Origin of the sequence: Amycolatopsis nalaikhensis, from assembly GCF_030264295.1 — a bacterium.
GTDB lineage: Bacteria > Actinomycetota > Actinomycetes > Mycobacteriales > Pseudonocardiaceae > Amycolatopsis > Amycolatopsis nalaikhensis.
In genome coordinates this window covers 4,648,266-4,873,875 of the sequence record NZ_CP127173.1, presented here as the reverse complement: position 1 = coordinate 4,873,875, position 225,610 = coordinate 4,648,266, and the positions used below count along the sequence as shown (strand labels likewise).

Below are 225,610 nucleotides of genomic sequence, written 5' to 3'. Positions count from 1 at the left end.
CCGGGCCAGGACGCGGCTCGCCTGCGCGCGGCCGCCGTGCCGGCCGGGCTGCCCTGAGGTCCGATCCGTTCAAGACCACTCGTAGTGATGGGTGCGACGCTGGCCGCATGCCTGTGAACCTTCCCGCGGCGGCGTCGTTCATGGCGACGCACGCCCGGCTCCTCGACCGACGCCGCTTCGAGCTGCTCAGCGGCGAAACCACTCCCGACGCGGTCCTGGCCGCTGTCGACGGCTACCGCAACGCCGACGGCGGCTACGGCTGGGGTCTCGAGCCCGATCTGCGGGCGCCGGAAAGCCAGCCCGGCGGCGCCCTGCACGCCTTCGAGGTGTTCGAGGAGATCGGCCCGGTGACCACCCCGCACGCGGCGCGGCTGTGCGACTGGCTGGCTTCGGTGTCCCGCCCGGACGGCGGGCTGCCCTTCGCCCTGCCCGTGGCGGATCCCGCGGGCTGCGCGCCCTTCTGGGCGCAGGCCGACCCGACCGTGGCCACGCTGCAGAGCACCGCGTTCGCCACCGGTGTCGCACTGCACGTCGCCCGCCACGACCCGGCCGTGCGCGAGCACCCGTGGCTGGCCGCGGCGACGGAGTACTGCTTCCGCGAAATCCGCGGCCTGACCGAGGCCCCGCACGCGATCGCGTTGTCGTTCGCGGTGCGGTTCGCGGACGCGGCCTGCGACTTCCACCCGGAGGCGACGGCGCTGCTGGAGCACCTGGGCGCGTTCCTCCCGCCCGACGGCCTGGTCCCGGTGGCGGGCGGCTCCGAAGGCGAGAGCCTGCGCGCGCTGGACTTCGCGCCGCTGCCGGACCGCCCGTCGCGCGCGTTGTTCAAGGACGACGTCATCGAAGCCGAGATCCGGCGGCTCGCCGACGAGCAGCACGACGACGGCGGCTGGCGGGTCGACTTCGCGAGTTTTTCGCCCGCCGCGGCCCTCGAATGGCAGGGGTACGCGACGGTCCGCGCGGTCTCGCTCCTGCAGCGCCACGGCGTCGTCTGAAGATCTACACGACCGACACCGATGTTCACTCGGCCGTGGCACATCAGGTCACGAACGGTGACCGGTCACGTCCCTTTCGGTGGCCGCGGCCGAACCCGTACTGTGACGGGAAAGGCCGCGTCCGGAGGTGAGGCATGTCGTCGCGCAACCCGTTGCACTGGTTCGCCCTCTGGGCCGACTGGTTCGAACGGCGCGGCGTGTACGTGCCCGGCGAAGAGAGCCGCGCGGTCGACCCGGTCCGCGATTTCGGCTGGTTGATGGCCGCCTGGGTGGCCGGCGTGGCGATCTTCATCCTGTTGTTCGCCCTCGCGGTTTAAGTGGCATGTCGGTGGTGATTGTCACCACCCGTGCCGTTCCGGTCACGGATTGGCCACGGGGCGGCACCAGGTGCGCGACAACCCCCCGTGGCGCCTCGTAACCACGCGCGATCACGGCCAGAGTGGAGCGGGTTCGCCCGGCATTCCCCCGATGCCGACGGCACCCCCGACCCGCCGACTGGAGTACCCGCGATGGCGCTCGCGCGCACGTGCAAGATCATGTTCACCACAGGACTGCTTTCCCTGGCGGTGGCGTGCGGGGTTCCGTCGGCGCACGACGGCACCGCGGCGATCGGCGCGGCGGGCTCCCCCGCGGGCGCCGGGGCCTCGGCGTCGCAGGCGGGCAACGACCTCAAGTTCGGCGCCGACCACCGGTTCGCGAACGGCGTCACCATCTCGGTCGGCTCACCCCAGTCGTTCAAGCCGAGCGCGTCGGCGTACCCGCGGAGCCCCCGCGGCGCGGCGTTCGACGTCCAGCTGACCAACGACGGCACCATGACGTACCGGCTGTCCGGCCTCACGGTCAGCGCCACCGCGGCGGGCGTCGCGGTGAAGCAGGTCGTGGACACGACGCAGGGCTTCACCGGCATCACCGACGCGGGCAAGGACGTGCCGCCGGGGCGCACGGTGCACGTCACGCTCGCCTTCGCGGTGCCGCAGGAACCGGTCCAGCTGCGGCTCCAGATCCGCCAGAGTGCTGCAGATGCCGCCGTGGCGACCTATTGCGGACCCGCCTGAGCCGGTGCCGGTTACGCTCGGGGCATGACCGAGCGACTCTCCCCGGGTGACGACGCCCCCGACTTCACCTTGCCGGACAGCGAAGGCAAGAACGTCTCCCTGAGCGACTTCCGCGGCCAGTCCGTCGTCGTGTACTTCTACCCGGCGGCGAGCACCCCGGGCTGCACCAAGCAGGCCTGCGACTTCCGCGACAACCTCGCCGAGCTCAACGACGCGGGTTACCAGGTGATCGGCATCTCGCCGGACAAGCAGGCGAAGCTCGCGAAGTTCGCCGAGAACGAGAAGCTGACGTTCCCGCTGCTGGGCGACCCGGAGAAGACGGTCCTCGAGGCGTGGGCCGTGTACGGCGAGAAGAAGAACTACGGCCGGACGTACATGGGCGTCATCCGCTCGACGTTCGTGGTCGACCCGGAGGGCAAGATCGCCCACGCCTGGTACAACGTCCGCGCGGCCGGGCACGTGGCGAAGCTGATCCGCGACCTCGGCCTGGCCGCCTGACGGCGCTGGACCCGCGACGTCGCCACGCAGGTGGTCGCGGGTCCACGGGGCTAGGCCCCGGCCAGCTCCCGCAGGGCGGGAAGAAGGGCGCGCAGAGCCCGCCCCCGGTGCGAAACGGCGTCCTTCTCGGCGGGGTCCATCTCCGCCGAGGTCCGGCTTTCGCCGTCCGGCTGGAAGATGGGGTCGTAGCCGAAGCCGTTGGTACCCCGCCGGGCCCGCACGAGCGTCCCCCGCCACTCGCCGCGAACGAGCGTCTCCTCACCGGAGGGAAGAACGAGAGCGGCGGCGCAGACGAACTGGGCGCCACGACGTTCATCCGGGACGTCACCGAGCTGGCCGAGCACGAGGTCGAGGTTGGCCTCGTCGTCCCCGTGCCGCCCGGACCACCGGGCGGAGAGCACCCCGGGCATGCCGTTCAGGGCATCGACGGCGATGCCCGAGTCATCGGCGATGGCGGGCAGCCCGGTGGCGGCGACGGCATCACGGGCTTTGGCGACGGCGTTGCCCTCGAAGTCCGGCGCGGTCTCGGGAGCCTCGGGGAATTCGGGGACATCGGCAAGGCCGAGCACCTCGATGCCGTCGATCCCTTCGGCGGCGAGGATCCGGCGCAGCTCGCCGAGCTTTTTGGCGTTGCGGGTGGCCAGAAGAAGCTTGGTCACTTCGAGCCCTTCTTCTTGTCCGGACGCGGTTCCGGCAGCTCACCGGGATAAGGAAGGGCGAGGGCCTCGTTCTGCAGCCGGGTGAGCTCGGCACAGCCGGCGAGCGCCATGTCGAGCATGGTGTCCAAAGTAGACCGGGCAAAGGTGGCACCCTCACCGGTACCTTGAACTTCGATGAGGGTCCCGGCATCGGTGGCGACGACGTTCATGTCGACCTCGGCCCGCGAGTCTTCTTCGTAGGGAAGGTCGAGCCGAACGCGCCCATCGACAACCCCGACACTGACGGCGGCGACCGAAGAAGAGAGCGGTTGCGGATCGTTCAGCCGGTTCGCGGCACCCAGCCAGGTGATGGCATCGGCGAGAGCAACGTAACCACCGGTGACGGCGGCGGTCCGGGTCCCCCCATCGGCCTGGATGACATCACAGTCGATGACAATGGTGTTCTCACCAAGAGCGGCGAGGTCGATGCAGGCCCGCAGGGAGCGCCCGATGAGCCGCGAGATCTCATGGGTACGGCCACCAATACGCCCCTTGACGGACTCCCGATCACCACGGGTGTTGGTGGCGGAGGGAAGCATGGCGTACTCGGCGGTGACCCACCCGAGCCCGGAACCGGCCCGCCACCGGGGAACGCCTTCGGTGACACTGGCGGCACAGAGCACGCGAGTGTTCCCGAACTCGATCAGCACAGACCCAGCAGGCCACTGCTGAAAACCCCGAGTGATCGTGATGTCACGAAGCTGGTCATCGTTCCTGCCATCTTTTCGAGCCACAGGAGCACTCTAGAACCGCACCGAAAGAAGCCGACGACCAACCCAACAAAGGAGCGGGGTGGTCATCCCGTCGCCTGAGGCCGTGTAAATCACTTTGAGCCAGGCCCGCAACTATCAACGCAGCGCGAGTCAGCTACGGAGGCTTGCGGGCCTGGCTCAAAGTGATAGGCCTCAATCAGGCGACGGGATGACCACCTCGCGGCCCACCTCACCAACGCGAGAGAACTACGAGACCCCGGCCATCCCAGAGCCTGCCCGTCCGGCGAGGACATTCTTTTGTCTTTGACGGCAAAGGGAGACCGGGCCCGACATCCCCCGCCCCTCCTCGCGGAGTGTTCAGCCGCCGGTAGACCTTGTCAAGGCGGGAAAGCGTGCCTTGACAAGCTCAACCGCCGACTGAAGAGCGGCGAGGACGAGGGGCGGGGGAGGTCTGGTGATCTCGTGCCTGCTTTGCGTTGCCGTCCTGCGGTTTTCAGACGTCGTAAACCGCGCCCTGCTTCACGACCTCGGCCCCTGGAAACGCCACCGATGCCTCCGCCAGCACTGCCCCCGGGTCCGTCCACGGTGCGATGTGGGTGAGCAGCAACCGCCCCACCCCGGCTTCCCTCGCCAGCTCGCCCGCCTGCTTGCCGGAGAGATGCACCCCTGCAGGTCGCTCGTCGGAGTCGGTCCACGATGCCTCGGCCAGTAGCAGGTCCACCCCGTCCGCCAGCTCGTTCAACGCACTGCACGGCCCCGTGTCGCCGGTGAACGCCAGGATCCGCCCGCCATACGAAATCCGGACCCCGAATGCCGGTGTCGGGTGATCCACCTCTACCGCGACGACGTCGAACGGCCCCACTCGGAACGGCTCCGCTCGCAGCGGCCTGAAGTCGTAGACGTCCGACAGGTCGGTGACCGCTCGCTCCGCCTCGTTGGGTGCGTACGCGTTCGCCAACCGCACAGGCGCGTCCGGTGGCGCGTACACCGGCAAGAGCCTCGGGCGCGCCGGATAGGGCGGTGCCGGGTGGTAGCGCCGCAGCACCGTGAGCGCGCTTACGTCCGCGCAATGGTCGGGGTGGAGGTGCGTCAGCACGAGCGCGTCGAGGTCGAACGGGTCGGCTACGGCCTGCAGCTGCGCCAGCGTGCCGTTGCCGAGCTCGAGGCCGAGCAGGAAACCCTCAGCCTCGATCAGGTAACCGGACGCCGCCGCGTTCGGCCCGGGGATGCTGCCGGAGCACCCGAGGATGGTCAGTCGCACGACGACACCCTAAGCGCCGGGCGGCCTGATCACGCGGTGGTGGGAGCGAGGACACCCGGAGCGAACCCCATGAACCGCTGGGCGAGCCGGGTGAAGGGCTCGGCCGAGCCCGTGGCGAGGAACTCGTGGCGCGGCGGCGTCTCCCTGACCGCCAGCAGGTCGCCCTCGGTGAGCACCCTCACCAGGTCCTTCGCGGTCTCCTCCGCGCTGCTGACCAGCGTGACCTCCTGGCCCATCACGATCTGCAGCACGCCCTGCAGGAGCGGGTAGTGCGTGCAACCCAGCACCAGCGTGTCGACCTCGGCGTCGAGCAGCGGCTGGAGGTAGCCCTGCGCGAGCCCCAGCACCTGCCGCCCGGTCGTGATGCCGCGCTCGACGAAGTCCACGAACCGCGGGCAGGCCACGCTGGTGAGCGTGATGTCGGGCGCCGCGGCGAACGCGTCCTCGTAGGCCCGCGACCGCACCGTGCCCTCGGTGCCGATCACGCCGACTCGCCCGGTGTGCGTGGCGACGACGGCGCGGCGCGCGGCGGGCAGGACGACCTCGATCACCGGGACGTCGTAGCGCTCGCGCGCGTCGCGCAGGCAGGCCGCGGACGCCGTGTTGCATGCGATGACCAGCGCTTTCACGCCGCTTTCGACGAGCTCGTCGAGCGCCGCCAGCGCGTAGCTGCGGGCCGTGGCGATCGGGAGCGGGCCGTACGGGTTGTGCGCCGTGTCGCCGACGTAGCGGAGCTGTTCGGCGGGCAGCTGCTCGAGGATCGCCCTCGCTACCGTCAGCCCGCCGACGCCGGAATCGAACACGCCGATCGGGGCATCAGCGGGCGCAGAAGTCACCCTTCGAGGTTACCCGGCGCGGCTTTGCCGGACCGGCGGGTGGTCAGCCAGGCCGCGAGCACCCCGGCCAGCGCGCCGAACAGGTGCCCCTGCCAGGAGACGCCCGGGTTGCCGGGCAGCAGGCCGGCGAGCATCCCGCTCCACACGCCGAGCAGGACGACGGCGAGCGCGATCTGGCCGGCCGCGCGGTTGAAGATGCCGCGGACCAGCAGGTAGGCGAGCCAGCCGAAGGCCAGTCCGGACGCGCCGACGGTCACCGCGTCCGACGGCCCCACCAGCCACACGCCCAGCCCCGAAACCACCCAGATGATGGCCGTGACCAGCGCGAACCGGCCGATCCCGGCAGCCATCGCGAGGAAGGAGAACACGAGCACGGGCAGCGTGTTGGCGAACAGGTGCGACCAGCCGGCGTGCAGCACCGGCGCGAACAGCACGCCGTCGAGACCGGACAGCGCCCGCGACTGGATGCCACCCTGGTCGAGGTCGCCGGGCAGGATCACGTCCGCCAGCTCGACCAGGTACAGCAGCAGGGTGAACGAAAGCGCGACGAGCGCGGCCGCCTTCGGTTTCGGCGGCAGCACGCGCTTGGCGGCGTCGGTTTCCGGGGCCGGGTTCACGGGCAGAGTGCTCACGTTTTCGAGGCTACGTCGCGTTCCGGCGGTCCCGCCTCGGGTGAAATCCCTGATCCGGGCTTTTTGTCGGTGCCCGCCGCTAGCGTGGCGGCATGGATGTCACGGGGTACCTGACCCGGCTGGGGCTGGAAGCGGAGCCGCCGAGCGCGGCCGCACTGCGGCGGCTGCACGCGGCCCACGTCGAACGCGTGCCGTACGAGGCACTGGAGATCCAGCTGGGGCGGCCGACCCCGCTGGAGCCGTCGGCGTCGCTGGCGCGGATCCTGCGCGGCCGCGGCGGCTACTGCTACCACCTGAACGGCGCGTTCTCGGCGCTGTTGCGCGAGCTCGGCTACCGGGTGACGCGCCACCTGGGCGGGGTGCAGGGCAGCGCGGCCGACAAGCCGAACATCGACCGCAACCACCTGGCCCTCACGGTCCGCCTGCCGTCGGGGACCTGGCTGGTCGACGTGGGTCTGGGTGATGGCTTCCACGAACCGCTGCCCCTCCGGGAAGGCACCTACGTGCAAGGCTCGCACACCTACCGGCTGCGGCCGTCGGAGGTCGCGCCGGGCGGCTGGCGGTTCGACCACGACCCGTCGGGCAGCTTCGTCGGCTTCGACTTCGCCCCCGGCCCGGCGGAGATGGCCGACTTCGCCGAGAAGCACGCGTGGCTGTCGACTTCGCCGGAGTCCGGGTTCGTGCGGGTCTGCGTGATCCAGCGGCGGGACGCGCGGGGCGTCGACACCCTGCGGGCGCTCACCCTGAACCGCCACGGAGACAAGGAGCTCGTCGAGTCACCCACCGACTGGTGGTCGGCCGCGGCGGACGTCTTCGGCATCACGCCCGGCCTGTTCACCGCCGAGGAGCGCGAGCGACTCTGGCGGCAGGTCGTGGCGCAGCACGAAGCTCACGTCGGCGGCACCGGCAGCGAGGTGGTGCCGAGCGCGTAGTCCACCGCCGCGTCGGCGTGCAGGCTTGTCGTCGGGAACGTCGGCACCGGGCTGTCCTCCGGGCCGACCAGCAGCTCGATCTCGGTGCACCCGTAGATCACGCCCTCGGCGCCCGCCTCGACCAGCCGCGCGATCACGCCGCGGTACGCCTCGCGCGACTCGGGCTTCACCACGCCGAGCACCAGCTCGTCGTAGATCACCCGGTGCACCAGGTCGCGGTCCTCCTCGCCCGGCACGAGCACGTCGAGGCCGTGCGCGGCGAGCCGATCGCGGTAGAACGGCTGTCCCATCGTGAACCCCGTGCCCAGCAGGCCGACCCGACGGATCCCGGCGGCCTTGATCGCCGAAGCGGTGGCGTCGCCGAGGTGCAGCAGCGGGATGCCGAGGCCGTCCTCGAGCCGATCCGCGACCTTGTGCATCGTGTTGGTGCAGAGCACCACGAAGTCCGCGCCCGCGGCTTCAAGCGCTTTCGCGGCGCGGTTCAGCTCGGCACCGGCGTCGGCCCAGGCGCCGTCGGCCTGCATGCGCTCGATCTCGGCGAAGTCGACCGAATAGAGCACCGTGTGCGCGGAGTGGAACCCGCCGAGCCGGGCTTTCACCCGTTCGTTGACGAGCCGGTAGTACTCGATCGAAGATTCCCAGCTCATCCCGCCCAGCAGCCCGATCACCTTCATGATGTTCAGCATGCCCGAACTGCGCACGGCGTTCGCCGGGGTGTCGAACGTCCTGGTCTCCGACGGCACCTCGGCCGTCCTGGTCGACGGCTTCTTCTCGCGGCCGTCCCCGCTGAAGCTGGCGACGCGGGTGGCCCCGGACCGCGGCCGGATCGACGACGCCGTCCGCCGCCTGGGCGTCCGCGAACTCGACGCCGTCCTGGTGTCGCACTCGCACGTCGACCACGCCCTCGACGCCCCGGTCGTCGCGAACCTGACCGGCGCCACGCTGAGCGGCTCGCCCTCGACCCGGAAGATCCAGGAGGGCTACGGCCTGGCCGCCGAACCGTTCGAGGAGCCGGTGCCCGGCAAGCCCGTGGAGTTCGGCTCTTTCACCGTCACGCCGGTCGACGCACGGCACAGCCACGGCGACCGGGTCCCGGGCGAAATCACCAAACCCGTACGGCCTCCGGCCAGCGCGAAGGCGTTCAAGACCGGGCAGTGCTACTCATTCCACATCGCGCACCCGGCGGGCAACGTCGTGGTGCACGCGTCGGCGAACTTCGTGCCCGGAGCGCTCGAGGGCTACTCCGCGGACGTCGTCTACCTCGGCGCCGGAGCGGCCGGGAAGCAGACCGAAGAATGGCGGGAGCGGTACTGGCGGGAGACCGTCGGCGCCCTCGGACCGCGCAAAGTCCGCCCGATCCACTGGGACGCCTTCTGGCGGCCGCTGAGCAAGCCGCTGAAGCTGCTGCCGAAGGTGTTCGACGACCTGGGCGCGACGATGGCCACCTTCGAGCGGCTGGCCGAGGCCGACGGCGTCGACCTCGCCCTGCCCGAGCTGTGGAAGGCGGAGTAGCTCAGGCCCAGAGCTGGCCGTCGAGCCGCTCGGCCGCTTCGTCGAGCGAGCCCGCGTACGCGCCGGTCGAGAGGTACTTCCACCCGGCATCGGCGACGACGAAGGCGACGTCGGCCCTCTCGCCGCGAGCCGCGGCCTTCTCGGCCACCGCCAGCGCCGCGTGCAGCACCGCGCCCGTCGAGATGCCCGCGAAGATGCCTTCGTGCTCCAGCAGCTCACGCGTGCGGCGCAGGGCGTCGTACGCGCCCACCGAGTACCGGCCGTTGAGCACCGAAGGGTCGTACAGCTCCGGCACGAACCCCTCGTCGAGGTTGCGCAGGCCGTACACCAGCTCGCCGTAGCGCGGCTCGGCCGCGATGATCTGGACGTCCGGCTTCGCCTCGTGCAGGTAGCGCCCGACGCCGACCAGCGTGCCGGTGGTGCCGAGGCCGCCGACGAAGTGCGTCAGCGTCGGCAGGTCCTTGAGCAGCTCGGGCCCGGTGCCGCGGTAGTGCGCGTCGGCGTTGGCCGGGTTGCCGTACTGGTAGAGCATCACCCAGTCCGGGTTCGCCTCGGCCAGCTCCTTCGCCCGCCGGACGGCCTCGTTCGAGCCGCCCGCGGCCGGGGAGAAGACGATCCGCGCGCCGTAGGCCTGCAGCAGCTGCTTGCGCTCGGTCGAGGTGTTCTCAGGCATGACGCAGACCAGCCCGTAGCCCTTGAGCTTGGCGGCCATGGCCAGCGAGATGCCGGTGTTGCCCGAGGTCGGCTCCAGGATCGTGGAGCCGCGCCGGAGCTTGCCTTCACGCTCGGCGGCTTCGATCATGGCCAGCGCGGGCCGGTCCTTGATCGAGCCGGTCGGGTTGCGGTCCTCCAGCTTCGCCCAGAGGCGCACGTCGTGCGTCGGCGAGAGCCGGGGCAGCCCGACCAGGGGTGTGCCGCCGAGCGCGTCGAGCAGGGACTCGAAGCGAGCCATCGATCAGCCACCGGCCACGGCGGGGAGGATGGTCAGGGTGTCGCCGTCCTTGACCTCGGCCTCGAGCCCGCCGGCGAAGCGCACGTCCTCGTCGTTGACGTAGACGTTGATGAAGCGGTGCAGCTTCTCCTCCTTGACCAGGCGCGCCTTGAGGCCGGCGTGCCGGGACTCGACGTCGTCGATGACCTCGAGCACGGTCGTGCCCTTCGCCTCGACGGACTTCTCGCCGCCGGTGTGGGTGCGCAGGATCGTCGGGATGGAGACGGTCACGGCCATGGGTTCTTTACCTCCGGTGGGTTCTTACACGCAGACGCCGGTGGCGCGGCGGTTTATTCCGAGGGTGACTCAGTCGACGATCTCGACCGGCTCCTCGGTGATCTCGGCGTCCACGATCCGGTACGACCGGAACTCGTGCACTTCGGGGTCGCGGGTGGAGACGAGCACGTAGTGCGCGTCGGGCTCGGCCGCGATGTTCGCGTCGGTCCGCGACGGGTAGGCCTCGGTCGCGGTGTGCGAGTGGTAGATCACCACGGGCACCTCGTCGTTGGCGTCCATCTCGCGGTAGAGCTTGAGCAGGTCGCCGGAGTCGAATTCGTAGAACGTCGGCGACCGCGCGGCGTTGAGCATGGGGATGAACCGCTCGGGCGTGTCGGACCCTTCGGGCCCGGCGATCACGCCACAGGCCTCGTCGGGGTGGTCACGACGGGCGTGGGCGACGATCTCGTCGACGAGTTCACGGCGGATCCGGAGCACACCGACATCTTAGGTGGTGGACAGACCGAGTCCAGATGATGAGATATTGCGCTCACCAGGCCTTCAGCGGCTCAGCCCCGGCACGCGGCCGTTACTCGAACGCCTCCGGCCACACGTCCCGGTAGGCGGGCACCCCGCCGGCGGTGGTCGCCGCCAAAAGCCCGTGCACCATCGCCCGCGCGAACACCCGCGCCGCCGCCGAACACAGCGCGTCCAGGGCCGCCGGGCGGGCCGCCGCGCCGAACGGGCCGCTCGCCTCCGGCAGTTCGCGCGCGCCCGTGGCCAGCGCGAACACCGTGTCGCCGTCGAACATCGTGTGGGCCGGGCGCACCGCCCGCGCCAAGCCGTCCTGCGCCGCGACCGCGAGCCGCCGCGCCTCGGCCTTCGACAGCGCCGCGTCCACCGCCACCACGCCGATCGTCGTGTTGAGATCCGTCCGCCGCGAAGGCAGCTCAGCCGCCCGCGAAGGCCACGAAACGCCGAAGTCGCCGTGGTCGGCCGCGTACGCCCGGCCGGTCGTCAGGTCCACGGCCTCCCCGGCCGCGTTGACCGCCGCGATCGCCCCGACCGTGTACTCGCCGACGACCTCGCTCGCGGAACCGATCCCGCCCTTCAGCGACCCCACGGCCGCACCGGCACCCGCCCCGACCGTGCCCAACGCGAAGGAGCCCGAAGCCGCGTCGCACGCCGCGTAGCCGAACGACGCGTCAGGCCGGTTGCCCCAGTCGCTGCGCGGCAGGTCGAACAGCACCGCCGCGGGCACGATCGGCACCACCTCGTGCGGCCGCGTCCCCACCGGAAACCCCAGGTTCCGCTCGGAAAGCCACCGCATGACGCCGTCGGCCGCGGCCAGCCCGTACGCCGACCCGCCCGACAGGCACACGGCGTTGACCCGCTGCACCAGGTTCTCCGGCTCCAGCAGGTTCGTCTCCCGCGTGCCGGGCGCGCCGCCGCGCTGGTCGACCGCGCCGACCGCGCCGTCGGGGACCAGGACCACCGTCGTCCCGGTGGCCCAGCCGTCGCCGACCCGCTCGTGGTGCCCCACGAGCACCCCTGGCACGTCGGTGATCATCCGGTCAGCGCCTGGATCAGCGTCTCCTGCACCCACGTCAGCCAGTGGTAGACGCCCAGGTGCGGCGCCCGCGGGTCGTCCTCGGGCAGCTCGTCGGGCATGTCCTCGGTGACGTCGAGGGCCGTGCCCAGCGCCAGCCGGACGTCGTTGAGCGCGCCCAGCCAGGCGTCGGCCTGCTCCTCGGTCAGCCGGACGTGGCCGCCGTCGCGAGGCAGCGTGTCCAGCACGGTCTTGGCCACGCCGACCTTGATCTCGAGCAGCTCCGGCTCGTGCAGCGAGCGCATCGCCGCGGCCGAGTCGAGGTCCTCGCGCGTCGGGTTGTCCGGGTCGAGCTTGTGGAAGTCCGGGAGCAGCCGCGAGAGCACCGGGTCGTCGGGGGACTCCGTCGGGCCGGTGCGGATGCCGGTCAGCTCGGCGAGCTCGTCCTGCGGCGCCTCCTCGGCACGCGCGGTGAGCATGTCCTCGAGCTGGCTGACCAGCCCGCGCAGCACCGCCGCTTCCTGCTGCTCGAACCCCGCGTGGATCACCGCGCCCTTGCGCCGCCAACCGTTCACGAGGGCTGCTCCATGGTGGCCCAGAGGCCCGCCGCGTGGAGTTTCGCCACGTCCGTCTCCACCTTCTCCTTGCTCCCCGACGACACGATCGCCTTGCCCTTGTGGTGCACGTCAAGCATCAGCTTGGTGGCGTGGTCACGGCTGTAGCCGAACAGCTTCTGGAAGACGTACGTCACGTACGACATGAGGTTCACCGGGTCGTTCCAGACCACGGTCCGCCAGGGGGTGTCCGACTCGGCGACCTCGGCCCCGACCGGTTCGACCTGCGTCTGTTCGGATGCGACAGGCGTGGACATGCACCCCATGGTGTCACGGGGGTCACGGGGTACGCCGCGCCAGGTCCGGCCATGTGGGTGAATAGGCTTACCGCATGGGTTCACCGGAGCCGGCCACGGCCAGCACTGCGCTGCTCACCGACCACTACGAGCTGACCATGCTGGGCAGCGCGCTCGCCGACGGGACGCACGCGCGGCCCTGCGTGTTCGAGGTGTTCGCCCGGCGACTACCGGACGGGCGGCGCTACGGCGTCGTCGCCGGCACCGCCCGCGTGCTCGACGCGATCGCGGACTTCCGCTTCACCGACGCCGAACTGGCGCAGCTGGAAGCGACCGCGGTCGTCGACGACGCGACGCTGGCCTGGCTCGCCGACTACGAGTTCTCGGGGGACGTCGACGGCTACCCCGAGGGCGAGCTGTACTTCCCGGGCTCGCCGATCCTCACCGTCTCCGGCTCGTTCGGCGAATGCGTGCTGCTGGAGACGCTGGTGCTGTCGATCCTCAACCACGACAGCGCGATCGCGTCCGCCGCGGCCCGGATGTCCGGCGCCGCGCACGGCCGCCCGATCATCGAGATGGGCGGGCGCCGCACGCACGAGTACGCCGCCGTCGCGGCCGCGCGCGCCGCCTACCTGGCCGGGTTCGCGACGACGTCGAACCTCGAAGCCGGCCGCCGCTACGGCATCCCGACGCGCGGCACGGTCGCGCACGCCTTCATGCTGCTGCACGACAGCGAAGAAGCCGCCTTCCGCGCCCAGGTCGAGAAGATGGGCCCGGACACGACGCTGCTGGTCGACACCTACGACATCACCGCGGGCATCGAGACCGCCGTCCGCGTCGCCGGGCCGGAGCTCGGCGCGATCCGGATCGACTCCGGCGACGTCGGCCCGCTCGCCCGCCGCGCCCGCGAGCAGCTGGACTCCCTCGGCGCCAAGGACACGCGGATCGTCGTGTCCGGCGACCTCGACGAGCACGCCATCGCGGCGCTGCGCGCGGAGCCGGTGGACGCGTACGGCGTCGGGACGTCGGTGGTCACCGGGTCCGGCGCGCCGACCGCCGGCATGGTCTACAAGCTGGTCGAGGTCGACGGCAAGCCGGTCGCCAAGCGCAGTGCGCACAAGGAGTCCCGCGGCGGGCGCAAGTCCGCGCTGCGGCGCCACCGCGGCACCGGCACGGCGGTCGAGGAGGTCGTCTGGACCACGGCCGGGGACGCGCCGTCGCCCGAGGCGAACGACCGGCCGCTGCAGATCCCGCTGATCCGGGGCGGCCGCGCGGAGGCGGATCTGCCTACGCTCGACGATGCCAGGCAACTGCTGCGTCGCGGCCTGGTCAGCCTGCCGTGGGAGGGCCTGAAGCTCTCGCACGGCGAGCCCGCCATCCCGACGTTGTTTCTCTGAACGGAGCCGACCATGGGAACCGCGCTGATCGTGGTGGACGTGCAGAACGACTTCTGCGAAGGGGGTTCGCTGGCCGTCGACGGCGGTGCGGCGGCCGCGGAGAAGATTTCGGCGCTCACCGCGTCCGGCGGCTACTCGCACGTGGTGGCCACCCGCGACTACCACATCGACCCGGGTGCGCACTTCAGCGCGACGCCGGACTTCAAGGAGAGCTGGCCCCCGCACTGCGTCGCGGGCACGCCGGGCGCGTCGTTCCACCCGGCGCTGGACGTCGTCCCGATCACCGAGGTCTTCTCCAAGGGCGAGTACAGCGCGGCCTACTCGGGCTTCGAAGGCGCGTCCCGTGACGGGAAGTCCCTGGAGGCCTGGCTGCGCGAGCACGACGTGACCGACGTCGACGTCGTCGGCATCGCCACCGACTACTGCGTGCGGGCGACGGCGCTGGACGCGGCCCGCGCCGGGTTCGGCGTGCGCGTGCTGCTCGACCACACGGCCGGGATCGCCGCGGCTTCGGTCGAGGCCACGCTGCGGGACTTCGACGAAGCCGGCGTCGCCCACACCGGAACGGCGCACGTCGCGTGAAGGACCTCCAAGCCGCGCTGGCGGAGCACCGGCTGGTGGCGATCCTGCGGGCCGCGGACGCGTCCCGGTTCGCCGACGCCGCGATGGTGCTGCACGCGGCGGGCATCCGCCTGCTCGAAGCGACGCTGACGACGCCGGGCGCGCCCGCGGCGATCAACGCGCTGCGCCTGGCGCTCGGCGAGGACGCGCTGGTCGGCGCGGGCAGCGTCCGCGAACCGTCCGATGTGGACACCGCGGTCGACGCGGGCGCGGCGTACCTCGTCACGCCGACGGTCAACCCGGCGGTGCTGGAGCGCGCGGCCGAGCTGGACACGCCGGTGATCTGCGGCGCGCTGACGCCGACGGAGATCGACCAGGCGTGGCGACTCGGCGCGGCGGCCGTGAAGGTCTTTCCCATCGCGGCCGCGGGCGGCGTCGCGTACCTGCGCGCGGTGCGGGCACCGCTGCCGGACGTCCCGCTGGTCCCGACCGGCGGCGTCCACCTGGCCGACGTCGAGGGGTACCTGCGTTCGGGCGCGATCGCGGTCGCGGCGGCGACGCCGTTGCTCGGCGACGCGCTGACGTCCGGCGGGAGCCTGCCGGACCTGGCGACGCGGGCGGGCGAGTTCGTCGCGGCGGCAGCCCGCTTCACCACCACCTGACCCAAGCGCCCCAATGTGGCCTTCGGTGCGTCTCACGCACCCAAGGCGGCCTTCGGTGCGTCTGACGCAACCAAGGCCACCTTGGGGCGCTACTCCTTGCCGAACGGGTCGCAGGACGCCGTGCCGAGGTAGATGTCGCCGCTCGCCGGGCCGCCCTGCGGGAACAGCTCGATGTGCACCGCGTGCGTCACCATGCTGCCGTCCGGAGGCTCGGGCGTGACGGTCTCGTTGAGCACGACCGTCGCCAGCGCCGTGCCCGCGGGCCCGCCCGGGATGACGATCCGGTGGTTCGGCGGGATCTGCTCGGGCACGTCGATGCCCTCGACCGCGCCGATCGTCACCTCGCCGCCGCTGCCCGTCTCGTACGTCGCGCACTTCACCGAGTAGGTGCGCACGGTGATCACCGGGCCGCCGTAGCGCTTGAGCACGCCGGCCGTGAACCGGTGCCCGGACGCCTGCGCGATCGACGCCGCGCCGGAGCGCCCGCAGCCGGACTCCCCCAGCCCGAACGCGGCGACGTCACCGGTCGCGCCGCCCTGGGTCCGGGCACTCAACGGGCCGTCGACGCTGCATTTAGCCAGCTCACCGGTGACGATGTGCTCGTTGTCGACCGTCACGTCCACCGATCCGGCGGACGCCCATCCGGTGGACGTCACGGGGGCCGCGGCGCCGAAGAGGGGACGGCCAGCGCGCTCACCGCCAGCAACCGGTATGTCCTCTTCCTGGCGTTTCGCATGCGGCGGCCTCCTCGGTTCCGTGACAGCTCGTGGTTACCCCTTTCGTCATCGGCAGGCCCGGCACGCGCCCTGATCGGGTCCACCCGGACGAGTGGCCGGTGAGGAACGCAACTCAGCGGGTCCGCGGGACGGTAACGAGCGTTAACCTCGGGCGTCGCCTGTTTCTTCGGGAGGTTTCGTGTCTTCGCTGTCCTTCGCCGCCAAGCGGCCGGTGCTGGCCGATCTGGTGCCCGGCTCGCTCGTCCGCGACATCGCGCTGGTCGCCGGCGGTGCCGTGCTCACCGGCGCCGCCGCGCAGCTGACCATCCCGGTGCCGGGCAGCCCGGTGCCGATGACCGGCCAGACGTTCGCCGCGCTGCTCGTCGGCGCGTCGCTCGGCATGTCGCGCGGTGCCGCGTCGATGCTCGTGTACCTGCTGGTCGGCGCGGTGGGCGTGCCGTGGTTCCAGCACGGCACCGCGGGCCTGTCCGGCGCGAGCGCCGGCTACATCGTCGGGTTCGTCTTCGCCGGTGCCCTCGTCGGCGCGCTGGCCGGGCGCGGCGGCGACCGGACGCCGGTGCGCACCGCGGGGACCATGGTGCTCGGCAACGTCGTGATCTACGCGTTCGGCGTGCCGTGGCTGATGGCCGCGACCGGGTTCGACCTGGCGACGGCGTTCGCCAAGGGCGTCGTGCCGTTCCTGGTCGGCGACGCGATCAAGATCGTCGTCGCGGCGGGCCTGCTGCCGCTGACGTGGAAGCTGGTCTCCGGCCGCACGCGCGACTGACGTGAGCTGAAGGGGACTTTCCTGGCATCTGATGCGAGGAAAGTCCCCTTCAGCGCGTCTGACGCGATGAACGTCCCCTTCAGCGCGCGGCGCGAGTGGCCCGTTCGCGACGGATCACCGATCCTGTCGGTCCCGGCGGCTAATGTGTGTCGCTGTGCCCGCCCGAACTGATTTCCCCGGCGTCCTCGAACTCCTCACCCACGCGGTGGAGTCCGTCGGCGGTGCCGAACGCCCAGGGCAGGTCGAGATGGCCGACGCCGTCGGCCGCGCCATCCGCACCGGCGAGCACCTGGCCGTGCAGGCGGGCACCGGCACCGGCAAGTCGCTGGCCTACCTCGTGCCCGCGATCCGCCACGCCGTCGAGAAAGAGGCCACCGTCGTGGTCTCCACGGCGACGATCGCGTTGCAGCGCCAGCTCGTCGACCGCGACCTCCCCCGCCTGGCGAAGGCGCTGAAGAAGCCGCTCGGCCGCGAGCCGACCTTCGCGATCCTCAAGGGCCGCCGCAACTACATGTGCCTGCACCGGCTGGATTCCGGCGCGCCGGACGAGCCGGAGGACGCCCAGCTCTTCGACCCGTTCGCGGTGTCGCGGCTGGGCAAGGAGGTCACGCGGCTGCGGGAGTGGGCGTCGGACACCGAAACCGGCGACCGCGACGAGCTCGTCCCCGGCGTCTCCGACCAGGCGTGGCGGCAAGTGTCGGTGACGGCGAAGGAATGTCTCGGCGCTTCACGCTGCCCGATCGGCACGGACTGCTTCGCCGAGCGCGCCCGAGCAGAGGCCGGCCGCGCCGACGTCATCGTGACCAACCACGCGCTGCTGGCGATCGACGCGCTGCAGGGCTACCAGGTGCTGCCGGACCACGACGTCGTGATCATCGACGAGGCCCACGACCTCGTCGACCGCGTCACATCGGTCGCCACCGGCGAGCTGACCAGCGCGATGTGCGCGTCGGCCGCCCGCCGCTGCGGCAAGCTGATCGACGCCGACGTCGCCGACCGCCTGCTCGAGGCGGGTGACGGGCTGGCGCTGATCGTCGACGACCTGCCACCCGGCCGGATGGACGAGCTGCCGCGCCCGCTGAAGGGCGCGATCCCGGCGATCCGCGACGCCGCGCACGCGTGCATCACGGCGCTGGGTTCCGACCGCAAGGAGGACGTCGAGGAGGCGACGGCGCGCAAGCTGGCGCGGTCGCTGCTCGACGAGGTGCACGACACCGCGGTCCGCCTGCTGGAGGCGTTCGACGACGACCAGGCGCACCAGCGCGACGTCGTCTGGCTTTCGGGCGACAAGTACTCGTCGAACCCGCGGCCGCCGGCGCTGAAGGTCGCGCCGCTCGGGGTCGCCGGGCTGCTGCGCGAGCGCGTCTTCAACCAGCACACGACGATCCTGACGTCGGCGACGCTGACCCTCGGCGGCACGTTCGACACGATGGCGCGCCAGTGGGGCCTCCCACCCGGCGCCGCCCGCGTCGAGCAAGCGCCGGGAGCGGCGACGGAGAAGGAAGCGCCGTCGGACGAGTCGGGCCCGAAGTGGACCGGGCTGGACGTCGGGTCGCCGTTCGACCACCGGCGCAACGGCATCCTGTACCTCGCCAAGCACCTGCCGCCGCCGGGGCGCGACGGCCTCCTGTCGTCCACAATGGACGAACTGGCTGAGTTGATCGAGGCCGCGGGCGGGCGCACGCTCGGGCTGTTCTCCTCGATGCGCGCGGCCAAACAGGCCGCCGAGGAGATGCGCGAGCGGCTCGACTTCCCGATCCTCTGCCAGGGCGAGGACGCGACGGGGCTGCTGGTCCAGAAGTTCGCCGAAGACGTGCGCACGTGCCTGTTCGGCACCCTGAGCCTGTGGCAGGGCGTCGACGTGCCCGGGCCGTCGCTGCAGCTGGTGGTGGTCGACCGGATCCCGTTCCCGCGCCCGGACGACCCGGTGTCCTCTGCGCGCCAGCGCGCGGTGGAAGCCCGCGGCGGCAACGGGTTCCTCACCGTGGCGGCCACGCACGCGGCACTGCTGCTGGCGCAGGGCACCGGGCGGCTGCACCGCTCGGTCACCGACCGCGGGGTGGTCGCGGTGCTGGATTCGCGGCTCGCGAACGCCCGCTACGGCGGATTCCTCCGTGCCTCGCTGCCGCCGTTCTGGCCCACGATGGACCCGAAGGTGGTGCGCGACGCGCTGCGCCGGCTGGACGCAGCCGCGCCCGCGTGACGCGGTCCACAGCACCGCCCGGTACGGTGAACCCACCGAAGCAGCAAGGGAGCACCGGTTGACCCAGGATTCGTCCAGCGCACAGTCCCGGACCGTCAGTGTCGACGACACCGGCGTGCGGCGGCGGCTCGCGGACGGCAGCGAAGAGGCCGTCACGTGGTCCGAACTGTCGTCGGTGATGGTCAGAGTCATCCCTGACGGCCCGTGGAACGAAGACGTCTTCTTCATGCTGGTGGGAACGGACGGCAAGGGCACGGCGGTGCCCAGCGGCGACCCGGCGGCCGACGCGCTGATCGAGCGTCTGCAGGCATTGCCCGGCTTCGACAACGAGAAGTTCATCGAGGCCATGACGACCGACGCCGACCAGGCTTACGTCGTCTGGGAATCCGCGCAGAACTAGGCCGTCGGGAAGGTCTCCGTCACGGGGATCCCCTTCTTGAGCGTGCGGCTCACCGTGCAGAGCCGCTCGATCGCCCGATCCACGGCGCTGGCCAGCGCTTCCCGCTGATCGGCCGCCAATGTCGACACGTCGACGTCGAAAGCGACGTGGACGGCGTCCAGCTCCGAAGCACCCTCGCGGCGGTCGGCCGTGACGCTGACGCGGAACTTCGCGTCCTCGCCGACCCGCCGTGTGATCAGCTCTTCGGCCGTCACCGCGTTGCAGCCCGCCGTCGCGATCTGCAGCAGCTCCGCGGGCGAGAACGCCCCTTCGGCGCCCGCCCGGCCGATCCGGACTTCCGCGCCGCGGTCGTTGCGGCCGACGAAAGCGTGCTTGCCGTCGCGCTGTACTTCGAGTCCCATGCCCGCTCCAACCGGCTCAGGAAGCCGGTTGTTCCGGCGCCCACTGGCCGAGCACGGTGATCGTGCCCGGGTCGACCTCGGTGAACCCGGCGTCCCGGACGGCGATGACGCGGTCGCGCCGCCACGCGCCCTCGGGGTCGTCGCCCGGGTGCAGTTCCTTCCACCGCGCGACGCTCGCGGTGCGCACGGCCGTCCGGAAGCCCCGCGCGGCCCAAGCGGCCCGCTCGTCGTCGTCCAGCAGCGCGGCGAGGATCATCGTGGCGTGGCCGACCTGCGCGGCGGCCTTGCCGACGGTCATCGGCACGTGCGGGTTGAGCAGCAGCAGCGGCACCCCGGCGGGATTCGGGCCCGGCTCGTCCGGCGGCAGCTCGCTGCCGGAGATCTGCAGCCGCGCGACCTCTTTGGGCGTCTCGGTGACCAGGCCCGGCACCAGGGCTCGCGCCTCGGCGCCGTCGACCTCGACGGTGATGCCCGGCAGGTCCTGCACGGCCGCCCAGTGCGCGCCCCGCGCCCGCCGCGCGACCTTCCGGATCCGGTTGTCGAGCCACGCGTGCATCGGCTCGGCCCACTCGCCGCCGGGCGCCGAACGCTCGTCGAGGCACACCGCCAGCGCGGCCGCCGCCGCGGCTTCCAGCAGCGGCGTGCGGCCCGGCGGTTCGGCCCGTTCGATGCGCAGGATCACCGGCATCGCGCGGACCTCCTCAGGGAGCTCGTCGGAGGTGTCCGAGGTGTCTTCGGCCGGGAGCCCCAGCCAGTAGGCGTAGCGGGCGCCCAGGGGGTCGAGAACGCTGCTCACGGACGGATCAGCTCGAGCCCGTCGGCGGCGTCGGCCGCTTCGACCTCGCCGCGGGTGAGGCCGAGCACGAACAGCACGGCGTCGAGGTACGGGTGCGACAGCGCGGTGTCGGCGACCTCGCGCAGCGCGGGCTTGGCGTTGAACGCGACGCCCATGCCCGCCGCCGACAGCATGTCGATGTCGTTGGCGCCGTCGCCGACCGCGACGCACTGCTCCAGCGGGATGTCGTACTCGCCGGCGAAGCGGCGAAGCACCTTCGCCTTGCCCGCGCGGTCGACGACCTCGCCGACGACCTTCCCGGTGAGCTTGCCGTCCACGATCTCGAGCTCGTTCGCCGCCGCGAAGTCGAGGCCGAGCTCTTCCACCAGACCGCCGATGACCTGGGTGAACCCGCCGGAAACCACGCCGGTGCGGAAACCCATCCGCTTGAGCGTGCGGATCGTCGTGCGGGCACCGGGGGTCAGCTCGATCGACGCGGCGACCTCGTCGATCGCGGTGGCGGGCAGGCCCGCCAGCAGCGCGACCCGGCGTTCCAGCGACTCGGTGAAGTTCAGCTCGCCGCGCATGGCCGCCTCGGTGATCTCGCGGATCTCCGGCTCCACCCCGGCGTGCGCGCCCAGCATCTCGATGACCTCGCCCTGGATCAGGGTCGAGTCGACGTCGAAGACGACCAGCCGCTTCGCCCGCCGCGTGATGCCCGCGCGCTCCACGGCGATGTCGACGCCCGCCTCGACGGCGGCGTCGGCGAGCTCCGACCGCAGCGCGGCGTCGGCTTCCGGGGTGTCCTGGTCGACCGAGACGTACAGCTCCAGCCCGGTCACGGGGTAGTCGGCGACGCTGCGGATCGCGTCGATGTTGGCGCCCAGCGAAGCCAGCCGGCGCGCGACCTCGGAGAAGCCGCGCGCGGTGACCGGGCGGCCCAGCACGACCAGCACGTGCGAGGAGTCGCGGCGGCCGAGCGCGAACGGGTCCTCCCCGATCGCCGCGCCGATCTTGACCTCGACCTGCATGCCGACGGTCGCCATCGCCTGCTCGACCGACTCCTGCAGGCCCTCGGGGTCGCGGTAGACCCCGGCGAGCACACCGAGCACGAGCTGCCCGCGGATGACGACCTGCTCGACGTCGAGCACGTCGACGTCGTGCCGGGTCAGCACGGCGAACAGCACGGACGAGACACCCGGCTTGTCCGGGCCGGTCGTCGTGATCAGGACGGGGGTCTGGGTCACTGGGTCATTCCCTCGTTCGGCAACGCTGCACGCTCAGTCTGCCGGTCCGGGCTCGGACATAAGTAGAGCGCGTGCCCGGCTTCACAAAAGCCGGGCACGCGCTCACTCGTTCAGGGTGTTACTTGTCGCCCTGCTCGCTGGCGTTGTCCTTGGAGTGGTCTCCGGGGATCACCGCTTCGGTGAGCAGCTGCGACGGCGCCGCGTGGCTGTTGACCCGCTGCTTGCCGAAGAAGCCGATCTCGCCCTCGTTGTGGATGCGCTCGATCATGTGCGGGTAGTGCAGCTCGAACGCCGGGCGCTCGGAACGGATCCGGGGCAGCTCGGTGAAGTTGTGCCGCGGCGGCGGGCAGGAGGTCGCCCACTCCAGCGAGTTGCCGTAGCCCCACGGGTCGTCCACCGTGACGATCTCGCCGTAGCGGTAGCTCTTGAAGACGTTCCAGATGAACGGCAGCGTCGAGGCACCGAGGATGTACGCGCCGATCGTCGAGATTGTGTTCAGCGTGGTGAAGCCGTCACTGGTCAGGTAGTCCGCGTACCGGCGCGGCATGCCCTCGGCGCCCAGCCAGTGCTGGACGAGGAAGGTCATGTGGAAGCCGATGAACGTGGTCCAGAAGTGCCACTTGCCGAGCTTCTCGTCCATCATCCGGCCGGTGATCTTCGGGAACCAGAAGTAGATGCCGGCGAAGGTGGCGAACACGATCGTGCCGTACAGCACGTAGTGGAAGTGCGCGACGACGAAGTAGCTGTCCGACACGTGGAAGTCGATCGCCGGCGCGGCCAGCATGATGCCGGTCAGGCCGCCGAAGAGGAACGTGACGATGAAGCCCATCGAGAAGATCATCGGCGTCTCGAAGGACAGCTGACCCTTCCACATCGTGCCGATCCAGTTGAAGAACTTCACGCCGGTCGGGACCGCGATCAGGAAGGTCATGAAGGAGAAGAACGGCAGCAGCACGGCGCCGGTGGCGTACATGTGGTGCGCCCACACCGCGACCGACAGCGCCGCGATGGCCAGCGTCGCCCAGACCAGGCTCTTGTAGCCGAACATCGGTTTCCGGCTGAACACCGGGAAGATCTCCGACACGATCCCGAAGAACGGGAGCGCGACGATGTACACCTCGGGATGGCCGAAGAACCAGAAGAGGTGCTGCCAGAGGATCACGCCGCCGTTTTCGGGGTCGAACACGTGCGCCCCGAGGTGCCGGTCCGCCAGCAGGCCCATCAGGGCCGCGGTCAGGATCGGGAAGGCGAGCAGGATCAGGATCGACGTCACCAGGATGTTCCAGGTGAAGATCGGCATCCGGTACATCGTCATGCCCGGCGCGCGCAGGCAGACCACCGTGGTGATCATGTTGACCGCGCCGAGGATGGTGCCGAGACCACCGACCACCAGGCCGGAGATCCACAGGTCCGCGCCGACGCCCGGCGAGTGGATCGCGTCCGACAGCGGGGTGTAGGCGAACCAGCCGAAGTCGGCGGCGCCACCCGGGGTCAGGAAGCCGGAGATCACGATCAGGCCGCCGAACAGGTACAGCCAGTACGAGAACGCGTTCAGCCGCGGGAAGGCGACGTCCGGCGAGCCGATCTGCAGCGGCAGGATGAAGTTCGCGAAACCGAACAGGATCGGGGTCGCGTACAGCAGCAGCATCACCGTGCCGTGCATGGTGAACAGCTGGTTGTACTGCTCTTGGGACAGGAACTGCTGCCCGGGCCGGGCGAGCTCGGTGCGGATGAGCATGGCCATCGCGCCGCCCGCCATGAAGAAGGCGAACGACGTGACCAGGTACATGATCCCGATCTGCTTGTGGTCCGTCGTGCGGAACAACCGCAGCAGGTACGAACCCTTAACCGACTCGCGCGCGGGATACGGGCGCGTGGCGATCGGCTTGGGGGCTACGGCCGTCACTCCTGCCTCCAACACTGAAACCTTGTGGTGGTCATCGTCAGGCCGCCGGGCGCGGGCGGGGCCCGGTTCCGGCGGTCAAGGGGATCGTAGCCCTCGCTACCGACAGTCGCGCGCACCGGCTGGCAAGATCGGGCCGCCGTCGGCGGATCCGCGCGGAACGCGGTCCGCGCGGCACGGGCCGTGACCGCCCGGCCCGCCCCGCCGGAGCCCGCCCGGAGGCACGTTCCGGACGCTCGAACGCGCAGGTGAGACCGGGTCCGCAGGTCGCGCGGCCGCCGCTGGGCACCCGACTCATGGGACCGGGCGCGACCGGAACGGAAGGCGGCGTCGCCGGATCCCGGCTCCTCACGGAACGTGGTGTGCTCGTCGTCTCACCGGCCGCGGATCCCCCGGCCGGGCGGCATTTCCCGCGGTCACTCTCCGCGCTCCGCCTCCGCGTCGCGCGTCGCCGGGTACCAGGACAGGATCGCCTCGACCACGCCCGCCGGGTCCTCCAGCGGGGTCAGGTGCCCGGCACCGGGGAGCACGACGAGCGTCGCGCCGGGCATGACCTCGACCATCGCGCTCGCCGCGGCCACCGGCGTGATGGGGTCTTCCTCGCCGACGACGACCAGCGCGGGGACGCCGGAGTCCCGCAGCAGGTCGAGCGAGTCCGGCCGGGTCCGCAGGGCCAGTGCCGTCCACGAGATCCCGGCGGGTGGCTGCGACTCGATGATCTCCCGGACCGTCTCGACCACATCGGGGCGCCGGGTCCGGGTGGTTTCGGCCAGCAGGTTCGGCAGGTTGGCCTCGGCGAGCCAGCCGGCGATGCCCTCGCGCTCGACGCGCGCGGCGACGTCGAGCCGGGTCTGCGCCGCCTCGGGTGTGTCGGGAGTGGCCTTGGTGTCGATGAGGACGAGCCCGCCGACCCGCTCCGGCGCGAGCCGCAGCACGGCCATCGCGAGGTAGCCGCCCATCGAGCAGCCGCCGAGCACCACGCGGTCCAGCGCGAGCCGGTCAAGCAGAGCGATGACATCGCGGGCGGCGTCTTCGAGGCTCGGTTCCCGGCCGGACTCCGGCAGCGGCGAGCGACCCAGCCCGCGCTGGTCCGGAGTGATCACCCGAAGGTGTGAAGCGAGGGGCTCGCGCACCGCGTTCCACATGCGGGCGTCCAGGGGAAAGGCGTGGAGGAGGACCAGCGGCAGTTCGGTCATGCGCGTCATTTTGTCGGACCCCCGCGCTAGCTTCGCCGACGTGTTCACCGACATCGAAACCGACCGGCTGCTGCTGCGTCCGCTCCACGAGGCGGACCGGCAGGCGATGGTCGACATCCACACGGACCCGCGCACCAACCGCTTCAACCCGAACCCACCCGACGTCCCGCGCGCGTCGGAGATGTTCTCGACGTGGCTGGCGCACTGGGCCGAGCACGGCTTCGGCTATCCGGCGGTGCTCGAACGCGGCGGCACCGAGGTGCTGGGCATGTGCGGCGTGCGGCTGCGCGAGTTCCACGGCGAGAAGGTGCTCAACCTCGGCTACCGGTTCCGACCGTCGGCATGGGGCAAGGGGTACGCGGTCGAGGCCGGGCAGGCGGTGCTCGAGTGGTGCGCCCGCGAGCTGCCGTCGGTGCCGGTGCTGGCGAGCGTGAGCATCGACAACAAGCCATCGCTGCGAGTAGCCGAGCGGCTCGGCTTCACCGAGTACACGGAGGAGATGTACGACGGCGCGATGTCACGGCACTACCGGCGCTGAGCCGGGCGTTGTTTGACAACTCAAGAGTGAAGGATCACCAGCGGCGGTGCGGCCGTCGGCGGGCACGGGCGTCCCAGCAGGCCCGGTGCCAGTGCCGCCGATCGGCGACGGAGCCGGTTTCGTCGGCGGGCCAGACGACGACGTGCGGAGTGCCGGGCCGGATCTCGTGGTCGCAGCCGGGGCAGCGGTAGAACTTGGTGGCCTGCGAGCCGGGAACGGTCCGCACGAGCCAGTCACCATCGGCCCCGGACTCGGCCCGCGCCCACCCACTGGCGGCGCCAAGATCACGTTCGGGCGGCCCGCCGTCCGACCGGCGGCCGGGACGGTTCCGTCGAGGCACGCGCAAACGGTATCCGGAGCGGTGCCGGGGCCGGGCCGACGGGCCGGGCGGCGCGAGACCCGGCCCACCCGCCCCGCGGCAGCCGAGCCACACGCGCCTCGGCCGACCCCGCGGCCCGCACTCGGAATAACGGGCGGAGCCGCATGCGCTCAACTGGCTCCCCGGCGCCCGGCCCGCCTGCTCAGCCCAGCAGGTCTCGCCCGGCCCGGCCTGCGCAGCCCGGTCCCGACCCGGCGTTCGCCACCTCGACCTGCCCAGCCAGGCAAGCGTCGGCCCCACCCGGCACCGCGCGGCGCAGGGCCGTCAGGCCGCCCGCCCCGCCACCCGGTCCCCGGCCCCCAACCGGCGCAAGATCCCGTCGTGACCGAGCCCCGCCCACCCGAGCCGGTCCAGCGTCCGCCCGGTCCGGCGGAAATCCTCGCCCCCGAGCACGGACATGATCGTGATCGCGGCGTCCACCACCGGCGTCGCGACCCCGGCGCACCGCGCGAGCGCCTGCAGCGGCACCAAAGTGGACCGGATGTCCTCGGAAAGAAACCGGTGGTCGAGGCTGGTCGGCGCGGCGATCGTCCGGTACGGCTCCACGGTTCGCAGCGCGTCGAGCAGCGTCGTAGCCGTGCAGCCGTAGTACCGGTCCAGCACCTCGGTCATCGGCAGCAACCGCGCGCCGTAAGCCCGCGCGACGGTGGCGAACTCGGCTTCGGTGCGCTCCAGCAACGCGATCGTGCGCGGCGAAACGCCTTCGACGTAGAAGAGCAGCTCCTCCGCGCGGTCGATCGGGCCGAGGTTGGCCAGCGCGATCGGCACGTGCGCGACCGCGCCGAAGTCGTGCAGGCCACGCTCGACCGGGTTGCCCGCGACCTCCAGCATCGGGAACCACTCGCGCAGCAGTCCGGCGTTCCGCTCGACCGCGGCCGCGCTGCCGCCGGAGATCAGGTTCCAGCCCTTGGTCCCGAGCACGGTCACGCCGCCGGTCCCGGCGGGCCGCGCGGCGAACAGCGCGTCCGTCTCGACGACGTCGACCTCCGGTGCCCCGGCGGCGGCGAGCGCGTGCGCGAACTCGACGCTCCCGCAGAGCTTCCCGGAAAACAGCACCACGACCTGCCCGGCCACGAGGTGCGGCGCGAGCCGGGCGGCGACCTCCGGGTACGCGGTCGTCACCGTGGCGATCAGCACGACCGCCCGCCCGGCCAGGCTCGCCGGATCCGAGGTCACCTCCCGCAGCGGGAACCGGCCGTCGAGCACCCCGGCGGCGACGATCTCCCGTCGGCGCGCGATCTCTTCCACCGCCCCGAGATCGCGCGTGCAGAGGTGCACCGGCAGCCCCCGCGCGGCGAGGTAGGCGGCCACGGCCCGCCCCTCGCCGCCCGCCCCGACGACGCCGATCCCGTCCAGCCCGCTCATCCCGCCCCACTCCCGTCAGTCCGGTACGCACTGGACAGGTCGGGACGGGACGGGCGAAAGTTCCCCGGTTCAGCCCTGGGCGAGGGCCAGCGGAACGAGCTGTTCGGCGGTGGTGAGCGAACCGTGCTGCCCGACCAGCGACGTCTCGACGGCTTCGGCGAGCCCCCGCACCATCCCGAACCGCCCTCGGGCCGCGGCGACGACGTCGCCGATCCGCGGCAGCACCCGGTCGCTGACGGTGTGCCCGAACCACCCCTCGGCGACGGCTTCCTCCCGCGAGCGCACCCAGGCCCGCTCGCCGAGCACCGCCCGCCAGGCCGCGAGCACGTCCACGGCCGCGCCGGGCTCGGTGTAGACGTGGCGGGCGCGGACCTCGCCCCCGAACGTCCGGACGCCCTCGAGCAGCTCCGGCGTCTCTTCGAGGTCGAGCTTGTCGTCGACGGTCACCATCCCGTGGTCGGCCACCACGGCGAGCAGCGCGCCCGGCGGCAGACCGTCCACAAGGGACTCGACGAGCCGGTCGACCTGCCGCAGCTGCATCCGCCACGCGGCCGAGCCGGGTCCGTACACGTGCCCGAGCAGGTCGAGTTCGCTGTGGTAGGCGTAGCAGAACGCGCGCCCGTCGAGCATCGACAACGTCCGCGCGGCGAGGTCGCCCAGCGCGTGGACCCCGGCGTACTGCGCCCCGCCCTGGGTGGCCAGGGTCAAGGCCGTGTCGCGGAACTTGGCCGAAGACACCACGGCCGCGTCGATCCCGGCCGACGCGGCGCGCTCGAACGTCGTCGGCAACGGCTGCACCTCGCGGGGCGGGAGCGCACCACGCAGGTCGCTGCCGTCTTCGTGGCTGCACCAGCGCAACGCGTTGAGCACGCCCGTGCCGGGCATCTCGAACGTGTAGCCGACCATGCCGTGCTCGCCGGACGCGAGCCCGGTGCCGATGGCGGCCACCCCGGCGGCGGTCGTCGAGGGGAAGCCCACCCGCAGCGACTCCCGGGCGAGCTCGGTCAGCACCGGGGCGTCCGCGGCGTGCTCGGCGAGCAGCTCCCAGCCGAGCCCGTCGACGAGCAGCACGGCGGCACTGCGCGCCTCCGGCAGCGTCAGCGTGTCGGCGCAGCCGGGCACCCCGAGCGCGGCGAGCAGGGACGGGACGACCTGGCCGAGGTGCGGGACGTCGGCGAGCGAAGGCGGCTGCACGCGCCCAGCTTCCCATCCCCCGGCCGGCCCGGCGATAATCACCGCATGCCGACCTACGCCTACCGCTGCCGCGAGTGCACCGAGACCTTCGAGCTCCTGCGCCCGATGAGCGAATCCAGCGCGCCGGCGTCCTGCCCTGAGGGGCACACCGACACCGTCAAGCTGCTCACCACCGTCGCCCTCACCGGGGCCGCGAGCGGGCCCGCGGTCCCGGCGGGTGGTGGCGGTGGCTGCTGTGGTGGCGGCTGCTGCGGTTAAAGCGCCTTCAGCGCCTGCTCCAGATCGGCCCAGAGGTCCTCGACGTCCTCGAGTCCGACGGACATCCGGATCAGCTGGTCGGTGACGCCGGCGCCGTGGCGGTCGCCCTCGTCGACGATGCGGTGGCTGATCGACCCGGGGTGCTGGATCAGCGTGTCGACGCTGCCCAGGCTGACCGCGGGCGTGATCAGCCGGACGGCGCCGATCAGGGCGTGCGGGTCGCCGTCGACCTCGAACGCCACCAGCGGCCCGCCGATCCGCGGGTGGTGGACGGCGGTCACCGCCGGGTGCGTGGCGAGGCGCTCGGCGAGCGTCGCGGCCGTCGCTGACGCCGCGTTCACGCGCAGCGGCAGCGTGGAAAGCCCGCGCAGCAACATGTATCCGGCCAGCGGGTGCAGCACGCCGCCGGTGGCGAAGCGGATCTGGCGCAGCCGTGCGGCTTCCTCGGCGTCGCACGCGACGATCCCGCCCATGACGTCGCCGTGGCCGCCGAGGAACTTCGTCGCGCTGTGCAGGACGATCCGCGCGCCGTGGTGGCCGGGGCGCTGCAGCACCGGCGTGGCGAACGTGTTGTCCACGGCCAGTGGCACGTCCCCGCAGGCGGCGGCCAGCTCGGCGATGTCGACCTCGGCGAGCGTGGGGTTCGCGGGCGTCTCGACGAACACCAGCCCGGTGTCGGGGCGCAGCGCGGCGGCGACGCCCTCGGGCGCGGTCCACGTCACCTCGGTGCCGAGCAGCCCGGACTCGAGCAGGTGGTCACTGCAGCCGTACAGCGGCCGGACCGCGACGATGTGGCGTTTCCCTTGCGCCACCGCGGAAAGCAGGCAGGCCGACACCGCGGCCATGCCGCTGGCGAACGCGACGCCGTGGTCGAAGCCCTCGAGTTCGGCGAGTGCCCGCTCGAACCGGTCCACGGTCGGGTTGCCCACCCGGCCGTAGATCGGCGGGCCGTCGAGTTCGCCACCGGCGGCGAACTCGTCGATCCGGGCGGCTTCGGCGGCACTGTCGCGGGACGGGTACGTCGTCGACAGGTCGAGCGGGGCGGCGTGCACGCCGAGGTCCGTGAGGTCGTCACGGCCGGCGTGGACGGCCCGCGTGCGCAGCGAGGAAGTCATGCTCGCATGGTCGGGCTTTCACCGGATCCAGGACAAGAGTCTCGGATATCATTCGCCGATGTCCACTCCTGTCGAACTGAGTCCGGTTGATCTCGAAATTCTGCGGCTGCTGCAGAACGATGCCCGGATCACCAACAAGGACCTCGCGGCCGCGGTCGGGCTCGCGCCGTCGACGTGCCTGGACCGGGTGGCGCGGCTGCGGGACACCGGCGTCATCACCGGCCAGCACGCGTCGGTCGACGCGGCGAAGCTGGGGCGGCCGCTGGAGGCGTTCCTGTTCGTCCAGGTGCGTCCGCACCGGCGGCCGCTGGTGGACGCGTTCGTCGAGCACCTGCTGTCGCTGCCGGAGGTCCGCGCGGTCTACCACCTCACCGGGCCGGACGACTTCCTCGCGCACGTCGCGACGAGTTCCGCGGGCGAGCTGCAGCGCCTGGTCCTCGACGAGCTGACCGCGCGCGACGAGGTCGCCCGCGTGCACACGAACCTCGTGTTCCAGCACTGGAGCGGCGGTCCGCTCCTGCCGCCGGGCGCCTGAGTTCAGAGCGTCTCGAGCCAGCGACGCGTCTCGCGCGGCGACGTCAGCCGGACGACCGCCGGGCCGGGCGGCTCGGCGGCCCACCCGCGGATGCGGGAACGCTTCGACGCGAACGACGTGAAGTGCCAGCGGATGATGGAGTCCGCCGAGAACATCTGGCGGAACGACTCGACGTTGCCGTTGCAGATCCGCTCGCGGGTCACTGCGCGCACGAGCGTCCGGCGCAGCAAGCGGGACAGCGAAAGCCAGCGCGGGTAGTCGAGGCCGACGACGAGCTGCGCGCGTTCGAACACGATGTCCCGCCACTTGCTGTAGGCCGAGTCGAGGACCCAGCGCTCCCCCGCGCACACCTCGCTGATCCGGCGGCACTGCTCGTCGTCGGGGGTCGGCACCCAGCCCGGTTGCCAGCCGACGTCGTCGGCCGAGACGTGGGGCAGCCCGGTGCGCTCGGCGATGCGGGCCGCGAGCGTCGACTTGCCCGAGCCGGTCACGCCGTAGACGACGATGCGCTCAGGCGTCGAGGTCACGGGCGGGTTCCTGCGGGCCGCGGTAGGGCAGGGTCTGGCTGTAGACGACGTTCGTGGTCGTGCTGCCGAACTGGGCCAGCTCGTCCATCGTGCGTTCGAGGTGGGCCATGGACGCGGCGGCGACCTTCAGCGTGTAGCAGTCGTCGCCGGTGGTGCGCACGCATTCGAGGATCTCGAAGCGCTCGGCGAGGAGCTTGTGCAGCGACTCGTGCCTGCTGCCGGGGTACTTGAGCCGGACGACGGCGAGCACCGGGTAGCCGACCTTGCCGAGGTCGACCTCCGCGCGGTAGCCGGTGATCACGCCCGCGGCCTCGAGCCGGCGGAGCCGTTCGGTCGCGGCGGACGCGCTGAGGTTCACCCGGCGGCCCAGCTCGGTGAGCGGCAGCCGGGCGTCGCGCTGGAGCTCGACCAGGATGGCCCAGTCGGTCTGATCGAGACTCTCGGTCATTCCGCGAATCTACCGCGAGATCCACGGCGAAAGGGCGCCGATGCCGTGATCGTTCCCTTCCGATCACGGTTGCGCCCTCGATAGCCTTTGACGGTGAAGATCGGCGTGAACGTCCCCAACTTCGGCCCCGGCACGGATCCGGGCGTGCTGCGCGCCTGGGCGCAGACCGTCGAAGGCCTCGGCTACGACCTGCTGATGGTGTCCGACCACGTGGCGATCACGCCGGACGTCGCCGGGCAGTACCCGGCGCCGTTCTACGAACCGTTCACGACGCTTTCGTGGCTGGCGGGGATCACCAGCCGGGTGCGGCTGGGCACCACGGTGCTGGTGGTGCCCTACCGGCACCCGCTGCTGATCGCGCGGATGGCGGCGAACCTCGACGCGCTCAGCGGCGGCGGGCGGCTGGTGCTCGGCGCGGGCATCGGCTGGGCGAAGCAGGAGTTCGACGCTCTGGGCGTGCCGTTCGAGCGGCGCGGGCAGCTGACGACCGAGTACCTGCGGACGATCCGCGCGGCCTGGGCCGACCACGACGACTACCGCGCGGGCCCGATCCCGCTGTGGCTGGGCGGGCACAGCGACGCCGGCCTGCGCCGGGCGGTGGAGCTCGGCGACGCGTGGCACCCGCTGCGGCTGACGTTGTCCGGGCTCCGGGAAGGGTTGGGCCGCTTGGAAAAGCTGGCGGGCGACCGGCCGGTGCCCGCGTTCGCGCCGCGGATCCTGCTGCGGCTCACGGAAAAGCCGGTGACCGGCCCGGACCGCCGGGCCGGCGAAGGCACGCTCGACCAGGTCGTCGAAGACCTGGGACACCTGCGGGCGATGGGCGCGGACACCGTCGTGCTCGACCCGTTCGACGCGGACCCGGCCGAGACGCTCCACCCGGAGACGGCTTGGCGCGACCTCGCGGCGGTGGCCGCGGCTGGGAAGGAGAACCGGTGAAGGAAACCGAAGAGGCGTTGCTGCGACGGGCGATCGAGCTTCGCCCGCGAGGCGCGCGAGGAGCACGGCAACCCGCCGTTCGGCTCCCTGCTGGCCGACGCGGACGGCAAGATCATCGCCGAGGATCGCAACACGTCGTTGACGGACAACGACATCACGGCGCACCCGGAGCTGAAGCTGGCCCGCTGGGCCGCGCAGAACCTGGACCCGGAAACCGCGGCGGCGACGACGATGTTCACCAGCACGCAGCCGTGCGGGATGTGCACGGGCGCGATCGAGCGATCCGGCCTGGGCCGGGTGGTCTACGCGCTGTCGACGGAGCAGTTCCTGACGCTGCGCCCGCCGGTCAAGTGGGGGTACGCCACCGAAGGCCCGGCGCTGTTCGACGAGGCCCGGGTGCCGGTGGAGGGGTACTACACGTGACGAGCTACGAAGTGCACCCGGTGGCGCGCATCGAGTCGCCGTTGGCGGACCGCGCATCGGCGCCCCGCCAGGGCGACGAAGGCGCCCCACCGGCCAGGGTGGTGTTCGCGCCCGAGTTCCACCGAGCGGCGGCCGACATCCGCCCGGGCGACGAACTGGTGTTGCTGACGTGGCTGCACGAAGCGGACCGCGAGACGCAGGCGGTCCACCCGCGCAGCGACCCGGCCCGCCCGCTGGAGGGAGTGTTCTCGACGCGCTCACCAGACCGCCCGAACCCGATCGGCCTCCACACGGTGACCGTCACGGCGGCCGAAGGAGGCACGCTGACGGTGACGGGCCTGGAAGCGATCGACGGCACGCCGGTCCTGGACGTGAAGCCGGTCCTCGGCCGGGTGGTCGAGCGCTGAGCGAGCCGATCACGATCCGGGCACGGGGGTAACAACCGCCGTCTTCCAGCCGACCTCCACGCACGAACGGTCCGAGCCAGGACGTGCCGACGGAGGAGCCGCGATGACCAGTGCGTTCGAACCCGTGCCGCCGGACCCGTGGGCGCCGCCGGCGGCCCCGCGGCCGACACGGACCGGGACGAACCCCTGGCACCTGCTGCTCGCGGCGGCAGGCGGCGCCGCCTTGGTCGGCGCCCTCTGGGTCGGGCTCGATCTGGCCGGCTCCGGCGCACCGGCCGGAATCCCGGCAAACTCTGGTGAGGCGTTCGACCTCCGTGGCACGTTCACGCTGAACAGCGGCGGATACGGCTACAGCACCTGTGGCGGCTCCGGCGGCTATTCGGACATCAGCCCCGGGACGGCGGTCACCGTCTACAACGCCGCGGGCACCGTGCTCTCCCAAGGCGCGCTGGGGACCGGCCGCCCGAACGGTACCGGCAGCTGCGTGTTCACCCTTTCCGCGCCGAACGTCCCGGCGGGCGAGAAGTTCTACCTGGTCGAGGTCTCCCACCGAGGCCGCATCATGGTGCAGCCCGAAGACGCGCGAAACGGCAACGTCGCACTCAGCCTGGGAAACTGATCAGTAGTCCTTGAAGCCCTTCCCGGTCTTCCGCCCGAGCCGCCCCGCCGTCACCAGGTGCTCCAGCAGCGGTGCGGGCGCGAAGCCCTCCTCGCGGAACTCGTTGAACAACGTCCGCTGGATCGCCAGCGACACGTCCAGCCCGACGACGTCCAGCAACTCGAACGGGCCCATCGGGAGGCTGCAGCCCACCTTCATGGCCGTGTCGATGTCGTCCGCTCCCGCGTAGTGGGCCTCCAGCATCTTCACCGCGTCGTTCAAGTACGGGAACAGCAACGCGTTGACGATGAAGCCCGCGCGGTCTCCACAGTGGACCGCGTGCTTGCCCACCGCCGTGCAGACCGCGTTCGCCGTCGCCAGGACGTCCGGGGCCGTCGCGATCGTCGAGACCACCTCGACCAGCTTCATCACCGGGGCCGGGTTGAAGAAGTGGAGGCCGACCACGTCCGCGGGGCGGGATGTCGCCGCCGCGCACTCGATCACCGGCAACGACGAGGTCGTCGTCGCCAGGAGCGCGCCCGGGCGGACCACCTCGTCCAGGGCCGCGAACACCGCCTGCTTCACCGAAAGCTGCTCGGCCACCGCCTCGATGACCAGGTCCACGTCGGCCAGTGCCTCGAAGTCCGTCACCGGGGTGATCCGGGCCAACGCGGCGGCCGCGTCCTCTTCGGACAGCTTGCCGCGGACCACGGCCTTGTCGAGGGACTTCTTGACGCGCGCCACCGACGCCTGTGCTTTCTCCAGGCTCCGGGCTCGCAGCACGACGTCGAGGCCGCGTTTCGCGAACACCTCCGCGATTCCGGTCGCCATCGTTCCGGTGCCGACCACGCCGACCTTGGACACCGGCCGGGGCGGCACGCTGTCCACAACGGACGCGACCGGCGCGTCCGCGACCACGTTCGGCGAGTCCGGGGCGTCGTAGGTGTAGAAGCCGCGGCCGGTCTTGCGGCCCAGCAGGCCGGCCGTGATCATCTGCTTGAGCAGCGGCGCCGGGGCGTGCAGGCGGTTGCGGGACTGGTGGTACATCGTGTCGAGGATCTCGTACGCGGTGTCCAGCCCGATCAGGTCGAGCAGCGCCAGCGGCCCCATCGGGTAGCCGCAGCCGTAGCGCATCGCCGCGTCCAGGTCTTCGCGCGTCGCGTAGCGCTGCTCGTACATCCGGACAGCGTGGTTGAGGTAGCCGAACAGCAGCGCGTTCGCGATGAACCCGGCCCGGTCGCCGATCACCACCGGCACCTTGCCGAGCCGCTCGGCGAACGCCACCACCTCGGTGACCACCTCCGGCTCGGTCACCACCGTCTTGACGATCTCGACGAGCTTCAGCACCGGCGCCGGGTTGAAGAAGTGCATGCCGACGACCTTGCCGGGACGCGCGGTGTGCACCCCGATCTCGGTGATCGACAGCGACGACGTGTTGGACACGAAGACCACCTCGGGCCGGGTGATCTTGTCCAGCTGGGAGAACACGTCGGCCTTGAGTTCCAGGCTCTCCGGGATCGCCTCGATCACCAAGTCCACTTCGGACAGATCAGACAGCGTGGTGCTGTACCGGATCCGGCTCAGCAGTGCCTCGCGGCCCGCGGCGTCGAGCTTGCCACCCGCGAGCGCGCGCTCGGTCGAGTGCTCCAGGTGCCCGCGGCCCCGCGCGACCCCCGCCTCGTCGAGCTCGACCGTGACGACGTCGAGCCCGCTGCGCGCGAGCACTTCGGCGATCCCGGCCCCCATCGTGCCCAGGCCGATCACTCCGACCGTCGAGATGTCCCGCGCCATCGAGGCCTCCAGAGATGTTACTCGCTGGTAATTGGCCCCGATGCTGCCACACGCCCCTGCCGAAGCCCAGACGGAATCGAGTCAGAACCGGGTAAGTCACCCGGTCGGCGACCCGGCCTCATTCCCCGAAATTGCCGTCCACCAGCTCTTTCACCTTGTCCAGCGCGGCGGCCGCCTGCGGGCCGCGAGCCCGGACGCGGATCCGGTCGCCTTGGCGGGCGCCGAGCGACATCAGCGCCAGCACGCTGTGGCCGTCGGCTTCCTGGTCGCCCAGCCGCACGGTGACTTCGGCGTCGAACTCGCTCAGCGTGCGCACCAGGACGGCGGCCGGCCGCGCGTGCAGCCCGACGTCGTTGCGCAGCTCCAGCTCGATCTCCTCGCCACCGGCCGTGGCTTCGGCCGGGGACAGGTCCTCGGGCACCCCGGCCGCTGCCGCTGCCTCGGCCACTCCGTTGCGGTCCTGCCCCGCCTGGGCCGCGACCGCCGCCGCGATCGCGCCTTCGACCAGCGGGCCGTCCGCGACGACCGCGGCCGACGGGTCGGCCAGCGACTCGACGGCCAGTTCCGCCGTCATCTGCGCGCTGCCGAGGTCGTAGAGCAGCACGACGCCGTCGCCGCGGTCGGCGCGCTGGGTGGCCGCGACGACCTCGTCGTAGTCCGTGCCGATCGACCCGTCTGAGAGGCCGCCCGCCGGCACGATGGTGACGTCCGGGGCCATCTGCGCGGCCAGCTCGGCCAGTCCTTCGGCGAGCTTCGCGCTGTGCGACACGAGCACGATTCCGACGCTCACCGGGCGGCTCCAGCGAACGCGCGAAGCAGCAGCGCCGAAGACCGCGCGCCGGGGTCCAGGTGCCCCACCGCGCGCTCGCCGAGGTAGGACGCCCGGCCCTTGCGCGGCACCAGGTCCACTGTGGACTCCGCGCCGCGGTCGGCCGCGTCGGCCGCCGCGGTCAGCACCGCCGCCAGGTCGCCGCCCTCCTCGGCCGCCTTCTCCGCGGCCGACACCGCCGGGATCAGGGCGTCGACCATGGTCGCGTCGCCGCCGACGGCCTTGCCGCGGGCCTGGACGCCTTCGAGCCCGGCGCGCAGCGCGTCCAGCAGCGCCGGGACGTCGAGGGTGTCGGCGGTACCGAGCTTGGCCGAGGCACGCAGGAAAGCCGTGCCGTACAACGGGCCGGCGGCCCCGCCGACCTTGGAGATCAACGTCGTCGCGACGAGCTTCAGCACCCCGCCCGGTGTGTCCGGCACGCTCGTGTCGAGCGCCGCGACGACGGCCGCGAAGCCGCGGTTCATGTTCTCGCCGTGGTCGCCGTCGCCGATCGCGCGGTCGAGGTCGATCAGCTCCACGCGGTGCTCGGCGACGACCTCCGCGGCGGCGCGCACGGCCGCCGCGACCCCTTCGGCCTTGCAGCTCATCAGAGCCCCCAGCGCAGGGCCGCGGTGTTGACCGGGGCGTCCCAGAGCTCGGTCAGCTCGTCGTCCAGCTTGAGCAACGTCAGACTCATCCCCTGCATCTCGAGGCTGGTGATGTACGGGCCGACCAGCCGGCGTTCGACCACGATCCCACGCTCGGCCAGCAGCCGCTCGGCGATGCCGTGGGCCAGGTACAGCTCGACGAGCGGGGTGCCGCCCATCGAGTTGGTGAACAGCAGCACGCGGTCGCCCGAGGCGAACGGCAAGTCCGAGACGACCGCGTCGACCATCCGCGCCACGAGCGCGTCGGCGGGTTCGAGGGGGATCCGCTCGCGACCGGGTTCGCCGTGGATGCCGATGCCGAACTCGATCTCGCCGTCGTCGAGGTCGAAGCTGGGGGTGCCGGCGTGCGGCACGGTCGGCGCGGTCAGCGCGACGCCGATCGAGCGCACCTGGCCGATCACCTTCTCCGCCAGCGCGGTGACGGCGTCGAGCGAGTCGCCGCGTTCGGCGGCGGCGCCCGTGAGCTTCTCCAGCAGCACCGTCCCGCCGACGCCGCGGCGGCCCGCGGTGTACGTCGAGTCCTTGACCGCGACGTCGTCGTCGATCACGACGCTGCGCACGTCGAGGCCCTCGGCAGCGGCCAGCTCGGCGGCCGTCTCGAAGTTCAGCACGTCGCCGGTGTAGTTCTTCACGATCAGCAGCGCGCCCGCGTCGCCGGTGGTCGCGGTGACCGCGGCCTGCACGGCGTCCGGCGTCGGCGAGGTGAACACCGCGCCGGGCACGGCGGCGGCGAGCATGCCGTGCCCGACGAACCCGCCGTGCAGCGGCTCGTGGCCGGAACCGCCGCCGGAGATGACGGCGACCTTGCCCGCGACCGGGGCGTCGGCGCGGATCACGACGTCCGGGTCGTACTGGACGCGGAGGATGTCGGCGTGCGCGGCCGCGAGGCCCCGCAGCGACTCCGCGACCACGTTCGCCGGATCGTTGATGATCTTCTTCACGGCAGCCTCCGGCACATCGGCGGGTGGGGTGCCCCCTTCCTACCGCCCCGCGCGGCCCGCCGCCAGGTCAGGGTTTCGGGAGCTTCGTGACCACGTTCTTCGCGACGGCGACCGCCTTGCCGCACGGGTCGTCGGTGTCCGGTTTGGCGGCGTAGCTCTGGTAGTCCACCTGGGCCAGTTCGACGTCGTCGCCCTGCCACGGCCGGTGCTGCCACTCGACCGAGCACCGCGAGGTGTTGTCGTCCGGTTTCTGGTAGGCGGTCACGCCGCCGCCGATGTCCACCTTGGAGTACCCGTCGCCGACGATCGGGGGCAGGCCCGGCAGGAACTCGACGGTGATCGTCGGGTCGGTGCCGTTGCTCTTCCAGTCGCAGGAGTGCAGGCTCGACGGCGCCGACTTCGCCGAGGGCACGGCGCTGGCCACCACCGCGGAGTCGGCCATGGCGCACGGGTCGGCGGTCAGCAGGGTGCCCGGCGGCGTCGGGTACTTCTCCGGCGAGCCGTGCAGCTTCTGGACGACGGCCTCCATCAGCGTCTGCCCGGGACGGCAGGGGTCGCCGGCGTAGGTGACCGACAGCATCAGGGCGTTGTCCGGGTTCAGGGCCGTCATCGCCGCGAGCGTGCAGTCGGTGTCGTCGGTCTTGTTCACCCGCAGCGGCAGCCCGCCGACCTGCCCGGCCGTCTTGTCCGCGCGCGGCAGCAGGGTGCTGCCGATCTCGAACTGGAAGCGGATCTCCTTGCCGCCGGGGTCCTTCACCTTGTTGCTGCAGGTGTCGAAGGCGATCGACGACGGCGACGGGTCCTCCTCGACGGTGCCGAGCCCGAGCGCGCCGAGCGCCTCCTTGGTGAGGAACTGGCACGGCTTGACCGTGCGCAGCACGTTCGCGGCCACGGCGGGGTCGGTGATCGGGCCGTCGGCGACCTGGCCGGTACCGGCCGACGCCGGCACCGTCGTCCGCGCGAAGTTGGACTTGCCGAGGTCCTGCCCGCACGCGGTCAGCGGCAGCGCGAGGGCGGTGACCAGCAGGAACAGCTTCGGGAGACGGCGGCGCCGGGCGTCAGGGAACACGCGATGCACGGTAGCGGCAACCTCGCGCCGCTGTCCGGACAACCCGGCTATTCACCCGGGGTGGCGGGTGTGCCGTCGGTCTCGGGTTCGGCGGGCACGATCAGCGGCCGCACCTTCGCCCAGATGACGAAGAGCGCGGCGACGACCAGCATGCCGATCCCGGCCCACAGGTTGATGTTGACGTCGGCCGCCTTCTTGATCTCCTCGTCGGAGGTGAAGCCGATGCCCATCACCGTGAGGATCACGCCGTACACGCCGATCAGCAGGGCGATGATCAGCCGGATGTCGAAGGCGCCCGCCTTGTGCGGTTTCGCGCCGGACTCGGTAGCCATTCCGACCTCCTAGAAGATGGCGTTGAGCGCGATGGTCAGGATGAGCACGATGCCCGCGAGCAGGCCCGGCTTGCGGTACCAGCCCGCGTTCTCGCCGGTGTCGTCGTGCTTGAGCGAGTCGCGCGGGGTGAGCGAGTAGACGAGGCCGACGAGCTCCTCGTCCGGCTTCGGCTTGGTGGCCATCGACACCACGACGCTCGCCACGATGTCGACGACGAACGCGGTCCCGGCGGCGACGAAGCTGATGCCCTGCCCGGTGAGGCCGAGCACCCCGGCCTGCGAGAGGCTCCAGACGGTGATCGCCGACGCGGTACCGAGCACGAGGCCGACCCAGCCGGCGTGCGGGGTCATCCGCTTCCAGAACATGCCGAGGATGAACGTGGCGAACAGCGGCGCGTTGAAGAAGGAGAACAGGTCCTGCAGGTAGTTCAGGATGTTCCCGGAGTTCGACGCGATGAACGCGGTGCCGATCGCGAGGATCGTGCCGCCGGAGGTCACCACGCGGCCCAGGTTCAGGTAGTAGTGGTCCGGCTTGTCCTTCTTCACGTACGTCTGCCAGATGTCGTACGTGAAGACGGTGTTGAACGAGCTCAGGTTCGCCGCCATGCCCGCCATGAAGGAGGCCAGCAGACCGGCGATGGCGATGCCGAGCATGCCGTTCGGGAGCAGGTCGCGCATCAGCAGCAGGAGCGCGTTGTTGAACGTGACGCCGCTTTCGGCCTTGCCGCCGTCGAGCAGGACCTGCTTGTCCTTGACGTACTCGGAGACGCTGACCGCGGCGATCATGCCCGGGATGATGACGATGAACGGCACCAGCATCTTCGGGAAGGCGCCGATGATCGGCGTGCGGCGGGCGGCCGACATGCTCTTCGACGCCATCGCGCGCTGGACCTCGACGAAGTTCGTCGTCCAGTAACCGAACGAGAGGACGAAGCCGAGACCGAACACGATGCCCAGCACCGACAGGATGCTGTTGCCGAAGCCGGTCAGGTTGTCGCCGGGCCACGAGTGCAGCTGCGCCGAGCCGCCCGGGCTGTTGGTGACCTTGTCGACCAGGCCCTGCCAGCCGCCGACCTTGACCAGGCCGATGATCGTCAGCGGCACCAGTGCGATGACGATCACGAAGAACTGCAGGACCTCGTTGTAGATCGCGGCGGACAGGCCGCCAAGCGCGGTGTAGGAGAGCACGATCGCGGCGGCGACGATGATCGACACCCACAGCGGCCAGCCGAGCAGCAGGTTCACCACGCTGGCCAGCAGGAACAGGTTCGCGCCCGCGATCAGGATCTGCGCGGCGGCGAAGCTGATGCCGTTGACCAGGTGGGCCGGTTTGCCGAAACGCCGCCGCATGAACTCGGGGACGCTGCGGACCTTCGAGCCGTAGTAGAACGGCATCATCACGATGCCGAGGAACAGCATCGCCGGGATGGCGCCGATCCAGAAGTAGTGCACGGTCGGCAGGCCGTACTGGGCGCCGTTGGCCGACATGCCCATGACCTCGACCGCGCCGAGGTTCGCCGAGATGAACGCGAGGCCGGTCACCCAGGCCGGCAGCGATCGGCCCGACAGGAAGAAGTCGAGGCTGCTGGACACCTGCCGACGCGCCAGGTACCCGATGCCGAGCACGAGGACGAAGTAGAACGCCAACTCGATGTAGTCGATCGCGCTCGCGTCGAGTCGCAGGTTCGCATCGGCTAGGACGAGCACCCGACCCACCTCCTGCAGTAGCTTTTCAAACCGGACAACAACCCACAGGAATCACCACTGTCCTGTCGGATCCGGACAGTACTGCATGCATTCAGGGTCGGCACGCTGACGTGTCCAAAGTAGGCCGAAGGCGCGCCTCCCCGGCCTTGACCAGGGGAAACGCGCCTTCGGTTCACGCGCCGCGGGAGCGGCGGCCGGTCAGCGATCGGTCGGGACGGCGATCTCGCCCGCCTCCTCGTTGATCAGGAAGGCGAGGACCTCGTCGGGCAGGTAGGTCCGGTGCGGGTAGCCGGGGCCCCACGAGTTGAGGATCGGCACGGCGCCGAGCTCGTCGGCCCGCTCGTTGCCGAGGACGGCGTGCACGTCCTCGACCGTCCGCGCCCAGCGGAAGGCCTTGATGCCCTGCTTGGCTTCGGGCACGTAGTTCTCGCGCGCGTGGAAGTCGTCGCCCTCGTAGGACTCGTCCCACAGGACGTGCCCGGCCTCGAGGAGCACCTCGGCCGCGGCGCGGACCGACGTCCCGTTCTCGTCGCCCGGGTTGGTCTCGGGCCACTCGTCGCGCTTCTTGGCCTGGTCCCAGAGCCAGCGGGCGGCGTACTCGCTGCCGTTGAAGATCGACATGCAGCGCGACCAGCCGAACCCGACGCAGGCGCCTTCCTGGCCCTGGTCGTAGAACGCGTACCAGGCGTCGGTGTCCGGGGTGCCGCCCGGCTCGAGGCACACGCAGTGGCCACCGCGGATCCGGCCGAGCTTCTTGACGCCGTCCCTCGCGATGAAGAACTCGCCGGAGGTCTCGTCCTTCTCGGGCTTGTCGAACGCCGAGTACCAGCTGACGCCGATGACGACCGGCGCGCGGGTCGGGCGGTCCTCCTCGGCCAACGCGGACAGCGGGTACCTTTCCACGTGCCGCCAGTCGTCCGGAATGAACCGGCCCAGTCGCGGGTCGAGCGGATCGGAACCGAGTGGGCGATAACGCATGACATCCTCCTCCGTGCAGACGAAAATCGCGCGCACGCCGGCCGGATGACATGCGCACCCCGAGCTCGAAGGCGGACTGAAACGTTGGCACGACGAAGAAAGACGGCCGAGCGCACCACCCTCCGGCCACACCGGCAGCACCGGCGGAACCCCTCGAAATCGAGTGTCGCACGAGTTCGCCGAATGAGATCCCGGACTCACCCGAACAGCGCAGAAAGGCGCGACGAGAAAGGATCAAATCACTTCGGGCCCGACTATCGGGTTAACGATTTCCTGGCGGAGTAAACAGCTCGGAATCAGATACGCCAATTCGGCATCGATTCGGTATCGGCCCCATCGGGCAGCCCGGTGGCCGGTTTTTCACCGAGACCGGCGTCAGTCCTCGACGCGGCGGAACCGCGGCACCGGGCCGTCGGCGGTCGCCACGGTCTCGGCGAACATCGCCTTGGGCCGCACCCACAGCCCGCGCTCGCCGTAGAGAGCGCGGTACACGACCAGTTCCTCTTCGGTTTCGCTGTGCCGGGCGACACCGAGCACTTCGTATTCGCCGCCCTTGTAGTGGACGTACCGGCCGGGTTCCACGTCAGAACAGCCGGAGCTGAGGTCCATGAAACCCTACCTGCCTTCGGATCTTTCACCGCACGTCAGAGGCCATTTCGATCATAGGTGCGCTTGGGGAGAGGTTACGGGGTGTGTGCCTCTACTGCACCCCAGCCAGCCACGTAACAGCGGCATGATCCACTGCGACCGCCTGTCATGAACCCGAAACTGATCACCGTAGCCGCCGTCCTGACCCTCGTGGGCTGCTCTGTCTCAACCCCGCCCGCAACACCGACGGTGTCGGCACCCGCTGCCCAGAAGATCACGCTGAACGTCGGCGCCTTCGGTGCCGACCAGATCTCCTACACGGACCCGACCGCGCCGGGAGGTGTCCGCACGGAGCAGCTGCCTGGGTTCATGACCCCCGTCTCCCACAAGATCACCGTGGACAAGGGCACCACCGTCGCGGTCGCACTCTCGGGCTACGCAGATCGACCCGTCACGCAGTGCACCATCACCGACGAGACTGACCGGCTCGTCTACGTGAGGGGAAAGGACTCGTGCATGTTTGTCGCGCGATGAGTTGCGCCTCCACGACCAAGGCAGCGGCAAGGCCGAGCGTGCGCAGATCGCCGATTTCAACCAAGCCCTGCTCGGGCGGGCTCGGAGCACGCCCTGACCAGCACGTCCTTTCAGAACAGCCGGAACTCGTCGGACTCGATGCCGCGCAGCTCGTCGTAGTCCAGGGTCAGGCAGCGGATCCCGCGGTCCTCGGCCAGGGTGCGCGCCTGCGGCTTGATGATCTGCGCCGCGAACACGCCCTGCACCGGGGCCAGCAGCGGGTCGCGGTTGAGCAGCTCGAGGTACCGCGTCAGCTGCTCGACGCCGTCGATCTCGCCGCGGCGCTTGATCTCCACCGCCACCGACCGGCCCTCGGCGTCGCGGGCCATGATGTCGACCGGGCCGATCGCCGTCGGGAATTCGCGGCGGACCAGCGTGTAGCCGTCGCCGAGGGTCTTGATGTGCTCGGCCAGCAGTTCCTGCAGGTGCGCCTCGACGCCGTCCTTCTGCAGGCCCGGTTCCGCGCCGAGCTCCTGGGCGTGGTCGTGGAAGATCTCCTCGATCGAGATCACCAGCTTCTCGCCCTGCTTGTTCTCGACGATCCAGAGCTTGCCGTCCTCGATGAGCCAGCAGGGCGGGCTCATCCAGTTCAACGGCTTGTACGCGCGGTCGTCGGAGTGGACCGACACCGAGCCGTCGGACTTCACGAGCAGCAGGCGGGTGGCCATCGGCAGGTGGGCGGTGAGCCGGCCGGCGTAGTCGACCTGGCACCGCGCGATCACGAGACGCACCCGAGGAGGGTAGGACAGGTCCGGGATACTGGGCGGGTGGACCCCATTCAGCGTGTCGCGTCCCGCGAGGTGTACCGGAACAACTGGATGACCGTGCGCGAGGACGAGATCCGCCGCGCCGACGGCTCGGCCGGCGTCTACGGCGTGATCGACAAGCCGGCGTACGCGCTCGTCATCGCCCAGGACGGCGAGCGGTTCCGGCTGGTCGAGCAGTTCCGCTACCCGCTCGGCGAACGGCGCTGGGAGTTCCCGCAGGGCACCGCACCCGACCGGGCCGACGTGCCGCCCGCCGAGCTCGCCGCGCGCGAGCTGCGCGAGGAGACCGGCCTGCGCGCGGGCTCGATGGTCGAGCTCGGCAGGCTGGACGTCGCGGCCGGCATGAGCAGCCAGCGCGGCTGGGTGTTCCTCGCCACGGACCTCACCGAGGGCGAGCCGGAGCGCGAGCACGAGGAGCAGGACATGCGCAGCGCGTGGTTCGCGCGCGAGGACGTCGAGAAGATGATCCTCGCCGGCGAGATCACCGACGCGCAGTCGATCGCCGCGTGGGCGCGGCTCATGCTGTTCGAGCGGCTCCGGCCTTGAGCATCCCGCGGATCACCAGGTGGTGGAACGGCTTGATCAGCGCGAAGTAGGCCGGGCCGACGCGGTTGTGGAAGTGCACGACCGTGCCGAGCCGGAACCCGCGCGGCACCGCTTCGACCGTGAGGTACCCGGTCAGGTGACTGTCGTCGACCCCGGTGACCAGGTACCGCTCCGGGTCGCCGGCGCGGACGGTGAAGAACGCGACCCGGTCGTCGGGCTCGAACCCGATGTCCTCGGGCCGGAGGCGCCCGGTGCGCGGAACCGCCGCCGTGTCCAGCCGCAGGGCTTTCGCGAGCAGGTACCGGACGCCGAAGAGCGCCTTCACCCACGCGGGCGACCAGCCGAACACGCCCGCGACGAACTCGCGCAGGCTGTTCTCGCTCTCGACCTCCTTGAATTCGACGTAGTCGGCGCCGTCGAGAAAAGGTTCGGTCATTTCCGTCTCCCCAGAACGAGTTCCAACGCGTTTTTCAACCGCCGCCCGGACAGCGGCGGCACGACCTGCCCCGCGCCGACGACGACGAGGTACAGCGCCTGCCCGAGTTCGGCGTCGCCGCAGATCTCGGCCAGGTAGTCCGCGCGGGTCCGGTCGATGCGTTCCTGGACCTCCCGCGCCTCGGCGTCCTGCAGGGCCCAGGCCCGGACGGCGATCTCGAGCTCCGGGCCGGGTCCCGGCGCGATGACGAGGTCCATGAGCGTGCGCAGCTTGTCGCCCGCCGCCTGTTCGGCCTGCTCGACGAACCGGGTGGTGCGTTCGGTCTCGAAGTGCTCCAGCAGCGCGGTGCGGTAGCCGCTCATGCCTTTGAAGTGGTGGTAGAAGGAGCCCTTCGACAACCCGAGCCGCTCGGTGAGCTTCTCGATGGTCACCGACGGCGCCCCCTGCTCCGCCAGCAGCACCAATCCCGCGTCCAGCCAGTCCCGTTTGCTCGCCACCACGCGACCATACTATACGGTACGGTATGGTCTCGCGGCAGCGAAAGCCGAGCTTTCACGTGAAAGCTCGGGGTCAGTCGGGCCAGGAGGGCTTGCGCTTCTCCAGGAACGCCGCCATGCCTTCGCGGGCGCCGGGCAGCTGGGACGCCGAGGCCATGACCTCCAGCGCGATCGCGTACGCGTCCGCCTCGGGCCGGTCGAGCTGGGCGTACAGCGTCACCTTGCCCATCGCCTTGCTGGCCCGGCTGCCGCGCGTGGCCCGCGCGAGCAGGTCCGCGACGGCGTCGTCCAGCTGGTCGTCGGGGACGACGCGGTTGACCAAGCCCCACTCCAACGCCGTCGGCGCGTCGACGACGTCGCCGGTCAGGGCCAGCTCCATCAGGCGCTTGCGGCCGATCGACCGGGCCACCGGCACCGCCGGGGTGTGGCAGAACCAGCCGCCCTTGCCGCCTGGCAGCGCGAAGCCCGCCGACTCCGCCGCCACGGCGAGGTCGCACGACGCCACCAGCTGGCAGCCCGCCGCCGTGGCCAGGCCGTGCACCCGCGCGACGACCACCTGCGGCACCGACTGCATGGTCTTCATCAGGTCCGTGCACAGCGTCAGCAGCTCGCGCACACCCATCAGGTCGCGCGCGGCGACGTCGCCGAAGTCGTGCCCGGCGGAGAACACCGGCCCGGCCCCGGCCAGCACGATGCCGGTCGCGTCCGACGTCCCCGCTTCGTGGAACGCCGCCAGCAGCTCGGCGAGGTGGTCCGCGGACAGGGAATTGCGCCGCGCCGCCCGGTTCATGGTGATCGTGACGGTGTCGCCGTCCCGCTTGACCAGGATGTGCTCGTACTCGGTCATGCCTCGACGGTAACTCTTCGGAACGTGCGCCGATAGCTGTCCGGGCCGACGCCCACTTCGGCCCGCATCCGACGTCGCAGGTTGGCCGCCGTTCCCAGGCCGGAGCGTTGCGCGACGCGCTCGACCGGCAGCGACGTCGTCTCCAGCAGCCGCTGTGCGTACCGGACACGCTGGACGCGCAGCCAGCGACCCGGCGTCACGCCCGTGGCCGCGGCGAACTCGCGGTGGAACGTCCGCTCGCTCATCCGCGCGTGCCCGACGAGGTCCTCGACGCCGATCCCGGACCCGAGCCGCGCCAGCGCCCAGTCCATTGTGGACGCCAGGCCCGGCTGTTCCGCGACCGGCGGCAAGGGGGTGTCGACGTACTGCCGCTGCCCGCCTTCCCGCATCGGCGGCATCACCAGGCGGCGGGCGAGCGCGGCCGCGACGTCCGCGCCGTGGTCACGCCGGACCAGGTGCAGGCACAGGTCGAGGCCGCCGACGACCCCCGCCGACGTCAGGACACCGCCGTCGTCGGTGTAGAGCACGTCGCGCTGGAGGTCCGCTCGTGGCGCGACGCGGGCCAGCGCGTCGAGGTCACGCCAGTGCGTGGTGGCCGGGCGGCCGTCGAGGAGCCCGGCGGCGGCCAGCGTGAACGCCCCGGAGCACAGCGCGGCGACGGTCCGCCCGTCCCGGTGCGCCCGCCGCAGCGCGGTCACCGCCGCCGGGGGCACCGGCGCGAGGGGGTCGTCGCGGCCCGGTGCCAGCACGAGGTCGCAGCCGTCGAGCCCGGCGAGTCCGTGCGTCGCCGGGACGTCCCCGAAGGGCGACGTCGTGGTGCGCACCCGGCCCGGGCTGCACAACCGCAGGGTGAACGGGCCGATCCCGCTGTCCGTGCGGTCCTGGCCCCAGACCTCGCCGATCACCGCGAAGTCGAACATCCGGGTGCCCGGCAGCAGCAGAACGCCGATCGTGCGCATGGCAGAAAAGTACCGCATCGCGCGTCTTCTGCCACTCCCCTCCCGTGCCGGAAGCCCGCGAGACTCGACGCCATGACGGCACTCATCCTGATCGACGTCCAGCGCGGGTTCGACGACGCGGACTTCTGGGGCCCGCGCAACAACCCCGGCGCCGAAGCGAACATGAAGGCGCTCCTCGACGCCTGGCAGGAGCGGCGGCTCCCGGTGGTCCTCGTGCGCCACGACTCCACGAAGCCGGATTCGCCGCTGCGGCCCGGCCAGCCCGGCAACGACTTCAAGCCCGAACTCGACGGCGCACGGCCGGACCTGGTGTTCGGCAAGCAGGTCAACTCGGCCTTCATCGGCGACGTCGACCTCGACGCGTGGCTGCGCAAGCGCGGCATCACGAGCTTCGTCGTCGCCGGCATCCAGACGAACTTCTGCTGCGAAACCACCGCGCGGATGGGCGGGAACTTCGGCTACGAGGTGACCTTCGCGCTCGACGCGACCTTCACGTTCGACCTGCCGGAGGTGACCGCGGACGAGCTGTCCCGCGTCACCGCGGCGAACCTGGCGAACCAGTTCGCCACCGTGAAGTCCACAAAGGACATCTTGGCGGGCCTCTAGCGCCGCTCGATCACCGCACGGAGGAACTCCTTCGTCCGCTCGTGTTCGGGGTCGCTGAACAGCTTCTCCGGCGGTGCCTCCTCCAGCACGCGGCCGTGGTCGAACATCATCACCCGGTCCGAGACGTCGCGGGCGAACTGCATCTCGTGCGTCACGCACAGGATGGTGATGTCCGTACCAGTGGCGATCTCGCGCAGCACGCGCAGGACGTCCGCGACGAGCTCGGGGTCCAGCGCCGAGGTCACCTCGTCGAGCAGCAGCACGTCGGGCCGCATCGCGAGCGCCCGCGCGATCGCGACCCGCTGCTGCTGACCGCCGGACAGCTTCGTCGGGTGTGCGTCCGCCTTGTCCTCGAGCCCGACCATGCCGAGCAGCTCACGGGCGCGCTGCTCGGCTTCGGCGGGCGGCAGGCCGAGCGAGCGGACCGGCGCCTCGGTGATGTTGCGCAGCACGTTCATGTTGGGGAACAGGTTGAACTGCTGGAACACCATGCCGATCCGGCGCCGGGCCGTGCGCAGGTGCTTTTCGCTCGCCGGCAGCAGGCGCTCGCCCCGGCGTTCGTGGCTGAGGCACTCGCCGCCGACGTCGATGGTGCCGCCGTCGACCTTCTCCAGCGTCATCAGCAGCCGCAGGATCGTCGTCTTGCCGGACCCGCTCGGGCCGATCAGCGAGACGAACTCCCCCGGCGCCACGGTGAAGTCGAGCCCGTCGAGCACGACGTGGTCGCCGAATCTCTTGACCACGCCCGAAAACCGGATCATCGCGGTGTCAGACACGTTCGGCACGGCGTTCCAATCGTCGGACCAGCAGCGAAGCGGGCAGGCTGACCAGCAGGAACAGCACGCCCGCGAGGGTGTACGGCTCGACGACTCGGAAGGTTTCCGCGCCGACCTCCTTGGCGCGGTTGAGCACGTCGAGCACGCCGATCGCCAGCAGCAGCGGGGTTTCCTTGAACATCGAGATCGTGTAGTTGCCGAGCGCGGGCAGCACCCGCGGGATCGCCTGCGGCAGCACGACCGCCGTCCACACGCGCGAGCGCGGCAGGTTCAGCGCGACCGCCGCCTCCCACTGTCCTTTCGGGACGGCGTCGATCCCGGCGCGGTACACCTCGGCGGTGTAGGTCGCGTAGTGCACGCCGAGCGCGACGACGCCGGTGACGAAGGCCGACATCTTGAAGCCCGTCACCGGCGGCACCAGCCAGTACAGCACGAAGACCTGGATCAGCAGCGGCGTGCTGCGGACGAACTCGATGAACAGCCACACCGCCTGTGCCAGCACCGGGATCCCGGACCGGCGCAGCAACGCCAGCACCAGGCCCAGCACGTAGGCGACGGCGGAGCCGAGCAATGTCAGCTCGACCGTGACCAGCAACCCCTTGAGCAGCAACGGGACCGCGTCGGCGGCGGCCTGCCAGTCCCAGTTCACCCGGCACCTCCCGCCTCGGTGATCGGCACGCGGGTGCGCCGCGCCGACGGCGTCCGGCCGAGCCGCCGGGCCGCCCACCGCTCCAGTGCCCGCATGCCCGTCGTGATCACGACGGCGAGCAGCAGGTAGAGGACCAGTTCGGTGCCGTAGATCCAGCCGATGTCGGCGCCGAACACCGGCCGCAGCAGCTCACCGCGCTCGGCGATCTCACCGGCGGAGATGAACGACAGCAGCGCGGTGCTCTTCAGCAGCTGGATGAACAGGTTGTTGAACGGCGGCAGCATCTCGACGAACGCCTGCGGCAGGATCACCCGCGTCATGCGCTGCGCCGGCGAAAGGTTCAGCGCGAGCGCGCCTTCGTGCTGGGCCCTCGGCACGGACTGCACGGCGCCGCGGACGACCTCCGCGCCGTACGCGCCGTGGTTGAGGCCCAGCACCAGGATGCCGGCGAACATCGGGACCAGCTGGAACCCGACGAGCACCGGCAGCACGAAGTACAGCCAGAACAGCTGCACGACTTCCGACGTCCCGCGGAAGACCTCGACGTACACCCGCGCGACCGCCCGCACGGGCCACCGCGGCGAGAGCAGGGCGAGGCCCGCGACGAGCGAAAGCACCACGGTCAGGGCGATCCCGCCGAGCGCGGCTTCCGCCGTCGCGACCAGGCCGTCGAGGATCGACGCGACGATGTGCGACACGTTCGACACGACAACCGTCCCGTTACGCGGCGCAGAGCTTCTCGGTGGTCACGTCCGGCTTCGGCAGGTTCGCCTGCGTGAAGCCGAAGGGCGTGACGATCTTCGTCCACTCCCCGCTGTCGTGCAGCTTCTTGAGCCTCGGCGTTGAAGGCGTCGAGCAACGGCTTGTCCGCGGTGCGGAAGACGAACCCGCCGGCCGAGATCACCGGCTTGCCGTCCTTGACCGGGTCGAACCCCTGCGTGACCTCGGCGGCCGCGCCCGGGTTCTTCTTCAGCACGTCCTTCAGCGAGATGTCGGTGAGGGCCGCGCAGTAGACGCGGCCGTCGGTGACGGCCCGGAGCATGTTGTCCTGCGAGTCCAGCGTCTCGATCTGGCTCTCGGGCACGCCGGCGTCGGTCGCGTAGCCCTTTTCGACCGCCGCGGACAGCACCGCGACCTTGACCTTCTTCGCCGCGATGTCCTCGAACTTCAGCACCTGCTGCGGGTTGCCCTTCGGCACCAGCAGCGCGGTCAGGGCCGAGTAGTCCGGGATCGAGAAAGCGGCCTGGCCGCAGCGTTTCGCGGTGATGTTCATACCGGCCGCCACGACGTCGTACTGCTTCGCGTTGAGCGCCGGGATCAGCTGGTCGAAGGCGACGGCGCTGGCCTCGACATTGTCGATCCCGAGGTTCTTGAAGACCGCGCGCGCCACTTCGGGCGCTTCGCCGGTGACCTTCCCGCTCTGGTCGGTGTACCCGTACGGGGATTCGTTCGCGATCCCGATCTTGATCTTCTTCGCGTCCTTCGCCGCCTGCAGGGCGTCACCGGACGACGTCGACGTACACGCGGAAAGCAGCACGGGCCCGCCCAGAACGGCCGCGCCCATCAGCGCGGACCGCCGGAACAACTGCCGCCGCGACCACTCGTCGTGCTCCATCACAGCACCTCGTTTCGATCACATTCCGTGGATCGAACGTAGGTGGGCCCCCGGAAACGGGCATGCCGAGCGGATTAATCACCGGCGGCCGTTACCGGAAATTGACCAGCGCGAACGGTGCGTGTCCGCGCGGGTTCAGTCCGTCGCGAGCCCGTGGCGTTCGCGGACGAGGGTGACGATGCCGTCCATGATGTCGGTCAGTTCGTAGTCCTTCGGCGTGAAGACGCGCGCGATGCCTCGTTCGGTGAGCAGCGCGGCGTCGTCCGGCGGGATGATGCCGCCGACGATCACCGGCACGTCCCCGGCGCCGGCGGCCCGCAGGCCGTCGACGACGTGCGGGACGACCTCCAGGTGCGAGCCGGAGAGCACGGAGAGCCCGACGACGTGCACGCCTTCCTGCACGGCGGCGGCGACGATCTGCTCGGGCGTCAGCCGGATGCCCTGGTAGACGACCTCGAACCCGACATCGCGAGCCCGGACGGCGACCTGTTCGGCACCGTTGGAGTGCCCGTCGAGCCCGGGCTTGCCGACCAGGATCCGCAGCCGCTCACCCAGCTCGGCTTCGGTGGCCCGAACCCGCTCGCGAACGCGTTCGATGCCCGGGTCCCCACCACTCGCGGCGGCGGCCGAAACCCCGGTGGGCGCCCGGTATTCGCCGAAGACCTCCCGCAGCGCCCCGGCCCACTCACCGGTGGTGACCCCGGCCCGCGCACAGTCCACAGTGGCCTCGAAGAGGTTTTCCGTGGTCTGAGCCCGGTCTTTCAGCGCGGCGAGCGTCCGCTGGACGGCGTCGTCGTCCCGCTGGGTCCGCCACTCTTCGATGGCACTGACGGCGGCCTTCTCGACGGCGGGATCGATGGTCTCGATCGCCTTGGCCCCTTCGGCCTGCAGCGGCGACGGTTCGGTGGTGGCGAACTTGTTGACGCCGACGAGAACCCGTTCACCGTTCTCGACACCCCGCCGGTACTCGGCGAGAGAGGCAACGAGCTGCGACTTCATGTAGCCACTCTCGACGGCGGCGACGGCCCCACCGAGGTCTTGCACCCGAGCGATCTCCGCACGCGCACCGGCCATGATCTCGTCGACCTTGGCCTGGATGACGTGCGAGCCGTCGAAGATGTCCTCGTATTCGAGGAGGTCGGTCTCGAAGGCGAGCACCTGCTGCATGCGCAAGGCCCACTGCTGGTCCCAGGGCCGGGGCAGGCCGAGGGCCTCGTTCCAGGCGGGCAGCTGGATGGCCCGGGCCCGGGCACCCCGCGAGAGCGACACGGCGAGCATCTCGAGCACGATGCGCTGGACGTTGTTTTCGGGCTGGGCCTCGGTGAGCCCGAGAGAGTTGACCTGAACGCCATAACGCAGGCGGCGCGCCTTGGGATCCGTTACCCCGTAACGATCCCGGGTGATCTCGTCCCAGAGCGCGGTGAAGGCCCGCATCTTGGACATCTCTTCGACGAACCGCACGCCGGCGTTGACGAAGAAGGAGATCCGAGCGACAACCTTGGCCATGTCGGCGGAGTCGACTTGCCCGGAGTCCCGAACGGCATCGAGCACGGCGATGGCCGTGCACAGCGCATAGGCGACTTCCTGGGTAGGCGTGGCCCCGGCTTCCTGCAGGTGGTAGCTGCAGATGTTGATGGGGTTCCACTTGGGCACGTGGTGCACGGTCCAGGCGATCATGTCGGTGATGAGCCGCAGACTCGGCCCGGGCGGGAAGATGTAGGTGCCCCGCGAGAGGTATTCCTTGATGATGTCGTTCTGCGTGGTCCCGGTGAGCTTCGCGAGAACTTCGTCGACATCGCGCCCCTCGGCCTCGGCCTGCTCACGGGCAACGGAGACGTAGAGGGCGAGCAGCCACATGGCGGGAGCGTTGATGGTCATGGAGGTGTTGGCTTCGGCGAGCGGGATGCCATCGAAGAGCCGCCGCATGTCCCCGATGTGCGAAACGGGAACGCCAACCTTCCCGACCTCACCGCGCGAGAGCTGGTGATCCGGGTCGTAACCGGTCTGGGTGGGCAGATCGAAGGCCACGGAGAGCCCGGTCTGCCCTTTGGCGAGGTTCCGCCGGTAGAGCTCGTTGGAAGCGGCAGCGGAGGAGTGCCCCGCATAGGTCCGCATGACCCAAGGTCGGTCTCGCTCACGGTCCGTGGGGTACGGCACAGGACACCTCCGGCGGTGGACGTTGAGGAGAGTGTACCGACCAGTAACTTAGTGTGGCAGTGCAATACACCACGTCCGGGTGACCAACCCAAAAAAGGAGCGGGGTGGTCATCCCGTCGCCTGAGGCCGAAAAAATCACTTTGAGCCAGGCCCGCAACTACCTGGTCAACGTGCAGCGAAGTACGAAAGCTTGCGGGCCTGGCTCAAAGTGATAGGCCTCAATCAGGCGACGGGATGACCACCTCGCGGCCCACCTCGAGAACGCGAGAGAACTACGAGGCCCCGGCCATCCCGGAGCCTGCCCGTCCGGCGAGGACATTCTTTTGATCTTTGAAACCCACGAAAGGGAGAACGGGCCCGACATCCCCCACCCCTCCTCGCGGAGTGCTCAGCCGCCGGTCGACCTTGTCAAGGCGGGAAAGCGTGCCTTGACAAGCTCAACCACCGACTGAAGAGCGGCGAGGACGAGGGGCGGGGGAGGTCTGGTGATGTCGCGCCTGGGTTGCGCTGCCGGCCGCCGGACCCCGCCCTGGATTCAGGCCGCCTCCGGCGGAGCCTGACGGCTCTTGGCCTCGTCGATGGCCTTGGTCAGCAGGTCACGAACCCGCTTGGGCTCACCGACACCGATCAACACCACGGCTCCCGAACCAAACGAGATGGTCCCGGTACGAGACGGACCGGGCTTGAGAACCGGAGGAGACAACCCGGCCAGCTCGCTCGACCGTTCCTTCTGCCGGAACAACCCCGACCGCGCGATGATCCGGCTGTCCGTCACGGCGTACGTCGTTCGCCCGAGCGCCAGGTACCGGACCACCGACCGGCCTATCGCGCCATAAAGACCGACGACCAGCGCCACCAGCACCACGACCATCAGGCCGCCGCTCGGCTGGTTCGCGAGCAAGTACCAGAGCGCCAGGGCGGCCACCACGAGTCCGGCGGGGGCGATCACCCCGTCCGCGGCTACGTACAACGGGCGCTGGACCGGCTCTCCCGCCCAGAGCACGCGTTCGCCCGGCTGGAAGCTCGATCTCCCCTGCTGACATGGCCGAACACTACTCTGCCGCGGTGCCCTCCGCCGAGTTCCGAGCGCGCTGTACGTGCTCGTACACCCTCTGTGGATGGTCGATCTCGCGCAGCGTGGGGCCGTCGGGGAACCTGATCGTGCCCGTGCCGTCCCCGTGCTCTTCGAGCGTTGGCTCCGGCAGGTCGCTCATCCGGTAGACGAACTCGCGGAACCGGTCGTCCTCGTCGGTGTGGACCACGATCCGTTGGTCGGTCACGAAGTACTCCACCAGTTCGGCACTTCGGCGTCGCGAGTACTCCGACCACCCGCCCGTGACGATGCCCGCCACGCCGAGCACCGCAGCCAGCGTGGACTGTCCCAGCAGCACGAACAGCACGACCGCGATGACCCAGCCGAGGGTCATGGCGCCCAGCACCGCCTTGTTCCGCGCCTCGGGCGGCTCCGGGCGCGGCGAGCACTGCCACAGCAGGTGTTCGCCGTCCTCCAGGCTGCTTCCCCCGGTACACACCGCCAAGCTACGGGACCCGCACTGTGACGGAAATCCGCGAGACCGGACCGTTGCGCGTCGGTTAGCGTGGGCAGCCGTGACGTGGAGTTCCTATGGCAGTTACCTGGTCATCGTCGTACTGATCGTGCTCGCGCCGGGGCCCGACACCATGGTGATGCTGAAGAACGCGCTCTCCGGTGGGTTCCGGGGCGGGCTGCTCGCGTCGCTCGGCATCTTCACCGGCAACGCCGTCCAGGGCAGCGCCGCCGCGCTCGGTCTCGGCGTGCTCATCGCGCAGTCACAACCCGTGTTCCTCGCGCTCAAGTGGGCCGGTGCCGCCTACCTCGTCTTCCTCGGCTTCCAAGCCCTGCGCGGTGCCTTCCGCGGGAACTACGACGTCGTCGCGGACGCGCAACGGCGGCGCGGTGGTGGCTTCCGGCGGTTCCGGGAAGGCTTCCTCTCCAACATCACCAACCCCAAGGTGCTGGTGCTGTACCTGTCCGTGCTGCCGCAGTTCCTCGACCCCGGGCGCACGACGACGTGGGACGCGCTGGCCCTCGCCTACACCGTCGCCGTGCTGGGCGTGGTGTGGCTGCTGGCGCTCCTGCTGTTCGTGCACCGGGTGCGCGCCTGGCTGGGCCGCCGCCGGGTGCGCCGCACGCTCGACGGCGTCACCGGCACCGCGCTGCTCGGCTTCGGCGCCGCACTCGCGCTGGAGTCCTGATGACCTGGAGCACCTACGCGGGGTTCGCCGGGATGATGGCGTTCCTGGCCATGATGCCGGGCCCGGACACGATGGTCGTGCTCAAGAACGCCCTCACCGGCGGTGCTCGCGGTGGCGGCTGGGCGTGCGGTGGGATCACCGTCGCGAACTTCCTGCAGGGCACTGCCGCCGCGCTCGGGCTGGGCGCGGTCATCACGCGCTACCAGCCCGTCTTCGAGACCGTGAAGTGGCTCGGCGCGGCCTACCTGGTGTTCCTGGGCATCCAGGCGCTGCGGGGCGCCTGGCGCGGCGACTACGAAGCCCTCGACGACGTCCGCCGCGCCCGCGCGTCCCGGAGCCGTCGCTTCCGCGAGGGCTTCCTGTCCAACATCACCAACCCCAAGGTGATCGTGCTGTACCTGTCGGTGCTGCCGCAGTTCCTGACGCCGTCCTCGACCTTCGGCGACTCGCTGCTGCTGGCCTACACCGTCGCTGCGCTCGGCGTGGTGTGGCAGGTGCTGTTGCTGCTGTTCGTGCACCGGGTGCGCGGGTGGCTGCAGCGCCGCCGGGTGCGCCGCGTGATGGACGGCGCGACCGGGGCGGCGCTGCTCGGCTTCGGCACGGCTTTGGCGCTCGAAGGCTGAGCCCGTCTCAGAGCGTGCGGTCCAGCCAGTCGTAGATCCGGCCGGCCGCGAGCCGCTGGGCGCCGACGTGGCAGTGCGCGTCGGCGCCTTCCTCGGCCGTGAACGTCAGCAACGTCTTGGGCGCGGTCAGGTGCGCGGCCAACCGGCGTGGCTCGGTTTCGGTCTCGCCGCCGAAGAACAGGTCGTCCGCCGCTTCGCAGACCAGCACCGGGCACTGGATCTTCTCCGCGACACCGCCTTCGAGCGTGTACTCGAGGTACTTCGCGACGAACTCGCGGTCGGTCGCCGCACCCATGACGTACCGGCCGTGGTCGCACGCCCAGCGCAACGTCGAACTCGCCTCGCGGCCCGCGCGCAGCAGCGCGTCGAACTCCTCGTCGTGCTCGGCGTTCGCGCGGCGGACGATTTCCGCGCGGTCCCACGGCAGGAACGACGTCACCGCGGCACCCGCGTCGTACACGCCGTCGACCGCGACGACCGCCGCCAGGCGGGGTTCGAACGCCGCCGCGCGCGGGGCCAGCTCGCCACCCAGGCTGACCCCGAGCAGCGCGACTCGCCCCGGGTCGACGCCGTCGAGCCCGAGCACGAAGTCCACCACCGGCGTGACGACGTGCTCCCAGTCCGGCCGGAACACGATCCCGCGCCGGATCGCGCTCGGCTGGCCGGGACCGTCGAACGTCAGCACGTGGTAGCCGCGCTCGGCGGCGGCACCGGCGCCCATGAAGTGCAGTTCCTCGGCGCTGCCGTCGAACCCGCTGTGCATGATCACCATCGGCTTCGGCCCGTCGCCCGGCGCGCGGTAGAGGTAGCCGTGCAGAACGGTGTCCTTGTAAGGGATTTCGACCGGCTCGGCGACCCCGGCGCGCCGGAAGCACTCGACGCTGCGGTCGTACGACGCGTCGATCCGCGGGTCCGCCGGGTCGCCGTGCAGGAAGAACCCGGCCGAGAAGTAGTACGTCGACGCGCGCAGCAGCAGGTCGCGCGCCGTCACGGGGCCCGCGTCGGCGGCTTCGGCGTAGAGCCGGTCGGCCATGCCGCGGTAGGCGTCGTGCCAGCTCTCGTAGTCGCCCGCCTTCACGGTCGAGGCCGCGGCGAGGACTTCGCCGAAGTCCGAGCCGCCGTAGGCCGCGTGGCCGAACAGGCGCAGGGTTTCGAACCAGAACTGCGGGTCCTCGGTGAACATGAGCTGCTTCATCGGATTTCCTCCTGCACGAAGGTCGCGAAGGGACGGGCGGGGCGTCCGGCGACCCGCTCGACGGTCTCGGTGACGCGGTCCTCGGCGCCGTGCCGGATGTCCTCGTCGAGCGCGGCGAGGACGGCGGCGAAGTCCGCGGGGATCCCGGCCGTGGTCAGCCGGGCGGCGAACTCGGCGGTGCCGACGGCCCGGTGCCGCACCGGTTTCTTGAGATGCGCGGCGACGATCGCCGCGGCTTCGGCGTAGCTCAGCGCGGACGGCCCGGTCAGGACGTGTTCGGTGTTGTGCGGTTCGGGGTCGGTCAGCGCGCGGACGGCGACCGCCGCGATGTCGCCCGCATCGACGAACGCGACCCGGGCGTCCCCGGTGGCCGTGACGATCTCGCCGTCCCGGACACCGCGAGCGACCAGGTGCTCGCCGGTGAAGTTCTGCATGAACCACGACGGCTTGAGCACCGCCCACTCCGGCGCGGTGCGCACCAGCCGCTGCAGCGCGCCCAGCCCCGGTGTGTCCGGGGTGACGGCCGACGAGCTGAGCAGGACGACCCGGCGGACGCCCGCGGCCAGCGCGTCTTCGAGGAACGGCGTGACCAGCCGCGCGGGCTCGGCCTCGCCGATCGGGGCCAGCAGGTACACGGCCGAGACGCCGTCGAGCGCGTCGACGTGAGTGGTGCGGTTGGCCCAGTCGAACCGCACCTGCCCCGGCTCACCCGGCTTGCGCGTCGCGGCCCGGGCGGTGACCCCGCGCGCCCGCAGTCCCGCGACGACCCGGCAGCCGGTGGTTCCGGTGCCGCCGAGCACGAGGACGTCATGCACTGAAGGCCGCCGTCAGCTCGTCGACGCCGCCTAGGACCTCGGCCGCGGCGAGCGGGCTCCAGTAGTCGCGGTAGTGGCGGATTTCGCCGTTCTCGACGGTGATCGCAGCGACGTACGACAGCTCGTACGGCTTCCCCGTGGCGACGACGACCCCGGCGACGGTGAACTCGGCGACGACCACGGCGGGGTCGGTCGTCTCGTGCACGGTCTTGGCCGTGACTTCGCGGATGTCGAGCAGGTTCGGGTAGTCGCGCAGGTACTCGCGGATGGCGTCACGGCCCTCGACGCGCCGCGGGTAGCCGGGACCGGCGAACGGGAACTCGAGGACGCCGTCCGGCGCCCAGAGACCGGCGAACCCGGCCATGTCGTGCTTCAGCAAGAGATCGAGCGCGTGGTCGACGAAGTCGCGCATCGCTGCCTCCTCAACGTTTGGACGAGACGGTACCGTCCCGACGTCACTGTAGACGGGACGATACCGTTCCGTCCACCCGCTAGACTGCCCCCATGGCACGCACCCCGACCGGCGCCGCGGTCCTCCAGCCGGAAGTCACGCAGGCGATCACGGACGCCGTCCTGCACGAACTCGCCGAACAGGGCTCCGGCAGGTTGTCGATGGAAGCCGTCGCGAAACGCGCCGGGGTCGGCAAGAGCGCGCTCTACCGGCGCTGGAAGTCGAAAGACGACATGATCTCCGCGGTGGTCACCGAGTTCAGCGTGTCGCGAGCGGTCCTCGAAGACACCGGCTCACTGCGCGGCGACCTGCGCGCGACGCTGCAGGCGGTGTACGACTGGCTGACCGACCCGCTGTTCTCGCGGATCCTGCCGGACCTGGTCGCGGAGGACGCGCGGAACCCCGACCGCGGCCGGCGCACGCGCGAGAACATCGGCGGGCCGCGGCGAGAGGTCGCGGAAGTGATGCTGCGCCGCGCGATGGCGCGCGGCGAACTGCCCGCGGACCTCGACCTCGAGATGGCGATGGACGTCCTCGCGGCACCGATCTACTGGCGGCTGGTCGTCCGCCAGGCACCGGCGGAGCCGGACTACCTGGACCGGCTGACCGAGTTCGCCCTGCGCGCACTGGGCGCGCAGGGCGGCTGACTCACTTGCGCTCGGGGTCCCCGGCCACGCGCTTGATGTTCGCACCCAGGCGGTTGAGGTTCTCGACGAAGTGCGGGTAGCCACGGTCGATGTGGAACACGTCCCAGACCTCGGTGACGCCGTCCGCGCACAGGCCCGCCAGCACCAGGCCCGCGCCCGCGCGGATGTCCGACGCCCAGACCGGCGCGCTCGACAGCTTCTCGACGCCGCGGACCACCGCGTGGTGGCCGTCCGTGCGCGCGTCGCCCGAGAGCCGGACCATCTCCTCGATGAACCGGAACCGCGCCTCGTAGACGTTCTCCGTGATCATCGACGTGCCTTCGGACACCGCCGAGAGCGCCACCGCGAACGGCTGCAGGTCGGTCGCGAAACCCGGGTACGGCAGCGTCACCCAGTCGACCGCCTTCGGGCGCTCCGGCTGGACCACGCGGAAACCCTTGTCGTCGAACGTCGTGACGTCCGCGCCGGCCAGCTCCAGCTTGTTCAGCACCAGGTCGAGGTGGTGCGGGTTGACGCCGCGGACGGTGATGTCACCGCGCGTCATCGACGCCGCGAACGCCCAGGTCGCCCCCACGATCCGGTCGCCGATCACGCTGTGGGTGGTCGGGTGGAGCTTCTCGACGCCGTGCACCGTGAGCGTCGACGTCCCCGCGCCCTCGATCTTCGCGCCCATCTCGGTGAGCATCGTGCAGATGTCGGCGATCTCCGGCTCGCGCGCGGCGTTGTCGATCACCGTCGTGCCCTCGGCCAGCACGGCCGCCATCAGGATGTTCTCGGTCGCGCCGACGCTCGGGAAGTCCAGCCAGATCTGCGCGCCGACCAGCGTCTCGGCCTTCGCGACGACGCAGCCGTGCTCGATCGTGCTCGTCGCGCCCAGCTTGCGCAGGCCGTTCTGGTGCATGTCCAGGGGGCGCGAGCCGATCGCGTCGCCGCCCGGCAGTGCCACGACGGCCTGCTTCAGCCGGCCGACCAGCGGCCCCAGCACGCAGACGGACGCGCGCAGCTTGCCCATCGCCGCCGAGTCCGCGCGGTGCGACAGCTCGGCCGGCGTGGTGATGGTGGCGGTGTCGCCCTCGATGACGACCTCGCAGCCGACGCTCCGCAGCACGTCGCCCATCAACGGGACGTCGAGGATCTGCGGGCAGTTCGTGATGGTCGTGGTCCCCTCCGCGAGGAGGGCGGCGGCCATCAGCTTCAGCACGCTGTTCTTCGCGCCGACCACGTCGACCTCGCCGACCAGCCGGGCTCCGCCATGCACGTCGAAGTGCTCGCTCATGGCCGCCAATCATGCCCTCTCGCCCGGATTCGGCCCGGGCGGGGGCCGCTATGGTGGGTTCATGGTCGTTCGCATCAACCGCGTCTACACGAAGGTCGGCGACAACGGCACGACCGCGCTCGGCGACGGCTCGCGCGTGCCGAAAACGTCCGCCCGCCTGGGCGCGTACGCGGACACCGACGAGACGAACTCGGTGCTCGGGCTGGCGATCGCGGTCGGGCAGCTGACCGATGAGGTCGCGGACGTCCTGCGCACGGTGCAGAACGATCTCTTCGACGTCGGCGCCGACCTCTGCCTGCCGATTTCCGACGACCCGCCGTACCCGCCGCTGCGGATCACCGAGAAGTACGTCGAGCGGCTCGAAGGCTGGTGCGACGAGTTCAACGAGCGCCTGCCGAAGCTGACGTCGTTCATCCTGCCGGGGGGCACGCCGGGTGCGGCGTTCCTGCACCAGGCGCGCACGGTGGCACGCCGGGCGGAGCGCAGCGCGTGGGCCCTCTACGAAGCGGAGCCGGAGGCGACGAACCCGATCGCGGTGAAGTACCTGAACCGGCTGTCGGACCTGCTGTTCATCCTCGCCCGGCTGGCCAACCCCGAGGGTGACGTGCTCTGGCAGCCGGGCGGGCAGCCTCAGTAAGCCCCGGCGCAAGTTGTCGTGAGTGTTTAGGGCGGTTCTAACCGCCCTGAACACTCACGAGGCCCACTGCTCACGCAAGTCGGCGAGTGCCTGGTGGAAGCCGGGGAACGTCTTCTTCACGCACTCCGGGTCGTCCAGCGTGATCCCGTCCGTGCGCAGGCCCGTGATGCTGAACGCCATCGCGATCCGGTGGTCGCGGTGGCACTTGACCAGGGCTCCCGTGGGCGTGCCGGGCTGGATCTCGATCCAGTCGCGGCCCGTCTCGACCTCGATACCCAGCGCGCGCAGGTTCTCCTCGCACGCGGCCAGCCGGTCGCTCTCCTTGATGCGCGTGTTGTACACGTCCTCGATGCGCACCGGCCCGGACGCGAACGGCGCGATCGCCGCCAGCGTCGGGACCGTGTCGGAGATGTCGCGCATGTTCACCGTGACGCCGCGCAGGCCGTCCGACGGGCCGGCGACCGTCACCGAGTCCGGCGTCAGCTCCACGTGCGCGCCCATCTCCCGCAGCACGTCCGCGAACCGGACGTCACCCTGCAGGGCGTCCGAGCCGAGGCCCGGGATGGTCACGGTGCGGCCGGTGACCGCCGCCGCGGCGAGGAAGTAGCTGGCCGTCGACGCGTCGGGCTCCACCGGGTAGTCGCACGCCTGGTACGGCTGCGGCGGGACGACGAACGTCTTGCCCTCGCGGCGGACGTCGACGCCGAAGCGCCGCATCATTTCGAGGGTGATCTCGACGTACGGCACCGACACGAGGTCGGTCACCGTGATCCGCAGCCCCTCCGCGGTCAGCGGCCCGACCAGCAGCAACGCCGTCAGGAACTGCGACGACAGCCCGGCGTCGAGGGTCAGCTCGCCGCCCTTGATGCCGTTCGCGCGGACCGTCAGCGGGTGGTGGCCCGGCTCGCCGTGGAACGTCAGGTCGACGCCCAGCTCCTGGAGGGCGTCGGTCAGCGGCCCGAGCGGGCGGCGGCGCATCTGGTCGGAGGCGTCGAAGTGGAACGTGCCGGTGCCGGCCGCGGCCAGCGCGGGCAGGAACCGGGCCGTCGTCGCGCCGTCGCGGCAGAAGACGTCGGCTTCGGCCACTCCCGGCCCCGACGGGCGGCCCTCGATGGTCCAGGCGCCCGGCTGCCGGGCGACCCGGTAGCCGAGCTTGACCAGGCCCTCGGCGAAGCCCTCGGTGTCGTCCGAGTGCAGCGGACGGCCGAGGGTGGTGGTGCCGTGCGCGGCGGCGGCCAGGAACAGGCCGCGGGCGGTGACGGACTTGGAGCCGGGGATCTCGACGAGGGTCACACGGCGAGTTTAGTGCGGCTGGATCTCGGCCATCGGGCCCCAGTCGGAGGCGTCCTGGACGTTGATGATCCGCGGGGTGCCGCTGATGTAGGCACCCAGGTTCTCGACCGCCCACTTGAAGTGGTCCGAGCCGACGTGCGCGACCGCGGCGTCCTGGCCGTCGAAGCCCTCGACCAGCACGTACGTGTTCTTGTCCTCGAGGCTGCGGGACCACTCGAAGAACCGGTTCCCGGCTTCGGCGCGCGTGTTCTTGGTGTAGTCCGCGACGATGTCCGGCCAGTTTTCCGCGTGCTCCGGCTTGACCGGGAACTTGACCACGATGAAGATCATGCGCCCCACCGTAGGCCAAAACCGCGGTCGTGGCTGTCTCGGTTTGAGACAGTCAGGAAGCGCGCGGGAGACGTCGCCCGGGCGGGGCGGATTCGAGCCAGGAGAGGAACCCGGTGAGCGCGCCGGGGCCCATGGCGATCTCGATCGCCTCCTGGGTCTCGGACTCGCAGCGCAGCACGGTCGAGCCCTCGGGCACCGCGTAGGCCTCGCTGCCGGACGGGTCGCGCCGGTCGGCGATCTGCATGCTTTCCCGCTGGAAGACGCGGTCCGGGCCGGTCCGCAGGCTCCACACGCGGTACCAGACGAACTCGTCGCCCTCGTAGCGGCCCAGCCCCAGGTGCCAGCTGGACCGCGCGTTGTCCGGACGCCACCGCAGCGCGACGCTCACGCCCCCGCCGCGGCGCATCCGGATCCACCGCTGGCCGTACCAGGCGGCCAGCACGGCGAGCACGATCAGGAGCCCGACTACGACCACGGTGATCTTCACGGCCCGGCTCCTGCCCGTCTCGCGCTCAGGCCGACTGACCCGCTGCGCGGAGCTGGGCCGAAGCCCTCGCCCGCTCGGTCTCGTCGTCCCCGGTCAGGGCCGCCTTCGCCGCTTCCACGTCGATCTCGTCGGAAAGCTCGGCGCTCTCGGCGAGGATGCTCACCCCGGTGCCGGTCACGGAGAGGAAACCCCCGTGCACGGCCGCGCAGACCGTCTCGCCGTCGGTGGTCGTCACCTTGACCACGCCACCCTCGACGAGCTGCCCGAGCACGGGTTCGTGGCCGGCCATGATGCCGATCTCGCCCTCGGTGGTCTGGGCCACCACGAAAGTGGCGGTACCCGACCAGAGACGGCGCTCGACGGCCACCAGCTCCACGGACATCTCAGCCACGTAGCACTCCTTAACTCGGGGTGTTGCCACCGAGTGTAATAGGTCTGTCTGAAGCTATGAGAACGGCGGGGGCCCGAGTCCACATAGGACACTGCCCCCGCCGCGCTCAGGACGTCACTTCTTGGTGATTTCCTTGTACTTCTTCTCGAGGTCCTCGAGACCACCGATACCCAGGAACGCCTGCTCCGGGTAGTGGTCGAAGTCACCCTTGGTGATGCGGTCGAACGACTCGATCGTCTCCGACAGCGGCACCGTCGAGCCCGGGATCTGCGTGAACGCCTCGGCGACCAGCATGTTCTGCGACAGGAACCGCTCGATGCGGCGCGCGCGCTGAACGGTCAGCTTGTCCTCTTCCGAGAGCTCGTCCATACCGAGGATCGCGATGATGTCCTGCAGCTCCTTGTACTTCTGCAGGATCCGGATGACCTCGGAGGCCACGCGGTAGTGGTCCTCACCGACGATGGCCGGGTCGAGGATCGTCGACGTCGACGCCAGCGGGTCCACCGCCGGGAAGATGCCCTTCTGGAACACCGACCGGGAGAAGCTCGGTGGTGGCGTCCAGGTGGGCGAACGTCGTCGCCGGGGCCGGGTCGGTGTAGTCGTCCGCGGGGACGTAGATCGCCTGCATCGAGGTGATCGACCGGCCACGGGTCGAGGTGATCCGCTCCTGCAGCTGACCCATCTCGTCGGCCAGCGTCGGCTGGTAACCCACCGCGGACGGCATGCGGCCCAGCAGGGTCGACACCTCGGAACCCGCCTGGGTGAACCGGAAGATGTTGTCGATGAACAGCAGCACGTCCTGGTTCTGGACGTCGCGGAAGTACTCCGCCATGGTCAGCGCCGACAGGGCGACGCGCATACGCGTGCCCGGCGGCTCGTCCATCTGCCCGAACACGAGGGCGGTGTCGTTGATGACGCCGTCCTCGGACATCTCCAGGAAGAGGTCGTTGCCCTCGCGGGTGCGCTCGCCGACACCGGCGAACACCGAGGTACCACCGAAGTTCCGGGCGACGCGGGTGATCATCTCCTTGATGAGCACCGTCTTGCCGACGCCGGCACCGCCGAACAGGCCGATCTTGCCACCCTGGACGTACGGGGTGAGCAGGTCGACGACCTTGAGGCCGGTCTCCAGCATCTCCGTCTTGCCCTCGAGCTGGTCGAAGGACGGCGGGTTGCGGTGGATGCCCCAGCGCTCGAGGTCCTCGCCGTAGCCGGGCTCGTCGAGGCACTCGCCGAGGGCGTTGTAGACGTGGCCCTTGACCTTGTCGCCGACCGGGACCGTGATCGGGCCGCCGGTGTCGGTGACCTCGGCGCCGCGCACCAGACCGTCCTGCGGCTGCAGGGAGATGGTGCGGACGAGGTTGTCACCCAGGTGGCTGGCGACCTCGAGGGTCACCGTCTTGCGCAGCTGCTCGAACTCGATGTCGACCTTGAGCGCGTTGAACTGCTCGGGAACGGAACCGCGCGGGAACTCGACGTCGACGACCGGCCCGGTCACCGAGACGATGCGCCCCTTGGCGCGCGGGGCTTCAGTACTGGTCATCAGTCATCACTTCCTGCTGCGGTGAGCGCGTTCGCCCCACCGACGATTTCGGAGATCTCCTGGGTGATCTGCGCCTGGCGGGCCTGGTTCGCCTCCCGCGTCAGCGTGTTCACCAGCTCGTTCGCGTTGTCCGACGCCGCCTTCATCGCGGTCCGGCGGGCGGCCAGCTCGGACGCCGCGGACTCGAGGAGGGCCGCGTAGAGCCGCGTGTTGATGTACTTCGGCAGGAGCGCGGCCAGCAGCTTGTCGGCACTCGGCTCGAACTCGTAGCTGGGGAGCAGCCCGGCGGGCTTCTCCTCTTCGCCCTCGGAGTACTCGACCTCGAGCGGCGCGACGCGCTTGGCGACCGGACGCTGGGTCAGCATCGACACGAACTCGGTGTAGACGACGTGGATCTCGTCGACACCCGTGACGCCGTCGGCGTTGCCGTGCTCGTCGTCCGCGCCCAGCATGAACGACTCGACCAGCGCCTCGCCGGCGGCGACCGCATCGGTGTAGGACGGCTGGTCGGAGAAGCCCGTCCAGCTGTCCTCGACCGGGCGGTTGCGGAACCGGTAGTAGTTCAGCCCCTTGTTGCCGGTGACGTAGACCTGCGGCTCCTTGCCCTCCTCGCGGAGGAGGGCAAGGAGCTCTTCGGTCGCGCGCAGCACGTTGGAGTTGTACCCACCGCACTGGCCCTTGTCACTGGTCACGACCAGGACGGCGGCCCGCTTCGGGTTCGGGCGCTCGACCAGCATCGGGTGGTCGAGGTTGGCCGCCGCACCGGCCAGCGCCGAGAGCACCTTGGTGATCTCGTCCGCGTACGGCCGGGAAGCGGCGACCTTCGCCCGCGCCTTGGTGATGCGCGCGGTGGCGATGAGCTCCATCGCCTTGGTGATCTTGCCGATCGACTTGGTCGCCTTGATGCGCGACCGGAGTTCCCGGAGTTGTGCGGCCATGAGCTATCAGCTCACTTCTTCGGGGCGGGCTTGTTGACCTTGACGGTCTCGTGCCCGACCTTGTCGGCGTCCATCGCGTCGGCGTCCGCCTCGAGCAGGGCCTTGCCCTCCGAGGTGGTGAACTCCTTCTTGAACTCGTTCACCGCGTCGACCACGCCGGTGCGGGCCTCCTCGGAGAACTTGCCCGTCTCGCGGATGCCGTTGAGCAGGTCGGCGTGCTTGCGGCGGGCCGAGTCGAGGAACTCGTGGTTGAACCGGCGCACGTCCTCGGTCGGGACCGAGTCGTAGTGCCCGTTCGTGCCCAGGTACACCGTGAGCACCTGCTCCTCGACCGGGATCGGCGAGTACTGCGGCTGCTTGAGCACCTCGTACAGCCGGGCACCGCGCTCGAGCTGCGCCTTCGACGCGTCGTCGAGGTCCGAGGCGAAGGCGGCGAACGCCTCCAGCTCGCGGTACTGCGACAGGTCGATGCGGAGCGAGCCCGCGACGTCCTTCATCGCCTTGACCTGCGCTGCACCACCCACGCGGGACACCGAGATGCCCACGTCGATGGCCGGGCGCTGACCGGCGTTGAACAGGTCCGACTGGAAGAAGCACTGGCCGTCGGTGATCGAGATGACGTTCGTCGGGATGTAGGCCGACACGTCGTTGGCCTTGGTCTCGATGATCGGCAGCCCGGTCAGCGAGCCGGCACCCAGCTCGTCCGACAGCTTCGCGCAGCGCTCCAGCAGGCGGGAGTGCAAGTAGAAGACGTCGCCGGGGAACGCCTCGCGGCCCGGCGGGCGGCGCAGCAGCAGCGAGATCGCGCGGTAGGCGTCGGCCTGCTTGGTCAGGTCGTCGAACACGATGAGGACGTGCTTGCCCTCGTACATCCAGTGCTGGCCGATGGCCGAGCCGGTGTACGGCGCGATCCACTTGAAGCCGGCCGAGTCGGACGCGGGGGCCGCGACGATGGTGGTGTACTCCAGCGCGCCGGCGTCCTCGAGGGACTTCTTCACGGCGGCGATCGTGGAGCCCTTCTGGCCGACCGCGACGTAGATGCAGCGGACCTGCTGCTTCGGGTCGCCGGTCTCCCAGTTCGCCTTCTGGTTGATGATCGTGTCCACGGCGACGGCGGTCTTGCCCGTCTTGCGGTCACCGATGATCAGCTGGCGCTGGCCGCGGCCGATCGGCGTCATCGCGTCGATGGCGGTGATGCCGGTCTGCAGCGGCTCCGACACCGGCTGGCGCTCGACCACCGAGGCGGCCTTCAGCTCCAGGGCGCGGCGGGTGGTGGTCTCGATGTCGCCGAGGCCGTCGATCGCCTGGCCCAGCGGGTTGACGACGCGGCCGAGGTAGCCGTCGCCGACCGGCACCGAGAGGACCTGGCCGGTGCGCTTGACCTGCTGGCCCTCCTCGATGCTCTCGAAGTCACCGAGGATCGCGGCACCGATGGAGCGCGCGTCCAGGTTCAGCGCGACGCCCAGGACGCCGCCGGGGAACTCGAGCAGCTCGTTGGCCATGGCCGAGGGCAGGCCCTCGACGTGGGCGATGCCGTCACCGGCGTCCACCACGATGCCAACTTCTTCCCGGCTCACGTCCGGGGCGTAACTCGAGACGTAGTTCTCGATCGCGCTACGGATCTCATCCGAGGAGATCGTCAGCTCGGCCATGTCTTTCCCGCTCTCGCTTCGTTCTTGCCAGTATGCAAAGTCTTGTGTGACCTGGGCTATGCCCGGGCCAGCCGCCTGCGCAGCGCCGCCAGCTGACCCGCCGCGCTCCCGTCGATGACCTCGTCGCCGACGCGGACGACGAGCCCGCCGCCGAGCCGGGGGTCGACCTCGACGTGCAGCGCCATCGGCCGCCCGTAGATGTCGTCGAGCTTCGCGCCCAGCTGGGCGGTCTGCTCGTCAGTCAGGGCGTTCGCGCTGGTCACGTACGCGACCGAGCGCTCGCGGCGTTCCGCGGCCAGCTTGACCAGCTTGTCGAGGCCGACGCCGACGCCGCGGCCCTTGGCCCGGCGCACGACCTGCTCGACGAGGGTCTCGGTGACCACGTCCACCTTGTCGGCGAACAGCCCGCGCACCAGGGTGCGCTTGGCGTCGGCGGGACCGGCCAGGTCGGAGAGCGCGGCCTCCAGTTCCGGGGCGCCGGCCACGATCCGCGCGACCTGGAACAGCTGGGACTCGACGGTGTCGACGTTCCCGGTCTTCTCGGCCGCGGTGAGCAGCGCCGAGCGGCCGAGCTCCTCGAGCCCGTCGGTCAGCTCGCGGGGGCTGGACCAGCGGCTGCCCGCCACGGCGTCGAGCACCTTCAGGGCCGGTTCGGACAGCTTGCCCTCGAACAGCCGTCGGACCAGCGCGGTGCGCGCCTCCGGCGTCGTCGAGGCGTCGCTCACCGCCCGGCGCAGGCCGATCTCCCGGTCCAGCAGGTCGACGACCGAGAGCAGCTCGTCGCCGACCGTGGCCGCGTCGGCTCCCGCGTCGGCCAGAACCTCGCCGAGGCGTTCCTCGGCGAGGCCGAGCGCTTCACGGCTCGCAGCATGCAGCGTCATCTCTGGTTACTTCCCCGCTCCGTTGGAGGCTCCGGCGGACTCCAGCTCCGCCAGGAACCGGTCGACGGTGCCGCGACGGCGCGCCTCGTCCTCGAGCGACTCGCCGACGATCCGGCTGGCCAGCTCGACGGCGTTGCGGCCCATGTCGGCCCGCAGCTCGGCGATGATCTGCGCCTTCTGGGCCTGCAGCTGGGCCTGCCCCTGGGCGACGATGCGCTGGGACTCGGCCTCCGCCTCGGCCCGCAGCTCCGCCTTGATCTGCTCGGCTTCGAGCCGGGCGTCGTCGCGGATCTTCGCGGCTTCGGACCGGGCCTCCTGCAGCTGGGCCTTGTACTTGGCCAGCGCTTCTTCGGCTTCGGCCTGGGCCTTCTCGGCCTTCTCGATGCCGCCCTCGATCTTCTGCGCACGCTCTTCGTACGCGGCCTCGAAGCGAGGGACGACGTACTTCTTGAGGATGAACAGCAGGATCAGGAAGGCGACGATGCCGAGGATCAGCTCCGAGATGTCGGGGATGATCGGGTTGTGCGTTTCACCCTCTGCGGCGAGGACCAAGGCACTGTTCAGCACGGCGTCTCCTTAAGCGAGATGAGTTTGACTCAGCCTGCGGAGGCGATGAAGTAGATGACGATGCCGATCAGGGCCAGAACCTCGGTCAGAACGAAGGTCGAGAAGCCGATGCCCTGCAGCTTGCCCTGCGCCTCCGGCTGACGCGCGGTGCCGTTGATGACGGCGGCGAAGATCAGACCCACACCGATGCCCGGGCCGATCGCGCCCAGGCCGTACCCGATGGCCGCGAGGCCCGGGTTGATGTTGACAGCCTGCTCGGCGGCCTGAGCCAGAACGATGTTGCTCACGTGCGTTTCCCTTCACTTCGGTCCACGCGCTCGCGTGGATCGGGGGCTTGTGTTCTCAGTGCTCCGACGCCAGCGCGGCGCCGATGTACCCAGCTGACAGCAGGGCGAAGATGTAGGCCTGCAGCACCTGGATGAAGGCCTCGAGGAAGGTCATCCCGATGGCGAAGATCCACGCCACCAGCGAAACCGGCTTCAGCGCCCAGCTCGACGTCTCGGTCAGCAGGAACGTGCCGCCGAGGGTGAACACCGCCAGGATCAGGTGACCCGCGAACATGGCGGCGAAAACACGGATGGCGAGCGTGAGCGGGTTGAGGAAGAACTTCTCCGCGAACTCGATCAGCGCGAACAGCGGCAGCACCGGACCCGGGACACCCGGGGGCGCGAGCTCTTTCTTGAAGTAGCCCGCGAAGCCGTGCCGCTTGAACCCGACGAAGTGGTACACCGGGTAGACGACGAGGACCGACAGCGCGAGCGGGAAGCCGAAGCGCGCCATGGTCGGGAACTGCAGGACCGGGATGATCCCGTAGAGGTTGTTCACCAGAACGAAGGTGAACAACGCGAAAACGAGCGGCACGAACGGCTTGAAGTCCTTGGAGCCGATCTGCTCGCGAGCGATGTTGTTGCGGCTGAAGTCGTAGATCGACTCGGCGACGAACTGCCCCCTGCCCGGGACGACCTTGAGCTTGCGGGTCGCCAGCAGGAAGTAGCCCGCGATGATGACAACCGAAAGCACGACGAGCAGCATCGGCTTGGTGACGTTGCCGAACAGCGCCGGCAACTCGAAGCTTTCGGCGCCGGGCGGCGCGAATACCGCACCCTCGGCCAAAACCAGCGCGCCCACTGGGCTCCTTCCGGTTCTCCCGGCCGGCGTTCACTCCGCCGGGGGAATCGTCACGATCTGGACTTAACGTACCCGATACGTATCGGGACGTCGGAGGCGGCTACCCCACCGTCCGCAGAACACGCCTTCACGTTCTGCACACGGGGTTCTCACGCGTGGACTGCCCTGCGGTCTACTTCGGACCAGCGGCGGAAGAGGCGGAACTACACGGTCGCCACACTGCTGATCGCGGTTCGTCTGAGGGAGCGCGCGGTCGAGGCCGCCACCCTTGACGCGGACCATACCAGCAGGTCAATCAGTGCCGTACAGGCGTACTCCATACCAACCGATCAGCCCAGGACTTAGGTCCCGGGTGGTCCCGGGACCCAGGTCCGGGGCCGGACGGGACCGGTCGCGGAACAGCCCAGTTGAGAGGTCCCGGAGGCGACGGCGCAGTGGTCCCGGTCACACCCGGCCGGACGCGGGCCGATTCACCGTGAGTAACGGAAGTCCGACGCGAATCGGACAGCCGTCAGGACGGGATGATCGTCGGGATCTTGGTCTTGCGGAAGGCGGCGAACTCGGCCGCGGCGGCCACCAGGATGGCCACGATCATGGTGATGCCGAGCGACATCGGGTGCAGGGCGGTGACGCCCTTGAGCAAGGTGAGCGCCCCGAAGAGCAGCACGACCTTGACGACGTACCCGCCGAGCGCGATCACCATGACGAACATCGGGTCCTGCCCGGCGCTGAAGCGCATCAAGCCCAAAGTGGACAGCGACGCCAGCATCGCGAGCACGGCGCCGACGACCGACCCGAGGAAACCGGGCAGGCCGTTGAGGATGCTGAACAGGGCGACGCACACCACCACCGCGGGCAAGGTCACCAGCAGGGAGGCCTTCGTCATCGCGCGGGCCGCCTGCAGCACCACCTTGGCGTGCGGGTTCTCCTGGTCCTGCGGTTCGGTCTCGCTCACAGCTGGCTCCCTGCTCGGTTCAGCCACCGAGTGTAGAGACCCTGGTGAAGCGGGTGCCGAGCCCCCGCGAAACGGCGGTCCCCGGGCGGCGCGTTCTCCACCACCCCGGCTCGGCGAGGTCGCGAATGACTCATTCGCGACTTCCCAGGTCCCGAATGAGTCATTCGCGACACCGGCGTCGGGCGAGGCTTCGAAACGGTTGTCCCGGAATCAGTTCACGCGGGCGCGGCCCGTCCGCTCAAGCGCCCGGCTGGTTGCGTGCCCGCAGCCGCGGGACGATCGACACCACCACCGCGAACACCAGCCCGACCCCGATGATCCACAGCGCGGCCACGTCGTCGAACAGCGTCACCGACACCGCGCCGAACGCCAGGATCCCCGCCCACAAATAGATCAGGAGCACCGCGCGGCGCTGGGAGTGCCCGATTTCCAGCAGCCGGTGGTGGAGGTGCATCTTGTCGGCCGCGAACGGGCTCTCGCCGCGCCGGGTGCGGCGGACCACCGCCATGATCAGGTCGAGCATCGGCACGAACAGCACCGCCGCCACGACCACCAGCGGCGACAGCAACGCGATCGCGTCCTTCCCGCTGAACTGCGGGTACGGCACGCGCCCGGACGCCGACGTCGTCGCGCCCGCGAGCATCAGGCCGATCATCATCGAGCCCGAGTCGCCCATGAATATCTTCGCCGGTTGGAAGTTGTAGGGCAGGAACCCCAGACACGCCCCGGCGAGCGTGGCCGCGATCAGCGCCGGCGGGTACGTGCCGACGTCGCCGCCGGAACTGTCGAGCAGGCCGAGGGAAAACGCGCACGTCGCCGCCGCCGCGATGAAGCCGAGGCCGCCCGCCAGGCCGTCGAGGCCGTCGACGAAGTTCATCGCGTTGACCATCACCACGACCATCACCACGGTCAGCAGCGCGCCCTGGTTCTTGTCGAGCACCAGCACCGAGCCGAACGAGTCGCCCTGCCCGCCCCACGGCACCCAGAACGACACCCACTGCACGCCGAAGATCACCAGGATCCCCGCGCACATCACCTGGCCGGCCAGCTTCGTCCAGGCGTCCAGCTCGAACCGGTCGTCGAGAGCGCCGATCAGCGAGATCACCCCGGCCGCCAGCAGCACGCCGACCGAGTCGAACGAGGCGTCGAAACCGTGCGACAGCGCGGGCAGCTGGTGGGCCAGTCCCATCGCGCCGGCGACGCCGAGGTAGATGCCGACGCCGCCCATCCGCGGGATCGGCGCCACGTGCACGTCGCGCGCCCGCGGGTTGGCGATCGCGCCGACGCGGATCGCGATCCGGCGCACGACGCCGGTCAGCAGGTAGGTCACGGCCGTCGCGGTCAGCGCGACGAGGATGTATTCCCGGATCGGGAGAAGACCGGATGTGGGCGGCACGGGGGCGTCACGCTCGCGGGGTCGGGGTCACCCGCGACACGCTATCGTGCCGCGGTTCCACCCGTGATCCGGCTTCAGGCCAACGATTCCGCGGGCACACCGAGCACCTCCGCGATGGCCGCCTTGCTCACCGAACCCTCGCGCAGCACCACCGGCTCGGTGCCGGTGAGGTCCACGATGCTGGACGCGACGGGCTCACCGCTCGACCCGCCGTCGAGGTACACCGCGACCGAGTCGCCCAGCTGCTCCTGCGCTTCCTGCGCGGTGCTGGCCGGCGGCCGCCCGGAGACGTTCGCGCTCGAGACGGCCATCGGGCCGACGTCGCGCAGCAGCTCCAGCGCCACCGGGTGCAGCGGCATCCGGAGCATCACCGTGCCGCGCGCGTCGCCGAGGTTCCACTGCAGACTCGGCGCGTGCGGGAGCACGATGGACAGGTCGCCCGGCCAGAAGGCTTCGATGAGCGCGCGGGCCTGCGGGGGCACGCCGAGCACCAGGCCGTCCACAGTGGACCAGGACCCGACGAGCACGCCGACCGGCATGTCCGGGCCGCGGTTCTTGGCGCGCAGCAGCGCCTGGACGGCGCCGGCGTCGAAGGCGTCGGCACCGATGCCGTAGACCGTGTCGGTCGGCAGGACGACCAGCCTGCTCGACCGCACCGCACCCGCCGCCGCGGCCAGCCCGTCGGCCCGGGTTTCGCGCTTGCTGCAGTCGTAGACCACGCTCATGGCGCCCAAGAGTAGTCCGGCCGCCGGAGCGGGCGTTCGCCGCGTCACACCCGCTCCCGGGGGCGCCCCCCGTCTTCCACGCTACCGGCGGGCACCGACAGTTTCGGGCGCTCCCGGCGCGTGGGGCCGGAGTTGTCCACAACCTCAGCCGCGCCCGGGTGGCTCCCGAGGTCGCGAATGACTCATTCGGGACCTCCAGCGTCGCGAATGAGTCATTCGCGGCATCGCGGCGGCTGACAAACCGGCCAGACTTTCGTCGTGGGGCAAGCGGGTAGAACTCCCTTCGCGGCAGAACTGCGACAGCGCGGCTCAATACGGTCGATCACCGGGAACCACCAACCCCCGTGGGTTCCCAGCGAAGGAGCCGCAGATGCGTTCCAGAACCCCGAAAGCGCTCGCCCTGCTCGCCGCCGTCACGGTGCTGACCGGGCTCGGCGCGGGCACCGCCGCGGCCGAGCCGCTCACCCGTGGCTGGCCCGCCCCGATCGACGCCGCGCAGTGGGAGAACCAGGACCACATGACTTGGTCCGACTACAAGAAGGTGCCCGGGACGAACTGGGCCGACCCGAGCCTCAAGCCGACGCAGCGCACCTTCAAGGGCGCCGTCGTCCTCGCCGACTACCCGGACCAGGACTTCGTCGTCACGAAGCCGGCGAACTCGACGGTGTTCGGCAACCCCGCGCCCACCGCCGCGAACATCCCGCGGGCGGACGTCGCGCAGTACTACCAGGACTTCCTCAACAAGCCGATCGCCCTCAACAACGGCCACACCATCAACGAGTACTGGATGGAGGACTCCGGCGGCCGGTTCGGCGTGCAGCTGACCGCGTTCGGGCCATACCGGATGCCCGGCAAGTCCTACGAGTACGGCATGGAGTTCCAGCCGAGCGCCTGCCCGCCCGGCGCGGACTGCACCCGGGACATCCGGGCGGACGCCGGGGCGGCGTGGCGCGCCGACGTCGGCGACACCGCGAACCAGTTCGACTTCGTCTTCTACCTCTCCGCGGGCCAGGACGAGAGCTCGACCTGGCAGGAGTTCGGCGAGATGAAGTTCGGCACCAAGGAGAGCGTGCCGGACGCGTTCGGCCCGCCGAACCACGACCTGCCCAACTACGCGGCGACGCGGTACGTGCCGTGGACGTCGTGGGCGTCGGCCGCCAGCATCTGGCCGAACGCGGAGAACGGCAGCTCCGTTCAGGCCGAGAGCTCGGGCCAGTCGACCTACGCCCACGAGTTCAGCCACATCCTGGGCATCGGCGACAACTACAACAACCCGTTCGGGAACCCGCCTTCGCGCAGCTACAGCGGGCCGTGGGACATGCTGTCGCGGGGGACGTTCAACGGGCCGGGCGGCCCGCACACCCGCTGGCAGATCCCGGCGACGCAGGGCAGCTCGATGGGCGCCCAGCACCAGCTGCGCAACAAGCTGAAGCTGGGCATCGTCGACCCAGCGGACGTGCTGCAGCTGGACCGCAACGAGCTGGCGAAGACCGGCCCGGTGTCGGCCCGCATCACCGCCCGCGAGGCCGAGGCGCAGCCGGGCGCGTTCACCGGCATGAACATCAAGCTGACCGGCGGGGACATGGCGCCGAAGTGCGACCGGGCGAAGGACCCGTTCTGCGACGGCGGCGGCTACGACAACTACACGGTCGAGGTCGTCGACCGGATGGGCGCGGACTCCTTCGCCCCCGACTCCGGCGTGATGATCACCAAGACGAAGAACAAGGACAACGCGCCCTTCGACTGGGTGATCGACGCGAACCCGCAGGACATCGGCATCACCGACTACACGAAGCCGGACGGCACCCCGGTCAAGATCACCATCGGTGACTACCGGCAGCTCAACGACGCCCTGTTCAAGGCGGGCACGCGGGCGGCGAGCCCGTACGAGTACACGGACGAGGCGAACCGCCTGCGGTTCCTGATCACGGACCTGGCCCGTGACCGCCAGGGCATCCTGTCGTACACGGTCACGGTGGCGTCGCTGGACGGCTCGGGCAGCCAGGCCAGGGGCGCGGCGGTGACCCCGGCCCCGCCGTCGTTCGCCCGCGGCGGGCTCGCGACGTGCGACTTCGGGCTGCTCAACACGGGTTCGGCCCGCGGCGCGCAGGCACCGTACGACACGGACACGTACCGGCTGAGCGTGTCGACGGACGCGCGCGGCTGGGAGGTCCGGCTGCCGAACGAGCTGGCGACGGCGAAGTTCGGCGGGCACGTGAAGGTCCCGGCGTACGCGAAGCGCGGCGCGGGCGGCGACCTGACGGCCCGGGTGAAGCTGACGGCGACGTCGATCAGCGACCCGGCCAAGACGGCGACGGCGAGCTGCACGGCGTTCGGCTTCTGACACGAAGAACCGGCGGGGCCGCGGCCCCGCCGGTTCTTCGTTCAGGCCGAGGGAGCGGCTTCAGCCTCCTCGACCAGCTCGACGAGCTCGGCGACGACCCGCTGGGCCGCCTCGTCGCCCGGGAACCATTCGGCGGCCGCGGCCGTCAGCTTCTCCCGGATCACCCTCATGATCTCGGCGGCCTGATCCGCGGTGTAGCCACTCAGCGCGAAGAAGGCGTAGCCCCCCGCAACGAACTCCCGCAGGTTCGCCGCCAACGCCGGGTCCTCGACTTCGCCCGCGATGAACTGGAGCACGCGATCGAGCATGCCACGGGTGGGGTTCCAGTCGAGGAAGCCCAGATCGCGCTTGCCTGGGGGATCGACGATGAAGTCAGCGGACACCGGTCACCTCACGATGAACACGAACGGCTCGAAGGGCTTGATGTAGTCCTTGAGCCTCTGGATCTGCTCCGCGCTAAGGCCAATCGTGTCGATCGGCACGAGGTCGGCTTTGGCGAAGTAGTGCTTGAGGATGGAGCTTCTGGATGTTGCCCAGCTCCCACTGTTCGTCAAAGCCATCGACGAAGAACGGGCCCACTGCATCGTAGAACTTGCCATTGGAGCCGACCCAGTCCGGCCCCTCGTCGCGCACCGGCCAGCGGGTGAGCCGGATCCCGAACCGCTGCTCGACCATGACGGCGATGTCCATTTCGGCCTGTTTGAACTCGCCGCCTCTGGCCCAGTCCATGCCGAGCCGTCGGACCCGATCGGCCTCCGCGAGCTGCGAGGAGATCCGCGCCTCGTTAGCGAGAGCGGCCGTGAACACTTCCGACGCGGCCGACTCCTGCCGGAGGATCTGCAGTCCGATCGGGACCGTCCCGAGCCCGGCGACCGCGCCCGCGCCGAACTGCATGAACGGGAACAACGCCATGCCCTCGGGCATCGCCGAGAGCGCGAGCAGGCCGCAGATCTCGGACAGCACGCAGCCGGTGACGCCGATGTTCACGGCCAGCCCGTTGGCCAGCGCGGTCAGGTAGTCGGCCAGCTTCCCGGTGAGGTCGAGGAAGCGGTCCGCCTTGAACTCCGGCGTGGCCGCGTCCGACACGCACTCTTTGAACGAGTCGTCGTGGCCGCCGTAAATGTTTTCGCAGAAGAGCCCGCGCTCGTAGATCGTGAACACCTGGTCCTGCGGCGAAGCGGCCAAGAAGCTCAGGCAGTCCTGGTAGTCCTCCTCGTTGCCGAGGCTGCTCGTCTTGCAGTCCGCGGCGTGCTGGAAGGCGTACGCCGCCCGGTCGGCGTTGTACTTCTTGATCGCGATGTTCCGGGCGTCGTCGGCCGCGGCGATCGCTTCGTTCGCCAGCTTGCCAGCGGCGATAGCGGTGTCGTATGCCTCGCGCGCAGCTTTGAACGCCGCGCTCGCCGAGCCGGCGGCGGCGTGAGCCGACGCCGTGGCCCGCGCGGCCGAGCGGCTCGCCTGGCTCGCTGACGCCTTGGCCGCGTTGGCTGCCTGGGTCGCGGTCGCCGCCGAGTTCGCCGCGTCCTGGGCGGACTTGGCCGCCGCCTGCGCCGAGTCGTGGGCCTGCTGCGCGTAGTTCGCGGCGTCGGCGGCGGACTTCTGTGCCTGCGCCGCGTAGCCGGCCGCCTCCCCCGCGGCGCCGCGGGCCACCGCCGCGCTCCGCTGCGCCTCGGCCGCATCCTGCGTGGCCTTGGCCGCGGTCTGCGCCGCCGTGGCGAGGTAGCCACTCACTTCGGCGTCGTGCGCGGCGGCCTCCTGGTCGTGGCGGGCGGCGACGAACTTCCCGACCCGCAGGAAGTCCCGGATGAAGCCGGGCGGGCCGTCGAGCGCGGCCTGGGCCATGCCCTTGAGCTCGGGGCCGCTGCCAGCCGCGCTCATCAGCTGGTTGACCGCGATCCGCTCGTCGGTCGCCGCGGCGGTGTACTGCTTCGTTGTCAGGAACGCCCGGTATGCCGCGTCGGTGCCGGCGTCGAGCGCCTTCTGTCCGGCCGACTGGACCGCGGTCTGGTGGGCTTCCTGGGCGGCCGCCATGACCCGGTTGACGGCGAGCCGATCGTCCACGTCCCGGCCCGGGTAGTCCTGCGTGGCGAGGAACGCGCGCACGGCGTCGTCGGTGCCCGCCAGCGCGGCGTCGGCGGCCTTGGTGAAGTTCGCCGTGCCGGACTCGGAGAGCCGCCGCAGGGTGATCCGGTCGTCCTGGCCCGCGGCGATCCGCAACCCGGTCCGGACGTAGTCGGCGGCTTCGGGGTCGGTGCCGGTGAGCGCCGCCTGCGCGGCGGCCTGGCTCCACGTGCCCCCGGCATCGACCAGCCGCAGCGCGACCTGACGGCCGTTCCGGGCGGCGACGGCGTCGCTCGCGCCGGGCGCGGTCGCTTCAGCGATCAGCCGCTGCGTTTCGGCGTCCCGGGTGGCTTCCTGGGTCGCCGTCCAGTCGGCGCCGGCCTGTCGGCTCGCGACCGTGGTCTGCGCGGCCTGCGCTGCTTCATCGGCTTGTTCGACCATCGTCGCGACGCGCTCAGCTTCGGCCTGGATTGCTGCGTCGTGCACCGCCTTGGCGGTGGTGGCCGCGTCGACGGCACGCTGGGCAGCCGCGGCGGCGGCGTTGGCGTGTTCGGTGGCAACCCGTGCCGCGTCCGCGGAGTTCACGGCGTGTTCGGCGGCGTCCTCGGCTGCCGCGGCGGCGACGTCAGCGTCGGCGGCCGCGCGTTCGGCAGCTGTCTTCGAGGCGTAGGCCGCATTGGCAGCGATGGCGGCGAAGTTCTGCGCCGCACCCGCGGCCCGCGCCGCGCGCGCGGCTTGGTTGCGGGCGTTGACGGCCGCGGCCCGGGCGGCGCGGGCGTCCGCGCCGGCGCTCGAAGCGAAGTTGCCCGCATCGACGGCGGCCTGGGCGGCATCCGCGGCGTGCTGACCCGCTGCGTTCGCGGCGCCCGCGGCTTCACCTGCCTTCTTCGCGGCGTCCCCGGCGCGCAATGCGGCCGTGGCGACGTCACGCGCGTTCCGCGCCGCGTCGCGGGCGTCCAACGCGGCCTGCCGGGCCGCCGGAACGTTCTTGACGTCCAGCGCGGTGTCTGCGGCGGCGCGCTGCGCCCTGCCCGCGGCGGTGCTCGCCAGTGAGGCGGCGGTGGCGGCCCTGGCAGCAGCCGAAGCCGCGACTCGCGCGGCGGCGCTCGCCGCGTTCGCGGCCGAGACTGCTTCCTTCGCGGCCTGGGCTGCGCGGTTCGCCGCGTCCGCGGCCCGGTTCGCCGCCGCGGCCGCTTCAGCGGCGTTGCCCTGCGCCGCTTGAGTCGCCGCGGCCGCGACAACCGCAGCCTGTCGGGCCAGGTCGGCCTCCTGCACTGCGCGCTTGGCGGCGTCCTCGGCCGCCTGCGTTTCGCGCGCGGCCTCGTCGCCAGCGTCCTTGGCCGCGCTCGTCAGCTGCGCGACCGTAGCCGTCTCGAGGTCACGGGCCTGTGCGACGTCCCATTCGGAGTCGAGGAAGCGGTTCAGCGCCTCGAGGGAGCCGTCGTCCAACGCGACCTGAGCCGCGCGGCGCACCTCCGGCCCGCCCGCGGCGGCCAGCTGGTTGACACGCAGCCGCTGATCGGTCCGGTACGGCTCCTGCCAACCGGACTTCAGGAACGTCTGCAGTGCTTCGGGCGTGGCGGTGTCCAAGGCGGTCTGCGCGGCGGCGCGGACCTGCGGGCCGCCGGCGGCGTAGACCTGGTTGACCTGGACGCGCCGGTCGGTTTCCCACGGGTTGCGCCACCCCGAGTCGAGAAACGTGCGCAAGGCGCCGGCATCGGTCGAGTCGAGCGCGGCCTGCGCCGCGTTCTGGACACCGGGGCCACCGGCGGCCAGTATCTGGTTGACGTTGACGCGGTCGTCGACTGCGGCAGCGGCGCGTAAGCCGTCGGCCAGGAAGGTCGCGACGTCGGTGTCGGAGCCGGTGAGTGCTCGGGCCGCGGCGGCCTTGACCTGGGTGCCGGCGGTCCGCCAGATCGCGAGTACCTGGGCACGGGCGTTGACGCTCCGCGGAGCCGGCGACGGCGCTGGGTCGGCGTGTGCTGCGGGCACCGCGAGTGTGCTCGCCAAAGTGGCTGCGGCCACCACGGACGCCCACGTTCTCAGTCTTCTACGCATGACGAAAGACCCCCTCTTGGCGCGGTTTTCCGCGCGTGAACCGCCCTGAAGCCGGCCAGCTCGTTCTACCCGGCGATCACCTAGGCCACCAGATCCATTCGGGGTAGCACCGCTCCCGCCCGAGGAAGATCACACACTCAGCCCAGCCGGCGGGCCGTGACGAACCGGGCCCGGCCCGTCAGGTCGGTGTGGTCCTCGACCCCGGTCAGCACCCGCCGGGCCCGGACCAGGGCCGGGACCGCCGAGCCGTGCGTGTCGTCGTGCTCGATCGCCAGCCCGCCACCCGGCCGGAGCAACCGGGCCCCGGCCGCGATCGCGTGGCGGATCACCGCCAGGCCGCTCTCCTCCGCGAACACCGCGCGCGGCGGGTCGTGCTCGGCGACCTCCGGGGGCACCGGGGTGCCCTCCGGGACGTACGGCGGGTTGCACAGCACCAGGTCGACCAGGCCGTCGAGCTCGGCGAACATCGTCGGGTCGCCGATGTCGCCCGAGTACAGCCGGATCGGCGTGTTGCCCGCGTCCGCGTGCACGTCCGCGTTGTGGCGCGCCCACGCCAGCGCCTGCGGGTCGACGTCCACCGCGTAGACCACCGCGTCCGGACGCGCGTGCGCGACCGCCAGGGCCAGCGCCCCCGAACCCGTGCACAGGTCCACCACCACCGGGAACTCCCGGCCCTGCAGGAACTTGACGCCCCACTCGAGGAGCAGCTCGGTTTCCGGCCGCGGGACGAACACCCCGGCGCCGACCGCCACCGTGATGTCGCCGAGGGCCGCCCAGCCCGTCAGGTACTGCAGCGGGATGCGCTTCGCGCGCTGCTGGACGAGCTGGCCGATCGCCTCGATCACCGGCGGGTCGACCAGCGGCACCATCGGCAGCCGTCCGCGTTCGACCCCGAGCACGTGCGCGGCGATCACCTCGGCGTCGAAGCGCGGTGAGGCGACGCCCGCGCGCTCGAGGATCCGGGTGGCCTCGATGATGGCCAGGCGCAGCGGCTGCCGATTCACTCGTCGTCCTTCACCTCGTCAAGCCTGGCACACCAGGCGGAACTCCCCCGTCAGGACACGCGCCGGTCCCACTCCGCTCAGCGTATCGAGGCACCCTCACCGCCCGGCGGACAAGTACCGTCGAGGTGGGCCCACCTCGGTCGGTAGCGCCGAAAAGCTCACCGCCGTGACAAACGGCCGCGAAACACGGGTCACCACCAGAATGGATCGGGACGGCGCCGATCTCGACTCCGCGGTGCGCGACTCGAGCGCGTATATCCTGGCGGGGGCGGACGCGGTGGCCGTCCACTTCGGTCCGGCCCGAGACGGCCGGCCCCCAGGATGTCGACCCGCGGGAGCGCCAGTGGAGACCGAGCCGACCAAGCGCAGCCGGGTCGCGTTCATCTTCCCGATCTACGACGAGGAAGACAACATCGACCTGCTGCACCGCACGGTCGACGAGGTCACCGCACCCCTGGCCGCGCGGTACGACTTCAGCTTCCTCTACGTCGACGACGGCAGCCGCGACGCCTCGCTCGACCGGCTCACCGAACTCGGCGCCCGCGACCCGCGGGTCACCGTCGTCGAGCTCTCGCGCAACTTCGGCCACCAGATGGCCGTCACCGCCGGACTCGACCTGGTCGACGCCGACGCCGTCATCATCATGGACAGTGACCTGCAAGACCCGCCCCGAGTCGCCCTCGAGCTGCTGGAGAAGTGGGAAGAGGGTTACGACGTCGTGTACGCGCAGCGGCGGTCGCGCCAGGACCCGCCGTTCAAGCGGCTCACCGCGAGCGCGTTCTACTGGTTTCTCCGCAAAATGGCCGCCGTCGACATCCCCAAAAACACCGGCGACTTCCGGCTCATCGACCGCAAAGTCGTCGACGAGCTGCGGAAGTACCGCGAACGCGACCGCTTCCTGCGCGGCCTGGTCAGCTACGTCGGGTTCAAGCAAACCGCGGTGCTGTTCGACCGCGACAAGCGCAACGCCGGAGTCACCGGCTACCCGTTGACCAAGATGCTGCGCTTCGCCGCCGACGGCATCCTCGGCTTCTCGACGACTCCCCTGCGCATGATCACGCGGATGGGGTACCTGATCTCGCTGCTGAGCTTCCTCGGCGTGCTCTACGTCGTCGGAGTGAAGCTCTTCGCCCCGGAGACCGCGGTGCCCGGCTGGGCGTTCATCACCATCGCCATGTTCTTCCTCGGCGGCATCCAAATCATCATGCTCGGCGTCCTCGGCAGCTACATCGGCCGCACCTACTCGCAGGTGCAGAACCGGCCGCTGTACACGGTGGCGTCGGTGCGCACCGGGGTGCCCGCCGAAGACCGCCGGAGCGCCGCCCGATGAGGCTCGTCACGGCGACGCAGGTGCGCTTCGGGATCGTCGGGATCGGCAACACGCTCGTCGACGCCCTGGGCTACGCGCTGCTGGCGACACTCGGCGTGCCCACTTTCGCCGCCAATTTCGCCTCGACGACGGCGGGCATGCTGCTGTCGTTCACGCTGAACCGCAACTTCACGTTCCGCGCCAAGGACGGCGACATCCGACGGCAGGCGCTGCTGTTCTTCGGGGTCACCGCGTTCGGCCTCTGGGTGGTGCAGTTCTTCGTGATCTGGCTGGTCAGCCGCCTGTTCCCGGGGATCAACCTGCTGGTGCCGAAGGGCGCGGCGATCGTCGTCGGGCTGTTCTGGAACTACCTGCTCTACCACTTCGTCGTGTTCCGGCACCGGCCCGTTTCGCCCGTTCCCGGTGCAGCACCGGCCGACTCTGCGTGATCTCGTACCCTGTTCCGGGTGCGATCCCGTGAACTGCGCTTCGGCCTGGGCGTCTTCGTCCTTTCACTGGGCGTTCTGCTGGTCCGGTTCCTGGTGCCGAGGCCGGTCGGGATGGCCGACAACGGCGACGGCTGGCGCCTGCTGTGCGGCGTCGGCGGACGGCACTTCGAGCTCAAGTCCGAGTTCTACGTGCACTTCAGCTACGGTCCGGGCACGCCCTGCAAGAGCAGCTACATCTCGAGCCAGGCGTGGCTCGACTGGTTCGCGAGCAAGCTGGGGAAGGTGCTCGGCTCGTCGGCGGAGCTGAACCTGCTGGTGCTCGGCGCGATCACGTGCGCGCTGGTCGCGGTGGGCGTCGCGGCGACTGTCCTGGCGCTGGACCTGAGCGTCCGGGGCCGCCTCGTCGCGGCCGCGCTGCTGCTGCTCGTGATGGCCGATTCGGCGTTCTTCGGCTACTTCGCCTCGGTGCTCAGCGAGGGCGCCGGGTTCCTGGGGATGCTGCTGATGTCCGGCGGCCTGCTGCTGATGCACCGCACGGGCGCGTGGCGGTACTGGGGCGCGGCGCTGACCGTGGTGGGTGCGCTCGTCGGCATCAACGCGAAGTCGCAGACGTTGCTGCTGATCCCGCTGTTCGTGCTGGCGCTGGCCCTGGTCAAGCCGCTGGGGAAGCGGGGATGGGCGCGCTGGGCGCTGCCGCTGGGCGTGCTGGTGATCGTGGGCGCGGGCACGGCGGTGGTCCAGTCGCACGGCGACCCGGCCAACGCCGGGTACCGCGAGGCCAACATGTTCCACGTGGTGTTCGACTCCATCGTGGACGGCAAGCACGACACGGACGCCGACCTGGCGGCCCTGGGCCTGCCGCCGAGCGCGAAGAAGTTCATCGGCAAGGGCTGGTGGGAAGCGAGCCCGTGGACCGACGCGGACTACAACGGCTTCCGCGACAAGATCAGCCGCCGCAACGTCGCCAAGTACTACGCCGGGCACCCCGAGCGCACGCTGCAGATCCTGCAGCAGGGCGCGCAGGACACACTCACGGCGCGGCCGCCGCGGCTGGGCAGCTTCGCGGAAACGTCGGGGCTGCCGCCGATGGCCCAGGAGTTCCGGGTGCCGGTGTTCTCCGGGCTGTCCGCGCTGGCGGCGCCCTTGGGGCTGTTCGTGCTGGTGCCGTTCTGGCTGCTGATCGGCTGGGCGGGCATCCGCGCGTTCCGGCGTCGCAAGCGCGAGTTCGGGATCGTCGTGTTCTTCCTGCTGCTGTTCGCGGTGGGCCAGTTCGGGCTCTCGGCGCTGGGTGAGGGCGTCGAAGGCGTGAAGCACCAGCTGCTGACGCTGTTCCCGACGGTCCTGGCCTTCGTGTTCGCGGTCCTGAGCTTCTTCCCGAAGCCCGCTCGAAGGGAGCAGGCGCCGGCAGAGGCCGACGACGAGCCGACGACCGAGGTTTTCAACGCGTTTTCCGAGCCGGAGATGCCGTCCGTCCGCTGACGCGAATCTTCAGTTGTGATCTACATCACCACCTGTTTCGGTAATGTTCCGAAAACTCCGGCGATGAGATGACCGGACCGGGGGCAACACCAACACGCCGAAAACGGCAGATGCACCAGACAGGGACTCAGTCTGCACAACCGCGGCCGTCGCGGCGGTTGCAGCATTGAGCGCAGGGCGGAGCGGTCGACCAGGGGGAGGGAAATCGGTCGCGAGCCGGGATCGTCTCGGGCCTCGTCCAGCGAACGTACCAATCCTTCGTGCACAAGAACGCTCACCGGTCGGTCAAGTATCGGCAGAAACGGCCGATGCGCCTTTCGCGAACGCATTCACCGAGGGGATTCGATGTCACGTGCACTTCGGAAGGCCGGAATGGCCTTCGCCGCATTGACCGTCGCCGGACTCGTCACCGCAGCACCCGCCCAAGCCTTGACCGGCGGCACGCCCGCCGCCAACGGCAGCTATGCGTTCACCGTCCAGATCAGCGGAACACACGGCTGCACCGGCGCACTGGTCGCCCCGCAGTGGGTTCTGACCGCGGCCGCCTGCTTCGGCGCGGCGCCGCTGCCCGCCGGCCCTCCAGCGACGCCCTACACGGCAACCGTCGGCCGCGCCGACCTGACCAGCACCGCCGGGCACACCGTCAAGATCACCACCCTGGTCCCCGCGACCGATCGCGATGCGGTATTGGCCAAACTTGCCCTGCCGGTCGTCGACATCACCCCGGTGCCGTTGGCCACCCGGGCCCCTGCCGTAGGGGACGTCCTGCGAATAGGTGGATATGGCCGAACCGCCGACGCGTGGGTGCCGGACCGACTGAGCACAGCGTCGTTCACGGTGAGCGGAGTCAACGGCACGGCACTGGCCGTCGCCGCGACCACGGGAGATGCCACCACCTGCCTCGGCGATGCCGGCGGCCCGGCGCTACGGGAGAACGGGACGCAGGTCGAGCTCGCCGCGATCAACAACCGCTCGTGGCAGCACGGCTGCTTCGCCTCCATCGAGACTCGCCAGGGCACCCTTGAAACTAGGGTCGACGACCTGGGCGCATGGGTAAGCCAGGTGACCGCTCCGGCCGCCGCGACCATTACCAGCAAGGCCAGCGGCCAGTGCCTCGACCAGGACTGGTCCAACGGACGCGAACACCCCACCGTCAACGCTTGGACGTGCTGGACACCAAATCAGTCCAACCAGCAGTGGAAGCTCAGCTGGCTTTCCCGCGACACTGTCCAGGTGGTGAACGCCCGTTCCGCCAAATGCCTCGACCAGGACTACACGAACGGTCAGCCCCATCCCACTGTCAACGCCTGGCAGTGCTGGACCACCAACCAGCCCAACCAGCAGTGGACTATCCAGCCGCATTACGAGGACGGCACCGTGTCCCTGGTCAACAGGGCCAGCGGCCAGTGCCTCGACCAGGACTACACGAACGGTCAGCCGCACCCGGCTGTGAACGCCTGGCAGTGCTGGACCACGTACCAGCCCAACCAGCGCTGGATCCTCGGCTGACTCCTTCCGACTCACCTGTGAACAGGACTGGCCGGAACCGAGACGCCGGCGCGCACAAGAAGGACTGACACATGCACTTCAGCAAGAAGATCGCCGTGACGGCGGCTATCACGATCACGCTCGCCACCGCGGGCCTGTGGACCGCCTCCGCGGCGTCGGACGCCCCCCAGGCCGACGACACCCCGCCCGCCCTCGTCGAGGACTATTCCTACCCCGGGGCAGCCGGCATCCTCGCCCAGTACAACGTGACCCTCATCTCCGGCGACGGCCACATCATCTTCGCCGACTGTGCCACCCCACCGGTCAACAACGTCAGCGTGATGCAGGTCCGCTCCACCGACGAAGTCGGTACCAACGGCCTCGTCTGCTTCAAGGTCCTCGCCCCCACCGGTCACCTGGAACTCCGGATCCCCGCTGTCTACGAAATCCGCGGCGACGGACGCACCAGCGGCACTGGCCACAAGGTCAAGGCGGAAGTCACCACCGACGCCGGCCAGCACTCCACCGTCAACGTCAACCCCAGCGGCAGCACCCAGGTCGGCATCGGAGCCAGCCCCGACAACGCCCCGACCACACTCCTCCAGCTGACCGCCGCCCCCTGATCGCCGAACGACGCACAACCCGCACCTGATACGTTCAGCGAGAGAACGCCATGGTGAAGGCCGTGAAGTGGAAACTGCACGGCCTTCACCATCCTCAGCCCGACTGAGACGCCAGGCGCTCCTCGCGGTCCGCCGTCGCCAGCGCGTCGAGGACGCCGTCGAGGTCGCCGTCGAGGACCTGGTCCAGGTTGTACGCCTTGTAGTTGACCCGGTGGTCGGAAATCCGGTTCTCCGGGAAGTTGTACGTGCGGATCCGCTCCGACCGGTCGACCGTGCGGACCTGGGACTTGCGGGCGTCGGACGCCTTCGCCGCCGCCTCCTCCTCTGCGATCGCCTGCAGCCTCGCCTGGAGCACCTGCAGGGCCCGCGCGCGGTTCTGGATCTGGGACTTCTCGTTCTGGCACGACACGACGATGCCGGTCGGCAGGTGCGTGATCCGCACCGCCGAGTCGGTCGTGTTGACGCTCTGGCCGCCCGGGCCGGACGAGCGGAAGACGTCGATGCGCAGGTCGTTCGGGTCGATCTCGACCTCGACCTCTTCGGGCTCCGGATAGATCAGCACGCCGGACGCCGACGTGTGGATGCGGCCCTGCGACTCGGTCGCCGGCACGCGCTGGACGCGGTGCACGCCGCCCTCGAACTTCAGGCGGGACCAGACGCCGTCGACGTCGGCCGTCTTGCTCTTGATCGACAGCGTGACGTCCTTGAAGCCGCCCAGATCGGAGTCCACCGAGTCGAGGACCTCAGCCTTCCAGCCGTGGCGCTCGGCGTAGCGCAAGTACATCCGCAGGAGGTCGCCGGCGAACAGGGCTGACTCCTCGCCGCCCTCGCCGGACTTGATCTCCATCACGACGTCGGAGCCGTCGTACGGGTCGCGCGGCAGCAGCAGCTCGGTGAGCTTCGACTCCAGCTCGGGGATCTTCGCGGCCAGCTCCTCGGCCTCCGCGGCGAACTCCGCGTCCTCCGAAGCCATCTCCTTGGCGGCCGAGAGGTCGTCACGGGCGGTGTCCAGCTCGCGCACGGCCTTCACGACCGGCGTCAGCTCGGCGTAGCGGCGGCCGAGCTTGCGGGCGCGCGCCTGGTCGGCGTGCACCGCCGGGTCCGCCAGCTGGGTCTCCAGCTCCGCGTGTTCGGCGAGCAGCCCCTTGAGCGAGCTCGAATCCACCTCTGCCACCTCTCAGCCCCGGGAAGAAAGACAAAAAACGACGCCCACTCGCGCGGGCGAGTGGGCGTCGTCGGAAAAGCTACTTGGCGTCGGCCTTCTTCTGGCGCTTGCCGTAGCGAGCCTCGAAGCGCGCGACCCGGCCACCGGTGTCCATGATCTTCTGCTTGCCCGTGTAGAACGGGTGGCAGTTCGAGCAGATCTCGACGTGGATGTTGCCGCTGGTCTTGGTGCTGCGCGTGGTGAAGCTGTTGCCGCAGTCGCAGTTCACGTTGGTGACCACGTACTCGGGGTGAATACCGCTCTTCATGGTGTCCTCTCTCGTTGGCTCCGGGTCCCCAGTCGTTCCCTCGGGGTGAACCGGCGCCGGACTTCAGCGGATGATTCTGCCAGACGGGCAGACGCTCACTGGAACGCACCCCGCTGACCAGCTATTCCCGGGGCGTTTGTACGGATCTTGTACGCGCCCGGCGCACCCTGGCCGACCTTCGTGATTCTCTCACCGCCAGGAGGAGTAATGCGAAATATCTTCACGAAACTGTGCGTCGCGGCCACGATCGGCGCCGCCGCGCTGGTCGCGGCCCCGGCCGCCCACGCCGTCGGCGTCACGGCCGCGGACACCCACCCCGAGCAGGCGACCTTCACCACCGCCCCGGCCGGCGAGGTGTCGATCCAGGCCGCGGGCGACGGCACCCCGGCCGGCGCGATCCAGTGGTACAAGAACCACCTCGGCAGCACCGGCTGGCAGGGGCTCTGCGAGAAGGCCGCCGAGAACTCCTACGGCGTCACCGGCGTCTGGGCGTCGGCGAACGCGCACTGGAACGGCGCGAGCCCGAAGCACACCACCGGCACGCCGCCGGCGGGCTCGTTCGTCTACTGGAACATCAGCGCCTACGGCCACGTCGGGATCGCCGACGGCAGCGGCGGCTTCTACGCCACCAGCGTCGGCGGCGCGATCGGCCACGGCTCCAGCGTCAGCTACTTCAACAACTACCGCGGCTGGACGCCCGCCGCGGTTCCGCACCAGTAAGCGCGAAGGGCCCTCCCGGCGAAACCGGGAGGGCCCTTCCGAACAACGAGACTCAGTCGTCTTCGCCGCCGCCGAGGGCGGTCTTCGAGACCTGCATGAGGAACTCGACGTTGGTCTTCGTCTTCCGCAGCCGCGAGATCAGCAGGTCGATGGCCTGCTGCGAGTCGAGGGCGTGCAGCACCCGGCTCAGCTTCACTGTGACCGCGAGCTCGTCCGGCGAGAGCAGCAGCTCGTCCTTGCGGGTACCGGACGGGTTGACGTCGACCGCCGGGAACACGCGGCGCTCGGCGATCTTCCGGTCGAGCTTGAGCTCGGCGTTACCGGTGCCCTTGAACTCCTCGAAGATGACCGTGTCCATCGTCGAGCCGGTCTCGACCATCGCCGTGGCGAAGATGGTCAGCGAGCCGCCGTTCTCGATGTTGCGCGCCGCGCCGAGGAACCGCTTCGGCGGGTAGAGCGCGGTCGAGTCGACACCACCGGACAGGATCCGGCCGGACGCGGGGGCCGCCAGGTTGTACGCGCGGCCCAGCCGGGTGATCGAGTCGAGCAGCACGACGACGTCGTGGCCCATCTCGACCAGGCGCTTGGCCCGCTCGATCGACAGCTCCGCGACCGACGTGTGGTCGGACGGCGGCCGGTCGAAGGTCGAGGCGATGACCTCGCCCTTCACCGAGCGCTGCATGTCGGTGACCTCTTCCGGACGCTCGTCGACCAGGACGACCATCAGGTGGCACTCGGGGTTGTTCGTGGAGATCGCGTTCGCGATGTCCTGCATGATCGTGGTCTTACCGGCCTTCGGCGGCGACACGATCAGGGCGCGCTGCCCCTTGCCGACCGGCATGATCAGGTCGATCACGCGGGTGGTGAGCTTGTGCGGCTCGGTCTCGAGTCGCAGGCGCTCGTTCGGGTACAGCGGCGTCAGCTTGGTGAAGTCGGGACGGCGCTTGGCCTCGTCCGGCTCCAGGCCGTTGATCGAGTCGACGCGCACCAGCGGGTTGAACTTCTGCCGCTGCTGCTCACCTTCGCGCGGCTGGCGCACGACACCGGTGATGGCGTCACCGCGGCGCAGACCGTACTTGCGGACCAGAGACAGCGAGACGTACACGTCGTTCGGGCCGGCGAGGTAGCCGGAGGTCCGCACGAACGCGTAGTTGTCGAGGACGTCGAGGATGCCCGCGACGGGCAGCAGGACGTCGTCCTCGCGGATCTCGGTGTCCGGCGAACCGCCGTCACGCTGGCCGCCCCCGCTGCCCCGGCGACGGCGGTCGCGGAAGCGACGGCCGCGGCGGCCGCCTTCCTCGTCGTCGTCCTGCTGGGCGCGGTTGTCCCGGTTGCCGTCCTGGCCCCGGTTGCCGCCCTGCTGGCGGTTCCCGTCCTGCTGGCGGTTGTCGTTGCGGCCGCCCTGGCGCTGCTGGTCGCGGTTGCCACCGCCCTGGCCCTGCTGCCGGTCACCCTGCTGCCGGTCGCCGCCCTGGCGGTCGCCCTGCTGCCGGTCGCCCTGCTGGCGGTCGCCACCGCCCTGGCCGTCGGGCGCACCGGCGGCGCGGTTCGAGCCGCGGCGACGCCGGCTGCGGCCGCCCTCCTCGGGCTGGCCGTCCTGGCCCTGCTGGCCGTCCTGCTTGTCCTGGCGGTCCTGCTGCGGGCGCTCGGCCTGCGGCTGGGTCTCCGCCGGCGCGGCGGCGGCCGTCGCCTCGGCCTTCGGCTCCGGCTTGGTCTCGACCGGGGCGGCGGGCGCCTCGGCCTTGACCTTCGGGGCCGCCTTGGGCGGCTCGCCGACGCCGTCGAGCGGCAGCGTCTCGGCCGCCGCACGCGGCTTGCGGGACTTGCCCTGGCGCTCGCGGATCGCGGCGATCAGGTCGCCCTTGCGCATGCCCGTCGTCTCGCCGACGCCGAGCTCCCCAGCCAGCGAACGCAGTTCGGCGACGGTCTTACCGGTCAGCCCGCCGACCGTCCGCTTGGGAGCGGGGGCGGTGCCGTTCGTCTCGGCCGTGCCGCTCACGTCGCTCAAAAGATCGGTGTTGCTCACACATGTCCTTCCTGACCGATCCACGCCTCCAGGTGGATCAGCGGACTGCCGCTCGCTTCTGATCGCGAACCGGCGTATTTGCCCCCCGATACGCGAGATGAGCTCTTCGGCCGTGCGGAACACAGCTGGAGCGCCTCCACCACAGGGGTTTGCGTCCTCCAAACGGAGGATGCGGAATTCGGCACCGCCGAGACCGGAAACCCGCCTGCGTCCTTCCGCGTTACCCCGCGTGCCAGGCGGTGCGGATTCGGCGGATCAACGAAGGATGCGATCCGGGAGGACCGGCATCGGGTGCGGAAACGCACGGTGATCGAACGCCCCCGAGGGTAGACCGCGCGGGTGCCGGGTGCAACAACCACCCCCCGCGTGGCGGCCTCGACCGCGGGCACGTGACCCAGCCTTTACTGAGCCGCAACCTGCACACCCGCGAGATCCACGGGCAGCTCGAAGACGTCGAACCCCTCAACGCCGACGTCCGCCGGGAGTATTCCCGTGGTGGTCAGCGCGAGCACCGTCGGACCCGCGCCGGACACCGCGGCGGCCACGCCCCGTGCACGCAGCGTCGCCACCAGCTCGGTGCTCGCCGGGTACGCGGGCGCCCGGTAGTGCTGGTGCAGCCGGTCTTCGGTGGCCGCGAGCAGCAGCTCCGGCTTCGCGGTCAGGGCGTGCACGGCGAGGGCGGCGCGGCCCGCGTTATGCGCGGCGTCGGCGTGCGGCACGGTCGGCGGCAGCAGGCCGCGGGTGGTCGCGGTGGCCGAGCGCACCGACGGCACCGCCACGACCGGCCGGATCGCCGCGTGCGGCGTGAACCGCTCGGCGTGGAATTCGCCACCCTCGCTCCAGGCCAGCACGAACCCGCCGAGCAGGCTCGCCGCCGCGTTGTCGGCGTGGCCTTCGAACCCGGCCGCCAGCTGCAGCGCCTCGGACGTGTCGATCTCCCGGCCCGCCAAGGCGTACCCGGCGGCGACGCCGGAGACGACCGCGGCCGCCGACGAACCGAGCCCGCGCGCGTGCGGGATCGCGTTCGAGCAGCGCAGGTGCAGGCCGGGCAGCTCGACGCCGAGGTGCGCGCAGGTCCGCAGGATCGCGCGCACGACGAGGTGGGTCTCGTCGGTGGGCACGTCGGCGACCCCGCCGGCACCGGCGTCGATCACCTCGACCTTGAGCTCGCCGTCGGTGGCCTGCACCTCGACGACGTCGTAGAGCGCCAGCGCCATGCCGAAGGCGTCGAAGCCGGGGCCGAGGTTCGCGGTGGAGGCCGGGACGGTGATCCGGAAGCCGGTCATGCGAGCGCCCCAATGTGGCGTCGGGTGCGTCCAGCGCACCCAATGTGGCGTTCGGTGCGTCCAGCGCACCCAATGCCACATTGGGGCGCTTGCGAGCGGGTGCCGGTCATCGCAGGTCCAGCGCCGCCGCGACCGCCGAGGGGTCCACCGCGAGCGGCTCGACCTCGACGTTGCCCGCCAGCGCCGTCTGCGGGTCCTTCAGGCCGTGCCCGGTGACCGTGCAGACCACGCGCGAGCCCTTCGGGAGCCTGCCGTCGGCGGCGGTGGCCAGCAGACCGGCCACGCTGGTGGCCGACGCCGGCTCGACGAACACGCCTTCGCGGCCCGCGAGCAGCCGGTACGCCTCGAGGATCTTCTCGTCGGTGACGGCGTCGAAGAGCCCGTCCGACTCGTCCTTCGCCTTCACCGCGGCGGTCCACGACGCCGGGCTGCCGATCCGGATCGCGGTCGCGATCGTGTCCGGGTCGCGCACCGGCTCGCCCAGCACCAGCGGCGCCGCACCGGCCGCCTGGAAGCCCAACATCCGCGGGGTGTTCTTCACCACACCGTCGGCCGCGTACTCCGAATAGCCCGCCCAGTAGGCGGTGATGTTGCCCGCGTTGCCCACCGGCAGGCAGTGGATGTCCGGCGCCGTGCCGAGCACGTCGCAGATCTCGAACGCCGCGGTCTTCTGGCCCGCGATGCGCACCGGGTTGACCGAGTTGACCAGCGTGACCGGGTAGTCGGCCGCGGTCTTGCGGGCGAGTTCGAGGCAGTCGTCGAAGTTGCCGTCGACCTGCAGGATCCGCGCGCCGTGCAGCACGGCCTGGGCGAGCTTGCCCATCGCGATCTTGCCCTGGGGCACCAGCACCGCGCAGGTGAGCCCGGCGCGGGCGGCGTAGGCCGCGGCCGATGCGGACGTATTGCCGGTCGACGCGCAGATCACCGCCTTGAGCCCGCTCGCGAGCGCGTGCGTGATGGCCACGGTCATCCCGCGGTCCTTGAACGAGCCGGTCGGGTTGGCCCCTTCGACCTTGAGGTACACCTCGCAGCCGGTCAGCTCGGACAGGTGGTGGGCGGGCAGCAGCGGCGTGTTGCCCTCCCCGAGCGTGACGACCCGCGCCCCGTCCGGGACCGGGACGCGGTCCCGGTACGCCTCGATGATTCCCGGCCAGGCCTGGGTGCTCACTGGTCTTCGCCTTCCACGCGCATGACGCTGACAACTTCGTGGACGACGTCGAGCTTCGCGATCTCGTCCACAGTGGACTGCAGGGCGGCGTCCGGTGCCTGGTGCGTCACGACGACGAGGCTCGCGCGGTCGCCGACGTCGCTCTGCCGCACGGCCGCGATGCTCACGTCGTGCGCGGCGAACGCGTGCGCCACCTGGGCGAGCACCCCGGCGCGGTCGGCGACGGAAAGGCTTACGTGGTAACGCGTCGGCGTCTGCCCCATCGGCCGCACCGGCAACGCCGCGTGCGCGGACTCGCGCGGGCCGCGGCCGCCCGCGACCCGGTTGCGGGCCACCGCGACGAGGTCGCCGAGCACCGCGCTCGCGGTCGGCGCGCCGCCCGCGCCCTGGCCGTAGAACATCAGCTCGCCCGCGGCGTCGGCCTCGACGTACACGGCGTTGAACGCGCCGCCGACGCCGGCCAGCTGGTGGCTGCGCGGGATCATCACCGGGTGCACGCGGGCCGAGACGGACTCGACGCCGTCGTCGTCGGTCACCCGCTCGCAGATGGCGAGCAGCTTGACCGTGCGGCCGAGCATGCGGGCCGCGGCGAGGTCGGCGGCGGTGACGTCGGCGATGCCCTCGCGGTGCACGTCCGAAGCCGTCACGCGGGTGTGGAAGGCCAGCGACGCCAGGATCGCCGCCTTCGACGCGGCGTCGTAGCCGTCGACGTCGGCGGTCGGGTCGGCCTCGGCGTACCCGAGGCGGCTGGCCTCGTCGAGCGTCTCGGCGTAGCCCGCGCCGGTGGAGTCCATCGCGGACAGGATGTAGTTCGTGGTGCCGTTGACGATGCCCATCACGCGGGTGATCCGGTCACCGGCCAGCGACTCGCGCAGCGGGCGCAGCAGCGGGATGGCCCCGGCGACCGCGGCCTCGAAGTACAGGTCGGCACCTGCCGCGTCGGCGGCCTCGAACAGGTCGGCCGAGTGCTCGGCCAGCAGCGCCTTGTTCGCCGTGACCACGGACTTCCCGGCCTTCAGCGCGGCGACCAGCCAGCCGCGCACCGGCTCGATCCCGCCGACCAGCTCGACCACGACGTCGACGTCGTCGCTGGTGACGAGCTTCTCGGCGTCGGCGGTCAGCAGCTCCGGCGGCAGTTCCGGGTGCTTGTCGGGGCGGCGGACCGCGATGCCGGCCAGCTCGACCGGCGCGCCCGCCCGGGCGGCCAGCTCGTCCGCCTGCTCGGTGAGCAGCCGCGCGACCTCGCCGCCGACCGTTCCGCAGCCGAGCAGGGCGACCCTGATGGCCTTCTCCTGTGGGGCAGCCACTGTGTTCAGACCTCCAGGCGCAGCATGTCGTCGGTCGTCTCCCGGCGCAGCAGCAGCCGGGAGCTGCCGTTGCGCACCGCGACCACGGCCGGGCGCGGCTGCCGGTTGTACGTGCTCGCCATCGAGTAGCAGTAGGCGCCGGTCGCCGCGACCGCCAGCAGGTCGCCGGGAGCCAGCGTGTCGGGCAGCCAGCAGTCTCGTACGACGATGTCGCCGGACTCACAGTGTTTTCCCACGACCCGGGACAGCACGGCCTGCACCGGCTGCTCGTTGTCGCCCGCGGACCGGGAAACCAGCCGGACGTCGTACACGGCGTCGTACAGCGCGGTCCGGATGTTGTCGCTCATCCCGCCGTCGACGCTCACGTACCGGCGCGAGACGTCGTCGCCGAGCGAGACGTCCTTGATGGTGCCGACCTCGTAGAGCGTGACCGTGCCGGGACCGGCGATCGCGCGGCCGGGCTCGCCGGCGATCCGCGGCACCGGCAGGCCCGCGTACGCGCACTCCTTGCGGACGATCTCGCGGATCTGCGTGATCATCTGCGCGGGCGGCGGCGGGTTGTCCTTCTCGGTGTAGGCGATGCCGAAGCCACCGCCGAGGTCGACCAGGCTCAGCTGGTCGAGCAGCTCGGGGCCGTGCTCCTTGGCCAGGTCGGCGAGCAGCCCGACGACGCGGCGGGCGGCGACCTCGAAGCCGTCCGCGTCGAAGATCTGCGAACCGATGTGGCTGTGCAGGCCAACGAGCTTGAGCGACCGCGCGTTGAGCACCCGGCGGACCGCCTCGGCGGCGTCGCCGCTCGCCAGGGAGAACCCGAACTTCTGGTCCTCGTGGGCGGTCGCGATGAACTCGTGGGTGTGCGCCTCGACGCCGACGGTGACCCGGATCAGCACCGGCTGCACGACGTCGTGGCGCGCGGCGATGTCGGCCAGCCGGGCGATCTCGAAGTAGGAGTCGAGCACGATCGTGCCCACGCCCGCGACGACCGCGGCTTCCAGCTCCGCCGGCGACTTGTTGTTGCCGTGGAAGGTGATCCGCTCGGCCGGGAAGTCCGCGCGCTGCGCCACGGCGAGCTCGCCGCCGCTGCAGACGTCGAGGCTCAGCCCCTGCTCGGCCACCCAGCGGGCGATCTCGATCGACAGGAACGCCTTGGACGCGTAGTGCACGAGCGACGGGTCGTCGAACGCCTCGGCGTAGTCCGCGCAGCGCGACTTGAAGTCGGCCTCGTCGACCACGAACAGCGGCGTGCCGTGCTTCTCGGCCAGCTCGCGCACGTCGACGCCGGCGATCCGCACGACGCCGTCGTGGGCGCGGAAGGTGTTGCGCGGCCACACTTTCGCGGGCAGCTTGTCGAGCTCGTCGGCCCCCGAAGGCTGGTGCCCGGAGGTGTCGGCGTGGGGGTAGACGTCGGCGTGCCTGGGGCCCGCGGGGTGCGCCATTTCTTACATCCGTTCCGGAGCGGAGACACCGAGCAGCGCGAGGCCGTTCGCCAGCACCTGGCGGGCGGCTTCGCAGAGCGCGAGCCGGGCGTACGTCAGAGGGGTCGCCTCTTCGTCGCCCATGGGCAGCACGCGGCCCACGGTGTAGAACTTGTGGTAGGCGCCCGCGAGTTCTTCGAGGTAGCGCGCGATCCGGTGCGGCTCCCGCATTTCGGCGGCGCGGCGCACGGTTTCCGGGAATTCGCCGATGGTGCGGATCAGATCGCCCTCGGCGGGCAGCGTCAAGAGTCCGAAGTCGACGTCCGAAGTGGACTTCAAGCCGAGATCGGCGGCGTTGCGCTGCAGGGACGCCAGCCGCGCGTGCGCGTACTGGACGTAGTAGACGGGGTTGTCGTTGGAGTGCTTGCGCAGCAGGTCCAGGTCGACATCCAAAGTGGAGTCGACGGAGTACCGGATCAGCTCGTAGCGGGCCGGGTCGACGCCGACGGCCTCGACGAGGTCCTCCATGGTGATCACGGTGCCCGCGCGCTTGGACATCCGCACCGGCTTGCCGTCGCTGACCAGGTTGACCATCTGGCCGATCAGCACCTCGACGGTCCCCGGGTCGTCGCCGAACGCGGCCGCGGCGGCCTTCAGGCGCGCGATGTAGCCGTGGTGGTCCGCGCCGAGCATGTAGATGCACAGGTCGAAGCCGCGGTTGCGCTTGTCCTTGAAGTAGGCCAGGTCACCGGCGATGTAGGCCGGGTTGCCGTCCTGCTTGATGACGACGCGGTCCTTGTCGTCGCCGTACTCCTTGGACTTCAGCCACCAGGCGCCGTCCTCGAAGTAGAGGTTCCCGGAGTCCTTCAGCTGCTGGACGGCGGCGTCGACCGCGCCGGACTTGTGCAGCGAGTCCTCGTGGAAGTAGACGTCGAAGTCGGTGCCGAACTCGTGCAGGCTCTGCTTGATCTCGCCGAACATCAGCTCGATGCCGATGCGGCGGAAGGTCTCGTGCCGCTCCTGCTCGGGCAGCGACAGCGCGCTCGGCTCGGCCTTGATGACCTCGGCGGCGATGTCGTTGATGTAGCCGCCCGCGTAGCCGTCCTCGGGCGCGGGCTCGCCCTTCGCGGCGGCGATCAGGGACCGGACGAACCGGTCGATCTGGGCACCGGCGTCGTTGAAGTAGTACTCGCGGGTGACGTCGGCGCCCTGCGCGGCCAGCACACGGCCCAGCGCGTCGCCGACCGCGGCCCAGCGCGTGCCGCCGAGGTGGATCGGGCCGGTCGGGTTCGCCGAGACGAACTCGAGGTTGATCTTCGTCCCGGCCAGCGCGTCACCGCGGCCGTACGCGGCGCCGGCGTCGAGCACCTGGCGCACGATGTCGCCCTGCGCGGCCGCGGCGAGCCGGAAGTTGAGGAAGCCGGGACCGGCGACCTCGGCCGACGCGACGCCGTCGTCCGCCGAGACCGCTTCGGCCAGCGCCTCGGCGAACTCGCGGGGCTTGAGGCCGGCCTTCTTGGCCACCTGCAAGGCCAGGTTCGTCGCGTAGTCGCCGTGGTCGGGGTTGCGCGGGCGTTCGATGGTCACCTGCTCCGGCAGCACGGCGTCGTCGATGCCACGTGCGGCGAGCACCTGCACGGCGGAGCTGCGGACCAGGTCGGCGAGAGCGGCGGGAGTCACTCGTCGAATTCTAGGTGTGCCCTGGTGGGGCGCTTGCATCGGTCTCGGGGACGTCACGGCGCGTGGGTGTGTGAGGCGTTAACGGTGATCAGACGCGTGGTCTCTACACTGGCCCGGGCGGGAATCCGTCCGCAGCCACCAGAGGGAGAACGCGGGAGCCATGGCGAACGGGACAACTCGGAAAAAGGGGTCGGCGGTGAAGGCGGCCCGCGGTTCCGTCGTGAGCAAGAAGGGCACGCCCTGGGGCACGATCATCGCCGTCGTCGCCATCGTGGCACTGGCCGCCTCGGTGATCGTCTACTACATGGTCCAGTCCGCGCCGAAGCGTGAGCAGGAAGACCGCGAGGCCGCCGCCGCGTCGTTCGCGCCGACCGCGCAGGACCCGGACCCCTCCAAGCGCATCCCGGGCGTGGTGACGGCCAACTACACCGGCAGCGTGCACGTGCTGCCGACCGAGCGCGTCGCCTACGACAAGACCCCGCCGTTCGGCGGCCCGCACGACCAGACGTGGGCCACCTGCACCGGCGTCGTGTACCCGACCGCCGTCCGCACCGAGAACATGGTGCACTCCCTCGAGCACGGCACCGTCTGGATCGCCTACAACCCGCAGCAGGTCACCGGCGACGCGCTGAACCTGTTGAGCGTGCGCGTCAAGGGCAAGCCGTACACGATGATGTCGCCCTACCCGGGCCTGGACAAGCCGATCTCGCTGCAGTCGTGGGGCCACCAGCTGAAGCTGGACGACGCCAACGACGCGCGGATCGACGAGTTCATCGCGGCGCTGCGGGCCAACCCGAACGGCGTCTACCCCGAGGTCGGCGCGTCCTGCGACGCGGTGCCCGGCCAGTTCGACCCGGACAACCCGCCGCCGTTCGACCCGTCGAAGCCGGGCCCGGACGCGAAGCCGATGGACTACAAGGGCAGCACGGCCGCGCAGGGCGAGCAGGGCATGCCGTCCGCTCCGGCGTCCTCCGCCCCGGCCTCGCCGACCCCGACGAAGTGATGGCCGAAGCCGACCTCGACACCGACTTCGACACCGAAGAGGTCACCGAGCAGCCGACGTGGTCGCGCTGGGTGATCATCGGCGGGACGCTGCTGGCGGTCCTGCTGATCGGCGCGACGGCGGGGATGTTCCTGACCCGCGCCGTCGACGGTTCCGGAACGACGGCCACCCCGGCCGCCGGTTCGGTCGAGGTCGGCTTCGCCCAGGACATGTCGACGCACCACCTCCAGGCGGTGACGATGGCGGGCATCGCCCGCGACCGCACGACCGACCCGGAGATCAAGCAGCTGGCGTTCGACATCGAGCGCACGCAGCTGGAGCAGGTCGGGCGCATGAAGGGCTGGCTCATGCTGTGGGACCAGCCCGAGCAGGCGCTCGGCGCGCCGATGAAGTGGATGACGGAACCGATGCCGGGCCACGACGGGATGTCGATGGCCCCGTCGTCGGTCAACCCGGCGAGCGGCGCGCTGATGCCGGGCATGGCGACGGACACGGACCTGAAGAAGCTGCGGTCGCTGTCGGGCCGCGAGTTCGACGTCTTCTTCCTGCAGCTGATGCTCCGCCACCACCAGGGCGGCACGGCGATGGCCCAGTACGCGGCGGCGCATTCGACGCTGCCGGCGTTGAAGGCGCTGGTGAACAGCATCCTGACGTCGCAGGGCGCGGAGATGGACCAGATCAAGCTGATGCTCTCGGGCCGGGGCGCCCAGCCGCTGCCGGCGTAGCGGCCGGGGCCCCGGGTCCGGTCAGAAGTTCCAGCTCTGGCTGGCGGCGCCGTTGCAGCTCCAGCTGACCAGCAGCTGCCCGTTGTCGGGGCGGCCGGCCAGGATGTCGAGGCATTTCCCGTTCAGCCTGCTGCGGATTTCACCGCCGTTGCGGAACCACCGCTGGGTGCTGCTCCCGTTGCAGTCCCAGGTGTCCACCGAGCCCTGATCGCCCTGGTGGGAGGCGTAGATTTCCAGGCACTTGCCGTTCATGGCGGACCGGATCTGTTCGCCCTCCCAGCGCCACTGCTGGTTCACGTTGCCGGTACAGTCCCAGGTCACCACGGACGCGCCGTTTTCCTGGTGGAACATGAAGATGTCGGCGCATCTGCCGTTGAGGTTCGACACCAGCAGCGGCTGCGCGGCGGAGGCGGGCTGAGCTGCCACGGCGCCGCCTGCCAGCAGTCCGGCGGCCGCCGCGAGCGCCGTCAATTTCCGCGGAGATTTCATGGTTTCCCCTCTGTTCGCCGAGCGGTACACCACGAAATTACTGGGCGCGGACCGGGGATTCCTTCCCGAAAAGGCGGTTGCCGGGGAGCGTGCTTTCCGTGCTTCCGCGCGTTCCGGAAGCTGCCTACCAGGACAGCTCTTGGCAGCGGCGGGCGCAGTGCGGCGCCTCCACCTGCAGCGTCGCGTGCTCGATCGCGTACCGCGAAGCCAGCAGGTTCTGCGCCTCCGTCAGCACGTCGGACTGCTTCGCGGGCGGCGCCAGCGTCAAGTGCGCCGAGGCGACCTCCATGCCCGAGGTGAGCGTCCAGACGTGCAGGTCGTGGACGTCCGCGACACCCGGCAGCGCGGCCAGCTCGGCGTTGATCGCGCCGACGTCGACGCTCTTCGGCGCGTGCTGGAACAGGATGCGCAGCGCCCGGCGGGCCAGCGTCCACGTGCGGGGCAGCACGAAGAGCCCGATCGCGACACCGATGATCGGGTCCGCGTAGCGCCAGCCCGTCAGCAGCGTCAGCGCGCCGCTGACCAGGACGCCGACCGAGCCGATGAGGTCGGCGAGCACCTCGAGGTAGGCCCCGCGGACGTTGAGGCTCTCCTTCGCGCCGGAGCGCAGCACGGCGAACGACACGATGTTGGCGACCAGGCCGGCCGTGGCCGCCAGCAGCACCGGCAGCCCGGGCACGGCGGGCGGGTCGCCGATCCGGCCGATCGCCTCGACGAGGACGTACCCCGCGACGCCGAACAGCAGGACCGCGTTGGCCAGCGCGGCCAGCACCTCCGCGCGGTAGAGCCCGAACGTGCGGCTGACCGTGGGACCGGTGCGCCGCGCCAGGACGATCGCGACCAGGGCCATGCCGACCCCGAGCACATCGGTGAACATGTGCGCCGCGTCGGAGATCAGGGCCAGCGAGCCGGTCGCGAAGCCGACGACGAACTCGAGCACCATGAACCCGGCGCCGATGCCCAGAGCGACGGCCAGGCTGCGCACGTACCGGCCCGACGCGCTCGCGGGCGCGCTCGTGTGCCCGTGTCCGTGGCCGTGTCCCATGCCGCCTCCGTTCCCGGTGTCCGTCTCCGCCAAACATATAGTCGAATGCGCATATATGCAACAGAGGGCAGCCTAAGTTCACCCACCCGAAAGCTACTCCGGCCGTCCCGGCCGACCAATCCACCAGGCGGGGTGTCCCGCCTGGTGGACTCGTCACGCTTCGCTAGCGCACCAGCCGGAAGAAGCCGCGCACCTGCTCGACGAACAGCCCGGGCTGTTCGAGCGCGGCGAAGTGCCCGCCGACGGGCAGCTCCTCGAACCAGCGCAGGTCGGTGTAGCGCTGCTCGGCCTGCCGCCGCGAGGGCCGCACGATCTCCTTGGGGAATACGGAAACCCCGGCCGGGACATCCACAGTGGACAGATCCCGCTCGGCGTTCTCCCAGTACATCCGCGCCGACGACGTCGCGGTCGCGGTGAACCAGTAGACGGAGATGGCGTCGAGGATCTTCTGCCGGTCGACGGCGTCCTCGGGGTGGCCCTTGTTGTCGGTCCAGGCCCAGAACTTCTCGGCGATCCAGGCGGCCTGCCCGGCGGGCGAGTCGGTGAGGCCGTAGCCGAGCGTCTGCGGCCGGGTGCCCTGCTGCGCGGAGTAGCCGCTGCCGCTGCGCCGGAACTCCTCGAGGTCGGCGAGGGCCTGACGCTCCTTCGGCGTCGGATCGTCGAGGGTCAGCCGCACGGGAGCGAAGTTGACGTGCACCCCGACGGCCCGCCCGAACCGCGCGAGCGAGTTCGTCACGGCGGCACCCCAGTCACCACCCTGGGCGCCGTAGCGGTCGTAGCCGAGCGAAACCATGAGCCGGTCCCACAGCTCGGCGACCCGCGCGATCTTCAGGGCGGGCTTGTCACTCCACCCGAAGCCGGGCAGCGAGGGAACGACGACGTGGAAGGCGTCGGCGGGGTCCCCACCGTGCTTTTCGGGCTCGGTGAGCGGCCCGAGCACATCGAGGAACTCGAGCACGGAACCGGGCCAGCCATGGGTGAGCACGAGCGGAAGCGCCTCGGCGTGCGGCGACCGGACGTGCACGAAGTGCACCCCGACACCGTCGACGTCGGCCCGGAACTGCGGGAAGGCGTTGAGCCGCCCGGCAAACCCGAAGTCGTACTCCTCACCCCAGTCCCGGCACAGTTCCCGGACGTAGGCGAGCGGAACCCCCTGAGACCAGTCGTCGACGGTCTCCGGTTCGGGCCACCGGGTCCGCCGAAGCCGCTCCCGCAGATCGGCGACATCACCCTCATCGAGAGGGACACGGAAAGCCTCGACCATCAGGGCTCCTTCGAGTGGGCCCCCCACGCTAGCGACGTCCCGGCGAATGGATCAACTTCTTGCCGCTGACCAGCGGATTTCCCACTGCGCCCACCTGCGCGCGGGGGCCGCGGGGGATGCGCTAAGCTTTCGGAGTCGCCCAGCGATGGGCCCTCGTAGCTCAGGGGATAGAGCACTGCCCTCCGGAGGCAGGTGTCGCAGGTTCGAATCCTGCCGAGGGCACCCATTCTGTTTGAACCCGCGCGAACTGCTCCGCCAGACGCCACGGGAAAGGGATCGGGGATGTCACGCCTGATCGCCGCCATCGATGACACCGTCGAGGTGGAATACGGCCAGTTCGTGCTCCAGGAAGTCTCCATGAGCCGCAACGCGCTGGGCTTGCCGGTCCCCACCGGCTCCTGGACCGCTGTCGGCGGTGCCGGTGGCCTGCTGCTGCACAGTTCCGCCACCGACCACTACCCCACGGTCCGCGTCGAGCTCTGGGACGGCACCCCACCCGGCGACGAGCGCTCCGGCTGGGCCGAGGTCTTGGAGCTGACCTGCGATCTCGCCACTGAAGTCCGGCTGCAGTCCGTCACCGCGACATTCGGCGAGCACACCCTCCAGATCCCGCGGCCAGGCGTCCACCACGTGCGGGCCGCGGTGGGCAACCAGAGCGACACGGCCGAGCTCGGCGAAGGCAGCTTCGAGACCGGAGTCGAACGCTGGCTCATCCAGCTCTGGCCCGTCTGACCCGGCACGGATCACGTGTGGTGGGCGTTGAGGAAACCGATGATCGTGGCGCTCCACCACCCGGCTTGGGAAACGGCTCCGCAGATCGCGGCGCGGATCAGCAGCGACCGCGGGACCTCCTGACCGGCGAGCCGGGGCGTGAGGTGGTGGGCGTACAAGCCGTTGAGGCCGATGACGAGCGCGATGCCGAGCTTGACGCGGGTCGGCCACGATGCCAGGTCGGGGTGGAGCACCAGTCCGCTGACCACCAGGGTCGCGAGGCCGGCCCAGATCGGGGCCGCCGCCGTCCGCGCCAGCTGGAGGACGTCGCCGAGCGTGCGGTGGCCGAGCAGCCACCTCAGCCCCAGCCAGTCGACCGTCAGGACGGCGCCGAACCCGGCCACGAGACCCACCAGGTGGGCGAAGCGGGCGACCGTGTGCAACGCCGGGTCGGCGTGCAGGTGGGGAACCGTCCAGAGAACGGCTCCCCATCCGAGGCACATCAAGACGCCCAGGGCGATCGGTGTCCACTTCGCCGCCGCGCCGCGCAGGGCGTCGCGCTGGCCACCCTCGCCCTCGGTGAGCGTGGCCATGGTCAGCCCTCGGTCTTCAGCTCGACGCCGGTGAACGTGGCCTCGGCTCCCGTGCTGAGGGCCGGTTGCTCGGTTTCCTCGCCGTGGCGCAGGAACGTGGGCGGTTGCAGCTTGGCGCGCAGGGTGTAGGTGCCGGCCCGCGGGACGGAGAAGTTGCTGGCGTAGTGGAAGAACTCGGCGTAGTAGAAGTTCAACGCCTTGCCCTCCACCACATTGCCGGCCGCGTCGAGGACGTCGACGTGGATCGGCACGTCGGGCACGATGCGGCCGGTCGCGGCTTCGATCGGGATGATTTCGATGTGGTGGGTCTCCCCCGGCGCGGCCGGGCGGAAGTGCTGGTGCCCGTTCTCGTCGTGGTACCAGGGCTCGGCGGCTTCGACGATGTAGCCGATGCGCCACGGGCCGACCGTGGTCTGGCCGCCCGCGTCCTTGATTTCCTGCTCCAGGACCGTGTATTGCGACACGACTCCCTGCGGGATGGCCGGTGCCGCCGCGGCGCCGCCCGCGGCCGTGACGGTGAACTCGTGGCGGATGCCCTCGCCCCGCATGCCGGGCTTGCAGGCGGTCGTGTACGAGCCCGGCTCGGTGACCTGAGCGGTCATGGACCGGCTGGTGCCGGGACCGATGTTCTCCACCTCGCTGATCACCCGGCCGTCCTTGCCGTAGAGGTAGAACTCGGTGACCTGGTTGCCCTTGTTGGCGATCTCGAAGGCGATCGGGCCCGTCGCCGCGTTCGTGCTCGCGACGTCGCAAGCGGTATCGGACGCCTCGACGTGGATCGCCGCCGCCTGCGGTGAGGCCGGTTCACCGCCGCAAGCCACGAGCACGAGGCTCGCACTCCCGATTCCGAGCAGGCTGAAGACAGTCTTGGGGCGCACAGTGATCTCCGAAGGTTCGCGTCCGGGTTCAGGCTGAGCCGTGGCTATCGGCTCGGTCGGTGGACGTTAGGTAAGGCTCACCTCAATGTAAAGAGGATGTGATGTGCATTGCCCAGGCGTGTCCGACCCGTTATCACCCCAGCTGACCTGCGGTTTTACGAGAACCATTCGGGTTTGCCGTCAGTTTGCCCACCGCGCTGACTAAGGTGCACGGCGTGGTGAACGACGACGGGTCCCTGTCCGGCCGGGTCGCGATCGTGACGGGGGTCAGCCGACGAGCCGGGATCGGGTTCGCGATCGCCGGACAACTGCTCGCCGCCGGGGCCTCGGTGCTCGTGCACTCCTGGTCGCCGCACGACGCCGAACAGCCTTGGGGCACTGATCCCGTCGGTGACGCTGGGATCGTGGAACTGCTCGGCGGGGAAGGTCCCCGGCTGCGGCACATCGCGGCCGACTTCGCCGACCCGCAGGCGCCCGGCGATGTGGTGACCGCCGCCGTCGAGGCGTTCGGGGCCGTCGATTTCCTGGTCGCCAACCATGCTCGCAGCTCGAACCAGACCCTCGCCGAAGTCACCGCCGCCGAGCTGGATCTCACCTGGGCCGTGAACGCCCGGGCGAGCGTGCTGCTCGCCCAGGCGTTCGCCGCGGCCCACGATGACGGACGTCCCGGCGGGCGGGTCGTCCTCTTCACCTCCGGGCAGCACCTCGCCCCGATGAGCCGGGAACTTCCTTACGCCATCAGCAAAGGCGCCATCCACCAGATGACCCTCAGCCTCTCCGACGCGCTGGTCGATCGGGGCATCACCGTCAACGCGCTCAACCCCGGGCCGGTCGACACCGGGTGGGCCGGCCCGGACCTCGCCGCAAGCGTCGGGCGTGCGCTGCCCGCCGGGCGGTGGGCCAGCCCCGGCGAGGTCGCCCGGCTCGTCCGGTGGCTCGTCTCCGCCGACAGCCAGTGGATCACCGGGCAGGTGATCAACGCCGAAGGCGGATTTCGCCGCTGGGTCAGGTGACGGTCAGTGCATCAGCCCCCGCCGCCGACGTCCGTACGCCAGCGACGCCAGCGAAACGCCGATCGCCGCCAGCACCACCTGGGTGATCAGCTCCAGCCAGTCGAACCCGGCCGTCTCGGCGTATCCGGCGCTGCGCGCGATGGCGGTGCCCGCCAGCGCCGCGATGATGCCGATCACGATGGTCAGCCAGAGCGGGATCTTCTGCCGTCCCGGCGCGAGCAACCGGCCGAGCACGCCGATCACCAGACCGACGACGATCGCGCTGATGATTCCGATGATGGTCATCGCCAACACCTCTTTCCGAGCGATGATTTCGAATACCCTCACCGGCGGGCGGGAAACGTCATTCTTCGGGCAGCAATGAACCGAGCGGACCCAGGTCGATGTTGAGATCTTTCGGGTCTATTCCGAAATGTTCACACAGCTCCGTCATCCGGTTTTCCAGATTCATGAGCGTCTGCCCGATCGCCTCGATCCGGTCGTCGGTGAGGTCGCCGTGCTCCACTCTCCGCAGCGCCTGCCGCTCCATGAGCTGGCGCAACAGCTCCACCACCGTCAGCACCAGGCTGACCAGGCTGCGTTCGGCCGTCTCGGGATCGGCGTTGATCCGTCCCTTTTCGAGCTCACTCATTTCGGGGCTGCAACGCCGTGATCGAGGTCAGCAGGGTGCGCAGGGAAATGTGCACGAGGTCGACGTCCGCGATGGACAACGTCAGTTCGCCACTCACGACGACTCCCCCGGCGAGTACGCGGTCGAGCAGGTCGATCAGCGCGACCGGCCGTTCGGCCGCGACCGGTGCGGGAACGGGTTGGCTCATGGTTCCTCCAGTACCGAAAAGGAATACGGTGGCCACGGGCCGGTCAGCCGCACCCGGATCGCGTCGTTGTCCTGGTCGCACGCCGCGGCCGCTTCGGCGAACCGCAGCGTGTGCTCGTGGTCGACCAGGTACGCGCCGTTGAGGATCATCCGCGCGTCCTCACCCGCCAGCGCGCGGCTCTGCGGAGGGTGCGTCGTGGCGTCGACGGCGAGCGCGGCGAGCAGGCGGTGCGCCCGGTCCGCCTGCTCGGCGGCGCACCGCTCCTGGTGTTCGCGCGAGTCCAGCGCCGCTCGCCGCCGGGCCAGGTAGGCCGCCCCCGCCCCGCGTGGGGACGGACCCCCGGCGTCGCTCGACGGGTCCGGTGCGGGGGCGAGGAAGATCTTGACGCCCCATTCGGTCCGCCCGGTGACCTGGTCGAGCGCGCGGGCGAACTCCGCCGCCCGGGATTCGAGCAGGTGCCGCACGCGGTCGTCGTCGTGGTACACGGTGGCCAGTCGCATCGGGATGGCCGGACCGCGGTCGATCAGGGCCACGATCACGGAGTCGTGCGCCCGGGCGACCGCGCCCAGCCAGTCGAGGTCCTCGAAGTTGCGGTGCAACGCTTCCTCGCCGAAGGAGCTCAACGGCACGTCGCCGACGACGGCCGCCAGCCCGGCCGCCTCGATGAACCGCGGGGTCTCGGCCGAGACTCCCGTCAGCTCGCCGAGCGCGGCCGGGTCGGCGTCCCGGGTCACGGCGTACAGCCAAACCCCTTGTCCCTCAATCATCTTCGTCATCCCGCTCCGGCGCGGCTTCCAGTTCGGCGATGCGGGCTCGCAGCCGGCGGTTCTCCTCGTGCACCCCGCCTTTGTCGCCCGTCAGCCACGGATCGCTTTCCCACCAGTCGATGCCGACGTCCTTCGCCGTCTCCAAGGAGGCGACGACGAGCCGGAGCTTGATCGTCAGCAGCTCGATGTCGAGCAGGTTGACCCGGATGTCGCCGGCGATCACCAGCCCCTTGTCCAGCACGCGTTCGAGGATGTCGCCGAGGTTGGCGGGCTGGTGGTTGCCCGCCGAGCCGAGCCCGGCCTGCGCGCCCGTCGCGGCGAGCGGCTGTCCGTTGGTCACGTCAGCTCACCCCGTTCCCGGTGCCGGCCCGGCCGCGCGAGTAACGCTTCGTGCGGCGGTACGCGAGCAGGCCACCGTCGGGATCGAGCTCGATCTCGTAGAGCGCGAGCATGTCCGCCGACGACGGGATCCGGCGGTCCTCCAGCACTTCCACCTCCACCAGCCAGCCGTCGTCCTCGGCGGGCTCGACCGAGGTGACGGCCGTCGGCTCGCTCGTGATCAGCTCGCCGACGTAGCGCAGCGCGAACGACGCCGCCGACGACGCGGACAGCACTTCGCCGCCGGACTCGGGCTTCGGCTTCCGGTCGGAACCGGCCTCACCGCGCGACCTCGCGGGAGCCATCGGTCATCACCTCTTCTCTTCCTCCGGCCCCGGCTCGGCCGGGGACGCGGTCAGGCGGTCCAGCACCCGTTGCTGTGCTTCGGCCTCTTCCTCGGGCGAGATCTCGCCGACGGCCCGCGCTTCTTCCGCGGCTTCGAGCTCACGGCGGACCGACGCGGGGTGGTACAGCTCCGCGTCGACCTGCCGCCGGATCAGCTCGGCCACGGCGAGCACCCCGCGCACGGGGGCGAAGGGCAACCCGAGGATCGTGCCGACCACACCCATCGCCTACTCCTCCGGCCGCTGGGTGACGACGAAGTCGTACGCCGCGAGCGGGCCCAGCAACCGCACTTCGACGCGGCCCTCCCAGTCGCGGGCGAGCTCTTCGACGGCGGCCTCGAGGTCGTCCTGCTTGGCCGTTTCGGCCAGGCACGCGAGGTGGACGGCTTCTTCTTCGTGCGTCGGTTCCCGGGGGCTGATCTCGACGCCGAGCCGCTCCAGGGCGTCCACCGTCCGCTGCGTGTCGGTGGCGCGCTTGGCTTCGATGGCCTTGCCAATCTGTTCGCCCAGTGCGATCCGCTGGTCGCGCGTGGCGTCTTCCGATTTGCCCCGGACCTGGTCCCGCAGCTTTGCCAGCTCTTCGTTCTCGTCGAGGATCTCGCGCAGCACGGCCTCTTCGACGTACCGGGCTTTGATGACGTACTCGGCCTTGCCCTCGAGTTCGTCCAGTGCGGCGGCGAAATCGTCCTCGTTCGCCTTGAGCAGCTCCTCGACGACGGCGTCCTCATCGGACACCACGGCGCCGAAGCGCAACGGCAGCACCGGGACCTCGGCGGCGGCCGCGTCCAGCAGGCCCGCGTGCGCGGTCAGGTCTTCCGGCCTGCCGAGCGGCTTGTCCCGCGGGATTTCGCTGACCAGCGCGGCGATCCGCTCGTAGGTCACCGTCGTGACCGGCGCGGGCGGGTCGCCGACGCCGCGTGCCCCGGAGTCGGTCTCGACGTCCGACGGGACGATGCCGTAGACGTAGAAGGCGGTTTCGCTCTCGTTCGCCATCTCAGTCGCCTCCCTTTCGTCGCCGACCGGCCGGCTGCTCCTGGTCTTCGTCGTCTCCGATGAGGTCGCGGAGCTTGTCGCCCGCCGCTTCGAGCGCGCCGCGCGTCTTCGCCTTGGCGCCGCCCTGGTTCACGTCCTCGAGCAGGTCGGGCAGTCCTTTCTGCTCGGTGTCGGAGATGTCGAGGCGGTTCACGGCTTCGGCGAACCGGAGGTAGGTGTCGACGCTGGCGACCACGACGCGGGCGTCGATGGTCAGCAGCTCGATGCCCACCAGGGACACCCGGACGTAGGCGTCGATCACCAATCCCTTGTCGAGGATCGTGTCGATCACGTCCGCGAGACTGCTCGAGCTCGGGCGGTCGAGGCCGCCTCCCCCGCCGGACGGCTGGACGGCTGTCGTCATCGCGTGCTCCCTTCCGCTCTGCCGGCGCGCGCCCGGGCCCGCCCGCGTCGGGCGGCCGGTTCGGGCTCGTCTTCCTCGGCGGCGTCTTCGTCTTCGTCTTCGGCTTGGTCTTCGTCTTCGTCGAGTTCGTCCTCTTCGGACTCTTCCGGCTCTTCGGCCTCGTCGGAGTCTTCGGCCTCGTCGGACTCGGACTCTTCGGACTCTTCGGCGTCGACGACCTGGCCGTCGCGGATCTCGCCGCGCCAGCCCTCGACGTCGTCGGGGTGCAGAAGCGCCTCGGTCATCACGTGCCGGCGGAAGTGCTTCAGCTCCAGCCGGACCCGCCGTCCCTGCGCGCGCCAGAGGTTGCCGGTGCGCTCGAACAGGCCCTGCGGGTGGTAGGCGAGGACCAGCACCACCCGGGTGAGGTCGGGCGTGAGCTCGTGGAAGGTGACGGCGCCGTCGACGTGGCCCTTCTGCCCCTTCGAGCGCCACACGATCCGCTCGCCGGGCACCTGTTCGAGGATCGTGGCCTCCCAGGTGCGGTGCGACCAGAAGATCTGGGCCCGCCACTCGAGCTTTTCGTCGCTGACCTGCTCGACGCTCTCGACCTTCTTCATGAACCGCGGGAACTCGGTGAACCGGGTCCACTGGTCGTAGACGAGGTCGGCGGGCGCCCCGATGTCGATCTCCTCGACGATGTTGGTGAGCTTGATCTTTTCGCCCTTGTTCCCGCCGCCGCCGCCGGTGAAGGCGTTCTTGACCTTGTCCACGATCCCGGAGAGGCCGCCCTTGACCGCGCCCATCGCGGCTTTGCCCTTCACCCCGGGTTTCCCGCCGGTGACGGCTTCGGCCAGGCCACCGCCCCCGCCCGCGGCGTAGTCGCTGAGGCGACCGGACGCGGAGGTGATGCGGTTGGTCAGCGAACCGGCCGCCCGGCCGGCGGCGGCTTCCGCCAGGTGCCGCAGGGCGTCGGTCAGCTCGTTCGATCCGCCGCCCGCCTTCCCGGCCGCACCCGTGGCGGTGCTCTTGGCCCGGCTGGCGGCGTTCTTCAGCTGCTTGGTAGCCATCGCGGTCACCTCCGGCCGGCGCCGACGCGGGCTCGCCGGGCCGGCTTCTCGCCATCCGAAGAGCCGGCGGTCCGCTTGGTCGTCTTCCGGCGGCGCACGGGCCGCTCGGCTTCGTCCGGCTGCTCACCGTCTTCGTCGCGGGCGGCCGCCCGGCGTCTGGCGGGACGGCGGGGTTCTTCGTCGTCGGACGGCTCTTCCTCGTCCGGCTCCGACGTGTCCTCTTCCGGCTCCCGCGTGCGACGCCGTCCGCGCTTCGGCGTCTCTTCTTCTTCGTCTTCGGCCGCGCGATCCGGTTCCTCGCCCGACTCTTCGTCGTCCGGTTCCTCGTCCCGCTTGCGGCCCCCTTCCTGCAGGCGCTCGGTGAGCGACTCGATCCGGGACTCGCCGCCGTCACGGCGGCCGCCTTGGCCGCGCCGAGGAGCTCGTCGCGCGCGACGTCCGTGAGCTTGCCCAGCTCCGCGGAGGTGCCGAGCTGCTTCAGGCCGTGCTGCAGAAGTTTCACCGGGGACGTGCCCGCCCGCCCGGTCGCCCCGGCGGCGGCGATCATCAACGCGAGCCGCATCTTCTTGGTGCGCCCCAGTAGGTAGCCGACCCCGACCCCTAGGACGATCCGCGCTCCTGGCTTCATTTGCTGGTCCTCCTGACCCTGACGGTTCGGACGAGGCCCAGCGCACCACGCGCACCACCTACGGAATTCGGGGCGAGCGGATGCGTGGGCACCACTCAAGCCAGGTTCCCGGGTGTCAGACCACGAAAACCGCCGCCCGCCAAGAAATCAAGATTCGCGTTGCCCGCCCGGACGGCCGTTGATCACCACTGTGGACAGTCGACGTCCTGTTACCGGCGAGTTTTCAAGTCCTTGTGAGATAACGGAAAAAGCACATCCCGTCACGCTGCGAGCGCGCGCTTCCGACGGATGGCCCGCTCGGCACGACCGAACAGACTCACCCGGCCGGGTCAATTTCTCAGCGCGTCATCGAGAACCACGCTGAGCGACGACGAGCCGCGAAGATCATTGTGCGCCAACGGATCCGCGAACCCGGGCGCGCGGGGAAAGCCGGTTCCGGCCGAATGGCCTAACCCGTCCGGGTCGGCCGTCGACGAGGCCTCCGCCCGCCGTTTACCTTCCGCGAACCTTTCCCTTGCCGCGCGCTCACCGAAGGTCCACATCGGACGCCTGATCGTCACCGGCCCGGTACACCCCCGGGGCGACGCCGAATTCGCGCTTGAACGCGTGCGAGAACGCGAACGGCGACCCGTAGCCGACCTTCGCCGCGACCGACGGCAGCGGCAGCGTCGTTTCCCGCAGCAACCTCGCCGCCTTCGTCAGGCGCCACCACGTCAGGTAGGCCATGGGCGGCCGTCCGGTCGACGCGGTGAACCGGCGAGCCAGCGTGGCGCGGGACAGGCCGACGCGGGCCGCGAGGTCCTCGATCCGCCACGGCGCTTCCGGATTCGCGTGCACCGCCTCCAGCGCCGCCGCGATCGGCGGGTCGCTCAGCGCCTGCGGCCACCCGGTGCCCGGGTTGTCCGCCAGCCACGCCCGGATGAGGTAGACGAGCAAGAGGTCGAGCAAGCCCGCGACGACCGTCGCCGAGCCGGGTTCGGCGGCACTCAGCTCGGCGCCCAGCAGGTCCATCGCCGACCGGAGCCGCGAGCCGACGCCGACTCGCGCCGGGACGTGGACCACCTCCGGCAGGCTGGTCAGCACGGGGTGCCGGTGCGCCTGCGCGAGACGGTACTTGCCGCACAGGAACTCCGTCCGGCCGTCCGGCTCGGGCACCGCCGCCTCGAACGGGACCGCGCCCGCGGCGTCCGGGCGCGACGACAGCGTGTGCGGGCTGCCGTGCGGGACCAGCACGACGTCGCCCGCACCGAGCGGGACCGGCGCGCCGCTCTCCGGGACCAGCCAGCCGCTGCCCCGCAGCAAGGCGTGGAAACCCGCGCCTTCGTAGCGCGCGAAGCGGTAGCACCAGTCGTCGCCCGCGCTGAGGCGGTTCGACGTCGGCCGCCCGATGCGGACGGCCGTGATCGCGTCGCTCAGGAGATCCATGATGTGAGACGATCGCGTATCGGAACGAGCAGATCAACCATGGAAACGCTCATTCGGCGAGCTTAGCTTAGCGATATGCACATCGGTGACGTCGAAGTCGTGAAGGTCCTCGAGTGGGCGGGCGAGATCGCGCCCGCCCGGGACATCGTCCCCAGCCCGGCCGAGCTGTGGGCGGACAACGCCCGCTGGCTCGCCCCGGACCACTGGAACCCGGGCACCGGCGGTTACGTCGGCGCCGTGCAGACGTGGGTCCTCCGCTCCGAAGGCCGTGTCGTCCTCGTCGACACCGGCGTCGGGAACGACCGGGAGCGGCCGCAGATCCCGCTCTTCGACCACATGAGCACGGACTTCCTCGACCGGCTCGCCGCCGCCGGGGTCCGGCCCGAGGACGTCGACGTCGTCGTGAACACCCACATCCACTACGACCACGTCGGCTGGAACACCCGGCTCCGCGACGGCGACTGGGTCCCGACGTTCCCGAACGCGACCTACCTGATCCCCCGCGCCGACGCGACGTACTTCGATCCCCGCAACGCCCACCGCCGCCCGGCGCCGCGCACCGAGCGCGACCAGGTGCGCCGGGAAGGCAGCCTGCTCGTCTACGCCGACAGCGTCGCGCCGGTGCTCGGGCGAACCGTGCTGTGGGAGGGGAGCCACCGGATCGACCGGAACCTCACCCTCGAGCCCGCGCCCGGCCACACCCCGGGCTCGTCCGTGCTCCGGCTCTCGTCGGGGACGGACCGGGCCGTCTTCGTCGGGGACCTGCTCCACAGCCCCGTCCAGATCGTCGCGCCCGAGCACAGCAGTTGTTTCTGCGAAGCCCCGGCGCAGGCGGCCGTCACGCGGCGGCAAGTACTCGAGCGGGCCGCGGACCAGCGCGAACTCGTCATCCCCGCGCACTTCGGCGGCTCGGGCGCGGCCGAGGTCCGGCGCGACGGCAGCCGGTTCGCCGTCCACCGCTGGGCGAGCCGGCTTCCTGTTGAAAGGCTGTGAATCGGACAGAACTGGCACTCCTCGCCCCCTCGGCACGTTTCCAGGGGGACGGAGGAGGAACCATGGGTGCCCTGTGGACGTTGATCGGCTTCGCGCTGAGCCTGTACCTGCTGGTACTGATCGCGCGGATGGTGCTGGACTGGGTCGGGATGGTGGCGGACAGCCCGCCGTGGACGCGGCGCGCCCGCAGCCTCGCCTACTCCGCGACCGAGCCGGTGATCGGGCCGGTCCGGCGGGTCGTGCGGCCGGTGCGGATCGGCGGGATCTCCCTCGACCTCGCCTTCACGCTGGTCTTCATCGGCGTCATCGTGCTGCGGAGCATCGTCTTCGCGCTTTAGAGCGCGCCGCGGAAGCCCGCGGAGAGGCGGTCGATGCCGCGTTCCAGCTCGGCGCGCACGCCGCGCAGGTCGACGCCGTCGGGGTCGATCAGGGCCTGCATCGAGATCCCTCGCAGCTGCGCGAGCAACGCCGAGGCGTACGAATCCGCGTCGCGGACGCCGGTGATCGTCCCGTCCGCGACGCCGCTCGCCACCGTCTGGGCGATGGCGAACCGGAACCGGCGGTCGGCCTCGGTCAGCGCGCCGCGCAACGCCGAGTTCTCCGCCGCGCCGTCGCCCCAGAGGGCGAGGAACGCCTGGTTGAGCGTCGGCATCGTGTGGATCAGCTCGAAGATGATGTCCAGCAACGCGCGCAGCATGTCCATCGGCGTCGGGACCGCCGCCCCGGTGCGGGCCGCGACGGCCTCGCTGTAGGCGTCGGTGAACTCCGCGACCGCGTACTCGACCAGCCGCTGCCCGAGCCCGTCCTTGTCCCCGAAGTGCTGGTAGACGACGGACCGGGCGTACCCGGAGCGGGCGCAGACGGCGCCGAGCTTCATCCGGCCGAACCCGTCCTCGGCGATGAGGTGCGCGGCGGCGGCCAGGATGCGCGCCTCGGCGACGCCCTCGTCGTCCTGCGGGATCCGGCCCGCGGCAGAGCGGTCCACCGCGCCATGTTAGCGACCGCGACCCCACCCCACCGGCCGAACCGTCAGCGGCTCGTGCGCGGACCGTCAGCGGTCCCGCGCAGTCTCGGATCGTCAGCACCGACCCGAGAGAGGTACCACCGATGACCGCCAAGACCGTGCTCGTCTCCGGGGCCAGCATCGCCGGCCCGTCCGCGGCCTTCTGGCTGCACCGCGCCGGCTACCGGGTGACCGTCGTCGAGACCGCGCCCGCCCTGCGGCCCGGCGGCCAGGCCGTCGACTTCCGCGGGGAACAGGTGAAGCTGCTCGACGCCATGGGCGTCCTCGGCGACGTCCGCCGCCACGAGACGGCGATGGGCGACCAGACCCTGCTCGGCCTCGACGCGCGGCCGCTGTTCACCGTGCCCGGCGCCGCCTGGAGCGGCGAGGTCGAGATCCTGCGCGGCGACCTCGCGCGGATCCTGTACGAGCACACGAGGGACTACACCGAATACGTCTTCGGCGACCGCGTCACCAGCCTCACCGAGACCGCCGACGGCGTCGACGTCACCTTCGCCCACGGCTCGCCGCGGAGCTTCGACCTGGTCGTCGGCGCCGACGGCGTGCACTCCGGCGTGCGGGCCGCCGCCTTCGGGCCGGAGCGGGACTTCCGGCGCGACCTCGGCTTCGGCATCGCCGGGTTCACCGCGCCCAACCACCTCGGCCTCGACCACACGAGCGTGATGTACAACGAGCCGGGCCGCGGCCTGACCGTGGGCAGTCACCGGCTGCCGGACCGGCTGCACGTCGCCTTGGTCTTCGCCGCCGACGGCGTCGAGTTCCGCCGCCGCAACGCCGATGAGCAGCGCGCGCTGGTCACCCGGCTCTTCGCCGACACGGGCTGGGAGACGCCGAAGCTGCTCGAGGCGCTGCCCGCGGCGACCGACCTCTACGTCGACTCGATCAGCCAGATCCACCTCCACCGCTGGTCGAAAGGCCGGGTCGTGCTGCTCGGCGACGCCGCCTGGTGCGCCGGGCCGGGCGGGTCCGGCACCGGCCTCGCGATGATGGGCGCGCAGGTGCTGGCCGGCGAGCTCGCCGCGGCGGGTGGCGACCACGCGACAGCGTTCGCGAAGTACGAGCAGCGGCTCCGCAAGCCCGCGACCGTCGGGCAGAAGAACGGCAAGGGCTCGGGCAATTTCCTCGCGCCGCGCACGGCCGCGAAGATCCGCAGCCGCAACCGCGCCTACCGGATGCTGAGCACGCGGGTGTTCGGCAAGGTGTTCACCTGGATGACCGACCGGGCGGCGAACGCGGTGGAGTACCGCGAGTACCCGGCGCTCACCGCCGCTTGAGCCGTCGATCTTCGTCTCATCGGGGGACACCGGTGGCGGCCCGGCGTGGCGTGCGTCACTCTTTACGCCATGTCAATACGCCGGGCCGCTGACTCGCGAGTCAGGACGGCGCTCGCCGGACTGGCCGTGCTGGCCCTGGGCGTGGTCACCGCGCTGAACGTGCGCAACCTGCCGGTGATCGGCGACGGCACGACCTACTCCGCGGAGTTCAGTGAAGCAGCGGGGCTCTTCGAAGGCAACGACGTCCGCGTCGCCGGGGTCAAGGTCGGGCGCGTTTCGGACATCGAGCTGCGCGGGGACCACGTGCTGGTTTCCTTCAAGGCCAAGGGTGCCTGGCTCGGCGACGCGACGGGCGCGGCGATCCGGCTGAAGACCGTGCTGGGCCAGAAGTACCTCGCGCTCGACCCGCAGGGCGAGGACACGCTCGACCCGGGGACGCCGATCCCGCGGTCCCGCACCAGCGTCCCGTACGACGTCCTCACCGCGTTCGGCGAACTCTCGTCCACTGTGGACAGGATCGACACCACTCAGCTGGCGAAGAGCTTCGACACGCTGTCGGCGACGCTCGCCAACACGCCGGGCAGCGTCCGCGCCGCGCTCACCGGCCTGTCGCGCCTGTCGGACACGCTCGCCACCCGCGACCACCAGCTCGCCACGCTCCTGGGCAACACGCGGGTTGTCTCCCAGACGCTCGTCGACCGCGACGCCGCCGTGCAGCAGCTGCTGTCCGACGGCAACCAGCTCCTCGCCGAAGTGAGCTCCCGTGAGCAGGCGATCAGCACCCTGCTCGACGGCTCGCGGCAGCTCGGCGCCGAGCTGTCCGGCCTGATCCGCGACAACGACGCCCAGCTCGGCCCGCTGCTCACCCAGCTCGACCAGCTGACGTCGATGCTGCAGCGCAACCAGGACGCGCTCGCCGCCGGCATCAAGGGGTTCGCGCCGCTCGTGCGGTTCGGCACCAACATCGCCAGCAGCGGCCGGTGGATCGACGGCTACTTGTGCGGGCTCGTGCTGCCGTCGTTCGGCCCGCTCAACGAAGAAGGCTGCCACGGCTGAGCCGTGCGTGGCATGCTGGCGCCGTGCGCTACCTGCTCCTGCTGCGCGGTGACGAGACGGCGGCCGCGAACGCGGGCCCCGAGATGGCTCAGCGCTGCCACCAATGGGCCGCCGAAGTCGCCGAACGCGGCGTCGAGCAGGTCGGCACCGGGCTGCGGCCACCCGCCGAGGCGAAGACGCTGCGCGTGCGCGACGGCGAGGTGCTGCTGACCGACGGCCCGTTCGCCGAGACGAAGGAGCAGGTCGGCGGGTTCGTCGTGCTCGAGTGCCCGGACCGGCGCACGGCCGTCGAGGTCGCCTCGCGGCACCCGTGGGCCGAAGCCGGGACACTCGAGCTGCGCGAAATCCCCGGCGCGCCTACGGTTTCGTGATCTTCACCGTCACCTGGTTGTCGTTGTAGGTGTAGGCGACGTACTCGAACTCGACGCCGGTGCGCTCGACGTACTCCGTCCAGGCGCGGTACTCGTGCCGCTTCCAGCCGGGGAAGTTGAAGAACTCGTCGAAGTGCACGATGCTGCCCGCGCGCAGCCGCGGCCCGCACAGGTCGAGCACGGTCTTGGCCGAGCTATAGAGGTCGCCGTCGACGTGCAGGAAGTCGACGTGCCCTTCGTGGGCTTCGAGGAACCCGGGCAGGCTGTCGGCGAAGAGGCCGACGACCAGCTCGGCGCCCGGGACGTCGGGCAGGTCGTCGCGGGCGAACGCCCCGGCGGGCATGCCGTTGAGCCAAGCCTCCGGCAGGCCGTCGAAGGAGTCGAAGCCGTAGACCTCGACGCCGTCGCGGGCGCGGGCGATCCGGCGCAGCGTGTTGCCGGAGGCGACGCCGAACTCCAGCGCCATTCCCCCTTGCGGCGCCAGGGAAAGCGCGTACTCGAGCGTCTCGGGTGGACTGCCGAAGTGCCGGGCGCCGACGAGGTGCTCGCGGGCGAAGACGTTGCTCTCCAGGGCCGCGTCCTGGTCGCCGGCGTAGACGATGTCGCGGCGGCTGCGGATTTCGAACTCCACCACCCGATCGAGCAGGCGGTCACCCTGGCGGACGATCTCCTCGCGCAGCTCCCCGGCCATCCGGTTCAGCTGATCGGTGTACGGGTCGTGCACTTTCGAGGCCACCCGGAACAGCATCCTGCCCAGGGTCCGCCGCAGTGCTTGCGTGGCGGGCGAACGGTTCATCCCGGGACGGTACCTGACGCGGCCGCGCGACCCGCGCACTCCCCTGCGCCGCGGCGCAGAGTGTCTCGGCACCAAGATCGTCCACTGTGTACACCTCGCACCGGCAGGTGGCCCGCGCCCGCCCGGCTTGCACGACGACGGCGCGGGCGCGCAGCGTGACGCCGACCGCGGGCCGCAGGTAGTCGATCGTGAAGCCGGCGGTGAGCAGCGACGGCCCGAGCACGGTGCCGGCGGCGAAGGTGAGCGCGTTGTCGGCGGCGTAGGCCAGCACCCCGCCGTGCAGGAAGCCGTTCTGCTGCTTGAGCTCGTCGCGGACGGCCAGCTCCAGCGTGGCCGCGCCGTCGCCGAACTCGGTCAGCCGGGCGCCGAGCAACCGGCTGAAGGGCTGGCTCGCCAGGCCGCGGCGGGCGACGTCGAGATCGATCATAAACCCTCACTTCACTGGTGAAGTGAGAATGGCGCGACGGGCGCGGGACTGTCAAGATCGGGGCGTGCCCGAACCCGACCAGCGCCTGTTCTTCCTGCTCCAGCAGGCCGCCCACCGGCTGCGCGTCGCCGCCGACCGCCGCTGCCTCGCCGCGGCCGGGATCACGACTTCCCAGCTCGGTGCCCTGTTCGCCGTCCAAGAAGGCGGTCTGACCCAGCGCGAGCTGGCCGCGCGGCTCGGCCAGCGCGAATCGGCGGTGACGGCGATGGTCGCCCGGCTGGCCGACGCGGGCCTGGTCGCCCGGAGCGCGCACCCGAGCGAGCACCGCGCGGTGGTGCTGGAGCTGACGGCGGCGGGCGAGACCGCGCTGGCCAGGGTGGCGCCGGAGATCGAGGAGTTCAACGCCCGGCTGCACCAGGTGCTCGGTGAGGAGGGCTTCCGCCGGACCGCGGACGGCGTCGGCAAGCTGGCGGCCGCGCACTGGTCTTGAATGAGTCGTTCAGGACCTCCGACGCCCTGAATGAGTCATTCAAGACGCCACGATGAGCCGGAAGCCCGCGTCCCACTCCGGGCGGTCGAGCAGTTCGGCGTGCTCGGCCTGCCAGCGCCCGGACGCCAGGTCCGCCCGCAGCTTCGCCATCCCGCGCTCGACGGCGTCGGGCGACGTCTGCGCCAGCGCCGAGCACGACCGCCGCACCGCCGGGTCGAGGTAGGCCTCCGGGCGGCGCCAGTACGCCGGGAAGACGCCGTCGGTGAAGTCCCACGGCACCGGCAGCTCGAGCACCGACGTCGCCCCGAGCGCGTCCGCGATCTCCGGGGCCGACGGCCGGGACCGCTCCAGCTCCGCGACCTCCGGCACGTACTCGCGCACGAGCCAGAAGTCGTTGTGCCGTGCGGTGTCGTAGGCCAGGACGACCTGGCGGCGCGCGACCCGGCGCAGCTCGGCGAGCCCGCGGCGCCAGCCGGGCCAGTGGTGCACGGTCAGCACCGCCAGCGCGGCGTCGAACGCGCCCGCGGCGAACGGCAGCGCCTCCGCGACCGCCCGCACGACCGGCGCGGCTCCCGGCGGCCGCTGCCGGATCATCTCCGCCGACGGCTCGACCGCGACGACGCGGCGGCCGGGTGGCTCGTACGACCCGGTGCCGGAACCGACGTCGAGGACCGAAGCCGCGGACCCCAGCGCGTCGAGCACCGGCGCGAGCCAGCGCGGATCCGTCCGCCGCCCCAGCGCGTACCCGACGCCGATCTCGTCGTAGCGGGTCACCGCTCCGGCCCGTCGCCACCGTTCTGCTGCTCGGCCAGGAACCGCTCGAACTGCGACCCCAGCTCCTCCGCCGTCGGCATGTGCTCGACGGACTCCGCGAGCAGGCTGCCCCGCTCGGACGCCTCGATGAACGTGTCGTACTGCCGCTCCAGCGCGCGGACGACGTCGGCGACCTCGTCGGACTCGGCGACCTGGCGGTTGATCTCGGCGTCGGCGAGCTCGGCGGCCGCGCGCAGCTCACCCTCGGCCAGGCTCAGCCCGGTCGAGCGGCTCAGCGCGTCGAGCACGATCAGCGACGCCGCGGGGTACGTCGACTGCGCGAGGTAGTGCGGCACGTGCGCGGCGAACCCGACGGCGTCGTGGCCCCACTCGCCGAGCCGGTACTCCAGCAGCGCGGCGAGGCTGCCCGGCACCTGCAGCCGGTTCGGCAGCGGCTGGTGCTCGCCGACGAGGTCCGTGCGGGTGGCGTGCGCGGTGATGCCGAGCGGGCGGGTGTGCGGCGCGCCCATCGGGATGCCGTGGAACCCGGCGGTCAGCCGGACGCCCCAGCGCTCGATCAGGTTCCGGACCGCGACGCAGAAGCGCTCCCAGTCGTGGTCCGGCTCGGGGCCGGACAGCAGCAGGAACGGCGTGCCGTCGGTGTCGTGCAGCAGGTGCACCACCAGCTCCGGCGCGTCGTAGTCCTCCCAGTGGTCCACGGCGTAGGTCATCGTCGGGCGCCGCGAGCGGTAGTCGATGAGGCGGTCGACGTCGAAGCGGGCGACGACCCGGTGGTCACCGCTCAGCAGGTGCTCCGCCAGGAGACGGCCCGCCGAGCCGGCGTCCATGAAGCCCTCGAAGTGGTGCAGCAGCACCGCCCCGGTCAGGTCGGGGACGTCCGAATCCACCTCGTACAGGTCGTCGGGATCGAGTCCCACCGGATCCTCCTGCTCACTGGCGCGTCAATCCTTCAAGCACAACACACCTCGAAGGGGATTCCATTCCTCCGACGGTGTCGCCGATCGTAACGGCACGCGACCGAGACCATTCCGTCTCGCCATCATGACGCATGTCGTGGGCACGCAAGCCACCGATCGGGCACGCTTGAGCCGTGAGCGAACACACCACGAACACCGAGCTGCGCCTGCGGCCACCGGCACACCGGGTCAGCCGCCGGGCGATCGGCTACTGGACCGCGATGGCGTCGATCTCTTGGATCGTCGTCATCGGCGTGCTCACCACCATCGTCGTGACCAGTGACGATCCGCCGTCGTTCCTCACCGTGGCGCTGGTCGTGGCGTGCGTCGCCGGCCCGCTGCACCTGGTCGTGATGCCCCAGTGGCGCTACCGCGTGCACCGCTGGGAGGTCACCGGCGAGGCCGTCTACACGCAGGCGGGCTGGCTGAAGCAGCAGTGGCGGATCGCGCCGGTGTCGCGGATCCAGACCGTCGACATCGAGCGCGACCCGGTCGAGCAGCTCTTCGGGCTGGCGAAGATCACCGTGACGACGGCGTCCGCGGCGGGCCCGCTGCGCATCGCGGGCCTGGCGCACGACCGCGCGCTGGCACTGGCCGACGAGCTGACGAAGACGACTCAGGCCGTGCGAGGGGACGCGACGTGAGCCCCGCCGACGCACTCTTTCCCGCGGAGGCGGCAGAGGACACCGAGGTAGTGACGCCGCCCGCCGAAGGCACGCAGGACGCGCCCTGGCACCACCTCGACCGGCGCATGCTGCTCATCCGGCCGGTGCTGGACCTGGTGAAGTCGCTGCCGGTCCTGCTGGGCGCGTTGCTGTTCGGGCACGGCGAACCGTGGCAGTGGGTCGGCCTGGTCTTCACCGCGGTCGCCGTGTTCACCGGCGTCTCGCACGTGCTGACCTCGCGCTACCGGATCACCGCGACGCAGGTCGAGTGGCACACCGGGCTGCTGCTGCGCAAGCAGCGGGCCATCCCGCGCGACCGGATCCGCACGGTCGACGTCACCTCCGAGCCGAAGCACCGGCTGTTCTCCCTCGCCGCCGCGCGGATCGGCACCGGGCGGCACTCGCACGGCAAGGGGCCGGGCAAGGACGAGCTCGTGCTCGACGCCGTCACCATCGCCGAGGCCCAGCGGCTGCGGACGCTCCTGTTGCACCGCAAGGCCGAGGCGGTCACCGAGCAAGCGCCGCCCGAGCAGCTCGTCGCCGCCGTCGACAGGAAGTGGCTGCGGTACGCGCCGTTCACGCTGTCCGGGCTGGCCGTCGTGGGTGCCGCGGTCGGCACCGTCTACCACTTCGCGCACGAACTGCACTTCGACCCGATCCAGTTCTCGCTGGTGCAGACGGTCGTCGGGCACTTCGCCGACACGCCGACGTGGCTGAGCCTGGTGCTCGCCGCCGCCGGGCTGCTGGTGCTCGTCTCGATCCTGTCGGTCGGCGGGTACGTGCTCTCGTTCTGGAACTTCAGGCTCACCCGCGAACCCGCCGGCACCCTGCACATCCGGCGCGGGCTGATCACGACGCGCTCGGTGTCGATCGAGGAGGACCGCCTGCGCGGCGTGGAGATCCGCGAGCCGCTGCCGCTGCGGCTGGCCGGCGGCGCCCGCTGCGTCGCGATCGCGGGCGGGCTGCGCGAAGGCAAGGGCGCGGACAAGAGCGGCGGGCTGCTGCTCCCGCCCGCGCCGCTCGCGAAAGCGCACGAAGTCGTCGCGGAGGTGCTCGGTGAGGACCCGGCGGCGACGCCGTTGACGCGCCACCCGCGCCGGGCCCTGTACCGGCGGCTCTCCCGCGCCGTCGTCAGCGTGCTGCTGCTCGCCGCGGCGCTCTACGGACTGGCGTGGCTCGGGGCCCTGCCGGACTGGCCGTGGCAGGCCGCGCTGGTGCTGCTGCCGGTCGCCGCGCTCGTCGGCTGGGACCGCTACCGCGGGCTCGGGCACGCGCTCACCGGCCGCTACCTGGTGACGCGCTCGGGTTCGCTGGACCGCGGCACGGCGGCGGTCCGCTGCGACGGGATGACCGGGATCGTCGTCGAGCGCTCGTACTTCCAGCGCCGGGCCGGGCTGGTCACGATCATCGCGCCGGTCGCCGCGGGCAAGGGCCACTACCGGGTGCTCGACGTCGGCGAGGCCGACGGTCTGGCGCTCGCCGACCGGGCCGTTCCCGGGCTGCTGACGCCGTTCCTCACCGGTGAGCGGGACTGACGTTCCACTACACCGGAAATGCAGTTCGGCGGTTTTAGGTGGATATTCATTGTCCGGTCGTGCTCCTCACGGGCGTTACCGCCGGGGAATGCTGGCCTTCCTTTCACACACCGTGCTAATTTATTCACCCCGCGTGATAGCGAAGGTCGTTTTGTCTCACCGAGAGGTCATGATGACGCCTGCCGTCAGTGCCGTCGACGGTTCCGCCACCACCACGCCGCGCCGCACCCCCGGCGCCAGCAGTTCCCGGAAGGTCCTGCAGCTGCTGCTCGCCTTTTCCGAACGCCGCTGGGAGGCCAGCGTCGCCGAGCTCGCGGCGACGATCGGCACCCCGGTCGCGACGACCTACCGCTACGTCGCCCTGCTCAAGGAGCTGCAGCTGCTGGAGGAGGGCCGCGCCGGGCACTACCACCTGACCAGCCAGGTGATGCCGCTGGCGCGTGCCGCGCAGCTGGCGAACGACCTCGTGGGGCTCGCGAAGCCCGCCATGGAAGAGGCGGCGCGGGAGCTCGGCGAAACGGTGATGCTGTTCCAGCAGTTCGGCGACGCCGCCGTGTGCGCGGACCGCGTCGAATGCGACCGCGCCATGCGGTTCACGTTCGAGCCGGGGCATTCGATGCCGCTCGGGCTCGGCGCTTCGGGGAAGATGCTGCTCGCCCTGCTGCCGGAGATGGAACGCGACCGGCGGCTGCCCTCGATCGTCGAGCAGCGCGGCACCGCCCTGCGCGACGAGCTGAAACACGCGATGGAAAACCGGTACGCGGTCAGCTCCGGCGAAATCGACGAAGGCGTCTGGGCGTGTTCCGTGCCCGTGCTGACGCCGGGGCGGCGGCCCACCGTGCTGAGCATGGCGGGCCCGGCCGCGCGGATCACCGAGGAGGCCCGGCACACCGCGATCACGGCCTTGCAGGGGTACGCGATCCGCATCCAGCGGACGATTTCGTCTTATTCGCTGTGAAAATCCGCGGCGGGCGCGTAGGAATGCCGGGGTGATCCGGCTCGCGCGCCCCGACGACCTGCCCGCGTTGATCGACATCGAACGCGAGGCGGGCGGCCTCTTCCGCGCCCTCGACATGACCGCGATCGCCGACGACGACCCGGGTTCGGCGGCGGAGCTGACGCCCTACCAGGCCGACGGGCGCGCGTGGGTGAGCGTCGACGACGAAGACCGCCCGGTCGCGTATCTCATCGCGGAGGTCGTCGACGGCCACGCGCACGTCGAGCAGGTCTCGGTCCGGCCGAGCCACGCGCGGCGCGGGCTCGGGAGCGCGCTGATCGAGGCGCTCGCGGAGTGGGCGGTTTCCCGCGGGCTCCCGGCGTTGACGCTCACGACGTTCGCGGCCGTGCCGTGGAACGCGCCCTACTACGAGCGGCTGCGGTTCCGGGTCCTCGACGACGCGGAAATCGGCGACGGGCTGCGCGCGATCCGCCGCGCGGAGGCGGCGCGGGGCCTGGACGCCTGGCCGCGCGTGGCGATGATCCGACCGCTCTGACCTGCGCTTTTGTGGTTTTCTCCCCTTCTCGGGGGATCCACTGGCGCGGCGGGTCGAACATGTGTTCTACTGTGCGAGCCGGTCCCGGAGGGGGAAGCTCCGCGGGCCGGCCCACAGACTTCGGGAGGTTGTCATGGCGGTCAAGATCACCCACCTGACGAACGGTCAGCAGGTGCGGTTCGCCAACGCCGACGGCGCGCGCCGGTACGCCGAAATCATGGGCGGCGGCGTGGACAAGTGGCGCTTCACGGTGGTGCCCGAGGACCCGGCGTTGCGAAAAATGTCGGACTCGGTCGTTAACGTGCCGGTATGGCGCATGACTTCCAGGTAGTGGTGGACTCGGCCGACCCGCACGTGCTCGCCGACTGGTGGGCCGAGACGCTCGGCTGGTCCGTGGAACCGACGGACGAAGAGTTCATCCGCGAGATGATCGCGAAGGGGTACGCGAAGGAGGAGGAGACCCGGACGCACCGCGGCGCGCTGGTCTGGAGAACGGGGGCGGCGATCCGCCACCCGGACTCCCCACCGGACGGGCCGCCGCGCCGGGTGCTCTTCCAGGAGGTTCCGGAGAAGAAGACCGTGAAGAACCGGCTGCACCTCGACGTCTGGGTCGGCGCGGACAACGTCGAATCGGCTTTGCAGAAGCTGCAGGAGCGGGGCGCGACGTTCCTCCACCGGGGTCGGCAGGGCCCGCACAGCTGGGTGACCATGACCGACCCGGAGGGCAACGAGTTCTGCGTCTCCTGAGCGGTCTTGAATGACTCATTCAGGTCCTCGGAGGTCCTGAATGAGTCATTCCAGACGTCAGCGCTGGGCGGCCAGGCGGTCCAAGGCCTTCGGGAGCGCCGTGGCCAGCAGGTCCAGCTCGGGCTCGGCCGCGATCAACGGCGGCGACACCGCGATCCCGCGGCCGAGGTTGCGCACGATCACGCCCTCGTCGCGGCAGGCGCGCTGCAGCTTCACCGGCGCACCCGGGTCGGCGTCCATGACCTCCGCCGTCAGCTCCACCGCGGCGAGGAAGCCGAGCCCGGCGCGGACTTCGGCCACCAGCGGGTGCCCGCTCGCCGCGGAAACCGCGTCGGCCAACGGCTTTTCCAGCTCGCGGCCGCGCGGGATCAGGCCGTCGCGCTCGTAGATGTCCAGCGTCGCCAGGCCCGCGGCGCAGGCCACCGGGTGCCCCGCGTACGTCGCGCCATGGCGGAAGATCGGCGCGCCCGGCTCGCCGGTGAAGAACGGCTCGGCCACGCGCGGGGCGACGATCAGCGCGCCCAGCGGGATCGTCCCGCCGGTGATGCCCTTGGCCGTGGTGATCATGTCCGGCTGGACCGCCCAGCGGTCGATGCCGAACCACGTGCCCAGCCGGCCCCACGCCGCGATCACGCAGTCGGCGACGAACAGCACGTCGTGACGGCGGCAGATCGCCGCCACCTCCTCGATGTACCCGTCCGGTGGGAGCAGCACGCCGCCCGCGCCGATCACCGGCTCGCAGAAGAACGCGGCCACGCGGGACGCACCCACCCGGGTGATCTCGGCTTCGAGGGCCGCGGCGTCGTCGTACGGGACGTGCGAGAACTCCGGCGGCTGCGGGCCGACGCCGGTCGCGTTGGCCGGGATGCCGCCGACGGCGGTGCCGAACCCGTGCGTGCCGTGGTAGCCCTGCGTCCGGCCGATGACGTGGACCTTCTCCGGGCGGCCGGTCTGCGCGAAGTACGCCCGCGCGAGCTTGACGGCCGTGTCGATGACGTCACCGCCGCCCGAACCGAAGAACACCTTCGAACCCGGCGTCGGCGCCAGCGCGGCGACGCGGTCGGCGAGGTCGATCGCCGGCTGGTTCGCGTTGTAGCCGAACAGGTTGTACGAGTCGAGCGTCCGCAGCTGCGCGGCGACAGCGTCGGTGATCTCCGGGCGCCCGTGGCCGAAGTTCGCGTACCAGAGCGACGCCGTCGCGTCGAAGTACCGGCGGCCCGCGTCGTCCCAGACGTACGAGCCCTCGCCGCGGGTGATCACCATCCGGTCGTGCTCGACCGCGCCCATGTCGGCGAACGGGTGCCAAAGGGCGTGCTGTGCTGCCATCGGTCCTCCTCAGTCCTGCCCCCATCCCTACCAGGGCGGGGCGGCGAGTGCGAACACTCCGTCGTGCACAGTTCGGCGGCCCGGACTGGCCGGTCAGTCCAGGAACTCCGCGATCTCCTCGGCCGAGTAGCCCAGCTCGGCGAGGACTTCCGCGGTGTGCTGCCCGAGTGTCGGCGGTGCTGAGGTCGGCCGGGCCGGGGTGTCCGACGCCTTCACCGGGAACCCCGTGCCCAGGTAGGTGCCCACGGTCGGGTGCGGCAGCCGGACCACCTGGTCGCGCGCGGCCGTCCACGGGTCGGCGTAGACGTCGTCGATCTCGTTGATCGGGGCCGCCGGGATGCCCGCCGCGTCGAAGGACTTCGTCCACTCGGCGACCGTGCGGGTCAGCAGCACGGGTTCGAGCAGGGCGTTCAGCGCGTCGCGGTGGGCCGCGCGGGCGGCGTTCGACGCGAACCGCGGGTCGGCGGCGATGTCGAGGTCGAGCACCCCGCAGAAGGCCTGCCACAGCTTTTCGCTGCCGACGGCGATGATCAGCCAGCCGTCGGCGACGTGGTAGGCCTGGTACGGGACGATGCTCGGGTGCGCCGAGCCCATCCGGCGCGGCCGCGGCGCGTCGTAGAAGTGCGCGCCCGCGGCGTAGACGTGCCACGCCAGCTGACTGTCCAAAAGCGACACGTCGAGGTACTGGCCGCGGCCGGTCGTGTGCCGGGCCTGCAGCGCCATCAGCACCGCGATGATCGCCCACGTCCCGGCGTTGAGGTCCGCCACGGGCAGCCCGACCTTCGCCGGCGCGCCGTCGGGCTCGCCGGTCAGCGACATCACGCCGCCAAGCGCCTGCGCGACCAGGTCGTAGCCCGCGCGGTCGCGGTAGGGCCCGGTCTGCCCGAACCCGGTGATCGACACGTGGATCAGCCGCGGGTTCAGCTCCGAGAGCGCGTCGTAGCCGATCCCCCACTTCTCGAGCGTCCCCGGCCGGAAGTTCTCGACGAGCACGTCGGCCCCGGCGACCAGCCGCCGCAACGCCTCCTGGCCGCGGTCGCTCTTGAGGTCGAGCACGATCCCGCGTTTGTTCCGGTTCGCGGCCAGGTAGTAGACGGCCTCGTCGCTCTCCCCGACGAAGGGCGGCCCCCAGCCGCGGGTGTCGTCGCCGTGCCCCGGCGGCTCGACCTTCACGACGTCGGCACCCATCTCGCCGAGGTACTGCGTGCAGTACGGCCCGGCGAGGATGCGGGACAGGTCGACGACCTTGATCCCGTCGAGCGGGCGGAATCCGTCGGGCATCAGCGGCTCCTCGTCGAGCTGGGGACGTCCCGCCCTTTCTACCTCCCGCGGCCCGGGAAATGGATTACTTACCGACGGACATAGACGACGGTCACTCCGCCGATGGGCTGGGTCAGGCGCCTTCCAGCAGCACCGCGGCCTGCGGCGTCCGCCGGTACAGCACGTACCGCCCGTCCCGGACCTTGCTGACCAGGCCCGCGCGGTGCAGCGCGGTGAGGTGGTAGGAGACGGTGCCCGGCGCGTACCCGGCCCGGGCGGCGAGCTCCGCGGTGGACCGCGCGGTTTCGAGGTCCGCCAGCAGCGCCGCCCGGGCGGTCCCGACCACCGCCGCGATCGGCCCGGGTCGCGCGTCGCCCGCGCCGACGCCGTACGCGGGGTAGCACAGGACGACCTGGCCCGGCACGTCGATCTGGATGCTGGTGCCGGGCCAGCTGAGCACGCCGGGGGCGAGCACCAGCTCCCGTCCCGAAATGTCGACCTCGCCGTCGAACGGCTTGGCGAGGGTGATCGCGTCGCCCGTCCAGCCGATGGTGGGGTGCAGCGAGCCGAGCGCCGCGCCGATGCCCCGCGTGGTGATGGTCTTCGCGCGGTGGGCGATATCGCGGTCGACGACCGAGTGCAGGCCCGCCCAGTCTTCGGCCAGCGCGTCGCGCCAGAACCGGGCGAGCCCGTTCGCCAGGCGCCGGGGCATCGTCCCCGACTCGGCGCTCCGCCGCGCCTCGACCGGCACCGGCCTGGACCAGTGCACCCGCGTGTAGGCGAAGACCTGCTCTTCGACGTCGTCCGGGGTGGCCGCCTCGATCCGCGCGAGCTGTTCGTCGAGCAGGTCGCCGGGCCGGGTGGCGGTGCCCGGCTGCGGGGTGAGCAGGTCGGGGGTGTAGACCTCGCCGGTGCGCGGCAGCAGGTCCAGGAGCAGGGCGACGTCCGGGTGGGTGAGGGCCGCGCGGGCGAGCGGGCCCGGGTCCCCGAACACCGGGTGGCGCCCCGGGCCGGCGGCGAGCTTCAGCCAGGCCAGGGACTCCGCCGCCGGTGACGGCGAAAACCTCGTCCTCGCCACCGTCTCGGCGTCGACCCGCAGGGTGAACACCGCCCGACGGTAACAGCCGCGGCGGCCGATTTGAACCGGCTCGAATCCTTTCCGCCCGGCGCCGCCGAGCCGGTTGAGTGGGGTCGTGTTCACCGGACGCACGACGATCGTCGCCGCCGTGGCCGTCGTGCTCCTCGCCTCGGCACCGGGCGCCGAGGCCCGGCCCGCCGACCCGGTCGTCGTGGGCACCGTCGTCCGCACGATCGCCTGGGTCGGCTGGTCGGCCGGTGCCGACGGGACCTACCGGCCGACGACTTCGCGCCGGCCGTTCGCGTTCACGGTGGCGTTCCCCTACGCGCTCAGCTCCAGCAACCGGGCTTCGGCGTCGCGCAGGTAGCGGTCCAGCGCGGCCTCCGCGGCGGCGAAGCGACCCCGGCGCAGGTCGCGCAGGATCCGCTCGTGGCAGTCGAGGAACGGCTCGTAGAACTCGCGCGTGTTTTCGTTGAGCACGAAGAACAGCCGGGTCTCGGCGAGCACCTGGCGCATGGTCGCCGAGATCCGCTCGCTGCCCGCGAGGTCCGCCAGCGCCTGGTGGAAGTGGATGCTGGCGGTGCCGACCGACGGCCAGTCCTCGGCGGCGGCCGCCGCACGCCCGTCGGCCAGCGCCCGCTCCAGCCCGGACAGGTCCACAGTGGCCAGCTCGGCGGCGCGGCGCAACGCCCCGCACTCGGTGGCGCGGCGCACGACGTAGAGGTCTTCGATGTCGTCGGTGGTCAGCTCGCGCACGAATACGCCGCGGTTCAGCTCGTGCACGGCCAGCCGCTCGTGGGCCAGCAGCTGGAACGACTCGCGCAGCGTGTTGCGCGAGACGCCGAGCGCCGAGCTGATCACCGGCTCGGACAGCCGTTCACCGGGGGCGAAGACGCCGTCCGTGATGTATTGACGCAGGATCGCGGCGACCCGTTCGGCCGTGCCGCTGCGCTCGAGCAGGTGCCGCTCGCTCTCCAGCCCCGAGGCATCGACGGACACGGCGCTACCTGACGCCGAGTTCGAACTCGAGGCTGTACCGGTTGCCCGGCATCGCGCCCGCGGCCTTCGCGCCGTCGATCGGCAGGACGACGCCGTTGACGAACTTCGACTCGTCGCTGGCCAGGAACACGACCGCCTTGGCGACTTCCCAGGCCTCGCCGACGCGTGCCGCGGGCGTGCTCGCGACGAGCTGGTGCTGCTTGGTCTCGAACTCCTCCGGCGAGGTGAGCGTGCTGCGCAGCATGTCCGTGTCGATCGCGCCCGGGTTCACGGTGTTGGCCCGGATGCCCTGGTGCGCGTGCGCGACGGCGATCGACTTGGTCAGCCCGACGAGCGCGTGCTTGGTGGCGTTGTACACCGGGTCGCCGGGGCGGCCCATCACGCCGCCGTTGGACGACGTCGTGATGATGCTGCCGGACTTCCGCTCGAGCATGTGCGGCAGCACGGCGCGCGTGCCGAGGAAGGCGGCGCGCACGTTCAGCGCGAAGATGTTGTCGAACTCGGCCAGCGTCGTGTCGACGAGCGGCTTGCCGAGGTGGATGCCGACGTTGTTGAACAGCACGTCGATGCGGCCCGCTTCGGCGATGACGCCGTCGACGAACGCCGCCACGGCGCGCTCGTCGGTCGCGTCCACTATTTCGTGCCGGTAGCCGTCGAGGGCTTCCGCGGGCTCGCGGATGTCGGACGCGAACACCGTCGCGCCCTCGGCGAGGAACTCCTTCACCGTGGCGAGGCCGATCCCCCGCGCGCCGCCGAAGACGACCGCCACCTTGCCAGCCAACCGGCCCATGTCAGTTCCCCGCTCTCAGTCGTGCTGTCCGCTCTTCGTCCACCGCGTAGTCCGCCGGCAGCCGGACGAGCGCGTCCGGGTCGCCGACGTACCGGACTTCGACGCCGTACACCTCGCGCGCCGCCGCCACCGAGACGTAGCCCTCGACGACGTCGGCGAGGACCGCCGCGACCGGCCGTTCGCGCGGCCGCCCGTGGCCACCGCCGCCGGGCAGCGTCGCGTCCACGACGGCCTCGGTGGCCAGCGTGACCCGGCTCTTCGCGGGCAGGTCCGGTCCGCCGTGCAGGCCGAACCGGCCGACCGCGCCGTCGTGCCCGCCGTCCACTCCGGACGCCGCGGCCCGCACGCGGTCGACGTTCCCGTTGACGCTCCAGGAAGGCACGCCGAGTGCCCCCATCGTGGTCACCTGTCCGAGGCCGCCGCGGAACTTCCCGGCGCCGCCGGAGTCGGTGCGCAGTTCGCGGGACAGCTGGACGAGCGGTGCCATCGTCTCGATGACCTCGGTCGGCGTCGAACGCAGTCCACTGGGGAATCCCGTGGTGCTGAGCCCGTCCTTGTCCGCCCGCGCACCCATCCCGCCGGTCTGGAAGACGTTGAGCATGAACCCGGGCCCGCGCCAGATGGTCATCCACAGCGCGTCGGCGCTCGGCGCGATCGCGGCCCCGGGCAGCGCGCCGATCAGCAGCGACGGCAGGAAGTGCCCGATCAGGTGCCGGGACGCGACCGGCGCGGGCGGCCGGCAGTTCAGCACGGAGCCTTCGGGCGCGGTGACGTGCACCGGCCGGAACGACCCGGCGTTGTGCGGCACCTCCGGCGAGATCGCCGCCTTGACCGCGAACGACGCGTACGCCCGGGTGTAGTTCAGCACGACGTTGATTCCGCGACGGCTCTGCGGCGACGAACCCGCGAAGTCGAGGTGGATCTCGTCACCGTCCACAGTGGCCTTGACGCGCAGGACGACGTCTTCGTCCTCGAAGCCGTCCGTGACGATCTCGTTGGTGTACACGCCGTCCGGCAGTTCTCGCAGCGCGTCGCGCAGGGCCTTCTCGGAGCGGTTCATGATCTCGGCGGCGACGTCGTCGAGGCTGTCGAGACCGAACTCGTCGAGCAGCTTCAGCAGGCTCGCCGCACCGACCTCGTTGCCGGTGACCTGCGCGTACAGGTCACCGATGGTCTCCTCCGGCGTGCGCACGTTCGCGCGGATCAGCCGTTCCAGGTCGACGTTGACCTCGCCCGCGCGCAGGAACTTCAGGATCGGCAGCCGCAGGCCTTCCTCGAAGACCTCGTGCGCCTCGGCCGACACCAGCCGTCCGCCGATGTCCGGCGCGTGGCAGCACGACGCGAACCACGCGACCAGCCTGCCGTGCCGGAACACCGGCGTCGCGACGGTGATGTCGTTGATCTGGCCCGCGGTCTGCCACGGGTCGTTGGTGAGCAGCACGTCGCCGGGTTCGAGGGTGTCCGGCGGGTAGGCGGCGACGAAGTGGTGCATGCCGGTCGCCATCGCGTTGATGTGCCCCGGCGTGCCGCCGACGGACTGGCCGATCATCTCGCCGCGCGAGTCGAACACCGCGCAGGCCAGGTCGAGCGACTCGCGCACGACTGCCGAGAAGGCCGTGTTGACCAGCGCGTTCTGCTGCTCGGCGAGGATCGAGTGCAGCCGGTTGCCGAACAGCCCGACGACGATGGGGTCGACGCTCACGCCGTCACCTCCAGCGCGGCGTCGTCCCGGACGACGCAGTGCGCGCCGGGCGGGACGACCACGGTGGACTCGCGTTCCTCCACGATGGCCGGTCCGTCGACCCGTGCGCCCGGCTGGAGCCGGTACCGGTCGAACACGGCCGTGTCGACAAATCCCCCTGTCGACGGGAAGTAGGCCGGGCGGGTGCCCTTCCGGGCGTCTCCCGGGGTTCCTGCCGCCGCCAAGCGCAGCGTGACCTCGGGTTTCGGGCCGCTCGACACGACCCGCCAGTTCAGCACCTCGACGCCGACCTCGGGCCCGGTGCGCCGGTAGAGCGCGCGATAGGTGCGGGTGAACTCGTCGATCAGCGTGTCGGGCCAGCGGCCGCCGCGCACCGGGACGCGGATTTCGTAGCCCTGCCCGGAATACCGCATCTCGGCGACCCGGCGGTGCGTGACGTCGTCCACTCCGGACTTCGCCAGCAGGGCCGCGCCCTCGGCTTCCATCTCGGCGAACAGCGCGTCGACCTGCTCCCACGCCAGATCGTGCACGGCCGCGCGGGCCGACCGCACGAAGTCGAACGCCAGCGGCGCGGTGAGGAACCCGGCCGCGCTGAGCACCCCGGCCGCGGGCGGGGCCACGACCGACGGCGCGCAGAGCGCCCGCGCGACGCCGACGCCGTGCACCGGGCCCGCGCCGCCGAAGGTGTACATCGGCAGCTTCGCCGGATCCTGACCACGCTCGACGGCGTGCACGCGCGCGGCGTTGGCCATGTCCTCGTTGACGCTGGTGTGGATGCCCCACGCGGCTTCTTCGACGCTCACCCCGAGCGGATCGGCGATCTTTTCGCGGAGCACTGCTCTCGCGGCGGTGGGGTCCAGGCGCATGCCGCCGCCGAGGAAGTAGGCCGGATCGAGGTAGCCGAGGACGAGGTCGGCGTCGGTCACCGTGGGTTCGGTGCCGCCGTGGCCGTAGCAGACCGGGCCGGGCTCGGACCCGGCCGAATCCGGGCCGACGGTGAGCAAGCCGAGCGCGTCGATCCGGGCGATCGACCCGCCGCCGACGCCGATCTCGATCATGTCGGTGACCGGCACCTGCACCGGCAGCCCGGAGCCCGGCAGGAGCCGGTACTTGCGGTCCACTTCGAACTGGTGCGTCACCAGCGGCGCACCGCCCGCGATCAGGCACAGCTTCGCCGTGGTGCCACCCATGTCGAAGGCCAGCAAGTCGGGCGGGCCCAGTGTCGCACTGGCCAGCGCGCCGCCCGCCGGGCCGGACTCGAGGATCCGGATCGGGTGCCGGGCCGCGGTGTCCACTGTGGCCAGTCCGCCGTTGGACAGCATGATGTGCGGCGCGCGGGTGATCCCCAGCCGGTGCAGCCGAAGTTCGAGGTCGCGCAGGTAGCGCTCGGTGAGGTCCTGGACGTAGACGTTCGCGACCGTGGTCGACGCGCGCTCGAACTCGCGGATCTCGGGCACGACGTCGGAGGACAGCGCCACTCTGAGCGAAGGAGCGACGTCGGCGAGGATCTCGGCCGCCCGCCGTTCGTGCGCCGGGTTCGTGAACGCGTGCAGGAAGCAGACCGCGACCGCCTCGATCCCGCGCGCGGCCAGCTCCCGGCCGAGCCGCGCGACGAAGTCCTCGTCGAGTCCGGTGTGGACGGACCCGTCGGCGAGGATCCGCTCCGGGACGTCGAAGCGCAGGTGCCGCGGCACCAGCGGCGCGGGCAGCTCGATGCGCAGGTCGTACAGCTCGTACCGGTGCTCGCGGCGCATCTCGAGGACGTCCCGGAAGCCCGCCGTGGCCAGCAACGCGGTCCGCGAGCCCTTGCGCTCGATCAGCGCGTTCGTGACCAGCGTCGTCCCGTGCACGACCTGCTCGACGTCGGCGGCGGCGATCCGGGCGTCCGCGAGCAGCGCGGCCAGGCCGTCCTCGACCGCGCGCGCCGGTTCGTCGTGCGTGGTCAGGACCTTGCCGACCGCGACGATCCCGGTGGCGTCCACCGCGCAGAGGTCGGTGAACGTGCCGCCGATGTCGACGCCGATCCTCATGTCCGGTACCACCGCGGCGACGTGTTGAGCGGCGGCTTCAGCCGCGCCCGCACGACGAGGACGTTCGGCTCGTCCGACTCGACGAACTCGCCGAGCAGCCGCCGGAACGCGCGCCCGAAGCCGGAGACGCGCTCGGCGTGCACCCCGAAGGACCGGGCCAGTCCGACGAAGTCCGGGCTGTCCCAGTCGACCCCGCGGTGCGGCAGGCCCTCCCGGTCCTGGTCGTAGCGCAGCATCCCGTAGCCGCCGTCGTCGACGACGACGACCGTGACCGGCAGCTGCTCCTGCGCGAGCGTCGCGAGGTCGCCGCAGCCGTAGAGGAAGCCGCCGTCGCCGGTGATGCAGATGGCGCGGCCGGTGCCCGCCGCCGCGGCGCCGAGCGACGCCGGGAAGCCGTAGCCGAGGGTGCCCCAGCCCATCGGGTAGGCGAGCTTGCGCGGCGCCCGGACCCGGTGGAAGCCGCCGACCCAGTACCCGGCGACGCACATGTCCGACACGAGCACGGCGTCCGTCGGCAGCACCTCGTCCAAAGTGGACAGCAGGTCGTAGGCCTGCGGTTCCTCGTCGCGGACGCGCTGGCGCACCCGGCGGCCGATCCCGGCGAGCCGCAGCGTGATGTCGTCCAGGCCCGGCCGCTGCTTCGGCAGCAGCCGCTCGACGATCCCGCGCGCGTCACCGACGAGCGTCAGGTCCGGCACGTAGTTCTTGGCGGCGTCGTCGGCGTCGACGTTGACCGCGATCAGCTTGGGCGGCTTGGGCATCCGCCAGTTCTGCGTCATCAGGCCGTCGAAGTCGGTGCCGATCGCGAGCACGACGTCGGCCTCGTCCCACAGCTCGCCGACCTCCGGCGTGTGCACCGGGTTCGGCGCGAGGCACGGGTGGTCGAGCGGGAGCAGGCCGCGCGCGGCGAACGTCGTGATCACCGGCGCGGCGAGCTTCTCGGCGAGCGCGCCGATCGCCTCGCCCGCGCCCGAACGCAACGCGCCACCACCGGCCCAGATCAGTGGGTGCCGCGCGTCGGACAGCAACGCCTCGGCCCGCGCGAGGTCGGGGACGTCGCCGTCGGGCTTGCGGTGCGGCGCGGGCGGACGGCGGTGCGGCACGGTCTGCCGCAGGTAGTCGGTCGGCACGCCGAGGTAGACCGGGCCGCTCTGCGGCTGCAGCGCGAGCCGGGCCGCGCGGTGCACGGTGGTGCCGATCTGGTCGGGCGCGCGCACGGTGAAGCCGCCCTTGGTCACCGGCGCGAACATCGCCTGCTGGTCGGACGTCTCGTGCAGCACGCCGCGGACGACGCCGGGCCGCCGCAGCGTCGACGGGATGTCGGTGGCGACGACCAGCACCGGAGCGGCGGACGCCATGGCTTCGCCGACCGCGCCGAGGGTGTTCGCGGCACCCGGACCGGTGGTGACCAGGGCGACGCCGAGCTTGCCGGTGGCGCGCGCGTAGCCGTCGGCCGCGTACCCGGCGGTCTGCTCGTGCCGGACCCCGACGAGCTTGATGTCGGTTTCGCCCAACGCCTCCCACAGGGGCAGGTTGTGCACGCCCGGGAGCCCGAAGACGATCTCGGTCCCCAGCGATTTCAGCGCGTCCACCAGCTCCCGAGCACCACTCACAGCCACGGCGCCGGATACTGCCAGATCGTTGAACGATCTGGCAATCGGCCCCTAGACGATGTGGTGCTCGACCGGTGCGGTATCGACGTTTTCGAACCGCCGGACATCCAGTCCGGCGATGTCCACCGCCGTCGGGCGCCCCAGGTAGAGGTCCCGCACCAGCTCTCCGGCGGCCGGGCCCATCTGGAACCCGTGCCCGGAGAAACCGGTCGCGTAGAAGAACCGCGACAGCAGGACGCTTTCCCCGATGATCTGGTTGCGGTCCGGCGTTACTTCGTACAGCCCGGCCCACGCGGTGCGGATCCCGGCGTCGAGCACGGCCGGGATCCGGCGGCCCGCCAGCTCGGCCAGCCGCGGCAGCCAGTCGCCCGCTTCGTAGTGCGTGCCGAAGCCCGGGAAGCCGTCGTCCTCGCTGAACGACATCGCCAGGCCCGGACCCTCGCGGTGGAAGTAGAACGCCGAGGGCAGCTCGATCGTCAGCGGCACGCAATCGGGCAAACCCGGCACCGGCCCGGTGAAGACGACCTGCCGCCGGAACGGCCGCACCGGCAGGTCGAGCCCGGCCAGCTCGCCGATCCGCCCCGACCACGCGCCCGCCGCGCACACGACCGCGCCGGTCCGGACCACCCCGGCGCTGGTGACGACGCCGGTCAGCGTGTCGCCGTCCCGCTCGATCCCGGTGACCTCGACACCGGTGCGCAGCTGCGCGCCGCACGCCCGCGCGGCTTTCGCGTAACCCTGGACGACGGCGTCCGGCGTCGCCTTCGCGTCGTCCGGCGACCAGAGCGCGGCGACGATCCCGGACGTGTCCAGCAGCGGCATGACCCGCTTCGCTTCGGCGGGCTCCAGCAGGTGGCTGCGGACGCCGTACTCGCGCTGCAGCTCCGCGCAATGTCCGATTGCAGCGACGTCGGCGGGGTCGCTGACCAGGTAGAGGTAGCCGTCGCGGCGGAAGTCGATCTCGGTCCCGAAGTCGCGGGAGAAAGCGCTGTACGCGGCGAGCCCGCGCAGCCCGAGCTCGACGTTCACGCGGCTGGTGAACGACGACCGGATGCCGCCCGCGGCCTTCGCCGTCGAACCCCCGCCCAGCTCGCCGCGTTCGAGCAGCAGGACGTCGACGCCGGCTTCCGCCAAGCGGAACGCGCAGCTCACCCCGATCACCCCGCCGCCGATCACCACGCATTCGGCCATCGGTGGCAACGACGTTTCCCGCGCGCCGGACCCGGTCATACTCGCCAATGTAGAACGTGATCCACCTACGGCCGCCGAGCGCGTAGAGTCGGCGTGCCGAGTGCGGAAGGTGATGTCCCATGGCGATGATGCCCGTGACCGACTCGATGTTCCTCCTGGTCGAAACGCGCGAGCATCCGATGCACGTGGGTGGCCTGCAGCTGTTCAAGAAACCCGACGGCGCCGGCCCGGACTACCTGCGCGACGTCCGCACTTCGCTGCTGGAGTCGGACAACATGCGGTCGGTGTTCCGCCGCCGCCCGGGACGGCCGGTCAACACGATCGGACACGTGGCCTGGACGACCGACGCCGAGCTGGAGCTCGACTACCACTTCCGGCACTCGGCGCTGCCGCAGCCGGGCCGCGTCCGCGAGCTGCTGGAGCTGACGTCGCGCTGGCACAGCACCCTGCTCGACCGGCACCGGCCGCTCTGGGAGACCCACCTCATCGAGGGCCTCGCCGACGGCCGGTTCGCCGTCTACACGAAGGTCCACCACGCGCTGATGGACGGCGTTTCGGCGTTGCGCCAGCTGCAGGGCACGCTCTCGGACGACCCCGCGGACCTGGACTGCCCGCCGTGGTGGGGCAGCCGCCGCAAGCCGGGCGAGGAACGCGCCAAGCGGCCGCGCTCGTTCCTGCAGACCGCGAGCCGGTCGATCAACCAGCTCGCCGGGCTGGCGCCGGCGGCGATGAAGGTCGCGCGGGAAGCGTTCGGCGAGCACACCCTGACGCTGCCGGGGCAGGCGCCGAAGACGATGTTCAACGTGCCGATCGGCGGCGCGCGCCGGTTCGCGGCGCAGTCGTGGTCGCTGGAGCGGGTCCGCAAGGTGGCCACGGCCGCCGGGGTATCGCGCAACGACGTCGTGCTCGCGATGTGCTCGGGCGCGCTGCGGGACTACCTCATCGAGCAGCGCGCGCTGCCGGACGCGCCGCTGATCGCGATGGTCCCGGTGTCGCTGCGCCGCCAGAACGACCCCGGCGAGGCCGCGGGCAACAACATCGGCGCGCTGCTCTGCAACCTCGCGACCGACCTGCCGGACGCGGGCAAGCGGCTCGTCACGATCCACCAGTCGATGCGCAACGGCAAGCGGCTGTTCTCGGAGCTGACGCCGCTGCAGACGCTGCTGCTCTCGGCGGTGAACGTCGCGCAGCTCGGCGTCTCGCCGATCCCGGGCGTCGTCAACAACACGCGGCCGCCGTTCAACCTGGTGATCTCGAACGTGCCGGGGCCGCGCAAGCAGATGTACTGGAACGGCGCGCAGCTCGACGGCATCTACCCGGCGTCGGTGCTGCTCGACGGCCAGGCCGTGAACATCACGCTGACCAGCAACGGCGACAACCTCGACTTCGGCGTCACCGGCTGCCGCCGCAGCGTCCCGCACCTGCAGCGCATCCTGTCGCACCTGGACACGGCGCTGGTGGAGCTGGAAGCCGCGGTCCGGTAGCCCGCTCAGCGAAACCTCCGCTCCGCCATCGGAAGGAATCTTTCCGAACGGCTCTGGCCCGCCGCCCCGCCGCGCTTCTAGGGTGCGGTGACCAGCACCGGCGAGAGGAGCAGGCGATGACCGAGGAATGGACCACTCCGGACTTCGTCGAGTACGAAACCCCCATGGAGGTGACCGCTTACGCGGCTCGCATGGCGGACTGAATGTCCGTCGCGCCGCCGCTTCCCGAAAGCGCATTCATCGGCGAGCTGCGCGGGCTTTCGCACCGGTACTGGGGAACGCACCCGTTCCACCACCGGCTGCACACGGGCGAACTCGACGAGCGCGGGTTGCGGATCTGGGCGGCGAACCGCTGGTACTACCAGCGCCTGCTGCCGCAGAAGGACGCGGCGATCATCGGCAACTGCCCGCTGCCGGAGATCCGCCGCGCCTGGCTCGACCGGATCGTCTACCACGACGGACCGTGCGAAGGCACCGGCGGGACCGAACGCTGGCTGCGGCTCTGCACGGCGGTGGGGCTGGACCGCGAAGAGGTGCTCGACGAGCGCCACGTCGTCCCCGGCGTTCGGTTCGCCGTCGACGCGTACGTGACGTTCGCGCGGACGAAACCGTGGTGGGAAGCCGTCGCTTCCGGGCTCACGGAGATGTTCGCCGGGCACCTCATGCAGCGACGGGTGGCGGACATGCTCGCGAACTACGCCTGGATCGCCCGCGAAGACCTCACCTACTTCACCAACCGGATCGACAAGGTTTCCGGCGAGGGCAAGGACACCCTCGACATCGTCGTCCGCCACTGCGTCACGCGCGAACAGCAGGACCGCGCGATCGCCGCGCTGGCGTTCAAGTGCGACGTGCTGTGGTCGATGCTCGACGCGATCGAACGGGCGGCGGGATGATCACGGTGACGTCCGTGCCGCGGCTGCGTCGCGGCGTGCGGCTGTCCTTCGACCACGTCCGGGAGACGCACGTGCTGCTGTTCCCGGAAGGGGTCCTGGTCCCGAACGCCACGGCGGCCGCGGTGCTCGAGCTGTGCGACGGCGCCCGGTCCGTCACCGAAATCACCACGGTATTGGGAGAGCGCTACTCCGGCGTCCGGGAAGACGACGTCCTCGCCGTGCTGAACCGGCTGGGCGAACGGCGGGTCGTCGCGTGGACGTGAGCCCGCCGCTCGGCCTGCTGGCCGAGCTGACCCACCGGTGTCCCCTGCACTGCCCGTACTGCTCGAACCCGGTGGAGCTGACCACGCGCGACGCCGAACTGTCCACAGCGGACTGGTTGTCGGTGTTCTCGCAGGCGCGCGAGCTGGGCGTGCTGCAGGTGCACCTCTCGGGCGGCGAACCGCTGGCCCGGCCGGACCTGCCGGAGCTGGTGACGCACGCGAGTTCGCTCGGCTGCTACGTCAACCTGGTCACTTCCGGGCTCGGGCTGACGTCCGCGCGGCTGTCCGATCTGGTGGAGCGCGGGCTGGCGCACGTCCAGCTGTCGGCGCAGGGCGCGACGCGCGAGCGCGCCGACCAGCTGGCGGGCGCGAAGGCGTTCGAGCACAAGCTCGCCGCGGCCGCGCTGGTCAAGGCGTCCGGGCTGCCGTTGACGCTGAACGTCGTGCTGCACCGCCGCAACCACGACCAAGTCGCCGGCATCATCGAGCTGGCCGAGCGGATGGGCGCGGACCGGCTGGAGCTGGCGAACACCCAGTACTACGGCTGGGCATTGCGCAACCGCGACGCGCTGATGCCGACGCGCGAGCAGCTCGCGGCCGCCGAGCCGATCGTGCGCGCGGCGATCGAACGGCTGCGCGGGACGATGGAGATCGTCTACGTCGTCGCGGACTACTACGAGCCGTACCCGAAGCCGTGCATGCACGGCTGGGGCGCGCGGCAGCTGACCGTCGCGCCGGACGGCACGGTGCTGCCGTGCCCGGCGGCGTCGGCGATTTCGACGCTGGAGCTGTCCTCGGTGCGGGAGACGCCGTTGGCCGAGATCTGGCGAGATTCGCCGTCGTTCACCGCGTACCGCGGCGAGGACTGGATGAGCGAGCCGTGCCGCACGTGCGACCGCCGGGGCGTCGACTTCGGCGGCTGCCGCTGCCAGGCGTTCCTCCTCACCGGCGACGCCGCGGCGACCGACCCGGTGTGTTCGCGGTCCCCGCACCGCGAGGTCGTCGACCTGATCCTGACCCGGCCCGGCACGTCGGACCTGGTGATGCGCCGGTGAGGGTGGTGCTGCTGGGCACGGCGGCGGGCGGCGGCTGTCCCCAGTGGAACTGCGCGTGCGCGTTGTGCACGGCCGGGCTCGAGCCGCGCACGCAGGACTGCGTCGCGGTGAGCGCGGACGGCGCGGGCTGGTACCTGCTCAACTGCTCGCCGGACATCCGCGCGCAGATCCTCGGGACTCCGGCGTTGCGAGCCGGGCCGGGCCCGCGCGAGACGCCGGTGCGCGGAGTGCTGCTCACGGACGCGGAACTGGACCACTCCCTGGGTCTGCTGATGCTGCGCGAAGGCGGCGGCCTCCCGGTGTCCGCACCGGAGACGGTGCTCCACGGGCTGTCCCCGCTGCGCGCGATCCTCGACGGCTACGGCAGCTCGGCCTGGACGTCCACGTTCGACGTTCCGGGCCTGCGGGTTTCAGTCCTGCCGGTGAGCGACAAGAAGCCGAAGTACGTGTCGTCCACTCAGGACGGACCGTGGGTGGTGGCGTACCGCATCGAGGACCCCGCGACGGGCGGAGTCCTGGTGTACGCGCCGTGCCTGAAGAGCTGGCCACCCGGGTTCGACGCGTTCGTGGCGGACGCGAACCTCGTGCTGCTGGACGGAACGTTCTACGCACCGGACGAGATGGCGGGCGTCGGCGGGCCGGACCAGCTGGCGATGGGACACCTGCCGATCACCACGAGCCTGGCCCGGATCGCCGCGCACCCGGGGCCGAGGTGGGCGTTCACGCACATCAACAACACGAACCCGGCGCTGGACCCGGCGTCGCCCGAGCACGCCGCCGTGCGGGCGTCCGGCGCGTCGCTGCCCCCGGACGGCACGGAGTACACGCTGTAGGCGCCTACCCCCAAATAACTCTTTGACGGTAGTGCGAGACTGGCCCCATGCCCCACGACAACCTGCGGGTGCTGGCCCACCCGCTCCGCTTGCGGATCCTGTCCCTGTTGACAGGAGCGGCGTTGAGCGCGGCGGAGGCGGCCCGCGAACTCGGCGACACGCAGGCGAACGTGAGCTACCACTTGCGCCGCCTGCACGAAGCGGGCCTGGTGGAGGTGGCCGAGGAGGTGTCCATCCGCGGCGGCCGGGCGAAGCGCTACCGGCACCTCCCGGACTCCGGCCGTCGCCTGACGACGCGCGACCCGGGCGAGGAAAAGCTGCTGACGAAGGCGATCGCGGGCGAACTGCTGCGCCGGGCTGTCGAGCGCGCGCCGGAGCGCCCGGCGTCGTTGACGGACGCGGAGCTGTGGGTGGACCCGGAAGTGTGGGCGGAGTTGTTGAGCGAGGCGACGAAGTTGAGCGAGCGCCTCCACGCGGCGGCCCAGCCCCCGAGGACGCCCGGGAGCGTGCGGGTGAGCGCGAGTCTTGCGCTGTTCGAGCTGACGCAGGAGCCGGAGTGAGGCGCCCCAATCACGCAAACCTCCGCTCCCACCCCGAACCGGACCCACTCCGATGACACTCCTCGCCCCACTGCGCGAAGCTCGCTTCAGAGCCCTCGTCACCGGCCGGACCTTCGCCGACTTCGCGAACGCCGTCGCGCCCTTCGCGCTCGCCTTCGCCGTCGTCGACCTGACCGGGTCGGCCGTGGACCTCGGCCTCGTCGTCGGGGCGCGGTCGCTCGCCAACGTGCTGCTCATCCTCTTCGGCGGCATGCTCGCCGACCGGTTGCCGCGGTCGGTGATCCTGCAGGGCACCGAAACCGCCGCCGCCCTCACCCAGGCCGTCATCGCCGCGAGCGTCCTCTGTGGATTCGCCTCGATCCCGCTGCTGGCCGGGCTCAGCCTCGTCAACGGCGCCGTCTCGGCCATCTCCCTGCCCGCGGCCGCCTCGCTCACCCCGTTGACCGTGCCCACCCCGCTGCTCGCCCAGGCGAACGCGCTCGTCCGGCTGCTCTCCAACACCGGCCGCATCGCCGGAGCCGGGCTCGCCGGGGTGCTCGTCGCGTTCGCCGGTTCCGGCTGGGCACTCGCCGGGAACGCCGTCCTGTTCCTCGCCGCCGCCGTGTCCTACCGGCGGATCCGGCTGCCGCGCGGCGAACGCGTTCCCGGCAGCCGCCCCCTGGCCGAGCTGGCCGAGGGCTGGCGGGAGTTCCGCGCGCGGTCGTGGGTGTGGCTGGTGGTGCTGCAGTTCATGGTGGTCAACGCGGTGAACGCGGGCGCGCTCCTGGTGGTCGGCCCCCTGGTCGCGGACGACACGTTCGGCCGCACCGGCTGGGGCATCGCCCTCGCCGTCCAGACGGCGGGGTCGCTGCTCGGCGGCCTCGTCGCGGCACGCTGGCAGCCCCGGCGGATGCTGCTCGTCGGCGTCGCGCTGATCATGGTCGACGCGCTCCCGATGCTGGCCCTCGGCGAGACGCCGTACCTGCTGCCGCTGCTGTTCGCGATGTTCCTCTCGGGTGTGGCGATCGAGCAGTTCTCCGTCGCGTGGGACGTGTCCCTGCAGGAGAACATCCCGCCCGCCAAGCTCGCGCGTGTCTACTCCTACGACATGCTCGGCTCGTTCGTCGCGATGCCGTTCGGCCAGATCATCGCGGGCCCACTGGCCGAACACGCCGGCCGCGAGGCGACACTCCTCGGCGGCGCGGCGCTGGTCGTCGGCGCGACCGCGCTCGTGCTGGCGAACCCGGGCGTGCGCGGCCTGGTCCGCCACGCGCCGGTCAGGCCGGGCGCACCAGGAAGAAGTTCAGCAGACTAGCGCTGAAGACGACCTCGTCCTCGGCGTCGACGAACTCGGCGCGCGTGCGCACCAGCCCCCGGTCCGGCTTCGACCGCGAAAGCCGCGCTTCGAGCACTGTGGCGCGCAGGCTCAGCACGGCCCCCGGCCGCACCGGACGCGGCCAGCGCAGCTCGTCGACCCCCGGACTGCCCAAACTGGACACCGGGGACAGGTAGTTGTCCGCGTAGAGGCGCATCATCAGGCTCGCGGTGTGCCAGCCGCTGGCGATCAGCCCGCCGTACGGCCCGTCCACCGCCGCGACCGGGTCGACGTGGAAGGTCTGCGGGTCGAAGCGCCGGGCGAACTCGAGGATCTCGGCTTCGGTCACCTCGATGCTCCCGCAGTCGTAGGTGACGCCGGGGACGTAGTCCTCGAAGTAGCGATCGGTCATGGCGGCAGCGTGCCACAGAAACCGTTCGCCCCGGAGCGAACGGTTACGCTGCCGGAATGGAGCCCGACATCGCCACGGTCGCCCAGGCGATCGGCGAACCGGCCCGGGCGGCGATGCTGCTGCAGCTGATGGACGGCGACGCCCATTCCGCCCGCGCCTTGGCGGCGGTCGCCGGAGTTGCGCCCTCGACGGCCAGCGCCCACTTGCACCGCCTGCGCGACGCGGGCCTGGTGGTGGCGACCGACGCGGGCCGCCGACGTCTGCACCGCCTCGCCGGTCCGGAGGTGGCCGACGTCGTGGAGGCGCTGGCGGCACTCGCGCCGCCCCGGTTGCCCGCACCGTTGCAGCCTTCCCCGCCGACGGGTCCGCTGCTGCGTGCCCGCGCGTGTTACGGCCACCTGGCCGGGCAGCTCGGCGTCGACGTCGCGGTGGTGCTGCGCAAGGACGGCGTCGTCGACGACCTGGCCCCCGGCGAGACCGGCGCCGTGCGCACGTTCGACCACCCGCTGCTGGCCGCGCTCGGGATCGCGGCGCTGCCGGGTCCGGGGCCGCAGGTGCGCGCGTGCCTCGACTGGTCACACGGAACGGCGCACCTCGCGGGCTCGCTGGGGACGGCACTGCTCGGCTCGTTGCTCGCGCAGGGCTGGGTGCGCCGCCGCCCGGGCGGACGGGCGTTGCGCGTGACTCCGGCCGGGCGTCGACAGCTCGGCGAGCTCGGGATCGCCTGACCTCAGCGTCCCGCGCGGGGTTCCGGCGTCAAGTCGCGATGGCCCTCCAGCCGCCACCAGTTCTCCAGCGTCTCGCGCAGGGCCTTCAGCAGCTCGCCGCCCGTTTCCAGCGGAACGAGAGCAGCCTTGCCGTCGTCGATCCTCAGCGCCGCGGACAGCCTGTCGCCCTGCTCGATCAAGCCGACCACCACGCGCGTCGGCTGCCCGGCCGGGTCCGTGGTGGGGATGGCTCGTTCGTACCGCCAGCCTTGAGCTTTCACCCGGCCGACAGTGGCACAGCTTCCCGCGCTCCGGCCCCGGTTTCACCCTCAAGTGTGGTCAGGCGGGCGCCCAGGGCCGCACTTCCTCCAGCAGCTTCGCCACGGCCAGCACGAGGTCGTCCGAGTGCCGCGGCCCGACGATCTGCAGGCCCACCGGCAGGCCCGTGGACGTGTGCCCGGCCGGCACGCTGATCGCCGGCTGCTGCGTCATGTTGAACGGGTAGGTGAACGGTGTCCACTCCGGCCACTCGCTCATCCCGCTGCCCGGCGGCACGTTGTGCCCGGCCTCGAACGCCGGGATCGGGACGGTCGGCGTGATCAGCACGTCGTAGCGCGTGTGGAACTCGCCCATCAGGATGCCCAGCGCGGCCCGCTCGGCGGTGGCGTCGAGGTAGTCGCTCGCCGACCACGTGTGGCCCAGCTCCCAGACCGTCCGCAGGCCCGGGTCGGTCCGCTCCTCGGACCCCGGCGGGAACGTGTCGAGCAGCTTCGCCGCCCCCGACGACCACAGGATGTCGAACGCTCCCTTCGGGTCCGCGAACCCGGGGTCGGTCTCCTCGATGTGCAAGCCCGCGTCGCCCAGCGCGCGCACGGCGTCCGCGACGATCGCGGCCACCTCCGGGTCGACCTCGACGTAGCCGAGCGTCGGCGAGAACGCCGCGATCAGGCCGCGCACGTCCCGCCGGACGGCCTCGCGGTACGACGCCACCGGCGGCGCCAGCGCGGCCGGGTCGCGGTGGTCCGGCATCGACAGGACGTCCAGCAGCAACGCGGTGTCGTCCACCGAGCGCGCCATCGGGCCGGCGTGCGAGAGCGGGCCGAACGGGCTCGCCGGGTACAGCGGGATCCGGCCGTGCGTCGGCTTGAGCCCGACGATCCCGCAGAACGACGCCGGGATCCGCACGGAGCCGCCGCCGTCCGTGCCGACGGACAGCTCGCCCATCCCGGCCGCGACGGCCGCGGCGCTGCCGCCGCTCGAGCCGCCCGCCGTCTTCGACGGGTCCACCGGGTTGCGCGTGATGCCGCACAACGGGCTGTCCGTGACGCCCTTCCAGGCGATCTCGGGCGTCGTCGTCTTGCCCAGGACCACCAGGCCCGCCTCGCGCATCCGCGCGGCGACCGGGCTGTCGACGTCCCACGCCTGGTTCGGGTCGATGCTCTTCGAGCCGCGGACGGTCGGCCAGCCCTGGGTCAGGAACATGTCCTTGATCGAGGACGGCACCCCGTCGAGCCAGCCGATCGGGTTGCCGTCCCGCCAGCGGATCTCGGACGCCTTCGCCTGTTCCAGCGCCCGGTCGGCGTCGACGAGGCAGTAGGCGTTGCACTCGCCGTCCCGCGCCTCGATGGCCTGCAGCGCGTTCTGCGTCGCCTCGATCGGTGACAGCTCACCGGTCGCGTAGGCGGCGACGAGCTCGCTGGCGGTCAGCATCCTGTCGTTCATCCGGCTCCCTGGTTCCCCGACGGCACGTAGCCGAGCGTCTTGTCGACGACATTGCGCAGCGGCTCCCCAGCCTGCCAGCGGCGGAAGTTTTCGGTGAAGACCTCGACCAGCGTGTTCCGCCAGCCGATGAAGTCGCCGGACATGTGCGGCGAGACGAGCACGTCCGGCATGCTCCACAGCGGGCTGTCCGGCGGCAGCGGCTCGGTGTCGAAGACGTCGAGCGCGGCCCCGGCGATGACCCGGTTCTGCAGCGCCTCGACCAGGTCGGAGGTGACGACCAGCTCGCCCCGCCCGACGTTCACGAACCGCGCCGACGGCTTCATCGCCGCGAACGCGCGCGCGTCGAACATGCCCTTGGTGTGCTCGGTCAGCGGAGCGACGGCCACGACGTAGTCCGCGGCCGGCAGGAACTCGGTGAGCCGCGAGGACTCGTGCACCACGCCGAAGTCGGGATCGCCGGTGCGCTCCCGGCGCCCGGCGCCGCTCACCCGCATCCCGGCCGCGCGCAGCAGCCGCGCGATCGCCCGGCCGATCGGCCCGGTGCCGACGACCACGACCTCGCGTCCGGCGATCCGTTCGCTCTCGCGGTGCAGCCAGCGGCCCTCGCGCTGCAGGTCGTGCGAGCGCGCGAAGTCCTTGGCGAAGGCGAGCACGACGCCCAGCACGTACTCCGCGATGGCGTCGTCGAAGACGCCCCGCGAGTTGGTCAGGACCACGTCGCTCTCGACCAGCCCGGGGAACAGCACCGGGTCGACGCCCGCGCTCGCGATGTGCAGCCAGCGCAGGCGGTCGGCGGCGTGCCACGCCCCGGGGACGGCCGTGGAGAGGAAGTCGTAGACGAAGAGCGCGTCCGCTCCGGACAAAGCATCGGACAGGCCGGCCGCGTCCGTGTAACGCACGACGGCCCTCGATTCGACAGCACGCATGTCCGGTGGGCGGGACTCGCCACAGAGCACCGCCAGGACCGGGGTTTCCTGGGTTTCCGAGGCGATCACGTTGACACGGTAAAAGTCACTCGTATGATTGTCAACAATCCGAGGAACGACCCCCGGAGCACCGGACGTGTCAAGTACAGACGTATTCCGGAGGCTGAGCCTTGGATTTCGACTTCCTGGCGTTCGAGGGCCCGCTGGCGCAACGCGGCATCGGGGTCATCGCGCCGTTCGATCTCGCGCTGGAGCGCGAGCTCTGGCGCTGGGTGCCGATGGAGGTGTCCCTCCACCTCGCCCGCACGCCGTACGAGCCCGTGCCGGTCAGCATGGAGATGGCCCGCCTCGTCAGCGACAGCCACCACCTGGCCAGCGCGACGCGCGACGTGCTGCACGTCGAGCCCGAGGTCGTCGCCTACCTCTGCACGTCGGGCAGCTTCGTCAACGGCGTCGACTACGAGCGCTCGCTGACCAAGGCGATCTGCGATGCCGGCGCTCCGGACGCCGTCACCACCTCGGGCGCGCTGGCCGAGGTGCTGCAGCAGCTCGACCTGCACCGCGTCTCGGTGCTCACCCCGTACGACGCCGACCTCACCCGCGCGCTGCACGACTTCCTCGCCGAGCTGAAGGTCGAGACCGTCGCCAGCGACCACCTCGGGCTGGGCGGCGGCATCTGGAAGGTCAGCTACCGGACCATCGCCGAGCGCATCCTGGCCGCGGACCACGGCGACGCCGAGGCGATCTTCGTCAGCTGCACCAACCTCCCCACGTACGACCTGATCGAGCCGCTGGAAGCCGCACTCGGGAAGCCGGTGCTCACGGCCAACCAGCTGACCATGTGGGCGTGCCTGCGCCGGATGAACCTGCCCATCGTCGGACCCGGGAAGTGGCTTCGTGACGTGTCGTGAAGGTATTCCTTGACCAGCCCTCTAGGATTGTCGACAATTTGCGTCCCTCCGGAGGTTCCGTGACCACCATCGGCTTCATCTACCCCGACCACGCGGCCGAAGACGACTACCCGCTGGCCGAGCAGCTGCTCGGCGGCGTGGCGGCCGACGAGGGCGACATCCGGCTCGCGGTCGAGCACATCTACGGCACCGACAAGCACGCGGTCGCCGAACTGCTGGACCTCGGCAGCGAAACCCGCCTCGCCGACGGTGCCGCCCTGCTCAAGAAGCACGAGCCGGACGCGGTCATCTGGGCCTGCACCAGCGGCAGCTTCGTCTACGGCTGGGACGGCGCCCAGGACCAGGCCGACCGGCTCGGCGCCGTCGCCGGGGTGCCGGCCTCGAGCACCTCCTTCGCGTTCGTGCACGCCGCGCGGGCGCTGGGCGTCAAGCGGGTCGCCGTCGCCGCCAGCTACCCGGACGACATCGCCCGGCTGTTCGTCGACTTCCTGAAGGCGGGCGGCATCGAGGTCGTCTCGATGGCCAGCGCCGACATCATCACGGCCGCCGAGGTCGGGGCGATGGCACCGGAAGCCGTGGTCGAGCTCGCCGTGCGCCACGACCACCCGGACGCCGACGCCGTCCTGGTGCCGGACACCGCCATGCGCACCCTCGGCGAGATCAACGCCATCGAAGCCGCGCTGAAGAAGCCCGTGCTGACCGCCAACCAGGTCACCGTCTGGGAAGGCCTGCGCCTGACCGGCCAGCACCGTCTCGTCCGCTCGCTCGGCGCGCTGTTCCGGCACCTACCGGGCGGGAGCGCCTGACATGGCCCTGCCACCGGGCATGCTGCCCGAGATCGAACCGGTCAGCCGCGAGTCGACGGCCGCGGTCATCGCGCGCCAGCTGCGCGACGCGATCATGACCGGCGCCCTCCCGCCCGGCACCCAGCTCGGCGAGACCGAGCTCGCCGCGCGGTTCCAGGTGTCACGGGGGCCGCTTCGGGAGGCGATGCAGCATCTCGTCTCCGAGGGGCTCCTCCGGAGTGAACGGCACCGCGGGCTCTTCGTCATCGATCTCGAGCCCGGAGACGTCTACGACATCTACGCGGCGCGCTCGGCGATCGAACGCGCCGCCATGCTCCGCGCCCTGCGCGGCGGAGAACGCGACCGGATCGCGGCCCTGCTCGAACACACCGTCGCGGAGATGGCCACCGCCGCCAGTGAAGATGATCCGCACGCGCTCTCCACCGCGGATCTCAAGTTCCACGAGGCCCTTATCAACGCCTCCGGCAGCAAGCGGCTCGTCCGGATGGCCCGGACCCTCCTCATCGAGACGCGCATGTGCCTGACGGCGCTGCAGGGCACCTACCAGCGGGTCGAGGAACGAGTCGAGGAGCACACGAAGCTCATTCAGGCCCTTCGCGACGGAGACGAAGAGACGGCGCTTGCGCTCCTCGAGGCCCACATGGAGGACGCCGTGCAGCGGCTCGCGCCCGGGACCAGTCTCAAGGAAGGACACGCCCCGCCGGTGCCGGGCAACGCGTGAGCGGAACGCCGACGCGCGTTCCGTGTGCTGTCCCCGGGCTTCTCGGACAGTTCGGTGTTGGTGAGGCGTTGGTAGCGGGCGACCGTGTCGCCGATCATTACGGTGACCTGGTCGCCCCAGGCAGGTCCGAGAACGATGGAACAGCCGACGAAGGCGACCACGCCGGTCGCCGAGACCGGCCGGGGTGGTCACGCCGCTGGGCCGGCGAGGTCCGGCGGCGGGAACGGCTTCGGGCCGGGCGTCGTCGCCCTGCTGAGGCGTCTGACCATCGAGGCTCTGCCGGTATTGCTCGAGCAGGTCTTCGAGATCGGCGAGGGTGGTGGCGAGCCAGGTCCGCAGGGGCTGGTCGCCGGTGAAGGCCAGCCCGTTGTCCGAGAGTTCCCATGTCGTCGATCCGCCGGCGTTGTCGAGACCGTGGTCGGCGAGTTCTTCGCGGGCCCACGGCTCCGCCTCGGTCACCGCCGGCCCGAACGCGGTCGGCTGGTCGTGTGGGGCGGTGCTGCGGGTGAACCCGTCGGCGCCTTCGGTCCGGAAGCGGGTTGCGTACTGTAAAAGGCGTCCCGGGACAGCATGCGCGCGTTCCCTGAGGGACGTCATGCGTGACCGCCACCTCGGCTCGCGGTCCGCAGCGGGCGATTCGTCGACCGGGTCGTCGTGCGGTTCAGGTAGTCCGCTCGGCGGGATGCGGACGTGGACGGCCCGCACCGGCGTCGGGAAGCAGCCGACCGGCGGTTCGCAGTCACATCTGCCGGGCACGACGCACCCCCAGCACGGGCTGGCCACCGCGGCCGTCGCGGTAGTCCGGGGACCACGGGAAGCGGCCGCACGAGTCCGCGTGAACCAGCTGCAGCGCGCGGATTTCGTTGCCGTACAACGCTGTCGCGACCATCAGGTGCGCCGACGGCTCCGCGAGGGCGACCACCTCGACCAGCGGACCGCCGGGCAGCGCAACGCGTTCGCCCGCGGCAGGCGGTGAGCTGCCCAGGACGCGCGAAGCCACGTCGTTGAGCAGCTTTCCGGCCGCCACGACCGGCAGGCCCGTCACGACCAGCTCAGGCAAGTCGTACCCGCTCAGGCCGATCGTGTAGGCCCACGGCGGGTACGACCCGCTGTTCACGACTCCTTGCACCATCCAGCCCCGCTCGGCCACGCCTTCGCGCAGCCGTTCCAGGTAACCGGATCTGTCCGGGTCCTCACAGGCAGAGCACATCGGTGTCTCCTCCCCTTCGGTGGGTTCGAGACCACCGTGCCGGAGGGCACCGACAAAAAGTCAGCCCAGCGTTTCGGCCACCGCCGTGCCGAGCCGTTCTGTGGTATCCGTGCCGCCGAGGTCCGGCGTGCGCACGCGGCCCTCGTCGAGCACGCGGTCCACCGCGGTCCGGATCGCTTGCGCTGCAACGGTTTCGCCCAGGTGTTCGACGAGCATCGCGGCCGCCAGGATCTGCGCGACGGGGTTCGCGATGCCCTGCCCGGCGATGTCCGGAGCACTGCCGTGGACGGCTTCGAACATCGACGGGAATTCACCCGATGGGTTGATATTGCCGGACGGCGCCATGCCGAGCCCGCCGGTGATCGCGGCCGCCAGGTCGCTCAGGATGTCGCCGAAGAGGTTCGACGCCACCACGACGTCGAGCCGGTCCGGCGCCTGGACCATCCGCGCCGCCAAGGCATCCACGTGCATCTGTTCACTGTGGACATCCGGGTACTCGAGCGCGACCTCGGCGAAGATCTCGTCCCAGAACGGCATCGAGTGGATCAGGCCGTTGGACTTCGTCGCCGAGCAGACGCGCGAAGACCGCGTCCGCGCCAGTTCGAAGGCGTACCGGATGATCCGCGAGACACCGACGCGCGTGAACACGGACTCCTGCAGCACGAACTCGTCGGGCCGTCCGGCGTTGTGCCGTCCGCCGATCGCGGAGTACTCGCCTTCGGAGTTCTCCCGGACGACGACCAGCTCCAGCTCTTCGGCTTTCCGGCCGGCCAGCACCGACGTAGTGCCTGGCAGCAGCCGCACCGGGCGCAGGTTGACGTACTGCTGGAACGCGCGCCGCAGCGGGATCAGCAAGCCCCACAGCGAAACGTGGTCCGGGACGCCCGGGAAGCCGACCGCGCCGAGCAGGATCCCGTCGAACGCCGAGAGCTGCTCGACGCCGTCGTCCGGCATCATCGACCCGTGCCGGGCGTACCGCTCGCAGCTCCAGTCGAACTCCGTCCACTCCAGCGCGAAGCCGAAGAGCGCGGCCGCCCGGTCGAGGACCTTGCGGGCCTCGACCGTGACGTCCACGCCGATCCCGTCGCCGGGGATGCTCGCCAGGCGGTAGGTCTTCACAGGGCCACCGCGATGTACTTGGTCTCGAGGAACTCCTCGATGCCGACCGTCCCGCCTTCGCGGCCGAGCCCGGACGCCTTGATGCCGCCGAACGGCGCCGCCGGGTTCGACACGATGCCCTGGTTCAGCCCGATCATCCCGGCTTCGAGCGCCTCGCTGACCCGCAGCGCGCGCTTGAGATCGCTGGTGAAGACGTACGAGACCAGGCCGAACTCGGTGTCGTTCGCCTTCGCCACCGCCTCTTCCTCGGTGTCGAACGGCGTGATCGGGGCGACCGGCCCGAAGATCTCCTCGTGCGTCAGCCGCGCTTCCTGCGGGACGTCGGTGAGCACGGTCGCCTGGTAGAAGTGGCCCGGCCCGTCGACGCCGGAGCCGCCGGTAAGCACGCGCGCGCCGCGGTCGGTGGCGTCCTTGACCAGCTCCGTCACCTTGTCGACGGCATTCTCGTCGATCAGCGGCCCCACGACGACGTCCTTCTCGGTGCCGCGGCCCATCGGTAGGGCCTGCATGCGCTCGGTCAGCCGCCGCGAGAACTCCTCGACGACGCCGCGCTGCACGTAGAACCGGTTCGCCGCGGTGCACGCCTCGCCGATGTTGCGCATCTTCGCCTGCATCGCGCCGTCGATCGCCGCGTCGATGTCCGCGTCCTCGAAGACCAGGAACGGCGCGTTGCCGCCCAGCTCCATCGACGTGCGGAGGATCTTGTCCGCGCACTGTTCGAGCAGCTTGCGGCCGACGCCGGTGGACCCGGTGAACGACAGTTTGCGGGCGCGGCCGTCGCGGATCAGGGGCTCCATCACGCCGCCGGAGTCGCTGGTCGTGATGACGTTGAGCACGCCTTCGGGCAGCCCGGCCTCGGCGAGGATGCCTGCCAGCGCGAGCATCGACAGCGGCGTCTGCGCGGCGGGCTTGATCACCGAGGTGCAGCCGGCGGCGATCGCGGGCCCGATCTTGCGGGTGCCCATCGCCATCGGGAAGTTCCACGGCGTGATCAGCAGCGTCGGCCCCACCGGCTGCTTCGTGATGAGGAACCGGCCCGAGCCGTTCGGGGCCGTCGCGTAGCCGCCGTTGATGCGGACGGCCTCCTCCGCGAACCAGCGGAAGAACTCGGCCGCGTACGCGATCTCGCCCTTCGACTCGGCGAGCGGCTTGCCCATCTCGAGCGTCATGAGCAGGGCGAGCTCGTCCTGACGCTTCATCAGCAGCTCGTACGCCCGGCGCAGGATCTCGCCGCGCTCGCGGGGCGCCATCTTCGCGAAGTCGGCCTGGGCGGCGACGGCCGCGTCCAGCGCCGCGACGCCGTCCGCCGGGGAGGCGTCGGCGACCTGGCACAGCTCCTTGCCGGTGGCCGGGTCCACCACCGGGAACGTCTTCCCGGACTCCGCGGCGACCCACTTGCCGCCGATGAACAGTTCCTTGCCGACCGCGTCGACGACGCCGGACTCGGTGCTCGCGCTCATCCCGACTGCTCCTCACGTGTTGTCCCGAGGGCCATGCTATGGATATTGTCAACAATCGACAACCCGCTCAACCGACCTAGGAGCACGCTGCCATGGCCCAGCTATCTCCGCTGCTCAAGCAGGCAACGCCCGTCGTGGTCGACCACGGTGAAGGGGTTTACCTCTACGACGTCGACGGCAAACGCCACCTCGACTTCACCGCCGGGATCGGCGTCACGAGCACCGGGCACTGCCATCCGCACGTCGTGGCGGCCGCGCAGGAGCAGATCGGCAAGCTCGTCCACGGGCAGTACACGACCGTGATGCACAAGCCGCTGCTGGAGCTGACGAAGCGCCTCGGCGACGTCCTGCCGAGCGGGCTCGACTCGCTCTTCTACGCGAACTCGGGCAGCGAAGCCGTCGAAGCGGCGTTGCGGCTCTCGCGGCAGGCGACGAAGCGCCCGAACGTCATCGTCTTCCAGGGTGGCTTCCACGGCCGGACCGTCGCGGCGGCGACGATGACGACGTCCGGAACGCGGTTCAGCGCCGGCATCGGCCCGCTGATGGCCGGCGTGCACGTCTCGCCGTTCCCGTACGCCTACCACTACGGCTGGGACGAACAGACCGCGACGAAGTTCGCGCTGCGCGAGCTTCGACTACGTCTTCCAGACCATCAGCGCGCCGAGCGAGACCGCCGCGTTCTTCGTCGAGCCGGTGCTCGGCGAGGGCGGGTACGTCCCGGCGAACAGCGAGTTCATGGCCGGACTGCGGGAGCGCGCCGACCGGCACGGCATCCTGCTCGTCGTCGACGAGATCCAGACCGGGTTCGGCCGCACCGGGAAGTTCTGGGGCCACGACCACTTCGACGTCTCCCCCGACATCGTGCTCATCGCGAAGGGGCTGGCGAGCGGCTTCCCGCTGTCGGGCATCGCCGCTTCGCAGGAGCTGATGGCGAAGGCGTTCCCGGGCTCGCAGGGCGGCACGTACGGCGGCAACGCCGTCTCGTGCGCGGCCGCGATCGCGACGCTCGAGGTCATCCAGCGGGAGAACCTCGTCGAGAACGCCGCCGAGCGCGGGCGTCAGTTGCTCGAAGGCGCGCGGGTGATCGCGGACAAGACGCCGGCGATCGGCGAGGTGCGCGGGCTCGGCCTGCTGGTCGGCTCGGAGTTCACCACCGCCGATGGCGAGCCGGACACGGCCACCGCGCAGGCCGCGCAGCAGGCGGCGGCGAAGAACGGCCTGCTGCTGCTCACCTGCGGGCCGTACATGAACGTCGTCCGCATGGTGCCGCCGCTCGTCGTCAACGCCGAGCAGGTGGACGACGCGCTGCGGATCTGGGGAGACGTCGTCGCTTCGGTCACGGGGAGCTGAACATGGCCCGGTACATCACGATCACCCTCGACAAGCGCGGCGTTTCCTGCCGGGCGCGGCTGCTGGACGAAGAGGCGCCGCGGACGTGCCGCGCCGTCTGGGACGCGTTGCCGCAGAGCGGTTCCGCCTACCACGCGAAGTACGCGCGCAACGAGGTCTACACGCTCGTGCCGCCCTTCGCGGAGCCGAAGCCGGGGCGGGAGAACCCGACGATCACGCCGATCCCCGGCGACGTCGTGTACTTCGGCTTCGAAGCCTGGGAGATCGGCAACCCGGCGTACGGCTACGACGAAGGCAGCGAGGCGCACAGCGACCAGGGCGCGACCGACCTCGCGATCTTCTACGGGCGCAACAACCTGCTGATCAACGGCGACGCGGGCTGGGTGCCCGGCAACGTGTTCGCCACGATCGAGGAGGGCCTGGCCGAGATGGCGGCGGCCGCGCAGGACCTGTGGCTGCGGGGGGTCGAGGGCGAGACGCTCTCGTTCGCGCGAGCCTGAATCCCTTGTCCGGCAAGGGGACGCCGGGTGCGGTGACGCGCCCGGCGTCCCCTTTTCCGCGTCTGGGGCCACCCGAAAGGGTGATCAACGGAAACTCACCATTCGTGGCGGGTGATCACCAGATCGAGTTACCGGACTGCCCAGGATGCCGGATCAAGGCCGCAATCACCGAGGGTGATTACCCGCCTCGCCGCTACCAAGAGTGGCTGACCGCCAATGAGGGCACCCCGGCGTCGAACACGAAAGGATTACGTGTTTAGGATGGGAAGATTCCGCGCCGCCGGACTCTTCCGGAAATGGTCTTTTTGACAGGTCGCCAGCACGGTGAAAACCTGATTCCGCTCCCCACCGGGAGCTTCTCCAGGGAATCATCGAGTTGTTCGACAAGGAGTCATTTCCATGCAGATGTTCGCCCAGCACGCCCACTACTGCCACGACATCATCACCGGCGCGCTGGCGCACCTGGCGCACGTCCTCGGCTGGCTCGTCTGATCCATCCGGGACCTCGACGCCCGGCCGCGGGAAACCGCGGCCGGGCCGTTTTCACGCGCTTTTCGAAAGCTCCTCGAAATCGTCACCGGAAAGCGCCAGTTCGGCGGCTCCGCAGTTTTCTTCCAGGTGCGCGAGTGAGGACGTCCCGGGAATCGGGATCACCACCGGCGACCGGTGGAGCAACCAGGCGAGGGACACCTGGGCGGGTGTCGCGCCGAGGTCGGCCGCGACCTTGCCGAGCGCCCCGCTCGCCGTCGCGTGATCACCCCGTGCGATCGGCAACCACGGGATGAACGCGATGCCTTCGCGTTCGCAGTACTCCAGGACGTCCTCGGACGCGCAATCCGTCAGGTTGTAGCGGTTCTGCACGCTCGCGATCGGCGCGATGGCCCGCGCTTCTCCGAGTTGCGCCACGGTGACCTCGGACAAGCCGATCCGGGCGATCTTGCCCTCGTCCCGCAGCCGGGCGAGCGCGCCGATCTGGTCGGCCAGCGACACCTTCGGGTCGAGCCGGTGCAGCTGCAGCAGATCGAGGCGCTCGACGCGCAGGCGTCGCAGCGAAAGTTCCGCTTGTTGCCGCAGGTATTCCGGCCTGCCGAGCGGCACCCATTCCCCGCGGCTCGGGCGCGCGTGCCCGCACTTCGTCGCGATGAACAGTCCCTCGAACGGGTGGAGCGCGTCGGCGAGCAGTTCCTCGTTCAACCCCAGGTCATAGGCGTCCGCGGTGTCGAAGAACGTCACGCCGAGTTCGGCCGCGCGACGCGCGACGTCGGCCGCGCCGTCCCGCACGTGGTCCCACTCGGTGAGCCGCATGGCGCCGAACCCCAGGCGCCGCACGGAAAAGCCGCCTTCGAAGGTGTACGTCGATGTCATGCCAGAAGCTTCGCCCGCCCGCCGCGTCACCCACCAGAGATTTAGTCTGCGCTAAATCTCCGGTCCGTAACCGGGTGATCACCGGTTTCATCCGGATTTCATCGGGCGCCCCTAACGTCCGCCGGGCAGTGATCAACTCACGGAGGGGACTGCGAAGTGAAAAATCTGAAACGCTTTTCGCTCATCGGCGCGGCCGTGGCGGCGCTCGTCAGCGGGTTCATCGGTGCGGCGCCCGCCGCACAGGCCGAGGGGACGCACTACTACATCCTCATCGGCGGCACCTGCAACGGGAACGCCGACCAGTACAAGGAAGAGTGGCTGCGCGGCGGGGTCCGCAAGGTCGTGAACTACCCGGCGGGCGCATCCGGGCTGCCCGGCCCGTGCGGCGCGACGCCGATGGACCAGAGCGTGGCCATCGGCCGCGAAGAGGCGAAGCGCGTCGTCCAGGAGTCGTTCGACGCGGACCCGGGCGGCGAATTCACCGTCGTCGGGTACTCACAGGGCGCGATCGTGGCGAACTTCGTGCTGAACGACATCGCGGACGGCGTCGTGAACGTCGACAAGAGCCGCTTCAGCGCGAAGCTGTTCGCGGACCCGATGCAGCCGGTCGGCCCGCCCGGACGCGGCATCAGCGCGGTGATCCCGGCGGGCGCGGGCGCGCCTTCGCCGTTCGGCGGTTACGTCTCGTTCGGTCCCGGCCGGACGGACTTCGGCGGCATCCCGTACATCCGCTACTGCATCCAGACCGACGGCGTCTGCCACTTCGACACCCTCGAGGCGCCGGGCGGTTACTTCGCCCAGCACTGGTGCTACGTCGAGGGTCCGGAGCTGATGCGGGACACCCTGGCCGACGGCGTGTACACGAACTCGTCGATCGAGCTGCCTCGGCAGAACTGCCGCCCGCCCTGGCCGCAGGGCTGATCCGCGAGGGCGGGCGCCGGACGGGCGCCCGCCCTACCCGCGGTGGAAGTAGTCGCTCGCGAAGTCGGACAACCGTTGGGCCGCGAGGGGAAAGTACGCGTCCGCCCGCCAGACGAGGTTCAGCGTGCGGTGGCAGTCCGGGACGTCGAGCTGCAGCCAGACACCCGCGATGTGCGTGGCCGAACGAGAAGACGCGGGCACGAGACCGACGCCGAGCCCCGCGCCGATGAGGTCCCCGGTGGCGCCCGGCTCGTCGCTCTCGCAGGTGTATTCGGGCCGCAGCCCCGCCTCCGCGAAGAGCCGGTCGGCCAGTTCGCGCGGCCAGTACCCGGGCCGGGTGGTGACGAACGGCTCGCCGGCGAGCTCCTCCAGCCGTATCCGCTTCCGCCCGGCGAGCCGATGCCCCACCGGCACCGCGAGCAGCACCTCTTCGCGCAGCAGCTCCCGCGTCCGGAAGTCGGGGCCGGGCAACGGCTGGGAGGCGAAGCAGAGGTCGATCTCCCCGGCGCGCAGCTGGTTCGCCATCTCCGTCGCCGAGGACTGGTACAGCCGGATGTCGACGACGGGGTGCGCCGCGCGGAACTCCTTGACGACGCCGGTCAGCGTGAGCAGGGTTTCCGCGGCGACGGCGACGCTGCCGCGTTCGAGGCCCGCGACGTCGTTCAGCTCGCGACGGGCGTCTTCCAGTTCGCGCAGCACCCGGTCGACGCGGCGGAGGAAGCCCGCGCCGAAGCGGTTGAGCCGCAAGCCGCGGCCGACCCGGTCGAACAACGGCACCCCGAGGTCGGCTTCGAGCCGCGCGATCGCCCGGCTCAACGACGGTTGCGCGACGCGGAGTTCGGCGGCGGCCTGGCTGAGGTGTTCGCGGCGGGCGACCGCCTGGAAGTAGCGGAGCTGCAGCAGGTCCATTTCATAGCCTCGGAGTCATGACTTCATGCCGTTTTCGGTCTTGGACAGCATAGATTGACGCTCTTAACGTCGTTTGCGTGATCAAGACGAAATTCCTGGGGGCCACGCGCGGGTTCGTCACCGCGCACGCCGTCGCGATCTTCGGCCAGCCGGTCTTCGCGGGCAGCTACCTGACCGGCGACTACGGCATGCTCGCGGTGCACCGGTTCGGCGCGAACCTGGTCTTCTCCCTCGCGCTGGCACAGCTGGTGCCGACGGCGCTGCTCTGGAGGCGCGGCGGGCCGCGGTGGCCGTTCTGGGCGAGCGTGCTGCTGCTTCTCGGAGAGACCGCGCAGTACTTCGCCGGTCTGGCCGGCGCGCTCGGGCTGCACGTCCCGCTCGGAGTCGCGCTCGTCAGCCTCGCCGTCGTCACCCTCGTCGGGATCTGGCGATGAGCGGGCTGTCCAGGCGCCGGTTCCTCGGCCTGTCCGGCGGCGCGGGTGTCCTGCTGGCCGCGGGCCTCGCCGGGCCGCGGTTGCTCGGCCGCGCCGCGGTCACCGGGGAGCTGCTGACCAGCGAGGTGCCGCTGCCGCCACCGTTCCAGGTGCCGCTGCCGCTCCCCACCGTGCTGCGGCCGGTCGCGCGCGACGCGGACGCCGACCGGTACGAGATCGTCCAACGGCAGGCGACCGTCGAGCTGCTGCCCAGGGTGCGCACGCCGATCTGGGGCTACGAAGGCACGTTCCCCGGGCCGACGATCGAGTCGCGCAGCGGGCGGACGACGATCGTGCGGCACCGCAACGAGCTTCCCGGTGCCGACCGTGGTCCACCTGCACGGCGGCCGCACGCCCCCGGAGTCCGACGGCTACCCCACCGACCTGGTGCTGCCCGCCGGAGGCTGGCGCATGACGCACCACGGCATGGTCGACCCCGACGCGAAGATCACCCAGAGCGTGCGCGACTACGTCTACCCGTTGCAGCAGCGGGCCTCGATGCTCTGGTACCACGACCACCGCATGGACTTCACCGGTCCGGCGGTCTACCGCGGCCTCGCCGGGCTCCACTTCGTCCGCGACGCCGAAGAAGACGCTCTGCCGCTGCCGCGCGGCGAACGGGAGCTGCCGCTGGTGATCACCGATCGCGCGTTCGCCGCGGACGGGTCGATGCGCTACCCGTCCCTCGACGCGACGCTGAGCACCGTGCCCGGGGTCGAGGAGCCCTACGTCGCCGGGGTGCTCGGCGACGTCATCCTGGTGAACGGCGCGCCGTGGCCGGTCGCCGAGGTGTCCGCGACGCGCTACCGGCTGCGGGTGCTCAACGCGTCCAACGCCCGCCGCTACGACCTCGCGCTCGACCCGCCGCCGCCCGCGGGTCCGGCGTTCACACAGATCGGTTCGGACCAGGGCCTGCTCGACGCGCCGCGTGCGCACGACCACCTGCCGATCGCGCCGGCCGAGCGCTACGACGCCGTCGTCGACTTCGGGCGCTACCCAGTCGGCACCGAAGTCACCCTGCTCAATCGGACAGGCAGCGGGAGCACCGCGCACGTGATGCGGTTCCGCGTCGCGCGGCGCGGCACCGAGGACAGCCACATCCCGGAGCGGCTGAGCACGACCGAACCGCTCAATCGGACACAGGCGAGAGTGATCAGGGAGTTCTCCTTCCGCGGCATGCCGTCCGGGGGCAGGCACGGCTGGACGATCGGCGGCGAGGTGTACTCGCCGACCCGGACGGACGTCCGGCCGCGGCTCGGCGACGTCGAGATCTGGCGGTTCGTCGCGGACCTGCACCACCCGATCCACCTGCACCTGGTGCCCTTCCGGGTGCTTTCCCGCGGCGGCCGCGAGCCGGGGCCGTTCGACGGCGGGCTCAAGGACACCGTCGGCCTGCGGCCGGGCGAGGCGGTGGAGGTGATCACGCGGTTCGACGGCTACCGGGGGCGGTACATGTTCCACTGCCACAACTCCGAGCACGAAGACATGGGCATGATGGCCAACTTCGAGACCGTCTGACCAAATGTGAAAAACCTTCATAGCGACGTACCGGCGGTACGTACTACGCTGCGGTAACCACAGCAACGGTGCGGAGGAGAGGCTGTCGATGGGCGACGTGGCGGCACGGCTGGCCGAGATCGTCGGGGACAAGAACCTGCTGACCGGTGACGCGATCTCCGAGGACTACGCGCACGACGAAGCGTTGACGACGGAGCCGCAGAAGCCTGCGTACGTCGCGAAGCCGGCAACCGCCGAAGAAGTCGCGGAGCTGCTGAAGGCCGCTACGGAGCACAACGTGCCTGTCACCGCGCGAGGCTCCGGAAGCGGGTTGTCGGGAGCCGCGCGTCCCCGCGAAGACGGCCTGCTGATCTCCTTCGAGCGGATGAACGCCGTGCTCGAAGTCGACACCGGGAACCACGTCGCCGTCGTCCAGCCCGGTGTCACGCTCGCCGAACTCGACGTCAAGACCGCCGAAGCCGGGCTCAGCTACACCGTCTACCCCGGCGAGCTGAGCGCGAGTGTCGGCGGGAACGTCGGGACCAACGCCGGCGGCATGCGGGCCGTGAAGTACGGCGTCACGCGCAACAACGTCCTCGGCCTGCAAGCCGTGCTGCCGACCGGCGAGATCATCCGGACCGGCGGCAAGACGTCGAAGATCTCCACCGGCTATGACCTCACGCAACTGATCATCGGTTCTGAGGGCACGCTCGCGCTGGCCACCGAGATCACCGTCAAGCTGCACCCGCGGCTCACCCACGGCGCCACCGTGCTCGCTCCCTTCGGGGACTTCGGCCAGGTCATGGCCGCCGTCCCGGCGATCGTCTCCAGCGGGCTCGCGCCGCACATCCTCGAGTACATCGACAACCTGACGATGGCCGCCATCGTCTACAACGAGAAGCTCGAGCTCGGCGTCCCGGACAAGATCCGCGAGACGTGCGAGGCGTACCTGGTGGTGGCGCTGGAAAACCGCGAGAGCGGGCGGCTGGACGAGGACGTCGAAACAGTCGGCGAGCTGCTCGGCGAACTCGGCGCCAGCGACGTGTACGTCCTCGAAGGGCCCGCCGCGCGCAAGCTCATCGAAGCCCGCGAGAAGGCCTTCTGGACCGCGAAGGCGGCCGGCGCGGACGACGTGATCGACGTCGTGGTGCCGCGGACCGCGATGCCGCAGTTCATCACCAAGTCGCGGGAGCTGGCCATGGCCGCCGGCGGCGGTGCGCTCGGGTGCGGGCACGCCGGGGACGGCAACGTCCACTTCGCGATCTTCTGCAAGGACGACGCCAAGCGGAAGCAGCTGCTCACCGACATCTTCGCCTACGCCATGGAACTCGGCGGCGCGATCTCCGGCGAGCACGGCCTCGGCCGCACCAAGGCGGGCTACCACCAAGACCTCGAAGACCCGGCGAAGATCGAGCTGATGCGCCGGATCAAGCAGAGCTTCGACCCCGCCGGGATCCTCAACCCCGGCGTTCTCTTCCCCGAAGGAACCGCATGAGTGAGCTGAACGGCGCCCAGTCCCTGATCCGCACGCTGGTCGACGCCGGTGTCGAAGTGTGCTTCGCGAACCCCGGCACGTCGGAGATGCACTTCGTCGCCGCGCTCGACACCGTGCCGGAGATGCGCGGTGTGCTCGCGCTGTTCGAGGGTGTCGTCACCGGTGCCGCGGACGGCTACGCGCGGATCGCGGACAAGCCCGCCGCGACGCTGCTGCACCTCGGCCCCGGACTGGGCAACGGCCTGGCGAACCTGCACAACGCGCGCCGCGCGCACACGCCGATCGTGAACGTCGTCGGCGACCACGCGACCTACCACAAGCAGTACGACGCGCCGCTGGAGTCGGACATCGAGGCCGTCGCGGGCTCGCTGGAAGGGTGGGTGCGCCGCTCGGAGCACACCAAGGACGTCGGGGCCGACGCCGCCGCCGCGGTCGCCGCGTCGCAGGACGCGCCCGGCCGCGTCGCGACGCTCATCCTCCCCGCGGACGCTTCGTGGGGCGAGGGCGGCGAGACCTGCGCGCCGATTCCGCCGCGCGTCGCGCAGGCCGTCGACGCCACGACCGTCAAGGACGTCGCCGAGGTCTTCGGCGCCGGAGAGCCGGTCGCGCTGCTCATCGGCGGCAGCGCGTGCCGCGAAGAAGGACTGCGCGCGGCCAGCCGGATCGCCGCCGCGACCGGCGCGAAGGTGTTCGTCGAGACGTTCCCCGCGCGACTCGAGCGCGGCGCCGGACTGCCGGCGATCGAACGGCTCGGCTACCTCGCCGAGCAGGTCACCTACCAGCTCGACGGGATCAAGCACGTCGTCGTCGCGGGTGCGAAGGCGCCGGTGTCGTTCTTCGCCTACCCGGGCAAGCCGAGCGATCTGGTGCCCGACGGCGCCCAGGTGCACACGCTCGCGGCAGTCGGGCAGGACATCACGCGCGCGCTGACCGAGGTCGCGGATCTCGTCGCCGCGGACACCGAACCCGTGCTGGCGCAGGCGTCGCGGCCCGCGCTGCCGAGCGGGCCGCTGACCCCGCAGAACTGGGTCGACGTCATCGGCGCGCTGCTGCCGGAGAACGCGATCATCGCCGACGAGGCGAACACGTCCGGACTGCTGCTGCCGACGGCGACGGCGGGCGCGCCGCGGCACGACATCCTGACGCTGACCGGCGGCGCGATCGGCTACGGCATGCCGGTGGCGACCGGGGCGGCCGTCGCCGCGCCGGACCGGCCGGTGCTGAACCTGCAATCGGACGGCAGTGCGCTGTACACGATCTCGGCGTTGTGGACGCAGGCGCGGGAGAACCTCAACGTCACGACGGTGCTGCTCAACAACCGCGCGTACGCGATCCTGCGGATGGAACTGCAGCGAGTCGGGGCGGCTTCGGGCGGCCCGAAGGCGAACGAGCTGCTCGACCTCTCGCGGCCGGACATGGACTTCGTGAAGATCGCGGAGGGCATGGGCGTGCCCGCGACCCGCGCGACGACCGCCGAAGAGCTCGCCGAGCAGCTGCAGCGCGCCTTCGCCGAGCCCGGTCCGCACCTCATCGACGCCGTGGTGCCGCCGCTGCTCTGATCCCGATATCGTCACCGGCACACTGGACCCGGGAGCGGTGGATGAGCGACGACGAACACGCGAAGCGCGGCGTCGACCTCGAAAGACCGAACGCCGCGCGCGTGTACGACTACCTGATCGGCGGCAAGCTCAACTACGCCGTCGACCGCGCGTTCGCCGACCGGATCCTCGAGGTGCTGCCGTCCGCGCGGCACATGGCGCTGGTCAACCGGGCGTGGCTGCGGCGCGCCGTGCGGTTCGCCGCGGATCGGGGTGTCCGGCAGTTCCTCGACATCGGCTCGGGGATGCCGACGGTCGGGCACGTGCACGAGGTCGTCCAGGCGATCGACCCGGCGTCGAAGGTGGTGTACGTCGACAACGAGCCGATCGCCGTCACGCACAGCGAAATCGTGCTGGAGGACAACGAGAACGCGGCGATGGTGCAGGCTGACGCCGAGTACCCGGACGAGGTCCTGGCGCACCCGACCACGCGGGCGATGCTGGACTTCGGCGACCCGGTGATGGTGATCATGGCCGCGTTCGTGCACTTCATCCCCGACGAGCGCGACCCCGCCGGACTGATCGCCAAGTACGCCGACGTGCTCGCGCCGGGCAGCTACCTCGCGCTGTCGTCGGCGACGTGGGATGGCCAGGGCGAGGAGTCGCGGCGCTCGGTCGCGCTGTACGAGCAGAGCGGCACCCCGCTGACGCTGCGTTCCTCCGACGAGCTTCGCGCGCTGGCCGACGGCTTCGAGATCCTGCCGCCGGGAGTCGTGTTCACCCCCGAGTGGCGGCCCGACGAACCGCTCGAGGACCCGCCGGAACGGTCGGGCGGGCTGGCGCTGGTGGGGCGGAAATGACCGAGGACGAACTGGCGAAGCGCGGGATCGACTTCGACAAGCCGAACGCGGCGCGCGTCTACGACTACCTGATCGGCGGCAAGCTCAACTACGCCGTCGACCGGGTGTTCGCCGAGCAGATCCTGCAGGTGCGCCCGGAGTCGCGGGAGCTGGCGCTGCTGAACCGGAAGTGGCTGCGCCGGGTCGTCCGGTTCGGCGCCGAGCACGGGATCCGGCAGTTCCTGGACATCGGCTCGGGCATGCCGACGGTCGGGCACGTGCACGAGGTCGCCCAGGCGATCGACCCGGCGTCGCGCGTGGTCTACGTGGACAACGAGCCGGTCGCCGTCGCGCACAGCGAGATCGTGCTGCAGGACAACGACAACGCGGCGATGGTGCACGCCGACGCCGAGTACCCGGACGACGTCCTGGAGCACCCCACGACCGAGCGGCTGCTGGACTTCGCCGAACCGGTGATGGTGATCATGGCCGCGTTCGTGCACTTCATCCCGGACGAGCGCGACCCTGCCGGGTTGATCGCCGCGTACACCGACGTGCTCGCGCTCGGCAGCTACCTCGCGCTGTCGTCGGGCACCTTCGAGGGGCAGGGCGAAGAGGTGCGCCGCGCGGCCGAGCTGTACCGGAACAGCGGCACGAACGTCGTCGCGCGGTCGCGGGAAGAGCTGCGCGCGTTGGTGAAGGGCCTCGAAATCCTGCCGCCGGGGATCGTGTTCATCCCGGAATGGCGGCCGGACGATCCCGCCGAAGTCGGCGAGCACCCGGAGCTGGCCAGCCAGCTCGCGCTCGTCGCGCGCAAGAACTAGCTATTGTCGGTGGCACACCTGATCTTCCGGAGCGGCGAATGAGCGAAGACGACTACGCGAGGCGGGGCATCGACCTCGACAAGCCCAACCCCGCGCGGGTCTACGACTACATCCTCGGCGGCGAGCTCAACTACGCCGTCGACCGGATGTTCGCCGAGCAGGTGCTCGCCGCGCAGCCGAACGCGCGGCAGCGGGCGCAGCTGAACCGGCAGTGGCTGCGCCGCGCCATCCGGTTCGGGCTGGACCAGGGCGTCCGGCAGTTCCTCGACATCGGCTCCGGCATGCCGACCGTCGGGCACGTGCACGAGGTCGCCCACGCCGTCGATCCGCGGGCGCGGGTCGTCTACGTCGACAACGAGCCCGTCGCGGTCGCGCACAGCGAAATCGTGCTCGAAGACAACGAGAACGCCGCGATGGTGCACGCCGACGCCGAGTTCCCGGAAGACGTCCTCGAACACGAGACCACCGAGATGATGCTGGACCTCGACCAGCCGGTGATGGTCGTGATGGCGCTGTTCGTGCACTTCATCCCGGACGAGCGCGACCCGGCCCGGCTGATCGCCGCCTACCGCGACGCGCTCGCGCCCGGCAGCTACCTCGCGCTGTCCTCGGCGACCTACGAGCAGCAGAGCGACGGCACGGCCCGCGCGGTCGCGATGTACCAGAAGAGCGCGAACCCCGTCACGCCGCGCTCGGCCGACGAGCTGCGCGCGCTGGTCGACGGCTTCGAGATCCTCGACCCCGGCGTCGTATTCATCCCCGAGTGGCGGCCGGACTCCCCGGCGGACGTCCCCGCCGACCCGGCGGAGTGCGGCGGGCTGGCGCTGGTGGCGCGCAAGGACTAGGCGGCGACGAGCTCCGGCGCCGTCCGCGTCCGCGGGACCAGCGCCGCGAGCACGACGCCCGCGAGCGCGGCGAAGGCCGCCACCGCGAACGTCGCGCGGAAGCCGAACAGCGACGGCACCGGCAGCCCGCCGACGGTGATCGTCAGCTGGGCCAGCATCGCCGCCATCACCGCGCTCGAAACCGCCGTGCCCACCGAGCGCATCAGGGAGTTCAGGCCGTTCGCGGACGCCGTTTCGGTGACCGGCACCGAGCCCATGATCAGGGCGGGCATCGCCGCGTACGCGATGCCCACGCCGGCGCCGATGATGACCGACGCCGTGATGAGCTCGAGCGCGTTGTCCATCAGCACGATCGCGAACGCGTACCCGACCGCGATCACCAGCGCACCGCTCATCAGCGTCGGACGCGGGCCGAACCGCGCGATCAGCCGCGCCGAAACCGGTGAGAGCAGCATCATCACCAGGCCGTTCGGGGCGAGCGTGAGGCCCGACTCGACCATCGACTGCCCCAGCCCGTAGCCGGTCGACGCCGGGGCCTGCAGCAGCTGCGGGAACGACAACGCCATCGCGTACAACGCGAAGCCGACCATGATCGACGCCAGGTTCGTGAACAGCACCGGGCGGCGGGAGGACACGCGGAGGTCGACCAGCGGGTCGCGGCGGCGCAGCTGGTAGGCACCCCACACGACCAGGACGACGACGGCCGCGGCCGCGAACCCGAGCGTCGGCGCGCTCGTCCAGCCCCACGTGCCGCCCTTGACCACAGGCAGCAGCAAGCAGAGCAATCCGGCGGCCAGGCCGAACGCGCCGAAGAAGTCGAACGGCGCCGGCGTCCGCAGCGGCGACTCCGGCACCACGGTGAGGATCAGCACCGCGCACGCCAGCCCGAGGCCGGCGGCGGTCCAGAAGAGCGCGTGCCAGTCGGCGTTCTCGGCGACGAGCGCCGCGACCGGCAGCCCGATCGCGCCGCCGACCCCGAGCGTCGCGCTCATCAGGGAGATCGCGCCGCCGACGCGTTCGGGCGGAGCTCGTCGCGCATGATGCTGATGCCGAGCGGGATGACGCCCATCGCGCAGCCCTGCAGGCCGCGGCCGATGATGTGGAACACGAGGGTGCTGGTCGTCGCGGACACGACCGAACCGGCGATGAGCAGCGCGAGGCTGACGAGGATCATCCGGCGCTTGCCGTAGAGGTCGCCGAGCCGCCCGCTGACCGGGGTGATGACGGACGCGGCCAGCAGCGTCACGGTGACCACCCACGACGCGTCGGCGGGCGAGGCGTTCAGCAGCCGTGGGAACACCGGGATGAGCGGCACGACCAGCGTCTGCATGAACGAGGCGACCAGCCCGCACGACGCGAGCACGACGACGATCGCGCGGCCGGACCGTCCGGACACGGCACCCCCAGTGCGTAGTTAGTACACATCATGCAACTTCATGCACTGTACCTACGTACTGGTCGGTTTCCGCTCGAATAGTGATTTCGTCACAGCCAGGTGCGGACGCCTCCGTGGCCTGAGCAGGTGCCCGAACGGTGCTGGCTGTAGCTGTAGCTGCCGTCCTTGCAGAGGGCCGTCGCGCCGGCGGGGTTGTCGCTGGGCCGGTGGACGCAGTTGCCGTCGGAGTTGCGGTAGTAGTCGGCGCCGCACCCGGTCGGCTGCGGGGCCGCCTGCGCGGTCGTCCTCGGCGCCTGGGGCTTCGGCGTCGTCGTCTTCACCGCGGGCGCGGGCGCGGGCACGGTCGTGGACGGCGGCGCTTCGGTCGTGGTGGGCGTTTCGGTCGTGGCCGGAACGGAGTACGTCGAGGACGTCGACGTCGGAGCATCGAGGACGCCGATGCTCCCGGTGTCCTTCGGCGGGACCGTGCCGACGCCACAGCCCGCGAGCAGCAGGCCGGCGGCCAGGATCAACCCCAGTTTGGTCTTCACGAGAACTCCTTAGCGTTACGAACCAATGCCGCCGTAGTCGCTCGCCCGAGTGCGGTTGTTACGGCTCGCGGCGTCCTAGACTCGCGATGTGTCCTGGTTGCGGCGTTACGCGGCGGAGCTCGCGGTCACCGTCACGGTGCTCGTGGGCACGCTGTTCGCCGTCCTGAGCGACCGGGCCGATCCCCCGCACCACGCCGTCCTCGGCTGGGTGCTCACCGTTCTCTGCTGCGCCGCGCTGTTCTTCCGGCACCGGTACCCTCTGAGCGTCGCCGGGTTCGCGCTCGCCTGCTGCGCCCTCTACTACCCGCTCACCGACCCGGACGGTCTCGTCCTGCTCGCCTTCGCCTACACGCTCTACGCGGCGGCCGCGGCCGGGCGGATCCGGGGTGCCGCGCTGCTCGTCGTCGCGGCCATGGCCGGGGTCGTCGTCGGCGAGGTCAGCTCCCGGACGGGACGGCACGTCGACAACTTCGCCTTCTTCCTGATGACGGGCTGGTTCGTCGCCCTGGTCGCGGGCGGCGCCGTCGCGCACTACCGCGCCGAAGCCGAACGCACCAAGGAAGCCGAAGCACGCGCCCGGGCCACCGACGAACGTCTCCGCATCGCCCGCGAGCTGCACGACGTCCTCGGCCACCACCTCGCGCTGATCAACGTCCAGGCGGGCGCCGCGCTGCACCGGCGGGATCCCGCGCAGTCCGAAGAAGCCCTCAGCGCCATCAAGGACGCCAGCAAGACCGCGCTCCGGGAACTGCGCGCGACGCTCGGCATGCTCCGCCAGGGCGACCGCCCCGGGCTGGACCGCGTCGCGGAGCTGGCCGAGTCGGTCGGCGCGTCCGGGCTGACCGTGCGCACGGAGATCGACGGCGTCGCGCGTGACCTGCCGCCGGACGTCGAGCACGCCGCCTTCCGCGTCGTGCAGGAGGCGCTGACGAACGTCGCGAAGCACGCCGCCGCGAAGAGCGTCGTCGTCCGGCTCGGGTACGGCGCCGACGAGCTGTCCGTGCAGGTCGACGACGACGGCCGCGGCGGTGCCGCCCCGCCGGGCAACGGAATCCGCGGCATGGCCGAACGCGCGCGGGCACTCGGCGGCGAGGTGACCGCGGCGCCGCTGGAGAACGGCGGTTTCCGGGTGCGCGCCCGGCTGCCGGTGCGATGATGGGCCGATGATCCGGGTCCTGCTCGTCGACGACCAGCGGCTGGTCCGCGCCGGCTTCCGGTCCATTTTGGACGGCGAGGACGACATCACCGTCGTCGCCGAAGCCGCCGACGGGCGCGAGGCGCTGCAAGCCGCGCACGAGCACCGCCCGGACGTCGTGCTGATGGACATCCGGATGCCCGTGCTCGACGGCCTCGCCGCCACCCGGCACCTGCTCGAGGATCCGGGGGTGAGCACCAAGGTCGTCATCCTCACGACGTTCGACCTCGACGAGGACGTCTACGGCGCCCTGCGCGCGGGCGCGAGCGGGTTCCTGGTCAAGGACACCGAGCCCGAAGAGCTGATCCACGCCGTGCGCGTCGTCTCCCGCGGCGACGCGTTGCTCGCGCCGTCGATCACCCGGCGGCTGATCTCGGAGTTCGCCGCGCGGGTCACCCGCCCGGCACCGCCGCCGGCGCTGGACCGGCTCACCGACCGCGAGCGCGAGGTGCTCACTCTGGTCGCCGCCGGACTGTCGAACGACGAGATCGCGCGCGAACTCACGCTCAGCCCGGCCACGGCGAAGACGCACGTCAGCCGCATCATGACGAAGACCGGCACGCGCGATCGCGCGCAGCTCGTCGTGCTCGCGTACGAGTCCGGCGCCGTGACGCCGCGCTGGCTGACCCCCTAGCCGTACTCCCGCGGGAGTACGGGAACGGCCTTAAGGGACACCGGCGGGAGCAGGCGAAGTGTCCTCCCGTGCGCGACGCGGTGCAGGGCCACGCTCGCGAATCCTTGTCCACCATGGACACCATCACTCGCTCCCCCGGGGGCAGCTTGGCCCGGCTGGCGGGCTGGGCGCAGCGCCACCGGTGGCTCGCCGTCGCACTCTGGGCGCTCGTGCTCCTCGGCGTCACGCTCACCTCAAGCCTCACCGGCGACGCGTTCCACGACGACAACTCGCTTCCCGGCACGGAGTCGCAGCAGGTCGTCGACCTCCTGGAGAGAACTGCGCAATCGGGCACGAGCGCGCAGATCGTCTTCAAGGAGGACGCCGGGCTCGCGACGCAGCGCGCCGCGGTCGAAAACACTCTGGGAAATGTCCGATTGCAGCCGCACGTGCGCTCGGTGACCGACCCGTTCGACACGCTGTCGCGGGACGGCCGGATCGGCTACGCGACCGTCACCTTCGACGCCGCCTCGACCGACCTGCTCTACGACGACATCGTGAAGTTCGCAGACGCCGCGAAGGACGCCGGGCCGGTGACCGTCGCGCTCGCGGGCGACCCGGTCGAGCGCATCTCCGAAAGCGGCGGTCCCGCGGAGGGTGCCGGGCTGCTCGCCGCGCTCGTCATCCTCGTGTTCCTGTTCCGCTCGCTGCTCGCGGCCGGGCTGCCGGTCATCACCGCGGTGTTCGCGGTCGGCAGCACGCTGGGCGTGATCACCGTCGTCTCGCACTTCGTCGACATCGCGAGCTACACCTCGCCGCTGATGATGCTGGTCGGGTTCGGGGTCGGCGTCGACTACGCGTTGCTGATCTTCTCCCGCTACCGCGCCGAGATCCTCGCCGGGCACGACCGCGACACGGCGTCCCGGCGCGCGCTCGACACCGCCGGGCGCTCGGTGCTGTTCGCCGGGACGACGGTGATCATCGCGTTGCTCGGGCTGCTCGCGCTCGGCCTCGGCGGGTTGCGCGGGGTCGCCGTGGCTGTCGCGCTGACTGTCCTGATGACGATGCTCGCGTCCGTGACGCTCCTGCCCGCGCTGCTCTCGCTGTTCGGCAAGCGGCTCGAGCGCGGCATCCGGCGTCACGCCGCGAAACGCGACCACGGTCGGGCCTGGCGCAGGCTCGCCGACGGCGTCCAGCGGCGGCCCGTGGCGCCGCTGGCCATCGGGCTGATCGTCCTGGTCGGGCTCTCCATCCCGGCCATGGGCATGCGCCTCGGGTTCGCCGACGCGGGCACCGACCCGGCCGGATCGACCACGCGGCAGGCGTACGACCTGCTGGCCGAAGGTTTCGGGCCGGGCTTCAGCGGGCCCCTGGCCGTCGTCGCCGAAGAGGGCGACGCAGTCGCGTTGCAGCAGAAGCTCGCGTCGACGCCGGGAATCGCCCAAGCGCTGCCGCCGAGGGGGAACACGGTGCTCGCGTTCCCGACGACGTCACCGCAGGACGAAGCCACGGCCGAACTGGTGACGCGCCTGCGCACCGACGTCCTGCCGACGCTGCCGGGCCACTACCTGGTCGGCGGCTCGGTGGCGGCCGCGACGGACTTCGCCGGGGCCGTCGCCGACCGGCTGCCACTGTTCGTGCTGGTCGTCGTCGGGCTCTCCGCGCTGCTGCTCATGGTCGTGTTCCGGTCGATCCTCATCCCGCTCAAGGCGGCGCTGCTGAACCTGCTGAGCATCGGCGCTTCGTTGGGCGTGATGACGCTCGTGTTCGGCGACGGCTGGTTCGGCGCGCAGCCCGGCCCGATCGAGGCATTCGTGCCGGTGATGATCTTCGCGATCGTGTTCGGGTTGTCGATGGACTACGAGGTATTCCTGGTGTCGCGGATGCACGAGGAGTGGCGGCGCACCGGCGACGCGCGGCTCGCCGTCCGCGAAGGCCTCGCGTCGACCGGCGGCGTGATCACCGCGGCCGGCGCGATCATGGTGCTCGTGTTCGGCGCGTTCCTGCTCGACCCGTCGCGGATGCTGGCGCAGTTCGGCCTCGGGCTGGCGGTCGCCGTGCTGCTGGACGCGCTGGTGATCCGCTGCCTGCTCGTCCCGGCGATCATGCGGCTGCTCGGCGCGCGGGCGTGGTGGCTGCCGCGGTGGCTGGACCGGCGGCTCCCGCACGTCGCGCTGGAACCCTAGGTGCCCCAGGCGGTCGGCGTCTCCGAAAGCCGGAAGTCCAGCGTGCCGCCGGTGCGCAGGAAGGACGCGTCGAGCTTCCAGCCGGCTTGCGGACGCCGATCGCGGCGGACGTCGGCGACGTACTTCCCGCTGCCGGACGTCGTGATCCGGATCGGCGCGCCCGCCGCCGGGCGGACCACCGCGCTCGGGAACAACGGGCTGGAGAGCAGCAGCTCTCCCGTGCCGGGCGTGCGCGGGTAGATCCCGAGCGCGGCGAAGACGTACCAGGCGGACATCGTGCCGAGGTCGTCGTTGCCGGGCAGGCCCGACGGCCCGGTCGTGTAGACGGAGTTCACCAGCTGCCGCACGGTTTCCTGGGTCTTCCAGGGCTGCCCGAGCTCGTTGTACAGCCAGGGCGCGTGGATGTCGGGCTCGTTCGTCGGGTCGTACTTGAGCGGGCCACCGCCCTTGAGCTGCCAGTTGCCGTTCGCGTCGTGGAAGAACGCGTCGAGGCGGGTGACGGCGGTCGCCTTGCCGCCCATCGCGTCGGCGAGGCCGGAGACATCCTGCGGGACCATCCAGGTGTAAGCCGCCGCGCTGCCTTGGGCGAAGCCGCGGTCGCTCGCCGGGTCGAACGGCGTCACCCAGCTGCCGTCGAGGTTGCGCGCCTGCGTATAGCCGGTCTCCGGGTTGAAGACGTTCCGCCAATACGCGCCCCGGGTCCGCAATTCCGCGGCTTCGCGCGGGCGGTCCAGCAGCTCTGCGAAATGTCCGATTGCGGAATCGGCGACGGCGTCTTCGAGCGTCTCGGCGGCGCCGCCCCAGCAGTGGCAGACGTCGTTGGGCGCGTAGTGCGACACGAGGTACTGCGCCAGGTTCGGGCGCTGGCCGACGCACTGTCCGGGGCAGCCGCCGTCCTGCAGGCCTTCGGGCCGCGGCACGGTCGCCTGCCGGTACAGCGAGTCGAACGCGCCGCGGTAGTCGAAGTTGCGGACGCCCATCGCGTAGAAAGTCGCGATGGTCGCCGCCGACGGGTCGCCGGTCATCACGTGCGTCGCGCCGTTGACGTGCACCCAGCGGTCCCAGACGCCGTCGTTCTGCTTCGCGTAGTTGAAGAGCGACTGGGCGAAGTTCCCGGCGACGCGCGGTTCGAGCAGGGCGAGCAGCTGCACCTGCGCGCGGTACTGGTCCCAGCCGGAGAAGTTGCTGTACTGCGCGTCCTGCCCGGGTTCGACGCGGTGGGTTTTCCGGTCCATCCCGAGGTACTGGCCGTCGACGTCGCTGACCAGGCTGGGCTGCTGGAGGCTGTGGTAGAGCGCGGTGGTGAAGACGATCCGCTGGCCTGCGGTGCCGCCATTGACCTGGACCCGGCTCAGCTCGGTGTTCCAGACTTGCTTCGTCTTCGCGGCGACGCTGTCCACCGTGGACTTGGCTGGCTGCTCGGCACGCAGGTTGCGCTCCGCGCCTTCGAGGGAGACGTAGGAGATCGCGATCCGCATCGTGACCTTGCTGCCGGGCGCGAAGGTGACGTATCCGCCGGAGCCGCGGCCCGCGCGGTCCTTGCCGGTCGCGTAGCCTTCGCCGCCGGTCTGGTCCAGGCCGCCGGGCTGCAGCGTCGCGTCCTTCCACGTCCCGGCGCCGGTGACGGGCTGGTCGAACCGCGCGGTGAAGTAGAGGCGGTAGTAAGACTTGCGGTTGTTGACGCCGCCGTTCGCGCGGCGGCCGCAGAACGCGCCGGTGAGCACGGATCCGGTGACCGTGCGGTTCGCCGGGTCGATGTGGGTCTCGGCGTCCTCGCTGCCGTTGAGGGAATTCGACGTCCGGAAGAGGAGGCTCGCGGGCTTGCCTTCGGGGTAGGCGAGGGTGCCGATCGCGGTCCGTTCACTGGCGGCGAAGTCGGTCGTGACGCCGTTCTGCAGGCCGAGCCGGTAGCGGCCGGGCGTCGCGGCTTCGTCGGCGTGGCTGAAGTTGCTCGCGTAGACGGCGTCGGTGGTGTCGTCGGTCGGCGAGGAGGTGACGTCACCGGCGAACGGCAGGATCGGCACGTCCCCCGCGGCGCCGGGGTTGCAGCCCGCGCCGTTGACGTGGGTGAGGCTGAAGCCGCGAAGCCGGGTGGTGTCGTACTGGTAGCCGTTGGCGGCGCCGGTGGACGTCTGGTCGCCGCGGGTGCTGGTCGGGCTCCAGGCGAGCATCCCGAAGGGCGCGGTCGCGCCGGGGTAGGTGTTGCCGTCCCCGGCGGAGCCGATCAGCGGATCGACGAAGTCGGCGGGGCTCAGATCGGCAGCGGCTGACATCGTTGTCAAGGTGGAGGCGAACAAGGCGGCGGCCAGTGCCACCGTGACGGGACGGCGCATGGGCGGAGATTAACCCGCGGTCGGTGGATTCCGGGCGAACGGAAGCGGACAAACTGCCGGACACTTCGGCTCGCGGCGAACGTGGAACGCCTGACACCGGAACCGTCCCGGCACGTGCGTCCGCCGCGCGTCGCGGAGAGTGCCCGCTGCAGCTGGAGGCGCGGGCCGCAGCTGTGCAATCGGACATCGCCGGAGAGTTTCACATCGTCGAAGCGCAGGTCCTGACCGTGCACGCGGCTCTGGAGACCGCGGGTACCGTCGAGCCCCTCGACGGATTGGGGAACCGAGGATGATCGCACGCACCTGGCGCGGCTGGGCGCCCGCCGCGACGGCCGACGACTACCAGCGGCACTACGAAACCGACGTCGCGGCGCACCTGCGTGACGTGCCTGGCTTCCAGGGCGCCCGATTGCTCCGCCGCCCGGACCGCGACGAGGTCGAGTTCACCTCGATCACGTTCTTCACCGACCTCGACGCCGTACGCGGCTTCGCGGGCGACAGTTACGAAGACGCCGTCCTCGAGGAGGACGCGCGGCGGGCGCTGAGCCGCTGGGACAACCACGTCAGCCACGCCGAGGTCGCCTTCGCACTGTGACGAGAACGGGCCGCTCCCCGGAGGGAACGGCCCGTTCGTCAGTGCGGCTTATTCGTAGATCTCGCCCTTGGCGGCCTTCTCCACGAGCGAGGCAGGCGGCTCGAAGTGGTCGCCGTACCGGGCCGCGAGCTCACGCGCCCGGTCGACGAAGCCCTGCAGGCCACCCTCGTACTGGTTGATGTACTGGATGACGCCGCCGGTCCACGCCGGGAAGCCGATGCCGAAGATCGAGCCGATGTTGGCGTCCGCCACCGACGTCAGCACGCCTTCGTCGAAGCACTTCACCGTCTCGAGCGACTCCGCGAAGAGCATCCGCTCCTTGAGGTCCTCGAACGGGATCTCCGTCGAGCCCGACTTGAACGCGTCACGCAGGCCCGGCCACAGCCCTATCCGCTTGCCCTCGGCGTCGTACTCGTAGAAGCCCGCGCCCGTCGAGCGGCCCTTGCGGTCGTACTGGTCGAGCATCCGGTCGATGACGGCCTCGGACGCGTGCGCCTTCCACGTGCCGCCGGCGGCCTCGATGGCCTCCTTCGTCTCCTTGCGGATCTTGCGCGGCAGGGTCAGCGTCAGCTCGTCCATCAGCTGCAGCGGCGGCGCCGGGTAGCCCGCCTGCGAACCCGCCTGCTCGATCGACGCCGGCTCGACGCCCTCGCCCAGCGCGGCGACGGCCTCGTTGATGAACGTGCCGATGACGCGCGAGGTGAAGAAGCCACGGCTGTCGTTGACGACGATGGGGGTCTTCTTGATCTGCAGCGTGTAGTCGAAGACCTTGGCCAGCGTCGCGGGCGACGTCTTCTCGCCGCAGATGATCTCGACCAGCGGCATCTTGTCCACCGGCGAGAAGAAGTGGATCCCGATGAAGTCCTCCTGCCGCTGCACGCCCTCGGCGAGCGTGGTGATCGGCAGCGTGGAGGTGTTGGAACCCAGGACCGCGTCGGCGTTGACGATGCTCTCGATCTCGCCGAACACCTTGTGCTTCAGCTCGACGCTCTCGAACACGGCCTCGATGACGAAGTCGACGCCCGCGAAGTCGGCCGGGTCGGCGGTCGGCTTGATCTTGGCCAGCAGCGCGTCCGACTTCTCCTGCGTGGTCTTGCCGCGCGAGAGGGCCTTCTGCTCGAGCTTCTCGGCGTAGCCCTTGCCCTTCTCGGCCGCCTCCTGCGAGACGTCCTTGAGGACGACGTCGATGCCCGCCTTCGCGGACACGTACGCGATCGCGGCGCCCATCATGCCCGCGCCGAGCACGCCGACCTTCTTGGCGGTGTACTTCTCGAAGCCGTCCGGCCGCGAGCCGCCCGAGTTGATGGTCTGCAGGTCGAAGAAGAACGCCTTCGTCATGTTCTTCGAGACCTGGCCGGTGGCGAGGTGGATGAAGTAGCGCGTCTCGATCAGCTGCGCGGTGTCGAAGTCGACCTGCGCGCCCTCGATCGCGGCGGCCAGGATCGCCCGCGGCGCCGGCATGTTCGCGCCCTTGATCTGCTTGCGCAGGTTCGCCGGGAACGCCGGCAGGTTGGCCGCGAAGCTCGGGTTCGACGGGGTACCGCCCGGGATCTTGTAACCCTTGACGTCCCACGGCTGCACGCCGCCCTCGGGGTTCGCCTTGATCCACGCCTTCGCGGCGGGGACGAGCTCCTCGACGGTGTCGACGACCTCGTGCACCAGGCCCAGCTCCAGTGCCTTGCGCGGACGGTGGCGCTGGCCCTGCAGCAGGACGTTCAGCAGGGCGCTCTGGATGCCCAGCAATCGGACAGTGCGCACAACACCACCGCCACCGGGCAGCAGGCCCAGCGTCACCTCGGGCAGGCCGATCTGGCTGCCCTTGACGTCCGCGGCGATGCGGTGGTGCGTCGCCAGCGCGATCTCGAGGCCGCCGCCGAGCGCGGCGCCGTTGATCGCCGCGACGACCGGCTTGCCGAGCTGCTCGATGCGGCGCATCTGCCCCTTCATCAGGGTGCTGCCCTCGGTCAGCTCGACCGCGTTCTCCGGCTTGGCCTGGATGAGGTCGTTCAGGTCGCCACCGGCGAAGAACGTCTTCTTCGCGGACGTGATCACGACGCCGGTGATGTTGTCCTTCTCCGCCTCGAGGCGGTCGACCGTGACGCCGAGCGACTCGCGGAAGGCGGCGTTCATCGTGTTCGCCGACTGGTTCGGGTCGTCCAGGGTCAGGGTGACGATGCCGTCGGAGTCCTGTTCCCAGCGGATGGTCTTGCTCTCGGCCATTTCTTCCCTCACACCCGCTCGATGATGGTCGCGACGCCCATGCCGCCGCCGATGCACAGGGTCACCAGGGCGCGGCGCGCCTGGCGGCGTTCCAGCTCGTCGACCACGGTGCCGACCAGCATCGCGCCGGTGGCGCCGAGCGGGTGGCCCATGGCGATCGCGCCGCCGTTGACGTTGACCTTCTCCTCGTCGAGGTGCAGGTCCTTGATCCACTTGAGCACGACGGACGCGAAGGCCTCGTTGAGCTCCCACAGGTCGATGTCCTCGGGCTTGAGGCCCGCGGTCTTCAGCACCTTCTCGGTGGCCGGCGTGGGGCCGGTGAGCATGATCGTCGGCTCGGAGCCGATCGACGCGGTCGCCACGATCCGGGCGCGCGGGGTCAGCCCGAAGGTCTTGCCGATCTGCTCGGAGCCGACGAGCACCAGCGCGGCGCCGTCGACGATGCCCGAGGAGTTGCCGCCGGTGTGGACGTGGTTGATCTTCTCGACCGAGTGGTACTTCTGCAGCGCGACGGCGTCGAAGCCGCCCAGCTCGCCGATGCCCGCGAAGGCCGGCTTGAGCTTGCCGAGACCCTCGATGGTCGAGCCGGGACGGCGGTGCTCGTCGTGGTCGAGGACCGTGACGCCGTTGATGTCCTTGACCGGGACGACGGACTTGGCGAAGTAGCCGCCGGACCAGGCCGCCTCGGCGCGCTCCTGCGAGCGGACCGCCCAGCGGTCGACGTCCTCGCGGGAGAAGCCCTCGATCGTCGCGATCAGGTCGGCGCCGGTGCCCTGCGGGACGATGTAGTTGTCGTACGCGGTGGCCGGGTCCATGAACAGCGCGCCGCCGTCGGAGCCCATCGGCACCCGCGACATCGACTCGACACCACCGGCGATGATCAGGTTGTCCCAGCCGGAACGGATCTTCTGCGCGGCGGTGTTGGTGGCCTCCAGGCCGGAGGCGCAGAAGCGGTTGAGCTGCACACCGGCGACGGTCTCCGGGAGACCCGCGTTCAGCGCGGCGGTGCGCGCGATGACGGCACCCTGCTCGCCGACCGGGGAGACGACGCCCAGCACGATGTCGTCGATCGCCTTGGGGTCGAGGTTCGGGTGGCGGACCTTCAGCTCTTCGATCAGGCCGACCACCAGGTCGACCGGCTTGGTGCCGTGCAGGGCACCGCCCTTGTTCTTGCCGCGAGGCGTGCGGATCGCCTCGTAGATGTAGGCCTCGCTACTCACAGAACAACTCCTCGCGAGCGTGTGGGACGTCTTCGTACCGTGGCCGATGATACCGGCCAGTAGGGCTAATGGCCATTAACATATCTCCGGATAACCCCATGGTGTCAATGGGTTGCAGGTGTGCCGTTAGCCGCTATCGTTCTTTCACGATGACCGACTCCGTACGCGCTGCGCGACCCCGCGACCGCAAGGCCCAGCTGGCCGCGGTGGCCGCGGAGCTGTTCCGCGCGCGTGGCTTCCCCGGGGTCGGCATCAAGGACATAGCGGACGCGGCGGGCGTCACGGGGCCGGCGTTGTACCGCCACTTCGCGGACAAGCAGGCGATCCTGGCGTACGTCGTCCTGAGCGGCTTCGAGGACTTGGAGGCGGCGACGGCGGAGGCGCTGTCGGACTCGGTTCCCCAGCCTGACCAGCTGAAAGACCTGCTGGGCCGCCTCGCGACGCAGGCGGTCGAGCGCCGGGAGATCGCCGCGCTGTGGCGCTGGGAGGGGCGTCACCTCCCGAAGGAGGACCAGCGCGAGATAGCCCGCCGGTCGACGCTGGCGCTGACGGCGTGGTCGAAGGCCCTGCTGACCCGGCGCCCGGAGCTGCCGGCCGAGGACGCCGAGCTGCTGTGCTGGGCGGCACTGTCGGTGTTCGGCAGCGTCTCGGTGCACCACACGTCAGTGGCGCGCCGCCGGTTCGCGCAGTTGCTGGTCGAGCTGGCGCTGGCTGTGCTCAACGCCACACTCCCGTCGCCCGCGACGCCGCCTTCAACCGCGGTGGCGGGCCTGGGCACGCCATCCCGCCGCGAGCAGGTCCTGGCGGCGGCGACGGAGCTATTCGCCCAGCGGGGGTTCCACGACGTGAGCATGGAGGACATAGGTGCGGCGGCGGGCATAGCGGGCCCGAGCGTCTACCGCCACTTCCCGAGCAAGGCGGCCCTGATGGTGGCGATCGGCCACCGAGCGGCGGACAGACTGGCGCTGGCGGCCGAGAGGGCACTGCAGGCAAGGGACGAGGAGGACGCGCTCCGCCGCCTGGCGGCGTCGTACGTGCACACGATTCTGCACACGCCGGAACTGCTGGTGTCGTTCTCGGCGGACCGGGTGACGATGCCCGACCGAGACAAGGCGGACCTGCTGCGCGTGCAACGCGACTACGTAGCCCAGTGGGTGACGCTGCTTTCCGCGGCGCGCCCGGAACTCCCGCCGCGAGAAGCGAAAATCACGGTCCACGCGGCGCTGACCATCGCGAACGACCTGGCCCGCACCCGCCGAGTGGCGGCGCGCCCGCACTTCGAAGCGGAGCTGACGACCCTCCTGCACACGGTTCTCGGCGTCGCCTGAGGAATTCTTCTCAACCGCCCGCCGACCGCCGGAATGACAAAACAGATATCTCGCAATAATTGAGTCTCGGCCGACTCGACGCGAATTCACCGGGCACCGGATCACCACCTCCGGCGAACCGCTTTCCCTGCCAGTTCCCGAGCGCAAGGCCCCTGTGACAGAGCGTATCGAATCCTGTCCGGCGAGCGCCGCTTTCTCTCGGCCGCACGGAGTACGATGAACAGTTCACGAGTAGGGGGCACCCAGCTCCGTCGCGGGGAAGCGGGCAATCGCCGGGCGACCCGAAAGGGTGAGCCCATGCCGTGCTAACTTACGCGCGCCTCCAAACGGTACTTCTGGACGAGGGGAAATATCGCGATGCGATCGCCTGGTGGCAGTGAACAGCCGGGGATCAAATCCGAACTCCTCGACCTGAGCGCCGTCTCACTGTCCGAACTGCGGAAGCTCGATGCCGCTGTGCTCCGCCGTTCGATTCGCCACGCCGCGGAGCGGACCGCCCACATCCCGGTGACCGCGAGCGGCAGCGGGGGCGGCGCCAAACGCGTCGACTGAAGTCGCTCCGGAGAGGCTCACTGTGCACACGAAGGTCCCGGAGGCGTCCGCCCCGGGCTCGCATTCGCTCCCTTGGGACACCTTCGACCAGCTCGCCACCGGCGGTGGCGGGGCCGCCGCGGTGGACCTGTTGCGCACCGCCGATCGCAGCCGCCGGTTGCTCCTGATCCTCGGCCTCGTGCACGAAGCCGAGACGGACGAGCGGCTGACCGGTCCGCTGGCCGGCGCCGAGGCTCCTTGGGACCTGCTGGAGCGCGCTCAACAGGCCGAGCCGGAGGCGCTGGAGCGGGTTCTCGCCCACCCCTACACCGGGAGCTGGGCCGGGTACACCACGCGGCTGATCGACCAAGGGCTCACCGGTGAGTGCCCGCTCTGGGTCCACTACGGCTACCTCCACACCCTGGCCGCCGCGGCCGCGATCCACGCGGGCCTGAAGTTCACGATCCGGGTGCCGGTGTGGAAAGACACCGTCGTGCTGCCGACGCTGGGGGCGGCGTGGCTCGACGAAGGCGGCGGCTTCACGACCGCCGAAGTCAACGGGGAAGCCGGTTCCTTCACAATCGACGGCTCGCGCTCGCGGGTCGCGCCGGAGCAGCCGTCGTGGCACCCGCTCCGGAAGTTCCGGTTCGAGGCCGGCGGACGCGTCCTCGAACTGCGGCTCGACGACCTGGACCCGCATCGCGGTCTCTACCACCCGATTCCGCCGGCCCGGCTGGCCGAAGCCGAAGTGGCGAACTGGCGCGACCTGCTCGGCGAAGCCTGGCGGCTGGTCGTCGAGCACGTGCCCGAGTACGCGGAAGTCCTGCCCACCGGCCTGACGTCGATCGTGCCGGAACCGGCCGTCCCGTTCCGGCTTCCCAGCGCGTCGACGGGAGAAGCCTTCGGCAGCGCCGTGATCGCCGCGCCCGAAGACGCCGCCACGCTGGCCGCGGCCCTCGTCCACGAGTTCCAGCACATCCGGCTGGGCGGGCTGCTGCAGCTCGCCGGCCTGCACGACGACGACCGCACCCAACGGCTTTACGCGCCGTGGCGAGAAGACCCGCGTCCGCTCGGTGGCCTGGTGCACGGCGTCTACGCCTTCTTCGGTGTTTCGGCGTTCTGGCGAGCGCTGTCCCGCGCCCGGCCCGAAGACCGGTTGGCCGCCTTCGAGTTCGCGCACTGGCGCACCCAGACCTGGCAGACCCTCGAAGCGATCCGCGACGACGCCGCGCTCACCGAAGGGGGACGGCAGTTCCTGGCCGAGCTCGCGACCGTGTTCGAGCCGTGGCAGTCCGAGCCGTGCGCGGCCGAATCCTTGCGGTGGGCGAAAACGTTGGCCGCGGACCACTACGCGGGTTGGCGGCTTCGCCACCTTCGTCCCGACGAGAAGGCGGTCGCCGATCTCGCTCAGGCGTGGCAGCGGGGCCTTTCCTGCCCTCCGGTGCTTCCGGAAGGCCGCCTCGACACCGTCTCGGACGGGGAATGGCCGAACGCACGGGCCGACCTGATCCGGGTCAAGCTGGGTGAAGACGGCGAAGCCCGGCTCCAGCAGGTGTGGCCACTCGTCCCGGACGCCTTCGAAGGCGACTACCTGCTCGTCGCCGGCCGCCGGGCCGACGCCCGGTCGGCGTTCCAGGCCGAACTCGAAAAGGACCCCGACGACGCCCCGGCGTTGATCGGCTACGGCCTTTCGCTGCCCGCCGGCCCCGCCGCGCGTGCGTTGCTCAACGCGCCGGAACTCGTTCGTGCCGTGCACCGGGAGTTGCGCCGCGAGGGCATCGAGGTGACGCTTCGCCAGCTGGCGGCCTGGGTCGGGGAAGCCCTGGCCTGACCGCGCTACAACGGCATCGGGTCGATGTCGCATTCCGCTCGCACCGCGTTCTCCGCCGCCGCGATGGCCGGGTGCCCGAGCCGGAACGCCCGGTACGCGGCGCTGAGCACCTCGCGGTGCTGGCTGACCGCCTCCCGGACGCGGCCGAGCCGTTCGAGGTCCAGTGCGCGGTTGAGGCGGGCCGCGAGCGCGGTCGGGTGGCCCTCGGGCAGCGCCCGCCGCAACCGGGCCAGTGTTTCGGTGTTGATGCGCAAGGACCGTCGCACGTCGCCGAGCGCGAACCAGTCGTTCGCGGTGTTGATCGAGCAGGCCAGCACATGCGGGTGGACCGGACCCAGCCGGTCGCGCAACCCGTTCAGCGCGCGTTCGTCCCTCGCCAGTGCGCCGTCCGGATCTCCGAGCAGGCGCAGGGTGACCCCGATGTCCACCTCGGCGGCCAGCGTGTGCGGATGCCGGTCGCCCAGGCTGTTCCGGTACAGGGCCAGCGCCTGCTCACCCAGCTCGAGTGACTCCGGCAGGACCCCCGCGGTGCGCAGGTCGATCGAATGAGCCAAGGCGCAGGCCATCGCGTTGGGGTGGTCCGAACCGTACTTGAGCCGGAACCGTTCCAGGGCGCTGCCCGACAGGTTCAGCGCGGCTTCGTGGTAGCCGTCTTTGCGTTGCGCGACGGCCAGGTGGTAGTCGCGGCGGATGACACCGTCGGTGCCCCGGCCGAACAGGCCGCGCACTCGCTCCACCACCTTCTCCTGCTCGATGCGCGCCCAGGAGTAGTCGCCGAGCTCGCGACGGCAGATGATCAGGATGTTGAGCGTGCTGATGGTCTCCCAGTTGTCGTAGCCGAGCACTTCCGACCGGCGTTCGTAGGTGTCCTCGCTGAGCCAGCGCGCCTGCTCGTAGTCGCCGGCCAGCAGCAGCGAAACGACCAGGTCGTGCGCCGCACGCAGAGCGGTCGGCTCATCGTCGCCGAACAGCGACCGGACCTTCTCGTAGGTCTGCCGGTTCAGGTCGCGGGCCGCGAAGAAGTCGCCGCTGGCCTTCAGCCCGACCGCCACCTGGACTTCGGCCCGGAGCGCCTGTTCCGAATCCGGGCCCACCGTCCGCCGGTAGAGCCGCAATGTCCGGCGGCTGACTTCCGACGACTCCTCGTACCGGCCGAGCACCCAGAGCACGAACCCGAGCTGGACCGACGCGGACAGCGTTTCCGGGTCCTCGGCGCCGTTGCGCTCCGTCCAGGCGGCGACGACCTCCTGCGCCAGCGCGAGAGCACCGGTGTGGTCACCCGAAACGTAGAGGAACTTCATCAGGTTGAGCAGCAGCCGCCGGACCCAGGGATCGTCGCAGTCGATCAGCTCGGCGTGCCGCAGGTGCGGGAGCACCATCTGGTACTGGGGCCATTGACGGGCTGTCTCGGGGTCGTTCGGGTCGAGGTTGGCGAGCAGGAGGTGCGCGACGTGGCGCATCTTGGTGCGGGTCTCGCCGGACATCCGCGCCCGGAGCACCAGCTGCACGAGCCGGTGCAGCAAGAGGGTGCCGCTGCGGTGGTCCAGTTTCGCCAGCCGGCACCGGTTGATGTCCCTGAGCGCCCGGTCCAGCAGCACCGGGTCCCGCATCGCGGCGTCCAGCTCAGGGGCGATCGACACCCCGCGCACGCCGGCGAACAGGCTGCGGGATATCGGCTCGGCTGCGAAGAACGCACAGACCTGGAGCAACTGGTGCGCGGCGGGGTTACGAGTCGCGAGGCCGTCGAATGAGACGTTCCAGGCCGCCGTCACGGAAATCTCGTCGTCGGACGGCCGCGGGGATGCCGTGACGATCTCGGTCACTTTCTGTCCGAGCAACCGGATGTACTCGCCGACCGGAATCCCGGTTTCCGCCCGCCAGGCCGCGGCCTGTGCCAGCGCGATCGGCAGATCGCCCAGCTTTTCCGACAGCGCGTCGGCTTCCGCCGCCGAGATCGCGGGATCCCGCCGACGCAAGAGTTCGACGCTCTCCGCCCTGGCGAACCGGCCGACGTCGATCGGCTCCGCCGGAAACGAACCGGACGCGGCGTCCCGTGCCGTGACCACCACTCGTCCCGGCCCGTCGAGCGGCAGGAACGGCCGCACGAGCTCGGGCTGGTCGGCCGCGTCGAAGACGAGCAACCAGCGGCGGTAGGGCCGGCCGGCGCGGAGGGCGGCCAAGGCGGCGGGCACCGCGGTGAGGGTCTCCTCGGCACCGGGCAGCCGCAGCTGGCGGGCCAGTTCGGTCAGCGACGCCCGGATCTGGCTCTCCTGGGGTGCGCTCACCCACCACACGAGATCGTGTTCGCCCAGCTGCCGGTAGATGTACTCGACGGCGATCTGCGTCTTGCCGAGGCCGCCCGGCCCGTGCAGGACCGCGCACCCCGCTTGCCGCAGGCTCGCCCCGAGCCGGTCGAGCAGGGCGTGGCGGCCGACGAACTCCGGGTTGCGCGCGGGGACCGCGCCCCAGACGACCGGGGCGTCGGTGGTGATCCGCCGGATCCGGCGCAGTGAGGTGGCCGCCTCTTCCCGCACGTCCTCGACCAGCCGCTCGGGGACACCGGGTTCGACCGGGCCCGGCCCCGTCGTTCCCGTCGCGCCTTCTTCGACGGCGTCGTCGCCCGCCTCCGCCGCGGCGAGCTCGCGCTCCCGTTCACGCAGCCGCTCGGCCCGCCACGCGTACGGACCCGAAAGCGCCCGCATCACGACCCGCTCGAGGGAGGCGTCCTCGGCCTCGTCGGGCAGCGACGCACGGTCGGGATCGGCAAGCGCGTCGGCGATCCGCCGCAGCACAGGGTGCCGCTCGCCGAACCGTTGTCCGGTCACGGCGACCACCTTGACGGTCTCGGCGCGGCGTCCGGCCGTGAGCAGGGCTTCGCGGACCGAGACCGGGAACTCGAAAACGGCGTCCTCGCCGGGGGTGTTGCCCGCGCCAGGCGGGCCGAGCAGGCCGCTGGTGAACACTTCGGCGAGGTGCGAACTGTCCGCCTCGGGCACGAGTTCCGCCCGGACGAACCTCGCGATCGGCAGGCTGACCGGCACCGCGGCCAGCAACGTCGCCAGCCGCAGCGCCGGGGGCGTCGCGGCGCCGACGAACCGGCGGACGCGTTCCTCCGCCGTCACCGGTGACGCGGGTTCTTCATCCCCCGGCTCGGGCATCGGCTGGTCACGCGCGAGCAGTACCGTCGCCGGCACCGCTTCACCGGCCGGGCGCGCCAGGAGCCGGACCCACCAGCCGAACCAGCGTCCGGCCAGTTCGAGCACCGGCACGGGAACCGCCCCGCTCATCGCCTTTTCCGGGTCCGCCCAGGTCATCCAGGCGTCCGGCAGGTCGAGCGCGTACCGGCGGTTGGGCTGGAACGGCCCCGGGGAGCTGAGCGACGCCCGGTGCAGGGCGATGCCGCTCTTCTTCCACAGGTGCTGCGGCAGCAGGTGGACCACCGCGACCGGCATCCGCCTGCTCCACTGCGCCAGCAGCGGCGCGACGAGATCGCGTCGCCAGGCTTCCCCGATCCCGTCGGTCAGGACGAGCATGAGCCGTCCCCCGTACCAACCCAGCAGCTCGGCCACGCTGTGCTGGGGCGCGTCCGGGGTCCCTCCGCGCAGCACCGGGGCGAGGGAGCCGTCGGTCGCCCTGGCTTCCGTTTCCAGGTACCGGATCCGGACCGTGCGGAACGCTCCGAGCTGCTGTACCAGCTTCAAGAAGGCCGCGACTTCCGGTTGCCACAGCGCCATCGACGAGCCGGCGTCGACGACCACGGTCAGGTCCAGGACGCGTGTCGTCGGCCCGCGCCGCAGCAAGGGAAACCAGATGCCGGACTCGGCCGCCTGTTCGGCAGTCCGTTCTTCGTCCAGTTCCACGTCGTCCTCGCGCGGAGACGGGCGCAACTGCTTGAGCGGCCGGAGGGCTCGCAGGATCGCCGGGCCACCCCGCATCGCCGACCGTCTCGGGACTCCCGTGCGCCACGGCTCCCCTTCGGCTCCGTGCGCCCGGTTGTCCCGCGCGAGGTGCTCATCGGCGGGACGCCGCGGGCGCTCCGCAACCGGTTCGGACCTCGTCGCGGGTGGCTCGCCCACGGCTCGGCGGGTCGCCGGTTTCGGCTCCTGTTCCTGTTCCGGTTCCGATGGGCGTGACGGGGGCTCGGGTGACGGGTCCGGCGCCGGTGGACGCGGTCGCGGAGCCGATCGGTCGACCGGCCGCGTGGCCTGCTGCCGCAGTGTCGCGGCCAGCCAGACCGCGTCGGCGACCTCGCTCCACGAGAGTGGCGGGGTGTTCCCGGGCCGCTCCTCGGTCATCTCACGGCACCACCGAGTTCAGCTGCCGCCAGAGCGCGTCGACCAGTCGCGGCCAGGACTCGCCGTCTTCGCGATAGGCACCGGACGTCGCCAGGAAGACCGTTTCCAGGAGCTTGTCCACCGGCAGGGCACCATAGGCTTCGCTGCGGCTCACGAATTCCTCGATGATGCGGGACCGGTGCACGTCCTCCGGGTCGAGCGCGTGCGCGGCCACCATGGCCGCGAGCTGCTCGATGTCCGGGTCCTGGATTTCCAGCCGCAGGCACCGGCGCAGGAACGCCGACGGGAAGTCGCGGTCTCCGTTGCTGGTGATCACGATGAACGGGAAGGCCGCGCAGCGCACCCGCCCGTCCACCACGATGGCCGTCGCGTCGGGGTCGGCGGTGAAGACTTCGACCTCGCTGGTGCGGCTGCGCACCCGCGCCAGCTCGGGAATGATGAACTCACCGTCCTCGAACAGGCTGAGCAAGTCGTTGGGCAGATCCGCCTCGCTCTTGTCCAGCTCGTCGATCAACAGCACACGCGGCAGCCTGCGTGGCAGGAAGACCGTGCCGAGATCGCCGAGGCGGACGAAGTCCCCGATCGGCGGCTCCCCGTCACCATCACGGTCGGCGGCCGATCGGGTCCCGGCCGCCTGGGCGCGGCCGATCGCGTCGTAGTGGTACAGCCCCGCCTTCAGCGTGGTGTGCGAAGTGATCGGCCACCGCAGCACCCGGCCCAGCTTCAGCTCGCGAGCGACCCGGTAGGCCAGGCTGGACTTCCCGCAGCCGGGGCGGCCCGTGACCAGGAGCGGGCGGCGCAGGTACAAAGCCGCGTTGACCATGTCGACTTCGTGCGGGTCGACGTGCCGTGTGGTCAGCCGGTGCTCGGACCCGAGCCGCCGGTCGGCTTCGCCCTCGTCGGGCGGGACGAAGTCCTCTTCCGGCACCGGCCCGCCGCGGAACTTGCGCCACGGTGGTGCGGGCGGCAGCAGGTCGGCCAGCGAACCGTCGTGGAGCGGACGGCCGGTCCCGCGGTAGATCCCCCAGTCCGACTGGGCCTCAGCACGCTTTTCCCCGTTCATCCGCATCCTCCCGTGTCGCGTTCGGCAGGTAAGGGCCATCGTCGAGAAAGATCAGGCGGCTCGGGTCGTCCCACAGGATCACCAGGTCGCGGCAGGCCTGGAAGTCGGCGGGCGGGCTCTCCTCACCGAACGCCGCCCGGCGCGAATCCTGCGTCCGCGCGGGAAGATCGCCGAGGCCGCCGCCGTCGAGGAGCCAGGCGACGGCCCCGCGCAAGACCTCGGCGGAGGCGTCCGGGTGCCAGAGCAGGACCGGGATGCCGGTGCGCAGTCCCGTCGCCAGTTCGTCCCCGCCGGGACGCGGTCGTTCCGGCGGCGGCGCGGCGAGCACCATCACCAGCCACCGCCCGTCGCTGAGGATGGCGTCGAGGCGGTGGCGCTCCGCCGTGTCCTGCGGGCGGCAGTAGTAAACGCGCTCTGCCGACGGGTTGCCGAGCAACGCTTCCCACCGTCGTCGCCACGCCCGGTGCCACTGCCGGGAAAACATCCGCTCCAGCGAACGGATGACGATCGGGTAGTCCAGGAACAACGGCCGCGGATCACCAGTTTCGTGCTCCTTGCACCACCGGTGCACCGGCAGGTTGACCAATGCCCGCGGCAGGACGAATTCGAGCGCGACTTCTTCGCGGTACTCCGACCACTCCCGCTCGGCGTCGACGATGAGCCTGCCGACGTGGTTTTCGAGTTCGTCACCGCGGATGGTGGCCATCCCACCCCTGGCCGGCGGCCATTCCTGCGGATCCTCCTGGCGCCAATGGGAAACGACGTGCCGGTCGGGGTCGATGCCGTCGACCTCCACCATGATCACCAGGTGCAGGCGCAGTTCGCCGCAGCCGTCGGCGGGCGTGCGTGCGGTGCGCAGTTCACGCAACCGCCCCTCACCCTGTACCCGGCGCGCCTGCCAGGTGTTCCACTCCCGCAGTTCGTCACCGAGCGGACGCGCGCACTTGGCGGCGATGAGCTCGACGAAGGCGAGCGCCGGCGGCAGTCCGTGCGCGGGTGTGTTGAGCTCGGTCAACGAGCAGAACGCTTCCCACGCGTCGCCCGGTTCGCCGGCCGGGCACACCGCCGGGCTCGCGGACCGCCGGACGAGCGCGCTCAGCCGCGGCGGGGTGAAGCCGGACAGCACCGAACGCAGCCAAAGCAGTTCGGAGTCCGGCAGCAGGTCGTGCATCCGCGGTTCGTGCACGAGCCGGTGCAGGAGCTCGGACTCCGGTGAGCCGGGCCGGAGCATGCGGACCGAGTGGTCGAGCGCCCGCATCCCGCCGTCCGCCCGCGCGCAGGCGTTCACGACGTCGATCAGCTGGTCCCGTCCGGTCGCGTGTTCGGAAAGCGTCAGCGGGAAACCCAGGTTGTCGTGGATCAGGTCCACCATCAACGACCGGCTCGGCCGGTCGGTGGCCAACCCGGCCTTGGCGAGGAGGTTGACGATAGCCTCCCGGACCGCCACGCGAACCGTGGACGGGAGCTGTACCTCCCGGCCCGGTCCGTGGGTTCGTTCTCCGGCCGACACCTGACGACCACCTCCCCGCCCGGGGGCCCGGGAATCGTGATTCTACCCACCGAACTTGCCGGCAATAGCGGGCAAAAGGTGGACAACCCGAGCGCCGGAGCCGGACGTCCGGACCCGCCACGCGGGGTTCACCGGCCGTCGATCAACGCGGCGAGTGCCGTGACCGCGGGCGATTCCGGATCGAGGAGCTTGATGGCGTCGAGCAGATCGGCCAGACCGCCGTCGAACCGGCGGCACGTCCTCGCGAGCGCGATGACGTGCAACCGGTCTTCGGCGTGGTAAGGAACGACGTCCGCGATTTCCCGGCGCGAGAACAGTTCCAGCAGAAGGCGGCGGCCTTCGGCACCGCGGACGCACGGCACCGCGAGCAGTGCCTCGACCAATGCCGGGAATTCCGGCCCACCGGCCAGTGGTGGCAATGGGTGCGGAGCGAGCCGGTCGGCAACCGCACCGAACAACCGCAGCCAAGCCTCGGTCTTCGTTTGCTTGACGGAAAGGCTTATCCGGTGATATCGGAAGCCATCGAACTCCCGATCAGCCAGCTCGGCCGCGCGGTAGAACGCTTCGGAGACGATCAGGGACAGCAGCGCACCCGGTTGTTCCAACGCGTTCTTCGCTTCGGGTGCACCCAGCAAACCGAACGCGTGAGTGGTCGCGTCCCCGGCTTCTCCGACGTGGAAGGCCACTTGCAGCCGGACGCGCGCTTCTTCGGCGTACGCGGCGTTGTAGCGGCACAATTCGGACAGCACGCGGCCGGGGAGCTGCGCCACCAACCTCGCTTTCGCGACCTCGGCGGAAAACCGGACCACCGTACCGTCACCCGTGTCGTCCTGGACCATGCAGTCGCGGTGGACACCGGCGTCCGCAAGCCACGCCCGCACCGAGTTCCCGAGCACTTCGTGCACGAACCGATGCACGGTCGCGCGCCCCGGACCGGCGGCGCCGAGCGCCATGAGCGTCCAGTGGTGCGCGGTCGAGTCCATGGGCACGGGCCTCCCACATTCGCGGCACCCGCCATTGTCACAGGTCCGCGCGTTCCCGGCCATGGTCGCGCGGCCACCGGGTCCCGGCGAACGGACCGCCTCGCATCGCCTGAACGGCGCACGGAATCCGTCCCTGTCGCAACGGCCGGCAATGCGGGATAATGCGAAGCGGGCCGACGGGGTCCGCTCTCCCTTCGAGAGGGGAATCGAGATGCAGGTACCGCACTCGAGCGGGGACGCCGGAATCGAATCTGAACTCCTCGATCTCGGTGAAGTACCGCTGTCCCGGCTCCGCACCTTGGACGGCAGCGAATTGCGGAGCTCGGTGCGGCACGTGGTCGAACGGGTTTCCTACATCCCGGTGACAGCGAGCGGCAGCGGAGGCGCAAAGCGGGTCGACTGATCGTGGTGACCGAAGGACTGAATCCCCACCGCCTCTCCTGGAGCGATTTCGACGCGCTCGCCCGCGGCGGCGGGGGCCCGGACCCGGTGCGGCGGCTCCGCGCGGCCGAGCGGAGCAGACGGCTGCTCCTGTTGCGGGGAATCGTCGACCTGGCGGCGAAGACGCCGGAACTGGCCGGGCCGCTTCCCTCGCCCGAATCGGCGTGGGAACTTCTGGCCCGGGTTCAGAAACTGGCGCCCGCCGCGGTGGAAACCATTCTCGAGCACCCCTACACCGGAACCTGGGCCGGCTACACCACCCGGTTGAGCCGCCAGGACATCGCCGGCGTCTGCCCGTTCTGGGTCCACCTCGGGCACGTGCACTGCCTGGCCGCGGCCGCCGCCATCCGAGCCGGAGTGGCCTTCGAAGCGGAGCTGCCGATCTGGCGGGGAAACGTGTCCCTGCCGACGCTCGGCATGGTCCGCCTCGACACGAACGAAACGTACGGCGTGGCGCGGGTGTCCGCCACGCACGAGGGGATCGTCATCCGGAACGAGCGCGCCCGGGTACGGCTGCCGAGCGATCCGAGCGACGGAACCGAGGGCTGGCAACCGCTCCGCCGGGCCACGAGCTGGCACGGTGACCGGCGGCTTTCCCTCCGGCTGGACGACCTCGACCCGTATCGCGGGCTGTACGAACCGATCCCGCCGCGGCGGCTCACGGCGCTGGAAGCTCGAGTCGTGGCGAACGGTGGTGGATTCCGCGTGGCAGCTGCTTTCCGCTCACCTGCCCGATGTGGCCGAGGCACTGCCCGCTGGTCTCGAGTCCCTGGTACCGACGCCGGAAGTGGCGTTCCGGCTGCCCAGCGCGTCGACGGGCGAAGCTTTCGGCAGCGCCATCGTCGCCTACAGCGGCGATTCCGAGCAACTCGCCGCCGCGCTCGTCCACGAGTTCCACCACATCCGGCTGGGAGGTGTCCAGCACTTGGCCGCCCTGCACGTCGACGATCCGCGCGAGCGGTTGTACGTGCCGTGGCGAGATGATCCCCGGCCGATCGGCGGTGCGCTGCACGGGATCTACGCGTTCTTCGGCGTGACTGCGTTCTGGCGGGCACTGGCCACCGCCGAACAGGGCAACGCTTCGGCCGCCTTCGAGTTCGCGCTGTGGCGGGCAGCGGTCGACCGCACGTTGAGCTCGGTACGCGAAGACGAAAGCCTCACCGCGGCGGGGCGCAGGTTCCTCGACGGCATCGCCGCCGAGTTCGGATCATGGCCGGCGGAGCCGGTGGCGGCCGAACCGGGCGTTTGGGCGACCGCCGCGGCCGCGGACCACTACGCGACCTGGCGTCTCCGTCACCTTCGCCCGCACGCCGGCGCCGTGGCGACACTCGCGAGGGCATGGTGCCGCGGTGACGCTTGGCCCAAGCTCGAAGAGCCCCTCGAGCCGCGCATCCCGACCCCGGTCCCGGACGGCGGCTGGACCGATGCCAGGACCGACTTGATCCGGCTGAGACTCGGCCGCGATCGCGACGCGCTCGCCGAGCGGGGACCGGTGGTGCCGGGAGTGACCCAGGCCGATCTGGCCTTGGTGTCCGGCGACGTCGAGGCCGCGGTGCGGGGCTACCGGAGCCTGCTGGCGACCGACCCGGACGTACCCGCGGCGCTTGTCGGCCTCGGCCTGGCGCTGACGGCACGCGGCACCGGACCGGCGGCCAGAGCCCTGTTGCACCGCCCGGAACTGGTCCGGGCGGTGCACCGGGAACTCCGGGCGACCGCCGATGCCGATCCGGAGGTCGAAGCCGTCGCCGAGTGGATCGGCCGCTTCACCCACTGAGTCCTAGAGGGGCATCGGATCGATGTCGCAGTCGGCACGGACTCCCTGGGTCGCCGCGATCGTGCCGGGGTGGTTTTCGCCCAGGACGTGCCGGTAGCGGTCGACGACGTCCTCGTAGAGCTCGTCCGCTTCCTCGGCCCGCCCGAGGGCCCGGAGGTCGAGGGACCAGTTGAGCTGGACCGCCAGCGTCGTCGGGTGATCGTCACCGAGCACCCGCCGCGAACGCACGAGCAGCTCGGCGTCGCGCTCCGCGGCCTCGTCGATGCGGTCCAGCGCGGCGAGGTCGCTGGCGACGTCGATCGCGCACACGATCGTGTGCGGGTGATCCTCGCCCAGCTGCACCCGGAGTTCCTCGAGTGAGCGTTCGTCCAGGACCCGCGCACTCGACGGGTCGCCGGACAGCCGCATGGTCACCCCGAGGTCGAGCGCGGCCGAAAGGGTGTGCGGGTGCTTTTCGCCCAGGCTCTCGCGATAGAGGTCGAAGACTTCTTCTCCCAGCGCACGGGCCTTCGCGTACTCACGTGCGTGCCGCAGGTCGATCGAATGCCCGAGAGCGCAGGCCAGCGCGTTCGGGTGCTTGTCGCCGTACCGGATCCGGAACCGGCGCAGTGCGTCTTCGGAGATCGCGCGTGCCTCGTCGTGATCGCCGTCCTTCCGGCACGCGACCGCCAGGTGGTACTTCCGGCGGAGGGTGCTGATGCTGTCCGTGCCGTAGAGCTGCTCGACCCGGTCGGTGATCTGCTGCTGCTCGATCCGCGCCCAGGGGTAGTCGCCCAGCTCGCGCCGGGCGATCACCATCAGGACCTGGATCGCGACGGTCGACGCGTTGTCGTACCCGAAGACTTCGATGCACCTGCGGTAGGTGTCGGCCGCCACGTCGTTCGCCAGGTGGTAGTCACCGACCAGGAGCAGTGCCGTGGCGTAGTCGCGACCGGCCTTCAACGCGATCGGGTCGTCGTCCCCGAACAAGCCCCGCGCCTTGATGTAGATCTCTTCGTTGCGCTGGACAGCCTCCGCGAAGTCACCTCGCGCTTTGAGGATGACCGCGTAGGTGAGCGCGGCGTCGAGCGTCTCTTCCCGGTCGGAGCCGATCAGCTCGCGGTAGCGGTCGAAGGTGCGCTTGCTGGTCTCGGCCGCGGCGGCGTAGCGCCCGACGGTCCACTGGAAGAACGCGAGCCGCTCGGCCGCCTGCAGCTCCTGCAGCGGCGGGTCCTCGATGGGCGCTTCGCCCCGGCGGTTGCGTTCTTCCCGGTCTTGCTGCCACGCCTCCACGGCCCGATCGGCGAGGGTGACCGCGCCGTCGTGGTCGCCCCAGTGGTAGAGGAACTTCATCAGGTTGATGACCAGCTGCCGCACCCACTGGTCCGTGCACTCGATCAGCTCGGCGTCGTAGATGTGCGGCAGCACCTCCTGGTAGCGCTGCCATTGCCGGGGTGATTCCGGGTCCCTCGGGTCGAGGTTGGCCAGGAGCTCGTGGGCACCGTGGCGCATTTCCCTGAAGTGCTGTTCCGACATGCGGTTGCGGAGGACCAGCTGCACGAGCCGGTGCAGGAGGATGGTGTCGGTCCGGTGGTCGATCTTGGCGAGGCCGAACCGGTTGATGTCGCGAACCGCCCGCCCCAGCTTGATCGGGTCGCGCAGGGCCGCGTCGAGTTCGGGCGACACCGTGAGCCCGCGGACGCCGGCGAACAAGCTCCGCGACACCGGCTCGGGCGCGAAGAACGCGCAAACCTGCAGCAGCTGGTGAGCCGCCGGGCTGCTCACGCTCAACTGGTCGAACGACACGTTCCAGGCCGCGGCGACGGACGTTTCGTAGTCCTGCGGGTTCGAGGTGTCGAGGATCTCCGCGACCTTCTCGTCGAACAGCTGCAGGTACTCCCGCGCCGTCATGCCGGTTTCGGCCAGCCAGGCCGCGGCCTGCTCGATCGCCAGCGGCAGGTCGCCCAGCTTTTCGGCGATGCGATCGGCGTCCGCGTCGTCGAGCTGGGGGCCACGCCTGCTCAGCAGCATCTTGCTTTCCGCTCGTTCGAACACCGCCACTTCGAGCGGGCGCGCCACACCGGCCCAGTTCGGGTTGCGAGAGGTCACGAGGATGTCGCCGGGACCGCCGACCGGGAAGAACGGCCGGACCATCTCCGGGTCTTCGGCCGAGTCGAAGACCAGCAGCCACCGCCGGTACGGCCGGCCGATGCGCAGCGCCTCCTTGACCGCGGGCACGGCGGTGTTGGCCTCGCTGGCGCCCGGCAGGCGCAAGTGCTGGGCCAGTTCGGTGAGCGAGGCGTGGATCTGCGTCGGCCGCGTCGCCTGGATCCACCAGACGATGTCGTAGTCCTGCAAGTGCCGGTAGATGTATTCGGTGGCCATCTGGGTCTTGCCGATGCCGCCCATGCCGTGCAGGGTCGCCGGCAGGACCGCGGTGGTGCCGGCACCCAGACGTTCACCCAGCTGGGCGAGCAGTTCACCACGTCCGGTGAAATTGGGATTGGGCGGAGGAATGGACCCCCAGATCGGCGGCACCTCTTCACCCGAACGCCGGACTTGACGCGAAGTCGACGCCCCGACGCTGGCCACCACACTCGCCTTCTCGGCGGTGTCCGGTTTTTCTTTCACGGTCGGCGCACGTTCCACTGGATCTCGGTTCTCCTGACCAGCTTCTGCGGCTTCGACCGGGATGTTCGACCGCTCTAACCCGCGCGGGATTGTATCACTCATCGGCGAGACCATATCCAATCGGTCGGCCCTCGATAGGTAGGGTCCCGATAACGCACTCATCACGTCACGCTCGAGTGCTATCTCGGCGCGCGTAGCCGTGTCCGGCCGCGGATCGGGCGTCGAATCGGGATCCTCCAACGCCGCCATCAGCCTTGCCAGAACGGGATTCTGCTCCCCCACCCGCCGGGACGCCGCGCGGACCGCGTGCGCGGTGTCCGATCGCCGCGCGCCGCTGAGCAGCACCCTTCTCGTCTGACCGGAGAATTCCCACGGTGTGTTCCGGTCCCACGGTTGCCGGTTCCCGTCGTGCGCGAGCAACCCGCTCGTGAATACCTCCACCAGGTGATCGGGACCCGAACCCGGCAACATCTCCGCTTGCACCGCGGAGGCGACGTCGATGTCCACCGGAACCGCGGCGAGGAGCGTGGCCAGCCGGAATGCGGACGGCGACGCCTGACTGTGAAAGTCCCTCACTCGATCCTGCGCGGTCACCTCATCTTCTCGCGGTTCCGGAATGTCACCCGAATCGGGCACAGTCGCGGTCGCACGATCCCGAATCAGCATGACCGGACATTTCCGCGGCACCCCCGCCCGCCCGGTGACGACCTCCACCCACCGGCGGAACCAGCGCTCCTCCAGTTCCAGGACCGGGACCGCGATCGCGTCACCCGTTTGCTCCGCTTGTTCCAGTTCATCGAACAGCAGATCCGTCAGGTCGACGCGGTAGGAATCATTGGGCCGCAACGGGCCCCTCGTCGTGATCTCCGCGTTCCGCGCGTCGACGCCGCCGCGGGCCCAGAGCCGGTGCGGCAGGAGGTGCACCACCGCCACCGGGACCTTGCGTCCCCAGCGGGCCAGCAGCGGCTGCACGAGGTCACGTCGCCACGCGTCGCTGATCCCGTCCGTCAGCACGAGCATCAACCGGCGGCCCGACGAGCCGACCGGTTCGCCCACCCCGCGGGCGGGGCTGTCCGGGGTGCCGCCGCGCAGCACCGGGCCCAGCACCATGCCCCCTTCGGCGCGGCCGGCCTTCCCCGTTTCCAGCAGGCGCACCTGCACCGAGCGGAAGATGCCGAGGCGTCGCTGGCAAAGGGCCACGAACGCCGAGACCGTCGGGGCCCAGAGCGCCATCGACGGCGCCTGCTCCACGACCAGCGTCAAGTGCAGCCACGGCAACCGCTTCCGGCGGGTGACCGGCAACCAGACCCCCGCCTCCGCACTGACCTCGGCCGTGCGTTCCTCGTCCAGTTCGAAGTCTTCCGGCTGTTCCGAAGGAACCTTGCGGTTGAAGGCGCGGAACGCGCGGACGAGCCTGGCGACGTCGGGCAGCGGTGAGCTCGCGCCGGCCGCCGGTGATTCCTCTTCGACTTCGAACAAACCACGTGCGTCCGCGACCACCCGGTCGGCGCGGCGCTCGGCCTGGACGATCGGCGGCAGCTCCGGGGCCGCCGGCCGGCCGGGGCTTTCGGGACGCGGCTGTTCCTCCTCCACCCGCGGAGGATGGACCTCGGCGGTTTCAGGCGGCTCGGCCGGAAGTGGAGGCGCTGTCGAAGCCGGCGGCTCCGGTTCCCCCGCCGAGCTCGCCGCGATGGCGGCCATCAGCCACAACCCGTCGGCGACCTCGCTCGCCGTCAGGTCCTCGCGTCCGGGGTCGCCGGGCTGCGTCGGCATCGTCAGTGCCCCTGCGGGTTCAGCTGCTGCCAGAGCGCCTCGACCAGCGACGGCCATCCCGGGTCGTCGGGCTGATAGGCCCCGGACGTCGCCAGGAAGATCGCGTCGAGCAGCTTGTCCGCCGGCAGCCCGCCGAGAGCCGTCCGGCGTGCCACGAAGTCCTCGATCAGCACCGCGCGGTGCCGCGGGTCGAGCGCGTGCGCCGCGACGATCGCGGCCAGCTGAGCCGGACCGGGGTCCTTCATCTCCAGGCGCAGGCACCGGCGAAGGAACGCGGGCGGGAAATCCCGCTCTCCATTGCTGGTGATCACGACGACCGGGAAGGCCGAACACCGGACGACGCCGTTTTCGATCTCCGCGGTGTACCCGGGATCGGCGGTGAACACCTCGGAAACCGGTGACTGCCGGGCGTCCCGCGCGAGCTCCGGGATCAGGAACTCGCCGTCCTCGAAGATCGACAGCAAGTCGTGCGGCAGATCGGACTCGGCCTTGTCGAGCTCGTCCACCAGCAGCACCCGGGGCAGGCGGCGGGGCAGGAACGCGGTACCCAGCTCGCGCAGCCGCACGAAGTCGCCGATCGGCGGTTCACCCGCGCCGGTGTCACCGCGCGCGGCCGACGCCTGCACCCGGCCGATCGCGTCGTAGTCGTAGAGGCCGGACTTCAACGTCGTCTGCGAAGTGATCGACCAGCGGAGCACGCGCCCCAGCCGCAGCTCACGCGAGATCCGGTAGGCCAGGCTGGACTTCCCGCTCCCCGGCCGCCCGGTCACCAGCAGCGGACGGCGCAGGTACAGCGCCGCGTTGACCATGTCGACTTCGGCGCGGTCGGCGTGCCCGGTCGTGAAACTCAGCTCGGTACCCAGCCGCCGGTCGATTTCGGCGTCGTCCTGGGGCACCTCGGCCGCGAGCGGTTCGCCGTCGCGCCGGAAGTCGCGCCACGGCGGCGGCGGGGGCAGCCGGTCCGCCAAGTGCGTGTCCTGCAGGGGATGACCGGTGCCCCGGTAGATCCACCACTCCGGCGGGTGCTCAGGAAGCTCGGTGGTGCTCATCGGCGCCACCTCCCGGACCCGGGCCGCCGCGATCGCCGAGGGGGAGCATCCGGTTCGGATCGTCCCATAGCACCACCAGATCCCCTATGATGCCGCCATCCGGGGACGACGACCGATTGCGAAGTGCGTCGAGCCGGTGCTTCCGGGTCAGTGCCGGCAAATTCCCCAAATCGTCACTGCCGGCCATCCACGTTACCACCTCGCGCACGACTTCCGAAGAGACCGTAGGGTGCCACACGATGATGGGCAAGCCCGCACGGAGGGCTGCGAAAAACTCGTCGCGCCCGGGAATCGGCGTCGCGGACGGCGTCCCGGTCAACACCGTCATGAGCCACCGCTCGTCGCTCAGAATCGCGTCGAGGCGATGGTGATCTCGGGTGTCGCCGTGCTCGCAGAAATATACTCGTTCGACGGATGGCTCCTGGGTCCACGACGACCACCGTCGCCGCCAAACGCGGTGCGAGCGCCGGGAACTCATCCGTTCCAGTGAACGAATAACCGTCGGATAAGTCAGGTACAGCGGCTGCGGCGCACCGAGGTGACGCTCCGTGCTCCAGGTGTGGACGGGAAGGCCGAGCAATCCGCGCGGGAGCACGAACTCGATGACCACGTCCGCGTCCGTTTCCGCCCACGCTTCTTCCGCCGCGGAGATCACTTTCGCCACTTCGCCTTCGAGTCCGGCCGAGGTCGTCAGCACCGTTTCGCCACGCGGTGGCGGCCATTCGGCGGCATCGTCCTGTCGCCAGTGCGAAACCTCGTAGCGGCCGGGGTCGACGGGATCCGCCTCGATCATGATGGCCAGGTGCAGGCGGCCCGCGACGGACGGTGCGCCATAGGAACGCAGGGCCCGCAACGCGTTGTCGAGCCGCAGCCGGTGCGCCTGTCCGTCAGACCACTTGCGGAGCTGCGTCGCCAGCGGCTCCTCGCATTCCGCCGCGATCAGCTCGGCGAACGCGACCACGGGCGGCAACTCGCCCGGCGCCGCGTTGAAGTCGGCAAGTTCGGAGAACGCTTCGGCCGCGTCGGCGTAGTGCGGCGTCGGCACGACGAACCGCGCGGCCCGGCGCACGGCCGCCCGGAGCCCGGGCGGCGAAAACCCTTCGAGCTGGTGGCGGAAGCGCTCCTGTTCGGATTCCGATACCACGTCGCGCAGGGGAAGGGAATCCACCAGATCGCGGAACTGCGTGCATTCCTTCGTACCCGGGCGGAGGAACTCGAGCACGTCGGCCAGCACGGCCAAGCCGTCGTCGATCGTGCTGCAGCAGTTGACGATTTCGATCAGCTGCGCCCGCGGGGCCAGCTGGTCCGGCACCGTGAACGGATTGTCGAGCGCGCGCCGCAGCTCCGCGACCAGCAATGTGCGGATGGACTTGTCGTCGGCGAAACCCGCGACCACCAGCACGTCGACGAGCGACCGGCGAATCGCGATCCCGATTGGGGGGCGCCCTTGTCTTGCCGACACCGGCGTACCACCTCCCGCCCCCGCGAAGTGCCCCGAAGATCGCGAGTCTACCTATCCGGTCCTCTGGCAAAAGGGGCAAAAGCCGGACAACCGCTAACGAACCCGGAATCCCGAACGACGCGCTATCACCGCGCTGAGCTCTTCGACCTGCGGTGATCCCGGGTCGAGCAGGCGCACGGTCGTGAGCAGTTCTTCGAGCCCGCCGTCGTACCGTTCGCAGGTGCGCGCCAGTTCGATCACGTGCAGCCGGTCCTCCGCCTGGTGCGGCACAGCCTCGGCGATTTCGCGACGGGACATCATTTCGAGCAGGAGGCGGCGGCTCTCCGCGTTCCGCACGCACGCGACCGCCAGCAACGCTTCGACCAGTGCGGGGAACGAAAGTGGCGGCTCCGGCGGCGCGGACGTGCCCGCGGTTGCCGACACCGCGAGAGTGGCCGCCGGGGCACCCAGAAGGCGCAACCACGCCCATGCGGCGTTCTCTCCAGGCTTGACCTTCACCGGGATCCGGCGGAACGCATCCGGCTCCGCGGCCGCGTCCTGGGTCACCACGTCCTGGTACAGCAAGTCCGAGGTGATCAGCGCCAGGTCGGCCTTCGCCTCCTTCTGGGCCGCCTTCGCCTCCGGGGCGTCGAGGATGCGGAACGTGAAGCTCGCCGCCTTGCTGATGCGGCCGTGGCTGCCCTCCGCCACCTCGCCCGCGTGCAACGCCAGGCGGAGCTGGATCCGGGCCTCCTCCGCGTGCACGTGGTTGTGGCGCCGGAGGCCGTCGCGCATGCGGGCCGGGAACTCCGCCACCAGGTCCGCCTTCGCGATGTCCGGTGGCAGCAGGATCATCGCGCCGTCGCCCGTGTTCTCCACGAAGCACACGTCCCAGGGGATCCCCGTCTCCGCGAACGTGTTCCGCAGGACTCGCCACAGGCCGTCGTGCACCTCGCGCAGGTGGGCCATGGTCCGGCTCGGGTTGTTGTACCCGGCGACGTCCACGGCCATGATCGTCCGGTGCAGCGCGGCTGGATAGGAAACCACGACACCCTCCCCACGTCCCGGCCCCATTCTCCCAGACGCATGCACGCTCGGCCATGTTCGCGCAGGGTGTTACCGCGAAACGCGCCGCGAGCGGGCACCCGACGTCCATAATTCGGCGTGCCCACGAGACGCCTGCACCTGGTGAGCGCGGATGAGGACCACCGCGTCTCGACCATCGAGCTCTTCTTCGACCTGGTCTTCGTCTACGCCATCACCCAGACCACCCAGCTGATGGCCGACCACCTGAGCCCGCTCGGCGTCGGGCAGGGCGTCGCGATGCTCGCCGTCCTGTGGTGGTGCTGGTGCAGCTACGCCTGGCTCGGGACCACCATCCACGTCGACCACGGCATCGCCCGGCTCGCGATGTTCGGAGCCATGGCCGTCATGTTCCTCGTCTCGCTCACCATCCCCGAAGCCTTCGTCGACCGCGCCGGCGGATTGTTCGCGCCGGAGCTGTTCGTCGGCTGCTACGCCCTCGTGCGGTTGCTGCACCTCGTCGCGTACCTCGGGGCCGCGCGGCACGATCCCGCCCTGCGGAAGGTGCTGCTGCGGATGTTCGTCGGGCTGCTGCCCAGCGTGCTGCTGCTCGGGGTGGCCGCTTTCCTGAGCGGGCCGTGGCAGCTCGGGCTGTGGGTCGTCGCGCTGCTGGCCGACTACCTCAACGTCTACCTCGCCGGTCCCGAAGGGTGGCGGCTCAACTCGCCCGCGCACTTCGCCGAGCGGTTCGGGCTCATCATGATCATCGCGCTCGGCGAGTCGATCGTCGCCATCGGCATCGGGATCGGGTCGCTGCCCATGTCGTGGCTGGTCGCCGGGGCCGCCGTGTGCGGGCTCGCGCTCGCCGCCGGGATGTGGTGGACCTACTTCGACGTCGTCGCGCGCGTCTCCGAGCACCGGCTCACCCGGGCGACCGGGGTCGAACGCACCAAGCTCGCCACCGACTCCTACACCTTCCTGCACCTGCCGCTGATCGCCGGGATCGTGCTCGTCGCCCTCGGCCTCAAGAAGGCCTTCCTCTACATCGCCGACACCGAGCACCACACCCCCGGCGAAGCGCTCCACGGCGTGCCGATCTGGACGCTCACCGGCGGGCTCGCGCTCTACCTGATCGCGCTGAGCGCGCTGCGCAAGCGCAACCTCGGCAGCTGGAACCTCCAGCGGCTCGTCCTCGGCGTGCTGCTGGTCGCGGCGACGCCGCTGCTGGAGCACGTGCCCGCCGCGGTGCTGCTGCTGGTCGTCGCCGCGCTGGTGCTCGGGCTCATCACGTTCGAACGGCTCCGCTTCGCCGAATGGCGCCGGGAGGTGCACACCGCTCACTCGTAAGTGAGCCCACACTGGCGCGATCCCGCGTCCCGGGTTAACCTACTCGCGAGTAGGTAACGGATGGAGGGCCACATGGCTGCGCCAAGGAAACGGGACGCGATGGGCTGGGGCCTTTCCGCGCTGACCCGGCTGGCCGGGAGCAAGGTCGTCGATCGGGCCGGGCTGCGCAAGCCCATCGAAGGCCTGGTCACCGCGGGGACGCGCAACGGCTTCCGCGTCGCGGGCGCGGCGACCCGGTCGTTCAAGTCGGTGCGGAAGCTGGGCAAGCCCGCCCGGCTCGCGCCGTCGGCCGACACCGGGCTGTTCGACCTCACCCCGAGCGAGGACCAGCAGCTCATCGTCGAGACCGTGACGGAGTTCGCCGCCGAGCAGCTGCGGCCGGCCGCCGCGGACGCCGACGCCAAGCTCGAAGCGCCCGAGGGCCTGCTGGCCAGGGCCGCCGAGCTGGGCATCAGCCTGGTCGGCATCCCCGAGGAGCTCGGCGGCGTCGGCACCGAACGCTCCGTCGTGACGAACGCGCTGGTCGCGGAAGCGCTCGCGCACGGCGACCTCGGCCTGGCCGTGGCCGTGCTCGCGCCGTCCGCGGTGAGCACCGCGCTGGTCAGCTGGGGCGACGAGCAGCAGCAGGCCGACTACCTGCCCGCGTTCGTCGGCGAGAACGTGCCCGCCGCCGCGCTGGCGCTGCAGGAGCAGAAAGCGCTCTACGACCCCTTCAAGCCCGCGACGAAGGCGCGTCGCACCCCGAAGGGCTACCAGCTCGACGGCGTGAAGTCGCTGGTCCCGCGGGCGGCGCAGGCCGAACTGTTCATCGTGTCGGCTGATCTCGAAGGCCGCGGCCCGGCGCTGTTCCTCGTCGAGTCGTCGACGGCCGGCGTGTCGATCGAGGCCGAGCCGGCGATGGGCCTGCGCGGCGCCGCGACCGGCAAGCTGCACCTGGAGCAGGTGAACCTGCCCGCGGGCGCGCTTCTCGGCGGCGGCAAGCTCGACGTCTTCGCCGACGTCGTCCGCCTTTCGCGGCTGGGCTGGGCGGCGCTGGCCGCCGGTACCGCGAAGGCCGTCCTCGACTACGTCGTGCCTTACGTGAACGAGCGGGTGGCGTTCGGCGAGCCGATCAGCCACCGGCAGGCGGTGGCGTTCTCCGTCGCCGACATCGCGATCGAGCTGGAGGGCCTGCGGCTGGTGACGCTGCGCGCCGCGGCTCGTGCGGAGCAGGGCAAGCCGTACGCCCGCGAGGTCGCGCTGGCGCGGAAACTGGCCGTGGACAAGGGCATGCAGATCGGCAGCGCGGGTGTGCAGCTGCTGGGCGGGCACGGCTTCGTCAAGGAGCACCCCGTCGAGCGCTGGTACCGGGACCTGCGCGCCATCGGCGTCATGGAAGGCGCCGTCCTTCTCTAGGCTTCGGAAAGGCCATTCTGATGATCAATTTGGAAGCTCCCAAGAAGGCCGGCGCGCTGATCAACCAGGCGTACCAGGCCGCGGCCGAGGTGTTCCGGCCGATCTCGCGCAAGTACGACCGCGCGGAGCACACGTACCCGACCGAGCTGGACATGTTCGCGGCGCTGCTGGACGGGCTCAACTCGTCCGGCGAGGGCGGCGCGGGCGCGGCGGGCGTCCGCCGCTCCGGTTCGGACGACGACGCCAAGGGAAACCGCAACGGCGCCAACCTGAACGTGGTGCTGGGCACGATCGAGATGTGCTGGGGCGACGTCGGCCTGCTGCTGTCGATGCCGCGCCAGGGTCTGGGCAACGCGGCGATCAGTTCGGTGGCGACCGACGAGCAGCTCGAGCGCTTTTCGGGCATGTGGGCGGCGATGGCGATCACGGAGCCGGGCTTCGGCTCGGACTCGGCGGCGGTGAGCACAACGGCCCGCCTCGACGGCGACCACTACGTGCTGAACGGCGAGAAGATCTTCGTGACATCGGGCGAGCGCGCGGACGCGGTGGTCGTGTGGGCGACGCTGGACAAGTCCAAGGGCCGCGCGGCGATCAAGTCGTTCGTGGTGGAGAAGGGCACACCGGGCTTCGAGGTCGTGCGCACGGAGCACAAGCTCGGCATCCGCGCCTCGGACACGGCGGTGCTGAGGTTCGAGAACTGCCGCGTCCCGCGCGAGAACCTGCTGGGCACGCCGGAGATCGACACCAAAAAGGGCTTCGCGGGCGTCATGCGGACGTTCGACAACACGCGCCCGCTGGTGGCGGCGATGGCTATCGGCGTCGCGCGGGCGGCTTTGGATGAGACTCGGCGGATCCTGACTTCGGCTGGGGTGGAGATCGATTACGATCGTCCGGCCAATTCGCAGCACGCTGCTGCGGCTGAGTTCCTTCGGCTCGAGGCTGACTATGAGTCGGCGTATCTGCTGACGCTGGAGACGGCTTGGATGGCTGACAATCGTAAGCCGAACTCGCTTCAGGCCTCCATGGCCAAGGCCAAGGCTGGGCGGTCTGTTGTCGAGATCGCGCTCAAGTGTGTCGAGCTTACTGGGGCTTACAGCGAGGAGTCGCTGCTCGAGAAATGGGCTCGGGACGCGAAGATCCTGGACATCTTCGAGGGGACGCAGCAGATCCAGCAGTTGATCGTGGCTCGCCGGGTCCTCGGCAAGTCTTCGGCTGAGCTGAAGTAGTTGTAACGTAACGGAAAGCCGCCCGGTCGCTTGCCCTTCTCGGGGTTCTGCGACCGGGCGGCTTTCGCGTCGGCGGGGACGGGGTTTCATGATCAGGCCGCCTCCAGGCCGTCATCAAGGGCAGGCCGTCCGAACACCGCGTCGACCGCCTCTCGCGCCCGCTGGTGGCTCGATGGGACCAGGTGCGTGTACGTCCGGAGCGTGAAGCCCGGGTCCGCGTGCCCAAGGTAGTCGGCCAGCTCCGTAATCGACACCGCACGGGCAAGGAGTGTCGACGCGTAGAAGTGACGGAGCGCGTGCATCCCGTCCCCGCGACCTCGGTACTTGACCCCGGCCGCCCGGAACGCTCCGTGCCAGACGACCTTCGTGAACAGGTCCCCGGAGTACAGCCGACCACCTTCCCCGGTCATCAGCAGCCGCGCCGTCACCGGATCACCGTCAGCACTCTGCCAGGGCAGCGTGACGGCCACGGACGGGAACCGGTCCTCGTGGTCGTCGATCTCGGCCAGCATGGCGGCCGACAGCGGGATAGTTCGCTCCTTGCCCCGCTTGGGGAGCGCGAACATCATCACGCCCCTGACCGTCTTGATTTGTCGACGAATCCGCACGGTCATCGCCGTCCGGTCGACATCGTCCGGCGAGAAGCCCAGAATCTCGCCCTGCCGCAGACCGAACCCGGCACCCAGCGGAACCGCGATCTTGAACCGTTCGCCCAGTCCCGACCGCACAGCCTGAACACGCTCCTCTGGCCACACGACGATCGGCGGGCTACTCGCGACCGGTCGCCGCACGGTCTTCGCGTGGCACGGGTTCTCACGAATCCGGCGGTCGTCCACGGCCGAATCCATCACGCCGGAGACGGTGTTGAACAAGACCGCCTGGTAGTTGTCCGAGAGCTTGCGCTCTTCCATCGAGCCAACCCAGTCACGAATAGTCGACGGCTTGATCTGCCCGACCTTCTTGCCCTCGAAGACTGGGTAGATCTGGCTTTCGAGCCGACTGAGGATGGTCGACCGCGTTCCCGGGTCCGGAGACTGGCTCTTCAACCAGCTCTCCGCCTGCTGGCGAAACGTCGTCATCGAGGCCCGCGGATCGATGTACTTGTCCTCGCGCTTGTCGGACTCGACGCCGATGAGGAAGTCCTCAGCGCTTCTTCTGCTTGTCCGCGAACGACTTCGAGCGTTCATTGTTGTCCGGGTCGAGGTAGCGGACCTTGTACCGCAGACCGATGCCGTACAGCTCGGACCGTTCCATGACGGGCTTGCCCCGCGCGTTGAGGATGACCTTCCCAGTCACCGCATCCCGCGCGGGGCGAAACCAACGATCTTGAATGTGCCCCATCAGGCCGCCTCCGCGTCGACCCAGGCGCGCAGCTTGGCCGGGTCATAGCGCAGGTGCCGGCCGATCTTCTTGACCGGAGGCCCCTCGCCGCGCCATTTCCACTGGTACAGCGTCTTCACCGGGACGCCGAGGTACTCCGAGACATCCTCGACGGACCAGAGCCGATCGATGTTGCTGACGTTGTTCATTGCTCCCCCTTTGATCAGGCCGCGAGTCCAGTTGCCGAAGTTTCTGGAGGTCTCTCCGCTGCCAGTAGCGCCCGGTCGTACTCGGCCTTCCACGTGATCCGTTCCGCGATGGCGCGCATCACCAGGTGTGGCCGGGGCGGGACTTGCGGGTCACCGGGCTCGACCTTGCGCCAGACCTGCTGTGACCGGTCGGCCTCTGGCTTCTCGATCCCGACCGCCGCGAGCGCCTGGAACACGAATGCCCGCCGGTCGGCCTTGTGGTCGACGAGGGTCTTGCCCGACCACTTCCGAGAGACCAGGACACGGCGACCGGGCAGCCCGAGCGTGGTCCGGCGGTGGGCCCGGCCCCTGCAGTAGCCCGGGGTGGTCTTGCCGGTGACACCCTTGGGCTGGATGCCGTAGAGCAGCCAGACCGCGCAGCGGGGCGAGCACGGCGTGACCGACAGCTCGGCGTATAGCCGGTCGTGGTGATCGGCCTGGGCCGCGCTGTCTGCCTCGACCACCTCGCCGGTGGACTTGGTGAGGTACTTGGTCAGGTAGCCGATGTGACGGCCGGCCTCCTCAGTGCCGCCGAGGATGCCCTTCGAATGCACCTGCCGCCCGAACGTGACGACGTGCGCCGGGTGCTCGACCGCCTCCACCGCGTCGTCCCACCGGGTCAGCGACTGACGAGTCTCCGGGTCGACAAAACCGGTCTCCGGGCCGTCCCAGACCGGAAGGCGATCGGCGTAGACGATCTCGTCGTGTGCAGGCCACCAGACCTGGTGGTAGGTGGCTTCGGTGACTTGGCGGATCACGTCGTGCGGGATCGAACCCCGGATCGCGGCGTGCAGGTGCGGGGCGGCCCGACGTTGGGGCTCGACGGTGGCGAAGTACTGCGCGTCCCAGCCGACGACCCGCCGGAGGTTCTGCCACCACCGGTCCACCAGCGCGGAGAAGTGCACCGCGTCCCGCGCCGCTCGCCGGTAGTCGTATCGACTGGGGTCGACCGGCGAGCCGTCACCACGGACCGGGCCGTAGGTGTCGCAGGTCAGGGTCACGAACATCGACGGCCGGAACTTCCCCGCGAACTCACGCCCAACCGTCGTCTTCGCGACCTTCCGCCGAGGCAGGTTCGGCGCGTCTTGCCGCCGCCTGGTCGAGCGCTTCACCGCCCGTTTGGTCGGGACGTCGAGGGCGGGCAGGCGTCCGCGCATGCCGAGTTGCCGAAGTTCCGCGTCAACCCCGGCGATCTCCTCCCGCAGTTCCTCGGCCTCGGCCTGGTCGTGCTCGACCACCTCCCGATACGCCGCCACCAGGTCCGCCCGGTACGTCAGCAGCTCCTCGTGGTCCTCCGAGGGCGGCTCGGCGGCGAGGACGGGTTCTTCGGTCATGTGCCAGCCCTCGCGGCACTGGGCCTGTCGAAGCGCTTTTGCCTTCCGGGCGCATGGCAGGCACACCGATTCCACTGTGGACCCGCAGGGCACAGGGACGTAGCGGAGTTCGCCGGTCTCGGTGTCGCCGACCTCCATCGTGAACGGCCGGACGCAGACGCCGTGCTTCTCCGCCGTCGCCCGGATCACGTCAGCCGCCAGCGGGGTCCGCATCCGTTCAGCGCGTGTCTCGGTCATCAGGCCGCCACCTCCCCGGGCGTCGACCAGCCACGCAGCAGGTAGACGGGCATGTCCTGCTTCGCCCCGGCCGGGAGGTCCGGGAACGTGCTCGGCTCGAACCGGACCACGCCGAACACCAGGACCGGGATGCCGCACGGCGTCCGGCCAGTAATCGACAGGTGCACCCACCTTCCGCCGACCAGCCGCCACAGCCGAGCCGAGACGTCCTCGAGCGTCTGCGTCCACACCAGCAGCGCCCGGGCGACTGCCGGCAGGCCATCGACGTCCAGTTGGACTGTGATCGGGCTGGACCAGGCGTTGACGTCGACCGACGCGGCCGGCGGCAGTTGGTGGGAGTCGAGGTGGTCGCGGATGGCGTCGAGGAAGATCATCAGCCGGTTCACGCGGCCACCCCCTCACCGCCGTGTCGCAGATCCGCGACACCGCCGTTGGTCACGTACGCCTCCAGCGCCTTCACGGTGCCGTCGGAGACCCACCCGGCCCGGACGCGCAAGGGTTCGCGGATGCCTTCGCCCCAGACGTAACCGACACCGGCCTCCGAGTCGCCGATGCGGTTCGCCCAGGCCCCACGTTCGTATGCACCGTCACCGAGGACCATCCCGACGTGCGTCTTGGAGGTCACGCGCAGGCAGACCCGGCGGGTGAACAGCTCCCGGACCAGGACGGTGTCCTTGGTGGGCTCTTGGACGTAGCCGCGGACCGAGATCCCCAGCGCCCGCCCTTGGGTGGTCAGGAGCGCGACGCGTTCCACAATGGCCTCACGGGTCTTGCGGTCGGTGTACTTGGTCAGCGCGCCGATCTCGTCGAACTCCAGCAGTTCCAACGGGTACTCCGTCGACACCGGAATCGTCCGCAGCCGACCGGCGAACGCGCGCTTGCGGGATTCCATCTCCTCCACCAGGCCGTCCAGCAGCTCGACCGCGTCCTTGCCGCCCACGGCGTAGCGGGTGAAGATCCCGCGCCCGTAGGCCAGTTCCATGCCCTTGGGGTCGATGCCGGACATGCGCACCACCCCGGCCCGGATCGCCGAGGCCGCCGCGACGAGCGGGCACCACATGACGCTGTTCTTGCCCGCGCCCGAGGCACCGGCGGTCAGGCAGTGCGCACCGGAGCCGAGCAGCGGGACCCGCCAGTCACGGCCGTACTCGGTCCGTCCGGCCCAGACGTTGCGCAGGTCCACGCCGGTCGAGTCGACGCCGTCCGGGACCTGGGGGCCGGCCACACCGCCGGCGAGCAGGTCACGCCGCTGAAAGTCGATCGAGACGACGTTGGGTCCCAGCTCCCGGACCTGGCAGCGAGCGACCTTCCGCGCGACGGCCAGCGCCCGAGCGGCCTCGTCGAAGTCCTCCGGCTTCTGGCCCGCCACCAGCTCCACCCGCACCTCATCCCACGACGCACCCGACCGGACACCGAGCACCTTGGGCAGCCGCGCGTTCGCTCGGTTCGACGTCGAGCGAGAGAGGGCACGTCGACGGCCGACAAGGTTCACGTTCACCACCACCGGCAGCGCCTCATCCCGCACCGACAGCCCGCAGGCGTGCAGCCACTCCGGCAGCTTCCGCCCGTACACGGCCCAGCGAGCCCACCAGGAGCGCAGAAACCGCCCACACCACTGATCGAACGAGACAGCGTCGATCGCCCACCAGGTGGCCAGAAGCACCGCGAAGCTGCCCAGAGCGAGCACCAGGGACAGCCAGCCGAGCAGTTCGCACCAGGCGTAGACCGCGAGGACGGCGAGGCTGGTCCGCCAGCGGGTCACGACCTGCGCGAGCATCCACACCACGGCCTTGCACAGCCACCACAGCGCGACGAACACGATGGCCGCCGCAGCCAGAGCTTCCAGGAGCGAGGCCAGGGCGCGGCCGACCTTGTGCAGCAACCACACGCCGAGCCCCAGCCCGGCCAGGGCCACTACCGCGAAGCCGGGAGACATCACCGACCACCCCGCTTCACCCGGAGATCCAGCGGCAGCATTCCCAGACAGGGGGCGCACTTGGTCTCGCCGGGCAGGAGCTTGGCGAAGCGTTTGCAGGAGGCGCAGCGCGTTCGGGTGACCCCCGTTGACGCTCGCCGGTTGTCGTCGTTTAGCGTTGTCATTGTTCACTTCCGCTGGTTGTGGACAGCGCAGGAGCGGCAAGGTTGGTAGCCAGGCACCGCTTCTGCGCCTTAACGGATCACACGCACCCGCAACAGGACGTGTTCCATCGCCGCACGTCATAGCATGCGTTTTTTGCTGGTAATGTTGACTTTTCGGTCGTCTACACGGGACTAATCAGCAGGTGTCCCTTGGGCCTGAAGTTCCGCCGAGATCTCACCCGCCTTCCGCTCTTCGTATCCGGCCCAGTACAGCGCCTCGTGATGATGGCCCCGGTCGACGTCGGCGACGGCCTTGTACAGCCGTGCGTTGCCGAGGCGGAACGCCAGCCACACCGACGGGTTCGCGTCGTTGGGCGGTCGGCGGTCCATCACGGCCTCGTGCGCGTCCCGCAGCGTCTTCGGCTCACTCCTGCGCACGGTCATGCCTCTCCGCGCGGGCTTCCAGCAGCGCCGCCAGGTCCTCGGCGTGGTCGCGGAGCCGGCGAAGGAACACCGCGCATCCCGTCCAGGCGGTCTGGTCCTCCGGCGGCACCAGCGTCACTACGCACAGCCCACCGGCCAGCACCAGGACCGGCGGATGTGACGCGCCCGTCCCGGTCTCCTCCACCGTCACCTCGGTACCCGCGCCCACCGTCCAGCGCAGCCCCAGCCCGTCCCACGTTGCCGTCATGCGATTCCCATTCCCGGGCCAGGTCGGCGAACCCCTCGGCCGCCGACTCCAGCGCCGCCACACACCACCACGGCAACCCGCGCACCTGCGCCAGCTCGTGCCACGCCCGCGACACCCGCCGAGCCGCATTCGCCGTGTTCGTCGCACTCACCGGCGACAGCACCGCACGGCCGTGCTCCCACGCGGCCATGTAGTCCCGATACGCCTGCTCCCACGCCTCGACCCGCTCGCGGAAGCCCATCCCTGTCACGCCGCCTTCGCCGTCTCACCGGACCGAGACGCCTTGCTCGCGGCCTGCTTGAAGCCGGTCGCGCGGAACACGTAGGACTGGTACTTGAACTCACCCTGCCCCGCCACGCGCGGTTCCGCCGTCAGGCCGTCCAGCTCGATCGGCCGCATCCCCGGCAACGCCTCCGACGTGGTCGGCACCGGCTGCACATCGGCGAGAAGGGTGATCTCGAAGGAGGCTCGCTTGGCGCGGGTCTCCGCCGGGTCGGTGACCATGACCTTCCATTGCCGCTTACCGGTCACCTCATCAACCCGCTGCCGCACCGGGCGATTGGCGGCCCGGTCCTCACGCGACTGATACTCGTTGTCAGGCGACACCTCGCCCACCATCACCAAACCCTGCGGAAACGCGTCATCGAAGTCGATCCCGAACCGGTGTCCCTTGTCGATAGCCATGCTGAAATCCCTTGTGTCGTCTGTTAGTTGGTTTCTTCGGGCGGTTCTCCGCCTCGTGCCGCTGCGGCGTCCAGTGCCGCGCTCACCTCGTCCAGTTCCCTCCGCAGTACGGCGATGGCGTCGGAGTCCACGAGCAGGACCACCGGGAACGCCTTGCCGAACCGGACTTCCGCGCGGTTTGCGTACGTCAGCGCCCTGACACGAATCGGCAGATCAGCCGTGACGTGGATCTGAACCGTGTCGCGCATGCCACGCCGCGCCTACGCCGCACGTCGGCGAGGGACCGCCCGCTTGTCCAAGCCAGCCGGCCGGACGGCGGTTGCAATGATCACGCCTACCTCCCTGGTGTCCTGGCACCGGACCTGCCCCGGCAACCTGACACCCAGACTCCGCCAAAACGCGGGACGTGATCACCACGTGGCGGGACATCTCGGGACGTCCCTGGTACCGTCGAAGACGTCCCTACACGTCCCAAGGGGTGGCGATGCCGAACGAACGCCTGCGTGACGCGCTACTGCGCAACGGCCTGACGTTGGAGCAGGTCGCCAAGGCCGTCGGGGTCGATCAGAAGACCGTCGAGCGCTGGATCACCAAGAACCGGACGCCCTACCCCAAGCACCGGCACAAGATCGCCGCCATGGCGCGCGAGTCAGAGACCTACCTGTGGCCGGACTCCGTCGCGCCGGAGCGCAAGGCCGAGACGGCCGCCGCCGAGCTGGTGCAGGTCTTCCCGCACCGCAACGCCGTCCCCGTCGAGCTGTGGGACCGGCTGATCAAGGACGCATCGGAGACCGTCGAGATCCTGGTCCACGCGGCTCTGTTCCTGGTGGAACGGCCGCGGTTCATCAAGGACTTGGCCGCCAAGGCCGAGGCCGGCGCGAGGATCCGGCTCGTGTTCGGAGATCCCGAGGGGGACAGCGTCGCGCTGCGCGGCGAGGAAGAGCAGTTGGGCGACGGGACGCTCGCGGCGCGCATCCGCAACGCCCTGGCGTTCTACCGGCCGCTGATCGGCGTCGACGGAGTGGAGATGCGGTTCCACAACACGACGCTCTACAACTCGATCTTCCGGTTCGACGACGAGATGATCATCAACACGCACGTGTACGGGTTCCAGGGAGCCCACGCCCCGTCCCTCCACCTGCGGAGACTCTCTGCTGGGGACCTCTTCGAGACCTACTCGGAGAGCTTCGAATCAGTCTGGAACCTCGCCAAGCCAGCCACCTTCTAGGAAGGCAGCATGACCCGAGTCGACTACTACAACGACCCGAACGCACCCAAGGCCAACAGCATCGCAGTGGCAGTGTCCGCGTTCATCCAAGACGACGAAGGCCGGATTCTGATGATCAGGCGCACCGATAACGACCTGTACTCCATCCCCGGCGGTCAACTGGAGCTCGGCGAGACACTGGCCGAGGCTGCGGTCAGGGAGGTCCGCGAGGAGACCGGCATCGAGTGTGAGGTGACGGGCGTAATCGGCCTTTACTCTAACCCCAACCACGTTATCGCGTACGACGACGGGGAAATACGGCAAGAGTTTTCCATCTGTTTTCGAGCCGTCATCAAAGGTGGAATCTTGCGTACAAGCATCGAAAGTAAAGAGGTTAAGTACATCGCCGTTGACGACTTGACCAAAATTGATGTCCACCCGTCAATCAGGTTGCGCATAGGACATGCACTGAACGAGAAACCCGAGGCATACTTCACCTAATTTTCAACAGCAGAATCAGAATCAGAATCAGAATCAGACTTTCCTCGAACACCAGCGGAATCCAGACGACGAATCAAGAGGGATGCCAATCCCAGGTAGTCCAAGCAACTTTCCGGATCATCCACAACACCCGACTTGTGACCTCGCGGGTTCCGAATTCCCACAACGGTGCCAGCAAAAAGAAACTTGAATCCCTCCTGCTCATTCTGCTCCGAGACCGTCGATAAAGCATTCAATGCGATTGCAGGATTCTTCTCGTTGAACGCATTCATCATGAGACTCTTACCGTAGTCCGAAGTGCTCGCAATCCTTTGCACTTCTTCATCTAGGAACTTGAGCGCCTCAAACGTGGCCTGAGAATAGTGACCATTATCAAATAGTCTCCGCACGTCTGCGGGAAGATCAGCGTGAAGGTTGCGAACTTCGAAGGGATGCCCCTCTTCGCCGCCGCCTGGCGACTCAGACGCTTCCGTATGCCTGTACGCCGACCTGACCACGCGCTCAAAGATCGCTATATCACTCGCCATCGATCAGATTCTTCCTAATGCTCTGGAAGATTGCATCGTAAGTTTCCTGATCACCGTTGGCAGGCAGGTTTACCTCGATCCTGACAGTTAGGCCCACCCGGCTCGACGAGCCCGGGTCCGCAGCCAATGATGCTGCAGGCTCCTGCTTGACAGTGGTCGACTTTGCCGAATTGACCTTACCTTCCTTCTTTTTCGGCGCCGCTCCACCATTTCCAGCTTTCGAACTCCGCTCCCTGGGCTGGATTACTTCTCCATGCCCAGCCAAGGATGCAAGCGCACCGAAAGTTATAGCCTGCCGCTTCCCGACAACATCCGACGAACCGTCTGTAGTCCTGAAGTAAGTCACCAGTTGATCGCGGCCAGCCTCCCACGCTTCTGGCCCGTAGAGGTCGAAGAGTGGCTTGTAAGCCGCTTCCACGATTTCGGCAATCTGCTCAGAAAACTTCTCGTCCTCGTGCTGAAGGAAAGCTTTCGCCTTCTCTTCAACCTTATTTCCGTTCTCGTCGATCAATCCAAGGAAACGAAGAATATTGATTACATAGCTTTCATTCTTGGGTGCGACCCCAAGTCGGCGAAGAGTGTCCGCAGTGACTTCCTTCGGAAACTGCTTCCGAAATCTCTCGAAAGTTTTGATCATCGGACCAGCGGATGAGATATACGGATAAGTATTCGCCACGACTTCCTCCATCAACCTCGCGATACGCGATAAAGAACAACCTGATTGCCGAACTTGGCTCTATGGGATCAAGGGCGCGCCGCCGGTGGCGGCGCGCCTGTCGCCTATGTAGCCCCTCGCCTGGGCGGCCGCATCCGCTTCCGACACGGCGGGCTGCCGCTCCGCTTCGCCCGCCGGCCGGGCGGTGCGGCCGCCAGCGGGTCACCTTGCGCAGCGCCGCGCGGCGGCGGCACACGGGTCCCCAGAGCCAACGTTGGCCTCCTCTGCGAGCGGTCGTGACATACGGGTCGTTCGTGACTCGATCTCCGTTACGCACCGTCGTGAGGGAACTGCATCCCGACGCCGGATCGTGACAACGGCCGGTAGCACCGCGTCAAGACGGGAAAGCGTGTCTTGACCCGGCACCACCGGCCGCGTGTTCGCTTCGTATCGGGATGCAGGGGTAGGTGTGGCTGGTCCGCCAGGCCGTCTCCAGGCCGTCAGAGGCTCGGGAGCAGCGACAGACGACGAGAACTAACGAGACGCATCAGCGCAGGTCAGAGGCCGTTTACGGCCAAGATCACGAGGTCGAGGAGAACCGGCTGAGAAATCCTGGACATCTTCGAGGGCACGCAGCAGATTCAGCAGCTGATCGTCGCGAGGCGGATCCTCGGGAAGACAAGCGCCGAGCTCAAGTAACCCAAGTCCGTGGATGGCACATCGAGAGACTCATCGTCCCTCGATGTGCCATTCACGGCTTTCAGGAGCCCGAAGCAGCGATCTGGTCGTCCAGGAACTCGTCCAGATAACGCCACGTAGTGCCGCGGGCCTTTCGACCAGTCAACACTCCCAGGTGGCCGCCCGGGGCTGTCTTGAAACGGACCTCGGGGGCCTTGTCCAGCAGCTCCACCACGCGCTCCACCGACGGCCTCGGCGCGATCGTGTCGTTCTCGCCCGCCACCACCAGTGTCGGGACCCGGACCGATGACAGCGAAATGATCCGGCCGTTCAGGTCCACCTTGCCCTCCGCCAGGTCGTTCGTGCGGAACAACCGGTGGTACAGCTGGCCGAACGTGCGGCCCGGATACGCGTACATGTTGCTCATGAAGTGGTCGACCGCCTCGATCTGGGCCAGGTAGTCGCGGTCGTCCAGGTGCGACAGGATCGCTATCGGCTTCGTGATCTCCTTGCTGATGCCCGTCGCGCGGAAGACGCGGCTGACCAAATAGGACGGTGCGCCGCCGAACGCGCGGTAGATCGGGGTCAGCAAGTGACCGTTCGTCAGGTCCACCAGGGGGCGGAACGGGGCCACGATCGGGATCGCCGTGAAGTCCACCGGGGAGCCGATCGCCGTGATCGACGCTATCGGGAGGTCCGGCTGGTCCGCGTTCACCAGCAGCGAGAAGATCCCGCCCAGCGACCACGACACCAGGTGGACGTCCTGACCGCCCGCGTCCTGGCTCACCCGCCGGATCGCGCGGGGCAGCACCTCGTCGATCCAGTGCTCGATGCCCAGGCGGCGGTCCGAAAACGCCACCATGCCGTAGTCGACCAGGTACGCGTTACGCCCGCCGTCGACCAGGTGCTCGATCAGGCTGCAGCCGCGGCGCAGGTCGAAGCAGATCGCCGGCGCCGCCAGCGGCGGCACCAGCAGGATCGGCGGCCCCGACACCGGCCGGTTGCTGTGCGTCATCCGGTACAGCGAGCGGTTCGGGCCCTGGTCGATCAGCACCCGCGGCATCGGGCGCAGGTCGGCGACACCGCCGTGCAGCACCTTGCCGACCACGTTCGACGCGGCGGCGGCCAGCCGTGCGGGCGGTGAAACCATTTCGAAAGCCTCCTGCGACGTCCCCGGGCACTTCCGGTCAATCTTGCCCGGTCAGGCCGGTGGACTCAACACCGTCCACGTCCAAATCGGACAGTCGCTAGGCCGTCCGAGTTACTCCTGCGCGGCTCCCGGGGCGCTTTCGGCGGCACGCGCCTCGTACTCCGCGCGAGCCGGGGAATGGGCCGCTGAAGCCAAAAGCTGGTCCGCCTTCAACGCGCGCGCGAGCGCTTCGCCCGCCTTGCGCGGGAGCAGCCGGGTGAGCTTGCCCATACTGCCCACCGATCGGGGCACGTAGACGTCGAAACGAGGCTTGCGCAGCGTGGATACGATGGCGTCGGCCACATCTTCCGGGCGCGACGACTTGAACAGCTTCGCCTCGCCGAGACCGCTCGCCAGCTCCGTCCGGACGATCGCGGGCATCACGCACGAGACGTGCACGCCGGACCCGTGCAGCTCCAGGTGCACCGCCTCGGACAGGCCGACGACGGCGTGCTTCGTCGCGCAGTAGGTCGCCGCGCCGGGAAAGCCCGCTTTGCCCGCGAACGACGCCACGTTCACGATGTGCCCGGACCGCCGCGGCCGCATCCGTTTCATCGCTTCGCGCGTGCCGTGGATGACCGCGTGCAGGTTGATCTCCAGCTGGGCGCGGGTCGTCGCGTCGGGCTCCTCCTCGAGCCGTGCCAGCGGCATGATCCCGGCGTTGTTGATCAGCACGTCGATGCGGCCGTGGCGGCGCTCGACCTCGTCGAGGAACTCGGTGAAGCCGCCGATGTCGGTGACGTCCAGCGGGAGCGCATCGGCGTCCAGCTCACCGGCGGTTTTCTCGGCCCGGACCTGGTCGAGGTCGCCGATCACCACCTTCGCGCCCAGCCGGGACAGCGCCGACGCGGTCGCCGCGCCGATCCCCTGCCCGCCGCCGGTGATGACGACGACCTTGCCCGCGAGCTCCTCGGCCATGGCGACTCCTCCGTCTGTTGGCAACGCGTCAACAGTGTCACCCCTGGCTCGCGATCGCGCTACCCCACGCGTTGCTCGAGGACCTGACCGACCCAGTCGTCGACGTGGAACCGCACGGTCGGCTTGAAGCCCTGGCCCTCGTAGTAGCGCTGGAGGTCGCCGTCGCCGCCGGCCCAGCAGTCGACGCGCACGAGGTCGATGCCGCGCCGCCGCGCCTCGTCGAGCGCGTACTCGACGAGGCGCGCGCCGACGCCGTGCCCGGTGAAGCGCCGCGACGTGATCAGCAGCCGGATGTACAGCTCACGCTCCTCGACCGCGGGCACGTGCGGGTCGTGCTCCTCCGAGACGATCAGCGCACCGGCGGGCTCGCCGTCGACCAGGGCGATCCGCAGGCCGGGGTCGGCGGCCATGCCCTTGACCCGCTCGACGCGCTTCGGGACCCGGCTCCACGGCTCGGTGCCCCACTGCTTCGAGCTGCCGCGCGCGACCAGCCATTCGACGGCTTCGTCGAAGAAGCGCAGCAGGGTGTCGGCGTCCCCGGAATCACCCGATCGTATGACGGTGTTGTCCATGCCCCCTTGTCTACCGCACGGTGAGCACGCGCGGGCCGTCTTCGGTGACGGCGATGGTGTGCTCGACGTGCGCGGCGCGGCTGCCGTCGACGGTGAGGATCGACCAGCCGTCCTCCGCGTACCGGTAGGCGTCGGTGCCGCCCGCGATGAGCATCGGCTCGATCGCCAGCGCGAGCCCCGGCTTCAGCCGCATCCCCCGGCCCGCGCGGCCTTCGTTCGGCAGGTGCGGGTCCTCGTGCATGGCCCGGCCGATGCCGTGCCCGCCGTGGTCTGCCATCAGCGCGAACCCGGACGCGCGCACGGACGCCCCGATCGCGGCCGAGATGTCGCCGAGCTTCGCGCCCGGCTGCGCGGCGGCGATCCCGGCCTCGAGGGCGCGCTCGGTGGCCGCGATCAGCTCGAGGTCCTTCGGGTCGGCCCGGCCGACGACGAAGCTGATCGCGGCGTCACCGTTCCAGCCGTCGAGGATCGCGCCGCAGTCGACGCTGACCAGGTCGCCGTCCTGGATGCGGTAGGGCGTGGGGATGCCGTGCACGACGACGTCGTTGACGCTGACGCAGAGCACGTTCGGGTAGGGCGTCGGCGCGGAGCGGGGCTGGTAGCCGAAGAAGGACGGCTTCGCCCCGGCGCCCCGCATGCACTGGGCGGCGATTTCGTCCAGCTCGAGGAGGGAGACGCCGATCTCGGCGGCCTCCTTGACCGTCTGCAGCGTGGTGGCGACGACGCGGCCGGCTTCGCGCATGACCGCGAGCTCGGCTTCGGTTTTGATCTCGACCATGACGATAACTATACCGGTATAGTTATCGCGGTCCAGTGGCCGGGGCCATCGCGTTCAGCCGGTGGCACGGTCCGCGTCATCCGGAGTTCAGGCGGCGCTGGTTCACTTCGACCGTTCCCCACCTCTCTCGCGACGAGGACAAAGTGACCCAGTCAGTGCCCGATGGTGACTCGCTGGCCGCGTTCACCGCCGAACTCGAAGAAATCCGGGCAAAAGCCGCGTCGGCACAGGAAAAACTCCGCAGCGCCAGCGCGTCCGCGCAGTCGCCGGACGGCGCGGTCTCGGTGACCGTCGGCCCCAGCGGCGTCCTGCGGGACCTCCGGTTCGGCCCCCGCGCCTACGATCGCCCGCCCCCAGCGCTTTCCGGCTTGGTGCTGCAGCTGATCGGACGGGCGCAGCAGAAGGTCTCGGCCCAGGTCGCCGACGCGTTCAGCGGCATGGTCGGCGAAAGCTCGGCCGCCCGCGAGCTGCTGGACGAGTTCCTCCCGGCCCCCGAGCCCGCGCCCGATCCGGGCAAGAGCGACGTCTTCCTGCCGGAGCAGGAAGCCGAAGATCGTCCACCACAACGTCAGCCGCAGCCTCCACGCCGTCGTCCCCGGCCCGCGCCGGACGAGGACGCCGACGAGAGCAACCCCTGGTAGCGGAGAGGAAGTCCCGTGGTTTCCGGAGCAGGTTTCTCGGTCGACCCGGCCGAGCTGCGGAAGTTCAGCCAGTTCCTGTCGGGCACCACGCAACCGGCGGTGCAGGACGCCGCGAACCGGATGCAGGCCGCCGACGTGTACGCGACCCACGACGCGAACACCGCGCGGGGATTGAGCACCTTCGAAACGGAGCTGGGCAAGTGACCGTCCCCATCACGTCCGCGAACTCCACCACGGGCGCCGGCGTCTTCGACAGCTGGAAGCAGGTGGGCGACTCGATCGGCAAGGTCCAGACCGAGCACGGCGGCGACCTCGCGGCCGTCAGCGTCGAGCTGGGCATCAACGTCATCAGCGCCGCGCTCGACACCGTCGCGTTCGTCATGGACCCGCTCGCGAAGCTCATCGCCGCCGGGCTGGGCTGGCTGATCGAGCACGTCTCGTTCCTGAAGTGGCCGCTCGACCAGCTCGCGGGTAACCCCGGCGAGGTCACGAAGGTCGCCAACGAGCTGCACAAGATCGGCGAGTCGCTGCGCAACACCGGCACCGAGCTCGACGACACCCTCAAGGCGACGATCACCCAGTGGCAGGGCCAGGGCCATGACAGCTTCGTGAAGTCGATCGGCGACCGGAAGGGCCGGATCGACGCCAAGGCCAAGGCGGCCGATGTCGCCGGCTACATGGTCGAGACCACCGGGGCGCTGATCGGCGCCGTCCGCTCGCTGCTGCGCGACATCATCACGACCATCCTCGGCGACATCATCGCCACGATGCTGATCGCCCTCGCGATGGCCGCGTTCACCTTCGGCGCGTCGATCGCCGTCGGCGTGACCAAGTGCGTAGTGACGGTCTCGGTCCAGGTGGTGAGCATGACCGCCAAGCTCGCCAAGGTCCTCGCCTACTCCGGCCGCACGGCCGCCCGGCTCGACGATCTGGCGAAGCTGCTCAAGACGAAGGCGAACCCGGGTCACGAGCTGACGAACCTGCCCCGCCCGAGCGGGAAAACCGTGCCGAACTTCTCGCGGCCACTCCCGCCGCCACCGGGCACCGCGGTCACGCACGACCTGCCGGGCACCGGCGGTGCGACGCCGAGTACCCGGCCTCCGGGCGACACGGTCCCGAACTTCTCGCGACCACTGCCGAAGCCCCCGAAGCCGACGCCGCCGAAGTCGCACCTGAGCGACCACGACATCTCGATGATCAAGAAGCACGAGGACTGGCTGAAGACGAAGTTCGGCGACAGCTACCAGAAGATGAAGTTCGCCGACGACTGGATCAAGAAGAACCACCCGGACTACTACCCGATGCTCAAGGCCCTCTCCGACGCCAAGAGCTCGAAGAACTTCGTGGGCTGGGCCGGCAAGGACATCGTCCAGGTCGACCGCGGCCTCACCGACATCCAGATGCAGGCGGAAGCGGCGTGGGCCGAGGAAGACAAGAAGGAGCAGCAGCCGTGAGTCAGGCGACGCCGAGGTGCCGGGAGATCAGCATCTTCTGCACCTCGCTCGTCCCCTCGCCGATCTCGAGGATCTTCGCGTCGCGGTAGAAGCGGCTCACCGGGAACTCGTTCATGAAGCCGTAGCCGCCGAAGATCTGCGTCGCGTCACGCGCGTTGTCCATGGCGGCGTTGGACGCCACCAGCTTCGCGATCGACGCCTCCTTCTTGAACGGCTCGCCGCGCAGCATCTTCGACGCCGCCTGGTAGTACGCCAGGCGCGCGGTGTGCGTGCGGACCTCCATGTCCGCGATCTTGAACTGGATCGCCTGGTACTCCCCGATCCGCTTGCCGAACGCGACGCGGTCCTTGACGTACTTCAGGCACTCGTCGACGCAGCCCTGCGCCAAGCCGACCGACAGCGCGGCAATCGCGACGCGACCTTCGTCCAGGATGGACAGGAACTGCGCGTACCCTCGGCCGCGGACGCCGACCAGGTTCTCCGCCGGGACCCGGACGTCCGAAAAGGACAGCTCGTGCGTGTCCGAGCAGTTCCAGCCGACCTTCGAGTACTTCGGCGCGACCTCGAATCCCGGCGTTCCCGACGGGATGAGGATCGCGGAAATCTCCTTGCGGCCGTTCTCCATCACGTCGGTGACCGCGGTGGCCGTGACGAACTTCGTGATGTCCGTGCCCGAGTTGGTGATGAACGCCTTGCTGCCGTTGACGACCCACTCGTCACCGTCCAAAGTGGCGCGCGTGCGGGTCGCGCCCGCGTCCGAACCGCCACCGGGCTCGGTCAGGCCGAAGCCGCCCAGCGCCGTGCCCGCGCACAGCTCGGGGAGCCACTTCTCCTTCTGCTCCCGCGTGCCGAAGCGGTAGATCGGCATCGCGCCGAGCGAAACCCCGGCCTCGACGGTGATCGCCACCGAAGAGTCGACCCGCGCCAGTTCCTCCAGCGCCAGGCACAGGGCGAAGTAGTCGCCGCCCATGCCGCCGAACTCCTCGGGGAACGGCAGGCCGAACAGGCCCATCTCGCCCATCTTCGCGACGATCTCGTACGGGAACTGCTCCTTCTCGTACAGCTCGCCGATCACCGGCGCGACCTCGGCGTGCGCGAAGTCTTCGACGGTCTTGCGGAGGGCTTCGTACTCCTCGTCGAGGCGGAAGTCGATCACTGCTGCTCCTCTGGGGGCTTCACTACGGCAAGGGTTTCGTCCAGCGCGACCTGCTGTCCCGCCCGGACGGGGGAGCTCGCTGACCACGCCGTCGATCGGCGCGGTGACCGTGTGCTCCATCTTCATCGCTTCGACGACCAGCAACGGCGTCCCGGCCTTGACGACGTCACCCGCGGCGACCTTCACCACGAGCACCGTGCCCGGCATCGGGCTCGTCACCGGCCCCGCTCCGGCGGCTTCGCCCCGCGACGACAGCACGAATTCCTGTTCCCCGAACGGGAAGCTCAGCCCGTCGCGCGCGAGCCACACCGTCCGATCGGGACCGCACGCCTGGCGGTAGCGGTGGAACCCGCCCGCGTGGCGGACCTCCAGGACGTCGCCGTCGCGCCGCGCCGATACCCGCACCGGCTCGCCGTCGTCGACGCGGACGCTCGCGGCCGCCGGGGTGCCCTGCACGCGGACCACCGCGCGGGCGGTGCCGGACTTCAGCCGGAACACCACGCCGCCCGAGCCGCCCATGCGCCAGCCGTCCGGCACGTCCCACGGGTCCACCACCGGTCCCGACGGCTGCAGCTCCAGGAAGCGGTCCAGCGCGGCGGCGACGAAGAACTCCGGCGGGACGTCGGAGGAGACCAGGTCGGCCAGCCGCCGGTCGACCAGCTCCGTGTCGAGCCGCCCGGCCCGGACGTCGTCGTCGGCCAGCAGCGCGCGCAGGAACGCCGTGTTGGTGCCGACGCCCAGCAACGCCGTGTCGGCCAGCGCCAGGTCGAGCCGGTGCAGGGCCGCCGCGCGGTCCGGGCCCCAGGCGATGACCTTGGCCAGCATCGGGTCGTAGTTCGAGCCGATCACCGCGCCGCGCGTCATCCACGAGTCGACGCGGACGCCGTCGCCGGACGGCTCGTGCACCGCCAGCACCGTCCCGCCGGTCGGGATGAACCCGCGCGCCGGGTCCTCGGCGTACACGCGAGCCTCGACGGCGTGTCCATTGAGGACGACGTCGTCCTGCTGGATCGCGAGGTGTTCGCCCGCCGCCACCCGGACCTGCCATTCGACGAGGTCGAGGCCGGTGACCAGCTCGGTGACCGGGTGCTCGACCTGCAGCCGGGTGTTCATCTCCATGAAGAAGAACTCGTCGGGGTTCTTCGCCGACATGATGAACTCGACGGTGCCCGCGCCGACGTACCCGACCGAACGCGCCGCCTCGGCCGCCGCCGTACCCATCTTCTCGCGGGTGGCGGGATCCAGCAGCGACGACGGCGCTTCCTCGATGATCTTCTGGTGCCGCCGCTGCAGGCTGCACTCGCGCTCGCCGAGGTGGATGACGGTGCCGTGCCGGTCGGCCAGCACCTGGATCTCGATGTGCCGCGGGGTCGTGACGAACCGCTCCATCAGCAAGGTGTCGTCGCCGAACGAGCCCTTGGCCTCCCGGCGCGCCGACTCGATCGCCGCGTCCAGCTCATCGGGGCCGTGCACCAGCCGCATGCCCTTGCCGCCCCCGCCCGCGGACGGCTTGAGCAGCAGCGGATACCCCACGCGAGCGGCAGCTTCGGCGAACCCCCCTTCCGGGATGTCCACATCGGACGCACCGGGGACGACGGGGACCCCGGCGGCGGAAACCGTGGCCTTGGCCCGGATCTTGTCACCCATGGCGTCGATCGCGGCGACCGGCGGGCCGATGAACACCAGCCCGGCGGCCTCGCAGGCGCGCGCGAACTCGGCGTTCTCCGCCAGGAAGCCGTACCCCGGGTGCACGGCCTGCGCGCCCGACGACACCGCCGCGTCCACGATGGCCGGAATGGACAGGTAGCTCTTCGCCGCTTCGGCCGGGCCGATGCGCACCGCCGTGTGCGCCTCGCGGACGTGCCGCGCGTCGGCGTCGGCGTCGCTGTACACCGCGACCGCGCGGATGCCGAGGTCCCGCAGCGTGCGGATGACCCGGACGGCGATCTCGCCGCGGTTGGCGACCAACACTGAGTCGAACATCATCACATCCGGAAGACGCCGTAGTTGACATCGGACAGCGGCGCGTTCGCCGCGGCGGACAGCGCGAGGCCGAGCACCGTTCGGGTGTCCGCCGGGTCGATGACGCCGTCGTCCCACAGCCGCGCGGTGGAGTAGTACGGGCTGCCCTGAGCTTCGTACTGCTCGCGGATCGGGTCCTTGAACGCCTCTTCGTCCTCTGTGGACCATTCGCCGCCGCGCGCCTCGATCGCGTCGCGGCGGACCGTCGAGAGCACCGACGCCGCCTGCTCGCCGCCCATCACCGAGATCCGCGCGTTCGGCCACATCCACAGGAACCGCGGCGAGTACGCCCGGCCACACATCGAGTAGTTGCCCGCGCCGAACGAGCCGCCGATCACGACCGTCAGCTTCGGCACCCGCGCGCACGCGACCGCGGTGACCATCTTCGCGCCGTGCTTGGCGATGCCGCCCGCCTCGTACGCGCGCCCGACCATGAAGCCGGTGATGTTCTGCAGGAACAGCAGCGGGATCGAACGCTTGTCACACAGCTCGATGAAGTGCGCGCCCTTCATCGCCGACTCGGCGAACAGCACGCCGTTGTTCGCGATGATGCCCACCGGGTGGCCGTGGATCCGGGCGAAGCCGGTGACCAAAGTGGCCCCGTACTCCTTCTTGAACTCGCCGAAGCGGCTGCCGTCGACGATCCGCGCGATCACCTCGCGCACGTCGTAGGGCACGCGCGGGTCGGTCGGCACGACGCCGTACAGCTCGGCCGGGTCGACGGCGGGTGCTTCGGTCGGCAGGACGTCCCACGGCCGCGGCGTGCGCGGCCCGAGCGTCGAGACGATCGAGCGGACGATCCGCAGCGCGTGCGCGTCGTCGTCGGCCAGGTGGTCGGTGACACCGGACTGGCGCGCGTGGACGTCGCCGCCGCCGAGCTCCTCAGCCGTGACGACCTCGCCGGTCGCGGCCTTCACCAGCGGCGGGCCGCCGAGGAAGATCGTGCCCTGGTTCCGGACGATCACGGCCTCGTCGCTCATCGCCGGGACGTACGCGCCGCCCGCGGTGCACGAGCCGAGCACCGCGGCGATCTGCGGGATGCCGCGCGCGGACATCGTCGCCTGGTTGTAGAAGATCCGGCCGAAGTGCTCACGATCCGGGAAGACCTCGTCCTGCCGGGGCAGGAACGCGCCGCCGGAGTCCACCAGGTAGACGCACGGCAGGTTGTTGTGCAGCGCGACCTCCTGGGCGCGCAGGTGCTTCTTGACCGTCATCGGGTAGTACGTGCCGCCCTTGACGGTGGCGTCGTTGGCGACGACCACGCACTCCCGGCCGGAGACCCGCCCCACCCCGGTGATGATCCCGGCGGAGGGCGCCTCGTCGTCGTAGAGTCCGTTCGCGGCCAGCGGCGAGAGCTCAAGGAACGGCGACCCCGGGTCCAGCAGCGTGTCGACGCGGTCGCGCGGCAGCAGCTTGCCGCGTTCGACGTGCCGGGTGCGCGCCTTCTCCGGCCCGCCGAGCCGGGCGGCCGCCAAACGTTTGCGGAGGTCTTCGACCAGCTCCGCGTGTGATGTGGCGTTGCGGGCGTAGGCCTCGCTGTCCGGGGCGGCCGAAGTCCCGAGTGCCGGCGTGTCCATGGGCTCCCTCGACGTTAGCGGTCGTTAACCTCCGCTCCGATGTTAGCGACCGCTAACACGGGTGTCCAGTCGCGGGCTGAAGGGGACGTTCAGCGCGTCAGACGCGCTGAAGGGGACTTTGCTCGCATCTGACGCGAGCAAAGTCCCCTTCAGCCCGGGCTCAGCCGATCGCGTTCCGCAGCGGGGCGTAGTAACCGCCCGACTGGCCGGCCACGGTCGGGTGATAGGACTCGATCACCGGCCAGGTCAGGCTGTGCAGGTAGTCGTCGGCCGACGAGCAGATGTTGTGGCCGACGAACGACGGCCGGACGTCGACGAACGTCGCCCCGGCCGCCGCCGCGCGCTGCTGGATGACCGACGCGAGCGCGTCGGCGCCCGAGTTGATCGCCGTGCGCTTGGTGTCGCTCAGCCCGACCCAGCAGGAGCCGGGCACGGTGTAGAAGCGCGGGTAGGAGAGGACGACGAGCCGGGCGCCCGGCGCCTTGGCCTTGATCGCGTTGTAGGTGTTGGTCAGCAGCGGCGGCAGGGTGTTGTTGACGTAGGTCTTCGCCGTGTTGACGCGGTTCACGCAGTCGGAGTCGCTGCCGAGGGTGCAGGTCTGGATCACGTCGCTGAACCCGGCGTCGTTCCCGCCGACGGTCACCGTGACGAGCGTGGCCGACGAGGGGATCGAGTTCGCCTGGTTGATCACGTCCCCGGTGCGAGCCCCGGAACAGGCGAGGAACGTGAACGACGTGCCGCTGTGGGCGTTGGCCCACAGTTGCGGGTAGGCCTTGGCGCTGCGGTAACAGCTCCCGGACGTGCCGTAGCTGCCGGCACCCACTCCCGAGGAGTAGGAATCGCCGACCGCGGCGTAGACGGTCCCGGCGGCGTGGGCGAGGCCCGTGACGCCGAGTGTGGACAGGACAACGGCCCCCAGGGCCGTACTCAACCGTAGAAGCGGACGCAGGAACTTACGGGTGGGAACAGCCATGGGTCACTCCTTTGTGACAGGGCCGACCCGAATAGGACAGCAGGTGGAGGCCCCACAAGGAAACCCCGGTTACCGGCAAGTAACCCACTCGGCTCACGCCGGAAGGAGGGAACGGGAGTTAGCGGTCGCTAACATCGAGCCTTAATATGGCCAGATGCCGGCCAACCCCACGCCACTCGTGAACGGCGAGAAGGCGAACAGACGCGAACAGATCATGTCCGCGGCCGCCGAGCTGTTCGCCCACCACGGCTTCCACGGCGTCGGCATCGACGACATCGGTGCCGCGGTCGGCATCTCCGGCCCGGCGCTCTACCGGCACTTCCGCAGCAAGGACGCGATCCTCGGCGAGATGCTGAACTCGATCAGCCGCTACCTGCTCGACGGCGGCACCGCGCGGGCGACCCGCGCCGGCGATCCGGACGACACGCTGACCGGGCTCGTCCGCTTCCACGTCGACTTCGCGCTCGCCCACCCGGCGTTGATCACCGTTCAGGAGCGCAACCTCGCGAACCTCACCGACGCCGACCGCAAGCAGGTGCGCGCGCTGCAGCGCCAGTACGTCGAGGTGTGGGTGCGCGTGATCCGGGAAGCCGTGCCGGAGCTGGGAGAACGGCAGGCGCGCTCGGCGGCGCACGCCGTGTTCGGACTGATCAACTCGACCCCGTACAACCGCCATCTCGGTGACGCCGAACTCGCCGAACTGCTCTGCCGGCTCGCACTGGGTGCACTCCGCGCGGCCGGATGACCGACCCGGATCAAGGTATCCCCACGAGCGCCGTCGCTGGTGTTTGATGGGGCACGTGGATCCGGACTGGAACGAGCGGCTCGTCGAGAAGGCCCAGCGCGCGTTGACCGCGCTGAGCGTCGGCGACGACGCCGAAGCCCTCGTCGAGGTCGCGCCGACGGCCGCCGAACCACAGGCCCGCGCGGACGAGACCAAGGCGTTGATGCTGCTGCTGTTCGGCGAATGCAGCGCGATGGTCGCCACCCTCGGCGACGGCGGCAGCGCGCCGGTCAAGGTCCAGGTCTTCGACGAGGACGGCGAAGAGGTCTCCATCGACCAGGCCGACCCGCCGGTGCGGACGGCCGTGCGGACGCTGCTCGCGGAGGTGCACGGCAACACCGAGGCCGCGCAGGAGC

Annotated in this window: 230 protein-coding genes, 1 tRNA gene and 7 pseudogenes (2 of these 238 only partly in view); 92 read left to right on the top strand and 146 right to left on the bottom strand. The window is 70.5% G+C overall.

The window, feature by feature from the left end; translation table 11 throughout:
- The 5 genes from QP939_RS24145 to bcp form a co-directional block, all read left to right on the top strand.
- A protein-coding gene (locus tag QP939_RS24145) for an AraC family transcriptional regulator (protein WP_285459089.1) crosses the window boundary here: on the top strand, positions 1-57 show its final stretch. Its footprint begins 825 nt before the window's first position; 57 of the gene's 882 nt are visible here — the last part of the coding sequence; its start codon lies beyond the left edge, outside the window; the stop codon is at positions 55-57.
- A 50-nt stretch (positions 58-107) separates the two neighbouring features.
- Positions 108-995, top strand: coding sequence for a hypothetical protein (locus QP939_RS24140; protein WP_285459088.1), 888 nt, complete (start codon positions 108-110; stop codon positions 993-995).
- Positions 996-1,129: 134 nt separating this feature from the next.
- Positions 1,130-1,312, top strand: coding sequence for a hypothetical protein (locus QP939_RS24135; RefSeq protein WP_285459087.1), 183 nt, complete (start codon positions 1,130-1,132; stop codon positions 1,310-1,312).
- A 192-nt stretch (positions 1,313-1,504) separates the two neighbouring features.
- The gene (locus tag QP939_RS24130; RefSeq protein ID WP_285459086.1) at positions 1,505-2,050 is read left to right on the top strand and encodes a hypothetical protein; all 546 of its coding nucleotides are present in this window, start codon (positions 1,505-1,507) and stop codon (positions 2,048-2,050) included.
- A 24-nt stretch (positions 2,051-2,074) separates the two neighbouring features.
- Positions 2,075-2,548, top strand: coding sequence for a thioredoxin-dependent thiol peroxidase (gene bcp, locus QP939_RS24125; protein WP_285459085.1), 474 nt, complete (start codon positions 2,075-2,077; stop codon positions 2,546-2,548).
- A 50-nt stretch (positions 2,549-2,598) separates the two neighbouring features.
- Here bcp and rdgB read toward each other — a convergent pair whose 3' ends face one another.
- From rdgB to QP939_RS24100, 5 genes are all read right to left on the bottom strand, one after another.
- A complete protein-coding gene (gene rdgB, locus QP939_RS24120; RefSeq protein WP_285459084.1) occupies positions 2,599-3,207 on the bottom strand; it encodes an RdgB/HAM1 family non-canonical purine NTP pyrophosphatase in 609 nt (202 codons plus the stop codon).
- Positions 3,204-3,980: a ribonuclease PH gene (gene rph, locus QP939_RS24115; protein WP_285459083.1), complete on the bottom strand. Its 777-nt coding sequence runs from the start codon at positions 3,978-3,980 to the stop codon at positions 3,204-3,206. Before rph ends, rdgB begins: the two co-directional genes overlap by 4 nt.
- A gap of 472 nt (positions 3,981-4,452) precedes the next feature.
- Positions 4,453-5,220: an MBL fold metallo-hydrolase gene (locus tag QP939_RS24110; RefSeq protein ID WP_285459082.1), complete on the bottom strand. Its 768-nt coding sequence runs from the start codon at positions 5,218-5,220 to the stop codon at positions 4,453-4,455.
- A 29-nt stretch (positions 5,221-5,249) separates the two neighbouring features.
- On the bottom strand, positions 5,250-6,056 hold the full coding sequence (gene murI, locus QP939_RS24105) for a glutamate racemase (RefSeq protein ID WP_285459081.1): 807 nt from the start codon (positions 6,054-6,056) through the stop codon (positions 5,250-5,252).
- Positions 6,053-6,688: a rhomboid family intramembrane serine protease gene (locus tag QP939_RS24100; protein WP_285459080.1), complete on the bottom strand. Its 636-nt coding sequence runs from the start codon at positions 6,686-6,688 to the stop codon at positions 6,053-6,055. Before QP939_RS24100 ends, murI begins: the two co-directional genes overlap by 4 nt.
- A gap of 92 nt (positions 6,689-6,780) precedes the next feature.
- Here QP939_RS24100 and QP939_RS24095 point away from each other — a divergent pair, with 92 nt between their 5' ends.
- On the top strand, positions 6,781-7,620 hold the full coding sequence (locus QP939_RS24095) for an arylamine N-acetyltransferase family protein (protein ID WP_285459079.1): 840 nt from the start codon (positions 6,781-6,783) through the stop codon (positions 7,618-7,620).
- On the opposite strand, the gene QP939_RS24090 is transcribed toward QP939_RS24095, so the two are convergent.
- Entirely contained in the window at positions 7,578-8,294 is a 717-nt protein-coding gene (locus tag QP939_RS24090; protein ID WP_285459829.1) for an aspartate/glutamate racemase family protein, read from the bottom strand. The two genes, QP939_RS24095 and QP939_RS24090, sit on opposite strands and share 43 nt — an antisense overlap.
- A 10-nt stretch (positions 8,295-8,304) precedes the next feature.
- Here QP939_RS24090 and QP939_RS24085 point away from each other — a divergent pair, with 10 nt between their 5' ends.
- Positions 8,305-9,132: an MBL fold metallo-hydrolase gene (locus QP939_RS24085; RefSeq protein ID WP_285459078.1), complete on the top strand. Its 828-nt coding sequence runs from the start codon at positions 8,305-8,307 to the stop codon at positions 9,130-9,132.
- A 1-nt stretch (position 9,133) separates the two neighbouring features.
- Here QP939_RS24085 and QP939_RS24080 read toward each other — a convergent pair whose 3' ends face one another.
- The 6 genes from QP939_RS24080 to clpS all read right to left on the bottom strand — a co-directional run bounded on the left by QP939_RS24080 (position 9,134) and on the right by clpS (position 12,759).
- Positions 9,134-10,084 (bottom strand): PLP-dependent cysteine synthase family protein, encoded by a 951-nt coding sequence (locus tag QP939_RS24080; protein WP_285459077.1) that lies wholly within the window; start codon positions 10,082-10,084, stop codon positions 9,134-9,136.
- Positions 10,085-10,087: 3 nt separating this feature from the next.
- Positions 10,088-10,360 (bottom strand): MoaD/ThiS family protein, encoded by a 273-nt coding sequence (locus QP939_RS24075; protein ID WP_285459076.1) that lies wholly within the window; start codon positions 10,358-10,360, stop codon positions 10,088-10,090.
- A 69-nt stretch (positions 10,361-10,429) separates the two neighbouring features.
- Positions 10,430-10,837 (bottom strand): M67 family metallopeptidase, encoded by a 408-nt coding sequence (locus tag QP939_RS24070; RefSeq protein ID WP_285459075.1) that lies wholly within the window; start codon positions 10,835-10,837, stop codon positions 10,430-10,432.
- Between the two features lie 91 nt (positions 10,838-10,928).
- Complete coding sequence (locus tag QP939_RS24065; RefSeq protein ID WP_285459074.1) at positions 10,929-11,909, bottom strand: P1 family peptidase; 981 nt, start codon at positions 11,907-11,909, stop codon at positions 10,929-10,931.
- Positions 11,906-12,463, bottom strand: coding sequence for a DUF2017 domain-containing protein (locus tag QP939_RS24060; protein WP_285459073.1), 558 nt, complete (start codon positions 12,461-12,463; stop codon positions 11,906-11,908). Before QP939_RS24060 ends, QP939_RS24065 begins: the two co-directional genes overlap by 4 nt.
- The gene (gene clpS / locus QP939_RS24055) at positions 12,460-12,759 is read right to left on the bottom strand and encodes an ATP-dependent Clp protease adapter ClpS (RefSeq protein WP_043776748.1); all 300 of its coding nucleotides are present in this window, start codon (positions 12,757-12,759) and stop codon (positions 12,460-12,462) included. Before clpS ends, QP939_RS24060 begins: the two co-directional genes overlap by 4 nt.
- Before the next feature lie 74 nt (positions 12,760-12,833).
- Here clpS and QP939_RS24050 point away from each other — a divergent pair, with 74 nt between their 5' ends.
- Genes QP939_RS24050 through QP939_RS24040 form a run of 3 tightly spaced genes read left to right on the top strand, consistent with a single transcriptional unit; the run spans position 12,834 to position 15,358 of the window.
- Entirely contained in the window at positions 12,834-14,135 is a 1,302-nt protein-coding gene (locus QP939_RS24050) for a nicotinate phosphoribosyltransferase (RefSeq protein ID WP_285459072.1), read from the top strand.
- A 12-nt stretch (positions 14,136-14,147) separates the two neighbouring features.
- Positions 14,148-14,717, top strand: a complete 570-nt coding sequence (locus QP939_RS24045; protein WP_285459071.1) for a nicotinamidase — start codon at positions 14,148-14,150, stop codon at positions 14,715-14,717.
- Positions 14,714-15,358, top strand: coding sequence for a bifunctional 4-hydroxy-2-oxoglutarate aldolase/2-dehydro-3-deoxy-phosphogluconate aldolase (locus tag QP939_RS24040; RefSeq protein ID WP_285459070.1), 645 nt, complete (start codon positions 14,714-14,716; stop codon positions 15,356-15,358). The genes QP939_RS24045 and QP939_RS24040 overlap by 4 nt, the downstream gene beginning before the upstream one ends.
- An 89-nt stretch (positions 15,359-15,447) precedes the next feature.
- Here the strand turns inward: QP939_RS24040 and QP939_RS24035 are convergent, their stop codons facing one another.
- Complete coding sequence (locus QP939_RS24035; protein ID WP_285459828.1) at positions 15,448-15,975, bottom strand: choice-of-anchor P family protein; 528 nt, start codon at positions 15,973-15,975, stop codon at positions 15,448-15,450.
- Between the two features lie 298 nt (positions 15,976-16,273).
- Here QP939_RS24035 and QP939_RS24030 point away from each other — a divergent pair, with 298 nt between their 5' ends.
- The 3 genes from QP939_RS24030 to QP939_RS24020 all read left to right on the top strand — a co-directional run bounded on the left by QP939_RS24030 (position 16,274) and on the right by QP939_RS24020 (position 19,464).
- Entirely contained in the window at positions 16,274-16,861 is a 588-nt protein-coding gene (locus QP939_RS24030; protein ID WP_285459069.1) for a biotin transporter BioY, read from the top strand.
- 154 nt (positions 16,862-17,015) lie between these two features.
- On the top strand, positions 17,016-19,064 hold the full coding sequence (locus QP939_RS24025; RefSeq protein ID WP_285459068.1) for an ATP-dependent DNA helicase: 2,049 nt from the start codon (positions 17,016-17,018) through the stop codon (positions 19,062-19,064).
- Between the two features lie 58 nt (positions 19,065-19,122).
- A complete protein-coding gene (locus QP939_RS24020) occupies positions 19,123-19,464 on the top strand; it encodes a hypothetical protein (protein ID WP_285459067.1) in 342 nt (113 codons plus the stop codon).
- Here QP939_RS24020 and QP939_RS24015 read toward each other — a convergent pair.
- The 5 genes from QP939_RS24015 to QP939_RS23995 form a co-directional block, all read right to left on the bottom strand.
- Positions 19,461-19,865 (bottom strand): OsmC family protein, encoded by a 405-nt coding sequence (locus QP939_RS24015; protein WP_285459066.1) that lies wholly within the window; start codon positions 19,863-19,865, stop codon positions 19,461-19,463. The two genes, QP939_RS24020 and QP939_RS24015, sit on opposite strands and share 4 nt — an antisense overlap.
- Before the next feature lie 16 nt (positions 19,866-19,881).
- Positions 19,882-20,661 carry a peptidyl-tRNA hydrolase gene (locus QP939_RS24010; protein WP_285459065.1) on the bottom strand — a complete coding sequence of 260 codons (780 nt, stop codon included), beginning with the start codon at positions 20,659-20,661 and terminating at the stop codon, positions 19,882-19,884.
- Complete coding sequence (serB, locus tag QP939_RS24005; protein ID WP_285459064.1) at positions 20,658-21,887, bottom strand: phosphoserine phosphatase SerB; 1,230 nt, start codon at positions 21,885-21,887, stop codon at positions 20,658-20,660. Before serB ends, QP939_RS24010 begins: the two co-directional genes overlap by 4 nt.
- 118 nt (positions 21,888-22,005) lie before the next feature.
- Positions 22,006-23,793, bottom strand: a complete 1,788-nt coding sequence (gene ctaD / locus QP939_RS24000) for an aa3-type cytochrome oxidase subunit I (protein WP_285459063.1) — start codon at positions 23,791-23,793, stop codon at positions 22,006-22,008.
- Positions 23,794-24,206: 413 nt separating this feature from the next.
- Positions 24,207-24,986, bottom strand: coding sequence for an alpha/beta fold hydrolase (locus tag QP939_RS23995; protein WP_285459062.1), 780 nt, complete (start codon positions 24,984-24,986; stop codon positions 24,207-24,209).
- Between QP939_RS23995 and QP939_RS23990 the strand changes: the two genes are divergently transcribed.
- Positions 24,985-25,524, top strand: coding sequence for a GNAT family N-acetyltransferase (locus tag QP939_RS23990; protein WP_285459061.1), 540 nt, complete (start codon positions 24,985-24,987; stop codon positions 25,522-25,524). The two genes, QP939_RS23995 and QP939_RS23990, sit on opposite strands and share 2 nt — an antisense overlap.
- Positions 25,525-25,558: 34 nt before the next feature.
- On the opposite strand, the gene QP939_RS23985 is transcribed toward QP939_RS23990, so the two are convergent.
- The 3 genes from QP939_RS23985 to QP939_RS23975 all read right to left on the bottom strand — a co-directional run bounded on the left by QP939_RS23985 (position 25,559) and on the right by QP939_RS23975 (position 28,462).
- Positions 25,559-25,864, bottom strand: a complete 306-nt coding sequence (locus QP939_RS23985; protein WP_285459060.1) for an Rv1322 family protein — start codon at positions 25,862-25,864, stop codon at positions 25,559-25,561.
- 303 nt (positions 25,865-26,167) lie between these two features.
- Positions 26,168-27,268, bottom strand: coding sequence for an NAD/NADP-dependent octopine/nopaline dehydrogenase family protein (locus QP939_RS23980; RefSeq protein WP_285459059.1), 1,101 nt, complete (start codon positions 27,266-27,268; stop codon positions 26,168-26,170).
- 69 nt (positions 27,269-27,337) lie between these two features.
- A complete protein-coding gene (locus QP939_RS23975; protein ID WP_285459058.1) occupies positions 27,338-28,462 on the bottom strand; it encodes an alkaline phosphatase family protein in 1,125 nt (374 codons plus the stop codon).
- A 45-nt stretch (positions 28,463-28,507) separates the two neighbouring features.
- On the opposite strand from QP939_RS23975, the gene QP939_RS23970 reads away from it, so the two are divergent.
- Positions 28,508-28,720: an FmdB family zinc ribbon protein gene (locus tag QP939_RS23970; RefSeq protein ID WP_285459057.1), complete on the top strand. Its 213-nt coding sequence runs from the start codon at positions 28,508-28,510 to the stop codon at positions 28,718-28,720.
- On the opposite strand, the gene QP939_RS23965 is transcribed toward QP939_RS23970, so the two are convergent.
- The gene (locus tag QP939_RS23965; protein ID WP_285459056.1) at positions 28,717-29,835 is read right to left on the bottom strand and encodes a trans-sulfuration enzyme family protein; all 1,119 of its coding nucleotides are present in this window, start codon (positions 29,833-29,835) and stop codon (positions 28,717-28,719) included. The genes QP939_RS23970 and QP939_RS23965 overlap by 4 nt on opposite strands.
- A gap of 58 nt (positions 29,836-29,893) precedes the next feature.
- Between QP939_RS23965 and QP939_RS23960 the strand changes: the two genes are divergently transcribed.
- A complete protein-coding gene (locus QP939_RS23960; protein ID WP_285459055.1) occupies positions 29,894-30,370 on the top strand; it encodes an Lrp/AsnC family transcriptional regulator in 477 nt (158 codons plus the stop codon).
- Positions 30,371-30,372: 2 nt separating this feature from the next.
- On the opposite strand, the gene QP939_RS23955 is transcribed toward QP939_RS23960, so the two are convergent.
- Entirely contained in the window at positions 30,373-30,897 is a 525-nt protein-coding gene (locus QP939_RS23955; protein ID WP_285459054.1) for a P-loop NTPase family protein, read from the bottom strand.
- Positions 30,881-31,345, bottom strand: coding sequence for an Lrp/AsnC family transcriptional regulator (locus QP939_RS23950; protein WP_285459053.1), 465 nt, complete (start codon positions 31,343-31,345; stop codon positions 30,881-30,883). The genes QP939_RS23955 and QP939_RS23950 overlap by 17 nt, the downstream gene beginning before the upstream one ends.
- A gap of 93 nt (positions 31,346-31,438) precedes the next feature.
- Here QP939_RS23950 and QP939_RS23945 point away from each other — a divergent pair, with 93 nt between their 5' ends.
- From QP939_RS23945 to QP939_RS23930, 4 genes and pseudogenes are all read left to right on the top strand, one after another.
- Entirely contained in the window at positions 31,439-32,281 is an 843-nt protein-coding gene (locus tag QP939_RS23945; protein WP_285459052.1) for an LLM class flavin-dependent oxidoreductase, read from the top strand.
- Positions 32,278-32,704, top strand: a pseudogene (locus QP939_RS23940) (nucleoside deaminase). The gene QP939_RS23945 and the pseudogene QP939_RS23940 overlap by 4 nt, the downstream one beginning before the upstream one ends.
- The gene (gene tsaA / locus QP939_RS23935) at positions 32,701-33,111 is read left to right on the top strand and encodes a tRNA (N6-threonylcarbamoyladenosine(37)-N6)-methyltransferase TrmO (RefSeq protein WP_285459051.1); all 411 of its coding nucleotides are present in this window, start codon (positions 32,701-32,703) and stop codon (positions 33,109-33,111) included. Before QP939_RS23940 ends, tsaA begins: the two are co-directional and overlap by 4 nt.
- A gap of 103 nt (positions 33,112-33,214) precedes the next feature.
- Positions 33,215-33,730, top strand: coding sequence for a hypothetical protein (locus QP939_RS23930; RefSeq protein ID WP_285459050.1), 516 nt, complete (start codon positions 33,215-33,217; stop codon positions 33,728-33,730).
- Here the strand turns inward: QP939_RS23930 and QP939_RS23925 are convergent, their stop codons facing one another.
- The 9 genes from QP939_RS23925 to QP939_RS23885 all read right to left on the bottom strand — a co-directional run bounded on the left by QP939_RS23925 (position 33,731) and on the right by QP939_RS23885 (position 42,612).
- Positions 33,731-35,500 carry a 3-hydroxyacyl-CoA dehydrogenase family protein gene (locus QP939_RS23925; protein ID WP_285459049.1) on the bottom strand — a complete coding sequence of 590 codons (1,770 nt, stop codon included), beginning with the start codon at positions 35,498-35,500 and terminating at the stop codon, positions 33,731-33,733.
- A 118-nt stretch (positions 35,501-35,618) separates the two neighbouring features.
- Positions 35,619-36,290 (bottom strand): dihydroxyacetone kinase phosphoryl donor subunit DhaM, encoded by a 672-nt coding sequence (gene dhaM / locus QP939_RS23920; RefSeq protein ID WP_285459048.1) that lies wholly within the window; start codon positions 36,288-36,290, stop codon positions 35,619-35,621.
- Positions 36,287-36,916 (bottom strand): dihydroxyacetone kinase subunit DhaL, encoded by a 630-nt coding sequence (gene dhaL, locus QP939_RS23915; protein ID WP_285459047.1) that lies wholly within the window; start codon positions 36,914-36,916, stop codon positions 36,287-36,289. The genes dhaM and dhaL overlap by 4 nt, the downstream gene beginning before the upstream one ends.
- Positions 36,916-37,917 (bottom strand): dihydroxyacetone kinase subunit DhaK, encoded by a 1,002-nt coding sequence (dhaK, locus tag QP939_RS23910; RefSeq protein WP_285459046.1) that lies wholly within the window; start codon positions 37,915-37,917, stop codon positions 36,916-36,918. Before dhaK ends, dhaL begins: the two co-directional genes overlap by 1 nt.
- 67 nt (positions 37,918-37,984) lie before the next feature.
- Positions 37,985-38,986 carry a DUF3558 domain-containing protein gene (locus tag QP939_RS23905; RefSeq protein ID WP_285459045.1) on the bottom strand — a complete coding sequence of 334 codons (1,002 nt, stop codon included), beginning with the start codon at positions 38,984-38,986 and terminating at the stop codon, positions 37,985-37,987.
- Positions 38,987-39,033: 47 nt separating this feature from the next.
- Positions 39,034-39,318, bottom strand: coding sequence for a hypothetical protein (locus QP939_RS23900; protein ID WP_285459044.1), 285 nt, complete (start codon positions 39,316-39,318; stop codon positions 39,034-39,036).
- Positions 39,319-39,327: 9 nt separating this feature from the next.
- Complete coding sequence (locus tag QP939_RS23895; RefSeq protein ID WP_285459043.1) at positions 39,328-41,025, bottom strand: sodium:solute symporter family protein; 1,698 nt, start codon at positions 41,023-41,025, stop codon at positions 39,328-39,330.
- Between the two features lie 198 nt (positions 41,026-41,223).
- Positions 41,224-42,003, bottom strand: coding sequence for a hypothetical protein (locus QP939_RS23890; protein WP_285459042.1), 780 nt, complete (start codon positions 42,001-42,003; stop codon positions 41,224-41,226).
- Positions 42,004-42,378: 375 nt separating this feature from the next.
- Positions 42,379-42,612, bottom strand: coding sequence for a DUF1653 domain-containing protein (locus QP939_RS23885; RefSeq protein WP_285459041.1), 234 nt, complete (start codon positions 42,610-42,612; stop codon positions 42,379-42,381).
- Between the two features lie 147 nt (positions 42,613-42,759).
- Between QP939_RS23885 and QP939_RS23880 the strand changes: the two genes are divergently transcribed.
- Positions 42,760-43,125, top strand: coding sequence for a hypothetical protein (locus tag QP939_RS23880; RefSeq protein ID WP_285459040.1), 366 nt, complete (start codon positions 42,760-42,762; stop codon positions 43,123-43,125).
- A gap of 110 nt (positions 43,126-43,235) precedes the next feature.
- On the opposite strand, the gene nucS is transcribed toward QP939_RS23880, so the two are convergent.
- Positions 43,236-43,895 carry an endonuclease NucS gene (nucS, locus tag QP939_RS23875; protein ID WP_285459039.1) on the bottom strand — a complete coding sequence of 220 codons (660 nt, stop codon included), beginning with the start codon at positions 43,893-43,895 and terminating at the stop codon, positions 43,236-43,238.
- Between the two features lie 36 nt (positions 43,896-43,931).
- Here nucS and QP939_RS23870 point away from each other — a divergent pair, with 36 nt between their 5' ends.
- A complete protein-coding gene (locus tag QP939_RS23870; RefSeq protein ID WP_285459038.1) occupies positions 43,932-44,477 on the top strand; it encodes an NUDIX domain-containing protein in 546 nt (181 codons plus the stop codon).
- Here the strand turns inward: QP939_RS23870 and QP939_RS23865 are convergent.
- The 4 genes from QP939_RS23865 to QP939_RS23850 all read right to left on the bottom strand — a co-directional run bounded on the left by QP939_RS23865 (position 44,449) and on the right by QP939_RS23850 (position 47,216).
- Entirely contained in the window at positions 44,449-44,913 is a 465-nt protein-coding gene (locus QP939_RS23865) for a DUF2867 domain-containing protein (protein WP_285459037.1), read from the bottom strand. The genes QP939_RS23870 and QP939_RS23865 overlap by 29 nt on opposite strands.
- Positions 44,910-45,410 (bottom strand): TetR/AcrR family transcriptional regulator, encoded by a 501-nt coding sequence (locus QP939_RS23860; protein ID WP_285459036.1) that lies wholly within the window; start codon positions 45,408-45,410, stop codon positions 44,910-44,912. Before QP939_RS23860 ends, QP939_RS23865 begins: the two co-directional genes overlap by 4 nt.
- Before the next feature lie 73 nt (positions 45,411-45,483).
- Positions 45,484-46,257 (bottom strand): enoyl-CoA hydratase-related protein, encoded by a 774-nt coding sequence (locus QP939_RS23855; protein ID WP_285459035.1) that lies wholly within the window; start codon positions 46,255-46,257, stop codon positions 45,484-45,486.
- A complete protein-coding gene (locus QP939_RS23850; protein WP_285459034.1) occupies positions 46,254-47,216 on the bottom strand; it encodes a GlxA family transcriptional regulator in 963 nt (320 codons plus the stop codon). The genes QP939_RS23855 and QP939_RS23850 overlap by 4 nt, the downstream gene beginning before the upstream one ends.
- A 72-nt stretch (positions 47,217-47,288) precedes the next feature.
- Here QP939_RS23850 and QP939_RS23845 point away from each other — a divergent pair, with 72 nt between their 5' ends.
- Positions 47,289-47,822 carry a cysteine hydrolase family protein gene (locus tag QP939_RS23845; RefSeq protein WP_285459033.1) on the top strand — a complete coding sequence of 178 codons (534 nt, stop codon included), beginning with the start codon at positions 47,289-47,291 and terminating at the stop codon, positions 47,820-47,822.
- Here QP939_RS23845 and ehuA read toward each other — a convergent pair.
- The 7 genes and pseudogenes from ehuA to QP939_RS23810 form a co-directional block, all read right to left on the bottom strand.
- Positions 47,819-48,583, bottom strand: coding sequence for an ectoine/hydroxyectoine ABC transporter ATP-binding protein EhuA (ehuA, locus tag QP939_RS23840; protein ID WP_285459827.1), 765 nt, complete (start codon positions 48,581-48,583; stop codon positions 47,819-47,821). The genes QP939_RS23845 and ehuA overlap by 4 nt on opposite strands.
- Positions 48,584-48,590: 7 nt before the next feature.
- A complete protein-coding gene (ehuD, locus tag QP939_RS23835) occupies positions 48,591-49,247 on the bottom strand; it encodes an ectoine/hydroxyectoine ABC transporter permease subunit EhuD (protein WP_285459032.1) in 657 nt (218 codons plus the stop codon).
- Positions 49,244-49,954 (bottom strand): ectoine/hydroxyectoine ABC transporter permease subunit EhuC, encoded by a 711-nt coding sequence (gene ehuC / locus QP939_RS23830; protein WP_434219662.1) that lies wholly within the window; start codon positions 49,952-49,954, stop codon positions 49,244-49,246. Before ehuC ends, ehuD begins: the two co-directional genes overlap by 4 nt.
- A 13-nt stretch (positions 49,955-49,967) precedes the next feature.
- Positions 49,968-50,862, bottom strand: a pseudogene (gene ehuB, locus QP939_RS23825) (ectoine/hydroxyectoine ABC transporter substrate-binding protein EhuB).
- A gap of 135 nt (positions 50,863-50,997) precedes the next feature.
- A complete protein-coding gene (locus QP939_RS23820) occupies positions 50,998-53,019 on the bottom strand; it encodes a protein meaA (protein WP_285459031.1) in 2,022 nt (673 codons plus the stop codon).
- Between the two features lie 535 nt (positions 53,020-53,554).
- The gene (locus tag QP939_RS23815) at positions 53,555-53,968 is read right to left on the bottom strand and encodes a PH domain-containing protein (RefSeq protein WP_285459030.1); all 414 of its coding nucleotides are present in this window, start codon (positions 53,966-53,968) and stop codon (positions 53,555-53,557) included.
- A gap of 103 nt (positions 53,969-54,071) precedes the next feature.
- Positions 54,072-54,551 carry a hypothetical protein gene (locus tag QP939_RS23810; protein WP_285459029.1) on the bottom strand — a complete coding sequence of 160 codons (480 nt, stop codon included), beginning with the start codon at positions 54,549-54,551 and terminating at the stop codon, positions 54,072-54,074.
- Positions 54,552-54,627: 76 nt separating this feature from the next.
- On the opposite strand from QP939_RS23810, the gene QP939_RS23805 reads away from it, so the two are divergent.
- Positions 54,628-55,254, top strand: coding sequence for a LysE family translocator (locus QP939_RS23805; RefSeq protein WP_285459028.1), 627 nt, complete (start codon positions 54,628-54,630; stop codon positions 55,252-55,254).
- Positions 55,254-55,877, top strand: coding sequence for a LysE family translocator (locus QP939_RS23800; protein ID WP_285459027.1), 624 nt, complete (start codon positions 55,254-55,256; stop codon positions 55,875-55,877). The genes QP939_RS23805 and QP939_RS23800 overlap by 1 nt, the downstream gene beginning before the upstream one ends.
- A gap of 7 nt (positions 55,878-55,884) precedes the next feature.
- On the opposite strand, the gene QP939_RS23795 is transcribed toward QP939_RS23800, so the two are convergent.
- From QP939_RS23795 to QP939_RS23785, 3 genes are read right to left on the bottom strand one after another with little or no spacing between them, the layout of a single operon-like run.
- Positions 55,885-57,072, bottom strand: coding sequence for an alpha/beta hydrolase family protein (locus tag QP939_RS23795; protein ID WP_285459026.1), 1,188 nt, complete (start codon positions 57,070-57,072; stop codon positions 55,885-55,887).
- On the bottom strand, positions 57,069-57,887 hold the full coding sequence (locus tag QP939_RS23790) for an NAD(P)H-binding protein (RefSeq protein ID WP_285459025.1): 819 nt from the start codon (positions 57,885-57,887) through the stop codon (positions 57,069-57,071). The genes QP939_RS23795 and QP939_RS23790 overlap by 4 nt, the downstream gene beginning before the upstream one ends.
- Complete coding sequence (locus tag QP939_RS23785) at positions 57,880-58,299, bottom strand: nuclear transport factor 2 family protein (RefSeq protein WP_285459024.1); 420 nt, start codon at positions 58,297-58,299, stop codon at positions 57,880-57,882. Before QP939_RS23785 ends, QP939_RS23790 begins: the two co-directional genes overlap by 8 nt.
- A 92-nt stretch (positions 58,300-58,391) precedes the next feature.
- Between QP939_RS23785 and QP939_RS23780 the strand changes: the two genes are divergently transcribed.
- Complete coding sequence (locus QP939_RS23780) at positions 58,392-58,985, top strand: TetR/AcrR family transcriptional regulator (protein WP_285459023.1); 594 nt, start codon at positions 58,392-58,394, stop codon at positions 58,983-58,985.
- Position 58,986: 1 nt separating this feature from the next.
- Here QP939_RS23780 and murA read toward each other — a convergent pair whose 3' ends face one another.
- A complete protein-coding gene (murA, locus tag QP939_RS23775; protein ID WP_285459022.1) occupies positions 58,987-60,261 on the bottom strand; it encodes a UDP-N-acetylglucosamine 1-carboxyvinyltransferase in 1,275 nt (424 codons plus the stop codon).
- 61 nt (positions 60,262-60,322) lie between these two features.
- On the opposite strand from murA, the gene QP939_RS23770 reads away from it, so the two are divergent.
- Complete coding sequence (locus tag QP939_RS23770; RefSeq protein WP_285459021.1) at positions 60,323-60,898, top strand: cob(I)yrinic acid a,c-diamide adenosyltransferase; 576 nt, start codon at positions 60,323-60,325, stop codon at positions 60,896-60,898.
- A 54-nt stretch (positions 60,899-60,952) separates the two neighbouring features.
- On the opposite strand, the gene aroA is transcribed toward QP939_RS23770, so the two are convergent.
- The 14 genes and pseudogenes from aroA to QP939_RS23700 all read right to left on the bottom strand — a co-directional run bounded on the left by aroA (position 60,953) and on the right by QP939_RS23700 (position 73,184).
- Positions 60,953-62,191, bottom strand: coding sequence for a 3-phosphoshikimate 1-carboxyvinyltransferase (gene aroA, locus QP939_RS23765; protein WP_285459020.1), 1,239 nt, complete (start codon positions 62,189-62,191; stop codon positions 60,953-60,955).
- 9 nt (positions 62,192-62,200) lie between these two features.
- Positions 62,201-62,521, bottom strand: coding sequence for a putative quinol monooxygenase (locus QP939_RS23760; RefSeq protein WP_285459019.1), 321 nt, complete (start codon positions 62,519-62,521; stop codon positions 62,201-62,203).
- 52 nt (positions 62,522-62,573) lie between these two features.
- Positions 62,574-63,008: a DUF2550 domain-containing protein gene (locus tag QP939_RS23755; RefSeq protein ID WP_285459018.1), complete on the bottom strand. Its 435-nt coding sequence runs from the start codon at positions 63,006-63,008 to the stop codon at positions 62,574-62,576.
- 25 nt (positions 63,009-63,033) lie between these two features.
- A complete protein-coding gene (locus tag QP939_RS23750; protein ID WP_003102658.1) occupies positions 63,034-63,399 on the bottom strand; it encodes a F0F1 ATP synthase subunit epsilon in 366 nt (121 codons plus the stop codon).
- 114 nt (positions 63,400-63,513) lie between these two features.
- Positions 63,514-64,942: pseudogene (gene atpD, locus QP939_RS23745) on the bottom strand (F0F1 ATP synthase subunit beta).
- Complete coding sequence (locus tag QP939_RS23740; RefSeq protein ID WP_285459017.1) at positions 64,942-65,880, bottom strand: F0F1 ATP synthase subunit gamma; 939 nt, start codon at positions 65,878-65,880, stop codon at positions 64,942-64,944. The pseudogene atpD and the gene QP939_RS23740 overlap by 1 nt, the downstream one beginning before the upstream one ends.
- Before the next feature lie 11 nt (positions 65,881-65,891).
- Positions 65,892-67,532: a F0F1 ATP synthase subunit alpha gene (atpA, locus tag QP939_RS23735; protein ID WP_285459016.1), complete on the bottom strand. Its 1,641-nt coding sequence runs from the start codon at positions 67,530-67,532 to the stop codon at positions 65,892-65,894.
- Between the two features lie 56 nt (positions 67,533-67,588).
- Positions 67,589-68,413 (bottom strand): F0F1 ATP synthase subunit delta, encoded by an 825-nt coding sequence (locus QP939_RS23730; RefSeq protein WP_285459015.1) that lies wholly within the window; start codon positions 68,411-68,413, stop codon positions 67,589-67,591.
- Between the two features lie 6 nt (positions 68,414-68,419).
- Complete coding sequence (locus QP939_RS23725; RefSeq protein ID WP_285459014.1) at positions 68,420-68,980, bottom strand: F0F1 ATP synthase subunit B; 561 nt, start codon at positions 68,978-68,980, stop codon at positions 68,420-68,422.
- A gap of 29 nt (positions 68,981-69,009) precedes the next feature.
- The gene (locus QP939_RS23720; protein ID WP_043777226.1) at positions 69,010-69,267 is read right to left on the bottom strand and encodes an ATP synthase subunit c family protein; all 258 of its coding nucleotides are present in this window, start codon (positions 69,265-69,267) and stop codon (positions 69,010-69,012) included.
- A 55-nt stretch (positions 69,268-69,322) separates the two neighbouring features.
- Entirely contained in the window at positions 69,323-70,108 is a 786-nt protein-coding gene (atpB, locus tag QP939_RS23715) for a F0F1 ATP synthase subunit A (protein WP_285459013.1), read from the bottom strand.
- Positions 70,109-70,619: 511 nt separating this feature from the next.
- Positions 70,620-71,063, bottom strand: a complete 444-nt coding sequence (locus QP939_RS23710) for a Cg1360 family ATP-synthase-associated protein (RefSeq protein ID WP_285459012.1) — start codon at positions 71,061-71,063, stop codon at positions 70,620-70,622.
- A 238-nt stretch (positions 71,064-71,301) separates the two neighbouring features.
- Positions 71,302-72,459 (bottom strand): glycosyltransferase family 4 protein, encoded by a 1,158-nt coding sequence (locus QP939_RS23705; RefSeq protein WP_285459011.1) that lies wholly within the window; start codon positions 72,457-72,459, stop codon positions 71,302-71,304.
- Between the two features lie 74 nt (positions 72,460-72,533).
- Entirely contained in the window at positions 72,534-73,184 is a 651-nt protein-coding gene (locus QP939_RS23700; protein ID WP_285459010.1) for an L-threonylcarbamoyladenylate synthase, read from the bottom strand.
- A gap of 370 nt (positions 73,185-73,554) precedes the next feature.
- Here QP939_RS23700 and QP939_RS23695 point away from each other — a divergent pair, with 370 nt between their 5' ends.
- Positions 73,555-75,528, top strand: a complete 1,974-nt coding sequence (locus QP939_RS23695) for a M6 family metalloprotease domain-containing protein (protein ID WP_285459009.1) — start codon at positions 73,555-73,557, stop codon at positions 75,526-75,528.
- A gap of 41 nt (positions 75,529-75,569) precedes the next feature.
- Here the strand turns inward: QP939_RS23695 and QP939_RS23690 are convergent, their stop codons facing one another.
- The 3 genes from QP939_RS23690 to prmC all read right to left on the bottom strand — a co-directional run bounded on the left by QP939_RS23690 (position 75,570) and on the right by prmC (position 80,648).
- On the bottom strand, positions 75,570-75,911 hold the full coding sequence (locus QP939_RS23690; protein ID WP_285459008.1) for a hypothetical protein: 342 nt from the start codon (positions 75,909-75,911) through the stop codon (positions 75,570-75,572).
- Positions 75,912-75,984: 73 nt separating this feature from the next.
- Entirely contained in the window at positions 75,985-79,614 is a 3,630-nt protein-coding gene (locus QP939_RS23685; RefSeq protein WP_285459007.1) for a hypothetical protein, read from the bottom strand.
- A 167-nt stretch (positions 79,615-79,781) separates the two neighbouring features.
- Positions 79,782-80,648 (bottom strand): peptide chain release factor N(5)-glutamine methyltransferase, encoded by an 867-nt coding sequence (gene prmC / locus QP939_RS23680; RefSeq protein ID WP_285459006.1) that lies wholly within the window; start codon positions 80,646-80,648, stop codon positions 79,782-79,784.
- A 343-nt stretch (positions 80,649-80,991) separates the two neighbouring features.
- Between prmC and QP939_RS23675 the strand changes: the two genes are divergently transcribed.
- From QP939_RS23675 to QP939_RS23655, 5 genes are all read left to right on the top strand, one after another.
- Entirely contained in the window at positions 80,992-81,978 is a 987-nt protein-coding gene (locus QP939_RS23675; RefSeq protein ID WP_285459005.1) for a glycosyltransferase family 2 protein, read from the top strand.
- On the top strand, positions 81,975-82,406 hold the full coding sequence (locus QP939_RS23670) for a GtrA family protein (RefSeq protein WP_285459004.1): 432 nt from the start codon (positions 81,975-81,977) through the stop codon (positions 82,404-82,406). Before QP939_RS23675 ends, QP939_RS23670 begins: the two co-directional genes overlap by 4 nt.
- 18 nt (positions 82,407-82,424) lie before the next feature.
- Positions 82,425-83,885: a glycan biosynthesis hexose transferase WsfD gene (gene wsfD / locus QP939_RS23665; RefSeq protein ID WP_285459003.1), complete on the top strand. Its 1,461-nt coding sequence runs from the start codon at positions 82,425-82,427 to the stop codon at positions 83,883-83,885.
- 372 nt (positions 83,886-84,257) lie between these two features.
- Positions 84,258-85,394, top strand: a complete 1,137-nt coding sequence (locus tag QP939_RS23660; RefSeq protein WP_285459002.1) for an RICIN domain-containing protein — start codon at positions 84,258-84,260, stop codon at positions 85,392-85,394.
- Between the two features lie 71 nt (positions 85,395-85,465).
- Positions 85,466-85,996, top strand: coding sequence for a hypothetical protein (locus QP939_RS23655; protein ID WP_285459001.1), 531 nt, complete (start codon positions 85,466-85,468; stop codon positions 85,994-85,996).
- Between the two features lie 94 nt (positions 85,997-86,090).
- On the opposite strand, the gene prfA is transcribed toward QP939_RS23655, so the two are convergent.
- Positions 86,091-87,161, bottom strand: a complete 1,071-nt coding sequence (prfA, locus tag QP939_RS23650; protein WP_285459000.1) for a peptide chain release factor 1 — start codon at positions 87,159-87,161, stop codon at positions 86,091-86,093.
- A 79-nt stretch (positions 87,162-87,240) separates the two neighbouring features.
- Entirely contained in the window at positions 87,241-87,468 is a 228-nt protein-coding gene (rpmE, locus tag QP939_RS23645) for a 50S ribosomal protein L31 (protein ID WP_003102730.1), read from the bottom strand.
- Positions 87,469-87,675: 207 nt separating this feature from the next.
- On the opposite strand from rpmE, the gene QP939_RS23640 reads away from it, so the two are divergent.
- The gene (locus QP939_RS23640; RefSeq protein WP_285458999.1) at positions 87,676-88,188 is read left to right on the top strand and encodes a CHAP domain-containing protein; all 513 of its coding nucleotides are present in this window, start codon (positions 87,676-87,678) and stop codon (positions 88,186-88,188) included.
- A 52-nt stretch (positions 88,189-88,240) separates the two neighbouring features.
- Here the strand turns inward: QP939_RS23640 and rho are convergent, their stop codons facing one another.
- The 6 genes from rho to argS form a co-directional block, all read right to left on the bottom strand.
- Entirely contained in the window at positions 88,241-90,214 is a 1,974-nt protein-coding gene (rho, locus tag QP939_RS23635; RefSeq protein WP_285458998.1) for a transcription termination factor Rho, read from the bottom strand.
- Positions 90,215-90,615: 401 nt separating this feature from the next.
- Complete coding sequence (gene thrB, locus QP939_RS23630; RefSeq protein WP_285458997.1) at positions 90,616-91,500, bottom strand: homoserine kinase; 885 nt, start codon at positions 91,498-91,500, stop codon at positions 90,616-90,618.
- A gap of 106 nt (positions 91,501-91,606) precedes the next feature.
- Positions 91,607-92,668: a threonine synthase gene (gene thrC, locus QP939_RS23625; protein WP_285458996.1), complete on the bottom strand. Its 1,062-nt coding sequence runs from the start codon at positions 92,666-92,668 to the stop codon at positions 91,607-91,609.
- Positions 92,665-93,975 carry a homoserine dehydrogenase gene (locus QP939_RS23620; protein WP_285458995.1) on the bottom strand — a complete coding sequence of 437 codons (1,311 nt, stop codon included), beginning with the start codon at positions 93,973-93,975 and terminating at the stop codon, positions 92,665-92,667. The genes thrC and QP939_RS23620 overlap by 4 nt, the downstream gene beginning before the upstream one ends.
- 5 nt (positions 93,976-93,980) lie before the next feature.
- A complete protein-coding gene (gene lysA, locus QP939_RS23615) occupies positions 93,981-95,411 on the bottom strand; it encodes a diaminopimelate decarboxylase (RefSeq protein ID WP_285458994.1) in 1,431 nt (476 codons plus the stop codon).
- Between the two features lie 3 nt (positions 95,412-95,414).
- The gene (argS, locus tag QP939_RS23610) at positions 95,415-97,070 is read right to left on the bottom strand and encodes an arginine--tRNA ligase (RefSeq protein WP_285458993.1); all 1,656 of its coding nucleotides are present in this window, start codon (positions 97,068-97,070) and stop codon (positions 95,415-95,417) included.
- A 196-nt stretch (positions 97,071-97,266) separates the two neighbouring features.
- Between argS and QP939_RS23605 the strand changes: the two genes are divergently transcribed.
- Entirely contained in the window at positions 97,267-98,073 is an 807-nt protein-coding gene (locus tag QP939_RS23605; protein WP_285458992.1) for a thioredoxin-like domain-containing protein, read from the top strand.
- Positions 98,073-98,798, top strand: coding sequence for a DUF305 domain-containing protein (locus tag QP939_RS23600; RefSeq protein ID WP_285458991.1), 726 nt, complete (start codon positions 98,073-98,075; stop codon positions 98,796-98,798). The genes QP939_RS23605 and QP939_RS23600 overlap by 1 nt, the downstream gene beginning before the upstream one ends.
- 21 nt (positions 98,799-98,819) lie before the next feature.
- Here the strand turns inward: QP939_RS23600 and QP939_RS23595 are convergent, their stop codons facing one another.
- The 3 genes from QP939_RS23595 to QP939_RS23585 all read right to left on the bottom strand — a co-directional run bounded on the left by QP939_RS23595 (position 98,820) and on the right by QP939_RS23585 (position 101,596).
- On the bottom strand, positions 98,820-99,320 hold the full coding sequence (locus QP939_RS23595) for an RICIN domain-containing protein (RefSeq protein ID WP_285458990.1): 501 nt from the start codon (positions 99,318-99,320) through the stop codon (positions 98,820-98,822).
- A 91-nt stretch (positions 99,321-99,411) separates the two neighbouring features.
- Complete coding sequence (locus QP939_RS23590) at positions 99,412-100,332, bottom strand: cation diffusion facilitator family transporter (protein ID WP_285458989.1); 921 nt, start codon at positions 100,330-100,332, stop codon at positions 99,412-99,414.
- 163 nt (positions 100,333-100,495) lie between these two features.
- Entirely contained in the window at positions 100,496-101,596 is a 1,101-nt protein-coding gene (locus tag QP939_RS23585) for an epoxide hydrolase family protein (RefSeq protein WP_285458988.1), read from the bottom strand.
- Between the two features lie 149 nt (positions 101,597-101,745).
- Here QP939_RS23585 and QP939_RS23580 point away from each other — a divergent pair.
- Positions 101,746-101,818, top strand: a tRNA-Arg gene (locus tag QP939_RS23580).
- Between the two features lie 60 nt (positions 101,819-101,878).
- A complete protein-coding gene (locus QP939_RS23575; RefSeq protein ID WP_285458987.1) occupies positions 101,879-102,328 on the top strand; it encodes a hypothetical protein in 450 nt (149 codons plus the stop codon).
- A gap of 11 nt (positions 102,329-102,339) precedes the next feature.
- On the opposite strand, the gene QP939_RS23570 is transcribed toward QP939_RS23575, so the two are convergent.
- Both QP939_RS23570 and QP939_RS23565 read right to left on the bottom strand, forming a co-directional pair.
- Positions 102,340-102,900, bottom strand: a complete 561-nt coding sequence (locus QP939_RS23570; protein ID WP_285458986.1) for a hypothetical protein — start codon at positions 102,898-102,900, stop codon at positions 102,340-102,342.
- 2 nt (positions 102,901-102,902) lie between these two features.
- Positions 102,903-103,778, bottom strand: coding sequence for a cupredoxin domain-containing protein (locus QP939_RS23565; RefSeq protein WP_285458985.1), 876 nt, complete (start codon positions 103,776-103,778; stop codon positions 102,903-102,905).
- A 215-nt stretch (positions 103,779-103,993) separates the two neighbouring features.
- Here QP939_RS23565 and QP939_RS23560 point away from each other — a divergent pair, with 215 nt between their 5' ends.
- The gene (locus tag QP939_RS23560; protein WP_285458984.1) at positions 103,994-104,791 is read left to right on the top strand and encodes an SDR family oxidoreductase; all 798 of its coding nucleotides are present in this window, start codon (positions 103,994-103,996) and stop codon (positions 104,789-104,791) included.
- Between the two features lie 3 nt (positions 104,792-104,794).
- Here the strand turns inward: QP939_RS23560 and QP939_RS23555 are convergent, their stop codons facing one another.
- From QP939_RS23555 to QP939_RS23505, 11 genes are all read right to left on the bottom strand, one after another.
- Positions 104,795-105,076 carry a GlsB/YeaQ/YmgE family stress response membrane protein gene (locus QP939_RS23555; protein WP_285458983.1) on the bottom strand — a complete coding sequence of 94 codons (282 nt, stop codon included), beginning with the start codon at positions 105,074-105,076 and terminating at the stop codon, positions 104,795-104,797.
- A 58-nt stretch (positions 105,077-105,134) separates the two neighbouring features.
- Positions 105,135-105,422: a gas vesicle protein K gene (locus tag QP939_RS23550; protein ID WP_285458982.1), complete on the bottom strand. Its 288-nt coding sequence runs from the start codon at positions 105,420-105,422 to the stop codon at positions 105,135-105,137.
- On the bottom strand, positions 105,415-105,609 hold the full coding sequence (locus tag QP939_RS23545) for a gas vesicle protein (protein WP_285458981.1): 195 nt from the start codon (positions 105,607-105,609) through the stop codon (positions 105,415-105,417). The genes QP939_RS23550 and QP939_RS23545 overlap by 8 nt, the downstream gene beginning before the upstream one ends.
- Complete coding sequence (locus QP939_RS23540) at positions 105,606-106,385, bottom strand: GvpL/GvpF family gas vesicle protein (protein WP_285458980.1); 780 nt, start codon at positions 106,383-106,385, stop codon at positions 105,606-105,608. The genes QP939_RS23545 and QP939_RS23540 overlap by 4 nt, the downstream gene beginning before the upstream one ends.
- Positions 106,369-106,716, bottom strand: coding sequence for a gas vesicle protein (locus QP939_RS23535; protein WP_285458979.1), 348 nt, complete (start codon positions 106,714-106,716; stop codon positions 106,369-106,371). Before QP939_RS23535 ends, QP939_RS23540 begins: the two co-directional genes overlap by 17 nt.
- A gap of 1 nt (position 106,717) precedes the next feature.
- Entirely contained in the window at positions 106,718-107,059 is a 342-nt protein-coding gene (gene gvpO, locus QP939_RS23530) for a gas vesicle protein GvpO (RefSeq protein WP_285458978.1), read from the bottom strand.
- Between the two features lie 6 nt (positions 107,060-107,065).
- Positions 107,066-107,323 carry a gas vesicle protein GvpG gene (locus tag QP939_RS23525; RefSeq protein WP_285458977.1) on the bottom strand — a complete coding sequence of 86 codons (258 nt, stop codon included), beginning with the start codon at positions 107,321-107,323 and terminating at the stop codon, positions 107,066-107,068.
- Positions 107,324-107,326: 3 nt separating this feature from the next.
- Positions 107,327-108,091, bottom strand: a complete 765-nt coding sequence (locus QP939_RS23520; protein WP_285458976.1) for a GvpL/GvpF family gas vesicle protein — start codon at positions 108,089-108,091, stop codon at positions 107,327-107,329.
- Between the two features lies 1 nt (position 108,092).
- The gene (gvpJ, locus tag QP939_RS23515; RefSeq protein ID WP_285458975.1) at positions 108,093-108,494 is read right to left on the bottom strand and encodes a gas vesicle protein GvpJ; all 402 of its coding nucleotides are present in this window, start codon (positions 108,492-108,494) and stop codon (positions 108,093-108,095) included.
- On the bottom strand, positions 108,491-109,543 hold the full coding sequence (locus QP939_RS23510) for an SRPBCC family protein (RefSeq protein WP_285458974.1): 1,053 nt from the start codon (positions 109,541-109,543) through the stop codon (positions 108,491-108,493). The genes gvpJ and QP939_RS23510 overlap by 4 nt, the downstream gene beginning before the upstream one ends.
- A 1,153-nt stretch (positions 109,544-110,696) precedes the next feature.
- Positions 110,697-111,596, bottom strand: coding sequence for an AraC family transcriptional regulator (locus tag QP939_RS23505; protein WP_285458973.1), 900 nt, complete (start codon positions 111,594-111,596; stop codon positions 110,697-110,699).
- Positions 111,597-111,671: 75 nt separating this feature from the next.
- Here QP939_RS23505 and QP939_RS23500 point away from each other — a divergent pair, with 75 nt between their 5' ends.
- Positions 111,672-112,589, top strand: coding sequence for an MBL fold metallo-hydrolase (locus QP939_RS23500; RefSeq protein WP_285458972.1), 918 nt, complete (start codon positions 111,672-111,674; stop codon positions 112,587-112,589).
- A 62-nt stretch (positions 112,590-112,651) separates the two neighbouring features.
- A complete protein-coding gene (locus QP939_RS23495; protein WP_285458971.1) occupies positions 112,652-112,927 on the top strand; it encodes a YggT family protein in 276 nt (91 codons plus the stop codon).
- Here the strand turns inward: QP939_RS23495 and QP939_RS23490 are convergent.
- Positions 112,924-113,574, bottom strand: coding sequence for a TetR family transcriptional regulator C-terminal domain-containing protein (locus tag QP939_RS23490; RefSeq protein ID WP_285458970.1), 651 nt, complete (start codon positions 113,572-113,574; stop codon positions 112,924-112,926). The genes QP939_RS23495 and QP939_RS23490 overlap by 4 nt on opposite strands.
- 122 nt (positions 113,575-113,696) lie before the next feature.
- On the opposite strand from QP939_RS23490, the gene QP939_RS23485 reads away from it, so the two are divergent.
- The 3 genes from QP939_RS23485 (at position 113,697) to QP939_RS23475 (ending at position 116,314) form a co-directional block, all read left to right on the top strand.
- Positions 113,697-114,887, top strand: a complete 1,191-nt coding sequence (locus QP939_RS23485) for an FAD-dependent monooxygenase (RefSeq protein WP_285458969.1) — start codon at positions 113,697-113,699, stop codon at positions 114,885-114,887.
- Positions 114,888-114,956: 69 nt separating this feature from the next.
- Positions 114,957-115,943: an MCE family protein gene (locus tag QP939_RS23480; protein ID WP_285458968.1), complete on the top strand. Its 987-nt coding sequence runs from the start codon at positions 114,957-114,959 to the stop codon at positions 115,941-115,943.
- Between the two features lie 23 nt (positions 115,944-115,966).
- The gene (locus QP939_RS23475) at positions 115,967-116,314 is read left to right on the top strand and encodes a YciI family protein (RefSeq protein WP_285458967.1); all 348 of its coding nucleotides are present in this window, start codon (positions 115,967-115,969) and stop codon (positions 116,312-116,314) included.
- Here the strand turns inward: QP939_RS23475 and QP939_RS23470 are convergent.
- Positions 116,301-117,062: a class I SAM-dependent methyltransferase gene (locus tag QP939_RS23470; RefSeq protein ID WP_285458966.1), complete on the bottom strand. Its 762-nt coding sequence runs from the start codon at positions 117,060-117,062 to the stop codon at positions 116,301-116,303. The genes QP939_RS23475 and QP939_RS23470 overlap by 14 nt on opposite strands.
- Positions 116,965-117,537 carry a PaaI family thioesterase gene (locus tag QP939_RS23465; protein WP_285458965.1) on the bottom strand — a complete coding sequence of 191 codons (573 nt, stop codon included), beginning with the start codon at positions 117,535-117,537 and terminating at the stop codon, positions 116,965-116,967. Before QP939_RS23465 ends, QP939_RS23470 begins: the two co-directional genes overlap by 98 nt.
- A 64-nt stretch (positions 117,538-117,601) precedes the next feature.
- On the opposite strand from QP939_RS23465, the gene QP939_RS23460 reads away from it, so the two are divergent.
- Positions 117,602-118,027, top strand: a complete 426-nt coding sequence (locus QP939_RS23460; RefSeq protein ID WP_285458964.1) for a MarR family winged helix-turn-helix transcriptional regulator — start codon at positions 117,602-117,604, stop codon at positions 118,025-118,027.
- 39 nt (positions 118,028-118,066) lie between these two features.
- Here QP939_RS23460 and QP939_RS23455 read toward each other — a convergent pair whose 3' ends face one another.
- Positions 118,067-118,801 (bottom strand): class I SAM-dependent methyltransferase, encoded by a 735-nt coding sequence (locus tag QP939_RS23455; protein ID WP_285458963.1) that lies wholly within the window; start codon positions 118,799-118,801, stop codon positions 118,067-118,069.
- A complete protein-coding gene (locus tag QP939_RS23450) occupies positions 118,798-119,718 on the bottom strand; it encodes a proteasome assembly chaperone family protein (RefSeq protein ID WP_285458962.1) in 921 nt (306 codons plus the stop codon). Before QP939_RS23450 ends, QP939_RS23455 begins: the two co-directional genes overlap by 4 nt.
- A gap of 173 nt (positions 119,719-119,891) precedes the next feature.
- On the opposite strand from QP939_RS23450, the gene QP939_RS23445 reads away from it, so the two are divergent.
- From QP939_RS23445 to QP939_RS23420, 6 genes are all read left to right on the top strand, one after another.
- A complete protein-coding gene (locus QP939_RS23445; protein WP_285458961.1) occupies positions 119,892-120,401 on the top strand; it encodes a PH domain-containing protein in 510 nt (169 codons plus the stop codon).
- Positions 120,402-120,508: 107 nt separating this feature from the next.
- Entirely contained in the window at positions 120,509-121,957 is a 1,449-nt protein-coding gene (locus QP939_RS23440; RefSeq protein ID WP_285459825.1) for a PH domain-containing protein, read from the top strand.
- A 172-nt stretch (positions 121,958-122,129) separates the two neighbouring features.
- Positions 122,130-122,915: an IclR family transcriptional regulator gene (locus tag QP939_RS23435; protein WP_331659706.1), complete on the top strand. Its 786-nt coding sequence runs from the start codon at positions 122,130-122,132 to the stop codon at positions 122,913-122,915.
- Positions 122,916-122,946: 31 nt separating this feature from the next.
- Positions 122,947-123,450, top strand: coding sequence for a GNAT family N-acetyltransferase (locus QP939_RS23430; protein WP_285458959.1), 504 nt, complete (start codon positions 122,947-122,949; stop codon positions 123,448-123,450).
- 133 nt (positions 123,451-123,583) lie between these two features.
- Positions 123,584-123,781: a hypothetical protein gene (locus tag QP939_RS23425; protein ID WP_072476601.1), complete on the top strand. Its 198-nt coding sequence runs from the start codon at positions 123,584-123,586 to the stop codon at positions 123,779-123,781.
- The gene (locus tag QP939_RS23420; protein WP_285458958.1) at positions 123,760-124,197 is read left to right on the top strand and encodes a VOC family protein; all 438 of its coding nucleotides are present in this window, start codon (positions 123,760-123,762) and stop codon (positions 124,195-124,197) included. Before QP939_RS23425 ends, QP939_RS23420 begins: the two co-directional genes overlap by 22 nt.
- Positions 124,198-124,254: 57 nt before the next feature.
- On the opposite strand, the gene QP939_RS23415 is transcribed toward QP939_RS23420, so the two are convergent.
- The 3 genes from QP939_RS23415 to QP939_RS23405 all read right to left on the bottom strand — a co-directional run bounded on the left by QP939_RS23415 (position 124,255) and on the right by QP939_RS23405 (position 127,891).
- Positions 124,255-125,523 (bottom strand): aminotransferase family protein, encoded by a 1,269-nt coding sequence (locus tag QP939_RS23415; RefSeq protein ID WP_285458957.1) that lies wholly within the window; start codon positions 125,521-125,523, stop codon positions 124,255-124,257.
- 93 nt (positions 125,524-125,616) lie between these two features.
- On the bottom strand, positions 125,617-126,804 hold the full coding sequence (locus QP939_RS23410; protein WP_285458956.1) for a CaiB/BaiF CoA transferase family protein: 1,188 nt from the start codon (positions 126,802-126,804) through the stop codon (positions 125,617-125,619).
- A gap of 112 nt (positions 126,805-126,916) precedes the next feature.
- Positions 126,917-127,891, bottom strand: a complete 975-nt coding sequence (locus tag QP939_RS23405; RefSeq protein ID WP_285458955.1) for an ArsR/SmtB family transcription factor — start codon at positions 127,889-127,891, stop codon at positions 126,917-126,919.
- Positions 127,892-127,976: 85 nt separating this feature from the next.
- Between QP939_RS23405 and QP939_RS23400 the strand changes: the two genes are divergently transcribed.
- Complete coding sequence (locus QP939_RS23400) at positions 127,977-128,228, top strand: hypothetical protein (RefSeq protein WP_285458954.1); 252 nt, start codon at positions 127,977-127,979, stop codon at positions 128,226-128,228.
- Here the strand turns inward: QP939_RS23400 and QP939_RS23395 are convergent.
- The 6 genes from QP939_RS23395 to QP939_RS23370 form a co-directional block, all read right to left on the bottom strand.
- Complete coding sequence (locus QP939_RS23395; RefSeq protein WP_285458953.1) at positions 128,183-128,860, bottom strand: GntR family transcriptional regulator; 678 nt, start codon at positions 128,858-128,860, stop codon at positions 128,183-128,185. The genes QP939_RS23400 and QP939_RS23395 overlap by 46 nt on opposite strands.
- A 4-nt stretch (positions 128,861-128,864) precedes the next feature.
- Complete coding sequence (locus QP939_RS23390) at positions 128,865-129,650, bottom strand: SDR family NAD(P)-dependent oxidoreductase (RefSeq protein WP_285458952.1); 786 nt, start codon at positions 129,648-129,650, stop codon at positions 128,865-128,867.
- A gap of 1 nt (position 129,651) precedes the next feature.
- Positions 129,652-131,352: a hydantoinase B/oxoprolinase family protein gene (locus QP939_RS23385; RefSeq protein ID WP_285458951.1), complete on the bottom strand. Its 1,701-nt coding sequence runs from the start codon at positions 131,350-131,352 to the stop codon at positions 129,652-129,654.
- Entirely contained in the window at positions 131,349-133,382 is a 2,034-nt protein-coding gene (locus tag QP939_RS23380) for a hydantoinase/oxoprolinase family protein (protein WP_285458950.1), read from the bottom strand. Before QP939_RS23380 ends, QP939_RS23385 begins: the two co-directional genes overlap by 4 nt.
- Entirely contained in the window at positions 133,379-134,974 is a 1,596-nt protein-coding gene (locus QP939_RS23375; protein ID WP_285458949.1) for a thiamine pyrophosphate-binding protein, read from the bottom strand. The genes QP939_RS23380 and QP939_RS23375 overlap by 4 nt, the downstream gene beginning before the upstream one ends.
- A gap of 72 nt (positions 134,975-135,046) precedes the next feature.
- The gene (locus tag QP939_RS23370; RefSeq protein WP_285458948.1) at positions 135,047-136,225 is read right to left on the bottom strand and encodes an NAD(P)/FAD-dependent oxidoreductase; all 1,179 of its coding nucleotides are present in this window, start codon (positions 136,223-136,225) and stop codon (positions 135,047-135,049) included.
- An 80-nt stretch (positions 136,226-136,305) separates the two neighbouring features.
- Here QP939_RS23370 and QP939_RS23365 point away from each other — a divergent pair, with 80 nt between their 5' ends.
- The 8 genes from QP939_RS23365 (at position 136,306) to QP939_RS23330 (ending at position 142,571) form a co-directional block, all read left to right on the top strand.
- Complete coding sequence (locus QP939_RS23365) at positions 136,306-137,670, top strand: WS/DGAT/MGAT family O-acyltransferase (RefSeq protein ID WP_285458947.1); 1,365 nt, start codon at positions 136,306-136,308, stop codon at positions 137,668-137,670.
- Positions 137,671-137,786: 116 nt separating this feature from the next.
- Positions 137,787-137,873 (top strand): pyrroloquinoline quinone precursor peptide PqqA, encoded by an 87-nt coding sequence (pqqA, locus tag QP939_RS23360; RefSeq protein WP_043776987.1) that lies wholly within the window; start codon positions 137,787-137,789, stop codon positions 137,871-137,873.
- Complete coding sequence (gene pqqC, locus QP939_RS23355) at positions 137,874-138,566, top strand: pyrroloquinoline-quinone synthase PqqC (RefSeq protein ID WP_285458946.1); 693 nt, start codon at positions 137,874-137,876, stop codon at positions 138,564-138,566.
- On the top strand, positions 138,563-138,829 hold the full coding sequence (gene pqqD, locus QP939_RS23350) for a pyrroloquinoline quinone biosynthesis peptide chaperone PqqD (RefSeq protein ID WP_285458945.1): 267 nt from the start codon (positions 138,563-138,565) through the stop codon (positions 138,827-138,829). The genes pqqC and pqqD overlap by 4 nt, the downstream gene beginning before the upstream one ends.
- The gene (gene pqqE, locus QP939_RS23345; protein ID WP_285458944.1) at positions 138,820-139,884 is read left to right on the top strand and encodes a pyrroloquinoline quinone biosynthesis protein PqqE; all 1,065 of its coding nucleotides are present in this window, start codon (positions 138,820-138,822) and stop codon (positions 139,882-139,884) included. The genes pqqD and pqqE overlap by 10 nt, the downstream gene beginning before the upstream one ends.
- Entirely contained in the window at positions 139,881-140,717 is an 837-nt protein-coding gene (gene pqqB, locus QP939_RS23340; RefSeq protein WP_285458943.1) for a pyrroloquinoline quinone biosynthesis protein PqqB, read from the top strand. Before pqqE ends, pqqB begins: the two co-directional genes overlap by 4 nt.
- Positions 140,718-140,764: 47 nt before the next feature.
- Positions 140,765-141,277, top strand: coding sequence for an ArsR/SmtB family transcription factor (locus tag QP939_RS23335; RefSeq protein WP_285458942.1), 513 nt, complete (start codon positions 140,765-140,767; stop codon positions 141,275-141,277).
- A 52-nt stretch (positions 141,278-141,329) separates the two neighbouring features.
- Entirely contained in the window at positions 141,330-142,571 is a 1,242-nt protein-coding gene (locus QP939_RS23330; protein WP_285458941.1) for an MFS transporter, read from the top strand.
- Here QP939_RS23330 and QP939_RS23325 read toward each other — a convergent pair.
- Complete coding sequence (locus QP939_RS23325; protein ID WP_285458940.1) at positions 142,534-142,983, bottom strand: MaoC family dehydratase; 450 nt, start codon at positions 142,981-142,983, stop codon at positions 142,534-142,536. The genes QP939_RS23330 and QP939_RS23325 overlap by 38 nt on opposite strands.
- A 56-nt stretch (positions 142,984-143,039) precedes the next feature.
- Between QP939_RS23325 and QP939_RS23320 the strand changes: the two genes are divergently transcribed.
- Positions 143,040-143,711: an ArsR/SmtB family transcription factor gene (locus QP939_RS23320; RefSeq protein ID WP_285458939.1), complete on the top strand. Its 672-nt coding sequence runs from the start codon at positions 143,040-143,042 to the stop codon at positions 143,709-143,711.
- A gap of 2 nt (positions 143,712-143,713) precedes the next feature.
- Here the strand turns inward: QP939_RS23320 and QP939_RS23315 are convergent, their stop codons facing one another.
- From QP939_RS23315 to QP939_RS23305, 3 genes are read right to left on the bottom strand one after another with little or no spacing between them, the layout of a single operon-like run.
- A complete protein-coding gene (locus tag QP939_RS23315) occupies positions 143,714-143,971 on the bottom strand; it encodes a hypothetical protein (protein WP_285458938.1) in 258 nt (85 codons plus the stop codon).
- Between the two features lie 58 nt (positions 143,972-144,029).
- Positions 144,030-145,412 carry an amidase gene (locus QP939_RS23310; protein ID WP_285458937.1) on the bottom strand — a complete coding sequence of 461 codons (1,383 nt, stop codon included), beginning with the start codon at positions 145,410-145,412 and terminating at the stop codon, positions 144,030-144,032.
- Positions 145,409-146,407 (bottom strand): D-2-hydroxyacid dehydrogenase, encoded by a 999-nt coding sequence (locus QP939_RS23305; protein ID WP_285458936.1) that lies wholly within the window; start codon positions 146,405-146,407, stop codon positions 145,409-145,411. The genes QP939_RS23310 and QP939_RS23305 overlap by 4 nt, the downstream gene beginning before the upstream one ends.
- A 101-nt stretch (positions 146,408-146,508) precedes the next feature.
- On the opposite strand from QP939_RS23305, the gene QP939_RS23300 reads away from it, so the two are divergent.
- From QP939_RS23300 to QP939_RS23285, 4 genes are all read left to right on the top strand, one after another.
- Positions 146,509-147,249 (top strand): maleate cis-trans isomerase family protein, encoded by a 741-nt coding sequence (locus tag QP939_RS23300; RefSeq protein WP_285458935.1) that lies wholly within the window; start codon positions 146,509-146,511, stop codon positions 147,247-147,249.
- A 59-nt stretch (positions 147,250-147,308) separates the two neighbouring features.
- Positions 147,309-148,055: a maleate cis-trans isomerase family protein gene (locus tag QP939_RS23295; RefSeq protein WP_285458934.1), complete on the top strand. Its 747-nt coding sequence runs from the start codon at positions 147,309-147,311 to the stop codon at positions 148,053-148,055.
- 1 nt (position 148,056) lies between these two features.
- Positions 148,057-148,776 (top strand): GntR family transcriptional regulator, encoded by a 720-nt coding sequence (locus tag QP939_RS23290; RefSeq protein ID WP_285458933.1) that lies wholly within the window; start codon positions 148,057-148,059, stop codon positions 148,774-148,776.
- Between the two features lie 135 nt (positions 148,777-148,911).
- A complete protein-coding gene (locus tag QP939_RS23285; protein ID WP_285458932.1) occupies positions 148,912-149,328 on the top strand; it encodes a hypothetical protein in 417 nt (138 codons plus the stop codon).
- 187 nt (positions 149,329-149,515) lie between these two features.
- Here QP939_RS23285 and QP939_RS23280 read toward each other — a convergent pair whose 3' ends face one another.
- The 3 genes from QP939_RS23280 to QP939_RS23270 are packed head-to-tail and all read right to left on the bottom strand — an operon-like array spanning position 149,516 to position 152,565.
- On the bottom strand, positions 149,516-149,986 hold the full coding sequence (locus tag QP939_RS23280; protein WP_285458931.1) for a DUF4262 domain-containing protein: 471 nt from the start codon (positions 149,984-149,986) through the stop codon (positions 149,516-149,518).
- 60 nt (positions 149,987-150,046) lie between these two features.
- Entirely contained in the window at positions 150,047-151,105 is a 1,059-nt protein-coding gene (locus QP939_RS23275) for a tartrate dehydrogenase (RefSeq protein WP_285458930.1), read from the bottom strand.
- Positions 151,102-152,565 (bottom strand): NAD-dependent succinate-semialdehyde dehydrogenase, encoded by a 1,464-nt coding sequence (locus QP939_RS23270; RefSeq protein WP_285458929.1) that lies wholly within the window; start codon positions 152,563-152,565, stop codon positions 151,102-151,104. The genes QP939_RS23275 and QP939_RS23270 overlap by 4 nt, the downstream gene beginning before the upstream one ends.
- Before the next feature lie 92 nt (positions 152,566-152,657).
- On the opposite strand from QP939_RS23270, the pseudogene QP939_RS23265 reads away from it, so the two are divergent.
- Both QP939_RS23265 and QP939_RS23260 read left to right on the top strand, forming a co-directional pair.
- Positions 152,658-153,915, top strand: a pseudogene (locus QP939_RS23265) (aspartate aminotransferase family protein).
- 2 nt (positions 153,916-153,917) lie between these two features.
- Positions 153,918-154,415 (top strand): DUF3830 family protein, encoded by a 498-nt coding sequence (locus tag QP939_RS23260; protein WP_176175121.1) that lies wholly within the window; start codon positions 153,918-153,920, stop codon positions 154,413-154,415.
- A gap of 543 nt (positions 154,416-154,958) precedes the next feature.
- On the opposite strand, the gene QP939_RS23255 is transcribed toward QP939_RS23260, so the two are convergent.
- Positions 154,959-155,780, bottom strand: coding sequence for an aldo/keto reductase (locus QP939_RS23255; RefSeq protein ID WP_285458928.1), 822 nt, complete (start codon positions 155,778-155,780; stop codon positions 154,959-154,961).
- 156 nt (positions 155,781-155,936) lie between these two features.
- Here QP939_RS23255 and QP939_RS23250 point away from each other — a divergent pair, with 156 nt between their 5' ends.
- Positions 155,937-156,701 carry a PE-PPE domain-containing protein gene (locus tag QP939_RS23250; protein WP_285458927.1) on the top strand — a complete coding sequence of 255 codons (765 nt, stop codon included), beginning with the start codon at positions 155,937-155,939 and terminating at the stop codon, positions 156,699-156,701.
- Positions 156,702-156,734: 33 nt separating this feature from the next.
- Here the strand turns inward: QP939_RS23250 and QP939_RS23245 are convergent, their stop codons facing one another.
- Positions 156,735-157,610: a LysR family transcriptional regulator gene (locus QP939_RS23245; RefSeq protein WP_285458926.1), complete on the bottom strand. Its 876-nt coding sequence runs from the start codon at positions 157,608-157,610 to the stop codon at positions 156,735-156,737.
- A gap of 77 nt (positions 157,611-157,687) precedes the next feature.
- Between QP939_RS23245 and QP939_RS23240 the strand changes: the two genes are divergently transcribed.
- The 7 genes and pseudogenes from QP939_RS23240 (at position 157,688) to QP939_RS23210 (ending at position 165,121) form a co-directional block, all read left to right on the top strand.
- Positions 157,688-158,044: a hypothetical protein gene (locus QP939_RS23240; RefSeq protein ID WP_285458925.1), complete on the top strand. Its 357-nt coding sequence runs from the start codon at positions 157,688-157,690 to the stop codon at positions 158,042-158,044.
- A pseudogene (locus QP939_RS23235) lies at positions 158,041-159,601 on the top strand (multicopper oxidase family protein). The gene QP939_RS23240 and the pseudogene QP939_RS23235 overlap by 4 nt, the downstream one beginning before the upstream one ends.
- A gap of 88 nt (positions 159,602-159,689) precedes the next feature.
- Positions 159,690-161,075, top strand: coding sequence for an FAD-binding oxidoreductase (locus tag QP939_RS23230; protein WP_285458924.1), 1,386 nt, complete (start codon positions 159,690-159,692; stop codon positions 161,073-161,075).
- A complete protein-coding gene (locus QP939_RS23225) occupies positions 161,072-162,634 on the top strand; it encodes an acetolactate synthase large subunit (RefSeq protein ID WP_285458923.1) in 1,563 nt (520 codons plus the stop codon). Before QP939_RS23230 ends, QP939_RS23225 begins: the two co-directional genes overlap by 4 nt.
- A 41-nt stretch (positions 162,635-162,675) precedes the next feature.
- Positions 162,676-163,473: an SAM-dependent methyltransferase gene (locus QP939_RS23220; RefSeq protein ID WP_285458922.1), complete on the top strand. Its 798-nt coding sequence runs from the start codon at positions 162,676-162,678 to the stop codon at positions 163,471-163,473.
- Positions 163,470-164,276: an SAM-dependent methyltransferase gene (locus QP939_RS23215; RefSeq protein ID WP_285458921.1), complete on the top strand. Its 807-nt coding sequence runs from the start codon at positions 163,470-163,472 to the stop codon at positions 164,274-164,276. Before QP939_RS23220 ends, QP939_RS23215 begins: the two co-directional genes overlap by 4 nt.
- Positions 164,277-164,314: 38 nt before the next feature.
- Positions 164,315-165,121: an SAM-dependent methyltransferase gene (locus QP939_RS23210; RefSeq protein ID WP_285458920.1), complete on the top strand. Its 807-nt coding sequence runs from the start codon at positions 164,315-164,317 to the stop codon at positions 165,119-165,121.
- Here QP939_RS23210 and QP939_RS23205 read toward each other — a convergent pair.
- A pseudogene (locus QP939_RS23205) lies at positions 165,118-166,451 on the bottom strand (MFS transporter). The gene QP939_RS23210 and the pseudogene QP939_RS23205 overlap by 4 nt on opposite strands.
- 155 nt (positions 166,452-166,606) lie before the next feature.
- Entirely contained in the window at positions 166,607-167,047 is a 441-nt protein-coding gene (locus tag QP939_RS23200) for a DUF3761 domain-containing protein (protein WP_285458919.1), read from the bottom strand.
- An 88-nt stretch (positions 167,048-167,135) separates the two neighbouring features.
- Here QP939_RS23200 and QP939_RS23195 point away from each other — a divergent pair, with 88 nt between their 5' ends.
- The 3 genes from QP939_RS23195 (at position 167,136) to QP939_RS23185 (ending at position 171,041) form a co-directional block, all read left to right on the top strand.
- Positions 167,136-168,203, top strand: a complete 1,068-nt coding sequence (locus QP939_RS23195) for a sensor histidine kinase (protein ID WP_285458918.1) — start codon at positions 167,136-167,138, stop codon at positions 168,201-168,203.
- A gap of 7 nt (positions 168,204-168,210) precedes the next feature.
- Entirely contained in the window at positions 168,211-168,876 is a 666-nt protein-coding gene (locus tag QP939_RS23190; protein WP_285458917.1) for a response regulator, read from the top strand.
- A 113-nt stretch (positions 168,877-168,989) separates the two neighbouring features.
- The gene (locus QP939_RS23185; protein ID WP_285458916.1) at positions 168,990-171,041 is read left to right on the top strand and encodes an MMPL family transporter; all 2,052 of its coding nucleotides are present in this window, start codon (positions 168,990-168,992) and stop codon (positions 171,039-171,041) included.
- Here QP939_RS23185 and QP939_RS23180 read toward each other — a convergent pair.
- Positions 171,038-173,374, bottom strand: coding sequence for a GH92 family glycosyl hydrolase (locus QP939_RS23180; protein ID WP_285458915.1), 2,337 nt, complete (start codon positions 173,372-173,374; stop codon positions 171,038-171,040). The two genes, QP939_RS23185 and QP939_RS23180, sit on opposite strands and share 4 nt — an antisense overlap.
- A gap of 289 nt (positions 173,375-173,663) precedes the next feature.
- Between QP939_RS23180 and QP939_RS23175 the strand changes: the two genes are divergently transcribed.
- Positions 173,664-173,969 (top strand): antibiotic biosynthesis monooxygenase family protein, encoded by a 306-nt coding sequence (locus tag QP939_RS23175; protein ID WP_285458914.1) that lies wholly within the window; start codon positions 173,664-173,666, stop codon positions 173,967-173,969.
- Positions 173,970-174,017: 48 nt separating this feature from the next.
- Here QP939_RS23175 and QP939_RS23170 read toward each other — a convergent pair whose 3' ends face one another.
- Both QP939_RS23170 and QP939_RS23165 read right to left on the bottom strand, forming a co-directional pair.
- Positions 174,018-176,189, bottom strand: coding sequence for a 3-hydroxyacyl-CoA dehydrogenase NAD-binding domain-containing protein (locus tag QP939_RS23170; RefSeq protein ID WP_285458913.1), 2,172 nt, complete (start codon positions 176,187-176,189; stop codon positions 174,018-174,020).
- 8 nt (positions 176,190-176,197) lie between these two features.
- Positions 176,198-177,409: an acetyl-CoA C-acetyltransferase gene (locus tag QP939_RS23165; RefSeq protein WP_285458912.1), complete on the bottom strand. Its 1,212-nt coding sequence runs from the start codon at positions 177,407-177,409 to the stop codon at positions 176,198-176,200.
- Between the two features lie 149 nt (positions 177,410-177,558).
- Between QP939_RS23165 and QP939_RS23160 the strand changes: the two genes are divergently transcribed.
- Together QP939_RS23160 and QP939_RS23155 are read left to right on the top strand one after the other, a co-directional pair.
- Positions 177,559-178,737: a TetR/AcrR family transcriptional regulator gene (locus tag QP939_RS23160; protein WP_285458911.1), complete on the top strand. Its 1,179-nt coding sequence runs from the start codon at positions 177,559-177,561 to the stop codon at positions 178,735-178,737.
- Positions 178,738-179,311: 574 nt separating this feature from the next.
- Complete coding sequence (locus tag QP939_RS23155) at positions 179,312-181,099, top strand: HEXXH motif domain-containing protein (RefSeq protein ID WP_285458910.1); 1,788 nt, start codon at positions 179,312-179,314, stop codon at positions 181,097-181,099.
- A 5-nt stretch (positions 181,100-181,104) separates the two neighbouring features.
- On the opposite strand, the gene fxsT (QP939_RS23150) is transcribed toward QP939_RS23155, so the two are convergent.
- The 4 genes from fxsT (QP939_RS23150) to QP939_RS23135 all read right to left on the bottom strand — a co-directional run bounded on the left by fxsT (QP939_RS23150) (position 181,105) and on the right by QP939_RS23135 (position 188,950).
- Entirely contained in the window at positions 181,105-185,394 is a 4,290-nt protein-coding gene (gene fxsT / locus QP939_RS23150; protein WP_285458909.1) for an FxSxx-COOH system tetratricopeptide repeat protein, read from the bottom strand.
- Between the two features lies 1 nt (position 185,395).
- Positions 185,396-186,457 (bottom strand): AAA family ATPase, encoded by a 1,062-nt coding sequence (locus QP939_RS23145; RefSeq protein WP_285458908.1) that lies wholly within the window; start codon positions 186,455-186,457, stop codon positions 185,396-185,398.
- A complete protein-coding gene (locus QP939_RS23140) occupies positions 186,435-187,904 on the bottom strand; it encodes a VMAP-C domain-containing protein (protein WP_285458907.1) in 1,470 nt (489 codons plus the stop codon). The genes QP939_RS23145 and QP939_RS23140 overlap by 23 nt, the downstream gene beginning before the upstream one ends.
- A 191-nt stretch (positions 187,905-188,095) precedes the next feature.
- Complete coding sequence (locus QP939_RS23135) at positions 188,096-188,950, bottom strand: effector-associated domain 2-containing protein (protein ID WP_285458906.1); 855 nt, start codon at positions 188,948-188,950, stop codon at positions 188,096-188,098.
- Between the two features lie 1,132 nt (positions 188,951-190,082).
- Here QP939_RS23135 and QP939_RS23130 point away from each other — a divergent pair.
- Complete coding sequence (locus QP939_RS23130) at positions 190,083-191,165, top strand: aKG-HExxH-type peptide beta-hydroxylase (RefSeq protein ID WP_285458905.1); 1,083 nt, start codon at positions 190,083-190,085, stop codon at positions 191,163-191,165.
- Between the two features lie 3 nt (positions 191,166-191,168).
- On the opposite strand, the gene fxsT (QP939_RS23125) is transcribed toward QP939_RS23130, so the two are convergent.
- From fxsT (QP939_RS23125) to QP939_RS23110, 4 genes are all read right to left on the bottom strand, one after another.
- Positions 191,169-195,548 carry an FxSxx-COOH system tetratricopeptide repeat protein gene (gene fxsT, locus QP939_RS23125; RefSeq protein ID WP_285458904.1) on the bottom strand — a complete coding sequence of 1,460 codons (4,380 nt, stop codon included), beginning with the start codon at positions 195,546-195,548 and terminating at the stop codon, positions 191,169-191,171.
- 2 nt (positions 195,549-195,550) lie between these two features.
- Entirely contained in the window at positions 195,551-196,597 is a 1,047-nt protein-coding gene (locus QP939_RS23120) for an AAA family ATPase (RefSeq protein WP_285458903.1), read from the bottom strand.
- Positions 196,575-197,999: a VMAP-C domain-containing protein gene (locus tag QP939_RS23115; protein ID WP_285458902.1), complete on the bottom strand. Its 1,425-nt coding sequence runs from the start codon at positions 197,997-197,999 to the stop codon at positions 196,575-196,577. The genes QP939_RS23120 and QP939_RS23115 overlap by 23 nt, the downstream gene beginning before the upstream one ends.
- Before the next feature lie 153 nt (positions 198,000-198,152).
- Positions 198,153-199,085, bottom strand: a complete 933-nt coding sequence (locus tag QP939_RS23110; protein WP_285458901.1) for an effector-associated domain 2-containing protein — start codon at positions 199,083-199,085, stop codon at positions 198,153-198,155.
- A gap of 117 nt (positions 199,086-199,202) precedes the next feature.
- Between QP939_RS23110 and QP939_RS23105 the strand changes: the two genes are divergently transcribed.
- The 3 genes from QP939_RS23105 (at position 199,203) to QP939_RS23095 (ending at position 203,029) form a co-directional block, all read left to right on the top strand.
- Complete coding sequence (locus QP939_RS23105; protein WP_285458900.1) at positions 199,203-200,408, top strand: low temperature requirement protein A; 1,206 nt, start codon at positions 199,203-199,205, stop codon at positions 200,406-200,408.
- 99 nt (positions 200,409-200,507) lie between these two features.
- On the top strand, positions 200,508-201,803 hold the full coding sequence (locus tag QP939_RS23100) for an acyl-CoA dehydrogenase family protein (RefSeq protein ID WP_285459824.1): 1,296 nt from the start codon (positions 200,508-200,510) through the stop codon (positions 201,801-201,803).
- Positions 201,804-201,823: 20 nt separating this feature from the next.
- Complete coding sequence (locus tag QP939_RS23095; RefSeq protein ID WP_285458899.1) at positions 201,824-203,029, top strand: acyl-CoA dehydrogenase family protein; 1,206 nt, start codon at positions 201,824-201,826, stop codon at positions 203,027-203,029.
- Between the two features lie 92 nt (positions 203,030-203,121).
- Here QP939_RS23095 and QP939_RS23090 read toward each other — a convergent pair whose 3' ends face one another.
- The 10 genes from QP939_RS23090 to QP939_RS23045 form a co-directional block, all read right to left on the bottom strand.
- The gene (locus QP939_RS23090; RefSeq protein ID WP_285458898.1) at positions 203,122-204,216 is read right to left on the bottom strand and encodes a tyrosine-type recombinase/integrase; all 1,095 of its coding nucleotides are present in this window, start codon (positions 204,214-204,216) and stop codon (positions 203,122-203,124) included.
- Positions 204,173-204,325 carry a hypothetical protein gene (locus QP939_RS23085; protein ID WP_285458897.1) on the bottom strand — a complete coding sequence of 51 codons (153 nt, stop codon included), beginning with the start codon at positions 204,323-204,325 and terminating at the stop codon, positions 204,173-204,175. The genes QP939_RS23090 and QP939_RS23085 overlap by 44 nt, the downstream gene beginning before the upstream one ends.
- A 44-nt stretch (positions 204,326-204,369) precedes the next feature.
- Positions 204,370-204,558, bottom strand: a complete 189-nt coding sequence (locus tag QP939_RS23080; protein ID WP_285458896.1) for a helix-turn-helix transcriptional regulator — start codon at positions 204,556-204,558, stop codon at positions 204,370-204,372.
- 14 nt (positions 204,559-204,572) lie between these two features.
- Positions 204,573-206,168, bottom strand: coding sequence for a replication initiator (locus QP939_RS23075; protein WP_285458895.1), 1,596 nt, complete (start codon positions 206,166-206,168; stop codon positions 204,573-204,575).
- On the bottom strand, positions 206,168-206,554 hold the full coding sequence (locus tag QP939_RS23070; RefSeq protein ID WP_285458894.1) for a hypothetical protein: 387 nt from the start codon (positions 206,552-206,554) through the stop codon (positions 206,168-206,170). Before QP939_RS23070 ends, QP939_RS23075 begins: the two co-directional genes overlap by 1 nt.
- Positions 206,551-208,104, bottom strand: a complete 1,554-nt coding sequence (locus tag QP939_RS23065; RefSeq protein ID WP_285458893.1) for an FtsK/SpoIIIE domain-containing protein — start codon at positions 208,102-208,104, stop codon at positions 206,551-206,553. The genes QP939_RS23070 and QP939_RS23065 overlap by 4 nt, the downstream gene beginning before the upstream one ends.
- A 335-nt stretch (positions 208,105-208,439) precedes the next feature.
- A complete protein-coding gene (locus QP939_RS23060; protein ID WP_285458892.1) occupies positions 208,440-208,691 on the bottom strand; it encodes an AMED_5909 family protein in 252 nt (83 codons plus the stop codon).
- Positions 208,672-208,938, bottom strand: a complete 267-nt coding sequence (locus tag QP939_RS23055; RefSeq protein WP_285458891.1) for a hypothetical protein — start codon at positions 208,936-208,938, stop codon at positions 208,672-208,674. The genes QP939_RS23060 and QP939_RS23055 overlap by 20 nt, the downstream gene beginning before the upstream one ends.
- A gap of 246 nt (positions 208,939-209,184) precedes the next feature.
- Positions 209,185-209,622: a hypothetical protein gene (locus QP939_RS23050; protein WP_285458890.1), complete on the bottom strand. Its 438-nt coding sequence runs from the start codon at positions 209,620-209,622 to the stop codon at positions 209,185-209,187.
- A 23-nt stretch (positions 209,623-209,645) separates the two neighbouring features.
- Positions 209,646-209,870 carry a hypothetical protein gene (locus tag QP939_RS23045; RefSeq protein WP_072476542.1) on the bottom strand — a complete coding sequence of 75 codons (225 nt, stop codon included), beginning with the start codon at positions 209,868-209,870 and terminating at the stop codon, positions 209,646-209,648.
- A gap of 236 nt (positions 209,871-210,106) precedes the next feature.
- Between QP939_RS23045 and QP939_RS23040 the strand changes: the two genes are divergently transcribed.
- Together QP939_RS23040 and QP939_RS23035 are read left to right on the top strand one after the other, a co-directional pair.
- Positions 210,107-210,850 carry a DUF5919 domain-containing protein gene (locus QP939_RS23040; RefSeq protein ID WP_285458889.1) on the top strand — a complete coding sequence of 248 codons (744 nt, stop codon included), beginning with the start codon at positions 210,107-210,109 and terminating at the stop codon, positions 210,848-210,850.
- A gap of 9 nt (positions 210,851-210,859) precedes the next feature.
- Entirely contained in the window at positions 210,860-211,330 is a 471-nt protein-coding gene (locus QP939_RS23035; RefSeq protein WP_285458888.1) for an NUDIX hydrolase, read from the top strand.
- Here QP939_RS23035 and QP939_RS23030 read toward each other — a convergent pair.
- The 6 genes from QP939_RS23030 to map all read right to left on the bottom strand — a co-directional run bounded on the left by QP939_RS23030 (position 211,327) and on the right by map (position 216,647).
- On the bottom strand, positions 211,327-211,857 hold the full coding sequence (locus QP939_RS23030; protein WP_285458887.1) for a TIGR02391 family protein: 531 nt from the start codon (positions 211,855-211,857) through the stop codon (positions 211,327-211,329). The genes QP939_RS23035 and QP939_RS23030 overlap by 4 nt on opposite strands.
- Positions 211,847-212,545 carry a DUF5343 domain-containing protein gene (locus QP939_RS23025; protein WP_285458886.1) on the bottom strand — a complete coding sequence of 233 codons (699 nt, stop codon included), beginning with the start codon at positions 212,543-212,545 and terminating at the stop codon, positions 211,847-211,849. The genes QP939_RS23030 and QP939_RS23025 overlap by 11 nt, the downstream gene beginning before the upstream one ends.
- A 727-nt stretch (positions 212,546-213,272) precedes the next feature.
- Positions 213,273-214,340, bottom strand: a complete 1,068-nt coding sequence (locus QP939_RS23020; protein WP_285458885.1) for an alpha/beta fold hydrolase — start codon at positions 214,338-214,340, stop codon at positions 213,273-213,275.
- Positions 214,341-214,451: 111 nt separating this feature from the next.
- The gene (locus QP939_RS23015; protein ID WP_285458884.1) at positions 214,452-215,297 is read right to left on the bottom strand and encodes an SDR family oxidoreductase; all 846 of its coding nucleotides are present in this window, start codon (positions 215,295-215,297) and stop codon (positions 214,452-214,454) included.
- Between the two features lie 59 nt (positions 215,298-215,356).
- Complete coding sequence (locus QP939_RS23010) at positions 215,357-215,869, bottom strand: GNAT family N-acetyltransferase (RefSeq protein WP_285458883.1); 513 nt, start codon at positions 215,867-215,869, stop codon at positions 215,357-215,359.
- Between the two features lie 10 nt (positions 215,870-215,879).
- Positions 215,880-216,647: a type I methionyl aminopeptidase gene (map, locus tag QP939_RS23005; RefSeq protein WP_285458882.1), complete on the bottom strand. Its 768-nt coding sequence runs from the start codon at positions 216,645-216,647 to the stop codon at positions 215,880-215,882.
- Between the two features lie 143 nt (positions 216,648-216,790).
- Here map and QP939_RS23000 point away from each other — a divergent pair, with 143 nt between their 5' ends.
- The 3 genes from QP939_RS23000 to QP939_RS22990 are packed head-to-tail and all read left to right on the top strand — an operon-like array spanning position 216,791 to position 218,742.
- The gene (locus QP939_RS23000; RefSeq protein ID WP_285458881.1) at positions 216,791-217,288 is read left to right on the top strand and encodes a YbaB/EbfC family nucleoid-associated protein; all 498 of its coding nucleotides are present in this window, start codon (positions 216,791-216,793) and stop codon (positions 217,286-217,288) included.
- Between the two features lie 15 nt (positions 217,289-217,303).
- Positions 217,304-217,492 carry a hypothetical protein gene (locus QP939_RS22995; RefSeq protein ID WP_285458880.1) on the top strand — a complete coding sequence of 63 codons (189 nt, stop codon included), beginning with the start codon at positions 217,304-217,306 and terminating at the stop codon, positions 217,490-217,492.
- The gene (locus QP939_RS22990) at positions 217,489-218,742 is read left to right on the top strand and encodes a WXG100 family type VII secretion target (protein ID WP_285458879.1); all 1,254 of its coding nucleotides are present in this window, start codon (positions 217,489-217,491) and stop codon (positions 218,740-218,742) included. The genes QP939_RS22995 and QP939_RS22990 overlap by 4 nt, the downstream gene beginning before the upstream one ends.
- A gap of 1 nt (position 218,743) precedes the next feature.
- Here the strand turns inward: QP939_RS22990 and QP939_RS22985 are convergent, their stop codons facing one another.
- From QP939_RS22985 to QP939_RS22970, 4 genes and pseudogenes are all read right to left on the bottom strand, one after another.
- Entirely contained in the window at positions 218,744-219,898 is a 1,155-nt protein-coding gene (locus QP939_RS22985; protein WP_285458878.1) for an acyl-CoA dehydrogenase family protein, read from the bottom strand.
- Positions 219,895-221,881 (bottom strand): annotated as a pseudogene (locus QP939_RS22980) (acetyl-CoA carboxylase biotin carboxylase subunit). The gene QP939_RS22985 and the pseudogene QP939_RS22980 overlap by 4 nt, the downstream one beginning before the upstream one ends.
- Before the next feature lie 2 nt (positions 221,882-221,883).
- Positions 221,884-223,497, bottom strand: a complete 1,614-nt coding sequence (locus tag QP939_RS22975) for a carboxyl transferase domain-containing protein (protein WP_285458877.1) — start codon at positions 223,495-223,497, stop codon at positions 221,884-221,886.
- 160 nt (positions 223,498-223,657) lie between these two features.
- On the bottom strand, positions 223,658-224,428 hold the full coding sequence (locus QP939_RS22970; RefSeq protein WP_285458876.1) for an SGNH/GDSL hydrolase family protein: 771 nt from the start codon (positions 224,426-224,428) through the stop codon (positions 223,658-223,660).
- A 196-nt stretch (positions 224,429-224,624) separates the two neighbouring features.
- Here QP939_RS22970 and QP939_RS22965 point away from each other — a divergent pair, with 196 nt between their 5' ends.
- Positions 224,625-225,215: an SACE_7040 family transcriptional regulator gene (locus QP939_RS22965; protein WP_285458875.1), complete on the top strand. Its 591-nt coding sequence runs from the start codon at positions 224,625-224,627 to the stop codon at positions 225,213-225,215.
- Positions 225,216-225,261: 46 nt separating this feature from the next.
- Positions 225,262-225,610 carry the 5' portion of a hypothetical protein gene (locus QP939_RS22960; RefSeq protein WP_285458874.1) on the top strand. 149 nt of this gene lie beyond the right edge of the window, so only the first 349 of its 498 coding nucleotides appear in the window; the start codon lies at positions 225,262-225,264; the stop codon falls past the right edge of the window.

Coding starts and splice junctions, on each gene's coding strand:
- QP939_RS24140 (WP_285459088.1), top strand. CDS start 108: ATGCCTGTGAACCTTCCCGCGGCGGCGTCGTTCATGGCGACGCACGCC.
- QP939_RS24135 (WP_285459087.1), top strand. CDS start 1,130: ATGTCGTCGCGCAACCCGTTGCACTGGTTCGCCCTCTGGGCCGACTGG.
- QP939_RS24130 (WP_285459086.1), top strand. CDS start 1,505: ATGGCGCTCGCGCGCACGTGCAAGATCATGTTCACCACAGGACTGCTT.
- bcp (WP_285459085.1), top strand. CDS start 2,075: ATGACCGAGCGACTCTCCCCGGGTGACGACGCCCCCGACTTCACCTTG.
- QP939_RS24095 (WP_285459079.1), top strand. CDS start 6,781: ATGGATGTCACGGGGTACCTGACCCGGCTGGGGCTGGAAGCGGAGCCG.
- QP939_RS24090 (WP_285459829.1), bottom strand. CDS start 8,294: ATGAAGGTGATCGGGCTGCTGGGCGGGATGAGCTGGGAATCTTCGATC.
- QP939_RS24085 (WP_285459078.1), top strand. CDS start 8,305: ATGCCCGAACTGCGCACGGCGTTCGCCGGGGTGTCGAACGTCCTGGTC.
- QP939_RS24080 (WP_285459077.1), bottom strand. CDS start 10,084: ATGGCTCGCTTCGAGTCCCTGCTCGACGCGCTCGGCGGCACACCCCTG.
- QP939_RS24075 (WP_285459076.1), bottom strand. CDS start 10,360: ATGGCCGTGACCGTCTCCATCCCGACGATCCTGCGCACCCACACCGGC.
- QP939_RS24065 (WP_285459074.1), bottom strand. CDS start 11,909: ATGATCACCGACGTGCCAGGGGTGCTCGTGGGGCACCACGAGCGGGTC.
- clpS (WP_043776748.1), bottom strand. CDS start 12,759: ATGTCCACGCCTGTCGCATCCGAACAGACGCAGGTCGAACCGGTCGGG.
- QP939_RS24050 (WP_285459072.1), top strand. CDS start 12,834: ATGGGTTCACCGGAGCCGGCCACGGCCAGCACTGCGCTGCTCACCGAC.
- QP939_RS24045 (WP_285459071.1), top strand. CDS start 14,148: ATGGGAACCGCGCTGATCGTGGTGGACGTGCAGAACGACTTCTGCGAA.
- QP939_RS24015 (WP_285459066.1), bottom strand. CDS start 19,865: ATGGGACTCGAAGTACAGCGCGACGGCAAGCACGCTTTCGTCGGCCGC.
- QP939_RS23990 (WP_285459061.1), top strand. CDS start 24,985: ATGCGCGTCATTTTGTCGGACCCCCGCGCTAGCTTCGCCGACGTGTTC.
- QP939_RS23995 (WP_285459062.1), bottom strand. CDS start 24,986: ATGACCGAACTGCCGCTGGTCCTCCTCCACGCCTTTCCCCTGGACGCC.
- QP939_RS23980 (WP_285459059.1), bottom strand. CDS start 27,268: ATGAGCGGGCTGGACGGGATCGGCGTCGTCGGGGCGGGCGGCGAGGGG.
- QP939_RS23970 (WP_285459057.1), top strand. CDS start 28,508: ATGCCGACCTACGCCTACCGCTGCCGCGAGTGCACCGAGACCTTCGAG.
- QP939_RS23965 (WP_285459056.1), bottom strand. CDS start 29,835: ATGACTTCCTCGCTGCGCACGCGGGCCGTCCACGCCGGCCGTGACGAC.
- QP939_RS23960 (WP_285459055.1), top strand. CDS start 29,894: ATGTCCACTCCTGTCGAACTGAGTCCGGTTGATCTCGAAATTCTGCGG.
- QP939_RS23950 (WP_285459053.1), bottom strand. CDS start 31,345: ATGACCGAGAGTCTCGATCAGACCGACTGGGCCATCCTGGTCGAGCTC.
- QP939_RS23930 (WP_285459050.1), top strand. CDS start 33,215: ATGACCAGTGCGTTCGAACCCGTGCCGCCGGACCCGTGGGCGCCGCCG.
- QP939_RS23925 (WP_285459049.1), bottom strand. CDS start 35,500: ATGGCGCGGGACATCTCGACGGTCGGAGTGATCGGCCTGGGCACGATG.
- dhaL (WP_285459047.1), bottom strand. CDS start 36,916: ATGAGCTGCAAGGCCGAAGGGGTCGCGGCGGCCGTGCGCGCCGCCGCG.
- QP939_RS23900 (WP_285459044.1), bottom strand. CDS start 39,318: ATGGCTACCGAGTCCGGCGCGAAACCGCACAAGGCGGGCGCCTTCGAC.
- QP939_RS23890 (WP_285459042.1), bottom strand. CDS start 42,003: ATGCGTTATCGCCCACTCGGTTCCGATCCGCTCGACCCGCGACTGGGC.
- QP939_RS23885 (WP_285459041.1), bottom strand. CDS start 42,612: ATGGACCTCAGCTCCGGCTGTTCTGACGTGGAACCCGGCCGGTACGTC.
- QP939_RS23880 (WP_285459040.1), top strand. CDS start 42,760: ATGAACCCGAAACTGATCACCGTAGCCGCCGTCCTGACCCTCGTGGGC.
- QP939_RS23865 (WP_285459037.1), bottom strand. CDS start 44,913: ATGACCGAACCTTTTCTCGACGGCGCCGACTACGTCGAATTCAAGGAG.
- QP939_RS23855 (WP_285459035.1), bottom strand. CDS start 46,257: ATGACCGAGTACGAGCACATCCTGGTCAAGCGGGACGGCGACACCGTC.
- QP939_RS23850 (WP_285459034.1), bottom strand. CDS start 47,216: ATGCGCACGATCGGCGTTCTGCTGCTGCCGGGCACCCGGATGTTCGAC.
- QP939_RS23845 (WP_285459033.1), top strand. CDS start 47,289: ATGACGGCACTCATCCTGATCGACGTCCAGCGCGGGTTCGACGACGCG.
- ehuA (WP_285459827.1), bottom strand. CDS start 48,583: ATGATCCGGTTTTCGGGCGTGGTCAAGAGATTCGGCGACCACGTCGTG.
- QP939_RS23800 (WP_285459027.1), top strand. CDS start 55,254: ATGACCTGGAGCACCTACGCGGGGTTCGCCGGGATGATGGCGTTCCTG.
- QP939_RS23795 (WP_285459026.1), bottom strand. CDS start 57,072: ATGAAGCAGCTCATGTTCACCGAGGACCCGCAGTTCTGGTTCGAAACC.
- QP939_RS23785 (WP_285459024.1), bottom strand. CDS start 58,299: ATGCGCGACTTCGTCGACCACGCGCTCGATCTCTTGCTGAAGCACGAC.
- QP939_RS23780 (WP_285459023.1), top strand. CDS start 58,392: ATGGCACGCACCCCGACCGGCGCCGCGGTCCTCCAGCCGGAAGTCACG.
- murA (WP_285459022.1), bottom strand. CDS start 60,261: ATGAGCGAGCACTTCGACGTGCATGGCGGAGCCCGGCTGGTCGGCGAG.
- QP939_RS23770 (WP_285459021.1), top strand. CDS start 60,323: ATGGTCGTTCGCATCAACCGCGTCTACACGAAGGTCGGCGACAACGGC.
- QP939_RS23760 (WP_285459019.1), bottom strand. CDS start 62,521: ATGATCTTCATCGTGGTCAAGTTCCCGGTCAAGCCGGAGCACGCGGAA.
- QP939_RS23740 (WP_285459017.1), bottom strand. CDS start 65,880: ATGGCCGCACAACTCCGGGAACTCCGGTCGCGCATCAAGGCGACCAAG.
- atpA (WP_285459016.1), bottom strand. CDS start 67,532: ATGGCCGAGCTGACGATCTCCTCGGATGAGATCCGTAGCGCGATCGAG.
- QP939_RS23730 (WP_285459015.1), bottom strand. CDS start 68,413: ATGACGCTGCATGCTGCGAGCCGTGAAGCGCTCGGCCTCGCCGAGGAA.
- QP939_RS23700 (WP_285459010.1), bottom strand. CDS start 73,184: ATGAGCGTGGTCTACGACTGCAGCAAGCGCGAAACCCGGGCCGACGGG.
- QP939_RS23695 (WP_285459009.1), top strand. CDS start 73,555: ATGCGTTCCAGAACCCCGAAAGCGCTCGCCCTGCTCGCCGCCGTCACG.
- QP939_RS23670 (WP_285459004.1), top strand. CDS start 81,975: ATGAGGCTCGTCACGGCGACGCAGGTGCGCTTCGGGATCGTCGGGATC.
- QP939_RS23660 (WP_285459002.1), top strand. CDS start 84,258: ATGGCCTTCGCCGCATTGACCGTCGCCGGACTCGTCACCGCAGCACCC.
- QP939_RS23655 (WP_285459001.1), top strand. CDS start 85,466: ATGCACTTCAGCAAGAAGATCGCCGTGACGGCGGCTATCACGATCACG.
- rpmE (WP_003102730.1), bottom strand. CDS start 87,468: ATGAAGAGCGGTATTCACCCCGAGTACGTGGTCACCAACGTGAACTGC.
- QP939_RS23640 (WP_285458999.1), top strand. CDS start 87,676: ATGCGAAATATCTTCACGAAACTGTGCGTCGCGGCCACGATCGGCGCC.
- thrB (WP_285458997.1), bottom strand. CDS start 91,500: ATGACCGGCTTCCGGATCACCGTCCCGGCCTCCACCGCGAACCTCGGC.
- lysA (WP_285458994.1), bottom strand. CDS start 95,411: ATGGCGCACCCCGCGGGCCCCAGGCACGCCGACGTCTACCCCCACGCC.
- QP939_RS23600 (WP_285458991.1), top strand. CDS start 98,073: ATGGCCGAAGCCGACCTCGACACCGACTTCGACACCGAAGAGGTCACC.
- QP939_RS23590 (WP_285458989.1), bottom strand. CDS start 100,332: ATGGGACACGGCCACGGACACGGGCACACGAGCGCGCCCGCGAGCGCG.
- QP939_RS23585 (WP_285458988.1), bottom strand. CDS start 101,596: ATGGTCGAGGCTTTCCGTGTCCCTCTCGATGAGGGTGATGTCGCCGAT.
- QP939_RS23575 (WP_285458987.1), top strand. CDS start 101,879: ATGTCACGCCTGATCGCCGCCATCGATGACACCGTCGAGGTGGAATAC.
- QP939_RS23570 (WP_285458986.1), bottom strand. CDS start 102,900: ATGGCCACGCTCACCGAGGGCGAGGGTGGCCAGCGCGACGCCCTGCGC.
- QP939_RS23555 (WP_285458983.1), bottom strand. CDS start 105,076: ATGACCATCATCGGAATCATCAGCGCGATCGTCGTCGGTCTGGTGATC.
- QP939_RS23550 (WP_285458982.1), bottom strand. CDS start 105,422: ATGAGTGAGCTCGAAAAGGGACGGATCAACGCCGATCCCGAGACGGCC.
- QP939_RS23545 (WP_285458981.1), bottom strand. CDS start 105,609: ATGAGCCAACCCGTTCCCGCACCGGTCGCGGCCGAACGGCCGGTCGCG.
- QP939_RS23540 (WP_285458980.1), bottom strand. CDS start 106,385: ATGACGAAGATGATTGAGGGACAAGGGGTTTGGCTGTACGCCGTGACC.
- gvpO (WP_285458978.1), bottom strand. CDS start 107,059: ATGGCTCCCGCGAGGTCGCGCGGTGAGGCCGGTTCCGACCGGAAGCCG.
- QP939_RS23525 (WP_285458977.1), bottom strand. CDS start 107,323: ATGGGTGTGGTCGGCACGATCCTCGGGTTGCCCTTCGCCCCCGTGCGC.
- QP939_RS23520 (WP_285458976.1), bottom strand. CDS start 108,091: ATGGCGAACGAGAGCGAAACCGCCTTCTACGTCTACGGCATCGTCCCG.
- gvpJ (WP_285458975.1), bottom strand. CDS start 108,494: ATGACGACAGCCGTCCAGCCGTCCGGCGGGGGAGGCGGCCTCGACCGC.
- QP939_RS23510 (WP_285458974.1), bottom strand. CDS start 109,543: ATGGCTACCAAGCAGCTGAAGAACGCCGCCAGCCGGGCCAAGAGCACC.
- QP939_RS23505 (WP_285458973.1), bottom strand. CDS start 111,596: ATGGATCTCCTGAGCGACGCGATCACGGCCGTCCGCATCGGGCGGCCG.
- QP939_RS23500 (WP_285458972.1), top strand. CDS start 111,672: ATGCACATCGGTGACGTCGAAGTCGTGAAGGTCCTCGAGTGGGCGGGC.
- QP939_RS23495 (WP_285458971.1), top strand. CDS start 112,652: ATGGGTGCCCTGTGGACGTTGATCGGCTTCGCGCTGAGCCTGTACCTG.
- QP939_RS23485 (WP_285458969.1), top strand. CDS start 113,697: ATGACCGCCAAGACCGTGCTCGTCTCCGGGGCCAGCATCGCCGGCCCG.
- QP939_RS23480 (WP_285458968.1), top strand. CDS start 114,957: ATGTCAATACGCCGGGCCGCTGACTCGCGAGTCAGGACGGCGCTCGCC.
- QP939_RS23470 (WP_285458966.1), bottom strand. CDS start 117,062: ATGCTGTTCCGGGTGGCCTCGAAAGTGCACGACCCGTACACCGATCAG.
- QP939_RS23465 (WP_285458965.1), bottom strand. CDS start 117,537: ATGATCGATCTCGACGTCGCCCGCCGCGGCCTGGCGAGCCAGCCCTTC.
- QP939_RS23440 (WP_285459825.1), top strand. CDS start 120,509: ATGCTGCTCATCCGGCCGGTGCTGGACCTGGTGAAGTCGCTGCCGGTC.
- QP939_RS23435 (WP_331659706.1), top strand. CDS start 122,130: ATGACGCCTGCCGTCAGTGCCGTCGACGGTTCCGCCACCACCACGCCG.
- QP939_RS23425 (WP_072476601.1), top strand. CDS start 123,584: ATGGCGGTCAAGATCACCCACCTGACGAACGGTCAGCAGGTGCGGTTC.
- QP939_RS23420 (WP_285458958.1), top strand. CDS start 123,760: ATGGCGCATGACTTCCAGGTAGTGGTGGACTCGGCCGACCCGCACGTG.
- QP939_RS23415 (WP_285458957.1), bottom strand. CDS start 125,523: ATGGCAGCACAGCACGCCCTTTGGCACCCGTTCGCCGACATGGGCGCG.
- QP939_RS23410 (WP_285458956.1), bottom strand. CDS start 126,804: ATGCCCGACGGATTCCGCCCGCTCGACGGGATCAAGGTCGTCGACCTG.
- QP939_RS23390 (WP_285458952.1), bottom strand. CDS start 129,650: ATGGGCCGGTTGGCTGGCAAGGTGGCGGTCGTCTTCGGCGGCGCGCGG.
- QP939_RS23380 (WP_285458950.1), bottom strand. CDS start 133,382: ATGAGGATCGGCGTCGACATCGGCGGCACGTTCACCGACCTCTGCGCG.
- QP939_RS23370 (WP_285458948.1), bottom strand. CDS start 136,225: ATGACCGGGTCCGGCGCGCGGGAAACGTCGTTGCCACCGATGGCCGAA.
- QP939_RS23365 (WP_285458947.1), top strand. CDS start 136,306: ATGGCGATGATGCCCGTGACCGACTCGATGTTCCTCCTGGTCGAAACG.
- pqqA (WP_043776987.1), top strand. CDS start 137,787: ATGACCGAGGAATGGACCACTCCGGACTTCGTCGAGTACGAAACCCCC.
- pqqC (WP_285458946.1), top strand. CDS start 137,874: ATGTCCGTCGCGCCGCCGCTTCCCGAAAGCGCATTCATCGGCGAGCTG.
- pqqD (WP_285458945.1), top strand. CDS start 138,563: ATGATCACGGTGACGTCCGTGCCGCGGCTGCGTCGCGGCGTGCGGCTG.
- QP939_RS23335 (WP_285458942.1), top strand. CDS start 140,765: ATGCCCCACGACAACCTGCGGGTGCTGGCCCACCCGCTCCGCTTGCGG.
- QP939_RS23330 (WP_285458941.1), top strand. CDS start 141,330: ATGACACTCCTCGCCCCACTGCGCGAAGCTCGCTTCAGAGCCCTCGTC.
- QP939_RS23325 (WP_285458940.1), bottom strand. CDS start 142,983: ATGACCGATCGCTACTTCGAGGACTACGTCCCCGGCGTCACCTACGAC.
- QP939_RS23320 (WP_285458939.1), top strand. CDS start 143,040: ATGGAGCCCGACATCGCCACGGTCGCCCAGGCGATCGGCGAACCGGCC.
- QP939_RS23310 (WP_285458937.1), bottom strand. CDS start 145,412: ATGAACGACAGGATGCTGACCGCCAGCGAGCTCGTCGCCGCCTACGCG.
- QP939_RS23290 (WP_285458933.1), top strand. CDS start 148,057: ATGGCCCTGCCACCGGGCATGCTGCCCGAGATCGAACCGGTCAGCCGC.
- QP939_RS23285 (WP_285458932.1), top strand. CDS start 148,912: ATGGAACAGCCGACGAAGGCGACCACGCCGGTCGCCGAGACCGGCCGG.
- QP939_RS23280 (WP_285458931.1), bottom strand. CDS start 149,986: ATGTGCTCTGCCTGTGAGGACCCGGACAGATCCGGTTACCTGGAACGG.
- QP939_RS23270 (WP_285458929.1), bottom strand. CDS start 152,565: ATGAGCGCGAGCACCGAGTCCGGCGTCGTCGACGCGGTCGGCAAGGAA.
- QP939_RS23260 (WP_176175121.1), top strand. CDS start 153,918: ATGGCCCGGTACATCACGATCACCCTCGACAAGCGCGGCGTTTCCTGC.
- QP939_RS23255 (WP_285458928.1), bottom strand. CDS start 155,780: ATGACATCGACGTACACCTTCGAAGGCGGCTTTTCCGTGCGGCGCCTG.
- QP939_RS23245 (WP_285458926.1), bottom strand. CDS start 157,610: ATGGACCTGCTGCAGCTCCGCTACTTCCAGGCGGTCGCCCGCCGCGAA.
- QP939_RS23230 (WP_285458924.1), top strand. CDS start 159,690: ATGGGCGACGTGGCGGCACGGCTGGCCGAGATCGTCGGGGACAAGAAC.
- QP939_RS23225 (WP_285458923.1), top strand. CDS start 161,072: ATGAGTGAGCTGAACGGCGCCCAGTCCCTGATCCGCACGCTGGTCGAC.
- QP939_RS23220 (WP_285458922.1), top strand. CDS start 162,676: ATGAGCGACGACGAACACGCGAAGCGCGGCGTCGACCTCGAAAGACCG.
- QP939_RS23215 (WP_285458921.1), top strand. CDS start 163,470: ATGACCGAGGACGAACTGGCGAAGCGCGGGATCGACTTCGACAAGCCG.
- QP939_RS23210 (WP_285458920.1), top strand. CDS start 164,315: ATGAGCGAAGACGACTACGCGAGGCGGGGCATCGACCTCGACAAGCCC.
- QP939_RS23190 (WP_285458917.1), top strand. CDS start 168,211: ATGATCCGGGTCCTGCTCGTCGACGACCAGCGGCTGGTCCGCGCCGGC.
- QP939_RS23185 (WP_285458916.1), top strand. CDS start 168,990: ATGGACACCATCACTCGCTCCCCCGGGGGCAGCTTGGCCCGGCTGGCG.
- QP939_RS23180 (WP_285458915.1), bottom strand. CDS start 173,374: ATGCGCCGTCCCGTCACGGTGGCACTGGCCGCCGCCTTGTTCGCCTCC.
- QP939_RS23175 (WP_285458914.1), top strand. CDS start 173,664: ATGATCGCACGCACCTGGCGCGGCTGGGCGCCCGCCGCGACGGCCGAC.
- QP939_RS23170 (WP_285458913.1), bottom strand. CDS start 176,189: ATGGCCGAGAGCAAGACCATCCGCTGGGAACAGGACTCCGACGGCATC.
- QP939_RS23160 (WP_285458911.1), top strand. CDS start 177,559: ATGACCGACTCCGTACGCGCTGCGCGACCCCGCGACCGCAAGGCCCAG.
- fxsT (WP_285458909.1), bottom strand. CDS start 185,394: ATGACCGAGGAGCGGCCCGGGAACACCCCGCCACTCTCGTGGAGCGAG.
- QP939_RS23145 (WP_285458908.1), bottom strand. CDS start 186,457: ATGAACGGGGAAAAGCGTGCTGAGGCCCAGTCGGACTGGGGGATCTAC.
- QP939_RS23135 (WP_285458906.1), bottom strand. CDS start 188,950: ATGGACTCGACCGCGCACCACTGGACGCTCATGGCGCTCGGCGCCGCC.
- fxsT (WP_285458904.1), bottom strand. CDS start 195,548: ATGCCGACGCAGCCCGGCGACCCCGGACGCGAGGACCTGACGGCGAGC.
- QP939_RS23120 (WP_285458903.1), bottom strand. CDS start 196,597: ATGAGCACCACCGAGCTTCCTGAGCACCCGCCGGAGTGGTGGATCTAC.
- QP939_RS23100 (WP_285459824.1), top strand. CDS start 200,508: ATGGGCTGGGGCCTTTCCGCGCTGACCCGGCTGGCCGGGAGCAAGGTC.
- QP939_RS23095 (WP_285458899.1), top strand. CDS start 201,824: ATGATCAATTTGGAAGCTCCCAAGAAGGCCGGCGCGCTGATCAACCAG.
- QP939_RS23090 (WP_285458898.1), bottom strand. CDS start 204,216: ATGAACGCTCGAAGTCGTTCGCGGACAAGCAGAAGAAGCGCTGAGGAC.
- QP939_RS23080 (WP_285458896.1), bottom strand. CDS start 204,558: ATGAACAACGTCAGCAACATCGATCGGCTCTGGTCCGTCGAGGATGTC.
- QP939_RS23075 (WP_285458895.1), bottom strand. CDS start 206,168: ATGACCGAGACACGCGCTGAACGGATGCGGACCCCGCTGGCGGCTGAC.
- QP939_RS23065 (WP_285458893.1), bottom strand. CDS start 208,104: ATGTCTCCCGGCTTCGCGGTAGTGGCCCTGGCCGGGCTGGGGCTCGGC.
- QP939_RS23060 (WP_285458892.1), bottom strand. CDS start 208,691: ATGACCGTGCGCAGGAGTGAGCCGAAGACGCTGCGGGACGCGCACGAG.
- QP939_RS23055 (WP_285458891.1), bottom strand. CDS start 208,938: ATGACGGCAACGTGGGACGGGCTGGGGCTGCGCTGGACGGTGGGCGCG.
- QP939_RS23050 (WP_285458890.1), bottom strand. CDS start 209,622: ATGGCTATCGACAAGGGACACCGGTTCGGGATCGACTTCGATGACGCG.
- QP939_RS23045 (WP_072476542.1), bottom strand. CDS start 209,870: ATGCGCGACACGGTTCAGATCCACGTCACGGCTGATCTGCCGATTCGT.
- QP939_RS23040 (WP_285458889.1), top strand. CDS start 210,107: ATGCCGAACGAACGCCTGCGTGACGCGCTACTGCGCAACGGCCTGACG.
- QP939_RS23035 (WP_285458888.1), top strand. CDS start 210,860: ATGACCCGAGTCGACTACTACAACGACCCGAACGCACCCAAGGCCAAC.
- QP939_RS23030 (WP_285458887.1), bottom strand. CDS start 211,857: ATGGCGAGTGATATAGCGATCTTTGAGCGCGTGGTCAGGTCGGCGTAC.
- QP939_RS23025 (WP_285458886.1), bottom strand. CDS start 212,545: ATGGAGGAAGTCGTGGCGAATACTTATCCGTATATCTCATCCGCTGGT.
- QP939_RS23020 (WP_285458885.1), bottom strand. CDS start 214,340: ATGGTTTCACCGCCCGCACGGCTGGCCGCCGCCGCGTCGAACGTGGTC.
- QP939_RS23015 (WP_285458884.1), bottom strand. CDS start 215,297: ATGGCCGAGGAGCTCGCGGGCAAGGTCGTCGTCATCACCGGCGGCGGG.
- QP939_RS23010 (WP_285458883.1), bottom strand. CDS start 215,869: ATGGACAACACCGTCATACGATCGGGTGATTCCGGGGACGCCGACACC.
- map (WP_285458882.1), bottom strand. CDS start 216,647: ATGGTCGAGATCAAAACCGAAGCCGAGCTCGCGGTCATGCGCGAAGCC.
- QP939_RS22975 (WP_285458877.1), bottom strand. CDS start 223,497: ATGGACACGCCGGCACTCGGGACTTCGGCCGCCCCGGACAGCGAGGCC.
- QP939_RS22965 (WP_285458875.1), top strand. CDS start 224,625: ATGCCGGCCAACCCCACGCCACTCGTGAACGGCGAGAAGGCGAACAGA.